Source organism: Streptomyces sp. S.PNR 29 (assembly GCF_030386795.1).
Classification (GTDB): Bacteria; Actinomycetota; Actinomycetes; order Streptomycetales; family Streptomycetaceae; genus Streptomyces.
The window spans coordinates 400,666-631,351 of the sequence record NZ_JANUQM010000002.1 but is presented as its reverse complement, the minus strand read 5'-3'; the positions used below and the strand labels follow the sequence as shown (position 1 = coordinate 631,351).

General features: G+C 71.2%; 198 protein-coding genes, 1 tRNA gene, 2 pseudogenes and 2 riboswitches (2 of these 203 running past the window's edge). Of the genes and pseudogenes, 82 read left to right on the top strand and 119 right to left on the bottom strand.

All coding sequences use genetic code 11. The annotated features are described in order from the left end of the window. Positions 1 to 497, top strand: the final stretch of a protein-coding gene (hrpB, locus tag NW895_RS07505; RefSeq protein WP_289934536.1) for an ATP-dependent helicase HrpB. 2,020 nt of this gene lie to the left of the window's left edge; 497 of the gene's 2,517 nt are visible here — the last part of the coding sequence; its start codon lies off the left edge, out of view; it ends in the stop codon at positions 495 to 497. Here the strand turns inward: hrpB and NW895_RS07500 are convergent. The 3 genes from NW895_RS07500 to NW895_RS07490 all read right to left on the bottom strand — a co-directional run bounded on the left by NW895_RS07500 (position 487) and on the right by NW895_RS07490 (position 3,525). Next, positions 487 to 1,479 (bottom strand): DUF3068 domain-containing protein, encoded by a 993-nt coding sequence (locus NW895_RS07500; RefSeq protein WP_289934535.1) that lies wholly within the window; start codon positions 1,477 to 1,479, stop codon positions 487 to 489. The genes hrpB and NW895_RS07500 overlap by 11 nt on opposite strands. Positions 1,480 to 1,500: 21 nt before the next feature. Further along, positions 1,501 to 1,635: an SPW_0924 family protein gene (locus NW895_RS07495; RefSeq protein ID WP_289934534.1), complete on the bottom strand. Its 135-nt coding sequence runs from the start codon at positions 1,633 to 1,635 to the stop codon at positions 1,501 to 1,503. Between the two features lie 153 nt (positions 1,636 to 1,788). After that, a complete protein-coding gene (locus NW895_RS07490; protein ID WP_289934533.1) occupies positions 1,789 to 3,525 on the bottom strand; it encodes a lytic transglycosylase domain-containing protein in 1,737 nt (578 codons plus the stop codon). Between the two features lie 307 nt (positions 3,526 to 3,832). Here NW895_RS07490 and NW895_RS07485 point away from each other — a divergent pair, with 307 nt between their 5' ends. After that, positions 3,833 to 4,696, top strand: coding sequence for a DUF4184 family protein (locus tag NW895_RS07485; protein WP_289934532.1), 864 nt, complete (start codon positions 3,833 to 3,835; stop codon positions 4,694 to 4,696). Here NW895_RS07485 and NW895_RS07480 read toward each other — a convergent pair. Together NW895_RS07480 and polA are read right to left on the bottom strand one after the other, a co-directional pair. Beyond that, entirely contained in the window at positions 4,617 to 5,030 is a 414-nt protein-coding gene (locus tag NW895_RS07480) for a hypothetical protein (RefSeq protein WP_289934531.1), read from the bottom strand. The genes NW895_RS07485 and NW895_RS07480 overlap by 80 nt on opposite strands. Positions 5,031 to 5,655: 625 nt before the next feature. Continuing rightward, the gene (polA, locus tag NW895_RS07475; RefSeq protein ID WP_289934530.1) at positions 5,656 to 8,382 is read right to left on the bottom strand and encodes a DNA polymerase I; all 2,727 of its coding nucleotides are present in this window, start codon (positions 8,380 to 8,382) and stop codon (positions 5,656 to 5,658) included. A 134-nt stretch (positions 8,383 to 8,516) separates the two neighbouring features. Between polA and NW895_RS07470 the strand changes: the two genes are divergently transcribed. The 8 genes from NW895_RS07470 (at position 8,517) to NW895_RS07435 (ending at position 18,683) form a co-directional block, all read left to right on the top strand. Further along, a complete protein-coding gene (locus NW895_RS07470) occupies positions 8,517 to 10,793 on the top strand; it encodes an FdhF/YdeP family oxidoreductase (RefSeq protein WP_289934529.1) in 2,277 nt (758 codons plus the stop codon). Between the two features lie 56 nt (positions 10,794 to 10,849). After that, positions 10,850 to 11,338, top strand: a complete 489-nt coding sequence (locus NW895_RS07465) for a hotdog fold thioesterase (protein WP_289934528.1) — start codon at positions 10,850 to 10,852, stop codon at positions 11,336 to 11,338. Positions 11,339 to 11,504: 166 nt separating this feature from the next. Then, entirely contained in the window at positions 11,505 to 12,377 is an 873-nt protein-coding gene (locus NW895_RS07460) for a trypsin-like serine protease (protein WP_289934527.1), read from the top strand. A gap of 564 nt (positions 12,378 to 12,941) precedes the next feature. Beyond that, positions 12,942 to 14,171, top strand: coding sequence for a branched-chain amino acid ABC transporter substrate-binding protein (locus NW895_RS07455; RefSeq protein ID WP_289934821.1), 1,230 nt, complete (start codon positions 12,942 to 12,944; stop codon positions 14,169 to 14,171). A 180-nt stretch (positions 14,172 to 14,351) separates the two neighbouring features. Beyond that, the gene (locus NW895_RS07450) at positions 14,352 to 15,281 is read left to right on the top strand and encodes a branched-chain amino acid ABC transporter permease (RefSeq protein ID WP_289934526.1); all 930 of its coding nucleotides are present in this window, start codon (positions 14,352 to 14,354) and stop codon (positions 15,279 to 15,281) included. A 5-nt stretch (positions 15,282 to 15,286) separates the two neighbouring features. Beyond that, positions 15,287 to 17,098 (top strand): branched-chain amino acid ABC transporter permease, encoded by a 1,812-nt coding sequence (locus NW895_RS07445; RefSeq protein ID WP_289934525.1) that lies wholly within the window; start codon positions 15,287 to 15,289, stop codon positions 17,096 to 17,098. A 5-nt stretch (positions 17,099 to 17,103) separates the two neighbouring features. Continuing rightward, positions 17,104 to 17,970: an ABC transporter ATP-binding protein gene (locus tag NW895_RS07440; protein WP_289934524.1), complete on the top strand. Its 867-nt coding sequence runs from the start codon at positions 17,104 to 17,106 to the stop codon at positions 17,968 to 17,970. Next, positions 17,967 to 18,683: an ABC transporter ATP-binding protein gene (locus NW895_RS07435; RefSeq protein WP_289934523.1), complete on the top strand. Its 717-nt coding sequence runs from the start codon at positions 17,967 to 17,969 to the stop codon at positions 18,681 to 18,683. The genes NW895_RS07440 and NW895_RS07435 overlap by 4 nt, the downstream gene beginning before the upstream one ends. 65 nt (positions 18,684 to 18,748) lie before the next feature. On the opposite strand, the gene NW895_RS07430 is transcribed toward NW895_RS07435, so the two are convergent. Beyond that, the gene (locus NW895_RS07430) at positions 18,749 to 19,405 is read right to left on the bottom strand and encodes a response regulator (RefSeq protein WP_289934522.1); all 657 of its coding nucleotides are present in this window, start codon (positions 19,403 to 19,405) and stop codon (positions 18,749 to 18,751) included. Between the two features lie 98 nt (positions 19,406 to 19,503). Here NW895_RS07430 and NW895_RS07425 point away from each other — a divergent pair. Both NW895_RS07425 and NW895_RS07420 read left to right on the top strand, forming a co-directional pair. Then, positions 19,504 to 19,587 (top strand) — tRNA-Leu (locus NW895_RS07425). An 83-nt stretch (positions 19,588 to 19,670) separates the two neighbouring features. Beyond that, complete coding sequence (locus NW895_RS07420) at positions 19,671 to 20,459, top strand: helix-turn-helix domain-containing protein (protein WP_289934521.1); 789 nt, start codon at positions 19,671 to 19,673, stop codon at positions 20,457 to 20,459. 43 nt (positions 20,460 to 20,502) lie between these two features. On the opposite strand, the gene pyk is transcribed toward NW895_RS07420, so the two are convergent. Together pyk and NW895_RS07410 are read right to left on the bottom strand one after the other, a co-directional pair. Next, positions 20,503 to 21,939 (bottom strand): pyruvate kinase, encoded by a 1,437-nt coding sequence (gene pyk / locus NW895_RS07415; RefSeq protein WP_289934520.1) that lies wholly within the window; start codon positions 21,937 to 21,939, stop codon positions 20,503 to 20,505. Between the two features lie 180 nt (positions 21,940 to 22,119). Further along, positions 22,120 to 22,833, bottom strand: a complete 714-nt coding sequence (locus tag NW895_RS07410) for an SIMPL domain-containing protein (protein WP_289934519.1) — start codon at positions 22,831 to 22,833, stop codon at positions 22,120 to 22,122. A 170-nt stretch (positions 22,834 to 23,003) separates the two neighbouring features. Here NW895_RS07410 and NW895_RS07405 point away from each other — a divergent pair, with 170 nt between their 5' ends. Beyond that, complete coding sequence (locus NW895_RS07405; protein WP_289934518.1) at positions 23,004 to 24,809, top strand: 5'-nucleotidase C-terminal domain-containing protein; 1,806 nt, start codon at positions 23,004 to 23,006, stop codon at positions 24,807 to 24,809. A 17-nt stretch (positions 24,810 to 24,826) separates the two neighbouring features. On the opposite strand, the gene NW895_RS07400 is transcribed toward NW895_RS07405, so the two are convergent. From NW895_RS07400 to NW895_RS07380, 5 genes are all read right to left on the bottom strand, one after another. Beyond that, positions 24,827 to 26,248 (bottom strand): SidA/IucD/PvdA family monooxygenase, encoded by a 1,422-nt coding sequence (locus tag NW895_RS07400; protein ID WP_289934517.1) that lies wholly within the window; start codon positions 26,246 to 26,248, stop codon positions 24,827 to 24,829. Further along, the gene (locus NW895_RS07395; protein WP_289934516.1) at positions 26,245 to 27,651 is read right to left on the bottom strand and encodes an aminotransferase class V-fold PLP-dependent enzyme; all 1,407 of its coding nucleotides are present in this window, start codon (positions 27,649 to 27,651) and stop codon (positions 26,245 to 26,247) included. The genes NW895_RS07400 and NW895_RS07395 overlap by 4 nt, the downstream gene beginning before the upstream one ends. A 187-nt stretch (positions 27,652 to 27,838) precedes the next feature. After that, positions 27,839 to 28,672 carry an NAD(P)H-binding protein gene (locus NW895_RS07390; RefSeq protein ID WP_289934515.1) on the bottom strand — a complete coding sequence of 278 codons (834 nt, stop codon included), beginning with the start codon at positions 28,670 to 28,672 and terminating at the stop codon, positions 27,839 to 27,841. A gap of 111 nt (positions 28,673 to 28,783) precedes the next feature. After that, on the bottom strand, positions 28,784 to 31,273 hold the full coding sequence (pepN, locus tag NW895_RS07385) for an aminopeptidase N (RefSeq protein ID WP_289934514.1): 2,490 nt from the start codon (positions 31,271 to 31,273) through the stop codon (positions 28,784 to 28,786). Between the two features lie 202 nt (positions 31,274 to 31,475). Beyond that, on the bottom strand, positions 31,476 to 31,826 hold the full coding sequence (locus NW895_RS07380) for a chorismate mutase (protein WP_289934513.1): 351 nt from the start codon (positions 31,824 to 31,826) through the stop codon (positions 31,476 to 31,478). 111 nt (positions 31,827 to 31,937) lie between these two features. Here NW895_RS07380 and NW895_RS07375 point away from each other — a divergent pair, with 111 nt between their 5' ends. Beyond that, entirely contained in the window at positions 31,938 to 32,834 is an 897-nt protein-coding gene (locus tag NW895_RS07375) for a hypothetical protein (RefSeq protein ID WP_289934512.1), read from the top strand. Between the two features lie 67 nt (positions 32,835 to 32,901). Here the strand turns inward: NW895_RS07375 and NW895_RS07370 are convergent, their stop codons facing one another. Further along, positions 32,902 to 33,807 carry an SDR family oxidoreductase gene (locus NW895_RS07370; protein ID WP_289934511.1) on the bottom strand — a complete coding sequence of 302 codons (906 nt, stop codon included), beginning with the start codon at positions 33,805 to 33,807 and terminating at the stop codon, positions 32,902 to 32,904. Continuing rightward, positions 33,804 to 34,547, bottom strand: a complete 744-nt coding sequence (locus NW895_RS07365) for an SDR family oxidoreductase (protein ID WP_289934510.1) — start codon at positions 34,545 to 34,547, stop codon at positions 33,804 to 33,806. Before NW895_RS07365 ends, NW895_RS07370 begins: the two co-directional genes overlap by 4 nt. A gap of 55 nt (positions 34,548 to 34,602) precedes the next feature. Here NW895_RS07365 and NW895_RS07360 point away from each other — a divergent pair, with 55 nt between their 5' ends. From NW895_RS07360 to NW895_RS07345, 4 genes are read left to right on the top strand one after another with little or no spacing between them, the layout of a single operon-like run. Beyond that, the gene (locus NW895_RS07360; protein ID WP_289934509.1) at positions 34,603 to 35,346 is read left to right on the top strand and encodes an enoyl-CoA hydratase family protein; all 744 of its coding nucleotides are present in this window, start codon (positions 34,603 to 34,605) and stop codon (positions 35,344 to 35,346) included. Next, entirely contained in the window at positions 35,347 to 36,183 is an 837-nt protein-coding gene (locus NW895_RS07355) for a CoA-transferase (RefSeq protein ID WP_289934508.1), read from the top strand. It abuts the gene before it with no gap. Then, positions 36,180 to 36,899, top strand: a complete 720-nt coding sequence (locus tag NW895_RS07350; protein ID WP_289934507.1) for a CoA-transferase — start codon at positions 36,180 to 36,182, stop codon at positions 36,897 to 36,899. The genes NW895_RS07355 and NW895_RS07350 overlap by 4 nt, the downstream gene beginning before the upstream one ends. After that, positions 36,899 to 37,951 carry a nitronate monooxygenase gene (locus NW895_RS07345; RefSeq protein WP_289934506.1) on the top strand — a complete coding sequence of 351 codons (1,053 nt, stop codon included), beginning with the start codon at positions 36,899 to 36,901 and terminating at the stop codon, positions 37,949 to 37,951. The genes NW895_RS07350 and NW895_RS07345 overlap by 1 nt, the downstream gene beginning before the upstream one ends. A gap of 3 nt (positions 37,952 to 37,954) precedes the next feature. Here NW895_RS07345 and NW895_RS07340 read toward each other — a convergent pair whose 3' ends face one another. The 3 genes from NW895_RS07340 to NW895_RS07330 are packed head-to-tail and all read right to left on the bottom strand — an operon-like array spanning position 37,955 to position 40,568. Then, positions 37,955 to 39,112: an acetyl-CoA C-acetyltransferase gene (locus NW895_RS07340; protein ID WP_289934505.1), complete on the bottom strand. Its 1,158-nt coding sequence runs from the start codon at positions 39,110 to 39,112 to the stop codon at positions 37,955 to 37,957. Between the two features lie 16 nt (positions 39,113 to 39,128). Next, positions 39,129 to 39,764 (bottom strand): TetR/AcrR family transcriptional regulator, encoded by a 636-nt coding sequence (locus tag NW895_RS07335; protein WP_289934504.1) that lies wholly within the window; start codon positions 39,762 to 39,764, stop codon positions 39,129 to 39,131. A gap of 15 nt (positions 39,765 to 39,779) precedes the next feature. Next, the gene (locus NW895_RS07330) at positions 39,780 to 40,568 is read right to left on the bottom strand and encodes an SDR family oxidoreductase (protein ID WP_289934503.1); all 789 of its coding nucleotides are present in this window, start codon (positions 40,566 to 40,568) and stop codon (positions 39,780 to 39,782) included. Positions 40,569 to 40,649: 81 nt separating this feature from the next. On the opposite strand from NW895_RS07330, the gene NW895_RS07325 reads away from it, so the two are divergent. Then, on the top strand, positions 40,650 to 41,789 hold the full coding sequence (locus NW895_RS07325; RefSeq protein ID WP_289934502.1) for an acyl-CoA dehydrogenase family protein: 1,140 nt from the start codon (positions 40,650 to 40,652) through the stop codon (positions 41,787 to 41,789). Continuing rightward, positions 41,789 to 42,814, top strand: coding sequence for an acyl-CoA dehydrogenase family protein (locus NW895_RS07320; protein WP_289934820.1), 1,026 nt, complete (start codon positions 41,789 to 41,791; stop codon positions 42,812 to 42,814). Before NW895_RS07325 ends, NW895_RS07320 begins: the two co-directional genes overlap by 1 nt. Here the strand turns inward: NW895_RS07320 and NW895_RS07315 are convergent. Together NW895_RS07315 and NW895_RS07310 are read right to left on the bottom strand one after the other, a co-directional pair. Continuing rightward, positions 42,792 to 44,441, bottom strand: a complete 1,650-nt coding sequence (locus NW895_RS07315; protein WP_289934501.1) for a cytochrome bc complex cytochrome b subunit — start codon at positions 44,439 to 44,441, stop codon at positions 42,792 to 42,794. The two genes, NW895_RS07320 and NW895_RS07315, sit on opposite strands and share 23 nt — an antisense overlap. An 89-nt stretch (positions 44,442 to 44,530) precedes the next feature. Next, positions 44,531 to 45,256, bottom strand: a complete 726-nt coding sequence (locus tag NW895_RS07310) for a VWA domain-containing protein (protein WP_289934500.1) — start codon at positions 45,254 to 45,256, stop codon at positions 44,531 to 44,533. Between the two features lie 156 nt (positions 45,257 to 45,412). On the opposite strand from NW895_RS07310, the pseudogene NW895_RS07305 reads away from it, so the two are divergent. The 6 genes and pseudogenes from NW895_RS07305 to NW895_RS07280 all read left to right on the top strand — a co-directional run bounded on the left by NW895_RS07305 (position 45,413) and on the right by NW895_RS07280 (position 53,234). Then, positions 45,413 to 46,343: pseudogene (locus tag NW895_RS07305) on the top strand (rhomboid family intramembrane serine protease). Next, entirely contained in the window at positions 46,340 to 47,245 is a 906-nt protein-coding gene (locus tag NW895_RS07300; RefSeq protein ID WP_289934499.1) for a chitosanase, read from the top strand. The pseudogene NW895_RS07305 and the gene NW895_RS07300 overlap by 4 nt, the downstream one beginning before the upstream one ends. Positions 47,246 to 47,289: 44 nt before the next feature. Continuing rightward, positions 47,290 to 47,952, top strand: a pseudogene (locus NW895_RS07295) (caspase family protein); the annotation flags it as partial. Between the two features lie 586 nt (positions 47,953 to 48,538). After that, positions 48,539 to 52,459, top strand: coding sequence for an ATP-binding protein (locus NW895_RS07290; protein WP_289934836.1), 3,921 nt, complete (start codon positions 48,539 to 48,541; stop codon positions 52,457 to 52,459). Then, positions 52,456 to 52,791, top strand: a complete 336-nt coding sequence (locus NW895_RS07285; RefSeq protein WP_289934498.1) for a hypothetical protein — start codon at positions 52,456 to 52,458, stop codon at positions 52,789 to 52,791. Before NW895_RS07290 ends, NW895_RS07285 begins: the two co-directional genes overlap by 4 nt. Next, positions 52,788 to 53,234, top strand: a complete 447-nt coding sequence (locus tag NW895_RS07280) for a hypothetical protein (protein WP_289934497.1) — start codon at positions 52,788 to 52,790, stop codon at positions 53,232 to 53,234. The genes NW895_RS07285 and NW895_RS07280 overlap by 4 nt, the downstream gene beginning before the upstream one ends. Positions 53,235 to 53,360: 126 nt before the next feature. Here the strand turns inward: NW895_RS07280 and NW895_RS07275 are convergent, their stop codons facing one another. The 3 genes from NW895_RS07275 to NW895_RS07265 form a co-directional block, all read right to left on the bottom strand. Then, positions 53,361 to 54,824 carry a glutamate synthase subunit beta gene (locus NW895_RS07275; RefSeq protein WP_289934496.1) on the bottom strand — a complete coding sequence of 488 codons (1,464 nt, stop codon included), beginning with the start codon at positions 54,822 to 54,824 and terminating at the stop codon, positions 53,361 to 53,363. After that, positions 54,817 to 59,424 (bottom strand): glutamate synthase large subunit, encoded by a 4,608-nt coding sequence (gene gltB, locus NW895_RS07270; RefSeq protein ID WP_289934819.1) that lies wholly within the window; start codon positions 59,422 to 59,424, stop codon positions 54,817 to 54,819. Before gltB ends, NW895_RS07275 begins: the two co-directional genes overlap by 8 nt. 382 nt (positions 59,425 to 59,806) lie before the next feature. Further along, positions 59,807 to 60,538 carry a VIT1/CCC1 transporter family protein gene (locus tag NW895_RS07265; protein WP_289934495.1) on the bottom strand — a complete coding sequence of 244 codons (732 nt, stop codon included), beginning with the start codon at positions 60,536 to 60,538 and terminating at the stop codon, positions 59,807 to 59,809. A gap of 263 nt (positions 60,539 to 60,801) precedes the next feature. Here NW895_RS07265 and NW895_RS07260 point away from each other — a divergent pair, with 263 nt between their 5' ends. The 6 genes from NW895_RS07260 to NW895_RS07235 all read left to right on the top strand — a co-directional run bounded on the left by NW895_RS07260 (position 60,802) and on the right by NW895_RS07235 (position 67,984). Continuing rightward, positions 60,802 to 61,851, top strand: a complete 1,050-nt coding sequence (locus NW895_RS07260; protein ID WP_289934494.1) for an ADP-ribosylglycohydrolase family protein — start codon at positions 60,802 to 60,804, stop codon at positions 61,849 to 61,851. 239 nt (positions 61,852 to 62,090) lie between these two features. Then, a complete protein-coding gene (locus NW895_RS07255; RefSeq protein ID WP_289934493.1) occupies positions 62,091 to 63,428 on the top strand; it encodes an ADP-ribosylglycohydrolase family protein in 1,338 nt (445 codons plus the stop codon). 8 nt (positions 63,429 to 63,436) lie between these two features. Beyond that, positions 63,437 to 64,603, top strand: coding sequence for an ADP-ribosylglycohydrolase family protein (locus NW895_RS07250; RefSeq protein WP_289934492.1), 1,167 nt, complete (start codon positions 63,437 to 63,439; stop codon positions 64,601 to 64,603). Further along, the gene (locus NW895_RS07245; RefSeq protein WP_289934491.1) at positions 64,591 to 65,973 is read left to right on the top strand and encodes an ADP-ribosylglycohydrolase family protein; all 1,383 of its coding nucleotides are present in this window, start codon (positions 64,591 to 64,593) and stop codon (positions 65,971 to 65,973) included. The genes NW895_RS07250 and NW895_RS07245 overlap by 13 nt, the downstream gene beginning before the upstream one ends. Continuing rightward, a complete protein-coding gene (locus tag NW895_RS07240; RefSeq protein WP_289934490.1) occupies positions 65,970 to 67,163 on the top strand; it encodes a CoA transferase in 1,194 nt (397 codons plus the stop codon). Before NW895_RS07245 ends, NW895_RS07240 begins: the two co-directional genes overlap by 4 nt. Then, the gene (locus tag NW895_RS07235; protein ID WP_289934489.1) at positions 67,160 to 67,984 is read left to right on the top strand and encodes a CoA ester lyase; all 825 of its coding nucleotides are present in this window, start codon (positions 67,160 to 67,162) and stop codon (positions 67,982 to 67,984) included. Before NW895_RS07240 ends, NW895_RS07235 begins: the two co-directional genes overlap by 4 nt. 63 nt (positions 67,985 to 68,047) lie before the next feature. On the opposite strand, the gene lgt is transcribed toward NW895_RS07235, so the two are convergent. From lgt to hisI, 11 genes are all read right to left on the bottom strand, one after another. Next, positions 68,048 to 69,019, bottom strand: a complete 972-nt coding sequence (gene lgt / locus NW895_RS07230) for a prolipoprotein diacylglyceryl transferase (RefSeq protein WP_289934488.1) — start codon at positions 69,017 to 69,019, stop codon at positions 68,048 to 68,050. Between the two features lie 93 nt (positions 69,020 to 69,112). Continuing rightward, a complete protein-coding gene (locus NW895_RS07225; RefSeq protein WP_289934487.1) occupies positions 69,113 to 69,883 on the bottom strand; it encodes a thioredoxin domain-containing protein in 771 nt (256 codons plus the stop codon). Positions 69,884 to 69,992: 109 nt separating this feature from the next. Continuing rightward, positions 69,993 to 70,811 carry a tryptophan synthase subunit alpha gene (gene trpA / locus NW895_RS07220; protein ID WP_289934486.1) on the bottom strand — a complete coding sequence of 273 codons (819 nt, stop codon included), beginning with the start codon at positions 70,809 to 70,811 and terminating at the stop codon, positions 69,993 to 69,995. Next, positions 70,808 to 72,094, bottom strand: a complete 1,287-nt coding sequence (trpB, locus tag NW895_RS07215; protein ID WP_289934485.1) for a tryptophan synthase subunit beta — start codon at positions 72,092 to 72,094, stop codon at positions 70,808 to 70,810. The genes trpA and trpB overlap by 4 nt, the downstream gene beginning before the upstream one ends. 134 nt (positions 72,095 to 72,228) lie before the next feature. Then, positions 72,229 to 72,402 (bottom strand): hypothetical protein, encoded by a 174-nt coding sequence (locus NW895_RS07210; protein WP_289934484.1) that lies wholly within the window; start codon positions 72,400 to 72,402, stop codon positions 72,229 to 72,231. A 22-nt stretch (positions 72,403 to 72,424) separates the two neighbouring features. Next, positions 72,425 to 73,234: an indole-3-glycerol phosphate synthase TrpC gene (trpC, locus tag NW895_RS07205; protein ID WP_289934483.1), complete on the bottom strand. Its 810-nt coding sequence runs from the start codon at positions 73,232 to 73,234 to the stop codon at positions 72,425 to 72,427. A gap of 131 nt (positions 73,235 to 73,365) precedes the next feature. Beyond that, positions 73,366 to 73,812, bottom strand: a complete 447-nt coding sequence (locus NW895_RS07200; RefSeq protein ID WP_289934482.1) for a DUF2752 domain-containing protein — start codon at positions 73,810 to 73,812, stop codon at positions 73,366 to 73,368. 97 nt (positions 73,813 to 73,909) lie between these two features. Then, positions 73,910 to 74,170: an HGxxPAAW family protein gene (locus NW895_RS07195; protein WP_289934481.1), complete on the bottom strand. Its 261-nt coding sequence runs from the start codon at positions 74,168 to 74,170 to the stop codon at positions 73,910 to 73,912. Between the two features lie 271 nt (positions 74,171 to 74,441). Then, the gene (locus NW895_RS07190; RefSeq protein WP_289934480.1) at positions 74,442 to 75,080 is read right to left on the bottom strand and encodes a TIGR02234 family membrane protein; all 639 of its coding nucleotides are present in this window, start codon (positions 75,078 to 75,080) and stop codon (positions 74,442 to 74,444) included. Between the two features lie 51 nt (positions 75,081 to 75,131). Next, positions 75,132 to 76,640: an anthranilate synthase component I gene (locus NW895_RS07185; RefSeq protein WP_289934479.1), complete on the bottom strand. Its 1,509-nt coding sequence runs from the start codon at positions 76,638 to 76,640 to the stop codon at positions 75,132 to 75,134. Between the two features lie 10 nt (positions 76,641 to 76,650). Then, positions 76,651 to 77,067, bottom strand: a complete 417-nt coding sequence (hisI, locus tag NW895_RS07180; protein WP_289934818.1) for a phosphoribosyl-AMP cyclohydrolase — start codon at positions 77,065 to 77,067, stop codon at positions 76,651 to 76,653. 74 nt (positions 77,068 to 77,141) lie between these two features. On the opposite strand from hisI, the gene NW895_RS07175 reads away from it, so the two are divergent. Next, complete coding sequence (locus NW895_RS07175) at positions 77,142 to 77,777, top strand: TIGR03085 family metal-binding protein (RefSeq protein WP_289934478.1); 636 nt, start codon at positions 77,142 to 77,144, stop codon at positions 77,775 to 77,777. Between the two features lie 249 nt (positions 77,778 to 78,026). On the opposite strand, the gene hisF is transcribed toward NW895_RS07175, so the two are convergent. The 8 genes from hisF to hisD are packed head-to-tail and all read right to left on the bottom strand — an operon-like array spanning position 78,027 to position 83,746. Beyond that, complete coding sequence (gene hisF / locus NW895_RS07170) at positions 78,027 to 78,782, bottom strand: imidazole glycerol phosphate synthase subunit HisF (RefSeq protein ID WP_289934477.1); 756 nt, start codon at positions 78,780 to 78,782, stop codon at positions 78,027 to 78,029. Beyond that, positions 78,779 to 79,180: a RidA family protein gene (locus tag NW895_RS07165; protein WP_289934476.1), complete on the bottom strand. Its 402-nt coding sequence runs from the start codon at positions 79,178 to 79,180 to the stop codon at positions 78,779 to 78,781. Before NW895_RS07165 ends, hisF begins: the two co-directional genes overlap by 4 nt. After that, positions 79,177 to 79,902 (bottom strand): bifunctional 1-(5-phosphoribosyl)-5-((5-phosphoribosylamino)methylideneamino)imidazole-4-carboxamide isomerase/phosphoribosylanthranilate isomerase PriA, encoded by a 726-nt coding sequence (gene priA, locus NW895_RS07160; RefSeq protein ID WP_289934475.1) that lies wholly within the window; start codon positions 79,900 to 79,902, stop codon positions 79,177 to 79,179. The genes NW895_RS07165 and priA overlap by 4 nt, the downstream gene beginning before the upstream one ends. A gap of 2 nt (positions 79,903 to 79,904) precedes the next feature. Further along, a complete protein-coding gene (gene hisH, locus NW895_RS07155) occupies positions 79,905 to 80,546 on the bottom strand; it encodes an imidazole glycerol phosphate synthase subunit HisH (protein ID WP_289934474.1) in 642 nt (213 codons plus the stop codon). Then, positions 80,543 to 80,707 (bottom strand): hypothetical protein, encoded by a 165-nt coding sequence (locus NW895_RS07150; RefSeq protein ID WP_289934472.1) that lies wholly within the window; start codon positions 80,705 to 80,707, stop codon positions 80,543 to 80,545. Before NW895_RS07150 ends, hisH begins: the two co-directional genes overlap by 4 nt. Next, a complete protein-coding gene (hisB, locus tag NW895_RS07145; protein WP_289934471.1) occupies positions 80,704 to 81,297 on the bottom strand; it encodes an imidazoleglycerol-phosphate dehydratase HisB in 594 nt (197 codons plus the stop codon). The genes NW895_RS07150 and hisB overlap by 4 nt, the downstream gene beginning before the upstream one ends. Further along, positions 81,294 to 82,400 (bottom strand): histidinol-phosphate transaminase, encoded by a 1,107-nt coding sequence (locus NW895_RS07140; RefSeq protein ID WP_289934470.1) that lies wholly within the window; start codon positions 82,398 to 82,400, stop codon positions 81,294 to 81,296. The genes hisB and NW895_RS07140 overlap by 4 nt, the downstream gene beginning before the upstream one ends. Continuing rightward, complete coding sequence (gene hisD / locus NW895_RS07135) at positions 82,397 to 83,746, bottom strand: histidinol dehydrogenase (RefSeq protein WP_289934469.1); 1,350 nt, start codon at positions 83,744 to 83,746, stop codon at positions 82,397 to 82,399. The genes NW895_RS07140 and hisD overlap by 4 nt, the downstream gene beginning before the upstream one ends. A gap of 249 nt (positions 83,747 to 83,995) precedes the next feature. Between hisD and NW895_RS07130 the strand changes: the two genes are divergently transcribed. The 4 genes from NW895_RS07130 to ybaK all read left to right on the top strand — a co-directional run bounded on the left by NW895_RS07130 (position 83,996) and on the right by ybaK (position 88,014). Further along, a complete protein-coding gene (locus NW895_RS07130; protein WP_289934467.1) occupies positions 83,996 to 85,573 on the top strand; it encodes an oxidoreductase in 1,578 nt (525 codons plus the stop codon). A gap of 124 nt (positions 85,574 to 85,697) precedes the next feature. Beyond that, positions 85,698 to 86,729, top strand: a complete 1,032-nt coding sequence (locus NW895_RS07125; protein WP_289934466.1) for a hypothetical protein — start codon at positions 85,698 to 85,700, stop codon at positions 86,727 to 86,729. 11 nt (positions 86,730 to 86,740) lie between these two features. Further along, positions 86,741 to 87,481 (top strand): LON peptidase substrate-binding domain-containing protein, encoded by a 741-nt coding sequence (locus NW895_RS07120; RefSeq protein WP_289934465.1) that lies wholly within the window; start codon positions 86,741 to 86,743, stop codon positions 87,479 to 87,481. A gap of 29 nt (positions 87,482 to 87,510) precedes the next feature. Continuing rightward, positions 87,511 to 88,014: a Cys-tRNA(Pro) deacylase gene (gene ybaK / locus NW895_RS07115; protein WP_289934464.1), complete on the top strand. Its 504-nt coding sequence runs from the start codon at positions 87,511 to 87,513 to the stop codon at positions 88,012 to 88,014. A 216-nt stretch (positions 88,015 to 88,230) separates the two neighbouring features. On the opposite strand, the gene NW895_RS07110 is transcribed toward ybaK, so the two are convergent. From NW895_RS07110 to NW895_RS07095, 4 genes are all read right to left on the bottom strand, one after another. Then, complete coding sequence (locus NW895_RS07110) at positions 88,231 to 88,944, bottom strand: AAA family ATPase (protein WP_289934463.1); 714 nt, start codon at positions 88,942 to 88,944, stop codon at positions 88,231 to 88,233. A gap of 56 nt (positions 88,945 to 89,000) precedes the next feature. Further along, entirely contained in the window at positions 89,001 to 89,822 is an 822-nt protein-coding gene (locus tag NW895_RS07105) for an ABC transporter permease (protein ID WP_289934462.1), read from the bottom strand. Between the two features lie 103 nt (positions 89,823 to 89,925). Then, a complete protein-coding gene (locus NW895_RS07100) occupies positions 89,926 to 90,900 on the bottom strand; it encodes an ABC transporter ATP-binding protein (RefSeq protein WP_289934461.1) in 975 nt (324 codons plus the stop codon). Positions 90,901 to 91,023: 123 nt separating this feature from the next. Continuing rightward, positions 91,024 to 92,253, bottom strand: a complete 1,230-nt coding sequence (locus NW895_RS07095; RefSeq protein WP_289934460.1) for an NYN domain-containing protein — start codon at positions 92,251 to 92,253, stop codon at positions 91,024 to 91,026. A gap of 224 nt (positions 92,254 to 92,477) precedes the next feature. On the opposite strand from NW895_RS07095, the gene NW895_RS07090 reads away from it, so the two are divergent. Continuing rightward, positions 92,478 to 92,639: a hypothetical protein gene (locus tag NW895_RS07090; RefSeq protein ID WP_289934459.1), complete on the top strand. Its 162-nt coding sequence runs from the start codon at positions 92,478 to 92,480 to the stop codon at positions 92,637 to 92,639. Positions 92,640 to 92,712: 73 nt separating this feature from the next. On the opposite strand, the gene dnaE is transcribed toward NW895_RS07090, so the two are convergent. Then, positions 92,713 to 96,252, bottom strand: coding sequence for a DNA polymerase III subunit alpha (gene dnaE, locus NW895_RS07085; protein ID WP_289934458.1), 3,540 nt, complete (start codon positions 96,250 to 96,252; stop codon positions 92,713 to 92,715). A gap of 213 nt (positions 96,253 to 96,465) precedes the next feature. Here dnaE and NW895_RS07080 point away from each other — a divergent pair, with 213 nt between their 5' ends. The 4 genes from NW895_RS07080 to NW895_RS07065 all read left to right on the top strand — a co-directional run bounded on the left by NW895_RS07080 (position 96,466) and on the right by NW895_RS07065 (position 101,202). After that, positions 96,466 to 97,791 carry a DUF2252 domain-containing protein gene (locus NW895_RS07080; RefSeq protein WP_289934457.1) on the top strand — a complete coding sequence of 442 codons (1,326 nt, stop codon included), beginning with the start codon at positions 96,466 to 96,468 and terminating at the stop codon, positions 97,789 to 97,791. Between the two features lie 69 nt (positions 97,792 to 97,860). Further along, entirely contained in the window at positions 97,861 to 98,574 is a 714-nt protein-coding gene (locus NW895_RS07075) for a hypothetical protein (RefSeq protein WP_289934456.1), read from the top strand. A gap of 66 nt (positions 98,575 to 98,640) precedes the next feature. Continuing rightward, complete coding sequence (locus tag NW895_RS07070) at positions 98,641 to 99,450, top strand: DsbA family protein (protein WP_289934455.1); 810 nt, start codon at positions 98,641 to 98,643, stop codon at positions 99,448 to 99,450. Between the two features lie 81 nt (positions 99,451 to 99,531). Further along, positions 99,532 to 101,202 (top strand): alkaline phosphatase D family protein, encoded by a 1,671-nt coding sequence (locus tag NW895_RS07065; RefSeq protein ID WP_289934454.1) that lies wholly within the window; start codon positions 99,532 to 99,534, stop codon positions 101,200 to 101,202. On the opposite strand, the gene NW895_RS07060 is transcribed toward NW895_RS07065, so the two are convergent. Beyond that, a complete protein-coding gene (locus NW895_RS07060; protein ID WP_289934453.1) occupies positions 101,187 to 101,768 on the bottom strand; it encodes a dienelactone hydrolase family protein in 582 nt (193 codons plus the stop codon). The two genes, NW895_RS07065 and NW895_RS07060, sit on opposite strands and share 16 nt — an antisense overlap. 107 nt (positions 101,769 to 101,875) lie before the next feature. Between NW895_RS07060 and NW895_RS07055 the strand changes: the two genes are divergently transcribed. Further along, positions 101,876 to 102,991, top strand: coding sequence for a mechanosensitive ion channel domain-containing protein (locus NW895_RS07055; protein ID WP_289934452.1), 1,116 nt, complete (start codon positions 101,876 to 101,878; stop codon positions 102,989 to 102,991). A gap of 6 nt (positions 102,992 to 102,997) precedes the next feature. Here the strand turns inward: NW895_RS07055 and NW895_RS07050 are convergent, their stop codons facing one another. From NW895_RS07050 to NW895_RS41160, 6 genes are all read right to left on the bottom strand, one after another. Further along, a complete protein-coding gene (locus tag NW895_RS07050) occupies positions 102,998 to 103,738 on the bottom strand; it encodes an SDR family oxidoreductase (RefSeq protein ID WP_289934451.1) in 741 nt (246 codons plus the stop codon). Positions 103,739 to 103,777: 39 nt separating this feature from the next. After that, positions 103,778 to 105,364: a Na+/H+ antiporter gene (locus NW895_RS07045; RefSeq protein WP_289934450.1), complete on the bottom strand. Its 1,587-nt coding sequence runs from the start codon at positions 105,362 to 105,364 to the stop codon at positions 103,778 to 103,780. Between the two features lie 88 nt (positions 105,365 to 105,452). Continuing rightward, entirely contained in the window at positions 105,453 to 105,923 is a 471-nt protein-coding gene (locus tag NW895_RS07040) for a GNAT family N-acetyltransferase (RefSeq protein ID WP_289934449.1), read from the bottom strand. Continuing rightward, positions 105,920 to 106,864, bottom strand: a complete 945-nt coding sequence (locus NW895_RS07035; protein WP_289934448.1) for an RluA family pseudouridine synthase — start codon at positions 106,862 to 106,864, stop codon at positions 105,920 to 105,922. The genes NW895_RS07040 and NW895_RS07035 overlap by 4 nt, the downstream gene beginning before the upstream one ends. A gap of 64 nt (positions 106,865 to 106,928) precedes the next feature. Further along, complete coding sequence (gene lspA, locus NW895_RS07030) at positions 106,929 to 107,510, bottom strand: signal peptidase II (RefSeq protein ID WP_289934446.1); 582 nt, start codon at positions 107,508 to 107,510, stop codon at positions 106,929 to 106,931. A gap of 67 nt (positions 107,511 to 107,577) precedes the next feature. Beyond that, complete coding sequence (locus NW895_RS41160) at positions 107,578 to 109,422, bottom strand: TraR/DksA C4-type zinc finger protein (protein ID WP_354670074.1); 1,845 nt, start codon at positions 109,420 to 109,422, stop codon at positions 107,578 to 107,580. A 603-nt stretch (positions 109,423 to 110,025) separates the two neighbouring features. Here NW895_RS41160 and ileS point away from each other — a divergent pair. Beyond that, on the top strand, positions 110,026 to 113,172 hold the full coding sequence (ileS, locus tag NW895_RS07020; protein WP_289934445.1) for an isoleucine--tRNA ligase: 3,147 nt from the start codon (positions 110,026 to 110,028) through the stop codon (positions 113,170 to 113,172). Positions 113,173 to 113,517: 345 nt separating this feature from the next. On the opposite strand, the gene NW895_RS07015 is transcribed toward ileS, so the two are convergent. From NW895_RS07015 to rsmH, 16 genes are all read right to left on the bottom strand, one after another. Continuing rightward, positions 113,518 to 114,636 (bottom strand): DivIVA domain-containing protein, encoded by a 1,119-nt coding sequence (locus NW895_RS07015; protein ID WP_289934444.1) that lies wholly within the window; start codon positions 114,634 to 114,636, stop codon positions 113,518 to 113,520. A 55-nt stretch (positions 114,637 to 114,691) separates the two neighbouring features. Then, a complete protein-coding gene (locus NW895_RS07010) occupies positions 114,692 to 114,976 on the bottom strand; it encodes a YggT family protein (RefSeq protein WP_030248691.1) in 285 nt (94 codons plus the stop codon). Positions 114,977 to 115,036: 60 nt separating this feature from the next. Further along, positions 115,037 to 115,678: a cell division protein SepF gene (gene sepF / locus NW895_RS07005; protein WP_289934443.1), complete on the bottom strand. Its 642-nt coding sequence runs from the start codon at positions 115,676 to 115,678 to the stop codon at positions 115,037 to 115,039. Between the two features lie 129 nt (positions 115,679 to 115,807). Beyond that, the gene (locus NW895_RS07000) at positions 115,808 to 116,527 is read right to left on the bottom strand and encodes a YggS family pyridoxal phosphate-dependent enzyme (RefSeq protein ID WP_289934442.1); all 720 of its coding nucleotides are present in this window, start codon (positions 116,525 to 116,527) and stop codon (positions 115,808 to 115,810) included. Between the two features lie 5 nt (positions 116,528 to 116,532). Next, positions 116,533 to 117,261 carry a peptidoglycan editing factor PgeF gene (gene pgeF / locus NW895_RS06995; RefSeq protein ID WP_289934441.1) on the bottom strand — a complete coding sequence of 243 codons (729 nt, stop codon included), beginning with the start codon at positions 117,259 to 117,261 and terminating at the stop codon, positions 116,533 to 116,535. 10 nt (positions 117,262 to 117,271) lie between these two features. Beyond that, complete coding sequence (gene ftsZ / locus NW895_RS06990; RefSeq protein WP_289934440.1) at positions 117,272 to 118,468, bottom strand: cell division protein FtsZ; 1,197 nt, start codon at positions 118,466 to 118,468, stop codon at positions 117,272 to 117,274. A gap of 279 nt (positions 118,469 to 118,747) precedes the next feature. After that, the gene (ftsQ, locus tag NW895_RS06985) at positions 118,748 to 119,542 is read right to left on the bottom strand and encodes a cell division protein FtsQ (RefSeq protein ID WP_289934439.1); all 795 of its coding nucleotides are present in this window, start codon (positions 119,540 to 119,542) and stop codon (positions 118,748 to 118,750) included. Between the two features lie 35 nt (positions 119,543 to 119,577). Further along, positions 119,578 to 120,675 carry an undecaprenyldiphospho-muramoylpentapeptide beta-N-acetylglucosaminyltransferase gene (gene murG / locus NW895_RS06980; protein ID WP_289934438.1) on the bottom strand — a complete coding sequence of 366 codons (1,098 nt, stop codon included), beginning with the start codon at positions 120,673 to 120,675 and terminating at the stop codon, positions 119,578 to 119,580. A 6-nt stretch (positions 120,676 to 120,681) separates the two neighbouring features. Beyond that, complete coding sequence (gene ftsW, locus NW895_RS06975) at positions 120,682 to 122,046, bottom strand: putative lipid II flippase FtsW (protein WP_289934437.1); 1,365 nt, start codon at positions 122,044 to 122,046, stop codon at positions 120,682 to 120,684. A 166-nt stretch (positions 122,047 to 122,212) separates the two neighbouring features. Next, positions 122,213 to 123,640: a UDP-N-acetylmuramoyl-L-alanine--D-glutamate ligase gene (murD, locus tag NW895_RS06970; protein ID WP_289934436.1), complete on the bottom strand. Its 1,428-nt coding sequence runs from the start codon at positions 123,638 to 123,640 to the stop codon at positions 122,213 to 122,215. Continuing rightward, a complete protein-coding gene (gene mraY / locus NW895_RS06965) occupies positions 123,622 to 124,692 on the bottom strand; it encodes a phospho-N-acetylmuramoyl-pentapeptide-transferase (RefSeq protein WP_289934816.1) in 1,071 nt (356 codons plus the stop codon). The genes murD and mraY overlap by 19 nt, the downstream gene beginning before the upstream one ends. Next, complete coding sequence (gene murF / locus NW895_RS06960) at positions 124,692 to 126,107, bottom strand: UDP-N-acetylmuramoyl-tripeptide--D-alanyl-D-alanine ligase (protein ID WP_289934435.1); 1,416 nt, start codon at positions 126,105 to 126,107, stop codon at positions 124,692 to 124,694. The genes mraY and murF overlap by 1 nt, the downstream gene beginning before the upstream one ends. Positions 126,108 to 126,135: 28 nt before the next feature. Next, positions 126,136 to 127,656 (bottom strand): UDP-N-acetylmuramoyl-L-alanyl-D-glutamate--2,6-diaminopimelate ligase, encoded by a 1,521-nt coding sequence (locus NW895_RS06955; RefSeq protein WP_289934434.1) that lies wholly within the window; start codon positions 127,654 to 127,656, stop codon positions 126,136 to 126,138. Positions 127,657 to 127,819: 163 nt separating this feature from the next. Further along, entirely contained in the window at positions 127,820 to 129,787 is a 1,968-nt protein-coding gene (locus NW895_RS06950; RefSeq protein ID WP_289934433.1) for a penicillin-binding protein 2, read from the bottom strand. Continuing rightward, the gene (locus tag NW895_RS06945; protein ID WP_289934432.1) at positions 129,784 to 130,251 is read right to left on the bottom strand and encodes a septum formation initiator family protein; all 468 of its coding nucleotides are present in this window, start codon (positions 130,249 to 130,251) and stop codon (positions 129,784 to 129,786) included. The genes NW895_RS06950 and NW895_RS06945 overlap by 4 nt, the downstream gene beginning before the upstream one ends. Positions 130,252 to 130,282: 31 nt before the next feature. Further along, positions 130,283 to 131,239, bottom strand: a complete 957-nt coding sequence (gene rsmH / locus NW895_RS06940) for a 16S rRNA (cytosine(1402)-N(4))-methyltransferase RsmH (protein ID WP_289934431.1) — start codon at positions 131,237 to 131,239, stop codon at positions 130,283 to 130,285. A gap of 432 nt (positions 131,240 to 131,671) precedes the next feature. Between rsmH and NW895_RS06935 the strand changes: the two genes are divergently transcribed. The 4 genes from NW895_RS06935 to NW895_RS06920 all read left to right on the top strand — a co-directional run bounded on the left by NW895_RS06935 (position 131,672) and on the right by NW895_RS06920 (position 137,271). Continuing rightward, the gene (locus tag NW895_RS06935; protein ID WP_289934430.1) at positions 131,672 to 132,217 is read left to right on the top strand and encodes a carbonic anhydrase; all 546 of its coding nucleotides are present in this window, start codon (positions 131,672 to 131,674) and stop codon (positions 132,215 to 132,217) included. Positions 132,218 to 132,479: 262 nt separating this feature from the next. After that, the gene (locus tag NW895_RS06930; protein ID WP_289934429.1) at positions 132,480 to 133,520 is read left to right on the top strand and encodes a MoxR family ATPase; all 1,041 of its coding nucleotides are present in this window, start codon (positions 132,480 to 132,482) and stop codon (positions 133,518 to 133,520) included. Next, positions 133,520 to 134,884, top strand: a complete 1,365-nt coding sequence (locus tag NW895_RS06925; protein WP_289934428.1) for a DUF58 domain-containing protein — start codon at positions 133,520 to 133,522, stop codon at positions 134,882 to 134,884. The genes NW895_RS06930 and NW895_RS06925 overlap by 1 nt, the downstream gene beginning before the upstream one ends. Further along, positions 134,881 to 137,271 carry a DUF3488 and transglutaminase-like domain-containing protein gene (locus NW895_RS06920; RefSeq protein WP_289934427.1) on the top strand — a complete coding sequence of 797 codons (2,391 nt, stop codon included), beginning with the start codon at positions 134,881 to 134,883 and terminating at the stop codon, positions 137,269 to 137,271. The genes NW895_RS06925 and NW895_RS06920 overlap by 4 nt, the downstream gene beginning before the upstream one ends. 273 nt (positions 137,272 to 137,544) lie before the next feature. On the opposite strand, the gene NW895_RS06915 is transcribed toward NW895_RS06920, so the two are convergent. From NW895_RS06915 to NW895_RS06905, 3 genes are all read right to left on the bottom strand, one after another. After that, the gene (locus NW895_RS06915) at positions 137,545 to 137,934 is read right to left on the bottom strand and encodes a DUF3040 domain-containing protein (RefSeq protein WP_289934426.1); all 390 of its coding nucleotides are present in this window, start codon (positions 137,932 to 137,934) and stop codon (positions 137,545 to 137,547) included. Between the two features lie 277 nt (positions 137,935 to 138,211). Then, complete coding sequence (locus NW895_RS06910; protein WP_289934425.1) at positions 138,212 to 138,982, bottom strand: methyltransferase; 771 nt, start codon at positions 138,980 to 138,982, stop codon at positions 138,212 to 138,214. A gap of 160 nt (positions 138,983 to 139,142) precedes the next feature. After that, positions 139,143 to 139,706, bottom strand: coding sequence for an SAV_6107 family HEPN domain-containing protein (locus NW895_RS06905; RefSeq protein ID WP_289934424.1), 564 nt, complete (start codon positions 139,704 to 139,706; stop codon positions 139,143 to 139,145). A 167-nt stretch (positions 139,707 to 139,873) separates the two neighbouring features. Here NW895_RS06905 and NW895_RS06900 point away from each other — a divergent pair, with 167 nt between their 5' ends. From NW895_RS06900 to NW895_RS06885, 4 genes are all read left to right on the top strand, one after another. Next, entirely contained in the window at positions 139,874 to 140,608 is a 735-nt protein-coding gene (locus NW895_RS06900) for an ATP-binding cassette domain-containing protein (protein WP_289934423.1), read from the top strand. Beyond that, entirely contained in the window at positions 140,580 to 142,664 is a 2,085-nt protein-coding gene (locus tag NW895_RS06895) for a YhgE/Pip domain-containing protein (protein WP_289934422.1), read from the top strand. Before NW895_RS06900 ends, NW895_RS06895 begins: the two co-directional genes overlap by 29 nt. Positions 142,665 to 142,711: 47 nt before the next feature. Next, positions 142,712 to 143,341, top strand: coding sequence for a TetR/AcrR family transcriptional regulator (locus tag NW895_RS06890; protein ID WP_289934421.1), 630 nt, complete (start codon positions 142,712 to 142,714; stop codon positions 143,339 to 143,341). A 497-nt stretch (positions 143,342 to 143,838) separates the two neighbouring features. After that, positions 143,839 to 145,347, top strand: coding sequence for an NAD(P)/FAD-dependent oxidoreductase (locus NW895_RS06885; RefSeq protein WP_289934419.1), 1,509 nt, complete (start codon positions 143,839 to 143,841; stop codon positions 145,345 to 145,347). Positions 145,348 to 145,377: 30 nt separating this feature from the next. Here the strand turns inward: NW895_RS06885 and NW895_RS06880 are convergent, their stop codons facing one another. The 5 genes from NW895_RS06880 to NW895_RS06860 all read right to left on the bottom strand — a co-directional run bounded on the left by NW895_RS06880 (position 145,378) and on the right by NW895_RS06860 (position 149,875). Continuing rightward, positions 145,378 to 146,358 carry a hypothetical protein gene (locus tag NW895_RS06880; RefSeq protein ID WP_289934418.1) on the bottom strand — a complete coding sequence of 327 codons (981 nt, stop codon included), beginning with the start codon at positions 146,356 to 146,358 and terminating at the stop codon, positions 145,378 to 145,380. Positions 146,359 to 146,415: 57 nt separating this feature from the next. Then, a complete protein-coding gene (gene metF, locus NW895_RS06875) occupies positions 146,416 to 147,339 on the bottom strand; it encodes a methylenetetrahydrofolate reductase [NAD(P)H] (protein ID WP_289934417.1) in 924 nt (307 codons plus the stop codon). 110 nt (positions 147,340 to 147,449) lie between these two features. Beyond that, positions 147,450 to 148,100: a thiamine phosphate synthase gene (thiE, locus tag NW895_RS06870; RefSeq protein WP_289934416.1), complete on the bottom strand. Its 651-nt coding sequence runs from the start codon at positions 148,098 to 148,100 to the stop codon at positions 147,450 to 147,452. Between the two features lie 103 nt (positions 148,101 to 148,203). Further along, on the bottom strand, positions 148,204 to 148,569 hold the full coding sequence (locus NW895_RS06865) for an Rv2175c family DNA-binding protein (protein WP_289934415.1): 366 nt from the start codon (positions 148,567 to 148,569) through the stop codon (positions 148,204 to 148,206). A gap of 76 nt (positions 148,570 to 148,645) precedes the next feature. Then, positions 148,646 to 149,875: an FAD-dependent oxidoreductase gene (locus NW895_RS06860; protein ID WP_289934414.1), complete on the bottom strand. Its 1,230-nt coding sequence runs from the start codon at positions 149,873 to 149,875 to the stop codon at positions 148,646 to 148,648. Positions 149,876 to 150,002: 127 nt separating this feature from the next. Next, a riboswitch (TPP riboswitch) is annotated at positions 150,003 to 150,114 on the top strand. Between NW895_RS06860 and thiO the strand changes: the two genes are divergently transcribed. From thiO to NW895_RS06835, 5 genes are all read left to right on the top strand, one after another. Beyond that, complete coding sequence (gene thiO / locus NW895_RS06855; protein ID WP_289934413.1) at positions 150,112 to 151,284, top strand: glycine oxidase ThiO; 1,173 nt, start codon at positions 150,112 to 150,114, stop codon at positions 151,282 to 151,284. (Overlaps the previous riboswitch by 3 nt.) Further along, on the top strand, positions 151,281 to 151,493 hold the full coding sequence (gene thiS, locus NW895_RS06850) for a sulfur carrier protein ThiS (RefSeq protein ID WP_289934412.1): 213 nt from the start codon (positions 151,281 to 151,283) through the stop codon (positions 151,491 to 151,493). Before thiO ends, thiS begins: the two co-directional genes overlap by 4 nt. A gap of 3 nt (positions 151,494 to 151,496) precedes the next feature. After that, positions 151,497 to 152,294 carry a thiazole synthase gene (locus NW895_RS06845; RefSeq protein WP_289934411.1) on the top strand — a complete coding sequence of 266 codons (798 nt, stop codon included), beginning with the start codon at positions 151,497 to 151,499 and terminating at the stop codon, positions 152,292 to 152,294. 97 nt (positions 152,295 to 152,391) lie between these two features. Beyond that, the gene (pknB, locus tag NW895_RS06840) at positions 152,392 to 154,353 is read left to right on the top strand and encodes a Stk1 family PASTA domain-containing Ser/Thr kinase (protein WP_289934410.1); all 1,962 of its coding nucleotides are present in this window, start codon (positions 152,392 to 152,394) and stop codon (positions 154,351 to 154,353) included. A gap of 34 nt (positions 154,354 to 154,387) precedes the next feature. Further along, a complete protein-coding gene (locus tag NW895_RS06835) occupies positions 154,388 to 155,266 on the top strand; it encodes a deoxyribonuclease IV (RefSeq protein WP_289934409.1) in 879 nt (292 codons plus the stop codon). A 16-nt stretch (positions 155,267 to 155,282) separates the two neighbouring features. Here the strand turns inward: NW895_RS06835 and NW895_RS06830 are convergent, their stop codons facing one another. Next, positions 155,283 to 155,930, bottom strand: a complete 648-nt coding sequence (locus tag NW895_RS06830; RefSeq protein WP_289934408.1) for a sulfite oxidase-like oxidoreductase — start codon at positions 155,928 to 155,930, stop codon at positions 155,283 to 155,285. Positions 155,931 to 156,102: 172 nt separating this feature from the next. On the opposite strand from NW895_RS06830, the gene bfr reads away from it, so the two are divergent. Beyond that, the gene (gene bfr / locus NW895_RS06825) at positions 156,103 to 156,582 is read left to right on the top strand and encodes a bacterioferritin (RefSeq protein WP_289934407.1); all 480 of its coding nucleotides are present in this window, start codon (positions 156,103 to 156,105) and stop codon (positions 156,580 to 156,582) included. Here the strand turns inward: bfr and NW895_RS06820 are convergent. Beyond that, entirely contained in the window at positions 156,579 to 156,830 is a 252-nt protein-coding gene (locus NW895_RS06820; protein WP_289934406.1) for a (2Fe-2S)-binding protein, read from the bottom strand. The two genes, bfr and NW895_RS06820, sit on opposite strands and share 4 nt — an antisense overlap. A gap of 149 nt (positions 156,831 to 156,979) precedes the next feature. After that, positions 156,980 to 158,332, bottom strand: coding sequence for a class II 3-deoxy-7-phosphoheptulonate synthase (locus NW895_RS06815; RefSeq protein ID WP_289934405.1), 1,353 nt, complete (start codon positions 158,330 to 158,332; stop codon positions 156,980 to 156,982). Between the two features lie 110 nt (positions 158,333 to 158,442). Between NW895_RS06815 and NW895_RS41155 the strand changes: the two genes are divergently transcribed. Next, entirely contained in the window at positions 158,443 to 158,499 is a 57-nt protein-coding gene (locus NW895_RS41155; RefSeq protein WP_354670078.1) for a trp operon leader peptide, read from the top strand. Positions 158,500 to 158,602: 103 nt separating this feature from the next. Continuing rightward, positions 158,603 to 160,471: an anthranilate synthase family protein gene (locus NW895_RS06810; RefSeq protein ID WP_289934404.1), complete on the top strand. Its 1,869-nt coding sequence runs from the start codon at positions 158,603 to 158,605 to the stop codon at positions 160,469 to 160,471. 74 nt (positions 160,472 to 160,545) lie between these two features. Here NW895_RS06810 and NW895_RS06805 read toward each other — a convergent pair whose 3' ends face one another. The 4 genes from NW895_RS06805 to NW895_RS06790 form a co-directional block, all read right to left on the bottom strand. Next, complete coding sequence (locus NW895_RS06805) at positions 160,546 to 161,574, bottom strand: 6-phosphofructokinase (protein ID WP_289934403.1); 1,029 nt, start codon at positions 161,572 to 161,574, stop codon at positions 160,546 to 160,548. A gap of 138 nt (positions 161,575 to 161,712) precedes the next feature. Further along, entirely contained in the window at positions 161,713 to 162,405 is a 693-nt protein-coding gene (locus NW895_RS06800) for a response regulator transcription factor (RefSeq protein ID WP_289934402.1), read from the bottom strand. Beyond that, on the bottom strand, positions 162,402 to 163,625 hold the full coding sequence (locus NW895_RS06795; protein ID WP_289934401.1) for a DUF5931 domain-containing protein: 1,224 nt from the start codon (positions 163,623 to 163,625) through the stop codon (positions 162,402 to 162,404). The genes NW895_RS06800 and NW895_RS06795 overlap by 4 nt, the downstream gene beginning before the upstream one ends. A 62-nt stretch (positions 163,626 to 163,687) precedes the next feature. After that, positions 163,688 to 164,476, bottom strand: coding sequence for a lysophospholipid acyltransferase family protein (locus NW895_RS06790; protein WP_289934815.1), 789 nt, complete (start codon positions 164,474 to 164,476; stop codon positions 163,688 to 163,690). A gap of 225 nt (positions 164,477 to 164,701) precedes the next feature. Here NW895_RS06790 and NW895_RS06785 point away from each other — a divergent pair, with 225 nt between their 5' ends. Both NW895_RS06785 and NW895_RS06780 read left to right on the top strand, forming a co-directional pair. Continuing rightward, positions 164,702 to 165,499, top strand: a complete 798-nt coding sequence (locus NW895_RS06785; RefSeq protein ID WP_289934400.1) for an alpha/beta fold hydrolase — start codon at positions 164,702 to 164,704, stop codon at positions 165,497 to 165,499. Continuing rightward, positions 165,492 to 166,151: a hypothetical protein gene (locus tag NW895_RS06780; RefSeq protein WP_289934399.1), complete on the top strand. Its 660-nt coding sequence runs from the start codon at positions 165,492 to 165,494 to the stop codon at positions 166,149 to 166,151. The genes NW895_RS06785 and NW895_RS06780 overlap by 8 nt, the downstream gene beginning before the upstream one ends. Before the next feature lie 7 nt (positions 166,152 to 166,158). Here NW895_RS06780 and NW895_RS06775 read toward each other — a convergent pair whose 3' ends face one another. The 6 genes from NW895_RS06775 to NW895_RS06750 all read right to left on the bottom strand — a co-directional run bounded on the left by NW895_RS06775 (position 166,159) and on the right by NW895_RS06750 (position 171,295). After that, the gene (locus NW895_RS06775; protein ID WP_289934398.1) at positions 166,159 to 166,917 is read right to left on the bottom strand and encodes an endonuclease/exonuclease/phosphatase family protein; all 759 of its coding nucleotides are present in this window, start codon (positions 166,915 to 166,917) and stop codon (positions 166,159 to 166,161) included. Positions 166,918 to 167,050: 133 nt separating this feature from the next. Further along, the gene (locus NW895_RS06770; RefSeq protein ID WP_289934397.1) at positions 167,051 to 168,004 is read right to left on the bottom strand and encodes an ROK family glucokinase; all 954 of its coding nucleotides are present in this window, start codon (positions 168,002 to 168,004) and stop codon (positions 167,051 to 167,053) included. 119 nt (positions 168,005 to 168,123) lie between these two features. Beyond that, positions 168,124 to 168,618, bottom strand: a complete 495-nt coding sequence (locus NW895_RS06765) for a DUF5304 domain-containing protein (protein ID WP_289934396.1) — start codon at positions 168,616 to 168,618, stop codon at positions 168,124 to 168,126. Positions 168,619 to 168,675: 57 nt separating this feature from the next. Then, positions 168,676 to 169,845, bottom strand: coding sequence for an ArsA-related P-loop ATPase (locus tag NW895_RS06760; RefSeq protein ID WP_289934395.1), 1,170 nt, complete (start codon positions 169,843 to 169,845; stop codon positions 168,676 to 168,678). 42 nt (positions 169,846 to 169,887) lie between these two features. Beyond that, a complete protein-coding gene (locus tag NW895_RS06755; protein WP_289934394.1) occupies positions 169,888 to 170,331 on the bottom strand; it encodes an SRPBCC family protein in 444 nt (147 codons plus the stop codon). A gap of 208 nt (positions 170,332 to 170,539) precedes the next feature. Then, positions 170,540 to 171,295 (bottom strand): metallophosphoesterase, encoded by a 756-nt coding sequence (locus NW895_RS06750; protein WP_289934814.1) that lies wholly within the window; start codon positions 171,293 to 171,295, stop codon positions 170,540 to 170,542. A gap of 351 nt (positions 171,296 to 171,646) precedes the next feature. On the opposite strand from NW895_RS06750, the gene NW895_RS06745 reads away from it, so the two are divergent. Next, positions 171,647 to 173,443 (top strand): AMP-dependent synthetase/ligase, encoded by a 1,797-nt coding sequence (locus tag NW895_RS06745; RefSeq protein WP_289934393.1) that lies wholly within the window; start codon positions 171,647 to 171,649, stop codon positions 173,441 to 173,443. A 16-nt stretch (positions 173,444 to 173,459) separates the two neighbouring features. On the opposite strand, the gene NW895_RS06740 is transcribed toward NW895_RS06745, so the two are convergent. Together NW895_RS06740 and NW895_RS06735 are read right to left on the bottom strand one after the other, a co-directional pair. Then, positions 173,460 to 175,046, bottom strand: a complete 1,587-nt coding sequence (locus NW895_RS06740) for a GMC oxidoreductase (protein ID WP_289934813.1) — start codon at positions 175,044 to 175,046, stop codon at positions 173,460 to 173,462. Between the two features lie 100 nt (positions 175,047 to 175,146). After that, positions 175,147 to 176,289, bottom strand: coding sequence for a glycosyltransferase family 4 protein (locus NW895_RS06735; protein ID WP_289934392.1), 1,143 nt, complete (start codon positions 176,287 to 176,289; stop codon positions 175,147 to 175,149). Between the two features lie 98 nt (positions 176,290 to 176,387). Between NW895_RS06735 and NW895_RS06730 the strand changes: the two genes are divergently transcribed. Continuing rightward, a complete protein-coding gene (locus NW895_RS06730) occupies positions 176,388 to 177,629 on the top strand; it encodes a glycosyltransferase 87 family protein (RefSeq protein ID WP_289934391.1) in 1,242 nt (413 codons plus the stop codon). On the opposite strand, the gene NW895_RS06725 is transcribed toward NW895_RS06730, so the two are convergent. Continuing rightward, positions 177,587 to 178,912 (bottom strand): MATE family efflux transporter, encoded by a 1,326-nt coding sequence (locus NW895_RS06725; RefSeq protein ID WP_289934390.1) that lies wholly within the window; start codon positions 178,910 to 178,912, stop codon positions 177,587 to 177,589. The genes NW895_RS06730 and NW895_RS06725 overlap by 43 nt on opposite strands. An 89-nt stretch (positions 178,913 to 179,001) precedes the next feature. On the opposite strand from NW895_RS06725, the gene NW895_RS06720 reads away from it, so the two are divergent. Beyond that, the gene (locus NW895_RS06720; protein ID WP_289934389.1) at positions 179,002 to 179,586 is read left to right on the top strand and encodes a PadR family transcriptional regulator; all 585 of its coding nucleotides are present in this window, start codon (positions 179,002 to 179,004) and stop codon (positions 179,584 to 179,586) included. Position 179,587: 1 nt separating this feature from the next. Here NW895_RS06720 and NW895_RS06715 read toward each other — a convergent pair whose 3' ends face one another. The 5 genes from NW895_RS06715 to NW895_RS06695 form a co-directional block, all read right to left on the bottom strand. After that, positions 179,588 to 180,772 carry a hypothetical protein gene (locus NW895_RS06715; protein WP_289934388.1) on the bottom strand — a complete coding sequence of 395 codons (1,185 nt, stop codon included), beginning with the start codon at positions 180,770 to 180,772 and terminating at the stop codon, positions 179,588 to 179,590. A gap of 34 nt (positions 180,773 to 180,806) precedes the next feature. Further along, the gene (locus tag NW895_RS06710; protein ID WP_289934387.1) at positions 180,807 to 181,820 is read right to left on the bottom strand and encodes a C40 family peptidase; all 1,014 of its coding nucleotides are present in this window, start codon (positions 181,818 to 181,820) and stop codon (positions 180,807 to 180,809) included. A gap of 251 nt (positions 181,821 to 182,071) precedes the next feature. Further along, positions 182,072 to 183,109: an NlpC/P60 family protein gene (locus NW895_RS06705; protein WP_289934386.1), complete on the bottom strand. Its 1,038-nt coding sequence runs from the start codon at positions 183,107 to 183,109 to the stop codon at positions 182,072 to 182,074. 278 nt (positions 183,110 to 183,387) lie between these two features. After that, positions 183,388 to 184,737: an NYN domain-containing protein gene (locus NW895_RS06700; RefSeq protein WP_289934385.1), complete on the bottom strand. Its 1,350-nt coding sequence runs from the start codon at positions 184,735 to 184,737 to the stop codon at positions 183,388 to 183,390. Positions 184,738 to 184,774: 37 nt separating this feature from the next. Then, positions 184,775 to 185,014, bottom strand: coding sequence for a hypothetical protein (locus NW895_RS06695; protein WP_067392653.1), 240 nt, complete (start codon positions 185,012 to 185,014; stop codon positions 184,775 to 184,777). Between the two features lie 156 nt (positions 185,015 to 185,170). Here NW895_RS06695 and NW895_RS06690 point away from each other — a divergent pair, with 156 nt between their 5' ends. Together NW895_RS06690 and NW895_RS06685 are read left to right on the top strand one after the other, a co-directional pair. Further along, positions 185,171 to 185,914 carry a rhomboid family intramembrane serine protease gene (locus NW895_RS06690; RefSeq protein WP_289934384.1) on the top strand — a complete coding sequence of 248 codons (744 nt, stop codon included), beginning with the start codon at positions 185,171 to 185,173 and terminating at the stop codon, positions 185,912 to 185,914. Next, a complete protein-coding gene (locus tag NW895_RS06685; protein WP_110627675.1) occupies positions 185,911 to 186,192 on the top strand; it encodes an Lrp/AsnC ligand binding domain-containing protein in 282 nt (93 codons plus the stop codon). The genes NW895_RS06690 and NW895_RS06685 overlap by 4 nt, the downstream gene beginning before the upstream one ends. A gap of 89 nt (positions 186,193 to 186,281) precedes the next feature. On the opposite strand, the gene NW895_RS06680 is transcribed toward NW895_RS06685, so the two are convergent. From NW895_RS06680 to NW895_RS06655, 6 genes are all read right to left on the bottom strand, one after another. Beyond that, complete coding sequence (locus NW895_RS06680) at positions 186,282 to 187,661, bottom strand: aminotransferase class V-fold PLP-dependent enzyme (protein ID WP_289934382.1); 1,380 nt, start codon at positions 187,659 to 187,661, stop codon at positions 186,282 to 186,284. A 179-nt stretch (positions 187,662 to 187,840) separates the two neighbouring features. Beyond that, positions 187,841 to 187,957, bottom strand: a riboswitch (SAM riboswitch). 83 nt (positions 187,958 to 188,040) lie between these two features. Continuing rightward, complete coding sequence (gene trpD, locus NW895_RS06675) at positions 188,041 to 189,105, bottom strand: anthranilate phosphoribosyltransferase (RefSeq protein WP_289934381.1); 1,065 nt, start codon at positions 189,103 to 189,105, stop codon at positions 188,041 to 188,043. Positions 189,106 to 189,235: 130 nt separating this feature from the next. After that, the gene (locus NW895_RS06670) at positions 189,236 to 190,873 is read right to left on the bottom strand and encodes a cytochrome bc complex cytochrome b subunit (protein ID WP_289934380.1); all 1,638 of its coding nucleotides are present in this window, start codon (positions 190,871 to 190,873) and stop codon (positions 189,236 to 189,238) included. Next, complete coding sequence (locus NW895_RS06665) at positions 190,870 to 191,925, bottom strand: Rieske 2Fe-2S domain-containing protein (protein WP_289934379.1); 1,056 nt, start codon at positions 191,923 to 191,925, stop codon at positions 190,870 to 190,872. The genes NW895_RS06670 and NW895_RS06665 overlap by 4 nt, the downstream gene beginning before the upstream one ends. Further along, positions 191,922 to 192,731, bottom strand: a complete 810-nt coding sequence (locus NW895_RS06660; protein ID WP_289934378.1) for a c-type cytochrome — start codon at positions 192,729 to 192,731, stop codon at positions 191,922 to 191,924. Before NW895_RS06660 ends, NW895_RS06665 begins: the two co-directional genes overlap by 4 nt. A gap of 66 nt (positions 192,732 to 192,797) precedes the next feature. Continuing rightward, on the bottom strand, positions 192,798 to 193,418 hold the full coding sequence (locus NW895_RS06655; RefSeq protein ID WP_289934377.1) for a heme-copper oxidase subunit III: 621 nt from the start codon (positions 193,416 to 193,418) through the stop codon (positions 192,798 to 192,800). Positions 193,419 to 193,574: 156 nt separating this feature from the next. On the opposite strand from NW895_RS06655, the gene NW895_RS06650 reads away from it, so the two are divergent. Continuing rightward, positions 193,575 to 193,976 (top strand): hypothetical protein, encoded by a 402-nt coding sequence (locus NW895_RS06650; protein ID WP_289934376.1) that lies wholly within the window; start codon positions 193,575 to 193,577, stop codon positions 193,974 to 193,976. Positions 193,977 to 193,986: 10 nt separating this feature from the next. Here NW895_RS06650 and NW895_RS06645 read toward each other — a convergent pair whose 3' ends face one another. The 4 genes from NW895_RS06645 to coxB form a co-directional block, all read right to left on the bottom strand. Continuing rightward, positions 193,987 to 195,249: an Ig-like domain-containing protein gene (locus NW895_RS06645; RefSeq protein WP_289934375.1), complete on the bottom strand. Its 1,263-nt coding sequence runs from the start codon at positions 195,247 to 195,249 to the stop codon at positions 193,987 to 193,989. Between the two features lie 131 nt (positions 195,250 to 195,380). Next, entirely contained in the window at positions 195,381 to 195,779 is a 399-nt protein-coding gene (locus NW895_RS06640) for a cytochrome c oxidase subunit 4 (protein WP_289934374.1), read from the bottom strand. Next, entirely contained in the window at positions 195,776 to 197,509 is a 1,734-nt protein-coding gene (gene ctaD, locus NW895_RS06635) for a cytochrome c oxidase subunit I (protein ID WP_289934373.1), read from the bottom strand. The genes NW895_RS06640 and ctaD overlap by 4 nt, the downstream gene beginning before the upstream one ends. Then, positions 197,506 to 198,465 (bottom strand): cytochrome c oxidase subunit II, encoded by a 960-nt coding sequence (gene coxB / locus NW895_RS06630; RefSeq protein ID WP_289934372.1) that lies wholly within the window; start codon positions 198,463 to 198,465, stop codon positions 197,506 to 197,508. The genes ctaD and coxB overlap by 4 nt, the downstream gene beginning before the upstream one ends. Positions 198,466 to 198,735: 270 nt before the next feature. Here coxB and NW895_RS06625 point away from each other — a divergent pair, with 270 nt between their 5' ends. Next, positions 198,736 to 200,112 (top strand): cysteine desulfurase/sulfurtransferase TusA family protein, encoded by a 1,377-nt coding sequence (locus NW895_RS06625; protein WP_289934371.1) that lies wholly within the window; start codon positions 198,736 to 198,738, stop codon positions 200,110 to 200,112. A gap of 10 nt (positions 200,113 to 200,122) precedes the next feature. Here the strand turns inward: NW895_RS06625 and NW895_RS06620 are convergent, their stop codons facing one another. Then, positions 200,123 to 201,097, bottom strand: coding sequence for a carbohydrate kinase family protein (locus tag NW895_RS06620; protein ID WP_289934370.1), 975 nt, complete (start codon positions 201,095 to 201,097; stop codon positions 200,123 to 200,125). A 154-nt stretch (positions 201,098 to 201,251) separates the two neighbouring features. On the opposite strand from NW895_RS06620, the gene NW895_RS06615 reads away from it, so the two are divergent. Continuing rightward, complete coding sequence (locus tag NW895_RS06615; RefSeq protein WP_289934369.1) at positions 201,252 to 201,461, top strand: hypothetical protein; 210 nt, start codon at positions 201,252 to 201,254, stop codon at positions 201,459 to 201,461. 164 nt (positions 201,462 to 201,625) lie between these two features. Beyond that, entirely contained in the window at positions 201,626 to 203,584 is a 1,959-nt protein-coding gene (locus NW895_RS06610; RefSeq protein WP_289934368.1) for a hypothetical protein, read from the top strand. A gap of 93 nt (positions 203,585 to 203,677) precedes the next feature. On the opposite strand, the gene NW895_RS06605 is transcribed toward NW895_RS06610, so the two are convergent. After that, positions 203,678 to 204,034 (bottom strand): iron-sulfur cluster assembly accessory protein, encoded by a 357-nt coding sequence (locus tag NW895_RS06605; RefSeq protein ID WP_028422454.1) that lies wholly within the window; start codon positions 204,032 to 204,034, stop codon positions 203,678 to 203,680. Between the two features lie 341 nt (positions 204,035 to 204,375). On the opposite strand from NW895_RS06605, the gene nadA reads away from it, so the two are divergent. The 3 genes from nadA to NW895_RS06590 all read left to right on the top strand — a co-directional run bounded on the left by nadA (position 204,376) and on the right by NW895_RS06590 (position 212,161). Beyond that, on the top strand, positions 204,376 to 205,560 hold the full coding sequence (nadA, locus tag NW895_RS06600) for a quinolinate synthase NadA (RefSeq protein ID WP_289934367.1): 1,185 nt from the start codon (positions 204,376 to 204,378) through the stop codon (positions 205,558 to 205,560). A gap of 105 nt (positions 205,561 to 205,665) precedes the next feature. Next, the gene (locus NW895_RS06595) at positions 205,666 to 207,081 is read left to right on the top strand and encodes a hypothetical protein (protein WP_289934366.1); all 1,416 of its coding nucleotides are present in this window, start codon (positions 205,666 to 205,668) and stop codon (positions 207,079 to 207,081) included. A gap of 1 nt (position 207,082) precedes the next feature. After that, positions 207,083 to 212,161: a tetratricopeptide repeat protein gene (locus NW895_RS06590; RefSeq protein ID WP_289934365.1), complete on the top strand. Its 5,079-nt coding sequence runs from the start codon at positions 207,083 to 207,085 to the stop codon at positions 212,159 to 212,161. Between the two features lie 70 nt (positions 212,162 to 212,231). Here NW895_RS06590 and NW895_RS06585 read toward each other — a convergent pair whose 3' ends face one another. The 5 genes from NW895_RS06585 to NW895_RS06565 form a co-directional block, all read right to left on the bottom strand. Beyond that, on the bottom strand, positions 212,232 to 215,336 hold the full coding sequence (locus NW895_RS06585) for an efflux RND transporter permease subunit (RefSeq protein WP_289934364.1): 3,105 nt from the start codon (positions 215,334 to 215,336) through the stop codon (positions 212,232 to 212,234). 185 nt (positions 215,337 to 215,521) lie between these two features. Then, entirely contained in the window at positions 215,522 to 216,205 is a 684-nt protein-coding gene (locus NW895_RS06580) for a response regulator transcription factor (protein WP_289934363.1), read from the bottom strand. Then, positions 216,202 to 217,422, bottom strand: coding sequence for a histidine kinase (locus tag NW895_RS06575; RefSeq protein ID WP_289934362.1), 1,221 nt, complete (start codon positions 217,420 to 217,422; stop codon positions 216,202 to 216,204). Before NW895_RS06575 ends, NW895_RS06580 begins: the two co-directional genes overlap by 4 nt. Before the next feature lie 98 nt (positions 217,423 to 217,520). Beyond that, positions 217,521 to 217,808, bottom strand: coding sequence for a hypothetical protein (locus NW895_RS06570; protein WP_289934361.1), 288 nt, complete (start codon positions 217,806 to 217,808; stop codon positions 217,521 to 217,523). Between the two features lie 22 nt (positions 217,809 to 217,830). Then, on the bottom strand, positions 217,831 to 218,616 hold the full coding sequence (locus tag NW895_RS06565; protein ID WP_289934360.1) for a PspA/IM30 family protein: 786 nt from the start codon (positions 218,614 to 218,616) through the stop codon (positions 217,831 to 217,833). Between the two features lie 317 nt (positions 218,617 to 218,933). On the opposite strand from NW895_RS06565, the gene NW895_RS06560 reads away from it, so the two are divergent. The 3 genes from NW895_RS06560 to NW895_RS06550 all read left to right on the top strand — a co-directional run bounded on the left by NW895_RS06560 (position 218,934) and on the right by NW895_RS06550 (position 221,697). Beyond that, complete coding sequence (locus NW895_RS06560; RefSeq protein ID WP_289934359.1) at positions 218,934 to 219,533, top strand: DUF3043 domain-containing protein; 600 nt, start codon at positions 218,934 to 218,936, stop codon at positions 219,531 to 219,533. Between the two features lie 83 nt (positions 219,534 to 219,616). Next, positions 219,617 to 220,318 carry a methyltransferase domain-containing protein gene (locus NW895_RS06555; RefSeq protein ID WP_289934358.1) on the top strand — a complete coding sequence of 234 codons (702 nt, stop codon included), beginning with the start codon at positions 219,617 to 219,619 and terminating at the stop codon, positions 220,316 to 220,318. 314 nt (positions 220,319 to 220,632) lie between these two features. Then, positions 220,633 to 221,697: a trypsin-like peptidase domain-containing protein gene (locus NW895_RS06550; RefSeq protein ID WP_289934355.1), complete on the top strand. Its 1,065-nt coding sequence runs from the start codon at positions 220,633 to 220,635 to the stop codon at positions 221,695 to 221,697. 30 nt (positions 221,698 to 221,727) lie between these two features. Here the strand turns inward: NW895_RS06550 and NW895_RS06545 are convergent, their stop codons facing one another. Next, entirely contained in the window at positions 221,728 to 221,940 is a 213-nt protein-coding gene (locus NW895_RS06545; RefSeq protein ID WP_289934354.1) for a hypothetical protein, read from the bottom strand. 113 nt (positions 221,941 to 222,053) lie between these two features. Here NW895_RS06545 and NW895_RS06540 point away from each other — a divergent pair, with 113 nt between their 5' ends. After that, positions 222,054 to 223,253, top strand: a complete 1,200-nt coding sequence (locus NW895_RS06540) for a bifunctional adenosylcobinamide kinase/adenosylcobinamide-phosphate guanylyltransferase (RefSeq protein ID WP_289934353.1) — start codon at positions 222,054 to 222,056, stop codon at positions 223,251 to 223,253. On the opposite strand, the gene NW895_RS06535 is transcribed toward NW895_RS06540, so the two are convergent. Further along, positions 223,242 to 224,321, bottom strand: a complete 1,080-nt coding sequence (locus NW895_RS06535; protein ID WP_289934352.1) for a class I SAM-dependent methyltransferase — start codon at positions 224,319 to 224,321, stop codon at positions 223,242 to 223,244. The two genes, NW895_RS06540 and NW895_RS06535, sit on opposite strands and share 12 nt — an antisense overlap. 169 nt (positions 224,322 to 224,490) lie before the next feature. Here NW895_RS06535 and cobT point away from each other — a divergent pair, with 169 nt between their 5' ends. Further along, entirely contained in the window at positions 224,491 to 225,582 is a 1,092-nt protein-coding gene (gene cobT / locus NW895_RS06530) for a nicotinate-nucleotide--dimethylbenzimidazole phosphoribosyltransferase (protein WP_289934351.1), read from the top strand. A 367-nt stretch (positions 225,583 to 225,949) separates the two neighbouring features. On the opposite strand, the gene NW895_RS06525 is transcribed toward cobT, so the two are convergent. Continuing rightward, positions 225,950 to 226,711, bottom strand: a complete 762-nt coding sequence (locus NW895_RS06525) for a hypothetical protein (RefSeq protein ID WP_289934350.1) — start codon at positions 226,709 to 226,711, stop codon at positions 225,950 to 225,952. 41 nt (positions 226,712 to 226,752) lie between these two features. Here NW895_RS06525 and NW895_RS06520 point away from each other — a divergent pair, with 41 nt between their 5' ends. From NW895_RS06520 to lpdA, 3 genes are all read left to right on the top strand, one after another. After that, entirely contained in the window at positions 226,753 to 227,535 is a 783-nt protein-coding gene (locus NW895_RS06520; protein ID WP_289934349.1) for an adenosylcobinamide-GDP ribazoletransferase, read from the top strand. A 149-nt stretch (positions 227,536 to 227,684) separates the two neighbouring features. Then, complete coding sequence (locus NW895_RS06515; protein WP_289934348.1) at positions 227,685 to 229,211, top strand: leucyl aminopeptidase; 1,527 nt, start codon at positions 227,685 to 227,687, stop codon at positions 229,209 to 229,211. Positions 229,212 to 229,528: 317 nt separating this feature from the next. Beyond that, positions 229,529 to 230,686 carry the 5' portion of a dihydrolipoyl dehydrogenase gene (gene lpdA, locus NW895_RS06510; protein WP_289934347.1) on the top strand. The gene runs 231 nt beyond the window's last position, so the window shows 1,158 of its 1,389 coding nt (coding positions 1-1,158); the start codon lies at positions 229,529 to 229,531; its stop codon lies beyond the right edge, outside the window.

Genomic DNA, 230,686 nt, shown 5'->3' with positions numbered 1-230,686 from the left:
AGCCCTGGCCCGACGTCTCCGACGAGGCGCTGCACGCGCGCGTGGAGGAGTGGCTGGAGCCGGAGCTGAGCCGGGCCCGGCGACGCGCCGACCTCGCGCGCATCGACGCCGGGGAGGCGCTCGCGCGGCTGTTGCCCTGGGCCTCCGGGGAGGCGGTGCGGCTCGACGAGCTGGCTCCGGAGCGGATCACCGTACCGAGTGGGTCCAGGATCCGGATCGACTACACCGATCCGGAGCGGCCGGTTCTCGCGGTGAAGCTGCAGGAGATGTTCGGGTTGCAGCGGTCGCCCGAGGTGGCCGGGGTTCCCGTGCTCGTGCACCTGCTGTCGCCGGCCGGGCGGCCCGCCGCCGTCACCTCCGATCTGGCCTCCTTCTGGCGAGAGGGCTACCGGGCCGTGCGGGCGGAGCTGCGCGGGCGGTATCCGAAGCATCCGTGGCCGGAGGATCCCGCCACGGCCGAGCCGACGCGGCACACCAACGCGCGGCTCAGGCGGTGACCGGCTCCGGATCCGTGTCCCGCGCGGTCGACGGGTCGCCGGGGCGGCGGCCGCGGGCCTCCAGGCAGAGGGAGAGGGCCAGGAGCAGGGCGGCGAGGAACAGCAGGCCCCAGGGCAGGTACGACGTCATGAGCAGGATCTGCAGACGCTGGGACTTCACCAGGTCGACCGTGTGGCTGATGTAGTCCTCGCGCATCTTCACGTGGCCGGCGAACGCCGTCACCTTGTCGCGGCCGCCGAGCAGGGTGCCGCCGCGCAGTTCCTCCTGGTGGATCTCCTCGCCGTAGACGGGGGCGCCGGTCAGGGGTTCGACCCAGAACGTGCGGACGGTGGTGTACCAGCGGGTGGTGCCGGTCTCGGCGAGCGCTTCGGGGGTGATGCCCTCGACGGGCAGGGTCTTGGGGAACTTCACCTTCGTCCAGGGGATGGTCTGTTCGAAGTAGTAGACCTCGACGCCGCGGAAGTTCCGTGTGCCCTTGTAGTGGATGGGGGCGGTCACGCGCGCCTGTGCGTCGAAGTACTCGTAGTCCCGTTTCTCCGTCAGGAACGGCCACTTGAACTCCAGGCCTTCTCGTTTCACCGGGTCGCCGTCGACCATCTCGCCGGTGGCGTGGACGGGTTCCTGGGTGTGCGCGTCGAAGATGTAGCGCTCGGGGATCTTGGAGACCATCTGTCCGTCGGGGCCCTGGGCGTAGGACAGGCCGTCCCACACCACCACGTCCCGGCCCGTTGTCCTCTCGATCCGCTCGGAGGCATCCACGTTGCCCTTGAGGGTCTGCACGATGCTGACCTTGGGGACCTTCCGGGCCTTCATCGTGCCGTAGTCGAGGAGGGTGGCGTCCTCGGCCTCCAGGACCATGTCCTGGTACTGGTTGGCCGGGATCTTGGCCAGGCGTGGGAAGGCGTACCAGCGCAGCAGCGGGGACAGTGCCGCGCAGAACACGGCGAAGGCGAGCAGGACCAGGCTGGCCTTGCGGCGCATCTCGGCCTCCCTTGCGGGCGGTTACGGGTGTGCGGGCACCGTCGTCAGCAGCGGCTCGGGGGATGTTCCGCCCGACGGGGTGCCCAGGGCGGTGAGGGTGAGGACCAGGGCGAACGCGAGGGCGAGACCGGTCGCGGCGGCGATCAGGGCACGCATGCGGGCCTCCCGGCGGACGGAACCCAGCGGAACTGATACATCGTCAGGTCCGGGCACGGTAGCAACGGGCGGGCGAGATGAGAACACGTTGCACACAGACGAGGGCGCCCCGCCGCGGAAAAGCGGAGGGGCGCCCTGTGTGCCCGGTCGTGGCTAGGCGCTGGGGCTCGGCGACGGGCTGGTGCCGGCCGACGGGCTGCTGCTGTCCGACGGGCTGGGGGACGACTCGGCCGCCTGCACGGTCAGCGGGACGTTGAGCGTCGCGCCGCCCGCGGTGGTGATGCGGAGCATGAACGTGCCGGTGGTGTCGTCCGCGTACAGGGTCGGCAGCTTCAGCAGTCCCTTGGCGTCGGTCTCCAGGCCCTTCAGGGTACGGACGGGCTTGCCGTCGGCGTCCTTGAAGTAGGGGCCCTTGTCGTTCTCCGTCGGATCCAGCACCGACTTGATGAGCGTGGCCGTGGCGGCGACCCGGTCCGCCACGGCGCCCTGGTACGTCGCCTTCACCTCGACCTGCTCCGCGAACTCGCCGCCCGGCGTGCAGGTCAGGGTGGTGTCGCTGGTGCGGGTGAGGGTGTCGGCGGCGCGCTCGGTGACGGTGGCGGTGTAGTCGAGGCCGCGGACGGTGCGGCCGACGACGGTGGCGCGGACGGTGAAGGCGCCCGTCTTCTCCCCCGCCTGCAGCGTGGGCGCGACGGCCACGCCGGAGCTGTTGGTGACGACCGTGGCGACGTCCTCGCCGCCGGTGAAGGTGGTGTCGGTGTCGCCGATGATGGTGAAGCGGATCCTGACCTTGGCGACGGCCTTGCCGGTCTCGGTCTCGGCGCGGGTGCTGATCTTCCGGGTGAACGCGTCGCCCGCCATCGCGGTGAGCTTCGCCGTGCCGGCGTCCTCCAGGTGGTGCACCGTGTCGGTGGGGGTGGGGGACGGGGACGGCGGCTTGCTCGGGGTGCTGGGCGTGCTCGGGTCGGAGCCGCCCGGGGTGCCGGGCTTGTCCCTGGGCGGGGTGGTGTTCTTCGGTGGCGTGGGCGACGGCTTGGGGTTGGCCTTCTCGGTGTCGTCGTCGCTGCGGCCCTCGGGGATCGTGCCCGTGCCGTCGGGGATCTCGTGGGTGCCCTTGCGGTAGTACTCCAGCCACGACAGGACCGTGTTCAGGTAGTCCTGCGAGTTGTTGTAGCTGAGGATCGCGCGGTTCAGGTCGCCCTGGACGGACAGGTCCCAGCCGTTGCGGCACAGGTAGTGGCCGGCCGCGAGCGCGGCGTCGTAGATGTTGTTGGGGTCCTCCTTGCCGTCGCCGTTGCCGTCGCGGCCCGCCCACTCCCAGGTGGACGGGATGAACTGCATGGGGCCGACGGCCTGGTCGTACGCGCTGTTGCCGTCGTAGGCGCCGTTGTCGGTGTCCTTGATGAGCGCGAAGCCGTTGCCGTCGAGCTGCGGGCCGAGGATCGGGCTCAGGGTGGTGCCCTCGGCGTTGACGCGGCCGCCGCGGGCCTGACCCGACTCCACCTTTCCGATGGCGGCGAGGAGTTCCCAGGGCAGGTTGCAGCCCGGCTTGGACTCGCCGAGCGCCGCCGCGGCCTTCTTGTAGGCGTCGAGGACGGTGGCCGGGATGCCCGCCTCGGTCGTGCCCGTCGACGGGCCGGGGGTGCCTGTGGTCGGTGCGGGGCTGGGGGTGTTGAGCGGTGGCAGGTCGGTGTAGTACGGCGAGTTGCCGGTCGCGCTGCCGTCGGCGTTGGCCTCGGGTGAGGGTGTGGTGTCGGCGGCGGACTGTCTGTCATGGCCGTCGACCGTCACCCCCGGAGCCTGAGAGGCGGACAGGGCCGCGACCGCGGCCGCGGCCACGGCGGTGGTTGCCGCCCCCTTGCGCAGCCTCCTGCCGAATTGCGCCGCCATAAAGTGAACCCCTCCCGTGGACGCCCGGGCGCCCTTCCCTGTCTGTTGTGCTCGCTCTGTTGTGACGATCGACCCGTGCCACTGGTTGCCCTCGCGGCACGTTTGAGCGCTATGTTCACTTGTTCGACCGGGACACCGGCACGGTGATCCAGGCGACCCTACGACAACTTCCTTGGCTCGGGCACCTGTTCCTGCCCGATTTTCACCAGTTGGCCATGTTCGGATTCGCCGCTCCGCCGTCGCTCATACTGGAGGGATGTGATCACCGGGCGGGCCGCCCGGCCAACGTCCGTCGCAAGGAGCCGAGTTGCCGTTCACCCTGAGCCATGCGGCAGCTGTGCTGCCTGCCGTGCGCACCGACGGGACCGGGCGGGGGCAGTTGGTGCCGGCCGTACTCGTGGCGGGTTCCTTCTCGCCCGACATGACCTACTACGCGGCAAGTGTCGTGTCCGGGGCGATGGAGTTCGGAGAGGTCACGCACTCCTTCGTGGGCGTGTTCACCGTCGATGTGCTCGTGGCCTGGGCGCTGGTGGGACTGTGGCTGCTGGTGCGCGAGCCGCTGGTGGCGCTGCTGCCGCGGGCCCGGCAGGGACGGGCGGCCGCCCTGCTGCGGTGCGGGGCGCCACGCGCGCGCGTGCGGCCGTCCTTGGTGGGGCGGTGGTACGTCTCGGCGGCGCTGGGCGCGCTGACGCACGTGGTGTGGGACGCGTTCACGCACCTCGACCGGTGGGGCATGCGGCTGTTTCCCGTCCTGGGCCGCGAGGTGGCGGGCTCACCGCTGTACTGGTACCTGCAGTACGGCGGCTCCGCGGTGGCCGCGGTCGTGATCGCCGTGTTCGTGGCGTGTGCGCTGCGGCGGACGCCCGCGGCCCTGGCGGCCGAGCCGGTGGGGGTCGCGGTGCTGTCGGTACGGGACCGGTGGTGGGCCGCCGTGCTGCTCGGCGGCTGTGCGCTGGCCGGGGCGGTACAGCGGGCGTCGCGGTGGTGGGAGTACTGGGGCGCGACCGCCAAGCCCTGGGAGCTGATTCCGACGGTGTGCTTCGGGGCGGGCGCGGGACTTGTCCCGGGGCTGCTGGTGTACGCCGTGGGGGTCAGGGTGTGCCGTCCGGCTCCGGTCCCTGAAGGCCGGGGAGACGTCGGCAGGGAGCCGAGCCGTCCGGTCGCGCGCTGACGGGGGCGGGGGCCGCGACGAACACGGTGACGGTGCGCGCCGGGCGTGACCACGGGAGCAGCGCGAGCGTGAGCGCGAGGTAGCCGCGGGCCAGGTCGGCCGGCAGCCGCCAGGCGGGCGTCTCGGGGGTGCGTACGGCGGTCTTGTCGCGGCGGGCGAGCCGGCGGCGCAGGTCCGCCGCGGTGTGGTGCAGCGCTGTCGCGAGGGTGGCGGGGACGCGGGCGGTGCTCGCGCCGAGCGCGAAGGCCGGGACCGGCGGGAGCGGCACGCCGGCGGGTCCGTCGGCGCTGGGCTGCGCTGGTGCCGCCCGGTGGTGGAGCAGGCGTATACCCATGCCCGCATCTTCAGGGGCGCCGGGGGCGAGGGCTGTCTCGCGGGGGCCACGCGGGTGACGGGCGCTGCGGGCGTGGGGTGGGTTCTGCGGGCCGGGACGGAAGGCGCAGCCCGTCTCTGGGCCCGGTCGCCCGGGTGCAGGGGGATCGCGTCTCCGCAGCGCCTTGCGGGCCACGGAACCCGGCTACGGGCGTGGACGCGGGTTCTGTCGGCCGGGGTGGGAGACGCGACCCACTTCCCGGACCGGCCTCCCGGTGTGCAGAGGGGACCGGCATCTCCGCCAGCGCCTCGCCGGCGGCGGGCGTGGAGGCGGGTTCTGTCGGCCGGGGTGGGAGGCGCGACCCACCTCCCGGACCGGCCTCCCGGGGTGCAGAGGGGACCGGCATCTCCCGCCAGTGCCTCGCGGGCGACGGAGCCCGGCCGCGCCCGTGGTGGTTGCTCGTCGTCACTGCGGGGATGCGATGCCGACCGTTCCACGTGCCGGCCGGTTGTTCGCGCCCCCGTCGGAGACGACGGCCTCCACCAGCGCTGCGGCAGCTGCCGCTCGCCGCCGCGGGGCGGGGTCGCCGGGCTGCCCGGAACTACCGCCCCGCCGCTGCTGCCCCGCACGCGGAAACCGCCGGAGGCTAGTGCGCTGCCGACTCCCAGTCCGGACCGGCGCCGACCGAGACGCCCAGGGGCACCCTGAGGTCGACGGCGTGTGCCATTTCGTGGCGGACGAGTTCCTCTGCCGCCGCGCGCTCACCGGGGGCGATCTCCAGGACGATTTCGTCGTGGACCTGGAGGAGCATGCGGGACTTGAGGCCGGCCTCGCGCAGGGCGCTGTCCACCTTGAGCATGGCGATCTTGACGATGTCCGCCGCGGTGCCCTGGATGGGCGCGTTGAGGGCCATCCGCTCGGCCGCCTCGCGGCGCTGACGGTTGTCGCTGTTGAGGTCGGGCAGGTAGCGGCGGCGGCCGAACAGGGTCGCCGTGTAGCCCGTCGCCCGGGCCTCGTCGACGGCCCGGCGCAGATAGTCCCGGACGCCGCCGAAGCGCTCGAAGTAGGCGTCCATCAGGGCGCGGGCCTCGGCCGCCTCGATGTTCAGCTGCTGGGAGAGGCCGAAGGCCGACAGTCCGTACGCCAGGCCGTACGACATGGCCTTGATCTTGCGGCGCATCTCGGCGTCGACCGCGGCCGGCTCCACCGAGAACACCTGCGCGGCCGCCGTGGTGTGCAGGTCCTCGCCGGAGGTGAACGCCTCGATCAGGCCCGCGTCCTCGGAGAGGTGGGCCATCACGCGCAGTTCGATCTGGCTGTAGTCGGCCGTCATCAGGGACTCGAAGCCCTCGCCGACGACGAAGCCGCGGCGGATCGCGCGGCCCTCGTCGGTGCGGACCGGGATGTTCTGCAGGTTCGGGTCCGTGGACGACAGACGGCCGGTCGCGGCGACCGTCTGGTTGAACGTGGTGTGGATGCGGCCGTCCGCGGCGATCGTCTTGATCAGACCCTCGACGGTGACGCGCAGCTTCGCCTGCTCGCGGTGCCGGAGCATGATCACCGGCAGTTCGTTGTCGGTCTGGGTCGCCAGCCACGCCAGGGCGTCGGCGTCGGTGGTGTAGCCGGTCTTGGTCTTCTTGGTCTTGGGCAGGCCCAGCTCGCCGAAGAGGACCTCCTGAAGCTGCTTGGGCGAGCCCAGGTTGAACTCGTGCCCGGCCGCCGCGTGCGCCTCCTTCACCGCCTGCTGCACCGCGCCCGCGAACATCTGCTCCATGGCTTCCAGGTGGGCGCGGTCGGCCGCGATGCCGTGCCGCTCCATGCGGGCCAGCAGCGCGGAGGTGGGCAGCTCCATGTCGCGCAGCAGGTCCGCGGCGCCGACGTCCGCGAGGCGGCTCTCGAAGGCCTCGCCCAGGTCGAGGACCGCGCGGGCCTGCACCATCAGCGCCTCGGCCTCGGCACCTTCGTCGGTGCCGAAGGCGAGCTGGCCGTCGGCCGTGGCGGCGGGGGCCAGCTCGCGGTGCAGGTACTCCAGGGACAGGGCGTCCAGGTCGAAGGAGCGGCGGCCCGGCTTGACCAGGTAGGCGGCGAGCGCGGTGTCCATGCGCACGCCCTCGACGCTCCAGCCGTGCTCGGCGAAGACGCGCATCGCGCCCTTGGCGTTGTGGAAGACCTTGGGGCGGCCGGCGTCGGCCAGCCAGGCGGCGAACGCCGTCTCGTCGGCCTCGTCCAGCTGGGAGGGGTCGAACCAGGCGGCCGCTCCCCCGGGTGCGGCGAGCGCGACCTCGGCGACCGAGCCGGTGCCGAGCGCCCAGGCGTCGACCGTGGCGACGCCGAGGACCTCCGTGCCGTGCTCGGTGAGCCAGCCGGCCAGCTCGCCGGTGCCGAGTACCGTGCCGTCCAGTTCCACGCCGTCCGTGGTGATCGGCGTGGACTCGGCCTCCTCGGCGCCGGGGTCGACGGCGAAGAGCCGCTCGCGCAGGGAGGGGTTGCGGATCTCCAGGGTGTCCAGGACCATCGCGACGGCCTTGCGGTCGTACGCGGTGCGCTGCAGGTCGGGGACCGCCTTGGGCAGCTCCACCTGACGCTCCAGCTCGGTGAGCCGGCGGTTCAGCTTGACCGCCTCCAGGTGGTCGCGGAGGTTCTGCCCGGCCTTGCCCTTGACCTCGTCGACGCGCTCCACCAGCTCCGCGAACGACCCGAACTGGTTGATCCACTTCGCGGCCGTCTTCTCGCCGACGCCGGGGATGCCCGGCAGGTTGTCGGACGGGTCGCCGCGCAGGGCCGCGAAGTCGGGGTACTGCGCGGGCGTCAACCCGTACTTCTCGACGACCTTCTCCGGGGTGAACCGGGTCAGTTCGGAGACGCCCTTCGTGGGATACAGCACCGTGGTGTGCTCGCTGACCAGCTGGAAGGAGTCCCGGTCGCCGGTGACGATCAGCACCTCGAAGCCCTCGGCCTCGGCCTGGGTGGCGAGGGTGGCGATGACGTCGTCCGCCTCGTACCCCTCGACGGCGAAGCGGGAGACGTGCATCGCGTCGAGGAGCTCGCAGATCAGCTCGACCTGGCCCTTGAACTCGTCCGGGGTCTTGGAGCGGTTCGCCTTGTACTCCGTGAACTCCTCGGAGCGCCAGGTCTTGCGGGAGACGTCGAACGCCACCGCGAAGTGCGTCGGCGCCTCGTCGCGCAGCGTGTTCGCCAGCATCGACGCGAAGCCGTAGATCGCGTTCGTCGGCTGGCCCGTCGCGGTCGTGAAGTTCTCCGCGGGCAGCGCGAAGAACGCGCGGTAGGCCAGCGAGTGCCCGTCCATGAGCATCAGGCGGGGCCGGTCGCCGCCGGGGGTGTTCTCGGTCTTCTTCGATGCTGTTTCTGCCACGCCCCCGATCCTGCCACGGGCCACTGACACTCGGGGGTCCCGGTCGGTTCGGGCGCCTCCGCAGCGATGGGTGTCACTGCCACGTGCGAGGATCGGAGACGTACCTCACCTGTGTCCGTGAAGGAGAGTGCGCGATGGCCACCAAGCCGCCCAAAGGTGATCCGGTGCAGGACGCACCGCATGTCGCGGGGCCGAAGCACGCGGCGGCCGGGCTGCCGGCCATCGGGCACACCCTGAAGATCGCTCAGCAGCAGATGGGCGTGAAGCGCACCGCCCTGACCCTGCTGTCCGTCAACCAGAAGGACGGCTTCGACTGCCCGGGCTGCGCCTGGCCGGAGCCGGAGCACCGGCACAAGGCGGAGTTCTGCGAGAACGGCGCGAAGGCGGTGGCCGAGGAAGCCACCCTGCGCCGGGTCACCCCCGAGTTCTTCACCGCGCACTCCGTCGCCGACCTCGCCGCCCGCAGCGGCTACTGGCTCGGGCAGCAGGGCCGCCTCACCCACCCCGTGTACCTCCCCGAAGGGGCGGCGCACTACGAGCCGGTCACCTGGGAGCGCGCCTTCGACATCATCGCCGAGGAGATCGCCGGCCTCGGCTCCCCCGACGAGGCCGTCTTCTACACCTCCGGGCGCACCAGCAACGAGGCCGCCTTCCTCTACCAGCTGTTCGCGCGCGAGCTCGGCACCAACAACCTGCCCGACTGCTCCAACATGTGCCACGAGTCGTCCGGTTCGGCCCTGTCGGAGACGATCGGCATCGGCAAGGGCAGCGTCCTGCTGGAAGACCTCTACAAGGCCGACCTGATCATCGTCGCCGGCCAGAACCCGGGGACGAACCACCCGCGCATGCTGTCCGCCCTGGAGAAGGCCAAGGCGAACGGTGCGAGGATCATCAGCGTCAACCCGCTGCCCGAGGCGGGCCTGGAGCGCTTCAAGAACCCGCAGACCCCGCAGGGCATGCTCAGGGGCGCCGCGCTCACCGACCTGTTCCTGCAGATCCGCATCGGCGGCGACCAGGCCCTCTTCCGCCTCCTCAACAAGCTGATCATCGACAGGGGTGCGGTCGACGAGACCTTCGTCCGCGACCACACCCACGGGTACCGGGAGTTCGCCGACGCCGCCCGCGCCGCCGACTGGGACGAGACGCTCAGGGCGACCGGCCTGACCAAGGAGGACATCGACGCAGCCCTCCGTATGATCCTCGCCTCAGAGCGGACCATCGTGTGCTGGGCGATGGGTCTCACCCAGCACAAGCACTCCGTCCCGACCATCCGCGAGGTGGTCAACTTCCTCCTGCTGCGCGGCAACATCGGCCGCCCGGGCGCGGGCGTGTGCCCGGTCCGCGGCCATTCCAACGTGCAGGGCGACCGCACCATGGGCATCTTCGAACGGCCCGCGCCCGCCTTCCTGGACGCCCTGGAGAAGGAGTTCGGCTTCGCGCCCCCGCGCGAGCACGGCTACGACGTCGTACGGGCCATCCGCGCGCTGCGCGACGGCGAGGCGAAGGTCTTCTTCGCCATGGGCGGCAACTTCGTCTCCGCCTCCCCCGACACCGAGGTCACCGAGGCGGCCATGCGGCGCGCCCGGCTGACCGTGCACGTGTCGACCAAGCTCAACCGTTCGCACACCGTCACGGGCGCGCGTGCCCTGATCCTGCCCACCCTCGGACGCACCGAGCGGGACCTGCAGGGCAGCGGCGAGCAGTTCGTCACCGTCGAGGACTCCATGGGCATGGTGCACGCCTCCCGTGGCCGCCTGGAGCCCGCGAGCCCGCACCTGCTGTCCGAACCGGCCATCGTGTGCCGCCTGGCACGCCGCGTGCTGGGCGAGGACAGCAAGGTGCCGTGGGAGGAGTTCGAGAAGGACTACGCCACGATCCGTGACCGCATCGCGCGTGTGATCCCCGGCTTCGAGGACTTCAACGCGCGCGTCGCCCGTCCCGGCGGCTTCACGCTCCCCCACGCCCCGCGCGACGAGCGCCGCTTCCCGACGGCCACCGGCAAGGCCAACTTCACCGCCGCGCCCGTGGAGTACCCCGAGCTGCCCGAGGGGCGGCTGCTGCTGCAGACGCTGCGCTCGCACGACCAGTACAACACCACGATCTACGGCCTCGACGACCGCTACCGCGGCATCAAGAACGGCCGCCGGGTCGTGCTCGTCAACCCCGAGGACGCACGAGAGCTCAAGGTCGAGGACGGGGCCTACGTCGACCTGGTCAGCGAGTGGAAGGACGGCGTGGAGCGCAGGGCGCCCGGCTTCCGGGTCGTGCACTACCCGACGGCCCGCGGCTGCGCCGCCGCCTACTACCCGGAGACCAACGTGCTGGTCCCGCTGGACGCCACCGCGGACACCAGCAACACCCCGGCCAGCAAGTCGGTCGTCGTACGTCTGGAACAATCGGCAACCGACTGAGCGTTTGCTCAGCCAACAGGCAGCCGCACCGACCACGACGAACGGAGCCGGGCCCCATGGGCGAACAGCAACATGTGACGTTCCCGCAAGAGGTCATCGACGAGTACGCCTCACTCGGCGTCGACCTGCCGGCTCTGTTCTCCGCGGGCCACCTCGGGACCCGCATGGGCGTACAGATCACGGAGGCCTCGGCGGAGCGCGTCGTCGGGACCATGCCGGTGGAGGGCAACACCCAGCCGTACGGCCTGCTGCACGGCGGGGCCTCCGCCGTACTGGCCGAGACGCTCGGCTCGGTCGGCTCGATGCTGCACGGCGGCAGCTCCAAGATCGCCGTCGGCGTCGACCTCAACTGCACCCACCACCGCGGGGTCCGCTCCGGACTCGTCACCGGTGTGGCCACACCCGTGCACCGGGGCCGCACCATGGCGACGTACGAGATAACGATCAGCGACGAGGCGGGCAGACGCGTGTGCACCGCAAGGCTGACCTGCCTGCTGCGCGACGCGAAGCCCGGCGACGCGGAGCACATCCGCGAGGCGAACTGAGCAGGGACGCCGAGCACCACGCGCACCGAGGACCGGCCGCGCCGAGGACGTAGGGAAAACCCTGGCGGGGCGGGCGCGCTCTTGTCGCGGCCGCCCCCGCGCGCTTCACTGACGCTGCTCAACCCCCCACAGGAGAACGCCCGTCCCACCCGTAGAAGGGTTTCTCTTGACCGTCCCACGCGTCTTCGCCGTCACCGCCGCAGCCTGCGCGGCCGTGCTCACCACCGCACTGCCGTCCTCCGCGATCAACTCGTACAACGCGACACCCGCGCCCGAACGCACCGAGGTCGGCGCGCTCGTGGCCACCTGGGACAACGACGACAACCCCGCGACCCCGGACCGGGTCGACTGGGTCTGCTCCGGCACCATGATCGACGCGGACACCTTCCTGACCGCCGCGCACTGCACCACCGACTGGCCCGACAACGTGCGGTTCTACGTCTCGCTCGACCAGGACGTGCAGGCGGGACTCGACGCCGCCGCGAAGAAGTACCCGGGCGACCCGGCCGCGCAGGCGAACGCCGTCGCCGTCCAGGGCACCGCCCACACCCACCCCGGCTACCCGGGCCCCGCCTCCGACACCCACGACATCGCCGTGATCGAACTGCCCGCAGCCAAGGTCAAGGCCCGCTGGAGCTTCACCCCGGCTACCCTCCCCACCGCGAACCAGCTCGGCAAACTCGGCCCGCAAGGCCTGAACGCCACCGACTGGCTCGTCGCCGGATACGGCACCCAGGAGGCCGCCAACGGGCCCGGCGGCCAGACCCACCCCGGCGGCGGCGTCCGCATGAAGGCGCCCGTCACCTTCGACGCCCTCAACGACTCCTGGGTCCGCCTGGCCATGACCGCCCCCCAGGGCAACGGCGGCGCATGCTACGGCGACTCCGGCGGCCCCAACTTCGCGGTGATCGGCGGCAGGAACGTCCTGGCCGCCACCACCATCACCGGCGACACCCCCTGCTACGCGACCAACGTGACGTACCGCCTCGACACCCCCGGCGCCCGCGCCTTCCTCTCGCCTTTCGTGAACCTCCCATAGGCCCGCGCCACCGCCCGACGACCGGACCCGCCGCCCACCACCGGGCGGCGGGTCCCGTCATCCGAACCGGCACACAGCGCACGAGTCGGACCAAGTCGGAAAACCACCATGAAGACAGCCATTTCCGACTGTTCCGATCCATCCCTGAATGCGGACCTGCCCTTTCTTGGCGTAACGCTCCGTAACACATGCGCAATGCGGCACCGCGGTTCCCTCTCCCGCGCCACCCCACCCCGGGGTGATTTCCGGCCTCCTTCACGGCGCCTGCCGCGCCGCAAGCCCCGGACCAGGGCCACGGCCAAGCGGAAGTGCGGGTTCTCACGATGCGGACCACGGATAAATTCAGCCAAACCGGCCGAGAGGCCCCTTCGCCTCAGCGCGCCCTCCATCACGTCATAACAAGAACGTCACAAGCCAGCTCGCGCCGCTGCCGCCGCCCGCAGACCGGGCTTAGAGTCACGGCCAGTCACCGCTCCATCGGGAGTTCGGTACCAGCGCGGCACCCGTCGATCTCCACCGGGGCCGACGTGCCTGCGGAAAGGACTGATTGTGCGACAGCGTTCCCTGGTGATCCTTACCTCCGTTCTTGCGACCGGAGCTCTGACACTCACCGCCTGCGGCTCCCGAGACGACAGCGGTGACAAGAGCGGAGACGGCGGGGACGGCACCACCCTGACCATCGGCGTCGACGCCCCCCTGTCCGGTGAGAACTCCACCACCGGCCTCGGCATCCAGTACGGCGCCCAGATCGCCGTCGACGACGCCAACAAGAACAACTGGGTCCCCGGCGTGAAGTTCAAGCTCAAGGCCCTGGACGACAAGGCGCAGCCGGCCACCGGCCAGTCCAACGCCACCAGCCTGACCGGCGACGACACCGTCGTCGGCGCCGTCGGCCCGCTCAACTCCGGCGTCGCCCAGACCATGCAGCAGGTGTTCGCCTCCGCCAACATGGTCCAGATCTCCCCCTCGAACACCGCCCCCGAGCTGACCCAGGGCAAGAACTGGCAGACGGACAAGAAGCGGCCGTACAAGACGTACTTCCGCACCGCCACCACCGACGAACTGCAGGGCAGCTTCGCCGCCCAGTACGCCTACAACGGCCTCAAGAAGAAGAAGGCCTTCGTCGTCGACGACAAGCAGACCTACGGCGCGGGCCTGGCGAAGATCTTCAACGAGCAGTTCAAGAAGCTCGGCGGCAAGGTCGTCGCGACCGACCACGTCAACACCGGCGACAAGGACTTCGGCTCCCTCGTCACCAAGATCAAGAACTCCGGCGCCGACCTGCTCTACTACGGCGGCCAGTACGACGAGTCCTCGCTGATCACCAAGCAGCTCAAGGACAACGGCGTCAAGATCCCGCTCTTCGGCGGCGACGGCATGTTCGCCTCCACCTACATCGAGACCGCCGGCAAGGCCTCCGAGGGCGACCTCGCCACGGCCATCGGTGTCCCCGCCGACACCCTGCCCGCCGCCAAGCAGTTCATCCAGACCTACAAGGACAAGGGCTACAAGGGCGACTACGGCGCCTACGGCGCCTACTCCTACGACGCCGCGACCGCCATCATCAAGGCCGTCAAGGCAGTCAAGGACGCCAACGGCGGCAAGCTGCCCACCGACGTCAAGGACCTGCGCTCCAAGATCGTCGACGCCGTCCAGAAGTCCGACTTCGAAGGCATCACCGGCAAGGTCTCCTTCGACCAGTACGGCGACACCACCAACAAGCAGCTGACGGTCTACCAGGTCGAGAAGGGCGCCTGGAAGGCAGTCGACACCGGCACCGCCGACCTCGGCTGATCCGGCCCCCACAACGGCGCACCACGGGCCGCGCGGAAGGAGGACCCCGACCGCGCGGCCCGTTCTCACACCCGGACCCCCGCACATGACCGTGCACACCAGACCGCGCGCTTCGACCGTGCCCACCAGACACCGCACGCGAGAAGCGCACACGACCACCAGCGACATGGAGGCCATGCGGTGAACACCCTGCCGCAGCAGCTGGCCAACGGGCTGCTCCTAGGCTCGATGTACGGGCTGATCGCCATCGGCTACACGATGGTGTACGGCATCGTCCAGCTCATCAACTTCGCCCACGGCGAGATCTTCATGACCGGCGCCTTCGGCGCACTCACGGTCTACTTCTACGTCCTGCCCGACGGCACCTCGATGGCCGTAGCCGTCCCGCTGATGCTGGTCGGCGGCGGCATCGTCGCCATCCTCGTCGCCGTAGGAGCGGAACGATTCGCCTACCGGCCACTGCGACAAGCACCACGGCTCGCCCCCCTCATCACCGCCATCGGCCTCTCCCTCGCCCTCCAGGAGGTCGTGCGCAACTTCTACCCCGGCGCCGACAAGGCCCGCGCCTTCCCCGGCCTCGACGCCACCCACGACCTCGGCTCCATCACCATCAAGGACGCCGACATCTTCCTCATCCTCGCCGCGATCGTCTGCATGACCGCCCTCGCGCTCTTCGTCCGCCGCAGCCGCACCGGCCGCGCCATGCAGGCCACCGCGCAGGACCCCGACACCGCACAGCTCATGGGCATCGACACCAACCGCATCATCGTCATCGCCTTCGCCATCGGCGGCTTCTTCGCCGCCGTCGCCGCCGTCGCCTACGGCCTCAAGTACGGCAACGTCGACTACCGCATGGGCTTCCTCATGGGCCTCAAGGCCTTCACCGCAGCCGTCCTCGGCGGCATCGGCAACATCTACGGCGCCATGCTCGGCGGCATCGTCCTCGGCATCGCCGAAACCCTCGCCTCCGCCTACATCGACGAGATCCCCGGCATGGATCAGCTCGGCGGCCAGAGCTGGGCCAACGTCTGGGCCTTCTGCCTCCTCATCCTCGTGCTCCTGTTCAGGCCCCAGGGCCTGCTCGGCGAGCGCGTCGCGGACAGGGCGTGATCACCATGACCGAGACGACCAAGAAGACCCCCGCGGCGCAGCCCGCACCCGCGCCCGCCCCCAAGGGCCTCATCCCGCTGCCCGCCGCAGCCGCCCGCGCCCTGCTCCTGACCGGCGGCATCGCCACCGCAGCCTCCGCCTTCCTCGCCTGGACCTGGACCGCCGAATTCCCCGGCGACCTCACCGTCTACGGCTACCCCGGCGGCCTGCAGTGGCTCACCTTCACCGCCGGAGTCCTCACCGCCCTGTTCGCCCTCGCCTCCTACGGCGTCCGCGGCCTCGGCTGGCTCCTGCCCGCCCGCAACAACGCCCCCCTCGCCCTCAACGCCCTCGGCGGCTTCGGCGTCACCTGGTTCACCATCATCGCCATCAGCGTCGAACTCGGCGGGCTCGTCAACCTCGAACCCGGCGGCTGGATCGCCGCCCTCGCCTCCCTCCTGCCCGTCCTCGGCGCCTTCGCCCTCCCACAGGAGAACAGCGGAGCCGAGAACACCAAGGAAGCCCTCAAGGCATACATCGCCAAACCCGACCGCGTCCCCGCACCCGAGCCCACCGCCGGCTGGCTCCAGCGGGCCATCATCACCGCCGTCACCCTCGTCGGCCTCGGCGTCTTCACCTACGGCATCGACACCGAATACGGCCAACTCTTCGTCGGCTACCTCATCGTCGTCGTCTTCGCCGTCTGGGCCCTGCACACCGCCGGCCTCCTCGACCGGTTCTCCCACCTGGTCGCCGGCAACCGCAGCTTCACCCTCGCCATGGGCTTCGCCGCCGCCATCATCTTCCCCTTCACCCAGACCAACGACCACTACGCCAACATCGGCGTCAACGTCCTGATCTTCGGAACCGTCGCCCTCGGCCTCAACATCGTCGTCGGCCTCGCCGGACTCCTCGACCTCGGATACGTCGCCTTCCTCGGCGTCGGCGCCTACACCGCCGCCCTCGTCTCCGGCTCCGAGTTCTCCACCGTCTCCGGCGTCCAGTTCCCCTTCTGGGCCTCCGCCCTCGCCGGCGCCGCCGCCTCCCTGGTCTTCGGCGTCCTCATCGGCGCCCCCACCCTGCGACTGCGCGGCGACTACCTCGCCATCGTCACCCTCGGCTTCGGAGAGATCTTCCGCATCGCCGTCAACAACATGGACGGCGAATCCGGCCCCGACGTCACCAACGGCCCCAACGGCATCGCCGCCATCCCCGACCTGAACTTCTTCGGCTTCAACTTCGGGGAATCCCACGACATCGCCGGATTCACCCTCGGCCGCTTCGCCAACTACTACCTGCTGATGGTCCTCATCATGGCGATCGTGGTCCTGGTCTACACCCGCGCCGCCGACTCCCGCATCGGCCGCTCCTGGATCGCCATCCGCGAAGACGAAACCGCCGCCACCGCCATGGGCATCAACGGCTTCAACGTCAAACTCATCGCCTTCGCCCTCGGCGCCGCCCTCGCCGGCCTCGCCGGCACCGTCAGCGCCCACGTCACCTACAGCGTCGTCCCCACCCCGTACCAGTTCGCCGGATCGACCCCGCCCAACTCCGCGTTCCTGCTCGCCGCGGTCGTCCTCGGCGGCATGGGCACCGTCGCCGGCCCGCTCCTCGGCGCGGCGCTGCTCTACCTGCTCCCCGAGAAGCTCGTCTTCCTCCAGGACAAGTCGCTGCTCGCGTTCGGCATCGCCCTCATCCTGCTGATGCGCTTCCGTCCCGAGGGCATCATCGCCAACCGCCGCCGCCAGCTCGAATTCCACGAGACCGGCCAACTCGACGTACCAGAACAAACGACGCTGACCGACACACCGGCCGTCACCAAGACGGGGGCGTGAGCACCATGACCACACCAGTACTCGAAGCCCGCAACGTCACCATGCGCTTCGGCGGCCTCACCGCCGTCCGCTCGGTCGACTTCACCGTCAACGCCGGCGAGATCGTCGGGCTGATCGGCCCCAACGGCGCAGGCAAGACGACCTTCTTCAACTGCCTGACCGGGCTGTACGTCCCGACCGAGGGCACCGTCTCCTACAAGGGCACCGTTCTGCCGCCCAAACCCCACCTGGTGACCAAGGCGGGCATCGCCCGAACGTTCCAGAACATCCGGCTCTTCGCCAACATGACCGTGCTGGAGAACGTCCTCGTCGGCCGCCACACCCGGACCAAGGAAGGCCTGTGGTCGGCGCTCCTGCGCGGCCCCGGCTTCAAGAAGGCCGAAAAGGCGAGCGAAGAACGGGCCATGGAACTCCTGGAGTTCATCGGCCTCGCCCACAAGCGGGACCACCTGGCCCGCAACCTCCCCTACGGCGAACAGCGCAAACTGGAGATCGCGCGAGCACTGGCGAGCGAGCCCGGACTGCTGCTGCTGGACGAGCCGACGGCCGGCATGAACCCCCAGGAGACGCGGGCGACGGAGGAGCTGGTCTTCGCCATCCGCGACAAGGGCATCGCCGTCCTCCTCATCGAGCACGACATGCGCTTCGTCTTCAACCTCAGCGACCGCGTCGCCGTCCTCGTCCAGGGCGAAAAACTCGTCGAAGGCACCTCCGACGTCGTACAGGCCGACGAACGCGTCATCGCCGCGTACCTCGGCGAACCCTTCGAAGGCGACCCCGGCGAAGCGGAAGCCGCCGAGGTCGAAGCCGCCGAAGCAGCCGCCGACGCGGCACAGAGCACCGCCAGCAGCACCAAGGGAGAAGCCCAGTGACCGCACTGCTCGAGGTCGAAGACCTCCGGGTCGCCTACGGCAAGATCGAAGCCGTCAAAGGCATCTCCTTCAGCGTGGAAGCCGGCCAGGTCGTCACCCTCATCGGCACCAACGGCGCCGGCAAGACCACCACACTGCGCACCCTGTCCGGACTGCTGAAGCCGACGTCAGGGAAGATCGTCTTCGACGGCAAGCCGCTGAACGGGGTCGCCGCCCACAAGATCGTCGCCCTCGGCCTCGCCCACTCCCCCGAGGGCCGGCACATCTTCCCCCGCCTCACCATCGCCGAGAACCTCCAGCTCGGAGCGTTCCTCCGCAAGGACAAGGCCGGCATCGAGAAGGACATCCAACGGGCCTACGACCTCTTCCCCATCCTGGGAGAGCGCCGCAAGCAGGCGGCGGGAACGCTGTCCGGCGGTGAGCAGCAGATGCTCGCCATGGGACGCGCCCTCATGTCCCAGCCCAAGCTGCTCATGCTCGACGAACCCTCCATGGGCCTCTCCCCGATCATGATGCAGAAGATCATGGCGACCATCGCCGAGCTCAAGTCCCAGGGCACCACGATCCTGCTCGTCGAGCAGAACGCCCAGGCCGCGCTCTCGCTCGCCGACCAGGGACACGTCATGGAGATCGGCAACATCGTCCTCTCCGGGACCGGGCAGGACCTGCTGCACGACGAGTCCGTACGGAAGGCGTACCTCGGCGAGGACTGAGTCCTGCGTCCGTACAGCGCGAGGCCCGCGTCCCCGGCCGGGGACGCGGGCCTCGTCTCAGTCGCTCAGCCCTTGTTGGCCTTCTTCTCCTCGGCGTCCTGAATGACCGCCTCCGCGACCTGCTGCATCGACATCCGGCGATCCATCGACGTCTTCTGAATCCACCGGAACGCCGCCGGCTCCGTCAGCCCGTACTCCGTCTGCAGGATCGACTTCGCCCGGTCCACCAGCTTCCGGGTCTCCAGCCGCTGGGTGAGATCCGCGATCTCCTTCTCCAGCTCCTTCAGCTCCGTGAAGCGGGAGACGGCCATCTCGATCGCCGGGACGACGTCACTCTTGCTGAACGGCTTCACCAGATACGCCATGGCACCGGCGTCCCTCGCACGCTCGACGAGGTCGCGCTGCGAGAACGCCGTCAGCATCAGCACCGGCGCGATGCGCTCCTCGGCGATCTTCTCGGCCGCCGAGATGCCGTCGAGCTTCGGCATCTTCACGTCCAGGATCACCAGGTCCGGCTGGTGCTCGCGGGCCAGCTCCACGGCCTGCTCACCGTCACCGGCCTCGCCCACGACGGTGTACCCCTCCTCCTCCAGCATCTCTTTCAGATCGAGCCGGATCAGGGCCTCGTCCTCGGCGATGACGACACGGGTCGTCAGCGGAGGCACGTGCGACTTGTCGTCTTCGGGCACGTCTGCGGGCTGGGGCGACTCGGGGGCGGTCACGTGGGCTCCTTGTTACGGGGCAGGCCGGTACTGCTCCCAAGCAGCGTACCTAGCTGAAGTCGGTACCGGTCACCGGGTACACTCCGATCAGTGCTGTCGCCGGGTTGGCGGAACAGGCAGACGCTGATGTCTCAAACACATCTGTCCGAGAGGACGTGCGGGTTCGAGTCCCGCACCCGGCACTCCAAGTAAGCGGAGGATCACGTTCGCGTGATCCTCCGCTTTTTGCTGCACTGGGTCACGATCAGTGGCACAGAGTGGCCGCATGCACTTTCATGGCACTGAGGTTCGACAGAAGGCACTCACCCTCCTCCGCGGTGGCGCGAAGAACGCAGACGTAGCCCGGAGGCTCAACGTTCCTCTGGGGACGGTCGGCTACTGGAAGCACGTGGATCGGGCCAAACGCGGCGAGTGCCCCGGCAGACACGACCCGGAGTGCCCCCGGTGCCACGGGCGGAAGCTCGACGAGCCTGCTTATGCCTACTTGCTCGGCCTCTATCTCGGCGACGGCCACATCAGCCACTACTCCCAGCACCGCGTGCCCAACCTCATGATCAGCTGCACCGAATCGTGGCCCGGGCTCATGGACGATTGCGAAGACGCCATGCGCGCGGTCTTCCCTCAGAACTCCGTCTGCCGTGTCCGCAAAACCGGCTGCCGCAACGTGAAGGTCTATTCGAAACACTTGCACTGCCTCTTCCCCCAGCACGGCCCCGGCAAGAAGCACGAGCGCGCCATTGTCCTTGAGCCCTGGCAGCAGGAACTCGTCGATGCCCATCCATGGGGGTTCATCCGAGGCCTCATCCATTCCGACGGATGCCGCATCACCAACTGGACCACTCGCCTGGTCGGCGGTGAGCGCAAGCGCTACGAGTACCCGCGGTACTTCTTCACCAACAAGTCGGACGACATCCGACGACTCTTCACCGGCGCCCTCGACAAGGTCGGCGTCGAGTGGACCACGCTCGCCCGCGGCGCCGACCCGTTCAACATCTCCATCGCCCGCAAAGCCTCCGTAGCTCTCATGGACCTCCACGTAGGCCCCAAACACTGACCACGGAAAAGGGCCCCTCCTCAAGAGGGGCCCGCAGCCACCGCTACTTCGGGCTGTCGTCCTCCCCGATGTGATGCACCCGCACCATGTTGGTCGCCCCCGACACCCCGGGTGGCGACCCCGCCGTGATGACCACGATGTCGCCCTTGCGGCAGCGGCCGTACTTCAGCAGCAGTTCGTCCACCTGGTCGACCATCGCGTCCGTCGAGTCGACGCCCGGACCGAGGAACGTCTCCACACCCCACGTCAGGTTCAGCTGCGACCGCGTCGCCGGCTCCGGGGTGAACGCCAGGAGCGGGATCGGCGAGCGGTAGCGGGACAGGCGGCGGGCCGTGTCGCCCGACTGGGTGAAGGCGACCAGGAACTTGGCGCCGAGGAAGTCGCCGATCTCCGCCGCCGCCCGCGCCACCGCGCCGCCCTGGGTGCGGGGCTTGTTGCGTTCGGTCAGCGGCGGGAGGCCCTTGGCGAGGATGTCCTCCTCCGCCGCCTCGACGATGCGGGCCATCGTCCGTACCGTCTCCACCGCGTACTTGCCGACGCTCGTCTCGCCGGACAGCATCACCGCGTCCGTGCCGTCGATGACCGCGTTGGCGACATCGCTCGCCTCGGCCCTGGTCGGACGGGAGTTGTCGATCATCGAGTCGAGCATCTGCGTCGCCACGATCACCGGCTTGGCGTTGCGCCGGGCCAGTTTGATGGCGCGCTTCTGGACGATCGGGACCTGTTCCAGGGGCATCTCCACGCCGAGGTCGCCGCGGGCGACCATGATGCCGTCGAAGGCGGCGACGATGTCGTCGATGGCCTCGACCGCCTGCGGTTTCTCGACCTTGGCGATGACGGGGAGGCGGCGGCCCTCCTCGTCCATGATCCGGTGGACGTCCTTGATGTCGCGGCCGCTGCGCACGAAGGACAGCGCGATGACGTCGAAGCCGGTGCGCAGGGCCCAGCGGAGGTCTTCCTCGTCCTTCTTCGAGAGGGCCGGGACGGAGACGGCGACTCCGGGCAGGTTCAGGCCCTTGTGGTCGGAGATCATGCCTCCCTCGACGACCTTCGTGTGGACGCGGGGGCCGTCGACCTCGGTGACCTGGAGGCAGACCTTGCCGTCGTCGACGAGGATGCGTTCGCCGGGGGTGACGTCCTCGGCGAGGCCCTCGTAGGTGGTGCCGCAGGTCTGGCGGTCGCCTTCGACGCCGTCCTCGACGGTGATGGTGAAGGTGTCGCCGCGTTCAAGGAGTACGGGTCCTTCGGCGAAGCGGCCGAGTCGGATCTTCGGGCCCTGAAGGTCGGCGAGGATTCCTACGCTGCGGCCGGTCTCGTCGGATGCCTTGCGGACGTGGTGGTAGCGCTCCTCGTGGTCGGCGTAACTGCCGTGGCTGAGGTTGAAGCGGGCTACGTCCATTCCGGCGTCGACCAGTGCCTTGATCTGGTCGTACGAGTCGGTGGCGGGTCCCAGGGTGCAGACGATTTTTGCTCGGCGCATGAGGATGACCCTATGGCTTACCGGTGGGTAGCGAATTGGTGGTGCATGACTACTCACCGGACTTTTGGTGAAGGGTTATCGACAAGTGTTGAATTGTGCGGCGGGGTGCTCCGATGAGCATTCGGCGGGTTTCTTTTCGAATTTCTGGACGCATTTATGCACGGCGGTCCCCGCGGTTCCCTAGAGCTGGGGCGGCACCATCGTGAACCGCGCGTTGATGCGGGCGGAGACGCGTTGGCGCTGGGGTTCGAGGTCCAGGGGTGCTGCTGTCGTGTCTTCGGCAGCGTGGGACATGGCGCGCATGCGGCCGCCGGGGGCTTGCGGGTAGGCCGGTGGCGCGCCTTCCGCTCCGATGTCGGCGAGTTCGACCAGTGCCGAGAGTGAGGTGCCGAGGGCTTCGGCGTACTCCCGTGCTCGTTGGACGGCTTCTCGTACCGCTTGTTGGCGGGCGCGGCGGTGGGCGGGTGAGTCGGGGCGGAGGGCCCACCATGGGCCGTCGACTCGGGTGAGTTCCAGGTCGGCGAGTCGGGTGGTGAGTTCGCCCAGGGCGGTGAAGTCGGTGAGTTCGGCGGTGATGTGGACGGTGCCGTGGTAGGTGCGGATGCGTTCGCCGCGGCCGTGTTTGAGCTCGGGGGTGATGGAGAAGGCGCCGGTTTCGAGGCGTTCCACTGCGTCGCCGTAGGACTTGACGAGGTCGAGGACGGTGGTGTTGCGGCGGGTGAGGTCGTCGAGGGCGGTGCGGCGGTCGCGGCCGCGGGCGGTGACGGTGATGCCGATGCGGGCGATTTCGGGGTCGACTTCGAGGCGGGCTTCGCCGCGGACGGCGATGCGGGGGGCGTCGGGGGTGCCGTAGGGGACGGCGGGTTGGGGTTCGTCGAGGGGGGAGGAGGCCATACGCCCCACTCTGTCATGTCTTTCCTGGTTGGGGGTTTGGTAGGTCATCAGATCGAAACCTGTGGGGTCTGTTCCCGGTCGGCATGTCCGGGTCAGAATCTACGCGCGTTGTTGACCTCGTCGTTGATCGCAGCGTTGATCGTTCTTGGCTTTCCCGAGGAGAACCAGACATGCCCTTGAACCGCCGGAAGTTCCTGAAGAAGTCCGCTGTGACGTCGGCCGGGGTGGCGTTGGCCGGTACGGCGGCGGCTCCGGCGGCCGAGGCTGCGGAGGCTGGGGGGTCCGGGAGGCGACCGAAGCGGTACTCCCTGACCGTGATGGGCACGACCGATCTGCACGGGCACATCTTCAACTGGGACTACTTCAAGGACGCGGAGTACACCGACAAGGCGGGCAACGCGCAGGGGCTGGCCCGGGTGTCGACGCTGGTGAACCAGGTGCGTGAGGAGAAGGGCCGCCACAACACGCTGCTGCTGGACGCCGGTGACACGATCCAGGGGACGCCGCTGACGTACTACTACGCGAAGGTGGATCCGATCACCGCCGAGGGTGGTCCGGTGCATCCGATGGCGGCGGCGATGAACGCGATCGGGTACGACGCGGTGGCGCTCGGGAACCACGAGTTCAACTACGGCATCGAGACGCTGCGGAAGTTCGAGGAGCAGTGCGACTTTCCGCTGCTGGGTGCGAACGCGCTGGACGCGAAGACGCTGAGGCCGGCGTTCCCGCCGTACTTCTTCAAGAAGTTCCATGTGAAGGGCGCCCCGCCGGTCAGGGTGGCGGTTCTCGGTCTGACGAATCCAGGGATCGCGATCTGGGACAAGGCGTATGTGCAGGGGAAGTTGACGTTCCCCGGGCTAGAGGAGCAGGCGGCGAAGTGGGTGCCGAAGCTGCGGTCGATGGGTGCGGACGTGGTGGTCGTGTCGGCGCATTCGGGGTCGTCGGGGACGTCGTCGTACGGTGACCAGCTGCCGTACGTCGAGAATGCGGCCGCCAATGTCGCGCGGCAGGTGCCGGGGATCGACGCGATTCTGGTGGGGCACGCGCATGTGGAGATCCCGGAGCTGCTGGTCACGAATGAGAAGACCGGCCGGACCGTGGTGCTGTCCGAGCCGCTGGCCTATGCGGAGCGGCTGTCCTTGTTCGATGTCGAGCTGGTCTTCGAGAAGGGCCGCTGGTCGGTCGAGTCGGTGAAGGCGTCGGTGCGGAACTCGAACGCGGTGGCCGACGATCCGAGGATCACCAAGCTGCTGAAGGACGATCACGACATCGTCGTGGCGTATGTCAACCAGGTGGTCGGTACGGCTACGGAGACGCTGACGACGGTGGAGGCGCGGTACAAGGACGCGCCGATCATCGATCTGATCACGAGGGTTCAGGAGGATGTGGTCAGGGCGGCGCTGGCGGGGACGGAGTACGCGTCGCTGCCGGTGATCGCGCAGGGGTCGCCGTTCTCCCGTACGTCGGAGATTCCGGCGGGTGAGGTGACGATCCGGGATCTGTCGAGCCTGTACGTGTACGACAACACGCTGGTGGCGAAGCTGATGACGGGTGCGCAGCTGCGGGCGTATCTGGAGTATTCGGCGGAGTATTTCGTGCAGACGGCGGCCGGTGCGGCGGTCGACGTGGAGAAGTTGACGAATGCGGGTGGCCGTCCGGACTACAACTACGACTATGTGTCGGGGTTGACGTACGACATCGACATCGCCCAGCCGGCCGGGTCGCGGATCAGGAATCTCGCCTATGACGGGGCCTTGCTGGACGATGCGCGGGAGTTCGTGCTGGCGGTGAACAACTACCGGGCGAACGGTGGGGGTGCGTTCCCGCATGTGGCGTCGGCGAAGGAGCTGTGGTCGGAGTCGACGGAGATCCGTACGCGGATCGCGGAGTGGGTGACCGCGAAGGGTGTGCTGGATCCGAAGGACTTCGCGTCGGTGGGCTGGAGGCTGACGCGGGAGGGCACGCCGGTGTTCTGATCGGTTTCGGGGAGGCTTCAGATCCCGTCTGCCAGGGGTGTCAGGGTTTTCGGCCGACGGGTGGGCGGGATCTGTGGCTGGGGTGGTTCGAGGCCGAAGGTGGTGAAGGCGGTGCGGGTGGGGAGTGGGTAGGGCTCTTTGCCGGTGATGGTGTTGAGGATGGTGGCGCTGCGCCAGGCCGCGAGGCCGAGGTCGGGGGTGCCGATGCCGTGGGTGTGGGTTTCGGCGTTCTGGACGTAGACGTGGTGGCCGGATGCGGTGATGGCGGGGTCGAGTTCGAGGCGGAAGTGTTCGTCGACGCGGGGGCGTTCGTTGTTGTCGCGGCGGAGGTAGGGGTCGAGGCCGGCGAGGATGCGGTCGAGGGGGCGTTCGCGGTAGCCGGTGGCGAGGACGACGGCGTCGGTGGTGAGGCGGGAGCGGGTGTTCTGCTGGGTGTGTTCGAGGTGGAGTTCGACTTTGGTGGTGGCGACGCGGCCGGCGGTGCGTACGTGGACGCCGGGGGTGAGGGTGGCGGTGGGCCAGCCGCCGTGGAGGGTGCGGCGGTAGAGCTCGTCGTGGATGGCGGCGATGGTGTGGGCGTCGATGCCTTTGTGGAGTTGCCACTGTGAGGTGACGAGGCGGTCGCGGACGGGTTCGGCGAGGGCGTGGAAGTAGCGGGTGTGGTCGGGGGTGAAGTGTTCGAGGCCGAGCTTGGAGTACTCCATGGGCGCGAAGGCTTGGGTGCGGCCGAGCCAGTGGAGTTTTTCCCGGCCGGCGGGGCGGTGGCGGAGCAGGTCGAGGAAGATCTCGGCGCCGGACTGTCCGGTGCCGACGACGGTGATGTGGTCGGCGGTGAGGATGGTGTCGCGGTGCCGGAGGTAGTCGGTGGCGTGGATGACGGGGACGCCGGGGGCTTCGACGAGGGGTTTGAGGGGGTCGGGGATGTGGGGTTCGGTGCCGATCCCCAGGACGACGTTCCTGGTGTAGGTGCGGCCGAGGGCTTCGGCTTCTCCGTCGGGGGCGAGTCGGGTGTGGTCGACTTCGAAGAGGTCGCGTTCGGGGTTCCAGCGGACGGCGTCGACCTGGTGGCCGAAGTGGAGTCCGGGGAGGTTGTCGGCGACCCAGCGGCAGTAGGCGTCGTATTCGGCGCGTTGGATGTGGAAGCGTTCGGCGATGTAGAAGGGGAAGAGGCGTTCGCGGGTTTTGAGGTAGTTGAGGAAGGTCCAGGGGCTGGCGGGGTCGGCGAGGGTGACCAGGTCGGCGAGGAAGGGGACCTGGATGGTGGTGCCGTCGATGAGCAGGCCGGGGTGCCAGGCGAAGGTGGGGCGCTGTTCGTAGAAGGCGGTGTCGAGTGCGGTGAGGGGGTCGGCGAGTGCGGCGAGGGAGAGGTTGAAGGGTCCGATACCGATGCCGACGAGGTCGCGGGGTGCGTCGGGCTCGTGGGGTGGGGGGTTGGTCATCGGTGGGTGGTTCCTTCCACGAGTTTCAGCAGCCCGGTCAGGTCGTCGGGCCGGGTGTGGGGGTTGAGGAGGGTGGCTTTGAGCCAGAGACGGCCGTCGAGTCGGGCGCGGCCGAGGACGGCGCGGCCGTCGGTGAGGAGTGTTCTGCGTACGGCGGCGACGGTTTCGTCGGTGACGCCGGTGGGCCGGAAGAGGACCGTGCTGATGGTGGGCCGGTCGTGGAGTTCGAAGGCGGGGTGGTCGTCGATGAGGGTTGCGAGTGTGTGGGCGTGGTCGCAGACCTGGTCGACGAGGGCGCCTAGGCCGGTGCGGCCGAGGGTCTTGAGGGTGACGGCGATCTTGAGGATGTCGGGGCGGCGGGTGGTGCGCAGGGAGCGGCCGAGGAGGTGGGGGAGGCCGGCGTCGGTGTCGTCGTCGGCGCTGAGGTAGTCGGCGTGTTGGTGCAGGGCCCTGAGGTCGTGGGGGTGTTTGACGGCGAGGAGGCTTGCGGCGATGGGCTGCCAGCCGAGTTTGTGCAGGTCGAGGGTGACGGTGTGGGCGGCTGTGAGCCCGGTGAGCCGGTGGCGGTGGCGGTCGCTGAAGAGGAGGCCTCCGCCGTAGGCGGCGTCGATGTGGAGTCGGGCGCGGTGGGCGGCGCACAGGGCGGCGATGTCGGGCAGTGGGTCGATGAGTCCGGCGTCGGTGGTGCCGGCGGTGGCGGCGACGAGGAGGGGGCCGGGGAGGGTGGTGAGGGCTTCGTCGAGGGCGGCGGGGTCGAGGGTGCCGGCGGGGGCGGGCACGATGACGGGGTCGGGCAGGCCGAGCAGCCAGGCGGCGCGGGGCAGGGAGTGGTGTGCGTTGGCGCCGCACACCAGCTGGATGTGCCCGCCGTGTGTCTCGCGGGCGAGGAGCAGGGCGAGTTGGTTGGACTCGGTGCCGCCGGTGGTGACGAGGGCGTCCGCCGCCGGCGTCGGGGGGCCGGCGGGTGGTGTGCCGGTCTGTGCGCGGCCGTAGATCTCGGCGGCGAGGGTTCTGGTGACGAGTGTTTCGAGTGCGGATGCCGCCGGGGCCTGGTCCCAGGAGTCGAGGGAGGGGTTGAGGGCGCCGGCGGCGAGGTCGGCGGCGGTGGCTACGGCGAGGGGCGGGCAGTGCAGGTGGGCGGCGCACAGGGGGTGTGCGGGGTCGGCGGCGCCTTCGGCGAGGGCGTGGACGAGCGCGCGGAGGGCGTCGGGGTCGCCCTGGTCGGGCAGGACGTCCCCGACGGCGTCGCGTACGCGTGCGGTGACGGCTTGGGGTCCGCCGGTGGGGAGTGGGCCGCCGCGGGAATGGGTGCCGGTGTGCAGTGCGTCGAGCACGGTGTGCAGCAACGGTCTGAGGGCGTGGGGGCCTTGGGGGCCTGAGGCGAGGGGCGGTGGGCTGGGCATGGGGCCTCCTGGGCGCGGGGCAGGGGGGTCCGCTGGGGAGGGTTCCAGCTTGTAGAGGGATGCCTGCTCGCGCCCTGAAAGTCCGGTGATCAGACCCGAAAGGGGGTAAGGGCGGGCTTGGTGGCTCCGGCTCAGCCTTCGGCCCGGCCCTGTCTCACCTTCGGTTCAGCCCCGGTTCGGCCCCGGTTCAGCCCCGGAAGTCGTCGGCGTGGTCCCTCGCCCATTGGGTGAACGGGCGGGCCGGGTTGCCGGTGATCTGCTCGACGGTGGTGGTGATCTCCGGGGCGACGCCGACGGTCGCGGCGAAGGTCTTCAGCAGGGTCTGGACCATGTGCGGCGGGACGTGCGGGAAGAGTTCGGGGCCCGCCTCGTCGGGTGAGACTTCGGTGAAGCGCAGGTCGCGGCCGATGGCCTGCCCGATGGCGGTGACCTGTTCGGCGTTGGTGGTGGCCTCGGGCCCGGTGAGGCGGTGGACGGCGCCCTCGTGGCCGTCGTCGAGGAGGGCGCGTTCGGCGACGGCGGCGATGTCGTCCTCGTGGATGGGGGCGGACTGTCCGTCGGCGAAGACGCCGCGGACGGTGTTGCCGGAGCGTATCTGCGGGGCCCACTGCAGGGCGTTGGCGGCGAAGGCGTTCGGGCGCAGGAAGGTCCAGGTGAGGCCGCTGTCGCGGATGTGCTGTTCGGCGGTGGCGTGCATGACGTGGATGGGGTGGGTCTCGTCGGCGCCTGAGCCGATGATTCCGGAGGACAGCAGCACGACGTGCCGTACTCCGGCGGCGCGGGCCGCTTCGAGGAGTGCGGGGGTCTGGTCGCCGCCGGCCTGGATGTAGAGGAACAGTTGGGTCGTGCCCTTGAACAGGGCTTCGGGTTCGTCGAGCCGGAGCCGTACGGCTTCCGCTCCGGCGGGCAGCTGGGCGCGTCCCGGGTCGCGGGTGAGGGCTCGTACGGGGTGACCTGCGGCTGTGAGACGTGCGACGAGGGCGCGGCCGACGTTGCCGGTGGGGCCGGTCACTGCGATCACGGGTGTCCTCCTGGGAGCGGGGCTGATCGTCCTTGGGCTCCCCGAGCCTAGGAAGGACGATCAGCGTGCCGCATCGTCGTCAGGTACCAGTGGCCGCCTACGTCTTGGGACCTACGCCTCCCTGATCCGCAACGCCCGTGCGAGGTCGTCGAGTTGGTCGACGAGCTTGCGGCGCAGGGCGGGGAGGGGGTCGGCGTCGCGGAGGCATTCCTCGCCGAGGCGCAGGGTGTCGGTGTCGACGGCGTGGGCGGGGAAGGCGTAGCGGCCGGCGGCTTCGCCGATGGCGGGGCCGCGGCGGGCGGCCAGGGCGACGGCGTCCTGGTAGTAGCGGGGCACGTAGTCCTGTACGAGGTCGGCCTGTTCGGGCTGCCAGAAGCCTTGGGCGGTGGCGTTGAAGAGGTAGTTGGAGAGGTCGTCGCGGGCGAACATCGCCTCCCAGGCCTTGGCTTTCGCGTCCGGGTCGGGCAGGGCGGCGCGGCAGCGGGCGGCGCCTTCCTGGCCGGTGGCGCTGGGGTCGCGGTCGAGTTCGGCGGCGATGGCGGTTTCGTCGGTGGCGCCGAGGACGGCGAGGCGGGCCATGATGCGCCAGCGCAGTTCGGGGTCGAGTTCGGGGCCGCCGGGGACGGTGCCGTCGGCGAGCCAGGCGGCGATGGTGTCGGGGTGGGCGGCGACGTCGATGAAGTGGCGTACGGCGATCAGACGGAGCCCGGGGTGGTCGCCGTCCTCGGTGCGGCGGATGAGGTCGCGGCACAGGGCGGAGAGGGTGGCGAGGGCGGCGGGCCGCTGTTCGGGGGTGACGTAGCGGTCGGCGATCTGGGTGGTGGCGAAGGCGAGGACGCCCTGGACGAGGGCGAGGTCGGTTTCGTGCGGGAGGTGGGCGCGGGCGGTTTCCAGGTGGGCGGTGGGCGCCAGTTCGCCGTCGCGTACGGCGTCCCTGAGGGCGTTCCAGACGACGGCGCGGGTGAGCGGCTCGGGCAGGCCGGACAGGCTGGTGCGGACGGCTTCGAAGGAGGCGGGGTCGAAGCGGACCTTGGCGTAGGTGAGGTCGCCGTCGTTGAGGAGGAGCAGGGCGGGGCGCTTGCCGATGGGCAGGGGGTCGGTGGCGGGGATGTCGAGGTCGAGGCGGGTGCGCAGGGTGAGGCGGCCTTCGTCGGTGAGGTCCTGGTCGTACACGCCGGCGGCGATGCGGTGGGGGCGGCTGCCGGTGTGGGCGACGGTGAGGGTGCAGGTGCCGCCTTCTGCGGGGGTGACGTGGGGGGTGAGGGTGTCGACGCCGGTGGTGCGCAGCCAGCTGTCGGCCCAGGCGTGGACGTCGCGTTCGGTGGCGGCGGCGAGGGAGTCGATGAAGTCGGCGAGGGTGGCGTTGGCGAACTTGTGGCGGGCGAAGTGGGTGTTGATGCCGGCGAGGAAGTCCTTCTCGCCGAGCCAGGTCACCAGTTGCCGTAGGGCGGAGGCGCCCTTGGCGTAGGAGATGCCGTCGAAGTTCAGCAGTGCGGAGGCGGTGTCGGGGACGGCTTCGGGTGCGACGGGGTGGGTGGAGGGGCGCTGGTCGGCGTCGTAGCCCCAGGCTTTGCGGGAGACGCCGAAGTCGGTCCAGGTGTCGGTGAAGCGGGTGGCTTCGGCGGTGGTCTGGTAGCCCATGTACTCGGCGAAGGACTCGTTCAGCCAGATGTCGTCCCACCACTTGAGGGTGACGAGGTCGCCGAACCACATGTGGGCCATCTCGTGGGCGATGACCATGGCGCGGGTCTGGCGTTCGGTGTCGGTGACGGCGGAGCGGTAGACGAACTCGTCGCGGAAGGTGACGAGGCCGGGGTTCTCCATGGCGCCGGCGTTGAACTCGGGGACGAACGCCTGGTCGTAGGAGTCGAAGGGGTAGGGCTCCTCGAACTTCTCGTGGTAGCGGTCGAAGCAGCCGCGGGTGACGTCGAGGATCTCGTCGGCGTCGGCGTCGAGGTAGGGGGCCAGCGAGCGGCGGCAGTGGATGCCGAAGGGCAGGCCTCGGTGTTCGGTGCGCACGGAGTGCCAGGGGCCGGCGGCGACGGCGACGAGGTAGGTGGAGATCAGCGGGGTGGTGGCCGCCTTCCATACGCCGTCGGTGTGTTCGGTGATGCCGTTGGCGAGGACGGTCCAGCCTTGGGGGGCCTTGACGGTGAGGTCGAAGACGGCCTTGAGGTCGGGCTGGTCGAAGGCGGGGAAGACGCGCTGGACGTCGTCCATGAACAGCTGGGTGTAGACGTAGGTTTCGCCGTCGGTGGGGTCGGTGAAGCGGTGCATGCCCTCGCCGGTGCGGGAGTAGCGCATGGCGGCGTCGACGCGCAGTTCGTGTTCGCCGGGGGTGAGGTTCTTCAGCGGCAGCCGGTTCTCGTCGAGGGTTTCGGGGTCGAGGGGCTGTCCGTCGAGGGTGGCGGAGCGCAGCTGGGCGGGCTTGACCTCGACGAAGGTGTCCGTGGCGTCCTGGTCCCCGCGGACGGTGAACCGGATGACGGTGCGGGAGTCGAAGGTCTCGTCCCCGACTGTCAGATCGAGTGCGATCGCGTAGTGGTGGACGTCGAGGAGCCGGGCTCGGAGCTGCGCTTCGTCGCGCGTCAGTACGGACATGCAGGACATGCTGCCTGATGGTGTCGGCAGCGCACAGAGGCGGATCGGTACGCGGCCTATGTCCGGTGCTGCGCCTGCGCTGCCTGCTCGGCGGGTGTGGTGCTGCGGGGGCACGCGCGCGTGGGCCGGTACCGGAGAGTGCTCGCCTGCTGGCGAGGCGTACACAGTGCCCGGCATGCCCTGTGCACGCCTCCGCGTCGCTTCAGTTGGGGGTGGGGGCCGTGCCGTGCACGGCGTCCTCCGCGATGCGTTCGTGGTGGCGGATCACCTCGCCGATGATGAAGTTGAGGAATTTCTCGGCGAACGCGGGGTCGAGTTTGGCGCTCTCCGCGAGGGCGCGCAGGCGGGCGATCTGCTTCGCCTCGCGGGCCGGGTCGGCGGGCGGCAGCCGGTGGCGGGCCTTGAGGTGGCCGACCTGCTGGGTGCACTTGAAGCGCTCGGCGAGCATGTGGACGACGGCCGCGTCGATGTTGTCGATGCTGTCCCGCAGCCGGGCGAGCTCCTCGCGGACGGCGGGGTCGACGTCACCGGTACCGGTGTTGCTGGTGGTCATGGGGGTTCAGCCTACGGGGCGGGCGTGTTCGATCGTCCATCCCCATCAGGGAAAATCCGCCCAGATGCCCGTAGAGTGGGAGTCGGGTTCAGGCGTCGTGGGGGTTCAGGCGTGGCGAACGGCGGTCCGGTCGAGCACGGCTTCCCACATCTGGAGACGGTGCGGGCGGCCATCACCGCGCTGTACCGACGGCTGTCGTGCGACACGATCCAGACGTTCTCGGCGAGTGTGGCCCCTGCCGACGTGGCGTTCTGCGATACCGATGATCTGTATCTGGGGGCGCAGCGGGTGGCCCGTGAGCTGGTGCGGCACTACCGCCTGCCGGATGCGCGGCTGATCGTCAGCTTCCGTGAGATGCGGCATGCGGCGAACGTCGAACTGGCGGCCGGTCCCGAGTACTTCGTGGAGCTGAACGACCGGTTCCGTACGCATCGGCGGGACATCGGCGCGGCCCTCGCCCATGAGGTGATGCACGTGTATCTGCATCGTCTCGGCCTGTCCTTCCAGGGCACCCGCGACAACGAGATCCTGACGGACACGGCGGCGACGTATCTGGGGGCGGGGTGGCTGCTGCTGGACGCGTACCGGGAGGACGGGGCGTCGTCGCAGAAGCTGGGGTATCTCACGCCGGAGGAGTTCGGTTACGTCCTGGCGAAGCGGGCGGTGCTGTTCGGCGAGGATCCGTCGGTGTGGTTCACCAGTCCGCAGGCCTACACGGCGTACGTCAAGGGCAGGGCGCGGGCCCGTCTGGACGAGCAGCAGCCTCCGCTGACGGCGGCGGGCTGGGCGGGGCGGCGCCGCTATGCGCGGGACCGCCGCCATGCCCAGACCGATCACGCCCCCGCCGCCCTGTCGGGCGTGCCGTACTCGTTCACTCCCGACGGGCACGGCCCGCTTCGGGTGTCGTTCCCTTGCCCGACCTGTCATCAGCGGATCAGGGTGCCGGTGCGGGGGAGGGTACGGGCGCGGTGTGCGCTGTGCCGGACGGTGCTGGAGTGTGACACGTAGGTTGATCCCCGAACGCCGGACGAGCTGGAAATGTCCTGCTCTACGCTCCATGAACGTCCCCCGGCCCCTACGCTCCATAAACGGCTCCCGGCGCTTGCGCCTCCCCCAGCAGCCTCCGTGCCGTCTCCCCTGCCTCGGCCGGTGTCCATCGCGCCCCCTTGTCGGCGGTGGGCCCTGCTCTCCAGCCCTCCATGACCGTGATGCGGCCGCCCTCGGTTTCGAAGACCCGGCCCGTGACGCCGGCGCTCGCGGCGGAGCCCAGCCAGACCACCAGTGGGGAGACGTTGTCCGGGGACATGGCGTCGAAGCCGGATGCGGGGGCCGTCATGGTGTCGGCGAAGGTGTGCTGCGTCATCCGGGTGCGGGCGGCGGGTGCGATGGCGTTGACCTGGATGCCGTAGCGGCCCAGTTCGGCCGCCGCGACCAGGGTGAGGCCGATGATCCCGGCCTTCGCGGCGCTGTAGTTGCCCTGCCCGACGGAGCCCAGGAGGCCGGCTCCGCTGCTGGTGTTGACGATGCGGGCGACGGGGGTACGGCCCGCCTTGGCCTCGGCGCGCCAGTGTGCTGCGGCGTGTCTGAGGGGCAGGAAGTGGCCCTTGAGGTGGACGCGTACGACGGCGTCCCAGTCGTCCTCGTCGAGGTTGACCAGCATCCGGTCGCGCAGGAACCCGGCGTTGTTGACGAGGGTGTCGAGGCGGCCGTACGTCTCCAGGGCGGTGTGGATCAGGGAGGCGGCGCCCTCGGTGGTGGCGATGTCGCCGCCGTGGGCGACGGCCTGGCCGCCGGCCGCGCGGATCTCCTCGGCCACCTGGCCGGCGGGGCTGTCGGCGGCGGGGGTGCCGTCGAGGCCGACGCCGAGGTCGTTGACGACGAGCCGGGCGCCCTCGGCGGCGAACGCGAGCGCGTGGGCGCGGCCGAGTCCGCGGCCCGCGCCGGTGACGACGACGACCCGTCCGTCGCAGATTCCGCTCATGTCACCGCTCCTTGTGCGGTTGCCGCGTCCAGGAACGCCGGCCGCTCCCCGCCCCCGTGGACGAGCAGGCCGGCCCCGCTGATGTAGGCGGCGGCGTCGGAGGCGAGGAACACCGCCGCCGCGCCGACGTCGGACGGCTCGGCGAGGCGGCCGAGCGGGACGGTGCGGGAGACGGCGGCGATGCCGGCCTCGTCGCCGTAGTGGAGGTGGGACAGCTCGGTGCGGACCATGCCGACGACGAGGGTGTTGACGCGGACGTCCGGCGCCCATTCGACGGCCATCGACCGGGCGAGGCTCTCCAGGCCCGCCTTGGCCGCGCCGTAGGCGGCGGTGCCGGGCGAGGGGCGGCTGCCGCTGACGCTGCCGATCATCACGATGGAGCCCTTGGCGCGTCTGAGGTGGTCGTAGGCGGCGAGGGACACGGTCAGCGGGGCGACGAGGTTGAGCTCCAGGACGCGTACGTGCCGCTCGGTGTCGGCCTGTGCGAGGAGGCGGTGGGGGGCGCCGCCCGCGTTGTTGACCAGGACGTCCAGCCGGGGCAGGGCGGTGAAGAAGCGCCGCACGGCGTCGCCGTCGCGGACGTCGAGCGGCACGAACTCGGTCTTCGGCACCGGGACCTGAGGCGGCCGGCGGGCACAGACCACGACCTCGGCGCCCGCCTCCACGAAGGCACGCGCGATGCCGGCGCCGACGCCGCGCGTGCCGCCGGTGACGACGGCGACCTTCCCGTCCAGCTCCATTCGCTGCTACCTTCCACCTAACAAACGTTTGGTGGAAAGGTAGCCGATGCGGGCCATGGGTGTCTCCACCTTGTCCCCCGAAAAGGGGATTTCCGTCATCACCGTTGACTTCCCGCCGGTGAACGCCCTGCCGGTGCGCGGCTGGTTCGCCCTCGCCGACGCGGTGCGCGGGGCGGGCCGTGACACCGGGGTGCGGTGTGTGGTGCTGGCCGCCGAGGGGCGGGGCTTCAATGCGGGCGTGGACATCAAGGAGATCCAGGCGGACGGGGCGAGCGCCCTGCTCGGCGCCAACCGCGGCTGTGCGGAGGCCTTCGCGGCGGTGTACGAGTGCGAGGTCCCGGTCGTGGCGGCGGTGCAGGGCTTCTGTCTGGGCGGCGGCATCGGGCTGGTGGGCAACGCGGACGCGATCGTGGCGAGCGAGGACGCGGTGTTCGGGCTGCCGGAGCTGGACCGGGGAGCGCTGGGCGCGGCCACCCACCTGGCCCGGCTGGTCCCGCAGCACCTGATGCGCGCCCTGTACTACACCGCGCGCACGGCGAGCGCGGCCGAGCTGCACGGGCACGGTTCGGTGTGGCGGGTGGTGCCGCGCGCCGAACTGCGGGCGGCTGCCCTGGAGTTGGCCCGGGAGATCGCGGCGAAGGACGGACAGCTGCTGCGGCTGGCCAAGGCCGCGATCAACGGCATCGACCCGGTCGACGTGCGCCGCAGCTACCGCTTCGAACAGGGCTTCACCTACGAGGCGGGCGCGAGCGGCGTGGCCGACCGCGTCCGCGCCACCTTCGGCAAGGAGGGCACCTAGGTGAGTGACAAGACGATGACCGCCGACGAGGCCGTCTCACGGCTGCGCGGCGGGATGACGGTCGGCATCGGCGGCTGGGGTTCGCGCCGCAAACCGATGGCCCTGGTCAGAGCGCTGCTCCGGTCCCCGATCACCGATCTCACCGTCGTCTCGTGCGGCGGCCCGGACGTCGGCATGCTCGCGGCGGCCGGACGGATCCGGAAACTGGTCACGGCCTTCGTCACCCTCGACTCGATCCCGCTGGAACCGCACTACCGCACGGCCCGCGAGCACGCCGCCTTCGAGCTGACCGAGATCGACGAGGCGATGTTCCTGTGGGGGCTGCACGCGGCCGCGAACCGGCTGCCGTTCCTGCCCGTGCGGGCCGGGATCGGCTCGGACGTGATGCGGGTCAACCCGGGGCTGCGCACGGTGACCTCGCCGTACGAGGACGGGGAGACGTTCGTGGCGATGCCCGCGCTGCGCCTGGACGCGGCCCTGGTGCACGTCAACCGCGCCGATCGGCGGGGCAACGGGCAGTACCTGGGTCCGGACCCGTACTTCGACGACCTGTTCTGCGCGGCGGCCGACACCGCTTACGTCTCCTGCGAGCGGATCGTGGACACGGCCGAGTTGACCGAGGAGGCGGCGCCGCAGACGCTGCTGATCAAGCGCCACACGGTGACGGGTGTCATCGAGGCACCGAACGGCGCGCACTTCACGTCCTGCGCGCCCGACTACGGCCGGGACGAAGCGTTCCAGAGGACGTACGCGACCACTGGCTGGCCCGAGTTCGCGGCGCGGTTCCTCGGCGGTGACGAGCAGGCGTACCAGTCGGCTGTGCGGGAGGCGAGGTGAAGGGCGTCACCCGCGCCGAGTACTGCGTGATCGCCTGCGCCGAGGCCTGGCGCGACGCCGGTGAGATCCTGGCGAGCCCGATGGGCCTGATCCCCTCCCTCGGGGCCCGCCTCGCCCGGCGCACCTTCTCGCCGGAGCTGCTGCTGACCGACGGGGAGGCGATGCTGGTGGGCGACGACGGCACGGTCGAGGGCTGGCTGCCCTACCGGCAGCACCTCGCCCTGGTCGCCGGCGGCCGCCGGCACGTGATGATGGGCGCGAGCCAGATCGACCGGTACGGCAACCAGAACATCTCCTGCATCGGCGACTGGGCGAGGCCCACCCGGCAGCTGCTCGGGGTGCGGGGAGCGCCGGTCAACACACTCAACAACCCGACCAGCTACTGGATCCCACGGCACTCCCGCCGGGTGTTCGTGGAGCAGGTCGACATGGTGTGCGGCGTCGGGTACGACCACGCGGCCGACGCCCGTCACCACCGCATCCCGCGTGTCGTCTCCGACCTCGGCGTCTTCGACTTCGCCACCCCCGACCGCTCGATGCGGCTGGCCTCGCTGCACCCGGGCGTCACGGTGGAGCAGGTCACGGAAGCCACCGGGTTCGCCCTCACCGTGCCGGACGAGGTGCCCTTCACGCGCGAGCCGACGCAGGCCGAGCTGCGGCTGATCCGCGAGGTCCTCGATCCGGGCGACAGCCGGGCCGGGGAGGTCGGGCACTGATGGAGACCGCGTTCACCCGGCTGGTCGGCATCCGGCATCCGATCGTGCAGACCGGCATGGGCTGGGTGGCCGGTCCGCGCCTGGTCTCGGCGACGGCGAACGCCGGTGCGCTGGGCATCCTGGCCTCCGCGACCATGACGCCGGACCGGCTGCGGGAGGCGATACGGGAGGTGCGGTCCCGTACGGACGCGCCGTTCGGGGTGAATCTGCGCGCCGACGCCTCGGACGCCGCCGACCGGGTGCGGATCGTCATCGAGGAGGGCGTCCGGGTCGCCTCCTTCGCCCTCGCCCCCTCCCCCGGGCTGGTAGCGGAGCTGAAGGAGGCGGGCGTGGTCGTCGTCCCGACCGTCGGGGCGCGGCGCCATGCCGAGAAGGTCGCGGCCTGGGGCGCGGACGCGGTGATCGTGCAGGGCGCGGAGGGCGGCGGGCACACCGGTGAGGTGGCGACGACGGTGTTGCTGCCGCAGGTGGTGGACGCGGTGCGGATCCCGGTGGTGGCGGCGGGCGGCTTCTTCGACGGGCGGGGCCTGGTCGCCGCGCTGGCGTACGGGGCGGCGGGCATCGCCATGGGCACGCGTTTCCTGCTGACCTCGGACTCGACGGTGCCGGACGCGGTGAAGGCACGGTATCTGGCGGCGACGGTGAAGGACGTGACGGTGACGACGGCGGTGGACGGGCTGCCGCACCGCATGCTGCGTACGGAACTGGTCGAGTCGCTGGAGCGCTCCGGCCGCCTCAGGGCCCTGGCGCGGGCGGTGCGGAGGGCGGCGGGCTTCCGGCAGCTGTCCGGTACCTCCTGGCGCCGGATGCTGAGCGACGGACGGGCACTCAGGCACGGCAAGGACCTGACCTGGAGCCAGGTCCTGCTGGCCGCGAACACACCGATGCTGCTGAAGGCGTCGATGGTGGACGGGCGGACGGATCTGGGGGTGATGGCGTCCGGGCAGGTCGCCGGGGTGATCGACGACCTGCCGTCGTGCGCGGAGCTGGTGGAGCGGATCATGAAGGAGGCGGACGGGACACGGGAGAGGCTCACCGCCGCCCCTCGGTGAGTCTCACAGCCTCTCGATGATCGTCACGTTGGCCTGCCCCCCGCCCTCGCACATCGTCTGCAGGCCGAACCGGCCGCCGGTGCGCTCCAGTTCGTGCAGCAGGGTCGTCATCAGCTTGACGCCGGTGGCGCCCAGGGGGTGGCCGAGGGCGATGGCGCCGCCGTTGACGTTGACCCTGTCCGGGTCGGCGCCGGTCTCCTTCAGCCAGGCCAGGACGACCGGCGCGAAGGCCTCGTTGATCTCGACGAGGTCGATGTCGCCGAGGGACAGGCCGGTCTTCTTCAGGGCGTGCGCGGTGGCCGGGATGGGGGCCGTCAGCATGCGGATGGGGTCCTCGCCGCGCACGGAGAGGTGGTGCACGCGCGCGCGTGGCGTCAGCCCGTGCGCCCGTACGGCCCGCTCGGAGGCGAGCAGCATCGCCGCCGCGCCGTCGGAGACCTGCGAGGAGCAGGCGGCGGTGATGGTGCCGCCGTCGAGGACCGGCTTCAGCGCGGCCATCTTCTCCGGTGAGGTGTCCCGCCGCGGCCCCTCGTCGACCGTGACGTCCTCGTAGGGCACGGTCTCCCGCGCGAAGCGTCCCTCGTCGATGGCCCGCACCGCGCGCGCGTGCGACCGCAGGGCGAACTCCTCCTGCGCCTGCCTGCTGATCCCCCACTTGGCGGCGATCATCTCGGCGCCGGCGAACTGGTTCACCGGCTGCTGCCCGTACCGCGCCCGCCAGCCCTCGCTGCCCGCGAAGGGGCCCTCGGTCAGGCCCAGCGGCAGGGCCGCCTGCCGGGAGGCGAAGGCGATGGGGATCTGCGACATGTTCTGCACGCCGCCCGCGACCACCAGGTCCTGCGTGCCGGACTTGACGGCCTGTGCCGCGAAGTGCACGGCCTGCTGCGAGGAACCGCACTGCCGGTCCACCGTCACCCCCGGCACCTCCTCGGGCAGCCCGGCCGCCAGCCAGCAGGTCCGCGCGATGTCCCCGGCCTGCGGCCCGACCGCGTCCAGGCAGCCGAAGACGACGTCCTCGACGGCCGCCGGGTCGATGCCGGAGCGCTCCACGAGCGCCGTCAGCACATGGGCGCCGAGGTCGGCCGGGTGGACCCCGCTCAGCCCTCCCCCGCGCCGCCCGACGGGCGTACGGACCGCTTCGACGATGTAGGCCTCGGCCATGGCGACTCCCCAGTGGTCAGGTGCGTACGGCGATTCCGTCCAGGACCATCGACAGGTACTGCCGGGCGATCTCCTCCGGGCTGTGCTGTCCCCCGGGCCGGTACCAGGAGGCGGCCACCCACACCGTGTCCCGCACGAACCGGTAGGTGAGCCGCACGTCGAGGTCGGCCCGGAAGACCCGCTCGGCGACCCCGCGCTCCAGCGTGGACAGCCACGCCTTCTCGAACCTGCGCTGCGACTCGGCGAGAAACGCGAACCGCTCCTGCACCATCAGCTGCCGGGATTCCTTCTGATAGATCGCGACGGCCGCCCGGTGCCGGTCGATCTCCCGGAACGACTCGGTGACCAGCGCCTGAAGCGTCTCGCGCGGGCCCAGGTCGGCGCCCAGGACGGCGTCGTAGCCGCCCCACAGCTCGTCGAGGAAGGTGCGGAGGATCTCCTCCAGCATCGATTCCTTGGAGTCGAAGTGGTAGTAGAGGCTGCCCGCGAGCATGCCCGCGTGGTCCGCGATCTTCCGGACGGTGGTGGCGTTGTAGCCCTGCTCGGCGAAGACCTCCGCGGCGGTGTCGAGGAGTTCGCGGCGGCGCGCCGGAGCGGCGGCTGCGGCGGGCTTGTTGGTGGCGGTCACCTGGGGCTTCTTCTTGGTCGGCACGTGTCCATTGTGGTCCTAGGGATGCTGACTGCTGACGGAGACGACCTCTCCGGTCAGGTACGAGGAGTAACGCGACGCCAGGAACACGATCACGTTGGCCACCTCCCAGGGCTCGGCGCCCCGCCCGAAGGCCTCGCGCGCGGTCAGCTCCTCCAGCAGCCCGGCCGACGTCACCTTCGCCAGGTGCGGATGCGGGGCGAGGCTCGGTGACACCGCGTTGACCCGCACTCCGTACTCGGCCGCCTCCAGCGCGGCGCACCGGGTCAGCGCCATCACCCCCGCCTTCGCGGCGGCGTAGTGGGCCTGCCCGGCCTGGGCGCGCCAGCCGACGACGGAGGCGTTGTTGACGACGACGCCGCCCTGCCCCAGCGCCCGATAGGCCCGCAGGGCCGCCCGCGTGCACCGGAAGGTGCCGTTCAACGTCACGTCCAGGACGCGGGACCACTGCTCGTCCGTCATGTCCACCAGGGCCGACGTGCCGCCGAGTCCGGCGTTGTTGACCACGATGTCCAGCCGGCCATGCTCGCGTACGGCCGTCTCGAACAGGGTCCGCACCTGTGCTTCGTCGGTGACATCGCAGGCGACCGCGGCCACCGCGCCCGGGAACTCCCGCCCCAGTTCGGCCTCGTACTCCTTCAGCCGCCGTCCGTGCACGTCGCTGATCAGCACCCGCGCGCCCTCTTCCAGGAAGCGCCGCGCGGTCGCCCCGCCGATCCCCGCGCCCGCCGCTGCCGTGATGACGGCGGTGCGTCCCTCCAGCAGCCCGTGCCCGGGCACATAGGCCGGACTCTCGACGTCTGTCATAGGGCCAAGCTAACCTACCAAACACTTGTTAGGGAAGCGTGCCGGAAAGACGGCAGAGGGACGGCAGAAGGACGGAAGCCCATGGATCTCGGCTTCACCAAGGCGGAGGAGGCGTTCCGCGCCGAGGCCCGCGCCTGGCTCGTCGCGCATGTGCCCGCCGATCCGCTGCCCTCCCTGGAGACCGAGGAGGGCTTCGCGGCGCACCGCGCGTGGGAGGCGGAACTCGCCGCGGACCGCTGGTCGGTGGTGAACTGGCCGGCCGCGTACGGCGGGCGGGACTGCGATCTCCTGCGGTGGCTGATCTTCGAGGAGGAGTACTACGCGGCGGGCGCGCCGGGCCGGGTGAGCCAGAACGGCATCCATCTGCTCGCACCGACCCTCTTCGACTTCGGGACCGAGGAGCAGCGGGCACGGGTGCTGCCGCCCATGGCGTCCGGTGCGGTGATCTGGGCGCAGGCGTGGTCGGAGCCGGAGGCGGGCTCGGATCTGGCGTCGCTGAGAGCGAGGGCCGTCCGCGTGGACGGCGGCTGGCGTTTGAACGGCCAGAAGACGTGGTCGTCGCGGGCCGCCTTCGCCGACCGTGCCTTCGGCCTGTTCCGCAGCGACCCGGACGTGCCGCGACCGCACCAGGGGCTGACCTACCTGATGTTCGGCCTTCGGGCGCCCGGCGTCACGGTGCGCCCCATCGCGCGCCTCGACGGCAGGCCCGCCTTCGCCGAGCTGTTCCTGGACGGGGTGTTCGTGCCCGACGAGGACGTGATCGGCGAGCCCGGCCAGGGCTGGCGGATCGCGATGTCGACGGCGGGCAACGAGCGCGGGCTGATGCTCCGCTCCCCCGGCCGCTTCCTCGCCGCGGCCGAACGGCTGCTGCGGCTCTGGCAGGCCCAGGGCAGCCCGTGGTCCGCGCACGACCGCGTGGCCGACGCCCTCATCGGCGCCCGCGCCTACCAGCTCTTCACCTACGCGGCCGCCTCCCGCTTCCTGGACGGCGACCGGGTCGGCCCGGAGTCCAGCCTGAACAAGGTCTTCTGGTCCGAGTACGACATCGCGCTGCACGAGACGGCCCTCGACCTGCTGGGCGAGGCGGGAGAGCGGGCGGACACCGACTGGGCCGAGCGGTACGTCTTCTCCCTCGCCGGCCCCCTCTACGCGGGCACGAACGAGATCCAGCGCGACATCATCGCCGAGCGCCTGCTCGGCCTGCCGAAGGGACGCCGGTGATGCGGTTCCTCCTCGACGCCGAACAGCGTGCCTTCGCCGCTTCCCTGGACGCGATGCTGACGGCCGCCGGCACACCGTCGGTGGTACGGGAGTGGAGCCGCGGCGACCATGCGAGCGGCCGCGCGCTGTGGTCCCGTATCGCCGAGGCGGGCGTGTTCGCGCTCGCGGTCCCGGAGGAGTACGCGGGGCTCGGGCCGCGCCCGGTCGAACTCGTCGTCGCCTTCTTCGAGTTGGGCCGGCATGTGGTGCCCGGCCCCTTGGTGGAGACGGTCGCGGCGGCGGCCCTGCTCTCCGGCTCCGGCGCCGCCGGGCGGCTGCTGCCGCCGCTGGCCTCGGGCGAGGCGATGGCGACAGTGGCGTGGCAGAGCGGGTACGCCCTGGACGGCGACGCGGCGACCACGCGCCTCGTGCCGGCCCCGGACGGCCTGCGCCTCGCCCCGGGCCACGGCCCCGTCCACCCGTCACTGGACCCGGCCCGCCGGCTCACCCCGCTCACCCCGGGAGGGGAGACACTCCCCTGGCGGCCGGCCGGGGAACACCCCTGCACCACCGACGGGACCGCGCCCCCGTCGGAGCCGCCCCTGGAACGCGCCCTGACCTGGGCCCGTCTGGCCACCGCCGCCCAAGCCCTCGGTGTCGGCCTCGCGCTCCTCGACAGGACGGTCGCGTATGTCGGGCAGCGGACCCAGTTCGGCGCGCCCATAGGCTCGTTCCAGGCCGTCAAGCACCGGCTGGCCGACGCGAAGATCGCCCTGGAGTTCGCCCGTCCCCTGGTCCTCGGCGCGGCGCTCACCCTGCACCCCGCCGACGTGGCCGCCGCCAAGGTCACCGCGTGCGAGGCCGCGTACACCACCGCCCGTACCGCCCTGCAGTTGCACGGCGCGATCGGCTACACGGCGGAGTGCGACCTGTCCCTGTGGCTGACCAAGGCCCGCGCCCTGCGCACGGCCTGGGGCAGCCCGGGCGACTGCCGGGCCGCCGTCCTCGGCGCGGCCGCCCGGCTCAGTGCTGCTCCCCGCTCGTGACCTGCCGGTACTCCTCCACGGTCGGCTTGGGGACCTGCGCGTCCGGCCCGTACATCGCCTTCGCCAGCCGGGCGCGCAGCCGCTGGGACCGCTTGACCCGGCGGCGGACACCGCCCGCGTCGACGAGGGGCCCGATCTCGTACGGCGGGTTCTGCTCGTGCTGGGTGAGGGTGAACAGATCAGCCTGGGACAGAGGCGCGTGGGTCTCGGTGTACTCGCCGTTCGGCAGCCGCTTGATGGTGCCGGTCTCCCTGCCGTGCAGCACCTTGTCGCGGTCGCGGCGCTGCAGGCCGTGACAGATCCGCACGGTGACGCCGAAGGCGAGGACCGGCACGACGAAGACGGCGATCCGCACGAACCACGTGATGACGTTGATGGACAGGTGCAGATGTGTGGCCACGATGTCGTTGCCGCCGCCGATCAGCAGCACCCCGTACAGGCTCAGCCAGGCCACGCCGAGCCCCGTGCGCACGGGCGCGTTGCGCGGCCGGTCCAGGATGTGGTGCTCGCGTTTGTCGCCGGTGACCCACGCCTCGATGAAGGGATAGACGCCGATGGCGAGCATGACCAGCGGGAACAGCGCGAAGGGGATGAACACGCCGAGCACCAGCGTGTGGCCCCAGAGGTTGATCTCCCATCCCGGCATCACCCGGATCAGCCCCTCCGAGAAGCCGAGGTACCAGTCGGGCTGGGCGCCGGTGGTGACGAGGTCGGCTCGGTAGGGGCCGAAGGCCCACACGGGGTTGATCTGGGCGATGCCGCCCAGGATCGCCAGCACACCGAAGACGAGGAAGAAGAAGCCGCCCGCCTTGGCCATGTAGACCGGCAGGAAGGGCATGCCGACCACCGACCGGTTGTCCCGGCCCGGCCCGGGATACTGCGTGTGCTTGTGGTAGAAGACCAGGATCAGGTGCACGACCACCAGGCCCAGCATGATCCCGGGCAGCAGCAGCACATGGACCGGGAAAAGGCGCGAGATGATGTCGTCGCCGGGGTACTCCCCGCCGAAGAGGAAGAAGGCCAGGTAGGTCCCGACGATCGGGATCGAGAGGATCGCGCCGTGGGCGAAGCGCAGGCCGGTGCCGGACAGCAGGTCGTCGGGGAGCGAGTAGCCGGTCAGGCCGGTGATGATGCCGAGCATCAGCAGCGTCCAGCCGAACACCCAGTTGATCTCACGCGGCTTGCGGAAGGCGCCGGTGAAGAACACCCGCATCATGTGCACGAACATGGCGGCGACGAAGACCAGCGCCGCCCAGTGGTGGATCTGCCGGATCAGCAGCCCGCCGCGCACATCGAAGCTGATGTCGAGGGTGGACTCGTAAGCCCTGGTCATCACCACGCCGTTGAGCTCTTCGTAGGAGCCGCGGTACACGACCTCCACGCTGCTCGGCTCGAAGAACAGGGTGAGGTAGACGCCGGTGAGGATCAGGACGACGAAGCTGTAGAGGGCGATCTCCCCCAGCATGAACGACCAGTGGTCCGGGAAGACCTTGCGCATGTTGGCCTTGGCCAGCGCGAAGAGCCCCAGCCGCCCGTCGGCCCAGCCGGCCAGTCGTTCGCCCTTGCCGGCGGGAGCCCCTCTTGTGGCGGTGAACGTCGTCTCGTGCCGCGATCGCGCGCCGTCCATACGTCGTCGCCTCCCCGTCGGGTCACTCTTCAGGCTGACACGGGGTGCGCGGCCGTGCGAGTGGTGCGAGCGGACGAGTGAGCGGACGGTCAGGAGGGGCGCACGATTCCCTGCGCACGCGCTGCCACCAGCCACTTCGGGAACTCGTGCATCAGACGGTCGTACAACTCGGCGTCGGACAGCTGCCGCGGATCCACGCCCGCGGGGAAGAATCCGGCGTTGTCGACGACCCGCTTCGCCGGCACCCTCAGCTCGTCGAGCCGCCGCAGGAAGTCGAACTGCCGGCTCGCCGGATCTCCGAAGCCGATGAACTGCCAGAAGAGCGGGAGTCTCGCAGCCTTGCACACATAGCGTTCCGCCGCGGGCCTGCTGCTGGGCCCGCCGTCGGTCTGGAACACGACGAAGGCCGGGTCCGTCGCCCCGCTGTCGAGGTAGTGGTCGATGACGGCGTCCATGGCCAGGTGGTAGCTGGTGCGGCCCATGTGCCCGAGCCCGGACACGATCCGCTCGATCCGCCCCCGGTGGTCGGCGAGGGAGATCTCGGTGACGGCGTCGACGTCCGTGGAGAAGAACACCACCGGCACGCTCCCGTCGTCGTCGAGGTGCGCGGCCAGCCCGAGCACCCGGTCGGCGAGCGCCTGCACGGTGCCGTCCCGGTAGTACGGCCTCATGGAGCCGGAGTGGTCGACGACCAGGTAGACCGCGGCCCGCAGCCCGTCCAGCCCGTGCCGGGTCAGCGACGCCCCGGCGCTCTTGTACAGGCTGACCAGCGCGGGCGCGGTCTCCTCCACCTTGCGCAGACTGATCGCGGCCATTCGGACTCCCCCGGGTGCGGCAGAACTGGCCAGAGAGTACGGCACAGCGGGTCCACCCCTCCCTGCGTCCCCGGACGTTCGCGGGGTTCGCTATTTTGTTCGCCGCCGTCCCCACCGGCTCACCACCTGTCCCCGTCCCCCTCCAAGGAGCCGGCTGTGGATTCCGAGTCCACCGTCACCACGTGCTACCGCCATCCCAAGGTCGAGTGCCACGTCCGCTGCACCCGCTGCGACCGGTACATCTGCCCCGACTGCATGCGTGAGGCGGCCGTGGGCCACCAGTGCCCCGAGTGCGTGAAGGAGGGGGCGCGGTCGGTACGGCAGGCCCGTACGGTCGTCGGCGGCCGGATCTCGGCGACGCCCGTGGTGACGTACGCGCTGATCGCCCTCAATGTCCTCGTCTACCTGGGCGAGTTGGTGCGCCCGCAGATCGTGGACCGGTTCGCGATGCTCGGCGCCCGGCTGGTCGGCCCGGACGGCGGCTACTACGTCTACCAGGGGGGCCTACCTGGGGGACTTCCACGCCGAGGGGGTCGTCGCCGGGGAGTGGTACCGGCTGATCACCGGCGGCTTCCTGCATCTGGCGCCCACGGAGGGCACCTTCGGCATCCTCCACATCGCGATGAACATGGCCGCGCTGTGGCAGCTCGGCCGCGCTGTGGAGCCCATGCTCGGCCGCGTCCGCTTCCTCGCCCTCTACTTGCTGTCGACGCTCGGCGGTTCCGTGTTCGTGCTGCTCCTGGCCGCCCCCGAGACCACCTCGGTCGGCGCCTCGGGCGCGATCTTCGGCCTGGGCGCCGCCTACTACGTCCTCGCCCGGCGCATCGGCGCCGACATGGCGCCCGTCAACCGCTTCATGGCCTTCCTGCTCCTGTGGCTCCTGCTCTCCGCGAGCCTCACCTCCTGGCAGGGCCACCTGGGCGGACTGCTGGCGGGCGGTGCGCTGACCCTGGCGTATGCCTACGCGCCGCGTGACCGGCGGCGGATGATGGTGCAGACGGCGGCGAGCGTCGGGTTGCTGGTGTTGATGACGGTGCTGGTGGTGGGGAAAGTGACGGAGCTGACGGGCGGAGGTGTCTCCCAGTGAGGCGTGCCGGGCTGCTGCTGTTCGCGGCCGTCCCCGTCGTCGCCACGGCGGCGGTGTACTTCCTCGCGCCCTCGGACCCCGCCGACAGCCCGGCCAGGCCGCCGGCGTCCGCCGCCCAGTCGGCCCGGCAGGAGGCCAAGGACCGGGCGGAGCGGGAGCGGGCGGCGGACGACGCGGTGATCGCGGGTCTGCCGCCGGGTCTGGCGGCCCCGGAGAAGAAGGAGCTGGCCCAGCAGATCGTGGCCAGCGCCGAGAACTCCACCCTGGACTGGCGCAGCGCCTACGGCTACATCGAGGACATCGGCGACGGCCAGGGCTACACGGCCGGCATCATCGGCTTCTGCACCGGTACGCACGACCTGCTCACCCTGGTCGAGCGCTACACCGAGGCGCACCCCGGCAACGGCCTCGCCAGGTACCTCCCCGCTCTGCGCAAGGTCGACGGCACCGACTCCCACGAGGGCCTGGACCCCGGCTTCACGGCGGCCTGGAAGGCGGAGGCCGAGGTCCCGGCCTTCCGCGAGGCGCAGGACGCCGAACGCGACCGCGTCTACTTCGACCCGGCGGTCCGCCTCGCCAAGCTCGACGGCCTCGGCACACTGGGCCAGTTCGTCTACTACGACGCGATGGTCTTCCACGGCCCCGGCACCAAGGCGGACGGCTTCTACGGCCTGCGCGACCGCGCGATGAGGGAAGCGAACACCCCGGCCGAGGGCGGCAGCGAGAAGGCGTACCTGGACATCTTCCTCGACATCCGCCGCAAGGCGATGCGGTCCGGGCGCGCCGACATCGACACGACCCGCATCGACACGGCTCAGCGGCGGTTCCTGTACGACGGGAACCTGAAGCTTCGAACGCCGTTGGTGTGGGCGGTGTACGGGGACACGTACCGGGTCTCCTGAACCTCCGTCAGCCTCGTTACGGCTCACCTCTCTTCTGAGATGATGTGCCTCGTGGCACGGAACGGTTCGGGGGGCTTGGCTTGGGTTCCGCTGGTAACGCACGCACTACGGCGGGACGTCGGCGTGCTCTGCTGATCGGCATCACGGACACGCCCCATCTGCGCGGTAACCGGGACCTCGCCGAACGGTATCCCCGTCTCGACTGCGCCCCGAAGGACGTCGAACTGGTCGGTTCGGCACTCAGGCAGTCCGGTTACGACGTCACCGCCCGCCTCGACGAGAACGGCTTCGCCCCGCTGCTGGGAGCGCTCTACACCTTCTACGCGTCGTGCCGGCCCGGGGACACGGCCTTCGTCTACGTGTCGTGCCACGGGGAGTCCGTGGGCGGACGCGACTACCTGCTGCCGTCCGACGCCCAGCCGGGCGAGCTCCGCGACGACGGCACACAGGGCCTGCTCACCCATCTGCTCGTCGAGGCCAACCCCGGGATGCTGCTGCGCGGGCTGCGCCCCGGTGTGACCGCTGTGGTCTGCCTCGACACCTGCCGGGCCAAGGGGGACGAGCCCGGACCGGCCAGGCCCCAGGACTGGTGGGTCTCCGACGAGGTCGACGCGCTGTGGCTGTACAGCTGCGGCCCCGGCCTGCGCTCCTACGCCGACCCGGCGGAGGGCAGCCTGTTCTCCCGGGCCCTGGCGGAGGCGCTCAAGCCGAACAGCCCGCCGAACACCTTCGCGGACATCGTGGAGTACACCGCCCAGGCGATGCGCCGGCTGGCCGGAAACCTGCCGATCGTCCCGCAGACCCCTGATGTGAGCGTGCCCTTCCGCCTCCAGGACCGGACCGGCGAGATCACGGTCTGCGAGGGCTCCGAGGACACCCTTCGCTGGACCGACGCGGTCAGGGCCTGTGAGCTGTGGTCCCACACCTCCGGCAGCCCGGCGGTGCACGAGCGGGTGAAACAGCGGCTCGGCGAGCTGATCCGCTACGTGGTCGACAGTTGCGCGGGCGCCGGAGCCCACCAGGACGACCCCTGGCACGACCCGGCGTACCCCGAGCGTGTCGTGCACCGCCTCGGCGACCTCGTGCGCCGCGCCGAGCTGCCGCCCGGCGACCGGCTGTCCCCGGCCGAGACGGCCTGCCTGCTCGCGGGTCCCTTCGTGCACGAGGGCATGGTCGCCGTGGCCCTGCAGGACCTGCGGGTCCACCAGCCCCTCCACCTCGGCGCGCCGGTGGCGGACGAGGACGGCGACCCGCACGGGCAGCAGGTGCGCAGCGCCGCCCAGGACGTCTGCCGTGCCCACTCCCAGGTGCAGCGCACCGCCGGGACGCTCCGGGCCCGCGGACTGGACGACGCGGCGCACGCCGCCGACCGACCACTGGCTGCGGCACCGCTTCATCGCCGACTGGGACGCGCTGTGGGAGCGCGACGGGGCGTACCCCGCCGTGGACGCGATCGTCGCCAGGGCGGTCGACTCCGTCGTCGCGGCCGCCGAGGACTCGACCGCCGGGCCCCGCACCGAAGAGGCCCGGTGCGAGGTCGACGACCAGGTGCGCCAGGTGGTCGGCCATGTCACGGTGAACCCGGGCGGCACCGACAACGGCCCACGGGTCAACGTTCCGGGGCGGGGCGACCGCTGGAATCTGCGCCAACCGGTGCGCGGGAACACCTGGCGCGCACCGTGGCTCGCCCGGCTGCTGTGGACCGCCGCCCTGCTCGCCGTCGATCCGCGCCGCCTGTCGAGTGTGCTCGTCGACCACCTCGGTGCCCACGACCCGCTGCGCCCGCAGGACGTGGTGACGGCGCTCGCGTACGACTTCGACTACGCCCCGACGGACGGCCGCACCGCCACCACCCACGGCCTCGACGTGCGGTTCAGCTGCCCCCACCCGGCCCTGCACGCGGCGGTCGAGGAGTTGGTCGGCCATGCGGACGCCACCGTCCGGGCCGTCCGCCGTGAGTGGACCTCGGCAGGTCCGCCGCCGCTCCTCAAGGGGCTGCCCGACCGGGTCACGGCAGAGAACCTGACACCCCAGAACCAGCGTTACCGGCAGCCGCTGGAGCGGTTCCGGCTCGCCGAGGACGAGATCCGGCCGCTGCTCATGGGCACCCAGTTGTACGGCGACCGCATGCTGGCCGTCCGCGAGCTCTACCAGAACGCCCTCGACGCGTGCCGCTACCGCCAGATGCGACGGCAGTACGGCGCCATCCAGACGGGCTGCGCGTCCCGCGCCAACTGGACCCCGCGGATCTCCTTCAGCCAGGGCTGGGACTCCGACGGGCGGCCCTACATCGAGTGCGAGGACAACGGCACGGGCATGACGCGTGCCAAGCTCACGTCGATGTTCGCGCGGGCGGGCAAGCGCTACGAGCAGGATCCCGAGTTCGTCCAGGAGCGGCGCAACTGGCGGCGCGCCGGGATCCCGGACATCGGGATGAACTCCCGTTTCGGCATCGGTGTGTTCTCGTACTTCATGCTCGCCGACGAGGTGGTGGTCTGGACCCGCCCGGTGGACCGCCACGGGCTGCCCGCCGCGGAACAGCCCCTGCGCGCGGACATCCAGTCCGGCTCCGGCCTGCTGCGGGTCAGTGACACGGCCGACGCCCCGGAACTCGGCGGGACGCGGGTGCGGCTGTATCTCGCGGCCCACGGGGAGAAGCAGCCCTCGCTCGTGGAGTCCCTGCGGTCGATCCTGTGGGTGAGTGACTACGAGGTGACCGCGCAGGAGCGGGACAGGGAGGTTGCCGAGCGGATCGTGCGGAGCGCGACCTGGACGCCGCACACGCTGACGGCCGACGGACCGTGGGTCGGCGAGCCCGTACAGGCGGGGCGGGACGCCTGGCTGGTGCAGGGCAGGGGGCAGCTGCTGCTGGACGGTGTCGTCGTCAGGAACGCGCCTGCTGTCTACGGCCGGGTGTTCAACCTCCGTGAGCGGCACGCACCCGAACCGAGCGTCGACCGCAACGAGATGATCAGTTACGACGAAGAGCTGGTCATGCGCGAGTTGCTGGCCGGCGTGCCGGAGGGCGTGGTCCACTGGCCGGAGGTCCCACTGCGCTGGCTGTGGGAGCTGTCCCACGAGGCTCCGCGGCTGGCGGTGGCGGTGCTGGGGGCGTTGCCGGGGAGCACGACGGCTGTGCTGGAGAGCGGCCCGGGTGACCGAGCTCTGGTGCTGGAGCGGCTGATGCTCGCCGAGGCGGGGTGCCTGCCCGTCGACCGGGCACTGCTGCGGCCGAACCAACGGTCGTTCTCACTGGGGAACAACCGCCAGTACGAGTCCATGCTGGTCCGTGCCTGGCAGAAGACCCGGCTTTCGCTGACCGACCTGCGCGGGCTCGTGTTCCGTCCCAGGAAGTATCCGGACCCCGAGCCGCTGGACGCACTGCTGTTCCTCGACGAACCGATCGAGGCACGGGGCTGGATCACGGCTCTGCGTGCTGCGGCGATGAACCGCGTCCCGCTGCGCGCATCGGTGCGGGCGCTGCGCAGGTACGCGATCACGGGCATGCACGTGCCCGCCGCGGATGACATCCGCCGCCTGGACGACCTGCAACCCGACCAGGCCGACGTGCTTCTGTACACCCTCTACCGGAGCGTTCGGTACTCGTCGGGCGAGGAGAGTCCCGCGGCGCACGCGCCCATGATGCTGCTGTCCCGCCGCCATGGCCTCACCTACGGAGAGCTGTCGGCACGGCTGCAACGGCTGCGTGTCCTCGACCCCGGACTGCCGGAACCGCCCGAGCTGCCCACGGAACTCGCGGCGGAACGTGCCTCGGCCGAGGCATCGCGGCTGGCGGGCAGGGGGTTGCGTGTGTCCACCAACTGGACCATCGGTGTCCGCTGGCTGCCCGGTACCGTGGCGCCCGTCGACCTGCTGGACCGTTCGGGCCCGTCGTTTCCGATCGACGAACTGGTCCGCCTGGTCCGGCACTTGGCACCGCTCGGTTTCTCGTTCTCCCCGGAGCCCACCGCAGCGACACTGGAACACGGGCCGCTCAAGGCCTCCGAACAGCATCTCCTCTCGACGAAGTACAGCGACTTTCCGTTGCGCGGCAGGCTCTCCATGACCCAGCTGTTCGAAATCTCGGAGAGGCTTCGGACGCCGCTGGGCGAGGTCGCCAAGCGCATCAACGACATCACGTCCGCCACGGGGGTAGAAGCGCCCACGGTGCCGTCCGAGGCCGCCGACTTCGTCGTGCCGAGGTGGGTCAGCGAGACCCTGCTGCCCTCTGAGCGGCTGCCGCTCGGGCCCTGGGCACTGGTGTCGGCGGTCACGTCGCGCGGGCCGCATATCGTCGGGACGGCAGCGGAACTGCCTGAGACACTGCGTGTCCTCCATGTGTGCGGCTTGCTGCGTACCGACATCGACCAGGAGGCGGTGGTCCGCGAGGCCATCGCCGGCAGTCCCCTCAGCATGCTCCTGCACGCAGGCGCGGCCGCCCTCGATGACCAGGGCCTTGTGCTGCCCATGGCGTTCACGACGTCCCGCACGGTCGGTGAGCAGTTGGATCTGCTGGAGAAGGCACAGCGACACCTCCCCCTGACCGCCATCGCGAAAGTCACGGACGAGGAGGCCCGAAGCCTTCGTTTCGAAGCGGGCGACAGTGTGCTTGTCGTCAAACACCCCCTGAACGGAGCCTCGTCCTTCCGCGACGAGCTGAGCATCCATCACGTCCTGCAACGTTGCCGCAATGCCAAGGCCCCCTTGGGCCCGTCCGTCCGCCACCTGGCCCGCTTCACCGTTCTCGGCGCCCCCGCACCCCCAGGCGACTTCACCGGTCCCGACGCCGAGAAGCTGGAGAACTTCGCCCCTGACCCCTTCGACATGGCCGCCTTCGAAGCCGGTCTGCTCGGCCCCGGCCTCCTCGGCCCCCTGGAACTCGTCCTCGTGGCCGGCCGCTTCGGCCGGACCCTCGGTGAGGTGTACGAGCGCTACGCGCCCTTCCGGTGCCTCGGGCTGGAGGTGACCGTGGACGAGCCGAACGCCGAGGAGGCCTGCGTCGTTCCGGGCTGGCAGGACGTGGTCGTCCTCACCGAGCAGCTGACCGGCCGCGCCCCGGCGCTGGACGGTCCGGTCGATCCCGACCACATCGTGCTCTGCGCCGAGGAGACCGACCTCACCGAAGCCCAGGTCCGTGAGCTGCTGTGCACCTACCGTCGTCTGTTCGGCCTCCGGCTGCCGGACGAACCCGACCGAGAGGACACTCCCGCGTGACCGCGATCCCGTACCACGACGGCGCTTCCCATCCGGCCCCGCTCACCTTCCAGTGGACGCGCACCGAGGCCGGCGGAGAGGTGACGTACGCGGCCACCGGACGCTGCCCGGTGTGCGGTTGCCTGATGACCCGGTCCTGGACGTTCGGGCAGCCTGTGCTGGCCAAGGGCGGGTTCCGCGGCCGCCGTGCGGAGCCGGGCCAGGAGCCGTACCACACGCACTGCCGGTGCGAGACGCTGCACATGGGACGGCCCGCCGGTGAGCAGTTCGGCTGCGGGGCCCTGCTCGCCATCGCGCCGCCGCAGGCCACGGCGAACGGTCCGGCGTCGTGAACTTCACCCCGCAGCAACTGCGCGACGCCGACCGCCGGGTGCGCGAGATGTCGTCGCCCGAGCGGCAGTTGCAGGGCGCGCTGCGTCAGGCCGAGGGCTACCGCAACTTCCTCGCCACGCTCACCGGCCTGCTCACCGCGGTCTTCGTGCTGAAGGGGCAGGAGAACCTGAGCAAGCTGGGCGACGCCCCGCGCTGGACGGTGATCGGGCTGCTGATCACGGGGTTCCTCGCCCTGATCGCCGCCTCCTGGCTGGGTGTCGTCGCCGTGCACGGGCGGCCCGGTGAGGAGATCCTGCTGGAGGCGGGCAGGCTGCTGCGGTACGAGAAGGAACGGACGAGGACGGTCTGGCGGCTGGTGGAGTGGGCCCGCTGGCTGGCGCTCCTCGGGGTGCTGGCCGTCGCCGCCGCCGTCATCGTCACCTGGGTCTGTCCGGGCAAGTAGCCGGGCACGAGCAACGGCGCCTGCCCGTTCGTCCGGTCGGGGACAAGGGGGGCAGGCGCCGTTTGTGTTCCGTACGCCGTTGTACGGGACGTTTGTCGAGTGACCGTCAGGTCACCGGTGAAGCCGTCAGACCGTCAGGGCACGGTCCGTCGGGCGGATCGGGGCGGGCAGGTCGCTCGCGCCGGTGAGGTAGCGGTCCACCCCGCGTGCCGCCGAGCGGCCCTCCGCGATGGCCCACACGATGAGCGACTGGCCGCGGCCGGCGTCGCCGGCGACGAACACGCCCGGGACGTTGGTCTGGAAGTCGGCGTCGCGGGCGATGTTGCCCCGCTGGTCGAGCTCCAGGCCGAACTGCTCGACCAGGCCGTTCTCGCGGTCGGTGCCGGTGAAGCCCATGGCGAGGGTGACCAGCTGGGCGGGGATCTTGCGCTCCGTGCCCGGCTTCGGCGTCAGCTTGCCGTCGATGAACTCCACCTCGGTGAGGTGCAGCCACTGGACGTTGCCGTCCTCGTCGCCCTCGAAGTGGGTCGTCGAGACCGAGTAGACCCGCTCGCCGCCCTCCTCGTGCGCCGAGGTGACCTTGTACAGCATCGGGAAGGTCGGCCAGGGCTGGTTCGTCGGGTGCCGCTCGTCGTTCGGACGGGGCATGATCTCCAGCTGCGTCACCGAGGCCGCGCCCTGGCGGTGGGCGGTGCCCACGCAGTCGGCGCCGGTGTCGCCACCGCCGATGACCACGACGTGCTTGCCCTCGGCCGAGATCGGGGGCGCCACGAAGTCGCCCTCCTGCACCTTGTTGGCCAGCGGCAGGTACTCCATGGCCTGGTAGATGCCCTTGAGCTCGCGGCCGGGGACCGGGAGGTCGCGGGCCGTCGTCGCGCCGACGGCCAGGACCACCGCGTCGTACCGCTTGCGCAGGTCCGTCGCCTTCAGGTCGCGGCCGATCTCGATGCCGGTGCGGAAGCGGGTGCCCTCCGCGCGCATCTGCTCGATACGGCGGTTGATGTGCCGCTTCTCCATCTTGAACTCGGGGATGCCGTAGCGGAGGAGGCCTCCGATGCGGTCCGCGCGCTCGTAGACGGCGACCGTGTGGCCGGCCCGGGTCAGCTGCTGCGCGGCGGCCAGGCCCGCCGGGCCCGAGCCGATGACCGCGACCGTCTTGCCGGACAGACGCTCGGGCACCTGCGGGGCGACGTCACCGGTCTCCCACGCCTTGTCGATGATCGAGACCTCGACGTTCTTGATGGTGACCGGCGGCTGGTTGATGCCGAGCACACACGCCGACTCGCACGGAGCGGGGCACAGACGGCCGGTGAACTCCGGGAAGTTGTTCGTCGCGTGCAGGCGCTCCGAGGCAGCCGCCCAGTCCTCGCGGTAGGCGTAGTCGTTCCACTCGGGGATCAGGTTCCCCAGCGGGCAGCCGTTGTGGCAGAACGGGATGCCGCAGTCCATGCAGCGCGACGCCTGCTTGGAGATGATCGGGAGCAGGGAGCCGGGGACGTAGACCTCGTTCCAGTCCTTGACGCGCTCCTCGACCGGACGGGACTTGGCGACCTCACGGCCGTGGTTCAAAAAGCCCTTCGGGTCAGCCATTGATCGCCGCCTCCATCATCTTCTCGTGCGTCTCGGACTCGGAGAGACCGGCTCGCTCGGCGGCGTCCTTGGCGGCGAGCACTGCCTTGTACGTGCTGGGAATGATCTTGCTGAAGCGTTCGACCGCGGTGTCCCACTCCGCCAGGAGCTTCTCGGCGACCGTGGAGCCGGTCTCCTCCTGGTGGCGGCGGACCACGTCCTGCAGCCACTGCTTGTCCGTGTCGTCCAGGGCCTCGATCGCGTCGAGGTTGCCGACGTTGACGTTGTCGCGGTCGAGGTCGATGACGTACGCGATGCCGCCGGACATACCGGCCGCGAAGTTGCGCCCGGTCTCGCCGAGGACGACCGCGTGACCGCCGGTCATGTACTCGCAGCCGTGGTCGCCCACGCCCTCGGAGACGACCGTCGCGCCGGAGTTGCGGACGCAGAACCGCTCGCCGACCTTGCCGCGCAGGAACATCTCGCCGCCGGTCGCGCCGTACGCGAGGGTGTTGCCCGCGATGACGCTGTACTCGGCGAGGTGGTCGGCCGCGCGGTCCGGGCGGACGACGATCCGGCCGCCGGAGAGGCCCTTGCCGACGTAGTCGTTGGCGTCGCCCTCCAGGCGCAGCGTGACACCGCGCGGGAGGAAGGCGCCGAAGGACTGGCCGGCGGAGCCGGTGAAGGTGATGTCGATGGTGTCGTCGGGCAGGCCCGCGCCACCGAACTTCTTCGTCACCTCGTGGCCGAGCATGGTGCCGACCGTGCGGTTGATGTTGCGGATCTGGACCTGGGCGCGCACCGGCTGGGCCTCGGTGGCGTCGGAGGCGGCCAGGGCGTCGGCGGCGAGCTTGATGAGCTCGTTGTCGAGCGCCTTCTCCAGGCCGTGGTCCTGGGCGATGACCTGGTGGCGGACCGCGCCCTCGGGCAGCTCGGGCACGTGGAACAGCGGCTCCAGGTCCAGGCCCTGCGCCTTCCAGTGGTTCACCGCGCGGGTGACGTCGAGGGCCTCGGCGTGACCGACGGCCTCCTCGATGGAGCGGAAGCCCAGCTCGGCGAGGAGTTCGCGGACCTCTTCGGCGATGTACTGGAAGAAGTTCACGACGTACTCGGCCTTGCCGGTGAACCGCTCGCGCAGGGTCGGGTTCTGCGTGGCGATACCGACCGGGCAGGTGTCCAGGTGGCAGACGCGCATCATGACGCAGCCGGAGACGACGAGCGGCGCGGTCGCGAAACCGAACTCCTCGGCGCCGAGCAGCGCGGCGATGACCACGTCACGGCCGGTCTTCAGCTGGCCGTCGGTCTGCACGACGATCCGGTCGCGCAGGCCGTTGAGCAGCAGCGTCTGCTGGGTCTCGGCGAGACCGAGCTCCCAGGGGCCGCCCGCGTGCTTCAGGGACGTCAGCGGGGAGGCACCCGTACCGCCGTCGTGGCCGGAGATGAGCACCACGTCCGCGTGCGCCTTCGACACACCCGCGGCGACCGTGCCGACGCCGACCTCGGAGACCAGCTTGACGTGGATCCGCGCCTGCGGGTTCGCGTTCTTCAGGTCGTGGATCAGCTGGGCCAGGTCCTCGATGGAGTAGATGTCGTGGTGCGGCGGCGGGGAGATGAGGCCCACGCCCGGCGTCGAGTGCCGGGTCTTCGCCACCCACGGGTACACCTTGTGGCCGGGCAGCTGGCCGCCCTCGCCGGGCTTGGCGCCCTGGGCCATCTTGATCTGGATGTCGTCGGAGTTGACCAGGTACTCGGACGTCACACCGAAGCGGCCGGAGGCGACCTGCTTGATGGACGACCGGCGCGCCGGGTCGTACAGGCGCTCCGGGTCCTCGCCGCCCTCACCGGTGTTGGACTTGCCGCCCAGCTGGTTCATGGCGATGGCGAGCGTCTCGTGGGCTTCCTTGGAGATGGAGCCGTAGGACATGGCGCCGGTGGAGAAGCGCTTCACGATCTCGGAGGCCGGCTCGACCTCCTCGATCGGGATCGGCTTCCGGTCGCTCTTGAACCCGAAGAGCCCGCGGAGCGTCATCAGGCGCTCGGACTGCTCGTTCACGCGCGCGGTGTACTGCTTGAAGATGTCGTAGCGGCCGGTGCGCGTGGAGTGCTGGAGGCGGAAGACCGTCTCCGGGTCGAACAGGTGCGGCTCGCCCTCGCGGCGCCACTGGTACTCGCCGCCGATCTCCAGCGCGCGGTGCGCCGGGGCGATGCCGGAGGCGGGGTACGCCTTGGCGTGGCGGGCGGCGACCTCCTTGGCTATGACGTCGATGCCGACGCCGCCGATCTTGGTGGCCGTGCCGTTGAAGTACTTGTCGACGAAGGTCTCGTCGAGACCGACGGCCTCGAAGACCTGGGCGCCGCGGTAGGAGGCGACGGTCGAGATGCCCATCTTGGACATGACCTTCAGGACACCCTTGCCGAGCGCCTTGATCAGGTTCTTGATGGCCTGCTCGGGCTCGCCGCCCGGCAGGAACGTCCCCGCGCGGACCAGGTCCTCGACGGACTCCATGGCCAGGTACGGGTTGACGGCCGCCGCGCCGTAGCCGATGAGCAGGGCGACGTGGTGGACCTCGCGGACGTCGCCGGCCTCGACCAGCAGGCCCACCTGGGTGCGCTGCTTGGTGCGGATGAGGTGGTGGTGGACGGCCGCGGTGAGCAGCAGCGACGGGATCGGCGCGTGCTCGGCGTCCGAGTGGCGGTCCGACAGGACGATCAGGCGGGCGCCGTTGTCTATGGCGGCGTCGGCCTCGGCGCAGATCTCGTCGATGCGCGCGGCCAGGGCCTCGCCGCCGCCGTGCACCCGGTACAGGCCGGAGAGGGTCGCGGCCTTGAAGCCGGGCATGTCGCCGTCGGCGTTGATGTGGATGAGCTTGGCCAGCTCGTCGTTGTCGATCACCGGGAAGGGCAGCACGACGCTGCGGCAGGACGCGGCGGTCGGCTCCAGCAGGTTGCCCTGCGGGCCCAGCGAGGAGCGCAGGGAGGTGACCAGTTCCTCGCGGATCGCGTCCAGCGGCGGGTTGGTGACCTGTGCGAACAGCTGGGTGAAGTAGTCGAAGAGCAGGCGCGGGCGCTCGGAGAGGGCCGCGATCGGGGAGTCGGTGCCCATCGAGCCGATCGGCTCGGCGCCGGTCTTGGCCATCGGTGCCAGGATGACGCGCAGCTCCTCCTCGGTGTAGCCGAAGGTCTGCTGGCGGCGGGTGACCGAGGCATGGGTGTGCACGATGTGCTCGCGCTCGGGCAGGTCGCCCAGCTCGATCTCGCCGGCCTCCAGCCACTCGCCGTAGGGGTGCTCGGCGGCGAGCTGCGCCTTGATCTCGTCGTCCTCGATGATGCGGTGCTCGGCGGTGTCGACGAGGAACATACGGCCGGGCTGCAGGCGGCCCTTGCGGACGACCTTGGCCGGGTCGATGTCGAGGACGCCGACCTCGGAGCCGAGGACGACGAGGCCGTCGTCGGTGACCCAGTAGCGGCCGGGGCGCAGGCCGTTGCGGTCCAGCACGGCGCCGACCTGGGTGCCGTCGGTGAAGCAGACGCAGGCCGGGCCGTCCCAGGGCTCCATCATCGTGGAGTGGTACTGGTAGAAGGCGCGCCGGGCCGGGTCCATGGAGTCGTGGTTCTCCCACGCCTCCGGGATCATCATCAGCACGGAGTGCGGCAGCGAACGGCCGCCCAGGTGCAGCAGCTCCAGCACCTCGTCGAAGGAGGCCGAGTCGGAGGCGTCCGGGGTGCAGATCGGGAAGATGCGGTCGAGGGTCTTCTCGTCGGACCCGAACAGGTCCGAGACCAGCTGCGACTCACGCGCCCGCATCCAGTTGCGGTTGCCCATGACCGTGTTGATCTCGCCGTTGTGCGCGACGAAGCGGTACGGGTGGGCGAGCGGCCAGCTCGGGAAGGTGTTCGTGGAGAACCGGGAGTGCACGAGCGCGATCGCGGAGGCGAAGCGGCGGTCGGACAGGTCCGGGAAGAACGGCTCCAGCTGGCCGGTGGTCAGCATGCCCTTGTAGACGATCGTCCGCGCGGACAGCGACGGGAAGTACACGCCGGCCTCGCGCTCGGCGCGCTTGCGCAGCACGAAGGCCTTGCGGTCGAGCTCGATGCCCGTCGAAGGCACTGCAGCGCCGTCGGACACGAAGATCTGGCGGAAGACGGGCATCGTCGACCGGGCGGTGGCACCCAGCAGCTGGGGGGCGACGGGAACCTCGCGCCAGCCCAGGACGGTCAGGCCCTCCTCCGCCGCGATCGTCTCGATCTGCGCGGCGGCGTCGGTGGCGGAGTCCTCCGGCAGGAAGGCGATGCCGACGGCGTACGCGCCGGCCGCGGGCAGCTCGAATCCGGCCACCTCGCGGAAGAAGGCGTCGGGCACCTGCGACAGCAGACCCGCGCCGTCGCCCGAGTCGGGCTCGGAGCCGGTGGCACCGCGGTGCTCAAGGTTGCGCAGAACGGTGAGTGCCTGTTCGACCAGGGTGTGGGACGCCTCGCCGGTGAGGGTCGCGACAAAGCCGACGCCGCACGCGTCATGCTCGTTGCGGGGGTCGTACATACCCTGCGCAGCAGGGCGAGCATCCATGAACGACCAGTTCTGGCCATTCGCGGAGTGCTGGGACGGCTGGCGCGGCGTACGCATCGGCTCTCCCGTCGTCGTCATGTGGCATATGCAGGTGCCGAGGGACGACGCTGGCCCTCTGCGTGAGTGCAAAATTTCGTGCAGGTTACATGATGGAGCGGTTCTCGGGAACCGGGATATTCCGTTCCAACATGCGGACACCGCGGGGTCGGGGCGGGGGTACCTCACCCAGCGGTGGAAGCTATTGGGGGACCGACGTCGACAAGATCGATCGGATCGATGTCCGTCAGCCCGAAGGCGGGGGGAGCGTCGTCGCCCACCCCGGCGGGCACGCCGCAGGCCTCGTTGCCCACAGCGCTTACGGCTCATGCCCCGTGGTTAAGCATTCGAAACCAGCGAGTAACGGCTACTTATGCGGCCCAACGCATAAGTTCGAGCCGACCTATCCTACGGCGGTTCCGAACAAAGTGCCCAGGGCGTACGTCACACCGGCCGCGGCGCCCCCGAGGGCGAGCTGCCGCAGCCCGCTGAACCACCAGGTCCGCGCCGTCACCTTGGCCACCACCGCACCGCACAGGAAGAGCCCGGCGAGCGCGAGCAGCACCGCCGGCCACAGGGTGCTCGCCCCCAGCAGATAGGGCAGGACGGGCAGCAGGGCGCCGAGCGCGAAGGAGCCGAAGGAGGACACGGCCGCGACGATCGGTGACGGGAGGTCGCCGGGGTCGATGCCCAGCTCCTCGCGGGCGTGTATCTCCAGGGCCTGCTCGGGGTCGCGCGACAGCTGCCGGGCGACTTCGCGGGCCAGCTTCGGCTCGACCCCCCGGGCCTCGTACAGCGCCGCCAGCTCGGCCTCCTCGTCCTTCGGGTGCTTCGTCAGCTCCCGCCGCTCCACGTCCAGCTCGGCCTCGACGAGCTCGCGCTGCGAGGCAACCGACGTGTACTCGCCGGCGGCCATGGAGAAGGCGCCGGCGGCCAGGCCCGCGAGTCCGCTCAGCACGATCGCGTGCTGACTGACCGCCCCGCCCGCGACACCGGTCATCAGGGCGAGGTTGGAGACCAGGCCGTCCATCGCGCCGAAGACGGCGGGGCGCAGCCAGCCGCCGTTCACATCCCGGTGCGTGTGGTTGTCCCGGTGCGCCTCGTGCAGCGCCGCCTCGGTCTCGATGATGGCCATACCAGCCCCCCTGAACGCTTCTTCGATGACTCTTCGAAGGATTTGGACGAGATCTACTTTTCGACAACACCCAAAGTACGTCGTAAATTGCACGCCCGCCAGCAAGGAAAGGCTGGGCTTACCTGCGCTTTTGCCCTCCGATGCTCATCCGCTCAGAGGGCTGCACATATGTCGACCGGGTGATGCGGGGGCCGGTGAGGCTGCGGTGCACACCGCATCGGGGACAGTTCCGCAAAGGGCTCTGCTGAGAGGAGAGGCCGCGTATGGCATCGACCGCCTGCATCCCCTCGGTCCCGGCGCCCGGTGACGCGGCAGAACTCCGCGAGCGGGCACGCGGCGCGCTGCTCGGACTGGCCGTCGGGGACGCCCTCGGGGCCCCGGCCGAGAACCTGAAGCCCTCCGAGATCCGGGCGCGATGGGGCCGTATCACGGGCTTCGTCGCCGAGCAGCCCTGGGGGACGGACGACACGGAGTACGCGATCTTCTCCGGCCTCCTGCTGGCCCGGCACGGCTCCGCGCTCACCCCGGCACACGTGGAGGCCGCCTGGCACGAGTGGATCGCCGACCGCGACGAGGGTCGCTTCCGGGGCGCGGGCTTCAGCGAGCGCGGCACACTGGAGAACCTGCGCCGGGGTCTGGCCGCCCCGATCTCCGCCCAGCACCGCCACGCCTGGAGCGACGGCCTGGCCATGCGTTCGGCGCCCCATGGTGTGTTCGCGGCGGGCCGCCCCGCCGAAGCGGCCCGGCTGGCGGCGATCGACGGCTCGGTCAGCCACGACGGCGAAGGCATCTACGGCGGCCAGGCGGTGGCGGCGGGCGTCGCGGCGGCGATGGCGGGGGCGCCGGCCGTCGCGGTGGTGGCCTCGGCCCTGGCCGTCGTCCCGGACGATTCCTGGACGGCCCGCTCCCTGCGCCGGGCCGTCACCGCGGCCCACCGCGGCGAACGCGCCGTCCGTTCCGCGGTGGTCATCGGCGGCTACCCCTGGACCGACCTGGCCCCCGAGGCCGTGGCCCTGGCCTTCGGCGCCTACGCGGCGGCCGACGGCGACTTCGAGGACGCGGTCCTCACGGCCGTCAACATGGGCCGCGACGCCGACACCACGGCAGCGGTGGCCGGCGCCCTGGCCGGCGCGACACGGGGAGTCGCCGCCATCCCGGCGCAGTGGGCGGCGGCGATCGGCCCGGCCCGCGGAAGCTGCCTGCCGGCGATGGCCGGACACCACGTCCTGGACGTGGCGGACCTCCTCACGCCCCGACCGTCCCGGAGCGCCTACACCCTGGCAGCGCCCGAGGAGCCGGAGGCACCCCGATGACCCCCGACACGGCCGGGCCCACGGCCACGGCCGGGCCCACGAGTACGGCGAAGCCGACGACCACCGATCAGCCGACGAGTACGGCGAAGTCGACAGCCACCGCAGAACCGACAGCCCCGGCGCATCCGACGACCCCCGCAACGCCAACGCCCCCCGCAAAACCCACGACCACCGTGAAGCCAACAGCCACGGCAACATCAACGACCACGACGAAGCCAACAGCCGCCGAACCAGCGGCCATGGCGCATCCGACGCCCACGGCGAACCCAACGGCCACCACAACGCCAACGACCACCACAACGCCAACGACCACCGGAACACCACCGACCACGGCGGAGCCGAACGCACCCGCGGTCGCCGGCGGCGGGGACGCCCCACCGGGGCCACCCGCACCCGGCGACGAAAGCCGCACGGGTGGTGCCGGTGGGAACAACCCGGCCGAAGGCGAAGCCGAGGCCGAGGCCGCACAGCGAACCGTCGGCCTCCTCCTGGGCCTGGCCGCGGGCGACGCCGCCGGCTGGCCCGCCGCCCGCCACCGCGCCGCCCGCATGCCGGAGTGGACCCGCCGCCTCACCCGCGAGCTCGACACCTTCGCCGAGCAGAACGCGACGACCACCCTCCCCGTCCCCATCGCCCTCAACCAACCCCCCGAACCCCTCCGCCTCGGCCCCTCCGACGACGCCGAGTGGGCGGCCTTCGCGGCGGAGGCCGTCCTGCGGGCCGGCGACGACAGCACCCTCGCCGACCTGAGCCGGGAACGCCGTACCCGAGCCGCGATCGACCTCACCTGGAACGCCGTGGCCGGCGAGGTCGCCGCGGCGGCGGACCGCGCCCCCGAGGTCGAGTCCGCCGTACTCCCCCTGCGCGCCCGCATCTCCGTCCGGGCCGGCCTCGGCAATCTCGCCGCCGGCCTGCGCCCGCCCGCCACCGGCCACGACAACCCGCACTACTTCGACGACGCGGCCTGCGTACGGGCCTGCGTCCTGGCCGTGGCCCACCCGGGCGACCCCCGACGCGCCGCCGACCTCGCCGAGTTCGACGCCCGCTACACCCAGGACGGCGACGGCGTGCACGGCGCCCGCGCCATGGCGGCGGCCCTGGCACTCGCCCTGTCCGGCGCGGACACCACGGCCTGCGTGACGGCCGCGCTCGCCGAACTCCCCGAGGAGACGGAGATCGGCCGCAACGCCCGCCAGGCACTGCGCCTCGCACAGGACGCGGACAGCGCCTTCGCCCTGGTCCCCCACCTGGAGCACCAGATCGTCGACCACGTCTACAGCTACGGCATCGCCGCCGCCGAGACGGTCCCGGTGGCCCTGGCTCTCGCCATCGCGGCAGGCGGCCGTATCTCCGAGGCCGTACCGGCGGCGGCCTGCCTGTCCCGCGTCGCCGACTCCGCCCCGGCGCTGGCGGGCGCGCTGACCGGCGCGCTGGGCGGCGGGGCGGCGATCCCCGCCTCCTGGCGGGACGCCTGCCGCACCCTCTCCGGCTGTGTACTCCCCCGGCTCACCGGTACGGACCTGGTGGAACTCGCCGAGCTCCTGGAAGCCGCACAACCGCCCCAGCCAGGAGGATGATTCGGGCCATGGCACCCAAAACAGATGAAGCGGGCCTGGAGGAGCGGATCACCGGCGCCCTGGTGGGCGCGGCCGTCGGCGACGCACTCGGCGGCCCCGTCGAGGGCTACACCCCCGAGCAGATCCTCGAACGCCACGGCGGCCGCGTCCACGGCATCGTCGGCCCCTGGAACGGCGACGCCTGGCGCACCGCCCGTCCCATCGCCCCGTACCACAAGGGCGACGGCCACGTCACCGACGACACGTTGATGACGCATGCGCTGGTACGGGTGTACGCGACGGTCCGCGACCACCTCGACGCCTACGCGATCGCCGAGCACCTGGTCCCCGACCTGATGACGACCCCGCGCTGGATCCCGGAACTCCAGGCCGAGGCGCTCCCCCTGCACCGTCTCTTCCTCGCGGAGAAATGGCTGGCGGCACGGCTCCACTACGGCCACGTCGACCCGCGGGAGGCCGGTACCGGCAACATCGTCAACTGCGGTGCCGCGATGTACATGGCCCCGGTCGGCCTGGTCAACGCGGCCAACCCGGCGGGCGCCTACGCCGAGGCGCTCGACATCGCGGGCGCCCATCAGTCGTCGTACGGCCGTGAGGCGGCGGGCGTCCTCGCGGCGGCGGTGGCGGCGGCGTGCTCGCCCGGTGCGACACCGGACTCGGTCGTCTCGGTCTGCCTGTCCCTGGCGAAGGACGGCACCCGGGCGGCGGTCGAGCAGGTCTGCGAGGCGGCGTCCCGCCACACGGACTTCGAGTCGGCGCTGGAGCCGCTCCGCAAGGCGGTGGCCCCGTACGACACCGTCGGCCCCGACTACCGGTCTCCCTCCCTGGACGCACGCCGTCCGTCCCGTCTGCACGCGATCGAGGAACTCCCCGTCGCCCTCGGCATGCTGGTCGTCGCCGGCGGCGACTACCGCCAAGCGGTGCTGGGCGCGGTGAACTACGGCCGCGACTGCGACTCCATCGCCACGATGGCGGGCGCCCTGGCCGGGGCCCTGGGCTCACCCGTCCCGGAGGACTGGGCGAAGTCGGTGGCGGAGGCCAGCCGCCTGGACCTGTGGCACCCGGCGGCCACGCTCACCGAGGTCACCCGGGAGATCTTCGACCGGGACGTACACCGACGCCGCTCCCATGAGGCGGCGTTCGCCGAGATGGGAGGCCCGAGATGCTCCGACTGACGTGGGTCCAGCCCGAGGATCTGATCGGCCACGAGCTGCGCCAGGCGGCGCAGGACGGCCGCGAACCGTCGGCGATCGTGGCGAGGTGGGCGGCGGCGGGTGGTCCGGATGCTCCCCTCAGAGCGGGCGCGTCCCCGCAACCGGTGTCGCGCTATCTGCGGCTGCTGGCGGAGGACCTGCTGGACGAACTGGGGGATCTGCCGAGCACGTTGGCGGACAGCGAGCCGACGGATCTCGCGAAGATCAAGGCCGGCTGTCCGGCCTGGCCCACGCGGCCCGCAGACGGTCCTGCCGCCCGGGCGGCTTCCCCAGCCGTGACCCCTCCCCGCCTGGAGGCCGCCTGGCTGGGCCGCGCCGTCGGCTGTCTCCTCGGCAAACCCGTGGAGAAGCTGCCCCTCGAAGGCATCCGCGCCCTCGCCGAGGCAACCGGCAACCGGCCCCTGACCACATACTTCACAGCCCGAGGGGTCCCCGGGGAACTCACCGCCCGATACCCCTGGAACCGCCGCTCCGCGCCGACCTCGCTCGCCGAGAACATCGACGGCATGCCCGAGGACGACGACCTCGACTACCCCCTCCTCAACCTCCTTCTCCTCGGCCGCCACGGCAAGGCCTTCACCACCACCGACGTGGCCCGGGTCTGGCTCGACGAACTCCCCGCGGGCCGTACGTTCACCGCCGAACGCGTCGCCTACCGCAACCTCCTCACCGGCCTGGAGCCCCCGCACACCGCCCGTCACCGCAACCCGTTCCGCGAGTGGATCGGCGCCCTGATCCGCGCCGACGTGCACGGCTGGACCAACCCCGGCGACCCGGCAGCCGCCGCCGAGCAGGCCCACCGGGACGCCACCCTCACCCACACCGCCAACGGCGTCTACGCCGCGATGTTCGCGGCCGCCACCATCGCCACGGCCGCCACCGGCACGCACGACATCCACGCCTGCCTCCGCACCGGTCTCACCGTCGTCCCACCCGGCTCCCGCCTCGCCCGAGCCGTCCGTCACGCCGTCCAACTCGCGCGGACCCACGGCGACTTCGACACGGTCGTCGACGAACTCCACACCGCGTACGCCGATCACCACTGGGTCCACGCCGTCCCCAACACCGCCCTGATCGCCGCCGCCCTCACGCACGCGGACGGCGACTTCACCGGCTCCATCTGCCGTGCCGTCTCGGGAGGTTGGGACACGGATTCCAACGGCGCCACGGCAGGCAGCATCGCCGCGCTCCTCGCCGGCACCCCCGCCGCCCTCCCCGACCGCTGGACGGCGCCCCTCAAGAACCGCCTGTCCACCTCCGTCGGCGACTTCGGCGGCACCGGCTTCGACACCCTGGCCCACCTCACCCACCGGGAGGCCACCCGCCCATGACCCCCCAGCCTCCTCTCACCGGCCTGCGCGTCCTCGACCTCGCCACCCTCTTCGCGGGCCCCCTCGCCGCCACGATGCTCGGCGACTTCGGCGCCGAGGTCGTCAAGGTCGAGCACCCCACGAAACCGGACCCCTCCCGCGGCCACGGCCCGTCGAAGGACGGCGTGGGCCTGTGGTGGAAACTCCTCGGCCGCAACAAACGCACCATCACCCTCGACCTGTCCAAGCCGGGCGGCCGCAGCACGCTCCTCCGCCTCGCCGCGACCGCCGACGTCGTCATCGAGAACTTCCGCCCCGGAACCCTGGAGAAGTGGGACCTGGGCTGGGAGGAACTGTCCGCCGCCAACCCCCGCCTGGTCCTCACCCGGGTCACCGCCTTCGGCCAGTTCGGCCCCTACGCCCGCCGGCCCGGCTTCGGCACCCTCGCCGAGGCGATGAGCGGCTTCGCCGCGATGACCGGCGAGCCGGACGCGCCCCCGACGCTCCCGCCGTTCGGCCTCGCCGACTCCATCGCGGCGCTGGCGACGGCGTACGCGGTGATGACGGCCCTCGCCGCCCGCGAGCGCACCGGCGAGGGCCAGGTGGTCGACATGGCGATCATCGAGCCGATCCTGACCGTGCTGGGCCCCCAGCCGCTCTGGTACGACCAGCTCGGCCACGTCCAGCCGCGGACCGGCAACCGCTCCCAGAACAACGCCCCGCGCAACACCTACCGCACCGCCGACGGCACCTGGATCGCCGTCTCCACCTCGGCGCAGTCGGTCGCCGAGCGCGTGCTGCGCCTGGTGGGCCGACCGGAGCTGATCGACGAGCCCTGGTTCGCGACGGGCGCCGGCCGGGCCCGTCACGCGGACGTCCTGGACCAGGCGGTGGGCACCTGGATCGCCCGCCGGACCCGCGACGACGTCCTCGCCGCCTTCGAGAAGGCGGAGGCCGCGGTGGCCCCGGTCCAGGACGTACGGGACGTGATGGCGGACCCGCAGTACCAGGCCCTCGGCACCATCACCACCGTCGACGACCCGGAACTGGGCCCCCTGCGCATGCAGAACGTCCTCTTCCGCCTCTCCTCCACCCCCGGCTCGATCCGCTGGGCGGGCCGCCCGCACGGCGCGGACACGGGGGAGGTCCTCAGCGAGCTGGGCCTGACCCCGGCCGAGCTGGCCGCCCTGCGCGAAGAGGGCGCCCTGTGATCCCCCTGACCTGGCTGTACGCCCCCGGAGACCGCCCCCGGACCGTCGCCCGGGCCCTGGCCTCAGGCGCGGACATCGTCCTGATCGACCTGGAGGACGCGGTAGCCCCGGACCGCAAGGAGTACGCCCGCGCGGCCACCGCCGAGCTGCTCTCCGAGCCGCAGCCGGTCCCGGTCCACGTCCGCATCAACGCCCTGGACGGCCCGCTCGCGGCGGCGGACCTCCGGGCGGTCGCCGCTCTGCCGGGCCTGTCCGGACTCCGCCTCCCCAAGGTGACCGCGCCCGAGCAGATCATCCGCGTCGCCGAACGCACCGCCCTCGCCGACGGAGGCGCGCTCCCGCTCTACGCCCTTCTGGAAACAGCCCTGGCCGTCGAACACGCCCACGCGATCGCCTCCGCCCACCCCGCCCTGCACGGCATCGCCCTCGGCGAGGCGGACCTCCGCGCCGACCTGGGCCTTCGGGACGACCCGGGACTCGACTGGTCCCGCTCCCGCGTGATCGTCGCCGCGCGAGCGGCGGGCCTGCCCCCGCCGCCACAGTCCGTCCATCCGCACGTCCGCGATCTGGAGGGCCTGGCGGCATCCTGCGCCCATGGCCGCGCCCTGGGCTTCCGGGGCCGCGCCGCCATCCACCCCCGCCAGCTCCCGGTCATCGAGCGGGCCTACCTGCCGACCGAGGAGGAACTGCACGAGGCCGGGACCGTCATCAGGGCAGCGGCAACGGAGGCGGGCGCCCAAGCCCTCCCGGACGGGAGGTTCATCGACGCGGCAGCGGTGGCGGAGGCGCACCGGACACTGGCACTGGCCCGCCGCGGCTGACCGCCGCGAACGCGACGAGGGCGCCCGCAGAGGGCGCCCTCGTCCCGGCTCAACCGGCCGTCGTCACGTCTTCTTCGCCGACCCGGCCCCGTCCTTCGCGTCGTCCTCGGCGTCATCTTCGGAGTCTTCGGAGTCCGCGGAGTCCGCGGCGTCCGCGGCGTCCGCGCCCTCCGCATTGGCCGTGTTCTCGCTCTCACCGCCTGAGGCGTCGTCGTCGACTGCCGCCGGCTCCACAACGGCTTCCCGGCCCGGCCGCTTCTTCGCCGACACCACGATGTACGTCACCGCGAGCAGGAACACGAGGATCGCGGTCCAGACGTTCAGCCGCACGCCGAGGATGTGGTGGGCGTCGTCGATGCGCATGTACTCGATCCAGCCGCGGCCCGTGCAGTACGCGGCGACATACAGCGCGAACGCCCGCCCGTGCCCCAGCTTGAAGCGGCGGTCGGCCCAGATGACGAGGAGTGCGACGCCGATGCACCACAGCGACTCGTACAGGAACGTCGGGTGGTACGTGCCCGGCACCCGCCCGTCCGCCGACGAGGTGATCTTCAGCGCCCAGGGCAGGTCGGTGGGCTTGCCGTACAGCTCCTGGTTGAACCAGTTGCCCCAGCGCCCGATGGCCTGCGCGAAGGCGATGCCGGGGGCGACGGCGTCGGCGTACGCGGGCATCGGGATGCCCCGGCGCCGGCAGCCGATCCAGGCGCCCAGCGCGCCGAGCGCGATCGCACCCCAGATGCCGAGACCGCCCTCCCAGATCTTGAAGGCGTCCACCCAGTCACGGCCCTCGCTGAAGTACAGCTCGTAGTCCGTGATCACGTGGTAGAGACGGCCGCCGATCAGACCGAAGGGGACGGCCCAGACCGCGATGTCGGCCACCGTGCCGGCCCGCCCGCCGCGGGCGACCCAGCGCTTGTTGCCGAGCCAGACGGCCACGAAGACGCCGATGATGATGCAGAACGCGTAGCCGCGCAGCGGAATGGGGCCGAGGTACAGCACCCCGCGCGACGGGCTGGGAATGTAGGCAAGTTCCATGGCAGGGTCGACGCTACCCTGCCGGACCGGACCCGCGGCAGGCAGCCCGGCTACGGGTCCATAACGGGCAGGTGTGAACGGCCGCGGCCTCCCTCACTGCTTGGCGGCTTCCTGCACCATCTTCTTCAGCTTCGCCGGCGTCATCGTCCGGTCCTGGTAGATGTTCTTGCCGTCGAGCAGCACCGTGGGCGTACCGCTGAAGCCGCCGTTGCGGAAGGCCGCGGCGGACTTGTCGACCCAGCTGTTGTGCGTGCCGTCCTCGACGCACTTGCGGAACGCGGGGGTGTCGAGGCCGTCGACCTTGCCCGCCAGCTCGATCAGCTTGCTGTTCCGGGCGAAGGCGTCGTCGGTCTCCGGCGGCTGGTTGTCGTACAGCACGTCGTGGTACGGCGTGAACTTTCCGGCGTCCTGGGCGCAGGCCGCGGCGTTGGCCGAGTTGCGGGAGCCGGTGCCGCCCATGTTGCCGTCGATGATGGTCGCCAGGTGGTACTCGACCTGGAGCTGACCGGCGTTCGTCAGCTCGTGGATCACGGGGCGGTACGCCTGCTCGAAGGCCTTGCAGGCCGGGCAGCGGAAGTCCTCCCAGATGGTGAGCCGGGACTTGGCGCTCTCCTGGCCGGCCGGGATCGCGAGGCTGTCCTTGCCCTGCGCACCCGAGGGCGCCACCACCGGGCCCGACGCCTCGTCGTCCTTGCCCGCGTTCGCGGCGACCACGCCGATCACCGCCGCGAGCCCCAGGGCGCAGACCACGCCGACGCCCACGATCAGCGCGCGCCGGCGCTTCTCCGCGGCCTTCTGCTTCTCGCGCTCGACCGCCAGCCGCTCCCGGGCGGTGCGCTTTCCCTCATGGTTCTTCTCGCTCACACCCCGCAGAACGAACCGGGGAGGCGCACCGCGCCTCCCCGGTTCCAGGTCCACCCGTACGAGGGACCCGTACGACTACCCGGTTTGTTACGTCGGCTGCGTCGGCTTCTTACGCCTCGCCGCGTACGCCCTTCGCCAGGTCGCCCGCGAGCGCGCGGACGGCCTCGACTCCGGCCGCGTGGTCCGGGGCGTCCAGCATCCGCTTGACGAACGCCGAGCCGACGATCACGCCGTCGGCGAACCCGGCGACCTCGGCGGCCTGCACGGCGTTGGAGACGCCGAGCCCGACGCAGACCGGCAGGTCCGTGCCGCTGGCCCGGGTGCGTTCCACCAGGTCCTGGGCCTGCGAGCTGACCGTCTCGCGGGTGCCGGTGACGCCCATGAGGGAGGCGGCGTAGACGAAGCCGCTGCCCGCCGCGGTGATCTGGGCGAGCCGCTCGTCCTTGCTGCTGGGCGCGACCACGAAGACCGTGGCGAGCCCGTGCTTCTCGGCGTGCTCGCGCCACAGGGCCGACTCCTGCACCGGCAGGTCGGGCAGGATGCATCCGGCACCGCCCGCCTCGGCGAGTTCGGCGGTGAAGCGCTCGACGCCGTAGCGGTCGATCGGGTTCCAGTACGTCATGACGAGGATCGGCTTGCCGGTGGCCTCGTAGGCCTCCCGGACCGTCCGCATGACGTCCGCGATCCTGACGCCGCCGCGCAGGGCGATGTCGTCGGCGGTCTGGATGACCGGGCCGTCGAGGACCGGGTCGCTGTGCGGCAGACCGACCTCGACGACGTCCGCGCCGCCGTCGAGGACGGCCTTGATCGCCTCGATGCCGCCGTCCACGGTCGGGAACCCGGCCGGAAGGTAGGCGATGAGGGCGGAGCGGCCCTCGGCCTTCGCGCCGGCGAGGGTGTCGGTCAGCAGCTGTACGTTCCCGCTCACTTGGCGTCCCCCTCGATCTCGGCGGTGTCGCCGGCCTCGTCGGCGGCGACCTCGGCGTCGGTGTCGTACAGGCCGAAGTAACGGGCGGCCGTGTCCATGTCCTTGTCACCGCGGCCGGACAGGTTGACGACGATCAGCCCGTCCTTGCCCAGCTCCCGGCCGACCTCCAGGGCACCGGCCAGCGCGTGGGCGCTCTCGATGGCCGGGATGATCCCCTCGGTCCGCGACAGCAGACGCAGCGCCTGCATGGCCGCGTCGTCGGTGATCGCGCGGTACTCGCCGCGGCCGGAGTCCTTGAGGTAGGAGTGCTCGGGGCCGATGCCGGGGTAGTCCAGGCCGGCCGAGATCGAGTACGGCTCGGTGATCTGGCCTTCGTCGTCCTGCAGGACGTACGACCGGGAGCCGTGCAGGATGCCGGGCTCGCCCGCGGTCAGGGTCGCCGCGTGCTCGCCGGTCTCGACGCCGTGCCCCGCGGGCTCACAGCCGATCAGGCGCACCGAGGCGTCCGGGATGAAGGCGTGGAAGAGGCCGATGGCGTTGGAGCCGCCGCCGACGCAGGCGATGGCGGCGTCGGGAAGGCGTCCGGCGCGCTCCAGGAGCTGGCGGCGGGCCTCGACGCCGATGACGCGGTGGAAGTCGCGGACCATGGCCGGGAAGGGGTGCGGCCCGGCGACCGTGCCGAACAGGTAGTGGGTGTGATCGACGTTGGCCACCCAGTCGCGGAAGGCCTCGTTGATCGCGTCCTTCAGGGTGCGGCTGCCGGACTTCACGGCGATGACCTCGGCACCGAGCATGCGCATCCGGGCCACGTTGAGGGCCTGGCGCTCGGTGTCGATCTCACCCATGTAGATGGTGCACTCAAGGCCGAACAGCGCGCAGGCGGTGGCGGTGGCGACGCCGTGCTGGCCGGCGCCGGTCTCCGCGATGACGCGGGTCTTGCCCATCCTCTTGGTGAGGAGGGCCTGACCGAGCACGTTGTTGATCTTGTGGGAGCCGGTGTGGTTGAGGTCCTCGCGCTTGAGGAAGACGCGGGCGCCGCCCGCCTCCGCGGCGAAACGAGGGACCTCGGTGAGCGCCGACGGGCGGCCGGTGTAGTTCACCAGCAGGTCGTCGAGCTCTCGGGCGAACTCGGGGTCGTGCTTGGCCTTGTCGTACTCGACGGCCACCTCGTCGACGGCGGCGACGAGGGCCTCCGGGATGAACTTGCCGCCGAATGCGCCGAAGTAGCCCTCGGCGCTGGGGATCTGACCCTCCGGGTCGGGGATGAAGAACTCGCTGGGCATGCGGAAACCTCACGGTGAGTGTGGAAAAGACACTGATCGCCGTGGGGGGCGGGGCTTGTTCGTCGGCCGCCGGCCGAGTGTGGCCGGTCGCGCCCGCGCGGCGGTAGCCGCTGATCAAACAGAGTCCCGCGCCCCTAAAGGGCGCGCTGCCATCGCCGTCCGTTGACCTGTCCCGGCTCGTCACCGATGACGTACCGCACCCGGCGGCCGTGCACCCGGCGTGCGGGCGCGCGGCAGCCTCGGGGCCGGCAGCCACGCGCCAGGCGGGCGTACGGGTCCCGGGTCGCCAGGGTGATCGGGAGGGTCATCGCCGCTCAGCCTACCGGGTGATCAGCCGCGCCCGTGCCGCAATGCGGGATGCGCGCCCGCCGCCACCAGGTCGGATACCGCCGTCTTCGGGTCCTTGCCGGTGACGAGGGACTCGCCGACCAGGACCGCGTCGGCGCCGGCGTTGGCGTAGGCGATGAGGTCGTGCGGGCCGCGGACGCCGGACTCGGCGACCTTGAGGATGCCCGCGGGGATCTCCGGCGCGACGCGCTCGAACGTGCCGCGGTCGACCTCCAGCGTCTTCAGGTTGCGCGCGTTGACACCGATGACCTTGGCGCCCGCGTCCACCGCGCGCTCGACCTCGTCCTCGTCGTGCACCTCCACGAGCGGCGTGAGGCCGATGGAGACGGCGCGCTCGATCAGGGACTCCAGCGCGGGCTGGTCGAGGGCGGCGACGATCAGCAGGGCGAGGTCGGCGCCGTACGCCCGGGCCTCCCACAGCTGGTACGAGGTGACGATGAAGTCCTTGCGCAGCACCGGGATGTCCACGCGCGCGCGGACCGCCTCAAGGTCGGCGAGGGAGCCGCCGAAGCGGCGCTGTTCGGTGAGGACGGAGATGACGGCCGCGCCGCCCGCCTCGTAGTCGGCGGCGAGGCCGGCCGGGTCGGCGATCGCGGCCAGCGCGCCCTTGGACGGGCTGGACCGCTTGACCTCGCAGATCACCTTGACGCCGTCGCCCTTCAGCGCGGCCAGCCCGTCCTTGGCGGCGGGAGCCTTGGCCGCGCGCTCCTTGAGCTCGTCGAGGCTGACGCGTGCCTGCCGCTCCGCGAGGTCGGCACGGACTCCGTCGATGATCTCGTCGAGCACACTCACGCGAGCGGCCCCCTTCCAGACGGCAAGAACTCAGCAAGAAAACCTATGGTCACTGAGATGGTATCCGGAGGCGGGCGAAGGCCCCGCATCCGGTTGACGCCGGTCCCACTACCTGGACATCCGCCAGTTGATCAAGGATGGAGCCAGCCACCGAACGGCAGGTTCCGGACAACGGTGAAGACCAGCAGCAACGCCCCGGCCGTCCACAGGGGCACCGGTCCGACGTCGAACCGCAGGGGGCGTCCGCGTGCCGCCCCGACCACCCAGACGGTCCACAGCACGGCGAAGGCCAGATAGCCGACGACGGCCGCCGCGTTGTCGTGCAGCGCCGTGAGGAAGTCGCCGTGGACGAAGGCGTGCGCGCTGCGCAGACCGCCGCAGCCGGGGCAGTAGAGGCCGGTGTACCGCAGCAGCGGGCAGACGGGGTAGTGGCCGGGCTCGTTGGGGTCGACGGCCCCCACGTACGCGAAGGCCCCGGCGACGACCGCGAGCACCCCGGCGGGGACGGCGAGGCGGCCCAGCGCCGTCGGGGCGTTGCTCGGCGTCGGGTTCCGGCTGTCGGCGTTCACGTCCCGCATTGTGCCCCGCACCGGCCGCACGCGCGCGTGAGGGGCGGTTCCGGCACCGCTGTGCCGGCCGCCCCTCCACGCAGTCGTACGCGCCGCCGTGCGGCGATCAGCTCTCGACGCTCGCCGGCTGCCGCTTGTCGGCCTGGTCCGCGACCTGGTGCACCGGGTGGGTGCCCTTCGGCTGGCCGAGGCCCATCGCGCTCATGATGCCGCCGACGACGCCGCCGAGGAGCGTGACCGCGATACCGGCCCAGAAGCCGACCGGCTGGGCCATCACCGTGAACGCGCCCGCGATGCAGAAACCGATGAAGGCGATAGTGACACCGGTCCAGGCGGCCGGGGTGTGACCGTGGCTGCTGCCCGCCATTTCTTGCTCCTCGTTGCTCTGTGCGTGTCTGAGCTGGACGCTCTCGCCCATTGTCCCGCACGTGTGCGCGCGTCGTGAGCGGGGGTGCGGGACGCTCACGCTCGGTCGGGACGGGTGCACACGCGTGCCGTTGCCGGGTTCCCCGCGCGGGCGTACATAAGCGGGTTGTCGCGGGCGTACGTGAGCGGGTGGTCGGCGGTTCCACGCGCGCGTGGACGGGGGTCGTCCGCGCGGGCCTCGGTGAGGACAGGGACGCTTCCCGGATCCCGGATTACGCCCCGGTCGGGTCCTCGCCCCGGTCCAGGGCCTTCCAGAGCTCCTCGGGGCGGTCGGGGTCGGGTGCGGCGGCCCTGCGGGGGCGGGGGGCACCGGCGCGTTCGTAGCGGCCGGACATCGCGGGCCAGAGACTGCCGTAGCGCAGGGCGAGGAGTCCGGCGAGGAGGATCAGGGCGCCGCCGACGGCCGCGACGTACGGCCAGGCGGTGTGGCTGAGGGCGTCCACGGTGGCCGAGGTGTCACCGGCGGCCTGCGCGGCCTTCTCGTCGAGCGCGGAGCTGTCGGAGGCGCCGAGCAGGGCCGCGGCGATGGTGCCGGCGCCGCACAGCGCGAGCAGTGCGGCGACCGCGAGCCGCCCGACGCGGCGGACGGCGAAGACGGCGACGAGCGCGGCCAGGCCCACTATGGCGAGCGCCGCGGGAACGCCCGTGACGTCGCTGCCCTTGGCGGTCAGGGGGAAGGCACCGCCGGCCACCGTCGCGGTGCCCTCCGACCAGCGCTGCCGGCTGGCCAGCAGTGCCACGGCCGCGCCGAGCGCACCGGCCGGCAGCGCGACGGCGAGGCTCATACGGCCGGCCCGGGCGGGTCCTGCGGCTTCGGAACGGGGGTGAGGTACAGCAGTCACGTACTCCACTATCGCCTGAAGCCCGGGCGAACCCGCACCCGGGGCCGCGTGAGAAGCGCCCTACTTCCCCAGCCGGTTCGCGGTGTGTACCGCCCGCAGCACAGCCGCCGCCTTGTTGCGGCACTCGGTGTCCTCGGCGACCGGGTCGGAGTCGGCGACGATACCGGCGCCGGCCTGGACGTACGCGGTGCTGTCCCGCAGCAGGGCGGTGCGGATGGCGATCGCCGTGTCGGAGTCGCCTGCGAAGTCGAGGTAGCCGACGCAGCCGCCGTACAGACCGCGCCGGGACGGCTCCAGTTCGTCGATGATCTGCATCGCGCGGGGCTTGGGGGCGCCGGAGAGCGTGCCGGCCGGGAAGCAGGCCGTCAGCACGTCGAAGGCGGTACGGCCGGGCGCGACCCGGCCGGTGACCGTCGAGACGATGTGCATGACGTGCGAGTACCGCTCGATGGACATGAAGTCGACGACCTCGACCGTGCCGGGTTCGCACACGCGCCCGAGGTCGTTGCGGCCCAGGTCGACGAGCATGAGGTGCTCGGCGCGCTCCTTGGGGTCGGCGAGCAGTTCGTCGGCGAGGGCCTGGTCCTCCTGCGGGGTGTCCCCGCGCCACCGGGTGCCGGCGATGGGGTGGACCATGGCCTGCCCGTCCTCGACCTTGACCAGCGCCTCGGGGGACGAGCCGACCACGTCGAAGCCGTCGAAGCGGAACAGGTACATGTACGGGGACGGGTTGGTCGCCCTGAGGACGCGGTAGACGTCCAGCGCGCTCGCCGTGCACGGCGTTTCGAAGCGCTGGGAGGGGACGACCTGGAAGGCCTCGCCCGCGCGGATGCGCTCCTTGATGTCCTCGACGGCCTCCTGGAAGTCGGGGCCGCCCCACAGGGCGGTGTACTCGGGGAGTTCGGAGGGCGGCAGGACGGCCGGGGGCTGGGCGACCGCGCGCGACAGGTCGGCCTCCATGGCGTCGAGGCGGGCGATCGCGTCGGCGTAGGCCTCGTCGACTCCGGTGTCGAGGTCGTTGTGGTTGATCGCGTTGGCGATCAGCAGGACGGAGCCCTCCCAGTGGTCCATGACGGCCAGGTCGCTGGTCAGCAGCATGGTCAGCTCGGGCACGCTGGTCGGATTGCTGTCGTCCCGCTCGCCGGGGCCGATCTTCTCCAGGCGGCGCACGATGTCGTAACCGAGGTAGCCGACCATGCCGCCGGTGAAGGGCGGCAGGGCGAGGTCGTGGGCGAGGTCACGGGGGGTGTGCAGGGCCTCGATGGTGGCGCGCAGGGCGGCCAGCGGGTCGCCCTCGACGGGGACGCCGACGGGTGGGGTACCGAGCCAGTGGGTCTGCCCGTCGCGCTCGGTCAGGGTGGCCGCGCTGCGGACGCCCACGAAGGAGTACCGAGACCATTGGTACGCGGTGCGTCCGTTCTCCGCGGACTCCAGCAGGAACGTGCCGGGGCGTTCGGCGGCGAGCTTGCGGTAGAGCGCGACCGGGGTGTCGCCGTCGGCGAGGAGCTTGCGGGTGACCGGGATGACGCGGCGGTCGCCGGCGAGCTTGCGGAAGGTCTCTAGGTCCATGGCGGCGACCTTACTGATCCCGGGCCGCGGCGCCGGAGCCGGCGTCGTCGGCGTCCTTCAGCAGTACGTCGGCGTCGAAGCAGGTGCGGGCGCCGGTGTGGCAGGCGGCGCCGACCTGGTCGACCTTGACCAGCACGGTGTCGGCGTCGCAGTCCAGGGCGACGGACTTCACCCACTGGAAGTGGCCGGAGGTGTCGCCCTTGACCCAGTACTCCTGGCGGCTGCGCGACCAGTACGTGCAGCGGCCGGTGGTGAGCGTGCGGTGCAGCGCCTCGTCGTCCATCCAGCCGAGCATCAGCACCTCACCGGTGTCGTACTGCTGGGCGATGGCGGGGAGGAGGCCGTCGGGGCTGCGCTTGAGCCGCGCGGCGATCTCCGGGTCGAGCCGGCTGGGCCGCCGGGGGGACGTGCTGGTCATGCCGACCATTGTGCCGCGCGCCACTGACGGACCCGGTGGAGTGTCCACTGTGCGGACCCGCTACCCGGTCGTAGGCTGACTCCATGTCGACCTTCGCCAAGCGTGAACGACTTCTCCTCGCCGATCTGTTGGAGACCGCGGGTCCCAACGCCCCCACCTTGTGCGAGGGCTGGACGACCCGCGACCTCGCCGCGCACGTGGTGGTGCGCGAGCGCCGCCCCGACGCCGCCGGCGGCATACTGATCAAGCAGCTCGCGCCGCGCCTGGAACGGGTGATGGCGGAGTTCGCCGACAAGCCGTACGAGGAGCTGATCCAGCTGATCCGTACGGGCCCGCCGCGCTTCTCGCCGTTCTCGCTCAAGCCGGTCGAGGAGATGTCGAACACGGTGGAGTTCTACGTCCACTCCGAGGACATCCGGCGCGCGCAGCCCGACTGGTCGCCGCGCGAGCTCGACCCGGTTTTCCAGGACGCCCTGTGGTCCCGCCTGGAGCGCAGCGCCCGTCTGATGGGCCGTGGCGCGCCGACGGGCCTGGTGCTGCGCCGGCCGAACGGCCAGACGGCGGTCGCCCACCGGGGCACGCCCGTGGTGACGGTGACCGGCGAGCCGTCGGAACTGCTGCTGTTCCTGTACGGCCGGCAGAGCGCCGCCCAGGTGGAGCTGGACGGCGACAAGGAGGCGATCGCCCGGCTGCACGAGACGAAACAGCTCGGCATCTAGTGCACGGTCCCTCACGGCCGGCCTGATCCAAAAGACAGGGTCCGGCTCCGGGTCCGTGCGCGACACGGTGGGGAGCCGCTGCGGCCGGCACGCCCATGGGCCGCGGTCAGCGCGGAGGTTCGGCGTGGCGGAGCGGGTCGGCGCACAGGGCGGCGCAGGCAGCGAAGACCGGCCCGGTTCCCCAGCGGTCTGCCGCCGCGCCGACCGGCGGGCGGGCCGTGCCGGAGGACCGGGGCTCACGGAGCAGGGTCACCTGACGGGGTGGCCCGCCTCCCTCAGCGTCTGCTTCACCTCGCCGATCCTCAGATCCCCGAAGTGGAAGACGGACGCCGCGAGCACCGCGTCCGCGCCCGCCGCGATGGCCGGCGGGAAGTCGGCGAGCTTGCCGGCACCGCCGGAGGCGATCACCGGGACGGTCACGTGCTTGCGGACCGCCGCGATCATCTCCAGGTCGTAGCCGTCCTTGGTGCCGTCGGCGTCCATGGAGTTCAGCAGGATCTCGCCCGCGCCCAGCTCGGCCGCCCGGTGCGCCCATTCGACCGCGTCGATTCCGGTGCCCTTGCGGCCGCCGTGCGTGGTGACCTCGAAGGACCCGCTCTCCGTCCGGCGGGCGTCGACCGACAGCACCAGCACCTGACGGCCGAAGCGCTCCGCGATCTCCCGGATGAGCTCCGGACGGGCGATCGCGGCCGTGTTCACGCCGACCTTGTCGGCGCCCGCCCGCAGCAGCTTGTCCACGTCCTCGGCGGTGCGCACGCCACCGCCGACGGTCAGCGGGATGAACACCTGCTCGGCGGTGCGCCGCACCACGTCGTAGGTCGTCTCGCGGTTGCCGGACGAGGCGGTGATGTCCAGGAACGTCAGCTCGTCGGCGCCCTCGGCGTCGTACACCTTGGCCATCTCGACGGGGTCACCGGCGTCGCGCAGGTTCTGGAAGTTGACGCCCTTGACGACCCGGCCGTTGTCCACGTCCAGGCAGGGGATGACTCGGACCGCCAGGGTCATGAATCCACGGCTCCTCTGTATGCCTCTAGTTCCACCGACACCAGCACACGCGGGTCGACGAAGCCCTCCACCACCAGGAAGGTCGCGACCGGGCGCACCGAGTCGAACAATTCCTTGTGGGCACGGCCCACCTCGTCGAGGTCCCGCGTGTGTGCCAGGTACATCCGCGTACGGACCACGGACCCGATACCGAGCCCGAACTCGCCGATCGCCTCGATGGCGCTGGTGAAGGCCACCTTGGCCTGTTCGTAGGGGTCGCCCTCCCCGTACAGCACGCTGCCCTTGAAGGACGTCGTGCCGGCCACCAGCACCTGATCGCCCGCCGCCACGGCGCGCGCGAAACCGAAACTCTCTTCCCAGGGACTTCCGCTCTGCACGCGCCGTACGGCATCGCTCATGACGACACAGCCTCCAAGGCCTCTTCCAGGGTGAACGCCTTCGCGTACAGCGCCTTCCCTACGATGGCCCCCTCGACACCGAGGGGGACCAGGTCCGCGATGGCACGGAGGTCGTCCAGGGACGACACGCCGCCGGAGGCGACCACCGGGCGGTCGGTCGCGGCGCAGACGTTCTTCAGCAGCTCCAGGTTCGGGCCCTGGAGGGTGCCGTCCTTGGCGATGTCCGTCACCACGTACCGCGCGCAGCCCTCCTTGTTGAGGCGCTCCAGCGTCTCGTAGAGGTCACCGCCGTCGCGGGTCCAGCCGCGGCCGCGCAGGGTGGTGCCGCGTACGTCGAGACCGACCGCGATCTTGTCGCCGTGCTCGGCGATGACCTTGGCGACCCATTCGGGCGTCTCCAGGGCGGCCGTGCCCAGGTTCACGCGGGTGCAGCCGGTGGCCAGGGCCGCCGCCAGCGAGGCGTCGTCGCGGATGCCGCCGGACAGCTCCACCTTGATGTCCATCGCCCTCGCGACCTCGGCGATCAGCTCCCGGTTGTCGCCGGTGCCGAACGCGGCGTCCAGGTCGACCAGGTGCAGCCACTCGGCGCCCGACCGCTGCCAGGCGAGAGCGGCCTCGAGCGGGGAGCCGTAGGAGGTCTCGGTGCCGGACTCGCCGTGCACGAGGCGGACGGCCTGGCCGTCGCGGACGTCGACGGCGGGGAGGAGTTCGAGCTTGCTCATCTCTACAGGGTCTCGATCCAGTTGGTGAGGAGCTGGGCTCCGGCGTCGCCGGACTTCTCGGGGTGGAACTGCGTGGCCCACAGGGCACCGTTCTCGACGGCCGCCACGAAGGGCTTGCCGTGCGTGGACCAGGTCACCTTGGGGGCGGCGATGGTCGGGTTGTGGGTCTCCAGCGACCAGTCGTGGACGGCGTAGGAGTGCACGAAGTAGAAGCGGGCGTCCGCGTCCAGGCCGGCGAACAGCTGCGAGTCGGCCGGGGCCTCGACGGTGTTCCAGCCCATGTGGGGCACGATGTCGGCCTGCAGCGGCTCGACCGAGCCGGGCCACTCTTCGAGGCCCTCGGTCTGAACGCCGTGCTCGATGCCGCGCGCGAAGAGGATCTGCATGCCGACGCAGATGCCCATCACCGGGCGCCCGCCGGAGAGCCGGCGGTCGATGATCCAGTCGCCGCGTGCCTCCTTCAGGCCCTTCATGCAGGAGGCGAAGGCGCCGACGCCCGGGACCAGCAGCCCGTCGGCGTCCATGGCCCTGTCGAAGTCACGGGTGATCTCGACGTCGGCTCCCGCGCGCGCGAGGGCCCGCTCGGCGGAGCGGACGTTTCCGAAGCCGTAGTCGAAGACGACGACGTTCTTGCGGCTGCTCAATTCCACACCTCCAGCCTCAGGACGCCCGCGAGGAGACACATCGCGGCGCCGATCGAGAGCAGCACGATGAGGCCCTTCGGCATCTGCTGCTTGACGAAGGAGATGATCCCGCCGACGAGGAAGAGGCCGACGACGATCAGGATGGTCGAGGTGCTGTTCACAGCGCGCCCTTCGTGGAGGGCAGGATGCCCGCGGCGCGCGGGTCGCGCTCGGAGGCGTACCGCAGGGCCCGTGCCAGCGCCTTGAACTGGCACTCCACGATGTGGTGCGCGTTGCGCCCGTACGGCACGTGCACGTGCAGCGCGATCTGGGCCTGGGCGACGAAGGACTCCAGGATGTGCCGGGTCATCGTGGTGTCGTACTCGCCGATCATCGGCGCCATCTTCTCGGGCTCGGTGTGCACGAGGTACGGGCGGCCGGACAGGTCGACGGTGACCTGGGCGAGGGACTCGTCCAGCGGGACCGTGCAGTTGCCGAAGCGGTAGATCCCCACCTTGTCGCCGAGGGCCTGCTTGAAGGCGGCCCCGAGCGCGAGGGCGGTGTCCTCGATGGTGTGGTGCGAGTCGATGTGCAGGTCGCCCTCGGTCTTCACGGTCAGGTCGAACAGACCGTGCCGGCCGAGCTGGTCGAGCATGTGGTCGTAGAAGCCGACCCCGGTGGAGATGTCCGTCTTGCCGGTGCCGTCGAGGTCGATCTCGACGACGACGGACGTCTCCTTGGTCGTCCGGTCCACGCGTCCAACGCGGCTCATGTGTTCTGCTCCTTCTTCAACTCACGGACCGCGTCGAGGAACGCGTCGTTCTCTTCGGGGGTTCCGGCGGTGACCCGCAGCCACCCCGGTACGCCGTTGTCCCGGACCAGGACGCCCCGGTCGAGGATCTTCCGCCACACCAGGTGGGAGTCCTCGAACCGTCCGAACTGTACGAAGTTGGCGTCGGACTCGGTCACCTCGTAACCGATCGCGCGCAGCTCGGTGACCAGCCGGTCCCGCTCGGCCTTCAGCTGCTCGACGTACTTCAGCAGCGTGTCGGTGTGTTCGAGGGCGGCCAGGGCGGTCGCCTGGGTGACGGCCGACAGGTGGTACGGCAGCCGTACGAGCTGGACGGCGTCGACGACGGCCGGGTGCGCGGCGAGGTAGCCGAGGCGCAGGCCCGCCGCGCCGAACGCCTTCGACATGGTGCGGGAGATGACGAGGTTCGGCCGTCCTTCGAGCAGCGGCAGCAGCGAGTCGCCGTGGCTGAACTCGATGTACGCCTCGTCCACCACCACCATCGACGGCTTCGCCGCCTGCGCGGCCTCGTACAGGGCGAGGACCGTCTCGGGCGGGACCGCGTTGCCGGTGGGGTTGTTGGGGGTGGTGATGAAGACGACGTCCGGCCGGTCCTCGGCGATGGCCCGCACGGCGGCCGGGACGTCGATCGTGAAGTCCTCGTGCCGGGGGCCGGAGATCCAGCCCGTGCCGGTGCCGCGCGCGATGAGGCCGTGCATCGAGTACGACGGCTCGAAGCCGATCGCGGTCCGGCCCGGCCCGCCGAAGGTCTGCAGCAGCTGCTGGATGACCTCGTTGGAGCCGTTGGCGGCCCAGACGTTGGCCGGGCCGACCTCGTACTCCGCGGTCTTCGTCAGGTACTCGGCGAGCCTGGTGCGCAGCTCCACCGCGTCCCGGTCCGGGTAGCGGTTGAGGCCGCGGGCCGCCTCCCGGACCCGCTCGGTGATCCGCTCGACCAGCGGCTCGGGCAGCGGGTAGGGGTTCTCGTTGGTGTTCAGCCGTACGGGGACGTCCAGCTGGGGTGCGCCGTAGGGGGACTTGCCGCGCAGCTCGTCCCGTACGGGAAGATCGTCGATACCGGTCACTTGCCCTCGGGAACCTTCCAGTCGCGCGTCCATTGTTCGGCTCCGCCGAAACGGGCCTTGATCGCCGCGCCGTGCGCGGGCAGGTCCTCCGCCTCCGCCAGCGTCACCACGTGGTGCGCGACCTCGGCCAGCGCGTCCTTCGTGTAGTCGACGATGTGGATGCCGCGCAGGAAGGACTGGACGGACAGGCCGGAGGAGTGGCAGGCGCAGCCGCCGGTGGGCAGGACGTGGTTGGAGCCGGCGGCGTAGTCGCCGAGCGACACGGGCGCCCAGGGGCCGATGAAGATCGCACCGGCGTTCTTCACCCGGTCGGCCACGGCGGCGGCGTCCGCCGTCTGGATCTCCAGGTGCTCGGCGCCGTACGCGTCGACCACCCGCAGGCCCTCGTCGATGCCGTCGACGAGGACGATCGCGGACTGCTTGCCGCCCAGCGCCGGGACGATCCGGTCCTCGATGTGCTTGGTGGCCGCGACCTGCGGCTGAAGCTCCTTCTCGACGGCGTCCGCGAGCTCGACGGAGTCGGTGACCAGCACGGCCGCCGCCAGTGGGTCGTGCTCGGCCTGGCTGATCAGGTCCGACGCCACGTGCACCGGGTCGGCGGTCTCGTCGGCCAGGATCGCGATCTCGGTCGGGCCGGCCTCGGCGTCGATGCCGATCTTGCCGGTGAAGTAGCGCTTGGCGGCGGCGACCCAGATGTTGCCGGGGCCGGTGACCATGTTGGCGGGCGGGCAGGACTCGGTGCCGTACGCGAACATCGCGACGGCGGTGGCGCCGCCGGCCGCGTACACCTCGTCGACACCGAGCAGGGCGCAGGCGGCGAGGATCGTCGGGTGCGGCAGCCCGCCGAACTCCGCCTGGGCGGGCGAGGCGAGGGCGATGGACTCGACGCCGGCCTCCTGGGCGGGCACGACGTTCATCACCACGGAGGACGGGTAGACCGACCGGCCACCGGGGGCGTAGAGCCCCACGCGCTCCACCGGCACCCACTTCTCGGTGACCGAGCCGCCGGGCACGACCTGCGTGGTGTGGGTCGTACGGCGCTGTTCGCGGTGGACGAGCCGGGCGCGGCGGATGGACTCCTCCAGGGCCGCGCGCACGGCCGGGTCCAGCCCCTCCAGGGCGTCGGTGAGCGCCCGCGCCGGGACTCGTACGGATTCCAGCCGCACGCCGTCGAACTTCTCGGCGAAGTCGATCAGCGCCGCGTCGCCCCGATGATGCACGGCCTCGCAGATCGGACGCACCTTCTCCAGGGCGGCCTGAACGTCGAAGTCGGCTCGGGGCAGCAGGTCGCGCAGGGCGGGGCCCTCGGGAAGGGCGTCGCCGCGCAGATCGATTCGGGAGATCACGGAACCAATTCTCTCAGACCCCCGTCCGGCGCCGTCCGCGCGTATCAGTGTCTGATACGGCTCCCGGCCGCGGCTCGGAAGATCCGCGGAAGATCCGCTTCACGTTCCGCGTTCGGCGCGTCACACAGCGGGCATGAACGGTTGTACGAAACGTGTGTGATCCCACGTGAAGCAGTGTGTGATCCCACGTGAAGCAAGCGGACACCGAGGCGGACGCCACGTGAGACAGCAAAGGGGGACGGAAGAACTGTGACCGAAGGGGCCGGACTGCGCGCCGGGGACCTGCCGGACGACCTGACCGCGGCGGAGGCCGGCATGTGGCAGGCCTTCCGAAACGGCAGCGTGTACGACCTGAGCAGCGGGGACGCCGTCGTCGACGATCCGCACGGCGGGCATCCCTGGGGATCCGAACGGTCCGTGCGGGCCCGGATCGTGTGCTGGCTGCTGCTCGACGGGCCGCCCGCGCTCGCGGGCCGGGTGTCCTCGCTGAAGCTCGTCGGCGTGCAGATCAACGGCACCCTGGATCTCGCGGGCGGCACGGTGGTGCCGTACGTCGAACTGCGGGGCTGCCGCTTCGAGCGGGACGTGCTGCTGCCGGAGGCCCACTTCACGACCGTACGGATGGTGGACTGCTCGGTGCCGCGCCTTGAGGCGGCCCGGGTGCACACCGAGGGCGACCTGCATCTGCCGCGCTGCCGCTTCCACCATGGCATCCGGCTGACCGACGCGCAGATCGGCACGGATCTGCTGCTCAACCAGGCGATCGTGCACCGGGACCGCAGCGGCCGCTCCATCGCCGGGGACGGCATGACGGTCGGGCAGGACCTGCAGGCGGAACTGCTGGAGTCGCACGGCGAGATGAGCCTGCGCAGCGCCAAGATCGGTGTCTCGCTGAGCCTGCGCGGTGCCCGGCTGGCCAACCCCTGCGCGCGGCTGGCGCTGAACGCCCCGCAGCTGACCGTGGAGCGCAGCCTGTACCTGACGCCGGCGGGTGTCGGCGCCCAGGCGATGAGCGGCATGACCCCCGCGCAGGGAACGCGGATCCAGCGGTTCGAGTGCACGGGCGGGATGCGGCTGGACGACGGGCGGTTCGGGGACGCGGTCGACTTCGAGCGGGCCCGGTTCACCTTCACCGACGACCAGGAGCTGTCGCTGCGCCGGGTGCAGACACCGGAGCTGCGGTTCCTGGGGGAGCGTCCGGCGCGGGGCCGGGTGGTGATGTCCGGCGCGCGGATCGTCAACCTGATGGACCGGTCGGACGCCTGGCCGGGCCCGGGACGGCTGCACATGGGCGGCTTCACCTACGAGAACCTCGTGCCGCGCGGCCCGTTCCCGCTGGCCGAACGGCTGGACTGGGTGGCCGCGGCGACCGCCGAGTACAACCCGGAGCCGTACGAGCGGCTGGCCGCCGTGCTGCGGGCCGGCGGCGAGGACGAGGACGCCCGGGAGGTGCTGCTCGCCAAGCAGCGCCGGCGCCGCGAGAGCCTGCCGTTCGCCGCCAAGCTCTGGGGATACGCCCAGGACTGGACGGTCGCCTACGGGTACCGGCCGGGCCGGGCCGCGGTGTGGATGGCGGTGCTGTGGGCGGCAGGGTCGGTGGCCTTCGCGCACGCCAGCCATCCGCCCCTCAAGAGCGGCGAGCATCCGGACTGGAACCCCGCCCTCTTCGCCCTCGACCTGTTACTGCCGGTCATCGACCTCGGCCAGGTCGGCTTCTGGCAGCTGCGCGGCGGCTGGCAGTGGCTGGCGGCGGCGATGATCCTGCTGGGCTGGGTCCTGGCGACGACGGTGGCGGCGGGGGCGACCCGGTTGCTGCGGCGCAACTAGTGATACTGGTGGTGTGCCAGTTATTGAACACTGGTCACTTTTTTACCCTGCCTTGACCACGGCGTGTACAACTTTCCGTGAGTTCTGTGAACAGGCTGGCGCCTGTGTGACCTGCGGTCTTTCAATGGTCGGCACCATGGCTCTGCAGCTCCCGTTCATCCGCACGACCCGGATGACAAGGACCGCCCCCCACCGTGTCGCTGAGCCCCGCGCCGACGACGAGGTGTTCCTCGACGCGCCCGACGCACGGCTGGGTCCCGTGCTGGTCGCGGCCGCGCGCGGTGACCACCAACCGGCCGCCGAGCTGCTGTCCGCCACCCGCGCGGGAGGCGAGTGGGAGCGACGCGACCGGTATGTGAGAAGGCTGGCCGCCTTCGCGCGCTCCCGCTCCGAGTGGCTCGACGCCTGGCGGGCCGACGCTCCGCACGATCCCGACGCGCTGCTGGTCGGGGCCCAGCTGGCGGTGGACCGCGCCTGGCAGTCACCGGCCCGGGCCGAAGCGCTGCGCGAGGTGAGCCCTCTGATCACGGCCGCCGCGCGGGGCGAGGACCGCGACCCGGTGCCGTGGCGGCTCGCCCTGGACCGCGCGCGCGGCGCCGACGCAGGTCACCAGTACTTCGAGGAGCTGTGGGAGGCGGCGGTCCGCCGCGCCCCGCACCACTACGGCTGCCATGTCGCGGCTCTGCGCTATCTGGCCGTGTACTGGCACGGTTCGCACCACGAGTGCTTCGACTTCGCCGACCGGGCCGCGCAGGACGCGCCGGCCGGCGCACTGGTGCAGGCGCTTCCGCTGCGGGCGGCGTTCGGCTACCTCACCGACGGCTGCGGACCCGAGGTGCCGCGGGAGCGTCTGGACGCGGCCGCCGACCGGGCGATCGCGCTGTCCCCCTCGCTCCCTTCGGCCGACCCCTGGCCGGCCAGGATGCGGAACCTGCTCATCTTCGTCCTGGTCCGCCTGGAGCGCTGGGCGGACGCCTCGGAGCAGCTGCGTCTGACCGGCCCGTACGCCACGTCCTTCCCCTGGGACCAGGTGTCGGACGACCCGCTCGGACACTACCTGCAGGTCCGCGACAGCATCCGGGCGGCAGCGGCCGGGCAGCCGTGGAGTCATCCACGAAGTGAGCGCGGGGGGCGCGTCGGCACCGGCGACCATTAGGCTTCTGCGTCGTGACCACCGTCCGGCTCCCCCTCTTCCCCCTGAACTCGGTGCTGTTCCCGGGGCTGGTGCTCCCGCTCAATGTGTTCGAGGAGCGCTATCGCGCCATGATGCGCGAGTTGCTGAAGGCCCCCGAGGACGAGCCTCGCCGGTTCGCCGTCGTGGCGATCCGTGACGGCCACGAGGTGGCGCCCAGCTCCCCCGGCATGCCCGACCCGACGGCGGTGCCCCAGCGGGGCCCCGCGGCCGGCTTCGGCCCCGACCCGGTCAAGGCCTTCCACAAGGTGGGCTGCGTGGCGGACGCGGCGACGATCCGGGAGCGGGCCGACGGCACCTTCGAGGTGCTGGCGACCGGGACGACCCGGGTACGGCTGCTCTCGGTCGACGCTTCCGGGCCGTTCCTGACGGCCGAGTTGGAGATGCTGACCGAGGAGCCCGGTGACGAGGCGGGGGCGCTGGCCGAGGGGGTGCTGCGGTCCTTCCGTCAGTACCAGAAGCGTCTGGCGGGAGCGCGGGAGCGGTCGTTGGCGTCCGGCGCGGAACTGCCGGACGAACCGGGCGTCGTCTCCTACCTGGTCGCCGCCGCGATGATGCTGGACACGCCCACCAAGCAGCGTCTGCTCCAGGCCCCGGACACGGCCTCCCGCCTCCGCGACGAGCTGAAACTCCTTCGCGCCGAGACGGCCATCATCCGTACGCTGCCGTCGTTGCCGGCGTCGGACCTGACACGCGGCCCGACGAGTCTCAACTGAGCACAACCCAACGGAACGTACGGGGCGACATGGCGAAGAAGGCGAAGAAACAACAGCAGCCGGGGGGCACGCCCGCGACGGTGGCGCTCACGGCGGCGGGCGTCGCGTACACGGTCCACTCCTACGACCACGATCCCTCCCACCCCTCCTACGGCGAGGAGGCGGCCGAGGCGATGGGCGTGTCTCCGGACCGGGTCTTCAAGACACTCGTGGCGGACGTGGACGGCAAACTGACCGTGGCGGTGGTCCCGGTGGCGGGCCAACTGGACCTCAAGGCCCTGGCAGCGGCGGTCGGCGGCAAACGCGCGACGATGGCCGACCCGGCCCTCGCGGAGCGCACGACGGGGTACGTCCGCGGCGGCATCTCTCCCCTGGGGCAGCGCAAGAAACTCCCCACCGTGCTGGACGCATCGGCCTCCCGCCACGCAACGATCTGCGTCTCGGCCGGCCGCCGAGGCCTGGAGGTCGAACTCTCCCCCACCGACCTGACCACCCTCACCACCGCAACCATCGCCCCCATCGGCCGCACCTGACCCCCCGACGAAGGCGCCCACGCCCTTCATCCGGCAACCACGACGCCGATCGACGCCACACAGAGCGCGGCCAGGTGGCGAGGGCGCGGTCCCAGACGGGGCGGGGTCCCAGGACGCAACCCCTGGCGGGGTCCGAGAGGCGCAGCCCCTGGGGGGTGGGGCAGGGGCGGCGGGGGCGAGGTGGGCTCGTCGGGAGGGTGGCGCGGCGCCGGGGTCCTACGCCGCCGAAGACCCCTCGTACGGGCCGCTCTGCCCCCCGTACGGCCCGTCCTGGCCGTACGACGCGTGCTCATAAGGATCCGGGTCCCGGGGCCCGAACAGGGCCGTCAAGCCGAGGTGGACGATCAGCGCGGACAGCGACCAGGCCAGCAACGCACCCTTCGCACCAAGCTTCAGCGGCGCCGAGAACGTAACCCCCTTGCCCACCGACTTCGCGTGAGCGATCACGTCCTGGGCGGGCCCGAGCCACACCCCGACCCGCCACGCCAGCAGCGACCCGAGCAGCCCCCCGACCCCGAGCGCCACCACCAGCGGCACACCCCCACGCCGCCGCAGCAGAAAGACGACGACCGCGCTCACCAGCCCGAAGGCCAGCGCCAGCAGCGTGAACGTGCCATCGACGCCCACCGCCTGCTCGCCCTCGGTCTCCTTGAGGTAGACGACCCAGTTCTTGTCCACCACGTCACCGACCAGCGGCACACGCGGCGCAAGCCACCACCACAGCACCCCCAGCAGCAGCCCGCAGAGCGCCACCGCCACCGTGACCACGGCGGCCTCCCGCACTTCGGTCTTCATCCCGGGGCCGTCCTGTCCGTACGCGCTTCCCACAGCATCGGCACTGGCATCGGCACCGACCGGCGGCGGCCCCTCCCAGCCCTGGTGAGACGAACGTTCATGCGGTGGCGGAGGCGGTGTCAGAGGTGCGGTCACCCTGCCATCGTGCCAGGCCCGCCCCTGCGGCGCGTCACCGGACGACTGCCCGCCCGTCACCGTACGGCCGCCCGACGGTACGCCCAGGTGGCCACGGCCAGCGACACGACCCCGACCGCCCCGCACACGGCGAGGTCACCGACCACGAAGGCCCAGTCGGGGTGCTCCCCGAAGGTCCGTGCGAAGGCCTCCACGCCGTACGTCGACGGCAGCAGATCCCGCGCGAGACGCACCACCTCCGGCATCCGGTCGGCCGGCAGCACCCCCAGCAGCAGCGCCGCCGACATGCCCAGCTGCCCGAGCAACGTGGCCAGTTCCGGCCGCGGCGCGAGCAGTCCCAGCGCCGCCCCCAGCCCCGACAACGCCGCACCCGCAAGCGGAATCACCGCCACCAGCACCCACAGATGCGCCAGCGGCAATCCGAACAGCACACACCCGAACGCCGCCGTCACCACGGTCCCCGGCACGGTGAAGGAGGCGTACGCCCCCGCCGCCCCGAGCACCACCGCCGCCGGCGGCACCGGCAGCGTCGCGTAGTGGTCGAGCCCGCCACTCGCCCGCAGTTGTCCGAAGTACTGCGCGAGCAGGTTCAGCGCCACGAAGGCGACCACCAGGACCGACGCCCCGGCGACCACCGCCTGCGCCTCACCCCCGCCGTCCACGACCCCCCGCATCAGGACCATGATCCCGACCGACTGGAAGGTCGCCACGAACAGCAACGGGATCCGCGCGACCCGCGCCCGGGACAGCTGAGCCCGGTACACGGCCACCAGCGACGGCCACAGCCGCGCCCGCGGCCCGAGCTCGGCCGGGCCTGCGGCGGCCTTCTCGGCGGCCAGGGCACGGCCCGGCAGGACATCTGCGGGTACGACGCTCACCTCGCGCCCCTCCTCTTCGCTCCGGCCCTGTTCCGTACGGATCCGACGGCCTGCGTTCTCAAGGCCGGGGTGCGCAGTGCCAGAGTGCTCACTTCCAGTCCGTTCACGCCTTCACCAGCCCCTGCTGCACGGCCCCGCCCAGCGCCAGGTACACGTCCTCCAGGCTCGGCGTGGCCAGCGTGAAGTCGTCCAGCGCGGCGAAGGCGGCCCCGCCGGTGACGGTGGCGACGACCGCACGGGCCTCGTCCGGCGCGAGCCGCAGTGTCCAGCACCGCCCGGCCTCCACGACCCGGTCCCGCAGCGCGGCCACCTCGGGCACGTGCAGCGGAGCCGCCTCGCGCCACACCAGGTCGACCCTGACCTCCCCGGCGACCTTCTCCTTCAGCCCGGCGGGCGTGTCGCAGGCGATCACCCGCCCCCGGTCGAGGACGGCGACCCGGTCGAGGACGGTCTCGGCCTCGATGACGTTGTGGGTGACCAGCAGCACGGTGGTGCCCCGCTCGGCGCGCCGCCGGTCGACGGCGGACCACACGGCCCGTCGTGCCACGGGGTCCATCCCGGTGGTCGGCTCGTCGAGGACGAGCAGCGGCCGCTCCCCCACCAGCGCGGCGGCGAAGCAGGCGAGGCGCCGCTGGCCTCCGGACAGTTTCTTCAGCGGCCGCCCGGCGATCGGCGTGAGGCCCAGCTCGTCGAGGACGGCGTCCCGCTCGGCGCGCGCCTGCCGGGCGTCCAGGCCGCGCAGCCGCCCCGTGGTCTCGGCGGCGAGGGACACCGTCAGCTCGTCCAGGGCGGTCGACTCCTGTCCGAGGTAGGCGAGGATCCGCGCGGCTCGCTCAGGGTGCCGCACGATGTCGTGCCCGAGGATCTCCACGCTGCCGCCGTCGGGCCGCATCAGCCCGGTCAGCTGCCGTACGAGGGTGGACTTGCCGGCGCCGTTCGGCCCGAGCAGCCCGAAGATCTCCCCGCGCCGGATGTCCAGCCGTACGTCGTCGGTGGCCCGCACCGCGGGTGTTCCGGGGGCGCCGCGCCGGCCGCGTACCGCCGGGTAGGTCTTGGTCAGTCCGCGCACCACGCACACGGCATCCCCACCGTGCCGAGATGTCTGTGCCGCGCGCGTACTCACAAGGGACGAGCCTACGGGGTCGGGAGCGCTCGGCCGTTCTCGGGTCGGTCCACAACGGGAAATCCGCCGGTAAAGATCTCACTCGGCCGGGGGCGCGTGCTCCTTGAGCTCCTTGGGCTCCTTGTTCGTCCGCACGTCGATCTCGCGCCAGAACCCCGCCCGGATGGCGTACCGGTCGTGTTCGTCGATCTGGTCGTCCTTGTGGGCGAGCAGCCCGAACCGGGCCGCGTACCGCAGCAGCTCGCCGTCGATGCGGTGCGGGATGCGGGGGTACATGCCCGACAGCCGCTGCAGGTGGCTCTGGTCGCCGAGCCGTTCCACCCACCGGCGGGCGAAGACCTGCCCCACCTCGTACGGGTCCCCGCCGACCGTCGTGATGTCCTCCTCGCGGTCGGCCCACCGCTGCTCGGCCGTGGTGAGCTGGGCGAGCGTCGGCATCGAGGCGGCCTCCGGGGGCTCGGCGGGGGGCCGGTCGACCCAGCCCTTGTCGGAGGACCAGCGCAGCGTGGCGGTCGCGGGGTGCTGTGCGGGCTGGGTGCCGGGGGCGCGCAGGGCGGCCAGGTCCTTGGGTGTGGGGACGGCCCTGGAGCCGGCCACGCGCTCCTCGGCGCCGTTGCGCGCGGCGGTGGCCGCAGCCGGGTGCGGCGGCTCCTCGGCGGGCCGCTCCGCCGCCGCGAGGGCGGACTCGGGCAACGGCGCGGAGAGGATCGCGGCGATCTCGGGCCGGGGCACGGGCGGCGGCGCGCACACGCCGGTGAGTTCCTTGGCGTGGACGGCCTTGGTGATCCACGTACGGTCCAGGACGCGCCGTTCGTCGGCCTCGGCGACCAGGTCCTCGGACTGGTTGTAGTCGCCGTCGGCGGCCTGCACGGCCCACAGGTGGACGGCGACGCCGTGCTCCTTGGCGGCCATCATGCCCGGCAGCAGGTCGCCGTCGCCGGTGACGAGGACGACGTCGGAGCAGGCGCGGTTGCGGGCCAGCTCGGTCAGCTCGGCGTGCATGGCGGCGTCCACGCCCTTCTGGGCCCAGCGGCCGTCGCTGCGGGTCAGTGCGCCGAGCCGGACGGTGACCCGGGGCATCACGCGCAGCCGGCGGTGCTCGGGTTGCGGGACGCGGTCGGGGGCGCCGTCGAACCAGTAGATGCGCAGCAGTGGCTGCTGTGTGTCGGACTCGGCGCGCTCGCGCAGCCCCTGGATGAGGGCGGCGTGGTCCACGGTGATGCGGGACCGTGAGGGCTCCCCGGCAAGCAGGCTGGCGGCGGCCCCCAGCAGATACCCGGCGTCCACCAGGACGATGCAGCGGTCCACGCGACTCACCCTCTTCCGAGGAGGTTTACTTCGGGCTTTCTTCGAGTCTGCCCGACGGCGCGAGGGTTAACGGCCCGAACTCGATCTTCGGCGTGGCGTTTCGGGGCATCGCCGCCCGACGAGGCCTGTTACAGACGGTAATTATCCAACATGCGTTCTTTATCGGGCTATGTGAATCTGGTCCCGGCCCTGGCCCCTAGATCCCCCACAGGAGGCAGATCACCATGGCCAAGAACAAGAACCGTGATCGTAAGCGGCCGCAGGCCGAACGCGCCCCGCAGACGGCCCGGACGTCCGCGCTGGAGCCGCAGGACGAGCAGCGTGCCCCGCAGATGACGCCCAGCGATGTCGCCCGGAAGCGTCAGAAGCGCTTCGGTCACAACTGACCGTCAGCACTGATGCCCGCATGACCGAGGGGCGCATCCCGTGCCGGATGCGCCCCTCACGCACGTCAGTTGCTCAGCCCGCCAGACAGGACGGGCCCAGCAGGACCTTCAGATCGCCGAAGAGTGCGGGGTCCGGCTTCACCCGGTGCCGGTCCAGGCGGAGCACCGTCGTCTTGGTCGGGCCCTGCAGCTTGATGCGGACCTCGCTCTCGCCCTTGTGGTGCGTGAGGATCTCGCCGAGGCGGCTGACCAGCGGCGGGGTGACCCTCGTGGCCGGGATGGTGACGATCACGGGCGCGTTGGTGCCCGCGTTCGACAGGTCGGGGACCTGCAACTCCATCGCGACCAGCCGCGGCACGTCCTCACGCTTGTCGAGGCGGCCCTTGACGAACACCACCGCGTCCTCGACGAGTTGGGTCGACACAAGCTGGTACGTGGCCGGGAAGAACATGCACTCGATCGAACCCGCGAGGTCCTCGACCGTGGCGATGGCCCAGGCGTTGCCCTGCTTGGTCATCTTGCGCTGCAGGCCGGAGATGATGCCGCCGATGGTGACGACCGCGCCGTCCGCGTGCTCACCGCCGGTCAGCTGGGAGATGCCCGCGTCGGCCTTGTCGGACAGGATGTGCTCCAGGCCGAACAGCGGGTGGTCGGAGACGTACAGACCGAGCATCTCCCGCTCCTGGGCGAGCAGATAGGTCTTGTCCCACTCCTCGGTGGAGAACTCCACGTCGAGCCCGAAGCCCGGTTCGCTGCTCTGCTCCTCGCCCATGCCGCCGAAGAGGTCGAACTGGCCCTCGGCCTCCTTGCGCTTGACCGCGACCACGTTGTCGATCATCGGCTCGTACTGGGCGGTCAGGCCCTTGCGGGTGTGGCCCATCGAGTCGAAGGCACCGGCCTTGATCAGCGATTCGGTGGTGCGCTTGTTGCAGACCACGGCATCGACCTTGTCGAGGTAGTCCGGGAAGGAGACGTACTTCCCCTTGGCCTTGCGGCACCTGATGATCGATTCGACGACGTTCGTGCCCACGTTGCGGACGGCGGAGAGGCCGAAGAGGATCACGTCGTCGCCCTGTGCGGCGAAGTTCGACTCGGACTCGTTGACGTTCGGGGGGAGCACCCGGATGCCCATGCGGCGGCACTCGTTGAGGTAGACGGCCGACTTGTCCTTGTCGTCCTTGACCGAGGTCAGCAGGGCGGCCATGTACTCGGCGGGGTGGTTCGCCTTCAGGTACGCGGTCCAGTAGGAGACCAGTCCGTACGCGGCCGAGTGCGCCTTGTTGAAGGCGTAGCCGGCGAAGGGGACCAGCACGTCCCAGAGTGCCTGGATGGCTTCGTCGCTGTAGCCGTTCTTACGGGCACCGGCCTGGAAGATGACGAAGTTCTTCTCCAGCTCCTCCGGCTTCTTCTTGCCCATCACACGGCGGAGGATGTCGGCCTCGCCGAGCGAGTAGCCGGCGATGATCTGGGCGGCCTTCTGCACCTGCTCCTGGTAGACGATCAGGCCGTAGGTGACGTCCAGGACCTCCTTGAGCGGCTCCTCCAGCTCGGGGTGGATGGGCGTGATCTCCTGCTGCCCGTTCTTGCGCAGGGCGTAGTTGGTGTGGGAGTTCATGCCCATCGGGCCCGGGCGGTACAGGGCCGACACGGCGGAGATGTCTTCGAAGTTGTCCGGCTTCATCAGCCGCAGCAGCGAGCGCATGGGGCCGCCGTCGAACTGGAAGACGCCGAGGGTCTCGCCGCGCTGGAGGAGTTCGAAGGTCTTGGGGTCGTCGAGCGGGAGGTCCAGGAGACTGAGATCGATCCCCTTGTTGGCCTTCACCATCTTGACGGCGTCGTCCATGATCGTGAGGTTGCGCAGGCCCAGGAAGTCCATCTTCAGCAGGCCGAGCGACTCACAGCTCGGGTAGTCCCACTGCGTGATGGTCACGCCGTCGGTGTGCCTCACCCAGACCGGGACGTGGTCGGTGATGGTCTCGCTGGACATGATCACGCCGGCCGCGTGCACGCCCATCTGCCGCACCAGGCCCTCCACGCCGCGTGCGGTGTCGATGACCTTCTTCACGTCCGGCTCGTTCTCGTACATCGCCCGGACCTCGCCCGCCTCCGAGTAGCGGGGGTGGGTCGGGTCGGTGATGCCGGACAGCGGGATGCCCTTGCCGAGGACGTCGGCGGGCATGGCCTTGGTGATGCGGTCGCCCATCGCGTACGGGTAGCCCAGCACGCGCGCGGAGTCCTTGATCGCGTTCTTGGCCTTGATGGTGCCGTACGTGCCGATCATGGCGACCTTGTCGGCGCCGTACTTCTCCGTCACGTACCGGATCACCTCGACGCGCCGGCGCTCGTCGAAGTCGATGTCGACATCGGGCATGGAGACGCGCTCGGGGTTGAGGAACCGCTCGAAGATCAGGCCGTGCGGGATCGGGTCGAGGTCGGTGATGCCGAGGGCGTAGGCGACGATCGAACCGGCCGCGGAGCCTCGGCCGGGGCCGACGGCGATGCCGTTGTTCTTGGCCCACATGATGAAGTCGGCGACCACGAGGAAGTAGCCCGGGAACCCCATCTGGATGATGACGTCCATCTCGTACTCGACCTGCTTCTGCCGGTCCTCGGGGATGCCGCCGGGGAAGCGGCGCTCCATGCCGCGGCGGACCTCCTCCTTGAACCAGGTGACCTCGGTGTAGCCCTCGGGGATGTCGAACCTGGGCATGAGGTCGCGCTTCTCGAACATGCCCGTGGTGTCGACCATCTCGGCGATCAGCCGGGTGTTGGCGCAGCCCTCCTGCCAGGCGTCCGAGGAGTCGATGGCGTACATCTCCTCGGTGGACTTCAGGTAGTAGCCGGTGCCGTCGAACTTGAAGCGGTCGGGGTCGGAGAGGTTCTTGCCGGTCTGGATGCACAGCAGGGCGTCATGCGCGCCCGCCTCGTGCGAGTACGTGTAGTGCGAGTCGTTGGTGACCAGCGGGGGGATGCCCAGCTTCCTGCCGATCTCCAGCAGGCCGTCGCGGACCCGGTGCTCGATCTCGATGCCGTGGTCCATCAGCTCCAGGAAGTAGCGGTCCTTGCCGAAGATGTCCTGGTAGTCGGCGGCGGCCTTCAGCGCCTCATCGAACTGGCCGAGACGCAGCCGGGTCTGCACCTCCCCGGAGGGGCAGCCGGTGGAGGCGACGATCCCCTCGGACCACTGGGCGATGGTCTCCTTGTCCATCCGGGGCCACTTCTGGAGCCAGCCCTCCGCGTACGCGTCGGAGGACAACCGGAAGAGGTTGTGCAGGCCGGTCTTGTTCACCGCCCACATCGTCTTGTGGGTGTAACCACCGGAACCGGAGACGTCGTCCCGCTTCTGGTGCGGCTGGCCCCACTGGATCTTGCGCTTGTTGCGCCGCGACTCGGGCGCGACATACGCCTCGATCCCGATGATCGGGGTGATTCCGGCCTTCTTCGCGGAGTGGAAGAAGTCATACGCCCCGTGGAGGTTGCCGTGGTCGGACATGGCGATGTGCGTCATGCCCATCTCGTTGCACGCGTTGAACATGTCCTTCAGCCGCGCGGCACCGTCCAGCAGCGAGTACTGGGTGTGGACGTGCAGGTGCGTGAACGGCGGCTTTGACACGGCTCGGGCCTCCAAGGCAAACGTACGTCGGCGAGCTGTCCGGAAGACTGCTGCAGTCTTTGAGACAGCGTCGAAGTCTATGCCTCGGCACTGACACTCCGGGGGCCGACCCGCGTACCTTCATCCGAGGGTCACGGGCACTCCCGCGTACCTTCGCCCGTTGGATGTGACGAAGCGCCGTCACCCATGTCATGCACCAGGAGGCACCCAGCGATGTCGGTCCCGCAGCTCAACGACGAGCACCGCGGCGAGGAGATCCTCGCCGTCTTCGACACCGCCTTCGGCGAGCTCCTGGCCGCCGACCCGGCAGCGTTCCGCGTGAAGTTCCGGAAGATGGCGGCCTCGGCCTTCGCGTTCTACCGGGGCACGGCATGCCTCTTCTACCACGACCTGGAGGCGGACAAGCGGGGCGGACCGTTCCTGGACGACCGGACCTCCCGCGTGTGGATCCACGGCGACCTGCACGCGGAGAACTTCGGCACCTACATGGACGCGACCGGCCGCCTGATCTTCAACGTCAACGACTTCGACGAGGCCTACGTCGGCCCCTTCACCTGGGACCTCAAGCGCTTCGCCGCCTCCGTGGCGCTGATCGGGTACGCGAAGGCGCTCAGCGACGCCCAGATCACCGAGCTGGTGCAGGTGTACGCGGGCGCGTACCGGGAGCGGATCCACGCCCTGGCGACCGGCGCCAAGAGCGACGAGGTGCCGCCCTTCACCCTGGACACGGCCCAGGGCCCGCTCCTGGACGCCCTGCGTGACGCCCGCTCGCTGACCCGCTTCGGGCTGCTGGACTCGATGACGGAGATCCGCGACTTCGAGCGCCGCTTCGCGCCCGGCGGCGGCTCCATCGAGCTGGACGCGGCCACCCGCTACAAGGTGCTCGCGGCCTTCGACGGCTACCTGGAGACGCTGCCGGAGACCTCCCTGACCCGCCCGGACTCCTACCGCGTGAAGGACGTCGTCGGCCGCCGCGGCATCGGCATCGGGTCCGCGGGTCTGCCGTCGTACAACATCCTGCTGGAGGGCCACAGCGACGCGCTGGAGAACGACGTGGTGATCTACATCAAGCAGGCCCAGACCCCGGCCGTCTCCCGGCACATCACGGACCAGGCGATCCGCGACTACTTCCAGCACGAGGGCCACCGCACGGTGATCTCCCAGCGCGCCCTGCAGGCGCACGCCGACCCGTGGCTGGGCTGGACCGAGCTGGACGGCGCGGGCCAGCTGGTCGCCGAGATCTCGCCGTACGCGGTGGACCTCGACTGGGGCGACATCGACGACCCGGAGGAGATCGCCGAGGTCGTCGCCGACCTGGGCCGGGCCACGGCCACGATGCACTCGGCGGCGGACGACCAGTCCGGCGAGTCCCTGGTGCCGTTCTCCACGGAGCGGGCCATCGACGCGGCGATCGCGGCCGACGAGGACGGCTTCGCACCGCTGCTGGTCGACTTCGCGCACAGCTACGGCGCACGCGCGCGTACCGACCACCAGATCTTCGTGGACCTGTTCCGCAACGGGCGGATTCCGGGTCTGTGACGGAAAGGGCATTCACCGGGACCCTTTAAGGGTCCCTTACAGGACCGCGTGCCAGACTCTTCTCTCGCTATGGACATATCCGGGACCCAGCTCAGAGCCGTACGCGCGGCGCTGTTCACGGCACTCGTCGTGACGCTCAGCACCGCGTCGCACGTCCTGCTGTCCGGGGTCCCGCTGCCGCTGAACACGGTGGCCGCGATCGCCGCCGCCGTGTTCCTCCTCGCGTACTGCCTGGCGGGCCGGGAGCGGAGCTTCGGGCGGATCGCCGCCCTGCTGATCCCGCTGGAGCTGGCCGCCGACACGGTCTTCACCACCGGCCAGCACGTCTGCTACGGCAGGGCGGGCGGCCCGGTCGCCGGCCCGCTGCGCTCCGTCGGCTTCGACGTGCTGTGCGGCGACGGCACCAGCGTGGGCGCACCGCTGGCCCAGGTGACCGGCACCGGCACCGGCGGGGAGCGGCTCGCGGCCCTGCTCGCCCACGCCGAACCGGCCACGGCCTGGCTGCTGCTCGGGGCGCACATCGGCGTCGGCCTCCTCGCCGCCGCCTGGCTGCGCCGCGGCGAGCGGGCGCTGGCCCAGCTGCTGCGGGCGGTGGCCGCGACCACGTTCCGGCCGCTGCTGCTGGCGGTCGCGGCGGTGACGGTCCGCCGGCCGGGCCCCGCGCGCCCCCTGCCGCGCGCCGGCCACCGTACGACCACCGCACGCGACCGGATCCTCGCGTACTCCCTGGGACGGCGTGGACCGCCGTGCTCGGCCGCTCTCATCCGACCGGCAAGCACCTGAGCACCAGCAGTCCCCCTTACCCACCCCGCACACGACGTGTGCGCGTCCCCCATGGAGATCACCAACATGAGCAAGCGGAACAGCCAGTCGGCGAAGACGGCGGCCCGTGAGCGCCTGCGCCAGGAGCGCGAGCGCGAGGCCAAGCGCGCCAAGGTCAAGCGCCAGATCATCGTCGCCTGTTCCATCGTCGGCGTCCTGGCCATAGCCGGCGGCATCGGCTACGCGGTCATGCAGGCCAACAAGCCCTCCGCGTGGGAGGCCGCGAAGGACGACAAGCTCGTGAAGCCCGCCAACACCAGCGGCAAGAACGGCACGACCGTCGTCATCGGCAAGTCGAGCGCCAAGAAGACCCTGGAGCTGTACGAGGACCCGCGCTGCCCGGTCTGCGCCCAGTTCGAGCAGACCGTCGGCAAGACCGTCGAGAAGGACATCGAGGACGGAAAGTTCAAGATCCAGTACATCGGCGCCACGTTCATCGACAAGAGCGACAACGGTGAGGGCTCCAAGAACGCCCTCAGCGCCCTGGGCGCCGCGCTGAACGTCGGCCCCGAGGCCTTCCTGGAGTACAAGTACGCGCTGTACTCGGCGAAGTGGCACCCCGAGGAGTCCGACGACAAGTTCAAGGACGACGCCTACCTGATCAAGGTGGCCAACACCGTATCGGCCCTGAAGAACAACAAGGAGTTCCAGAACGCCGTGAAGAACGGCACCTACGACAAGTGGGCGCTGGAGATGTCGGCCAAGTTCGACGACAGCGGCGTGCAGGGCACCCCGACCCTGAAGATGGACGGCAAGACGCTCACCGCCTCCGGCGGGAACCCGCCCATGACGGTGGAGGACTTCAACTCGGTCATCGAACCGGCTCTGAAGGGCTGAGCCGACCGCGAGGGGAAGAGCGGGCGAACTTTTGCCGGTTCGCCCGCTCTTCGCCTGTACCGATCAGTAACCTGATCGGCCGTGACTCGTAGACTCAGATCATCCGAGAGCGCCCACGAAGCCAACTCGCCCCAGCCGCGCCGCCGTACGGTCGTCAAGGCCGCGGCCGCCACCGCCGCCCTGGCCGGCCCGCTCACCGCCGCGCTGCCCGCCCGCGCCGCCGCCGACGCCCCCGCCTTCCTGCACGGAGTGGCATCCGGCGATCCGCTGCCCGACGGCATCCTGCTGTGGACCCGTGTGACGCCGACCCCCGAGGCCATACCCGGCTCCGGAGCCGGTCCGGACACCGAGGTCGGCTGGATCGTCGCCAAGGACAGGGCGTTCACCACCATCGTCGCCAAGGGCTCGGTCACCGCGACGGCAGCCTCCGACCACACCGTCAAGGCGGACATCCGCGGCCTGGAACCCGCCACCGACTACTGGTTCCGCTTCTCCGCCGGCGGCACCGACTCCCCCGTCGCCCGCACCCGTACCGCCCCCGCGACCGACGCGGCCGTCACGGGCCTGCGCTTCGGCGTGGTCTCCTGCGCCAACTGGGAGGGCGGCTACTTCGCCGCGTACCGCCATCTCGCGGCCCGCGGCGACCTGGACGCCTGGCTGCACCTGGGCGACTACATCTACGAGTACGGCACCGGCCAGTACGGCACGCGCGGCACCGTCGTCCGACCGCACGCGCCCACCCACGAGATCCTCACCCTCGCCGACTACCGCACCCGGCACGGCCGTTACAAGACCGACCCGGACCTGCAAGCCCTTCACGCGGCAGCCCCGGTGATCGCGATCTGGGACGACCACGAAATGGCCAACGACGCCTGGTCCGGCGGCGCCGAGAACCACACCGAGGGCACGGAAGGCACCTGGTCCGCCCGCCAGGCCGCCGCCAAGCAGGCCTACTTCGAGTGGATGCCGGTGCGCCCGGCGGTCGCGGGCACCACCTACCGCCGCCTGCGCTTCGGCAAGCTCGCCGACCTCTCGCTGCTCGACCTGCGCTCCTTCCGCTCGCAGCAGGTCTCCGTCGGCAACGGCTCGGTCGACGACCCGAACCGTACGATCACCGGCCGTGCCCAGCTCGACTGGCTGAAGGCCGGACTGAAGGCGTCCGACACCACCTGGCGGCTGGTCGGCAACTCGGTGATGATCTCGCCGTTCGCGATCGGATCGCTCTCCGCCGATCTGCTGAGGCCGCTGGCCAAGCTGCTCGGGCTGCCGCAGGAGGGCCTCGCCCTCAACACCGACCAGTGGGACGGCTATACCGACGACCGCCGCGAGCTGCTGGCCCATCTGCGCGCCCACGCGATCCGCAACACGGTGTTCCTGACCGGCGACATCCACATGGCCTGGGCCAACGACGTGCCGTACGACGCGGGGACCTACCCGCTGTCCGCCTCGGCCGCCACGGAGTTCGTCGTCACCTCGGTGACGTCCGACAACCTCGACGACATCGTGAAGGTCCCCGAGGGCACGGTCTCCGCGGTCGCCGCGCCGGTGATCCGCGCCGCCAACCGGCACGTCCACTGGGTCGACACCGACCGCCACGGTTACGGCGTGCTGGACCTCACCGCCGACCGCGCGCAGATGGACTACTACGTCCTGTCCGACCGCACGCGGCGCGACGCGACCTCCACCTGGGCCCGTTCCTACCGCACGCGCAGCGGAACCCAGAAGGTCGAGCGCACCTACGACCCGGTCTGAAGCGACTCCAGGAAGCCGAGCGCCACCCGCCAGGTGGCCTCGGCGGCCTCCTCGTCGTAGTCCGGCAGGTCGGGGTCGGTGTACAGGTGGCCGGCCCCGGCGTATCTGTAGACCTCGACGTCGGCGCCGGCGCGGCCCATCTGCAGATACCAGGCGCTGAGCCAGTCGTCCGTCTCGAACGGGTCCGGCTCGGCGACGTGCAGCTGGACGGGCAGGTCGTCCACGGAGACGTCCGGGGCGAGGTCCGAGGTGCCGTGCAGCAGGAGCAGCCCGCGCGCCTTGTCGTCGCCGAGGGCGAGGGTCTGCGCGATGGAGGCGCCGAGCGAGAACCCGGCGTACACCAGCCCCCGCTCCGAGTAGGGTGCGGCGGCCAGGACGGCCCGCTTCAGCAGCTCGTCCTTGCCGATCTCGTCCTGGTGGGCCATGCCCTCCTCGACCGTGTCGAACGTCCGTCCCTGAAAGAGGTCCGGCGTCCACACCTGGTGCCCGGCGTCACGCAGCCGGTCCGCGGCCTGGCGCACCGCGGGCCTGAGGCCATGGGTCGAGTGAAAGAGCATGATGTTCATGAGGCCATGGTGCCAGCCGGGTATGACAACGCAGGATCGTGGCAGTACCCGGAACGTCCGCGAAGTCACATGTTCATGCCCTTGTCGGGCCGGTTAGGTTCGGAGGCATGGACGACGTGATTCGCCCGCTGATCGTGGTCGGCGGCTCGGTCGTGATCACGCTGGTGATCGGCTGGGCCACCGACCTCCTGCTGCGCAAGGCCGACGAACGGCACCACGAGACCCCGCTGTGGGGTCTGCTGCGCCGTGGCCGCATCCCCTACCAGTTGGTGCTGTGCGCGGCGCTGCTGAGAGGGTCGTACGACCAGGCGCGGCTGCTGGAGAGCCACCAGGCCGGCATCGGCCGGACGCTGACGCTGGTGCTGATCGGATCGGCGGCCTGGCTGGTGATCCGGATCGCCGCCGCGGTGGTCGAGACGACGTACACCCGCTATGCCCGCGCCCACCGGGACGCCGCCCGGGTCCGCCGGGTACGCACCCAGGTGACGCTGATCATGCGGGTGGTCTCCGCGATCGTCGGCGTGGTGGCCGTCGCGGCGATGCTGCTGACCTTCCCGGCGTTCCGCGCGGCGGGCGCCTCACTGCTGGCCTCGGCCGGCATCCTCGGCATCGTCGCCGGTGTCGCCGCCCAGTCCACGCTCAGCAACCTGTTCGCCGGGCTGCAGATCGCCTTCGGCGACATGGTGCGCATCGGCGACACGGTGGTGGTGGACGGCGAGTGGGGCACGGTCGAGGAGATCACCCTGACCTTCCTGACCGTGCGCACCTGGGACGAGCGCCGGATCACGATGCCCGTGTCGTACTTCACGTCCAAGCCGTTCGAGAACTGGTCGCGCGGCACCCCGCAGATGACCGGCATCGTCTTCTGGCACGTGGACCACACGGCGCCGGTGGAGACAATGCGCGAGAAGCTCCGCGACATCCTGCGCGAGTGCCCCGCCTGGGACGGCCGCGCCTACGGCCTGGACGTCACCGACACCACCCCGAACACCATGCAGGTGCGGGCCCTGGTCACGGCGAAGGACGCGGACGACCTGTGGACGGTACGGGTCAAGGTCCGCGAGCAGATGATCCGCTGGCTCGCCGACGAGCACCCCTACGCCCTGCCCCGCGTCAACACGGCTGACGCGGTCCTGCCGCCGAGCCGTGACGGCGCCCGCATCTCACCGGACGGCGTGCCCGGCCAGCGCCGTTACCACGGGGCGTCCCGGCCGGAGCGCTGACGGCGGTCAGTGGCCGCGTTCGGCGCCGCCGTTGACCTGGATGATCTGCGAGGTGATGTGGCCGGCCGCGTGGGAGGCGAGCCAGTGCAGGGTGGCGGCGACGTCCCCGGGCGTCCCGGCCCGCCCGTCCAGGGTCTCGGCGATGCGCTGGGCCCGCCGTTCCTCGGTCATCGCGTCCCCGAAGAACTCGGTGTCCTCGATGTAACCCGGCGCGACCACGTTCACGGTGACGCCACGCGGCCCCAACTGCCGCGCCAGCGCATGGGCGTACGGATGCAGCGCGGCCTTGGACGCCGCGTACGCCCCTCTGCCCGTCCCCCGGTAGGCGGCGATGGAGCTGAGGAACAGCACCCGCCCGCCGGGGTCCGCGAGCCGGTCCTTCAGGGCCTCGGTGAGCAGCACGGCGGTGAGGGTGTTGAGCCCGAAGTTGAGGGTCCAGTCGTGCAGGACCACATCGAGCGGCTCCTCGCTGTCCACCTTGGGTTCCAGGTATCCGGCGCCTCCGGCACTGTGGATCAGCACGTCCACGGTGCCGAACTCGGCGGCCACGAACCGCTCAAGACCGCGGACGCTGCGCGGCCTGCTGAGGTCCGCCGCGTAGGTGAGGGCTCCGGGCACACCGGCCTCTTCCAGCACCTCGGCCCGTCGCCCGACCAGCAGCACGCGATCCCCGTCCCCGGCGAACGCGTGTGCCGCGGCCAGCCCGATTCCCGTACCACCACCACTGATCACGACGTTGCGAGTCATGATCAGACCCTACGACGTCCTGGGACGGCTGCGGAGGTATCACCGCATACTGCGCACGTCGAGATGGCGCAGCACCCGGTCCACGATCTCCGGGTCAGCCCCCGCCTCGCTGCGCGCCGCCAGCACCTCGTGCCGTGCCGCGCTCAGCATCTCGCCCTGGATGCGCCGGATCCGCTTCAGCCGCCCCACCCGGTGCTGGTGCGCCTCCCGCCGTTCGTCGTCCCCGATCTCGGGGCTGATCCGCACGCCGATGTCGAAGGCCCTGCGCAGCATCTGCTCGGACAGTTCCTCCGGCAGGTCCTCGGCCGCCTCGATCTCCCGCAGCCTCCGCTTCGCCGCCTTGGCCGCCCGCACGGCCAGCTCCTTCTCGAACGCCTTCTCGCGCTCGGTGTCGGCCTGCACATCGAGCCGCCTCACCAGCCACGGCAGGGTGAGCCCCTGGAGCACCAGGGTCGCCATGATCACTCCGAAGGCGATGAACACCATCTCGTCCCGGCCGGGGAAGGACCCGCCGTCGTCCGTCTCCAGCGGAATCGCCAGCGCCAACGCCACCGACGCGACCCCGCGCATCCCGGACCACCACATGACGACGGTCTCCCGCCAGCTCATCGGGATGTCCTCGTCACGGTCCCGTTGCGCGTGCAGCCGCTGGGTCAGCCAGGTCGCGGGCAGCAGCCACAGCAGCCGTACGAGGACGACCACGCCCACGACCGCCGCCGCCCAGCCGAGCAACTCGCCCCACCGCCCGGACGCCGTCCGGATGGCGTTGTGCAGTTCCAGCCCGATCAGCCCGAACGCGACTCCGGTGACGAGCGTGTCGACGACGTTCCAGAAGGTGTGCCCGGCGAGCCGTGTCATCACGTCGTCGGGGTCGGTGGCGTACTCGGCGAGGAACAGCGCCGTGGTGAGGACGGCGAGCACGCCGGAGCCGTGCAGTTCCTCGGCCAGGACGTATGAGGCGTACGGCACCAGCAGCGTCAGCCCGACCTGCAGGGTCGCGTCCTCCAGCAGGTCCAGCACCTTGTTGGCGCCCCAGCCGAGCGCGACCCCGGCCGCGACGGCGACGACGGCGGACAGCACCAGGTCCAGTCCCGCCTTCCACGGCGAGAAGGTGCCGCTGACCGCGGCGGCGATCGCCACGTGGTACAGGACGATGGCCGTCACGTCGTTGAACAGCCCCTCGCCCTCCAGGATGGACACCAGCCGCCGCGGCAGGCCGAGCTGCCCGGCGACGGCGGTAGCGGCGACCGGGTCGGGCGGCGCGACCAGCGCCCCGAGCGCCAGGGCGGCGGCGACCGGCAGCCCCGGCACGATGGCGTGCGCCACGGCGGCGACGGACACCATGGTGACGAACACCAGCGCGACCGCCAGCAGGAAGATCGGCCTCTTGTTGGCCGCGAACTGCCGCCAGGACGTCCGCCGCACCGCCGCGTACAGCAACGGCGGCAGCAGCAGGGGCAGGATGAGGTCAGGTGGAACGTTGACGTTGGGCACGAAGTCGAGCAGCGCCAGGACGATCCCGAGGATCGTCATCAGCACCGGCGCCGGCAGCCCCAGCCGGTCCCCGATCGGGACACTCACCAGGGCCCCGAGCAACAACATGAACAGCAGGGCCAACTGATCCACGGTCAGCGCTCCGGGTCGGGACGTTCACACAGCAGGCCTCAGGCCTGCCATGTCCCTCTTCCCTCACCTGCCCCGAAGACACCGGCCGCTACAGAACCTTCCGCATCGCCCGGTGCGGTATCCCCGCTTCCGGGAACTCGGCCCCGTACACCTCGTAGCCGAGCCGCTCGTAGAACTCCAGCGCATGCGTCTGCGCGTGCAGGTCGACCGCCCGGAGACCACGCGCGCGTGCCGCGTCCTCGATGGCGCGCACCAGCGCGGCCCCGACGCCCCGTCCGCGGGCGGCCCTGGTCACGGCGAGCCGCCCGAGCGACCCCGCCGACGGGTCACCGGCGGTCTTCGCCGCGGCCGCCGCACCGTACAGCAGCCGCCCGGTGCCGAGCGGCACGCCGTCCTCCCGGACCGCCAGGACGTGCACGGCGTCGGCGTCGTACGCGTCGTACTCCAGGTCCTCCGGGACCCCCTGCTCGGCGACGAAGACATCCTTGCGCACCGCGAAGCACGCCTCGCGGTCGGCGGGGTCCTCGGCGACGCGCACCACGTACGACGGAACGCTCATGCGTAGGTCTCCTCCCGCACCTGGTCCAGGGCCTTCTGCAGGTCCTCCGGGTAGTCGCACGCGAACTCCACCCACTGCCCGTCGCCGGGGTGCTCGAAGCCGAGGCGTACGGCGTGCAGCCACTGGCGGGCCAGGCCGAGGCGCTTGGCGAGGGTCGGGTCGGCGCCGTACGTCAGGTCGCCGACGCAGGGGTGGCGGTGGGCGGCCATGTGGACGCGGATCTGGTGGGTGCGGCCGGTCTCCAGCTTCACGTCGAGCAGCGAGGCCGCGCGGAAGGCCTCGATGAGGTCGTAGTGCGTGACGGACGGCTTGCCCTCGGCCGTGACCGCCCACTTGTAGTCGTGGTTCGGGTGGCGGCCGATCGGCGCGTCGATGGTGCCGCTGGTCGGGTCGGGGTGGCCCTGGACGAGCGTGTGGTAGCGCTTGTCGACCGTGCGCTCCTTGAACTGGCGCTTGAGGGAGGTGTACGCGTACTCCGACTTGGCCACCACCATCAGCCCGGACGTGCCGACGTCGAGGCGGTGGACGATGCCCTGGCGCTCGGCGGCGCCGGAGGTCGAGATGCGGTAGCCGGCCGCGGCCAGGCCGCCGATGACCGTCGGTCCGGTCCAGCCGGGCGAGGGGTGCGCGGCCACACCGACGGGCTTGACGATCACGACCACGTCGTCGTCGTCGTGCACGATCTCCATGCCCTCGACCGGCTCGGCGACCACCTGCACCGGTGCGGGCGCCTGCGGCATCTCCACCTCGAGCCAGGCACCGCCGCGCACGCGCTCGGACTTGCCGACCACCGACCCGTCCACCGTGACCTTCCCCGCTGCGGCGAGTTCGGCCGCCTTGGTGCGGGAGAAGCCGAACATGCGGGAGATGGCGGCGTCGACGCGCTCGCCCTCCAGGCCGTCGGGCACGGGCAGGGTACGGATCTCGGGAATCGTGCTCACCCGTCGAGTATGCCGGACGGGTCCGACAGCCCCGTACGGAGCCTGTGGACAACTCCCCGCCGGCTCAGTCCTTGTGAACGGTGCCGTCCGGGTCGAGGCCCTTGAAGGACAGCAGCACGATCAGGATGCCGCCGCACACGATCGCCGAGTCGGCGAGGTTGAAGACCGCGAAGTGCTTGGGCGCGATGAAGTCCACGACCGCGCCCTCGAAGACGCCGGGCGAGCGGAAGATCCGGTCGGTGAGGTTGCCGAGCGCCCCGCCGAGCAGCAGGCCCAGCGCGATCGCCCAGGGCAGGCTGTAGAGCTTGCGCGCGAGGCGGGCGATCACCACGATCACGACCGCCGCGATCACCGTGAAGATCACGGTGAAGGCCTCACCGAAGCCGAAGGCCGCTCCCGCGTTGCGGATCGCCTCGAACCTCAGCCAGTCGCCGACGATCTCGATCGGCGGGTGGTGCTCCAGCTTGGCGACCACGATCATCTTGCTGACCAGGTCGAGAGCGTACGCGAAGGCGGCCACCGCGAACAGGACGGCGATCCGGCGCTTGCCCCGGGGCCGCTGGGCCGCGCCCTCCTCGGGGTGCTGCCCGTTCCGCGCCGCGTCCGGGGTGTCCGGCGTACCGATGATGCGCTCCGCCTCTGCCACGTGAGTCCCTCAGCCTAGGTACCTGACTGAGGACGAGGGTACGGCACGCCTGATGGGACCGAGGTGATCAGTACCGGCGTTCCTGCTTCTGCTTGCACTCCACGCACAGGGTGGCCCTCGGGAAGGCCTGCATGCGGGCCTTGCCGATGGGGTTGCCGCAGTTTTCGCACAGGCCGTAGGTGCCCGCGTCGAGGCGTTCCAGGGCGCGTTCCGTCTGGATGAGCATCTCGCGCGCGTTGGCGGCGAGCGCCATCTCGTGCTCGCGCGTGATGTTCTTGGTGCCGGTGTCGGCCTGGTCGTCGCCCGCGCCGTCCCCGGAGTCCCGCATCAGACCGGCCAGCGACCGCTCCGACGACGTGATCTCCTCCCGCAGCCGTGTCTCCTCGGACTGCAGCTCGCCGCGGGCCTCCTCGACCTCTTCCGGGGTCCAGGGGTCCTCGCCGGGGCGCACCGCGAGCTCACCCGGCTCCGCCGCGGCGAGCCGTGCCTTCGGAACGGCGGTCTGCGCCGCCGTGGCCGTGCCAGGAGTCTTCTTCGCAACCACTGTCGTGGCTCCCGTCTGCTCCGCGGCCTGCGCCGCGCCCACCTTCTTGGCCGTGCTCTTCCTGACCGCGCGGGTCCTGGTACCGCTCTTCCTGCCCGCGCCCTTCCCGCCGGTGTCCTCCACCGCACCACCCACCTCGACGGCTCCCTCGGAACCGGCGCCCCTCTTCGCCACCGCCTTCTTGGCGGCCGGCTTCTTCGTGGCCGACTTCTCGACCACCGGGCTCTTGGTGGCGACCTCCTTCGTGGCCTTCTTGGCGGCCGCCTTCTTGGTGGCCACCGTCCTGCTCACATCCGTCTTGGTGGCCTCCGGCTTGGTGGCCGCCTTCTTGGTGGCCCCCGTCTTGGCGGCCGCCTGTTTCGTGGCCTTCTTGGCGGCCCTCTTGGCCACCGCCTTCTCGCCGGCCTTCTTGGCGGCGGCCTTCGTACCGGCGGCCTTCGTGCCGGCGGCCTTCGTGCCGGCGGCCTTCGTGCCGGCGGCCTTCGTGGCCGGAGTTTCTTCGGCCACGGTCTCCCCCGCCGCTGCCTTCCGGGCCGAGGTGGCCTGGACCGCGGGCGCCTGGTCCGCCGCCTTCTTGATCCCTGCCTTCTGGCCCCCTGCCTTCTGGCCCGCTGCCTTCTTGTCGCCTGCCTTCTCCGCCACCGCCCTCTTGCCGGTCGCCGTCGGTGGAACCAACGTTCCCTCGGGGACCCCCTCCTCAACCGCCTTCCTGGAAGAAGCCGCCGTGGAAGCCGCCGCCCTCTTGCCGGCGGTCTTCCTGGCACCGCCCTGCTTGGCACCGCCCTGCTGGGCGCGACCCTGCTGGGCGCGACCCTGCTGGGCGCCACCCTTCACAGCGGCCGCCTCCGCGTCAGCCGCCTTCCCGGCAGCCCCCTTCCCGGCAGCCGACTTCTTGACAGCGGTCTTCCTGGCAGTCGCCTCAGTGGCGGCCGACTCCGTGCCGGTCGTCTTCCTGGCAGCCGCCTTCCCGGCAGCCGTCTCCGTGGCAACCGTCTTCCCGGCAGTCGCCTTCACGGCGGTCGCCCTGCCCGCTTCCGCCCTCTTCCTCACCGTCTCCTCGACGCCCGCGCCCGACGCGGTCGCCTTCCTGACCGCTGGGGCCGTCGTACCCGCCTTCACCGTGGCCGCCTTTCCGACCTCCCCCTTCCCCCTGACCCTGCTGTCCGCGACCGCCTTCCCGGCCGCCGCCTCGGCCGCCCCTTCCGTTCCCTTCCCCCTGGCGGCGGCTCCCTGCGCACTCTCCTTCCCACCCGCACCCTTGGCCGCACCGCCGGAGGCCGCGGCACCGCCGGAGGCGAGCGCACCGCCTGCGGCGTCGGCGAATCTGCCGGACGCCGGCTGCTGGACGGCGGTCTTCTTCGCCACCATGGTCGCGGCCCCTTCACATATTGTGATCTTGCTCGCGAATCGTGCTGGGACGATAAATCGACTTGAGTCCCGCGGCAACGGGGCACACCGCCCGATTCGCCCGCCTCGCGGATGCCGCGCGGCGACCTGCATGCGTTGTGCCCAGCTCCCCGCCGGGTATGCCGCCGGACCGCACGTCCCAGGATGCGAATACGCGTACCGCACCATTCGGGTCATGTCACGCCATACGGAACTGCCGGTCCCCGGGGCCCGAAAACCGGTCGGCCGCTGTCGGCGCGGCGCCGTACACTGGGCGGAGCGAAAAGCGTGGATGGGGACGAGTAGCGGCGTAGGCAGCCCAGAGCGACCCGGGGACGGTGTGAGCCCGGGGGCGAGCGCGACGTGAAGATCACCCCGGAGCCGCCGGAAGAAAGCCCCGGCCCGAGAGCGGGGGCGAGTAGAACCGGCATCGCGACCCCAATGAGGGGGCTCACCGGCGCACACCGGGCGTCGGCGGGCCAAGGAGGGTGGTACCGCGGGAGCGCGCCGAAGGCGGCGCAGGGAAAGACATGGCTCTCGTCCCTCCGGACGGAAGGCAGCAAGTCCGCCGGAGGAAGCTCGCTGATGACAACGCCGACGTACCGCCAGGTGCCCGCCCAGGTCGACCTGCCCGCGCTCGAGCACGCGGTGCTCGACTTCTGGCGCGAGCAGAAGATCTTCGCCAAGAGCCTGGAGCAGTCCGAGGGCCGCCCCGAGTGGGTGTTCTACGAGGGCCCGCCCACCGCCAACGGCATGCCGGGCGCCCACCACATCGAGGCGCGTGTCTTCAAGGACGTCTTCCCCCGCTTCCGCACCATGCGCGGCTACCACGTGGCCCGCAAGGCCGGCTGGGACTGCCACGGTCTCCCGGTGGAGCTGGCGGTGGAGAAGGAGCTCGGCTTCAGCGGCAAGAAGGACATCGAGGCGTACGGCATCGCCGAGTTCAACGCCAAGTGCCGCGAGTCCGTGCTCCGCCACACCGACGCCTTCTCCGAGCTGACGACCCGCATGGGCTACTGGGTCGACCTGGACGAGGCGTACGTCACCATGGAGCCCGAGTACATCGAGTCCGTCTGGTGGTCGCTGAAGGAGATCTTCAAGAAGGACCTGCTGGTCCAGGACCACCGCGTCGCCCCCTGGTGCCCGCGCTGCGGCACGGGCCTGTCGGACCACGAGCTGGCCCAGGGCTACGAGACGGTCGTCGACCCCTCCGTGTACGTCCGCTTCCCGCTCACCTCCGGCCCGCTCGCCGGCGAGGCGGCGCTCCTGGTGTGGACGACCACGCCCTGGACGCTGGTCTCCAACACCGCGGTCGCCGCGCACCCCGAGGTCACCTACGTCGTCGCCACCAACGGCGAGGAGAAGCTCGTCGTCGCCGAGCCGCTCGTCGCCAAGGCCCTCGGCGAGGGCTGGGAGCCCACCGGCCAGACCTTCACGGGTGCCGAGATGGAGCGCTGGACGTACCAGCGCCCGTTCGAGCTCGTGGAGTTCCCGGAGACCGAGGGCGGCACGCACTTCGTCGTGAACGCCGAGTACGTCACCACCGAGGACGGTACGGGTCTGGTCCACCAGTCCCCCGCCTTCGGTGAGGACGACCTCAAGGTCTGCCGTGCCTACGGCCTGCCCGTCGTGAACCCCGTCCGCCCGGACGGCACCTTCGCCGAGGACGTCCCGCTGGTCGGAGGCGTCTTCTTCAAGAAGGCGGACGAGAAGCTCACCGAGGACCTCGGCGCCCGCGGACTGCTCTTCAAGCACATCCCGTACGAGCACAGCTACCCGCACTGCTGGCGCTGCCACACCGCGCTCCTCTACTACGCGCAGCCGTCCTGGTACATCCGCACCACGGCGATCAAGGACCGCCTCCTCGCGGAGAACGAGAACACCAACTGGTTCCCCGAGACGGTCAAGCACGGCCGGTACGGCGACTGGCTGAACAACAACATCGACTGGGCGCTGTCCCGCAACCGCTACTGGGGCACCCCGCTGCCGATCTGGCGCTGCGAGGACGACCACCTCACCTGCGTCGGCTCCCTGACCGAGCTGAGCGAGCTGACCGGCACCGACCAGTCGGGCCTCGACCCGCACCGCCCGTACATCGACGAGGTCACCTTCGCCTGCCCGCAGTGCCGGAAGACGGCCACGCGCGTGCCGGAGGTCATCGACGCCTGGTACGACTCGGGCTCGATGCCGTTCGCGCAGTGGGGCTACCCGTACAAGAACAAGGAGCTGTTCGAGGCCCGCTACCCGGCGCAGTTCATCTGCGAGGCCATCGACCAGACCCGCGGCTGGTTCTACACGCTGATGGCCGTCGGCACGCTCGTCTTCGACAAGACGTCGTACGAGAACGTCGTCTGCCTCGGCCACATCCTGGCCGAGGACGGCCGCAAGATGTCCAAGCACCTGGGCAACATCCTGCAGCCCATCCCGCTGATGGACCAGCACGGCGCGGACGCCGTCCGCTGGTTCATGGCGGCCGGCGGCTCCCCGTGGGCGGCCCGCCGGGTCGGCCACGGCACCATCCAGGAGGTCGTCCGCAAGACGCTCCTCACGTACTGGAACACGGTCGCCTTCCAGGCCCTGTACGCCCGTACGTCCGGCTGGGCCCCGTCCGAGGCCGACCCGGCCCCGGCGGACCGCCCGCTCCTGGACCGCTGGCTGCTGTCGGAACTGCACGCGCTGACCGACCAGGTCACCCAGTCCCTGGAGGGCTACGACACCCAGCGCGCCGGCAAGCTGCTGTCCGCGTTCGTCGACGACCTGTCCAACTGGTACGTACGCCGCTCCCGGCGCCGCTTCTGGCAGGGCGACAAGGCCGCGCTGCGCACCCTGCACGAGGTCCTGGAGACGGTCACCAAGCTGATGGCGCCGATCACCCCGTTCATCACCGAGCGGGTCTGGCAGGACCTGGTCGTGCCGGTGACCCCGGGCGCCCCGGAGTCGGTGCACCTCTCCTCCTGGCCGGAGGCGGACCTCGCCGCCATCGACCCGGAACTGTCGAAGCAGATGGTGCTGGTGCGCCGGCTGGTGGAGCTGGGTCGCGCCACGCGCGCGGAGTCGGGCGTCAAGACGCGTCAGCCGCTGTCCCGCGCCCTGGTCGCGGCGGCGGGCTTCGACGCTCTCTCCCCCGAGCTGCACACGCAGATCACGGAGGAGCTGAACGTCACGTCCCTGGCGTCCCTCTCCGAGGTCGGCGGTTCGCTGGTCGACACCACGGCGAAGGCCAACTTCCGGGCGCTGGGCAAGCGGTTCGGCAAGCGCGTCCAGGACGTGGCGAAGGCGATCGCGAACACGGACGCCGCCGCCCTGTCCCTGGCGCTGCGCGAGGGCACGGCGTCGGTGGAGGTCGACGGTGAGACGATCACCCTGGCCCCGGACGAGGTGATCATCACGGAGACCCCCCGCGAGGGCTGGTCGGTCGCCTCGGACTCGGGCGCGACGGTCGCCCTCGACCTGGAGATCACGGAGGAGCTCCGCCGCGCCGGCCTGGCCCGCGACGCCATCCGCCTGATCCAGGAGGCCCGCAAGAACAGCGGTCTCGACGTCGCCGACCGCATCGCCCTGCGCTGGACGGCCACCGATCCGGCGACGGTGGCGGCCCTGACCGACCACGCGACCCTGATCGCCGACGAGGTCCTGGCCACGGACTTCGCCGAGGGCGAGGCCGACGACACCTACGGCACCCCGTTCACGGACGAGGGCCTGTCGCTCACGTTCCGCCTGCGCAAGGCGTAACGGCGACGGCGTACGCCGAAGGCCCGACCCCTCAGGGCGAATCCTGGGGGCCGGGCCTTCGGTCGCTGACACGCCGGGGCGGGCCGGATTCGAACCGGCGTCGCCCCAGATGATGTCGAGGCGCGACGACCAGCTGCGCTACGCGCCCCAGCGCTGCGAGCAACGTACCCCGCGCTCCTGCGGCGGCCCGCTCGTCTTCCCGCAGCCGGCGCGGCGCGGCTGCTCGACCTGCCCGGCCATCGCAGCGCCGGGCACGCCGCACCACACAGCGAAGGGCGGGGCCCCGGACCAAAATCCGGAGCCCCGCCCTGAACGCTGCCGATTCCTACGCCGTACTACAACCTGTCAGTTGTCGTCCTCGTCGATGAGGAACCCACGCATGGGCGAGGGAGCCTGCCCCATGGGCGACGGGCCCTGCGGGCGGACCGGCGCCATCGGCTGGGTCATCGCCGGCGACATCTGCTGCTGACCGCCGTAGGACGGTCCGGACGGCGAAGGGCCGCCACCCATCGTCTGGTTGCCGCCGTACGACGGGGCACTCGCGCCGGCCGGAGCCATGGAAGGCGCCGGGGACGGCGGGAGGGAAGCCGTCGCGGGCGTGCGCGGCGGGGCGAGCGAGTCGTCGGCCTGGGTCTCCAGCTGACGCAGCTGCGACTCCAGGTACGACTTCAGCCGCGTCCGGTACTCGCGTTCGAAGCCGCGCAGGTCCTCGACCTTGCGCTCCAGCGTGGCGCGGGCGGACTCCAGGGAGCCCATGGCCACGCGGTGCTTCTCCTGCGCGTCCCGCTCCAGGGCGTCGGCCTTGGCACGGGCGTCACGCTCAAGACCCTCGGCACGCGAACGGGCCTCGCCGACGATCTTGTTCGCCTCGGAGCGGGCCTCGGCGATCGCCTGGTCGGCGGTCTGCTGGGCCAGCGAGAGGACACGGGCGGCGCTGTCGCCGCCGGGGCCGCCACCCTGGCCGGGAAGGCCGGGACCGCCCATGGGTCCGCCCATCGGGCCGGGACCCATCTGGCCCTGCATCGGACCCTGACCCATCGGACCAGGACCCTGGCCCATCGGACCGGGGCCCTGCGGGCCACCCTGACCGCCGGGACCGGCGGGCAGCTGCGGAGCACCGCTGGGCAGCTGGGGCGGGCCACCCATGGGGCCACCCATCTGCTGCTGCGGCGGGCCCGATATGCCGGCGGGCACCGGAGCGCCGGGACCTCGCATGCCCTGCTGAGGCATGCCCTGCTGCTGGTCCTGCTGCTCCGGAGGCTTGCGCATGTTCTGCTGGTTCTGGGCAGCAGCGCGCGTGGCCGCGGCCAGCTTGGCGCGCAGGTCCTCGTTCTCGCGGAGCAGGCGGGTCAGTTCGGCTTCGACCTCGTCGAGGAAGGCATCGACCTCGTCCTCGTCATAGCCTTCTCGGAGGCGGACGGTCGTGAACTGCTTGTTCCGCACGTCCTCGGGGGTCAACGGCATCTCTTCACCTCAACGTAGTCGTCGGCATTCGGCAAGCCCGTGTCTCTCTCATCGCTCACAGCCGGCTCACGATCGAGATCAGGATGTAGACGATGATCATCAGTACGAAGAAGGACAGGTCGAGCGCCACGCCCCCGAGACGCAGCGGCGGGATGACCCGCCGCAAGAGCTTCAACGGTGGATCGGTGACAGTGTAGGTGGCCTCGAGAACGACCACCATCGCCTTGCCGGGTTGCCACGAGCGGGCGAACTGGAAGACGTAATCCATGACCAGCCGGAAGATGAGCACGATGAGGAAGCACATCAGCGCGATGTAGACGACATCCAGGACCACGCTCATGACCTGTGCTTACCTCTCCCCATGTGCCCTGTTCGGTACTGCTGTTTCCGGTGGTGCGTCTCAGCTCTGGTTGAAGAACCCGCCCTCTGCGATGCGGGCCTTGTCCTCCGCCGTGACATCGACGTTAGCAGGCGACAACAGGAACACCTTCTGCGTCACCCGCTCGATACTGCCGTGAAGACCAAACACCAAACCAGCCGCAAAGTCGACAAGTCGCTTCGCATCTGTGTCATCCATCTCAGTCAAATTCATGATCACCGGGGTGCCTTCACGGAAGTGTTCCCCGATGGTACGGGCCTCGTTGTAGGTCCGGGGGTGAAGCGTAGTGATTCGGTAGGGCTCTCGTTCCGACACGACCTTGGGCATGATGACCGGTGCGCTCTTCTCCAGACTTGCGCGTTCTTGTGTGATGGATGCCACGGGCGCGATGCGCGCCGGGCGTCCGGATTCCGCGGGAAGCGAAGCGGAGCGGGGCACCGGTTCACGGGGCGCGGGCGGCTGCACGACTCTCACCTCTTCGTCCCTTTGGGACTGGTGTGAGCCGTGTGACTGCAGGGACGGCTCATGCCGTCGATGGTCCCGCTCGGGCTCCGGGTCCAGTTCGGGCTCGAAGTCGTCATCGGGGTCGAACCCCCGGCCGTCGTACCCATCGTCCTCCACGAGGCCGAGGTAGACCGCCATCTTGCGCATCGCGCCGGCCATGCTCTGAGTCCTCCGCTCTGTGGTGGATCGACTGACGACTGCCAAGTGCCCGCGATCCACGTGGCCCTTATGTCCGCCTTTCGACGGTAATGACCATATTTTCTGCTGTGGTCCGACTTCTTGGCGACGTTACCCGAGCCTGGCGCGGACTCCGAGTACCGCGGTGCCGACGCGTACATGTGTCGCTCCGGCGGCCACGGCCTGTTCGAGATCCGCGCTCATCCCTGCCGAGACCATGTTCGCAGCCGGATGCGCCCGGCGCAGGTCGGACGACAAATCCACGAGCCGCTCGAACGCCGCCCGTTGACGCCCCGCGTACTCCCCGGTGAGCGGAGCGACGGTCATCAGTCCACCGAGCCGCAGTCCCGGAGCCCCGTCGATGAGGTCGGCCAACTCTTCGATTCCCTCGGGTCCTACACCTCCCCGCTCCCCTCGTCCGCTCTCGTCCGCGTCGAGCGCGACCTGGATGAGACATCCCACCTCACGCCCGGCCCGCACGGCCTCCTTCGAGAGAACCGTGACGAGCTTGGAACGATCGACGGACTGCACGAGATCCGCGTAACCGACCACCGATCGCACTTTGTTGGTCTGGAGTTGACCAACAAAGTGCCAAGTAAGGGGCAGATCCGCACATGCCGCCGCCTTCGGTGCCGCGTCCTGGTCACGGTTCTCGGCGACATGGCGCACACCGAGTTCCGCGAGCATCCGCACGTCACTGGCGGGATAGGTCTTGGTGACCACGATCAGGGTCACTTCCTCGCGCGGGCGCCCCGCGGCCGCGCACGCGGCGGCGATGCGCTCCTCCACCTTCGCCAGATTCGCGGCGAGTTCGTCCTTGCGGTCCGTCATGCCCATCAGTCCAGCCAGACATATCCCGCGAGCCGCCCGGTGGCGCGGTCGCGGCGGTACGAGAAGTGGTCGCCCGATTCCAGCGTGCACACCGGCGACTGCGCCCGGTCGCGCACCCCGAGGCGCTCAAGCTGCGCGTGCACCCCGGCGCTCACATCGACCGCCGGAGTACCCCAGCTCGTCTCGGCGTACGCCGCCGGCTCCACGGCGGCCACCTCGGCGCGCATCGCCTCCGGCACCTCATAGCACCGCCCGCAGACGGCGGGTCCGGTGCGGGCGACGATCCGCCCGGGCTCGGCGCCGAGTCGGATCATGGCCCGTACGGCGGCGGGGACGACGCCGGCCACCATGCCCGGCCGGCCCGCGTGGGCCGCGGCGGCGATCCCCGCGACGGGGTCGGCGAGCAAGAGGGGCGTGCAGTCGGCGGTGAGCACCGCGAGGGCGAGACCCCGCTCCGCCGTGACGAGCGCGTCGACCTCCGGCACCGGACGCTCGCCCCAGGGCGCGTCCACCACCGCCACGTCGGCCCCGTGCACCTGGTTCATCCAGACCACCCGGGCCGGGTCGAGCCCCAGGGACTTGGCGGCCAGCTCGCGGTTGGTCCGCACGGCCTCGGGGTCGTCACCGACCGCCCCGCCGAGATTGAGCTCCTCGTACGGAACGGCGCTCACCCCGCCCCACCGGTCGGTGAAGGCGAAGTGCGCGCCGTTCACGATGTCGCGCTGTGCTATCACGTCAGGAGCATCACTTAAGGAAGTCCGGCACGTCCAGTTCCTCCGCCGCGCTGTCCGAGTAGGCCCGGGACGGCGGCACCGGCGGCGGGGCGACCGGCGGCAGGTCGTTCACCGGCTCGGGAGCGGGCTCGGGCTCCTCCTTGGGCTTGACGCTGCCGAGCGAGCCGAAGGACGGACGGCTCTCGGGCTGCCGTACCGGAGTGGGCTCCTCGCGCTTGGCCGAGGACGAGCCCAGGACGTTGTCCCGCTTGGCGGGCGGCTGGCCCCCGTCGAAGCCGGCCGCGATCACGGTGACCCGGACCTCGTCGCCGAGGGCGTCGTCGATCACCGCGCCGAAGATGATGTTGGCCTCGGGGTGGGCGGCCTCGCTCACCAGCTGGGCGGCCTCATTGATCTCGAACAGGCCGAGGTCGGAGCCGCCGGAGATGGAGAGCAGCACGCCCCGGGCGCCGTCGATGGACGCCTCCAGCAGCGGCGAGGAGATCGCCATCTCGGCCGCGGCCACCGCGCGGTCGTCGCCGCGTGCCGAGCCGATACCCATCAGGGCCGAGCCGGCCTCGGACATGACCGACTTGACGTCGGCGAAGTCGAGGTTGATGAGGCCGGGGGTGGTGATGAGGTCGGTGATGCCCTGGACACCGGAGAGGAGGACCTGGTCGGCCGACTTGAAGGCGTCGAGCACCGATACCTGGCGGTCCGAGATGGACAGCAGCCGGTCGTTCGGAATGACGATGAGGGTGTCGACCTCGTCGCGGAGCTCGGCGATGCCGTCCTCGGCCTGGTTGGCGCGGCGCCGTCCCTCGAAGGTGAACGGGCGCGTGACCACACCGATGGTGAGGGCACCCAGCGAGCGTGCGATGTTGGCCACGACGGGCGCGCCGCCGGTGCCGGTGCCGCCGCCTTCACCGGCTGTCACGAAGACCATGTCGGCCCCCTTGAGGACCTCCTCGATCTCCTCGCGGTGGTCCTCGGCGGCCTTGCGGCCCACGGCCGGGTTGGCTCCGGCGCCGAGTCCGCGGGTGAGTTCGCGGCCGACGTCCAGCTTGACGTCGGCGTCGCTCATCAACAGAGCTTGCGCGTCGGTGTTGATGGCGATGAACTCGACGCCCTTGAGACCGACCTCGATCATCCGGTTGATGGCATTGACACCACCGCCGCCGACACCGATGACTTTGATGACTGCGAGGTAGTTCTGCGGTGCTGCCACGTCGAAGGCCTCTCGCCTCGAGTTACGTGTCGCCGCCTCGCGGCCTTGCCGCGATCCGACGACTGATGCCGAATGGGACGGTCCGTTTCGCCGACCCGAACCCTAACGTTGAAGTTTAGGGTTACCAGTGTGTCTGTTCCCTGGAGTCTTCTGAACAGGACACTAAGTCGACAAGTGGCGCACGTTCAACGAACACGCCGAACCTCCCGTTTTTCTTTTCACCCTATGTGATCAGCCGTAGCGCTGCCCAACCAGGGTGCTGGCCTGCGCTGATGTGCGTCAACTCCCCGCTGACGCGGGGGCCGTGGGAACGCTGACGTCGAAGTGCCGCGCACCCTGCGCGGCTTTCATCAGCGCGGTCAGCGCGCGGGCCTTCTGTCCGCTCTTCTCGCTGCTCCCCCACACCACGGTCCGGCCACCGCTCAACTCCAGCGAGATGTCGTCGTAGGAACGGACCTTGACGACCCGTGTGTCACGCGCGACCGCGTCCGGAATCCGCCCGGCGACCCGCACCGCCTCGCGCACCAGCCGGCCTTCGCCGAAGCGCCGCAGGCTGGCGGCGGCCGAACCGGACCGAGACGTCGTCAACTCAAGTACCGGCACGCCCTTCGGGGCTCGGGAAACCGTAGCGAAACGGACGCCCTCGTCGTCCACTTCCACGAACTTTCCGCCCTTTTGGACAATCAGAACCGGAGTCCGCTCGGTCACTTTCAGCCCGATTCCATGAGGCCAGGAACGGACCACGTCAACCGCGTCAATTCGGGGCAATTTCCGGCGCAGTCGTGCCTCGATCCCCTCGGTGTCGACGGAAATCAGCGGCTCTCCGAGGGGCACGTCGGCGGCCTCGCGCACCTGAGCGGGCGTCAGGACGCGAGTGCCGGAGACGGTCACGCGTTCCGCACGCAGCCAGTTCGAGCCGTAGAACAGCCAGAGCGTCGGGATGCCGAGGAAGACGAGGGCGAGGGCCAGGATGACGATCACACGAAGGCGCCTCACCCGCAGCCGCCGTACGGGCGGCGGGCCGGACGACTCCTGCTGGCGTTCACCGCGCTCGGCGGTGGTCGGTCCGGCCACGCTCCCTGCCTTCCGCCTACCTGGAAATTCGGTTCCTACCGGTGTGCACGGTGGGCGGCGATCGCCTCGTACACCATGCCGACGAGCAGGTCGTCGGCGTCCCGGCGGCCGAACTCACCGGCGGCGCGGGACATCTCGTACAACCGGTGCGGGTCGGCGAGCACGGGCAGGACGTTCTGCTGCACCCACTCGGGGGTGAGGTCCGCGTCGTCGACCAGCAGGCCGCCGCCGGCCTTGACCACCGGCTGGGCGTTGAGCCGCTGTTCGCCGTTGCCGATGGGCAGCGGGACGTAGGCGGCCGGGAGTCCGACGGCGGAGAGTTCGGCGACGGTCATCGCGCCCGCGCGGCAGAGCATCATGTCCGCCGCGGCGTACGCGAGGTCCATCCGGTCCAGGTAACTTACCGGGATGTACGGGGGCATTCCCGGCATCTGGTGCACCTGCGGCAGTTCGTTCTTCGGACCGACCGCGTGCAGGATCTGGATCCCGGCCTGCTGGAGCCAGGGGGCGACCTGCTGGACCACCTCGTTGAGGCGGCGGGCACCCTGCGAGCCGCCGGAGACCAGCAGGGTGGGCAGGTTGGGGTCGAGGCCGAACAGGGCGCGGGCCTCGGGGCGCACGGCGGCCCGGTCGAGGGTGGCGATGGAGCGGCGCAGCGGGATGCCGATGTAGCGGGCGCCACGCAGCTTGCTGTCCGGCGTGGAGACGGCGACCTGGCTGGCGTACCGCGAGCCGATCTTGTTGGCCAGTCCGGGGCGGGCGTTGGCCTCGTGGATGACGATCGGGACGCCGAGCCGCTTGGCCGCGAGGTAGCCGGGCAGGGCGACGTAGCCGCCGAAGCCGACCACCACGTCCGCCCTGGTGCGCTCCAGGATCTGCTCGGTCGCCTTGATCGTGCCGCGCAGCCGGCCCGGGACGGTGATCAGCTCGGGGGTGGGCTTGCGCGGCAGCGGCACCGCGGGGATCAGCGCGAGCTCGTAGCCGCGCTCGGGCACGAGCCGGGTCTCCAGTCCGCGTTCCGTACCCAGGGCCGTGATTCCCACCGACGGGTCCTGCCTGCGCAGGGCGTCCGCGAGGGCGAGCGCGGGCTCGATGTGGCCGGCGGTCCCTCCACCGGCGAGGACGACATGCACCGAAATTCACCGCTCTCCGGACGTGCGCGCCGCCGAGGCGCGCCGTCGCATCGTGTTCCATCTCCGGGGACTGCGATTGGACGCAGAACCCCCAGCCCCCCGCTTTCTACCAAAGCGAGGTTGCCGCATCGCAAGCGCCGCCCGCGCAGCGGGCTCGTCACGCGCGAAGGCGATCAGCAGCCCGATGGCGAACATGGTCGGCAGCAGGGCGGACCCTCCGTAGGAGAACAGCGGGAGGGGGACTCCGGCGATCGGCAGCAGACCGAGCACCGCACCGATGTTGATCACGGCCTGGGCCGTGATCCAGGTGGTCACGCCTCCCGCGGCATACCTCACGAAGGGGTCCTCCGTGCGTCCGGCCACGCGGATACCCGCATAGCCTAGAGCCGCGAAGAGGGCCAGCACCGACAGCGTCCCCGCCAGGCCCAGTTCCTCACCGGTGACGGCGAAGATGAAGTCGGTGTGGGCTTCGGGGAGTTGGCCCCATTTTTCCACACTCGCACCGAGGCCCGACCCGAACAGTCCGCCGGAGGCGAGCGCGTAGATCCCGTGCACGGCCTGCCAGCAGTCGACCGGTCCCGACTGGGGTTCGGTGGCGCCGAGGCACTGCAGGCGGGCCATGCGGTTCGGACTGGTCTTGATCAGGATCAGTCCGAGCAGGGCGGCGATCGACAGCACCCCGGCGAACAGCCGCGTGGGCGCTCCCGCCAGCCACAGCAGGCCGAACAGGATCGCCGTCAGGATGATCGCCGTCCCCATGTCGCCGCCGAGCATGATCAGCCCGAGCAGCATGAAGGCGACGGGCACGAGCGGCACCAGCATGTGCTTCCACTGGGTCAGCAGCTTCTTGTCCTGCTTGCGGGCGAGCAGGTCGGCACCCCACAGCACGAGGGCGAGCTTGCCGAACTCACTGGGCTGGATCTGGAAGGAGCCGCCGAGGGAGATCCAGTTCTGGTTGCCGTTGACCGCCACCCCTATCCCCGGAATCTGCACCAGGGCCATCAGGAAGACGGCGCCGGCGAGGATCGGGTAGGCCAGCGCCCGGTGCAGTTTCACCGGCATGCGGGAGGCCAGGAAGAGCAGCCCGGCGCCGATCACGGCCGCCAGGAACTGCTTGCGGAAGAAGTACGACCCCGGCAGCGACAGCTGCAGCGCCGTGATCTGGGAGGCCGAGTAGACCATCACCAGGCCGAGCACGGTGATCAGCAGGGAGCCACCGAAGATCAGGTAGTAGGCGGTCAGCGGCCGGTCCCAGGCTTTCCGTGCGCGCGTGTACAGCCCGAGGACCGGGTTCTCGCGCGGGGCCACGGAGGGGGCGGGGCGCTTGGGGGCACGCGGGATTGGGGGGCGGCCGGTGCGGCTGCTGGGCATCGCTCCGCTCACCCCGCCAGGCCGTGGGAGTACGTCCCGCCGGAGGTCCCCACCGGCGGCGGGCCCTGCCGTACGGCTGCGGAAAGCCACCCACGACCCCCCAGGCACATCCGTGTCACGCGTCCCTCCCAGGTTCGCCCGGCACCGCCAGGCAGGCAGACCCGGGTCAGCCGTCCACGGAGCCGAGCTCACGAACGGCGTCCGCGAAAGCTTCCCCGCGCTTGTTGTAGTTGGCGAACATGTCCATGGAGGCGCACGCCGGAGCCAGCAGCACCGTGTCGCCGGCCTGAGCGAGCCTTCGCGCCTCCTGAACCGCCGCACGCATCGCCCCAGTGTCGGTCCGGTCGAGGTCGACGACGGGTACCTCGGGGGCGTGTCGCGAGAGGGCTTCGCGGATCAGGGCGCGGTCGGCGCCGAGGAGGACGACGCCGCGAAGCCGCTTCGCCGCTCCCGCGACGAGCTCGTCGAAGGTGGCACCCTTCGCGAGACCGCCGGCGATCCACACGATCGACTCGTAGGCCGCCAAGGACGCTTCCGCGGCGTGGGTGTTGGTGGCCTTGGAGTCGTCGATGTACGTCACCCCGCCCACGTCGGCGACGTGCGCGATGCGGTGGGCGTCCGGCCTGAAGGCCCTCAGGCCGTCCCGTACGGCCCTGGCGGGCACCCCGAAGGCGCGGGCGAGGGCGGCCGCGGCAAGGGCGTTGGCGATGTTGTGCGGAGCCGGCGGGTTGACGTCGGAGACCTCGGCGAGTTCCTGCGCGTTCTTCTGCCGGTTCTCGACGAAGGCGCGGTCGACCAGGAGGCCCTCCACGACGCCGAGTTGCGAGGGTGCCGGGGTGCCGAGGGTGAAGCCGATGGCCCGGCAGCCCTCCTCGACGTCGGCCTCGCGCACCAGGTCCTCGGTGGCCTTGTCGGCGACGTTGTAGACGCAGGCGACCCGATTGCCCTCGTAGATACGGCCCTTGTCGGCGGCGTAGGCCTCCATGGAGCCGTGCCAGTCGAGGTGGTCGGGGGCGAGGTTCAGCACCGCGGCCGAGTGGGCGCGCAGGGAGGGCGCCCAGTGGAGCTGGTAGCTGGACAGCTCCACGGCGAGGACGTCGTACTGCTCCTCGCCGAGCACCGCGTCCAGCAGGGAGACGCCGATGTTGCCGACGGCCGCCGTGCGCAGGCCCGCCGCCTTGAGGATGGAGGCGAGCATCTGGACGGTCGTGGTCTTGCCGTTGGTGCCGGTGACGGCCAGCCAGGGCGGCGCGTCCGGGCCGCGCAGCCGCCAGGCCAGCTCGACGTCGCCCCAGACGGGCACACCGGCTGTGTGAGCCGCCGCGAACAACGGCTTGTCCGGCTTCCAGCCGGGCGCGGTGACGATCAGCTCGGTGCCCTCGGGCAGGGTGTCGCCGTCGCCCAGGCGCACGGTGACCCCGAGGGCCTCCAGTTCCGCGGCCTGCGCCCGCGCCCGCTCGTCGTCGCCGTCGTTGACGACGGTGACCCGCGCGCCGAGGCCGTGCAGCACCTTGGCCGCCGGGACGCCGGAGACGCCGAGTCCGGCGACGGTGACGTGCTTGCCCTGCCAGTTGGTCACTTGTCCGCTGCCCATCCCGCATAGAAGAGGCCCAGTCCGACAATCACACAAATGCCCTGGATGATCCAGAAGCGGACCACCACAAGGACCTCGGACCAGCCCTTGAGTTCGAAGTGGTGCTGGAGTGGCGCCATCCGGAACACGCGTTTCCCGGTCAGGCGGAAGGAGCCGACCTGGATCACCACGGACATGGTGATCAGCACGAACAGGCCGCCGAGGATGGCGAGCAGCAGCTCGGTGCGGGAGCAGATCGCGAGGCCCGCGAGCACACCGCCCAGCGCGAGCGAACCGGTGTCGCCCATGAAGATCTTGGCCGGTGAGGTGTTCCACCACAGGAAGCCGAGGCAGGCGCCCATCAGCGCGGAGGACACCACGGCGAGGTCGAGCGGGTCACGCACCTCGTAGCAGGCGTTGGGGTTGGTCAGGGTGCCCGCGTTGGCGCAGGACTCCTGGAACTGCCAGACGCCGATGAAGGTGTAGGCGCCGAAGACGAGCACGGAGGCGCCGGTGGCCAGACCGTCCAGACCGTCGGTCAGGTTCACACCGTTCGACATCGCGAGGATCATGAACAGCGCCCAGACCACGAACAGCACCGGGCCGATCGTCCAGCCGAAGTCGGTGATGAACGACAGCTTCGTGGAGGCCGGGGTGTTACCGCGGGCGTCGGCGAACTGCAGCGAGAGCACCGCGAAGGCGATGCCGCCGATCAGCTGGCCGGCCATCTTCGCCTTGGCCCGCAGGCCCAGCGAACGCCGCTTGACGATCTTGATGTAGTCGTCGAGGAAGCCGACCAGGCCCATGCCGAACATCAGGCCGAGCACGAGCAGACCCGAGTAGGTCGGCGGGTAGCCGGTGATCAGCTTCGACAGGAAGTACGCGGCGATCGTCGCCAGGATGAAGGCGATACCGCCCATGGTCGGGGTACCGCGCTTGCTGGCGTGCTCCCGCGGGCCGTCGTCGCGGATGTACTGGCCGTAGCCCTTGCGGGCCAGCAGCTTGATCAGCAGCGGAGTGCCGATCAGGGTCAGGAAAAGGCCAATGACACCTGCGAACAGGATCTGCTTCATCATCGGGCGGCAACCTCACCCTCGGCACCGGTCTCGAGCAGCGCCTGCGCCACGCTCTCCAGACCGACCGATCGGGACGCCTTCACGAGCACGACGTCCCCTGGGCGCAACTCGCTGCGCAACAGGTCGACCGCCGCCTGTGCGTCGGACACGTGCACCGACTCCTCACCCCACGAACCCTCGTTATATGCGCCCAGTTGCAGCCAGGCGGCTTCCCTGCCCCCGACCGCGACGAGCTTGCTGACGTTGAGCCGGACGGCGAGCCGTCCGACCGCGTCGTGCTCGGCGAGCGCCTCGTCCCCGAGCTCGGCCATCTTGCCGAGCACCGCCCACGTCCTGCGCCCCTTGCCCATGGCCACGAGGGCGCGCAGGGCGGCCCGCATGGACTCGGGGTTCGCGTTGTAGGCGTCGTTGACGACCGTCACGCCGTCCGGGCGCTCGGTGACCTCCATCCGCCAGCGGGAGAGGGAGCCCGCCTCGGAGAGCGCCACGGCGATCTCGTCTGCGGACATGCCCAGCTCGTGGGCGACGGCGGCCGCGGCGAGCGCGTTCGACACGTGGTGCTCACCGTACAGGCGCATGGTCACATCGCTTGCACCGGAGGGTGTGTGAAGCCTGAAGGAGGGCTGTCCGTTGTCCGTGAGTCGCACGTTCTCGGCGCGTACGTCCGCTTCGCCGGACTCTCCGAAAAGGATCACCTTCGCCTTCGTACGGGAGGCCATGGCGCGTACGTAAGGGTCGTCCGCGTTGAGGATCGCGGTCCCGCCCTCGTCCGACGACGGCAGGGCCTCCACGAGTTCGCCCTTGGCCTGCGCGATCTGCTCGCGCCCGCCGAACTCGCCGATGTGGGCGGAGCCTACGTTGAGCACGAGGCCGATCTTCGGGGGCGTCAGTTCGGTGAGGTAGCGGATGTGGCCGATGCCGCGGGCGCCCATCTCCAGCACCAGGAACCGGGTTTCGTCGGTGGCGCTGAGAGCGGTGAGCGGCAGCCCGATCTCGTTGTTGAGCGAACCCGGCGTGAACACCGTCGGCGCCTTGCGCTGGAGCACCTGCGCGATGAGGTCCTTGGTGCTGGTCTTGCCCGCCGAGCCGGTGAGGGCCACGAGGGTGGCGCCGAGGCGCCGTACGACATGCCGGGCGAGGGCGCCGAGGGCCGCCTGGACGTCGTCCACGACGATCGCGGGCGCGCCGACCGGGCGTGTGCCGAGCACGGCCACCGCACCCGCCTCCACGACCGCCTGCGCGAAGTCGTGGCCGTCCACGCGCTCGCCGACGAAGGCGACGAAGAGGCTGCCGGGCTCCACCTCACGGGAGTCCCGGACGACCGGTCCGGTGACCTGGACCGACGGATCCGGTATGTCGTGCGTCTGCCCGCCGACGACTTCTGCGATCTCGGCGAGAGAGAGGGCGATCACAAGTTCATCCCCTGGGTCTTCTGGATTTTCATCCCTGGGTGTTCTGGATAGCTTCGCGAAGCACCTGGCGGTCGTCGAAGGGACGGACCACCCCGGCGATGTCCTGGCCCTGCTCGTGGCCCTTGCCCGCGACCAGCACGGTGTCGCCGGGCTGCGCACGGGCGACGGCGGCGGCGATGGCGGCGGCCCGGTCCTCGAAGACCTGGACCTCGCCGCGCTCGTGGGCGGGCACGGACGCCGCGCCCTGGAGCATGGTGGCGAGGATCGCGAGGGGGTCCTCGGAGCGGGGGTTGTCGGAGGTCAGTACGGCGGTGTCGGCGAGCCGGGCCGCGGCGGCGCCCATCGGGCCCCGCTTGGTCGTGTCGCGGTCGCCGCCGCAGCCGAGCACGACGTGCAGCCTGCCCTCGGTGACCTTGCGGAGCGCCTTGAGGACCGACTCGACCGCGTCCGTCTTGTGGGCGTAGTCGACCACCGCGAGGTACGGCTGCCCGGCGTCCACGCGCTCCAGCCGTCCCGGCACGCCCGGTACGGCGGCGATGCCGTCGGCGGCGGCCTGCGGGTCGAGGCCGGCGACGGCGAGGCCGACGATGGCGGCGAGGGTGTTCGCCACGTTGAAGGGGCCCGGCAGCGGCGACTTGGCGTCGATCCGCTCGCCCTTGGGGCCGAGCACGGTGAAGGTCGAGTCCAGCTGGCCCACCCGGACCTCCTCGGCGCGCCAGTCGGCGTCCGGGTGGCCCTCGGCGGAGTACGTGACCACCGGCACGGTGGCTTCCTTGGCGAGCCGGCGACCGTACTCGTCGTCGACGTTGACCACGCCGAGCCGGCTCCGTTTCGGCGTGAACAGCTGTGCCTTGGCCTGGAAGTAGTCCTCCATGTCGGAGTGGAACTCCATGTGTTCCGGGCTGAGGTTGCTGAAGACGGCCACGTCGAAGACGCAGCCGTCGACGCGGCCGAGGACGAGGGCGTGGCTGGAGACCTCCATCGCGACCGCCTCGACGCCGCGCTCCCGCATGACGGCGAACAGGGCCTGGAGGTCGGTCGCTTCGGGGGTGGTGCGCTCGGACTTGATCCGCTCGTCGCCGATGCGCATCTCCACCGTCCCGATCAGGCCGGTGGAACGCACCGTCTTGAGACCGCCCTCGACGAGGTAGGCGGTGGTGGTCTTGCCGGAGGTGCCGGTGATGCCGATCTGGAGCAGGTCGCGGCCCGGGTGGCCGTAGATCGTGGCGGCCAGCTCGCCCATCCGCGCGCGCGGGTCGTCCACCACCAGGACCGGCAGGCCCGTCGCGGCGGCACGCTCGGCGCCCGTCGGGTCGGTCAGTACGGCGGCGGCGCCGAGGCCGGCGGCCTGGGCGACGAAGTCCGCGCCATGGAGGCGGGCACCGGGCAGGGCGGCGTACAGGTCGCCGGGGCGGACGGCACGAGAGTCATGGGTGATGCCCCTGACCTCGGCGGTGCTCTCCGGCGCGGTGGCACCCAGCTGATCGGCGAGCTCCGCGAGGGGTGTGGCGGAGACCTGCACCGGCCTGGGCGGCCCCGGATATGTCACGGGATGGCCCTTCTGGGTGGTTTGGGACTGATCAGCGTGTCGCACGGCGGTGAGCGTACCGGGCGCACCCGCTTCCGGGCGAAGTGAGGGGCGGGGCTCGCGCTGGTTCCCGGAATCGGGGGTGATCGTTGTCACGGGTGGTTCCTGGTGGCTCGGTGGCTGATCAGGGCTTGAAGGTGACCGGAAGCCTGGCGGCCTTCGCTCCGGTCGGGGGAACCTGGAGGGTCTTCAGGGCGAACTCCATGACCTGCTTGTAGACCGGTCCGCAGATCTGGCCGCCGAAGTAGCTGCCCTCGGTCGCGTTCTGGATGGCGCAGTACACCGTGAGGCGGGGCTTGTCGGCGGGCGCGAACCCGGCGAACGACGAGGTGTAACCGCGGTACTTGCCGGTGGCCGGATCCACGCGGTTGGCCGTGCCCGTCTTGCCCGCGACCCGGTAGCCCGGGATGCGCGCCTTGGTGCCGGTGCCCTCCTCGTCGTCCACGACGGACTCCAGCATCTGGGCGAGGGTCTTCGCCGTCTTCGCACTGATGACCCTGGTCTTCTTGGGCTTCTTGGTGGGCGTGAAGCGTCCGTCGGCTCCCTTGGTGCCGCGGACGAGCGTCGGTTCGACGCGTACGCCGCCGTTGGCGATGGTCGAGTAGACGGACGCCGCCTGCATCGCGTTGATGGACACACCCTGGCCGAAAGGGATCGTGTACTGCTGCGAGGTCGACCACTTGCCGGGCGGCGCGAGGATGCCCTTGGTCTCGCCCGGGAAACCGAGTCCGGTGTAGCTGCCGAGGCCGAACTTGCGCAGGTACGAGTAGAGGGCCTGGTTGGCCTGCTTCTGGTTCTTGCCGAGCTGGCCGGTGGCGAGGATGGTGCCGATGTTGCTGGACTTGGCGAGCACGCCGTTGAGCGTGAGGTACCAGGTCGGGTGGTCGACGTCGTCCTTGAAGAGCCGGTCGCCGCGGTGCAGCCGGTTGGGCACGACGACGTGCGTCAGCGGCGTGGCGACGTCCTCCTCCAGCACGGCGGCCATCGACATCACCTTGGCGGTGGAGCCGGGCTCGAAGGCGTCCTGGACGGCCGCGTTGCCGAGCGCCTCGGGCTTCGCGTCCGACAGGTCGTTGGGGTCGAATCCGGGCGAGTTGGCCATGGCGAGGATCTGACCGGTCCGGGTGTCCTGGACGATCACATAGCCGCGGTCCGCCTTCGACTTCTTCACCTGCTCGCTGATCGCGTTCTGCGCGGCCCACTGGATGTCACGGTCGATGGTCAGCTCGACGTCGCTGCCGGGCACGGCGGGCTTCTCGGTGGAGCCCACGGTCGGGACCTGACGGCCACCGGACTGGGCGTAGCGGATCTCACCGTCCTCGCCCGCCAGCACGCTGTTCAGCTGCTGCTCGATGCCGCCGCCGCCCTTGCCGGTGGCGTTGACCCAGCCCAGTATCCCGGCGGCGAGGTCGCCGTTCGGGTACACGCGCTTGCTGCTGGGGTCGGCGAAGACGCCCGCGAGGACGTTGGCGGTGGACTTGTCCGTCTCCGATTTCTTGGCGAGCGCGCTCTTCAGGTCCTTGATCTGGTTCCAGACCTGCGGGGTCTGGCTGCGGGCGAGCCGGACGTAGCGCAGTTCCTTGTTCGCCGGCCGCAGCTTCTTCACCAGCTCGTCCTGGCTCTCGCCGAGGATCGGCCCGAGCAGCGCCGCGGCCTGCTCGGGCCCGTCGCCGACCTTCAGCTGCTCGCGGGTGAACATCGTGGGGTCGGCCGTGATGTCGTAGGCGTCCACGCTGCTGGCGAGCGCCACGCCGTTGCGGTCGGTGATCCGGCCGCGCTCGGCGGCCAGGGTGTGGACGACGTACCGGTTCTGCTCGGCCTTGGCGGCGTACGTGCTCGCGTCGATGGCCTGCACCTGGAGCAGCCGTACCACGAAGGCGACCAGCACCAGGGTCAGCGCGAGGCCGACCAGGCGCAGGCGGGGGCGGGGGCTGCCCAGCCGGATGTGGCGGGGTGCCGCCTGGCGGGGCGGGCCCGGGCGGCGGGCCGGGCGGGCGCCGGGGCCGGGCCGCCGCCCGCTGCCGGGGCGGGCGGGCCTGGCGGGTCCGGGCACGCGGCGGCGCGGCGGTTCCCTGTCGGACACTTCCGTCACCTGCCGGGGGTCGGGGTCGTGGCGGGGATGCTGGTGGACGTCGCGCGGGGACGGGACGCGGTGAGTGCCTCCGGGGCGAGGACGAGCGGGACGCGGGCGACGGAGGCAGGGCTCGGGACGCCCCTGACGGTGCCGTCCGGGTTCAGGAAGGCGGGGTCCCCCCCGGGCACCATGCCGAGCTCGCGGGCGCGCCGCTGCAGGGCCTCCGGGGCGGAGTAGGCGTCGACGTCCCGCTGGAGGGCCTGTTCCTCGTCGGTGAGGTTCTTCGTCTCCTGTTGCAGGTCGTCGAGTTTGAAGGCCCCTTCGCTCAGGGCCGAGTTCAGTACGAGGAGCCCGATGAGGCCGCCGCCGAGGAGGAGGACGACGAGGAGGACGAACGGGGTACGGGCCGCCTGGCCCCGGCCCGTGGGGAAGAGCTGGGCCAGCCGGGCCGCCCTCCCCTTCAGTTCGGGCTTCCTGCTCACGCACCCTCCCCTTCACGGACCTCGCTCGACGTCACTCGACGTCCTCCCTGATGCGCTGGGCCCCGCGCAGCCGCGCCGGTGCCGCCCGCCGGTTCTCGGCGATCTCCTCCTCGGTGGGAAGTTCGGCACCGCGCGTGAGCAGCTTGAGCCGGGGCTCGTAGCGCTCGGGGACGACCGGCAGTCCGGGGGGTGCGGTGCTGGCGGCGCCCGCCGCGAAGACCTGCTTGACCAGCCGGTCCTCCAGGGAGTGGTACGACAGCACGGCGATCCGCCCGCCCACGCCGAGCGCCTTCACGGCGGCCGGGATCGCCCGCTCCAGGACGGAGAGCTCGCCGTTGACCTCGATGCGCAGGGCCTGGAAGGTGCGCTTGGCCGGGTTGCCGCCGGTGCGCTTGGCGGCCTGCGGCAGCGCGTCGCGGATCAGCTCCACGAGCCGGGCGCTGTTGCTGAACGGCTCCTTCTCGCGCTCGCGCACGATCGCGGCCACGATCCGCTTGGCCTGCTTCTCCTCGCCGTAGGCGCGCAGGATCCGGACGAGCTCGCCCGCCGGGTAGGTGTTGAGGACCTCCGCGGCGCTGATGCCGGTCGTCTGGTCCATGCGCATGTCGAGCGGGGCGTCCTGGGCGTAGGCGAAGCCGCGGTCGGCCTCGTCGAGCTGCATGGAGGAGACGCCGAGGTCGAACAGGACGCCCTGCACGCGCGCGATGCGCAGCCGTTGCAGTACCTCGGGCAGCTCGTCGTACACGGCGTGCACCAGCGTGGCGCGCTCGCCGTACGGGGCGAGCCGCTCGCCGGACAGGCGCAGCGCCTCCTTGTCGCGGTCGAGGCCGATGAGCCGGACCTCGGGGAACCGGCCGAGCAGCGCCTCGCTGTGCCCGCCGAGGCCGAGGGTGCAGTCGACGACCACGGCGTCCGGCCGCTCCAGGGCGGGCGCCAGCAGGTCCAGGCACCGCTGGAGCATCACCGGGACGTGTCGACTCTGGCTCAAGGGGCCCTCTCAGGTCCGGCGCGACGTCACGCACCACCGGGTCCCCGCCCGCCTGGGAAGCAGGAGGCCTGCCGGCGCCGGAAGCGTCAGCCGACCGGGAGCGGGAGGAGGCCGAGCCGTACGTACGCGCCGCGCACGCGGGGAGATCTCCGGAACGTCGCCCAGGTCTCCGGGGGAATGCAGTACAGCAGGGAGAGCCGAGCCTCCCGCTTCGCGTCACTTTAGTCCACGGCGTCTCCCGGTCAATCAACCGGCCTGCGCGTCGCGGCCCCGGGGCGCCCGGGGCGGCGCTTCCCTGAGAACCACTCGCAAGGATGAGCCCTGGACCAGCTCACACCATCCCTGTGGGTTAGTTCACAACAACGCTGGATGGTGTTCTTTGTCCCCTCTCACAGCGCGCCCGGACAGCGCGTGACCAGTACCGTCATGGCTATGACGACTTCTGCATCGGTTCCCACCGGCCCCGAGGCCGCCATAGGAGGCGGCACCGTCACCGACCGTCTCGTCGACGCCAACGCACGGTACGCCGCCGCGTTCACCGATCCCGGCATGGACGCCCGCCCCGTGCTGCGTGTCGCCGTCGTGGCCTGCATGGACGCCCGTCTGGACCTGCATGCCGCACTCGGCCTGGAGCTCGGCGACTGTCACACCATCCGTAACGCGGGCGGCGTCGTCACCGACGACGTGATCCGCTCCCTCACCATCAGCCAGCGCAAGCTGGGGACGCGCAGCATCGTCCTGATCCACCACACCGGCTGCGGCCTGGAGTCCCTCACCGAGGACTTCCGCACCGAGCTGGAACTGGAGGTCGGCCAGCGCCCGGCGTGGGCGGTGGAGTCCTTCCAGGACGTCGATCAGGACGTGCGGCAGTCCATGCAGCGCGTGCGCACCTCCCCGTTCCTGTTGCACACCGACGACGTGCGCGGATTCGTGTTCGACGTGAAGACGGGCCTGCTGCGCGAGGTCGCCCCCGCCTGACCTGGCTTCCCACCCTGAGCACATCCCGCCGCCGGGACGTATGAACGTCCGTAAGACCCGACATGTCACGGCCAGTTGTCCACAGGCGAGTGACACGAATCGGTAACGGCAGCAAGAATGCGGGGTGTGGTGTCACGCGGAACCATTCCCGCGTGGTGCCCGTGTTTCGGGGTGGGCCGGTCCGCAGCTTCTGAGCATCGGTCCAGGAAATTGGGGTATCCCCTGTTCTTTGAGAGCGTGGGGAAGGGCCGAGGAGGGCCGGGTGACGACCTATGACGATCGAGCGAGCCTCACTGATCTGACCGCCGTGGTCGAGCGCGTGCGGGGTTCGGTGGAAGGCGTGATCGAGGGCAAGCCCGAGGTCGTACGGCTCTCGCTGACCGTGCTGCTCGCCGAGGGACACCTGCTGATCGAGGACGTTCCCGGAGTCGGCAAGACCATGCTGGCCAAGGCGCTGGCCAGATCCATCGACTGTTCGGTGCGGCGCATCCAGTTCACGCCCGACCTGCTGCCGTCCGACATCACCGGCGTGTCCATCTGGGACCAGCAGCGCCGGGACTTCGAGTTCAAGCCGGGCGCCATCTTCGCGCAGGTGGTGATCGGCGACGAGATCAACCGCTCCTCGCCGAAGACCCAGTCCGCGCTGCTGGAGTCGATGGAGGAGCGGCAGGTCACCATCGACGGCAAGAGCTACGAGCTGCCCAGCCCCTTCATGGTGGTGGCGACGCAGAACCCGGTGGAGATGGAGGGCACCTACCCGCTGCCGGAGGCCCAGCGCGACCGCTTCATGGCCCGCGTCTCCATCGGCTACCCGAGCCCGGAGGCCGAGCTGGAGATGCTCGACATCCACGGCGGGGTGAACCCGCTGGAGGACCTGCAGCCGGTGGCGCACGCGCACGAGATCGTGAAGCTGGTCGAGGCCGTCCGCGGCGTCCACGTCGCCGAAACGGTCCGGCGCTACGCCGTGGACCTGGTCGCCGCCACGCGCACCCACCCGGACCTGAGACTCGGTGCCTCCCCGCGCGCCACATTGCACCTGCTGCGCGCGGCGAAGGCGGCCGCCGCCCTGAACGGCCGGGAGTACGCGCTGCCGGACGACGTGCAGGCCCTCGCCGTGGCCGTGCTCGCCCACCGCCTGCTGCCCACCGCCCAGGCCCAGCTGAACCGCCGTACGGCGGAGCAGGTCGTCCAGGAGATCCTGCAGCGCACCCCGGTCCCGGCGGCGCCCCAGCAGCAGAGCGGCCTCGGCGGCCTGGGCCGCGGGACGCCCGCGTACCCGCAGCAGCCGCCGCGGAGCCTGTGATGAGCACCGCGGGGACCGGTCAGGCGGAGAGCGACCGGGGCGACAGGAGTGGCATCCGCACCGCCCTGACCGGTCTGACCACCCGCGGACGCTCCTTCCTGGCCGCCGGCGTGGCGGCCGCCGTCTGCGCCTACGTCCTCGGCCAGAGCGACCTGCTCCGCGTCGGCCTGCTGCTGACGGTACTGCCGCTGGTGTGCGCGACCGTGCTGTACCGCACCCGCTACCGGGTCGCGGGCAGCCGCCGGCTCTCCCCCGCGCGCGTGCCGGCCGGCGGCGAGGCCCGGGTCCATCTGCGGATCGAGAACGTCTCACGCCTGCCCACCGGCCTGCTGATGCTCCAGGACCGGGTGCCGTACGTGCTCGGCCCGCGTCCCCGTTTCGTGCTGGACCGGGTCGAGGCGGGCGGGCGCCGCGAGGTGTCCTACCGGGTGCGCTCCGACCTGCGCGGCCGCTATCCGCTGGGACCGCTGCAGTTGCGTCTGACCGACCCGTTCGGCATGTGCGAGCTGACCCGGTCCTTCTCGACGTACGACACCCTGACGGTGATCCCGCGGGTGCAGGCGCTGCCGCCGGTGCGGCTGAGCGGTGAGGCGAAGGGGTACGGCGACGGGCGGCAGCGCTCGCTGGCGCTGGCCGGCGAGGACGACGTGATCCCGCGCGGGTACCGCTACGGCGACGACCTGCGCCGCGTGCACTGGCGCTCCACCGCGCGCTACGGCGAGCTGATGGTGCGCCGCGAGGAGCAGCCGCAGCGCGCCCGCTGCACGGTGCTCCTCGACACCCGGGGCATCGCCTTCGAGGGCGCGGGCCCCGACTCGGCCTTCGAGTGGGCGGTGTCGGGCGCGGCCTCCGTGCTGGTGCACATGCTCGAACGGGGCTTCTCGGTACGGCTGCTCACGGACACCGGCAGCTCGGTGCCCGGCGAGGGCGCGGACGGGTTCTCGGGCGCCAGCCAGGAGACGGCGGACGCGGCCGGGCTGATGATGGACACCCTCGCGGTGATCGACCACTCCGACGGCGCGGGCCTGTCCCGGGCCTACGACGTGCTGCGCGGCGGGAGCGAGGGACTGCTGGTGGCCTTCCTCGGCGACCTCGACGAGGAGCAGGCCACGGTGGCCGCCCGGATGCGGCAGCGCAGCGGGGCCGCGGTCGCCTTCCTGCTGGACAGCGACACGTGGCTGCGGGAACCCACCGATGCCCCCGGCGCGTTGGTGGGGGACGGGGAGCGGCTGCGGATGCTGCGCGAGGCGGGCTGGACTGCCGTGAGCGTGCCGCGCGGGGCCTCCTTGGAGGACGTGTGGCGCCAGGCGGACCGGGAGCGCACCGGTGTCGCCGCGGCGAGCAGTGGGGAGGGTGCGTCATGAGCGGGCGGGCACGACTGGCGCTGTGCGCCTGGGCGGCCACGCTGATGTCGGCCTGTGCGCTGCTGCCCCTGGTCGACCCGGCCACCTGGATCCTGCAGGCGGCCTTCCTGCTGGCGGTGCAGTCCGGTGTCGGCATGGCGGCCCGGCGGGTGCCGCTGCCCCGGCCGCTGACCGTGGTCGCGCAGGCCCTGGTCACGCTGGTGCTGCTGACCCTGACCTTCGCCCGCGAGCAGGCCTTCGCCGGGCTGATACCGGGGCCGGACGCGCTGAGCCACTTCGCCGACCTGCTGCGGCAGGGCGCGGACGACATCGCGCGGTACGCGATCCCGGCGCCGCTGTCGTCCGGGGGCATACGCCTGATGCTGGTCGGCGGCGTCCTGGTGATCGGGCTGCTGGTGGACACGCTCGCGGTGACCTTCCGCAGCGCCGCCCCGGCCGGGTTGCCGCTGCTCGCGCTGTACTCGGTGGCCGCGGGGCTGTCCGACGGCGGCGCCGACTGGCTGTGGTTCCTGGTCGCGGCGGCCGGCTATCTGACGCTGCTGCTGGCCGAGGGGCGGGACCGGCTCTCCCAGTGGGGCCGGGTGTTCGGCGGGGCGCCACGCGGCCCGAGCGGTGAGCCGACCGGTGCGGTGGCCCCGGTCCGCACCGGGCGGCGCATCGGCGTGGTCGCCCTGGGCATAGCCCTGGTGGTGCCGCTGGCGCTGCCCTCGATGAACGGCGGTCTGCTGGACGGCGCCGGGACCGGCGTGGGCGCCGGCACGGGGGGCGGCGGCACGATCTCCGCAGTGAACCCGCTGGTGTCACTGCGCGACAGTCTGAACGTGGACGAGGACCGCCAGGTCCTGTCCCTCAGGACCGAGACCAACGACCTCTCGGACCTGTACCTGCGGATCGTGTCCCTGGACGATTTCGACGGCACCACCTGGAAGCCGTCCAAGCGGAGCATCACCTCGGTGCCGGACGGGCGGTTCCCGACACCGATGGGCCTCGGCCCGGACGTCAAGCGCACGGAGATCGACACCACGGTCTCGGCCGCGAGCTGGTACGCCCAGGACTGGCTGCCGATGCCGTACCCGCCGAGCGGCGTGACGATCAGCGGCAACTGGCGCTACGAACCCGTGGGCATGACCCTGGTCGGCGACCACGGCCAGAACACGCGCGGTCTGACGTACCAGGTGAAGAGCCTCGACATACAGCCGACGGCGCAGCAGCTGGCCACGGCGGCGCCGCCGCCGGCGGCCCTGAAGCGCGAGTACACCAAGCTGCCGGACTCACTGCCGGCGGTGGTGGCCCGCACGGCCCGCCAGGTGACCGCGGGCGCGACGAACCCCTACGACCAGGCGGTCAAGCTCCAGGACTACTTCGCCGTGACGGGCGGCTTCGAGTACGACACGCAGGTGCAGGTCGGCAGCGGCTCCCAGGCGATCGCCCGCTTCCTGAAGGACAAGCAGGGCTTCTGCGTGCACTTCTCGTTCGCGATGGCGGCGATGGCCCGGTCCCTGGGCATACCCGCCCGGGTCGCGGTCGGCTTCGCACCGGGCTCCCCGCAGGCTGACGGCTCGGTGTCGGTGGGGCTGCGGGACGCGCACGCCTGGCCGGAGCTGTACTTCGAGGGCGCGGGCTGGACCCGCTTCGAGCCGACCCCGACCCGCGGCTCGATCCCGTCGTACACCCTGACGGAAACGCCCGGCAGCTCACTGCCGGACGCGTCCCGCCCGACCGAGGAGACCTCCCAGGCACCGTCCACGGCGCCCTCGGCGAGCGAGAGCTGCACGGTGGAGCAGAAGAAGCTGGACGGTTGCGCGAGCGAGTCCCCGCAGGCGGCGCTGCCCACGGACGACGACGGCCCGAAGTGGTACGTGATCCTGGCCTGGGTGCTGGGCGGGCTCGCCGCGCTGGCGCTCCCGCTGGCGCCCATGCTGTGGCGGCTGCGCATGCGGACGGTACGGCTGGGGGCGCACGGCCGCGGCGAGGCGGACGCGGTGCCGCACACCCTCGCGGTCTGGCAGGAGCTGACCGACACGGCGTGGGACTTCGGGATCGCGCCGGACGAGTCGCAGACGCCACGCAAGGCGGCGGCACGGATCGTCCGGCTCGGCAATCTCGATCCGGCCGCCGCGGCTTCGGTGCACCGTGTGGCGGACGCGGTGGAGCAGGTCCTCTACGCGCCGCGGCCACGCCCGACGGCGGGTCTCGCGGACGATGTCCACCGGGTGACCGCCGCGCTACGCACGACAGCGAGCCGCGGCACGAGACTGCGCGCGCAGTTCGCCCCGCGTTCGACCGTACGCGCGGCGTGGGCGGTATCGGCCTGGTGGACCAGCCTCACAGACCGCGCCCTGGCCGCACGACCGACTCTGCGCAAGCCATCCCGTCAACAGGGCTGAGAGCCGCCTGGAAGCTGGGCCGGGCCGTACGACGGGCAGCATCCTGCTAGGGGATCCGGGGGGGGGAGGTCCGCTGCCGCGGGCCCGTATGCACGCCGTCGGGGGTGTGAAACGGAGTCGCCGGGGCTCGCGGCGCCGCTCCCCCCGGGCGTCGCCGTGCGGGACCTCCGGGAATGTGTCCGGGCATGTGTGAGGGGGTGACCGCCTGCAGGTGCAGGGTGGTCACCCCCTCATACATGTCTTCATTTGTCCTGGTGAGCTGCGCTCGCCGAGCTAATGGCCCTGTTCGTCGCGCCGCCGCTGCCAGCGCTCCTCGATACGGTCCATCATGGAGCGCCGCTGCCGTCCCTGACGGCGGGCGTGCGGGGCGCCGGAGGGCTGTTCGCCCGGCTTGGGAGCCTTGCGCCAGCCGGTGACGGCGAGAACCGCGCAGCCCAGCATGACAAGGAAGCCCACCACGCTGAGCCAGACCTGTTTGGCGACCATACCGGCCATGAGGAGCGCAATACCTACGAGGAAGCCCGCGACCGCCTGGTAGACCCGCCGCCGGGTGTACGTACGCAGCCCGCTTCCCTCAAGCGCCGACGCGAACTTGGGATCTTCGGCGTACAGCGCTCGCTCCATCTGCTCGAGCATGCGCTGCTCGTGCTCCGAGAGCGGCACGGAGTCCTCCTCATCGTGCAGTCGCCGGGGCGACCCGGGGGGTCCCTTCAGGATAGGCAGGGAATCGCCCCCGTGAAACCCGCCCCTCTACGCCAATTGGCCAACCGGAATCCGCCATGCTCGCACCGGCTCGCTGAGACTTCCATTCCCCAGCCGCCGACCCGTCATGCCGGGTGGTCTACCTCGATCATACGGCGCCATGCCCCCGTTCGGGGGGCCTGTGGCGTACTCCATCTGCGGCCCCGGCGCTGATCAGCGGCGCGACACACAAGGCGACTCAGGCCTCGGCAGCCCTTTCTGTCTCACCGAGCACATGAAGCTGCGTGGCCACGGACTGGAAGGCCGGAAGCTCGGCCGCGGCCTCCTCCAGCTTCAGCAGTGCCTCCAGCGCTCCCGGCTCGGTGTCCACGAGCACACCCGGGACGAGGTCGGCGAAGACCCGGACTCCGTGCACGGCGCCGACCCTCAGGCCGGCCGCCTCGACCAGTCCGGTCAGCTGCTCGGCGGTGAAGCGGCGTGGCATGGGATCACCCTCGCCCCAGCGTCCGTTCGGGTCGTCGAGGGCCTGCTTGGCCTCCTTGAAGTGACCGGCGAGGGCCCGTGCGAGCACGGCGCCGCCGAGGCCGGCGGCGAGCAGGCTGAGGACGCCCTCGGGGCGCAGTGCGGCCACCGCGTTGCGGACGCCCTCGGCCGGGTCGTCCACGTACTCCAGGACGCCATGGCACAGCACGACGTCATAGCCGCCGCGCTCGACCACGTCGAAGAGGCCGTGGGCGTCCCCCTGGACGCCCTGCACGCGGTCGGCGACGCCGGCCTCGGCCGTGCGGCGCTCAAGGGCGAACAGCGCGTTGGGGCTGGGGTCGACGACGGTGACGCGGTGCCCGAGGCGGGCTGCGGGCACCGCGAAGTTGCCGCTGCCGCCTCCGGTGTCGAGGACGTCCAGCGCCTGTCGCCCGGTGGCCTTGACCCGGCGCTCCAAGGCGTCCTGGAGGACCTCCCAGACCACAGCGGTACGGAGGGCGGCGCGGGGGCGGGCAGGGTCCGACACGGCTGTTGACTCCTCGGCACGGCACCGCCTGTTGCACGGCGGAGCGAACGGGGCGCCTCCCCCGGCCCGGGGTGCGGGGTGGGGAAGACTTCAGGCGCCCTCCACCCTATTGCCTCCGGCGCCGCACCTGGTCACTGCGGTGCCGCCCCCTCGGTGCCGCTCAGCCCGCGTCCGGCATCTCGCGGTCCGGGTCCGGCCCCTCCGGCCGGTCCGTGTCCGGGCGTGGCTGGGGGAGGACCGGCTGGAGGACCAGCATCCGCTCCACGATGCGCAGGAACATCGACACGTCCCGTATCAGGTCGTCGGCGTCCCGGCTGCCGGCCGCGCCCTGGATGCCCGCCTCGGCCCGGGCGCGGCGCCGGGCGCCCGCGGCGAACAGCGCGCTCCACTCGGAGAGCTCGGGCGCGATCTCGGGTAGCACTTCCCAGGCGCTCCTGATGCGGGCCCGGGCCCGGGGCGTGGTCTCCGGGCGCCCTCGCGCGGCGAGCACGGCGGCGGCGGTACGCAGGGCGGCGAGGTGGGCCGTCGCGTAGCGCTCGTTGGGTGTGTCCAGCACCGCGGCCTCGTCCAGTCCGGCGCGGGCCTGGGCGAGGAGGTCGAGGGCGGCGGGCGGGGCCGTGGCCCGGCGGAGCACGGGGTGTACGTCGCTCGCCGGGCCGGTCAGTGAGGGTGCAGGGCCGGTGGCGCGGCGCCGGCGGGCGGCTGCTGCGGACGAGTTGGCCATGACGATCCTCCTGTCGTCTCTGTGACGGCACGGGTGCCGTATGTGCCCATCGTGAGGTATGGCACTGACAATCCGTCCTGACCTGGGCTTTTGCTTCGATCGAAGGTTCGGAGTAGTTTTTGCACTGACCAGTCAGTTCAAATCAATGCTCAGATGCAGGGGGATCGGTGGGAGGAGTAGGTGTCAGCGCCGAGGGCTTCGGGCTGAAGGGGCCACGCGGGTGGGCGTTCCGCGGGGTCGCCTTCGACGCGGAGCCCGGCTCGTTGATCGCGGTCGAGGGGCCGTCCGGGTCCGGCCGGACGTGTCTGCTGCTCGCGCTCACGGGGCGGATGAAGGCCACGGAGGGCACGGCCACCGTGGGCGGGGCCGGACTGCCGAAGCAGTTGTCGGCGGTGCGTCGCGTCAGCGCTCTCGCGCACGTTCCGGGCGTCACCGACCTCGACCCGGCCCTGACCGTCGGCGAGCATCTGCGCGAACGGGCGCTGCTGCAACGGCGTTTCGGCGACTCGCTGCGCGGCCTGCTGCGACCGCGCAGCGAGCGGACGGCCGAGGCCCGGCTGCGGATCGACTCCGCGCTGGACGCCACCGGCCTCGACCTGACGGCCCTGCCCAAGGGTGCCCGTACCGCCGTACGCGACCTGGAGCGCCTGGAGGCGCTGCGTCTGTCCGTCGCCCTGGCCCTCATCGGCCGTCCCTCGCTGCTCGGCGTGGACGACACCGACCTCAAGCTGTCGGACGCCGAACGGGGCGAGGTCTGGGCGCTGCTCAGGTCCCTCGCCGAGGCCGGCACGACGGTGGTGGCGGTGTGCAGCGAGGCCCCCGAAGGCGCCGTCACGGTGTCCACGCGGCAGAGCGACGGAAAGGAGAAGGCCGATGCGCTCGCCGAAACTGGCCGCTCTTGAGCTGAGGCGCTTCGGGCGCGGGAAGCTGCCGCGGGCCGCCCTGGTCGCGCTGCTGGTGCTGCCCCTGCTGTACGGCGCCCTGTACCTGTGGTCCTTCTGGGACCCGTACGGCCGGCTGGACCGTATACCGGTGGCCCTGGTGAACGACGACAAGGGGGCGACCGCCGACGGCAAGAGGCTCACGGCGGGCGACGACCTCGCCGAGGGGCTGCGCGACAGCAAGGTCTTCGACTGGCACGAGGTCAGCGCGGCCGAGGCCCGCGAGGGGGTCGAGGACGGCACGTACTACCTGTCGCTGACCATGCCCGCCGACTTCAGCAGGCGCATCGCCTCCAGCGCGGGCGACTCCCCGGAGACCGGTGCCCTCCAGGTCCGGACGAACGACGCGAACAACTACATCGTCGGGCAGATCTCGCGTTCGGTGTTCGGCGAGGTGCGGCAGGCGGCGTCCACGAAGGCGTCGCGCTCCTTCCTGGACCGGATCTTCATCTCGTTCTCCGACATCCACGGCGAGACGGTGAAGGCCGCGAAGGGCGCCGACCGCCTCAAGGGCGGCATCGGGAAGGCGGAGAAGGGCTCCAAGGACCTCGCCGACGGGCTCAAGGACGCCGAGGACGGCAGCGGCAAGCTGTCCACGGGACTGAAGAGGCTCGACAAGGGCGCGGGCGCCCTGGAGGACGGCTCGAAACAGGTCGCGGACGGCACGCAGACCCTCGCGGACAAGGTCAACGGGATCCACGAGAAGGCGGGCCCCTTCCTGAAGGACAACGAGCAGACCATCGGGGACACCGCCCAGCTGGTCGCCGACTCGGCGAAGGCGATCCGCGCCCACCTCGACACCCTGGTGGAGCGGGCACCGGCCGCCGCCAAGGGCGCCCACGCGGCCTCCGACACCCTCGACGGCGTCTACAAGGCGCGCTGCGAGAACCCGGTGCTGCCCGACGCCGCCTGTTCCGACCTGAAGAAGGCCAGGGACGCGGCCGCGGACGTCGCGACGATCGCCGACGACCTCAACACGCTGATCGCCGACCAGGACGGCGACCTGAAGAAGCTCGACAAGAACCTCGCCACCCTCCAGGGGCAGGCCCAGGCGCTCGCCGACCGCGCACCGCACCTGTCCGAGGACCTCGACGACGCCGTCACCCGGATCAACAAGCTGAACGAGGGGGCCGGGAAGGTCGCCGCCGGTGCCAGGAGGCTGCACTCGGGACTGGGAACGGCCAAGACCGGTGCGGAGGACCTGGACGAGGGTGTCGGCAAGCTCAGGACGGGCGCCGACGACCTGAACGGCGGCATGTACAAGCTGGTCGACGGCTCCGGAAAGCTCGCGGGCGGGCTGCACGACGGCGCCGGCCAGATCCCCGACTACGACAAGCAGGACCGCGACCGGCGCACCGGGGTCATGGCGGACCCGGTCCAGCTCGTCTCCAAGGACCTGCACAAGGCGCCCAACTACGGCACCGGCTTCGCCCCGTACTTCATTCCGCTCTCCCTGTGGGTGGGTGCGATGGTGGCGTACATGCTGATCCCGCCGATGAACCGGCGGGCACTCGCGGCGGGTGCCTCGGCCTGGCGGATCGCGCTGGCCGGCTGGCTGCCGGTGGTGGCGATCGGGGCGCTGCAGACGGTGGCCCTGATGTCGGTGCTGCACTGGGCGGTGGGCCTGCAGATGGCCCGGGCGGCCGGCACGGTGGGCTTCCTGTTCCTGGTGACGGCGTGCTTCGCGGCCCTCGTGCAGTGGCTGAACGCGCGCTTCGGGGCGGCGGGCCGGATCCTCGTCCTCGCACTGCTGATGCTGCAGCTGACCTCCGCGGGCGGCACGTACCCCGTGCAGACCAGCCCGGGGTTCTTCAACGCGCTGCACCCCTTCCTGCCGATGAGCTATGTCGTCGAGGCCCTCAGGAGGCTCATCACGGGCGGCGGCCTCCAGCCGGTGTGGCACGCGTGCGTGGTGCTGGTGGCGTTCACCGCGGCCGCCGTCGCGCTGACCGCGCTCTCGGCCCGCCGCCGCCAGGTGTGGACGCTGGACCGCCTGCACCCCGAGCTGAGCCTGTGAGCCGTTCGGTGACCTCAGGGGGGAGGGTTCCTGTGACAATCAGGGCCATGGAAAGCAGCAGCGTCACCTCCGGCGGCCGCACCCGCCGCGAGGCCACCCGGCAGAAGCTCTACGAGGCGGCCGTCACGCTCATCGCCGAGCAGGGGTTCTCCGCCACCACGGTGGACGAGATCGCCGAGCGGGCCGGGGTCGCGAAGGGCACGGTCTACTACAACTTCGCCAGCAAGTCCGTCCTCTTCGAGGAGCTGCTGCGGCACGGTGTCGGACTCCTGACCGCCTCCCTCCAGGAGGCGGCCGACCGGACGGCTCGGGATGGCCGCGGCAAGGTCGACGCCCTGGACGCGATGATCCGCGCGGGGCTCGTCTTCATCGACCGCTACCCGGCCTTCACCCAGCTGTACGTGGCGGAGCTGTGGCGCACCAACCGGGCCTGGCAGAACACACTGATGGTGGTCCGGCAGCAGGCCGTGGCGGTGGTCGAGGACGTGCTGCGCGAGGGTGTGGCGAACGGCGAGTTCAGCGAGGAGATCGATGTCCCGCTGACCGCGTCCGCGCTGGTCGGCATGGTCCTGGTGGCCGCGCTGGACTGGAAGTCCTTCCAGCCGGAACGCTCCCTGGACGACGTGCACGCGGCGCTGTCCCGGCTGCTTCAGGGACGGGTGAGCGGCCGGCCCTAGGGCGGCGCATACGAAAGCGCCGGTCCGAAGTGGCCGCGTCCCCCGCGGGCCACCGGCCGGACCGGCGCTTCCTCTTGCTCCCCCGTACTCCCCCGTGCTCCCCCGTACGTTCCCCCGTCGGACCCCCGTTCGGTCATCCCCCGGGATCCCCCGTGCCTCGCTCCCGCCGACCCAGGTCGGCGGAAGGAGCGGATCGCGGGCCCGGCGCCGTTCCGGCGCCCCGTGTCGCCGGTGCCGGAGCCGTGCCCCTCTCCGTGGTCTCCACTCTCTCGTTCACGCAGGTCGGGCCCCATCCGCGCGCGTACTCAACTCACCGACTAGGTACGGATACTCAGCCGTGCGCACTCGCCCCCAGCACGCCGGTGCGCGGCTTGGTCACCCTCGCGTCCGTGTCCGTACTCCCCCGGCGTCGCCCCGGACCGCACCAGCGGGTCTGCGCCGCAGGTCAGGGGCCCTCGGACGCGGGATTGTCGGTGGCGGCCGATAAAGTCCCTGGCATGGCACGGATTGCGGTGATCGGCGCCGGGATGGGCGCGCTGGCGGCCGCCGCCCGGCTGGCCGTCGCGGGCCACCGGGTGGCGGTGTACGAGCGGACGGAGACGTACGGCGGAGCGGTGCGCCGCTTCGAGCGGGACGGCTTCGCCTTCGACACCGGCCCCGGTCTGCTGCCGCTGCCCGCGGTCTACCGCGACCTGTTCGTCAAGACGGGCAGGGAACCGCTGGAGGAGTGCGTCGAGCTGGTCCAGGTCGATCCGTCGTCGCGGCATGTCTTCGCGGACGGCACCGAGGTCGCGCTGCCGAACGCCTCCCGGGCGGGCGTCGTCGCGGCCCTCGACGAGGCGCTCGGCCCGGGCACCGGGCGACGCTGGGGCGACTTCCTGGTGCGGGCCCGCGAGGCCTGGGACCGTACGCGCCGCCCGCTGCTGGAGGAGCCGCTGTGGCCGAACTGGCAGGTGCTGGCCGAGCGCGAGCCCTATCCGGCGGTCCCCCACAAGCGCCTGCTGCGCACCCGCCGGGCCGGCACGCTCGCCGAGGTCGGTGCCTGGGAGCTGAGGGATCCCCGCCTGACCGCCCTCCTGGACAGCCACGCCCTCGCGTACGGCCTGGATCCGCGCATCACCCCGGCGAGCGCCGCCGTGCTGCCGTACATGGAGCACGCCTTCGGCATCTGGTACGTGCGCGGCGGCCTGCGCGAGCTGGCACGCGCGGTGTACGAGCGCTGCGTGGCCCGGAAAGTCGAGTTCCATTTCGGTGCCGAGGTCACCGGGGTCGTCGAGAAGGACGGCCGGGCAGCGGGGGTGGAGCTGCTGGACGGGACCGTGGCGGAGGCCGACTTCGTGGTCGCCGGTGTCGCCCCCGGCGTGCTGGACGGCTTCCTCCGGGGGGCTGCGGTACGCGGCGCCGGCGAGGTCCCGCCCCAGCGCGGGGCGGCGAGCCGCCTGACCGTGCTGCTCGCCCTGCGGGGCAGCCGCCCGCAGAGCACGGCGCATCGCACGGTGGTGCACGCGGAGCAGCGGGAGGCGGAGCTGGACGCCTTGTTCGGTGCCGGAGCGGGCATGGCCGCGCGTCCCACGGTCACCGTCCTGCGGCCCGACGACCCCGAGCTGGTCCCGGACACCGGCCACGAGGCGGTGACGCTCACCGCGGTGGTGCCCGCGCAGCCCGGCCAGGGGCGCCGGGGTGACTGGGAAGGGCACGCCGAGAACCTGATCACCGTCGCCGAGCGTGCGATACCGGACCTGCGTGACCGCCTGGTCTGGCACGAGGTGCGCACCCCGGCCGACATCGCCGAGGCGACCGGCGCCGAGGGCGGTGCGCTGCCTGCCCCGGCGCTGGCCGCGGCAGGCGGACGGCACCTGCACCCGTCGAACAGCACCCACACCGGCGGCCTGTTCACCGTCGGCGGCTGGTCCCACCCGGGCGGCGGCCTCCCGCACGCCGGCATGTCGGGCGCGCTGGTCGCCGGGCTGATCGTGGAGGGGCCGGAGTTCCGGGGCTCCCAGTGAGCGCCCCGCGCTGAAGGGGACGCGCAGGGGTCAGAAGCGGTACTGCTCGTCGAAGCCGTGCCCCTGCGTCTGTCCGTCGCCCTGGTACGGGTACTGCTGCTCCGCCGGCAGCTCACCGCCGTACGGGTCGTCGGTGCTGCGCTGCTGCGGGACCCACAAGCCGCCGGGCGGGGTCTCGGCGCCGTAGGAGGTGCCGGTGGCGTACGGGTCCTGGCCGTAGCCCTGCTGGCCGTAACTCGGCTGGTCGCCGTAGCCGGTGTCGTACCCGCCTCCGCCGTAGCCCTGGGTGCCGAGGTACGGGTCGGTGTAGCCGGCGTACTGCTGCTGGCCGGTCGTGCCGTAGCCGTAGCTCTGCTGGTCGTAGCCGGCGTATCCGTCGTAGGCGTAGGCCTGGTCGGCGCCCTGCGCGGCCGTCGCGTAGTGGTCCTGGCCCCCGGTCGCGTGCGACGGGTCGGAGGCGTACCCGGAGTCGCCGTACACGCCGTAGGAGCCGGTGTCCTCCGGCAGGGGCTGCGGCTCGTACACGGTCGTGGCCTCGGCGGCCGTGGGCGTGTCCGGACGCCCGGACGCGAAGACGTCGTCGCGGTCGTAGTCGTCGTCGTAGCCGACGCTGTCCCGGCGCTGGTCGGGGCCGTCGGCGTAGCCACCGCCGCCGTAGCCGCCGTCGGCCGCTTCGAGGCCGGAGACCTCCAGGGTGGGCTCCTGCCGGCCCCGCTCACCGCGGCGGCGCTTGCTGCCGCCCAGTCCGCCCAGGCCCGGTGCGGACATCGCCCAGCCGGCCGAGAAGCCGCGGCGGAAGGAGAGCGTGACGTAGGTCTGGCCGACCGCAAACGCGGCCGCGCCCACTCCGATGACGACGACGGACGGGATCAGCACACCGACGACGACGCCGAGGAAGCCGGCGAAGGCGAGCAGCCGCCAGCGCAGGCGCGCCTTGTACTGCAGCAGCACCTCACCGAGCAGCCACAGCGCGACGACGCCGAACGCGATGTAGAGGACCGTCCAGCCCATGTACGCCCCTCTCCCAGGTGGCCGCTACGCAGTGTGTCGTACGCCACCGCGGCCGGTCTAGGCCTGCGGCGGGTGGTGCAGACCCAGGTTTTCGTAGATTTCCAGCGTCGCCGTGGAGTTGTTGAGCGTGATGAAGTGCAGTCCGGGCACTCCCTCGGACAGCAGCCGCGCACAGAACTCGGTGGCGAATTCGATCCCGATCGAGCGTACAGCCGCCGGATCGTCTTTGGCTGTGAGGATGCGCTCTTTCAGGGCGGACGGGAACGCGGCGTTGCTGAGCTTCGGCAAACGTTCCAGCATCTTCACACTGGTCACCGGCATGACCTCGGGAATGACCGGGGTCTCGCAGCCGGCCGCGGCGACCTTGTCACGCAGACGCAGGTACGAGTCGGGGTGGAAGAACATCTGTGTGATCGCGTAGTCGGCGCCGGCCCGGCACTTGTCGACGAAGTGCGTCACGTCGGTGTCCCAGTCGCTGGAGCGCGGGTGCATCTCCGGGAAGGCCGCCACGCCCACGCAGAAGTCCCCGGACTCCTTGATGAGACTGACCAGTTCGGCGGCGTAGGTCAGGCCCTGCGGGTGCGGGATCCACTCGCCCATCGGATCGCCCGGCGGGTCACCGCGCACGGCGAGCATGTTGCGGATCCCGGCGTCGGCGTACTGGCCGATGATGTTGCGCAGCTCGGCGATGGAGTGGTTGACCGCCGTCAGGTGGGCGACCGGGGTGAGCGTGGTGTCGGCGGCGATCTGCTCGGTCGCCTTCACCGTGCCCGCGCGCGTGGAACCTCCCGCCCCGTACGTCACGGAGACGAAGCTGGGGGCCACGGCCTCGACCCTGCGGAGCGCGTTCCACAGGTTCCGCTCGCCCTTCTCCGTCTTCGGAGCCCAGAACTCGAACGAGTACGTCGTCTTGCCGGTCGCGAGCATGTCACGGACGGTGCGTGCGCGATCAGTCCTGGTGGATGCGGTTCCGAGGGCCATACGGGCAGGTTAGTCAGGGGGCGTCGGTCCCCCAACCGGAGGCAGGACATTTGACCGAATTGTCGACTTGTTGTCCACCCCTTGGACAAAGCCGGGGCAAAGTGGCGTCCCTACACCTGCCGCAGCCGCTTCGCGAACTCGGCCGCCGCCGCGCCCGGGTCGTCCGCCTCGGTGATGGCCCGTACGACGACGACCCGGCGGGCGCCCGCGTCGAGGACCTCGTCGAGGTTGCCGAGGTCGATGCCGCCGATGGCGAACCAGGGGCGGTCGGTGCCCAGGGAGGCGGTGTGACGGACCAGGCCGAGGCCCGGGGCGTGGCGGCCCGGCTTGGTGGGTGTGGGCCAGCACGGGCCGGTGCAGAAGTAGTCCACGCCTTCCTGGACGGCGGCCGCGGCGGCCTCCGCCTCGGCGTGCGTGGAGCGGCCTATCAGGACGTCGTCGCCGAGGATGGCACGGGCCGCGGGGACCGGGAGGTCACCCTGGCCGAGGTGCAGGACGGCGGAGCGGGCGGCGTGGGCGACGTCCGCGCGGTCGTTGACCGCGAGGAGCTTGCCGTGCCGGGCGCAGGCGTCGGCGAAGACCCGCAGGTGCTCCAGTTCCTCCGCCGCCTCCATGCCCTTGTCCCGCAGCTGCACGATGTCGACGCCACCGGCCAGGACGGCGTCCAGGAACTCGGGCAGGTCGCCCTGCCGCCTGCGTGCGTCCGTGCACAGGTAGAGCCGGGCGTCGGCGAGCCGGGCGCGGGCTGCGGTGTCGGACATGCGGGTCCCCCCGTTGTCGGTCTTCTCGGTGGCGTACGGGCCGCACTCCTCCGGGGCCGTGGCTCCGGACGGCCGCGGCCCGTACGCCGGGCGGTATGTCGGGTCAGACGGCGAGCGCCTGTGCGCGGCGCTTCACTTCCGTGCCGCGATTCTCGCGCAGCGCCTGCGCGGGGGTTCCGGGCAGGGAGGGGTCGGGGGTGAAGAGCCACTCCAGCATCTCTTCGACCGTAAAGCCGTCGTCCCGCAGGAGCGTCAGGGTTCCGGACAGGCCCTTGACGACCTTGTCCCCGTCGATGAAATCCGCGGGGACGTGGAGCGCGCGGTTCTCACCACGGCGTACGGCGATGAGCTGGCCCTCCTTGACCAGCTGCCGCACCCGTGTCACCTCGACGCCGAGCATTTCGGCGATGTCGGGCAGGGTGAGCCAGGCGGGGACGAGAGCATCGATCTTCGCGTCAATCTCGGTCACGAAAACTAGCCTGCCATCCCGCACTGACAGTCGGAAGTCGGAGCCGGTCCCACCTGCGCCGATGGGCTAAGGACAACTAAGCCGTCGCCGCCTTCAGCGGTCTCGCCGGGTCCGCCAGCAGCTGGGGATCCATCGGTGTGCCCGCCTCGATCAGGCGTCTGCCCTGGGCCAGGTCGCGGGGGCGGCCCACCGCGAGCAGGGCGACCAGGCGGTTCTCGCGCAGCCAGCAGACCGTCCAGGCGGGGCCGGACGGGTCACCGCGCCACACGGTGGTGTCGGCGGACGCGTGGTGGCCGGCGTACTGCACGAAGCGGCCGAACTGCTCGGACCAGAAGTACGGCACCGGGTCGTAGACCGCCGGGGCCTCGCCGATGATGTCGGCGGCGACCGTGCGCGGCCCCTGCAGGGCGTTGTCCCAGTGGTGGACCAGCAGGCGCCGGCCGTACCGCCCGGAGGGGAAGGAGGCGCAGTCGCCGACCGCGTACACGTCCGGCGCGGAGGTGCGCAGACGGTCGTCGGCCACGACCTCGCCGTACAGGCCGAGCTCGATCCCGGAGCCGGCGAGCCAGGCCGTGGCGGGCCGTGCGCCGATGCCGACGACGACCGCGTCGGCGGGCAGCCGCGAGCCGTCGTCGAGGATCACCACGCCGGGCTCGACGCGCTGCACGCGCGCGTGCGTGCGCAGAACGGCGCCGGCGTCGGCGTACCAGGCGGCCATCGGAGCGGCCACCTCGGCGGGCAGCGCGCCCGCGAGCGGCCGGTCGGCGGCCTCGACGACGGTCACCGCGCAGCCCGCCTCGCGGGCCGCCGTGGTGAACTCGGCGCCGATCCAGCCCGCGCCGACGACCACGATGTCGTGCTGCCGGGCGAGCACCGGGCGCAGCCGCTCGGCGTCGTCCAGGGTGCGCAGCAGATGCACGCCGGGGACGCCCTCCGCGCCCGGCAGCCGGATCGGCTCGGCGCCGGTCGCGACGACCAGGACGTCGTACGGCACGGGCCCGGCGGTCGTGTCCAGCTCATGGTCGCCCGGGCGCACGCCCAGCACCTCGCGGCCCAGGTGGAGTTCGATGCCGAGCGCCTCGAAGTCGACGTCGAAGGCGGAACCCTCGGCCTTGCCGAGCAGGACGGCCTTGGACAGCGGGGGCCGGTCGTACGGCTGGTGGGGCTCCGCGCCGATGAGCGTCACGGTGCCGGTGAAGCCCTGCTCCCGCAGCGCGACGGCGGTCTGCACGCCGGCCATGCCGGCACCCACGACCACCACGCGCCGCCGCTGTGCCGCGCCTTCTTCCTGGCTCTGCTCGCTCACCTGATCACCATAGACAACTGACAGATTGTCAGTCAGCGTTTCGGCTCAGTGACCTGCTCCACAACGCCGGCCCACCGGCGGAGGCTCCCTTACCCGTTCGGAGTCCTGCGGGCTAGGGTGGCCGAGGTAAAGCACTCGCGGGAGCCCGGACGCACCGGGCTGAGAGGGAGGCTCGCGGCCTCCGACCGTACGAACCTGATCCGGGTCATGCCGGCGAAGGGAGGGGCTGGACGCCCATGTCGCGTACGTCCGACACGTCAGACGTCCTGGTCATCGGGGGCGGGATCATCGGTCTGGTCACCGCGTGGCGGGCCGCGCAACGCGGGTTCGCCACGGCCGTGGTGGACCCGGAACCGGGCGGCGGGGCCGCTCAGGTGGCGGCCGGGATGCTGGCCGCCGTCACGGAGCTGCACTACGGCGAGCAGACTCTGCTCGCCCTGAACCTCGCCTCGGCCCGCCGCTATCCGGACTTCGCGGCGGAGCTCACCGACCTCACCGGCCACGATCTCGGCTACCGCCGCTCCGGCACGCTCGCCGTCGCGCTGGACGCCGACGACCGCGCCCACCTGCGGGAACTGCACACGCTGCAACGGCAGTCCGGTCTGGACTCCGAGTGGTTGTCCGGGCGTGAGTGCCGGCGCCTGGAGCCGATGCTCGCGCCGGGCGTGCGCGGGGGGCTGCGGGTGAACGACGACCACCAGGTCGACCCCCGGCGGCTGGCCCGGGCGCTCGTGGTCGCGTGCGAGCGGGCGGGCGTGATCTTCCACCGGGTGTGGGCCGACCGGCTCACCGTCGTACGGGACCGGGCCGCGGGCGTCGTCACCGCCGACGGCACCGCGCTGGGCGCCGGGCAGGTGGTGCTGGCCGCGGGCAGCCTCAGCGGGCGGCTCGCGGGTGTCCCGGACGACGTCCTGCCGCCCGTGCGGCCCGTGAAGGGGCAGGTGGTGCGGCTGACCATGCCGGAGGGGCAGCCGCCGCTGCTCAGCCGGACGGTGCGGGCCGTGGTGCGGGGCAGTCACGTGTACCTGGTGCCGCGGGAGAGCGGGGAACTCGTCATCGGGGCGACCACTGAGGAACTGGGCTGGGACACGACGGTCACGGCGGGCGGGGTGTACGAGCTGCTGCGCGACGCGCACGAGCTGGTGCCCGGCATCACGGAGCTGCCGCTGACGGAGACGCGCGCGGGGCTGCGTCCCGGTTCCCCGGACAACGCGCCGCTGCTCGGCCCCGCCGAGCTGGCGGGACTGCTGCTGGCCACCGGGCACTACCGCAACGGCGTGCTGCTCACGCCGGTCACCGGGGACGCCATGGCGCACGTCCTGACCACGGGTGAACTCCCCGAGGAGGCCCGCCCCTTCACGCCCAAGCGCTTCAGCACCGCCGCCGCACTCACGGAGCAGCCCGCATGACCAGTCCCGTCTCCGTCTCCGTCAACGGGGAGCCGCGCGAGGTGGCTCCCGGCACGGCCCTGGACGCCCTCGTGAGGACGCTCACCGAGGCGCCCTCCGGAGTGGCCGCCGCCCTCAACGAAACCGTCGTCCCGCGCGCGCAGTGGTCGTCCACCGTCCTCCACGACGGAGACCGCGTGGAAGTCCTCACCGCCGTCCAAGGAGGCTGAACCATGGCCGACGATCCGTTTGTCCTCGGCGGTACGTCCTTCACGTCCCGCCTGATCATGGGTACCGGCGGAGCGCCCAGCCTGGAGGTGCTGGAGCGGGCGCTCGTGGCCTCCGGGACCGAGCTGACGACGGTCGCGATGCGGCGCGTCAACCCCTCGGTGCACGGCTCGGTCCTGTCGGTGCTGGAGAAGCTCGGCATCCGCGTCCTGCCGAACACGGCCGGCTGTTTCACGGCGGGTGAGGCGGTGCTGACCGCGCGGCTGGCACGGGAGGCGCTCGGTACCGACCTGATCAAGCTGGAGGTCATCGCCGACGAGCGGACCCTGCTGCCCGACCCGATCGAGCTGCTGGAAGCGGCGGAGACGCTGGTCGACGACGGGTTCACGGTGCTGCCGTACACCAACGACGACCCGGTGCTGGCGCGCAGGCTCCAGGACGTCGGCTGTGCCGCGATCATGCCGCTGGGGTCGCCGATCGGGTCCGGGCTCGGCATCCGCAACCCGCACAACTTCCAGCTGATCGTGGAGCACGCGCGCGTGCCGGTGATCCTGGACGCCGGGGCCGGTACGGCCTCGGACGCGGCGCTGGCGATGGAGCTGGGCTGCGCCGGTGTGATGCTCGCCTCGGCGGTGACGCGGGCGCAGGAGCCGGAGCTGATGGCTCAGGCCATGAAGCACGCGGTGGAGGCGGGGCGGCTGGCCCGGCTGGCGGGGCGGATCCCGCGCCGTCACTTCGCCGAGGCGTCCTCGCCCACGGAGGGCCTGGCCCGACTGGATCCCGAGCGCCCCGCCTTCCAGTAGCGGCACCGGAATCGCAACCGTCACAGGTCCGCTGCAGTCCCGCCCCGTTTCCGGCCGAACGGCCGGGCTGTCAGCGGCGGCTCGTACACTCGCCTGCGTGGACACGACCCTTCAGGACCCTCTGGTCGGGCAGTTGCTCGACGGCCGGTATCGCGTCGACGCGCGGATCGCGGTCGGCGGGATGGCCACGGTCTACCGGGCCGTGGACACCCGCCTGGACCGCGTCCTCGCGCTCAAGGTGATGCATCCGACGCTCGCCACCGACGTCTCCTTCGTCGAGCGGTTCATCCGCGAGGCCAAGTCGGTGGCCCGGCTCGCCCACCCCAATGTCGTACAGGTATTCGACCAGGGGGCCGACGGGGCGTATGTCTACCTCGCCATGGAGTACGTGGCCGGCTGCACCCTGCGTGACGTGCTGCGCGAGCGCGGGGCGCTGCAGCCGCGGGCCGCGCTGGACATCCTGGAGCCGGTCCTGGCCGCGCTCGGCGCCGCGCACCGCGCCGGGTTCGTGCACCGGGACATGAAGCCGGAGAACGTCCTGATAGGGGACGACGGAAGGGTCAAGGTCGCCGACTTCGGCCTCGTCAGGGCCGTGGACACGGTCACCAACACCTCCGGGTCCGTGCTCGGCACCGTCTCCTACCTCGCGCCGGAGCAGATAGAGAACGGCACGGCCGACCCGCGGGTCGACGTGTACGCGTGCGGTGTCGTCCTGTACGAGATGCTGACGGGCGACAAGCCGCACGACGGGGACTCCCCCGCCGTGGTGCTGTACAAGCACCTCCACGAGGACGTGCCGCCGCCCTCGGCCGCCGTGCCGGGTCTGCCGTACGAACTGGACGAGCTGGTCGCCTCGGCCACCGCGCGCACCCCCGACATCCGTCCGCACGACGCGGTGGCGCTGCTCGCGCAGCTCCGCGAGGCCCGCGGCACGCTCAGCGCGGACCAGCTGGACGCGATGCCGCCGCAGGCCCTCGCCGCGGAGCACGACAACGCCGAGGACCGTACGAGCGTGATCCCGCGCGCGCTGACCTCCCCCACACTCGGCTTCGCTCGCGCGGGGGGAACCCCCTCGCGGCCGCTGCCGGTCGACGAGGACGAGCAGGAGGCCGGTTTCCACCGCACCAGCCGGCTGCAGACCCCGCCGCCGCCCCCGCGGCGCCGGTCGGGCGTCCGGCGCGGGCCGTTGGCGATCGTCGTCGCCGTGCTGCTCGTGCTCGGCGTCGGAGCGGGCGTCTGGTACATCAACTCCGGCCAGTTCACCCGGGTGCCGCCGCTGCTGGCCAAGACGGAGGCGCAGGCCAAGGACCGGCTGGAGGAGGCCGGGCTGGAGGTCGGCGAGGTCGAGCACGCCTACAGCGACACCGTGCGGCGGGGCACGGTCATCAGCACCGACCCGAAGCCGGGCAGCCGCATCCGCGACAACGACTCGGTGACGCTCACCATCTCCGACGGTCCGCAGACCGTGAAGCTGCCCGACCTGAAGGGCTACCGGCTGGACAAGGCGCGGACCGTGCTGAAGCAGGACGGCCTGGAGCCGGGCATGGTCACCCGGGCGTTCAGCGCGAACGTCCCCAAGGGCTTCGTGATCTCCACCACCCCCGCGGCGGACACCAAGGTGCGCGCGGGCTCGGCGGTCGCGCTCACCGTCAGCAAGGGCAGCCCGGTCGACGTGCCCGACGTCCGGGGCGAGGACCTGGTGGACGCTCAGGCCGCCCTGGAGGAGGCCGGCCTGAAGGTGAGGGTCGCCGCCGGGCAGGTCACCTCCTCGGAGTTCGACAAGGGCCAGGTGGCCCGGCAGTCGCCGACGGGTGGCCGCCAGGTCGCCGAGGGTGACACGGTGACGCTGACGCTGTCCAAGGGGCCGCCGATGGTGGAGGTCCCGGACGTGGTCGGCGACGGTGTCGACGACGCCAGGCGGGAGCTGGAGGCGGCCGGCTTCCAGGTCAAGGAGGACCGCGGTCTGCTCGGACTGTTCGGCGACACCGTCAAGGGCCAGTCCGTGGAGGGCGGCGAGACCGCCCCGAAGGGATCGACGATCACGATCAAGATCCGCTGACGGGACGCGTCCGGGCGCATGACACCCTGAACGGGTGAACAGCGAGCAATCCGGTGCCTCCCGCAACCCCGTCGGCGGCCACGTCCCCGTGGCCGGGGGTCTGCACTCCGTCGGCCTGTCGTACGCCCGTGATCTGAAGGCCGAGACGGTGCAGGTCTTCGTCGCCAACCCGCGCGGCTGGGCCACGCCGGCCGGCAACCCGCGGCAGGACGAGGCGTTCCGCGCGGCCTGCGCGACCGAGGGGATCCCGGCGTACGTCCATGCCCCGTATCTGATCAACTTCGGCTCGCACACGGAGGCGACCGTCGAGCGGTCCGTGGAGTCGCTGCGGCACTCGCTCAGGCGCGGCCGGGAGATCGGGGCGCTCGGTGTGGTGGTGCACACCGGCAGCGCGACCGGCGGCCGGGAGCGGTCGGTGGCGCTGAAGCAGGTACGGGAGCATCTGCTGCCGCTGCTGGACGAGCTCACCCACGACGACGACCCGTACCTGCTGCTGGAGTCGACCGCCGGGCAGGGGGCCTCGCTCTGCTCACGGACCTGGGACTTCGGCCCGTACTTCGAGGCGCTGGACGCCCACCCGAAGCTGGGCGTGTGCCTGGACACCTGCCATGTCTTCGCCGCCGGCCACGACCTGACCGGGCCGAGCGGCATGCACCAGACGCTGGACCTGCTGGTGGACACCGTCGGCGAGGGCCGGCTGAAGCTGATCCACGCCAACGACTCCAAGGACGTGGTCGGCGCCCACAAGGACCGCCACGAGAACATCGGCGCCGGCCACATCGGCGAGGATCCGTTCCGGGCGCTGATGACCCACCCCGCCACCGAGGGCGTACCCCTGATCATCGAGACGCCGGGCGGCAAGGAGGGACACGCGGCCGACGTGGAGCGGCTGAAGAAGCTGAGGGACGGCTGACCGCGGGGACGCCGGGTCAGAGCTCCGGCCCCTCCCCCGGCTCCTCCTGGTAGGAGTACCGCTGCTCCTTCCACGGATCGCCGATGTTGTGGTAGCCGCGTTCCTCCCAGAAGCCGCGGCGGTCGGCGGTCATGTACTCGATGCCGCGGACCCACTTGGGGCCCTTCCAGGCGTACAGGTGGGGGACGATCAGACGCAGCGGGAAGCCGTGCTCGGCGGTGAGGAGTTCGCCGTCCTTGTGGGTGGCGAACAGGGTGTGCTCGGAGGCGAAGTCGGAGAGCCGGAGGTTGGAGCTGAAGCCGTACTCGGCCCACACCATGACATGGGTGACGGCGGGTGCGGGCGGGGCGATCTCCAGGATCGTACGGGCGGGAATGCCGCCCCATTCGGCGCCGAGCATGCTGAACTTCGTGACGCAGTGCAGATCGGCCACGACGGTGGTGTACGGCAGGGCCGTGAACTCCTCGTGGGTCCAGCAGCGCTTCTCGCCGTCGGCGGTGGCTCCGAAGACCCGGAACTCCCAGCGCTCGGGCCGGAACTTCGGGACCGGCCCGTAGTGCGTGACGGGCCAGCCCCGCTGCACTCGCTGTCCCGGCGGAAGCTCGGGCTGCGCCGCTGCTCCTGAAGCGCGCTCTCCCGGTTCGCGTTCCGACGGCTGACCCATGACTCCATCCTGACAGACCTCGGGGGATGCCCCGGACGCGGGGCTGCTCCAATTAGGGCAAATTGGACTAAGCATGCACTTACTTACTAAGTGAAGACTTACTGGACGATCTTCGATGCCGGTGGAATCATGCGGCGCACCAGCCAGTTCCCGCGCGGAAGGAGCCTCTGCCATGCAGGGCGACCCCGAGGTCATCGAATTCCTCAACGAGCAACTGACGGCCGAGCTGACCGCGATCAACCAGTACTTCCTGCACGCGAAGATGCAGGAGAACTTCGGCTGGACCAAACTCGCCAAGTACACGCGGGCCGAGTCGTTCGACGAGATGAAGCACGCGGAGGTGCTGACCGACCGGATCCTGTTCCTGGAGGGGCTGCCGAACTACCAGCGGCTGTTCCACGTGCGGGTGGGTCAGACCGTCAAGGAGATGTTCGAGGCCGACCGGCAGATCGAGGTCGAGGCCATCGACCGGCTGCGGCGCGGCATCAAGGTGATGCGGGAGAAGGGCGACATCACGTCCGCCAACATCTTCGAGTCGATCCTCGCGGACGAGGAGCACCACATCGACTACCTCGACACCCAGCTGGAACTGGTCGAGAAGCTCGGCGAGGCGCTCTACATCGCCCAGCTGATCGAGCAGCCGGAGAGCTAGGCCGCCTCGTCCAGCCCGGGTGCCTCGGTCAGGTCCGCGAGCACCGGTCGGCCCTGGTCCACGAGTTCCCTGCGCGGGCACGCGCCCCTGCCCAGGATCGCCTGGATCCGGCGTACGCACGACCCGCAGTCCGTGCCCGCCTTGCAGGCCGACGCTATCTGGCGCGGGGTGCAGGCACCCTTCTCCGCGTGCTGCTTGACCTGCTGCTCGGTGATCCCGAAGCAACTGCAGACGTACACGCGGTTCACCTCCCGGCGGGATCGATCAGTGCTGCCGCCCCGACTGCTCGGTGAGGCAAACCTAACCTTACCCTCCTCGGGCAGGCCACAAAAGAGCGAGGGGGCGCGGATCGCATGTGATCCGCGCCCCAGTGCACGCCCCTGTCAGGGGCGGACCACTACTGGTCCCGGTACATCTCCGCCACGAGGAACGCCAGGTCGAGCGACTGGCTGCGGTTCAGGCGGGGGTCGCAGGCCGTCTCGTAGCGCTGGTGCAGATCGTCGACGAAGATCTCGTCGCCGCCGCCCACGCACTCGGTGACGTCGTCACCGGTCAGCTCCACGTGGATGCCGCCCGGATGGGTGCCGAGCGCCTTGTGGACCTCGAAGAAGCCCTTGACCTCGTCCAGCACGTCGTCGAAACGGCGCGTCTTGTGGCCGGAGGCCGCCTCGAAGGTGTTGCCGTGCATCGGGTCGGTCACCCAGGCCACCACCGCGCCCGACGCCGTGACCTTCTCGACCAGCTCGGGGAGCTTGTCGCGGATCTTGTCGGCGCCCATGCGGACGATGAAGGTCAGCCTGCCAGGCTCGCGCTCCGGGTCGAGGCGCTCGATGTACTGCAGCGCCTCCTCGGCCGTCGTCGTCGGACCGAGCTTGATGCCGATCGGGTTGCGGATCTTCGAGGCGAACTCGATGTGCGCGTGGTCCAGCTGCCGGGTGCGCTCACCGATCCACACCATGTGCGCGGAGACGTCGTACAGCTGCCCGGTGCGGGAATCCACCCTGGTCAGCGCCGACTCGTAGTCGAGCAGCAGCGCCTCGTGCGAGGAGTAGAACTCGACGGTCTTGAACTCCTCCGGGTCGGCCCCGCAGGCGTGCATGAAGTTCAGCGCGTTGTCGATCTCGCGCGCCAGCTGCTCGTAGCGCTGACCGGACGGGGACGACTTCACGAAGTCCTGGTTCCAGGCGTGCACCTGACGCAGGTCGGCGTAGCCGCCGGTGGTGAAGGCACGCACCAGGTTCAGCGTGGAGGCCGAGGCGTGGTACATCCGCTTGAGCCGCTCGGGGTCCGGGACACGGGCCGCCTCGGAGAACTCGAAGCCGTTGACCGAGTCGCCCCGGTACGTCGGCAGGGTCACACCGTCACGGGTCTCGGTCGGCTTGGAGCGCGGCTTGGAGTACTGGCCGGCGATGCGGCCGACCTTCACGACCGGCACCGAGGCCGCGTACGTCAGCACGGCGCCCATCTGGAGCAGCGTCTTGAGCTTGTTGCGGATCTGGTCGGCGGACACCGCGTCGAAGGCCTCGGCGCAGTCGCCGCCCTGGAGAAGGAACGCCTCTCCCTTGGCGACGGCCGCCATCCGGGCGCGCAGCTGGTCGCACTCGCCCGCGAAGACGAGCGGCGGATACGACTCGAGGTCCGCGATCACTGCGCGCAGAGCCTCGGCGTCGGGGTACTCGGGCTGCTGCGCCGCGGGCAGGTTTCGCCAGGTGTTGCCAGCGCTGGGGCTGGTCTTAGCGTTCACGGTCACGCCCTAAACATTACGGGGTCGTGTCGAGTGATTTTCGCTCAGCTCGACTGGTGAGACGGGTGTGGTCTTGCACACTTGGACAGCCGGGGCCATGCGGTAGGGTCCCGCGTATGTTCGCGCATTCGATCCAGACCTGGTGGTGGACCGCTCGTCCGGCGGCCCACTGACTGCGCGTACGCAAGACTTCGCGAAGGCCGCCCGAGGGGCGGCCTTCGTGTTTCCGCGACCGGGCCCGTCCCTCTCTTCCAGACCACCGAGAGGACACGGACCATGGCTCTGCTCGACCTGCTGGCCGACCCCCGCCCGTTCGCCCTGCTCCGCCGCCGCACCCCCGGCCATGACCACGACCTGGTCGAGGTGCTGCTCGGCCCGGTCGCCGGGCACGACCGCCTGGCCGACCTGCCCGACGAGTGCCTGGCGCTCGTCCCCTTCCGCCAGATCCGCGAACGCGGGTTCGACGTCCGCGACGACGGCACACCGCTGCTGGCACTGACCCCCGAGGAGACGTACACCCTGCCGCTCGCCGACGCCCTCGCCCAGCTCCCGGCGCACCAGGTGCGGGTCGAGGGCGGCGGCTTCGACGTGGCCGACGAGGAGTACGCCGAGATCGTCGGGCGCGTGCTGCGGGAGGAGATCGGGCGCGGCGAGGGCGCGAACTTCGTGATCCGGCGGACGTACCAGGGCGGCATCCCGGGGTTCGGACGGGCCGACGCGCTGGCACTGTTCCGGCGGCTGCTGGAGGGCGAGCGGGGGGCGTACTGGACGTTCGTCGTGCACACCGGGGACCGGACGCTGGTCGGCGCCAGCCCCGAGGTGCATGTGCGGATGTCCGGCGGGACCGTCGTCATGAACCCGATCAGCGGGACGTACCGCTATCCGGCCGAGGGGCCGACCCCCGAGCACCTGCTCGGCTTCCTCGCCGACGGCAAGGAGATCGAGGAGCTGTCGATGGTCGTCGACGAGGAACTCAAGATGATGTGCACGGTCGGCGACATGGGCGGGGTGGTCGTCGGGCCGCGGCTGAAGGAGATGGCGCATCTCGCGCACACCGAGTACGAGCTGCGCGGGAAGTCCTCGCTGGACGTGCGCGAGGTGCTGAAGGAGACGATGTTCGCGGCGACCGTCACCGGCTCGCCCGTGCAGAACGCCTGCCGGGTGATCGAGAGGCACGAGGTCGGGGGACGCGGCTACTACGCGGGGGCGCTCGCGCTGATCGGGCGGGACGCGGGCGGGGCCCAGACCCTCGACTCCCCCATCCTCATCCGCACCGCCGACCTCGACGCGGACGGGCGGCTGCGGGTGCCGGTCGGCGCCACGCTCGTGCGGGGTTCGGACCCGGCGAGCGAGGTCGCGGAGACGCACGCGAAGGCGGCCGGGGTGCTGGCGGCGCTGGGGGTGCGCCCGGGGCGGCCGCGCGAGGAGGCCGTACGGCCGCAGCTGGCCGACGACCCGCGGGTGCGGGCGGCGCTGGACGGGCGCCGGGCCTCGCTCGCGCCCTTCTGGCTGCGGATGCAGGAGGGGTCGGACGAGCTCGCCGGGCACGCCCTGGTGGTCGACGGGGAGGACACGTTCACGGCGATGCTCGCGCATGTGCTGCGGTCCTCCGGGCTGACGGTCACCGTCCGGCGGTACGACGAGCCGGGGCTGCGGGAGGCGGTGCTCGCGCACGAGGGGCCGGTCGTCCTCGGTCCCGGGCCGGGCGACCCATCGGACGTGGCCGACTCCAAGATGCGGTTCCTGCGCGCCCTGACCGCCGAGATCATCCGGGAGCACCGGCACGGTGTTCTCGGCGTGTGCCTGGGCCACGAGCTGATCGCGGCCGAGCTGGGGCTGGACATCGTCCGGAAGGAGGTCCCGTACCAGGGTGCGCAGACGGAGATCGACCTGTTCGGGCGGCGGGAGACCGTCGGCTTCTACAACAGCTTCGTGGCGCACTGCGACGACGAGGCCCGCACGGAGCTGGCCGCGCACGGCGTCGAGGTGAGCCGCGCCGCGAACGGCGAGGTGCACGCGCTGCGCGGGCCGGGGTTCGGCTCGGTGCAGTTCCATCCGGAGTCGGTGCTGACGTTGAACGGTGCGTTCATCGTGCGGGAGCTGGTCGGTCAGCTGCGCGGCACGAGCACGGTGCCGGAGCAGTAGCGGGAGGGGTACGGACGCCGGGGTGACGGGCGCCGCCACGCGGACGAGTGGCGGCGCCCGCAAGGCAGTGGGCGTCAGCCGAAGAAGACCCCGACCTCCTCGTACAGCTTCGGGTCCACCGTCTTCAGCCTCGACGTGGCCTCGGAGATCGGGACGCGGACGATGTCCGTGCCGCGCAGGGCGACCATCGTGCCGAAGTCGCCGTCGCGGACGCAGTCGATGGCGTGCAGGCCGAAGCGGGTGGCGAGCCAGCGGTCGAAGGCACTGGGGGTGCCGCCGCGCTGGACGTGGCCGAGGACCGTGGTGCGGGCCTCCTTGCCCGTGCGTTTCTCGATCTCCTTGGCCAGCCACTCGCCCACGCCGGACAGCCGCACGTGCCCGAAGGAGTCCAGCGACTGGTCCTTCAGCACCATGTCGCCGTCCTTCGGCATGGCGCCCTCGGCCACGACGACGATCGGCGCGTACGACGCCCGGAAGCGGGACGTCACCCAGTCGCACACCTGCTCGACGTCGAAGCGCTGCTCGGGGATGAGGATGACGTTCGCGCCGCCGGCCAGGCCCGAGTGGAGTGCGATCCAGCCGGCGTGCCGGCCCATCACCTCGACGACCAGGACGCGCATGTGCGACTCGGCCGTGGTGTGCAGCCGGTCGATCGCCTCCGTGGCGATGCCGACGGCGGTGTCGAAGCCGAAGGTGTAGTCCGTGGCGGACAGGTCGTTGTCTATCGTCTTCGGCACGCCGACGCACGGCACGCCGTAGTCCACCGCGAGGCGGGTGGCGACGCCCAGGGTGTCCTCGCCGCCGATCGCGATCAGCGCCTCGACGTCCAGCTCGGCGAGGTTGTCCTTGATACGGCGGATGCCGTCCTCCTGCTTCAGCGGGTTGGTCCGCGAGGAGCCGAGGATGGTGCCGCCGCGAGGCAGGATGCCGCGTACGGCGGGGATGTCGAGGCGGACCGTGTCGCCTTCGAGGGGACCCCGCCAGCCGTCCCGGAAGCCGGTGAAGTCATAGCCGTACTCCTGCACGCCCTTGCGGACGATGGCCCGGATGACGGCGTTGAGCCCGGGGCAGTCGCCGCCTCCGGTCAGTACTCCGACCCGCATGGAAATGTCCCTTCGCCGCGGTTGCCGTGTGCCGTACGTGTGCCGTAGCAGGAACGCTAATGGTGACCTACGTCACTCGGGCATGGCCCGGAAGGGCAATTCCGGTGGAATATCAGGCGGTTGGCCTACGCGGCGCCGTCATCCCTCGTCGTCGAGTCCGCGCTCTATCGCGTACCGCACCAGCTCCACCCGGTTGTGCAGCTGGAGCTTGCCGAGGGTGTTCTGGACGTGGTTCTGCACCGTGCGGTGGGAGATGACGAGGCGTTCGGCGATCTGCTTGTAGCTCAGGCCCTTGGCGACCAGGCGCAGCACCTCGGTCTCCCGCTCGGTCAGGCGCGGCGCCTTGGGCTCGTCGGCGTCCGGGGCGGGGGCCGGTTCGGAGGCGAGGCGGCGGTACTCGCCGAGGACCAGCCCGGCCAGGCCCGGGGTGAACACCGGGTCGCCGACGGCGGTGCGGCGCACTGCGTCCAGCAACTCCTCCGTAGAGGCCGATTTCAGCAGGTAGCCGGTCGCACCCGACTTCACGGCCTCCAGGACGTCGGCGTGCTCACCGCTCGCGGACAGCACCAGGACGCGCAGCGCCGGGTTGGCGGCGACGACCTCCTTGCAGACCTGGACGCCGGGCTTGGCGGGCAGGTTCAGGTCGAGCACGAGGACGTCGGGCGCGGCGGCCTTGGCGCGGCGCACGGCCTGGTCGCCGTCCCCGGCGGTGGCGACCACGTCGAAGCCGGACTCGGTCAGGTCGCGGGCGACGGCGTCGCGCCACATGGGGTGGTCGTCGACCACCATGACCCTGATCGTGCCCGGCGCCCCGTCGCTGCTGTCCGTCATCGCTGTTCCGCCTTCCCCCGTGACCTGCTGTCGTCCTTCGGTACCTTCAGCTCGACCTCCGTGCCCTGCCCCGGCACCGAGACCAGCTCCGCGCTGCCGCCGAGGTCGCGCAGCCGCCCCCGGATCGACAGGGCCACGCCGAGCCGCCCCTCGCCCTCGGCCTGCGCCAGACGCCCCTCGGGGATGCCGGGCCCGTCGTCCCGTACGGTGACGATCACCTCGTCCGGCTCGTCCTCGACCAGGATCCACGCGCGCGCGTGCTCCCCCGCGTGCTTGCGTACGTTGTCCAGGGCGGCGCCCACGGCGGCGGCCACCTCCCGCGCGGCGACCGGGCCCAGCAGCACGGGCGCGCCGGGCTCGGCGAGGCTGACCCGCGCACCGGCGTACGGGGCGAGCAGCGCGCGCAGATCGGCGGCTGCGTCACCGTCGGGTTCCTCGACGGCCCGTACGAGGGCTCCGGCGGCGGCGTCCTCCGACACCCGGGAGACGCGCGTGAGCCCGCCGGAGACCAGGGTGCGCAGCGCCACCTCCTGCTCGCCCGCCATCCGGCCCAGCTCGGCCGCCTCGCCGCCGATGACGGCGCCGCGCCGCTGCACCATGGCCAGCACCTGCAGCACGCTGTCGTGGATGTCCCGGGCGAGCCGCTCCCGCTCCCGGGTCGCCGCCTCGATCTCCAGGGCGCGGGCGAGGGTGCGCTCGGAGGCGCGGGCGACCTCGACGACGTACCCGATGGCGATGGACGCGACCCAGACGAGGATGACGTTGTGGACGGTGTCCCGCGCGGGAGCGCCGCGTTCGACCAGGTTGGCGGCGGCGACGAGGGTGGAGGCGAGGGCCGCCCAGCGCCAGCCGCCCTTGACGGCGAAGGCCAGCACGGAGCCGGCCGTCCATATCGACGGCAGCGTGGGGCCGCCCTCCTGGATGCGCTCGGGCGTGTCGGCCACCAGGGTGAGCAGGATGCCGGCGAGTGCGATGGTGAGGTCGGCGGCGAGGAACCGCTTGGTGCAGCTCTCCGCGTTCGCGACCTTGCGCAGGGTGGCGAGGGTCCAGACGAACAGCACGGCGTAGTAGCCGATGGCGACCGAGGGGCGGGTGTACTCGTCGTACGCGGTGATGAAGAGGCCGATGGCGTACAGCATGGTGAGCACCCGGTAGGCGGTGAGCGCACGCCACAGCGGCTGCTCGACCGACATCCTCATGACTCTCTCGCGCTTGGCCATGACCCACCCCCGTTTGACATCCCGCCCCGGACCCCCCGGAACCCCCGGAACCCGGTCGGCTCCTAGTCGCTCTGTTCCTTCGCCGCCTGTTCCTTGGCCGCCTTTTCCTTCTCGGCCTGTTCCTTCTCCGCCTGCGCGAGCGCGGCCTTCGCCGCCTTCGCCTCCTCCTTCTCGGCCTTCGCCGCCTCCGCGAGCTGCCGCTTCATGGCGGTCGCGTACATGTCGACGTACTCCTGGCCGGAGAGCTTCATGATCTCGTACATGACCTCGTCGGTCACCGCGCGGAGTACGAAGCGGTCGTGCTCCATGCCCTGGTAGCGGCTGAAGTCCAGGGGCTTGCCGATGCGGATGCCCGGCCGCATCAGCTTGGGGACGATCTTCCCCGGCGGCTGGATCTTCTCGGTGTCGATCATGGCCACCGGGATGACGGGTGCGCCGGTGGCGAGTGCCACGCGCGCGAGGCCGCCCGGCTTGCCGCGGTAGAGACGGCCGTCGGGCGAGCGTGTGCCCTCGGGATAGATGCCGAACAGCTCGCCGCGCTCCAGCACCTCGATGCCGCTCTTGATCGCCGCCTCGCCCGCGCCGCGCGCACCGGAGCGGTCCACCGGCAGCTGGCCGACCCCCTTGAAGAACGCGGCGGTCAGCCGGCCCTTGACGCCCGGCGTGGTGAAGTACTCGGCCTTGGCGATGAAGGTCACCTTGCGGTCGAGGACGGCCGGCAGGAAGAACGAGTCGGAGAACGACAGGTGATTGCTCGCCAGAATCGCGGGGCCCTCGGCGGGAACGTTCTCCAGGCCCTCCACCCAGGGCCTGAAGGCGAGCTTCAGCGGACCCCCGACGGTGACCTTCATCGCGCCGTACAACAACCGAGTGCCTCCTGTGTCTGTAGATCAGACCTTAACCCGGAGCGCTGTCAAAGGACCCGACGGCCCTGGTCGGTGTCAGTGCCGTCGCGTACGGTGAGGTACCTGCGAAACGATGTGCCAGTCCCTTCAGACTTTCACGAGCATCAGCACTTTTACGAGCACCAGCACCTTCACGAGCATCAGCACCTTTCACGAACAGGAGACCGAAACGTGCCGGTCCTCCCCGGAGCCGAGCCGTTCCGCCACGAGGGCGGGGAGGTCGGCGTCCTCCTCTGCCACGGCTTCACCGGTTCGCCCCAGTCGCTGCGCCCCTGGGCGGAGTACCTCGCCGAGCGCGGCCTGACCGTCGCCCTGCCGCTGCTGCCCGGGCACGGCACGCGCTGGGAGGACATGCAGCTCACCGGCTGGCAGGACTGGTACGCGGAGGTGGACCGCGAGCTGGGCGCCCTGCGCGGACACTGCACGCGTGTGTTCGTGGCCGGTCTGTCCATGGGCGGCGCCCTGGCCCTGCGGCTGGCGGCGAAGCACGGGGCCGCGGTCGACGGCGTCGTGGTCGTCAACCCGGCCAACAAGGTGCACGGCCTGTCCGCGTACGCCCTCCCGGTGGCCCGCCACCTCGTCCGTACGACACGGGGCATCGCCAGCGACATCGCCGATCCGTCGAGCAAGGAGCTGGGGTACGACCGGGTGCCGCTGCACGCGGCGCACTCCCTGCGTGCCTTCTTCCGCGTCGTCGACCGCGAGCTGCCGCAGGTCACTCAGCCGCTGCTGCTCCTGCGCAGCCCGCAGGACCACGTGGTGCCACCGGCCGACTCGGCCCGAGTCCTCAGCCGGGTCTCGTCGACGGACGTCACGGAGATCCTGCTGGAACAGAGCTACCACGTGGCGACGTTGGACTATGACGCGGACCGGATCTTCGAGGAGAGCCTCGCGTTCATCACCCGGCTCGCGCCCGCTTTCGGCAAGCAGACCGGTGTGAGCGAGGAAGGGACGACCGCAGGTGGCTGAGCACGACTCCGACCGCGAGGACCGCGAGCCGGACGAGAAGGGCGTCCCGTTCGACGAGGAGGCCGCCTGGGCGGCGATCGTCGCCGGGTACGGTGAGGAGCCACCGGACCCGCCGGGCACCAAGCCGTTCAAGTCGATCGAGGACCTCGCCCTGCTGGAGTCCGGCAAGAACGACTCCGGCAAGAACGACTCCGGTCAGGACGACTCCGGTCATAACGACTCCGACAAGAACGACCCCGGTCATAACGACTCCGGCAACAACCACGACGCCGAGCACACCCCCGAGGACGACAAGCCCGCCGCGGCCGGGGCTCTCGGCAGCTCGGTCTCCTTCGCTCCCGGCGTCGGCCCGCGCGACTACACGACCCCCGAGCCCTCCGACGACGACTTCGGGGAGGACGACGAGGGCCACTTCGTCCCGCCGGAGCCGCCGCCGCTGCCGACCGCGGACACGACCGCCAAGTTCGCCTGGCTGGCGGTGATCGGCGGACCGGTCCTGCTCCTGCTGGCGGTACTGCTCGGCTGGGACATGACGTGGTGGCTGGCCACGCTCGGCATCGGCGGCTTCCTCGGCGGGTTCGCCACGCTGGTGGCGCGGATGAAACCGGGCGACGAGGACGACGACGACCCCGGCCGGGGCGCGGTGGTCTGAGCCTCGCCTACGACGCCGGGATCCTGAGGGCGGCCAGCACCGGAAGGTGGTCCGTGGCCGCCCTCAGGTCCGTCTCCGTCACCCCCGGATGCCCGATCGGCACACCGCAGCCCAGCACCTCGACGCCCCGGGTCGCGAAGATCGCGTCGATACGCTGATGGGGGTCGGTCGGTGTCGAGGTGTACTCGCCGCCCCAGGGCGCGACCGACCAGCAGTCCTGCAGCCCGTCGGCGAGCCGCCGGAAGGTGCGCCCGTCGGGCCGGTCGTTGAGATCGCCGCCCGCGACCGCGTGCTCCACGCCCATCCCGGCGAGCCGGTCCAGCAGCATGCCGCCCTGCTCGTACCGCTCGTCCTTCTGCAGGCTCAGGTGGCAGCTGAGAACCCCGAGGCGGGTGCCGCCGAACCGTACGACCGCTGTCGCGAAGCCGCGTCGGTGCAGTCCTGGGGTGAGCGGCAGCAGCACGTCCTCGGTTCGCTCGACGGTCGCCCGGAGCGAGCAGAGGATGGCCGGGCCGGCGGCCGTGGCACCGCCGGTGAGGATCACGAGGTCGCTGGCGCGGGCCAGGCGGGCGAGCTTCTTGCGCCAGCGGAAGAAGCGCGGAGCCTCCTGGACGAGGACCAGGTCGGGAGCGCAGGCGCGGATGACTCGGGCGAGGGCGGTGGTGTCGTCGCGCATCGAGCGGATGTTGTAGCCGAGGACGCGGATGACGACTGAACCGTCGTTTTCGGTGCGGGAGTTGGGGAGCGGCGGGAGGGACGTTGCCATGCGGTCAATTTACGCCGTGGGCGGGGTCTTGAGCGCCTGACAGCTCGGGGCGCGAGGTGCGTTTGCGACTGACGGGTTCGTCGTGGCTTGTCGCGCAGTTCCCCGCGCCCCTTGAGGTCGGTCACAGCGACCGTTACATGATCGGATCGGGTTCCCTGGCCAGGTCCGCCGCGCCCACCAGGCCGGCCTTGTTGCCGAGCTGGGCGGCGAGGACGTCGGCCACCGGGCGCCAGTTGCCGCCGACCAGCCAGCGCTTGTACGACTTGCGGATCGGCTCCAGGACCAGCTCGCCCTCGTCGGAGAGGCCGCCGCCGACGATGAAGGCGGACGGGTCGAAGAGGGAGGCGAGGTCGGCGAGGCCGGCGCCGACCCAGCGGGCCAGCTCGCGGTAGGAGTCGACGGCGACCGGGTCACCCTGGCGGGCGGCCATGGAGATGTGCTTGCCCTCGATGCCGTCGGGGGTGCCGTCGCCGAGGCCGAGCAGGATCTCGGCGTTCTCGGGGGTGGCGTTGGCGCGCTGCTTGGCGTATCTCACCAGCGCCCGGCCCGACGCGTACTGCTCCCAGCAGCCCTGCGAGCCGCAGCCGCAGAGCAGGCCGTCCGGCACCATGCGGATGTGGCCGAACTCGGCGGCCACGCCGAAGTGCCCGCGGCGCAGCTTGTTGCCGATGATGATGCCACCGCCGAGGCCGGTGCCGAGCGTGATACAGATGACGTTGCGGTGACCCTTGCCGGCACCGAACTTGTACTCGCCCCACGCCGCGGCGTTGGCGTCGTTCTCGACGACGACCGGGAGGCCCACGCGGGCCTCGACCTTCTCCTTCAGCGGTTCCTGGCGCCAGTCGATGTTGGGCGCGAAGTAGACCGTGGAGCGCTGGCGGTTGACATAGCCGGCGGCGCCGATGCCCACGCCGACGATCTCGTGTCCCGCGCGCGCACCCTCCACCGCCGAGGCGATGGCGTCCACGATGGCCTCGGGCGTGGTGGGGGTCGGCACCTTGAAGGTCGAGAGGATGTTGCCTTCCTCGTCGACCACGCCGGCCGCGATCTTCGTGCCGCCGATGTCGACGCCGATGGTGAGTCCCATGAATCCCTCAGTTTCGGTCGAGCCCCGCTACGGCCAACGGTACCCGAGGCCCTGCCGTAGGGGTTCCGTCGTCCGCCCGGCGGACGGGCCCGGCGAGGTGAGGGGATGTCCCGGGGCGCTCAGTCCAGGTCGATGCGCTCGCCGGGGCCGGTGCCCTCGCCCGGGTCACGGCGCTCGTCGAGGTCGCGCAGGTCGTCGTCGCGGCCGGTCCAGCGCTTCTCCTGGGCCTGGACGGCCGAGCGGTAGGCGGCGAGCAGCTCGCTGCCGGCCGCGGCGAGGTGATCGAAGACGTCCGGGTTGCGCTCGATGACGGGTTCCACGGCGGCCTTGGCCTGCTGGACGACCTGCCGCACCACCTGCTGGGCGGCCGGTCCGGCGACCGCCCCGAACAGCGGGGACTGCAGTCCGGACAGCTTGTCCGCGACGGCGTCGACGAACTTCTTCAGCTCCTCGGCCGCCGACCCCGGCGGGGGCCCGTACTGGGCGCGGCGGCGGGCCTGCTCCGCCGCGAGGTCCTCGGCACACGCTGTCGCCCAGGCGTCGGCGTCGCTCGTCCGCGCCTGGTCACTCGCCTCACGCTCGCCGGCATCGGACGGAGGGAGCTCTTCGCTCATGACGGACTCCTGACTACGGCTCGTCTCTACGACGTTACCCGAACGCGCGCAGGCGGTTCACGGGGTCCGCGGCCACAGGTCCGGGTCGGGGGCGAACCGGATGCGCAGCTCCCCCTCCCGCAGCGCGGCCCCGTCGACGGTGCAGCGGCGCAGGGCGGACGGGAGCGGGACGACACGGCGGAACGGTCCTGCCGCGATGAGGAGTTCGTCGCCGCGCCGGATGAGATCCAGTTGGTCGCGTACGGCGCCGGGCAGCGGGATCTGCCAGACGAGCACACCGTCCTCGGCGAGCCGGTCGGTGACGGGCCACTCGACCGGGGGAACGGGCTCATCGGCACCGGGTGCGGCGAGCTCGGTGAGGTCGTCACAGCCGCGCGGGTCACGCCCGAGATGCGCCAGGCGCCTCGTGTCGTACGTCCCCTGCCACTCCTCCAGCGTCTTGCGCTGCTGGGCGACGGGAGCGGCGAGCCAGCTGTCGGCCGCGGAGTCGGGGAACACGCGGTTGGCGATCACCTGCTCCAGGGGCAGGCGGTGCAGGGCGAGGCCGAGGCCGGCGGTGCGCACGGCGTCGGCGCCGGCCGGGCCGGGCTCGGCGACCAGCCGTACGGCGGTGCCGCGGTCGGCGACCACGGCAGCCACGGCGGCGAGTTCGAGGTCCCAGCGGGCGGCCGTCTCGTACAGCCACTCGGCGGGCATGGGGACACCGGCGAGCCGCCCCAGCACGGGACGCAGGGCGCGGGCCGCCTGCCGCTCGGGCGGGAGCAGACGGCGCAGGTAGCGGCGCAGCTCCTCGGGCAGGGAGAGCAGGGCGAGCGCGTGCCGGGTGGGCGGGAGGTCGACGACGAGGAGGTCGTGGGCCTCGGCGAGGGCGGCGTCCCGCAGGGCGCGCAGCAGGGCGAGTTCCTCGGCGCCGGGGAGGGGGGTGAGCTCCTCGGGGTCCAGGCGGGAGGCGCCGAGGAGGTCGAGGGCTGCGGAGGCGCGTTCCTGGAGGGCGGCGAGGTCGTCCCGGAAGCCGTCGGCCGCGTCGGGGCGCCAGGCGGTGAGGTTCGGCGCGACGGACACGGGGGCCGGGCCCGTGGCCGCCCCCAGCACCGCGCCCAGGGTGTCGTCGCGGTCGGCGCTCAGGACGAGGGTCCGAGTGCCCTCCCTGGCAGCGGTCAGCGCGGTGGCGGCCGCGACGGTGGTACGCCCGCTGCCGCCCGGGCCCGTGATCAGGATGGTGCGCATGAGGGTGAACGGTACCCGTGCGCACCGCCCCTGGCGGCGGGGCTACTGCCCGCCCGTCTCCACCCGCTTCTTCAGCCCGGCCAGAGCACGGTCGATGATGACCTTCTCGGCCTTCCGCTTGATCATCCCCAGCATCGGGATCTTCACGTCCACCGTCAGCCGGTACGTCACCTCGGTGGCCCCGGCCGCGGCCGGCTTCAGGATGTACGAGCCGTCCAGCGACCGCAGCATCTGGGACTTCACCAGGGTCCAGGACACCTCGTGCTCGCCGGCCCAGGTGTAGGCCAGGACCTGGTCGTCCTTGATGGCGCCGGCGTCCATGACGAGCCGGACCTGCTCGGCGCGGCCCTGCTTGTCGGTCTTGAGGACCTCGGCCTCCTTCACCTCGCCGGTCCAGTCCGGGTAGCGGGCGAAGTCGGCGATCACCCCCATCACGTCGGCCGGTGCCGCCTCGATCGTGATGCTCGAGCTGGTGTGTTCCGCCATCGCCGTGGCTCCTCCAGATGCGGGCCGGTAAGAGATCGTCGTGCGCACGTCCGTGCAGCGTGAAGGCTACCGCGCACCGCCCGGACCGACGTCACCGCTACCTGCGCTCTCTCGCCACGCCGTCCGATGGCGCCTCACCCGCGGTGGAGCCGCACCACCCGACGGGCGCCGGCCGCCGTCTCGCCACTCCCCCGGCCCCCACCGCCCCTCACCACTCCAGCGCCCACGGCTTGCCGGTGCCGGCGAAGTGCCCCACGTTCACGCATTCGGTCGCCCCGATCCGCATCCGCCGTACCAGCGGCTGGTGGACGTGCCCGAACAGCGCGTACCGGGGCCGGGTGCGGCAGATCGCGTCCAGCAGCGCCCGGCTGCCCCGCTCGAAGCGCCGCGCCACCGTGTCGTAGACCAGCTCCGGCACCTCCGGCGGGATGTGTGTGCACAGCACGTCGACCTCGCCCACCGCCTCCAGCTTCGCGGCGTACTCCTCGTCGCTGATCTCGTACGGCGTGCGCATCGGCGTGCGGAGTCCCCCGCCGACGAAACCGAAGACGCGGCCGCCGATCTCCACCCGCTCTCCGTCCAGCACCGTCGTGCCCGGCCCGGCGTACTCGGACCACAGGGGCGGCATGTCGACATTCCCGTAGGTCGCGTACGTCGGTGTGGGGAACGCGGCGAACATCTCGGCGTACTGCTTGCGCACCGCTCGCTCGATCACGGCGGCCCGGTCGCCCTCGACGCCCGCCCACAGCCGCCTCCCGAACTCCCGTGCCTCCTCGAAGCGGCGGGCGGTGCGCAGCGCGACGATGCGGTCGGCGTTCTCGACGCCGAACAGGTCGGGGAAGATGCCGCGCGAGTGGTCGGCGTAGTCGAGGAAGAGGACGAGGTCACCCAGGCAGATCAGGGCGTCCGCGCCGTCGCCGGCTCTGGCGAGGTCACGGGCGTTGCCGTGCACGTCGCTGACCACATGAACGCGTGTCCTTGTGTTTCCGGCCGGTGTGGGTGCCATGACGATCAAGGGTAGGTCGAGCGCACCCCTTGTGAACAGTGGCGGCCGTACCGGCGGTTACTGGCCAGTCAGTTAATGAGTGGACTACTGTGCGCGAAGGAACACCCCACGTGAATACCCTCTGTGTGACGCAGCGAACATCTCGCCGGTGCCCCCTGTCGAAGAAGCCATACCGGCGGGTAACGTCCGGGCAGTCCAGTCGTGCTCTGGATTTCAACATGTGAATCCCCGAGCACCCGCCCGAGCCTTGGACCGCACCGTCGCATCGCACAACGTCGTGGCGCCGGCGCCCTATGAGGAGCAGCAGTCTTGCGCGAGTTCAGCCTTCCGGCTTTGTACGAGGTCCCTGCGGACGGCAATCTGACCGACATCGTCCGCAGAAACGCCGCGCAGCACCCTGACGTCGCCGTCATCGCCCGCAAGGTGGGCGGCGCCTGGCAGGACGTGACCGCCACGGCCTTCCTCGCCGAGGTGCACGCCGCCGCCAAGGGCCTCATCGCCGCGGGCATCCAGCCGGGCGACCGGGTCGGTCTGATGTCCCGCACCCGCTACGAGTGGACGCTGCTGGACTTCGCGATCTGGAGCGCCGGCGCGGTGACCGTGCCGGTGTACGAGACCAGTTCGCCGGAGCAGGTGCAGTGGATCCTCAGCGACTCGGGCGCCACGGCCTGCGTCGTGGAGCTGGACAACCACGCGGCCGCCGTCGAGTCGGTGCGTGACCGGCTGCCCGCCCTCAAGCACGTCTGGCAGATCGAGGCCGGCGGGGTGGAGGAACTGGGCCGCCTCGGCCAGGACATCAGCGACCAGACGGTCGAGGAGCGCAGCTCGATCGCGAAGGCCGACGACCCGGCGACGATCGTCTACACCTCCGGCACCACCGGGCGCCCCAAGGGCTGTGTCCTCAGCCACCGCAGCTTCTTCGCCGAGTGCGGGAACATCGTGGAGCGCCTGCGCCCGCTGTTCCGCACCGGCGAGTGCTCCGTACTCCTCTTCCTGCCGCTCGCGCACGTCTTCGGGCGTCTGGTGCAGGTCGCGCCGATGATGGCGCCGATCAAGCTGGGCACCGTCCCCGACATCAAGAACCTCACCGACGAGCTGGCCTCGTTCCGCCCGACGCTGATCCTCGGCGTGCCGCGCGTCTTCGAGAAGGTCTACAACTCGGCGCGCGCCAAGGCGCAGGCGGACGGCAAGGGCAAGATCTTCGACAAGGCGGCGGACACGGCGATCGCCTACAGCAAGGCGCTGGACACCCCGTCGGGCCCGTCCCTCGGCCTGAAGATCAAACACAAGGCGTTCGACAAGCTGGTCTACAGCAAGCTGCGCGCGGTCCTCGGCGGCCGTGGCGAGTACGCCATCTCCGGCGGCGCTCCGCTCGGTGAGCGCCTCGGCCACTTCTTCCGGGGTATCGGCTTCACGGTCCTGGAGGGCTACGGCCTGACGGAGTCCTGCGCGGCCACCGCGTTCAACCCCTGGGACCGGCAGAAGATCGGCACGGTCGGCCAGCCGCTGCCCGGCTCGGTGATCCGTATCGCCGACGACGGTGAGGTGCTGCTGCACGGCGAGCACCTGTTCAAGGGCTACTGGAACAACGAGGCCGCGACCGCGGAGGCGCTGGCCGACGGCTGGTTCCACACCGGTGACATCGGCACCCTCGACGAGGACGGCTATCTGAGGATCACCGGCCGCAAGAAGGAGATCATCGTCACGGCGGGCGGCAAGAACGTCGCCCCGGCCGTGATCGAGGACCGCATCCGGGCGCACGCGCTGGTCGCGGAGTGCATGGTGGTCGGCGACGGGCGGCCGTTCGTGGGCGCGCTGATCACCATCGACGAGGAGTTCCTGGGCCGTTGGTGCGCGGACCACGGCAAGCCGGCGGGTTCCACCGCGGCGTCGCTGTGCGAGGACCCGGATCTGCTCGCGGCGATCCAGGCCGCGGTCGACGACGGCAACGCCGCGGTGTCGAAGGCGGAATCGGTGCGGAAGTTCCGCATTCTGTCCTCCCAGTTCACGGAGGATTCGGGCCACCTGACGCCGTCGCTGAAGCTGAAGCGGAACGTGGTGGCGAAGGACTACGCGCACGAGATCGAGGCGATCTACCAGAAGTAGTCACCCGCAGGCGGGTTCATGGCGCGGTGTCCTCGGCGAGGACCCGCGCCATCGTCCGTTCGGCGAGCGCGGTGATGGTCACGAACGGGTTCACCCCGATCGAGCCGGGCACCAGCGAGCCGTCGGTCACGTACAGCTTCGGATACCCCTTGACCCGGCCGTAGCCGTCCGTGGCCCTGCCCAGCACGCAGCCGCCGAGCGGGTGGTAGGTGAAGTCGTCGGCGAAGGCCTTGCTGCGGGAGCCGAACAGGTCGTAGCGGTAGATCGTCGAGTTCGCCGCGTTGATCCGGTCGAACAGCTTCCTGGCCATGCTCACCGACACCGCGCTCTGGGCCGCGGTCCACCCGAGCCGCACGGAACCCGACGCGGCGTCGTAGGAGAACGCGGCCCGCTCCGGGTTCTTGGTGATCGCCAGATAGAGGCTGACCCAGTGCTCCAGGCCCGTCGGCAGCGGGGCGATCTCGGCGAAGACGGGGTTGGCGGTGTTGGCCCAGTCGTCGATGCCCATGACCGGCATGGTGGACTGGTTCGCCCCGACCGTGTCCCACAGGTGGTTGGCCCGCCCGAGCATCACGTTGCCGTTGGTGCCCCAGCCGGTGCCCACACTCGCGTCGAGGTCGGGCAGCGTGCCCGTCTCCCGGGCGCGGACGAGGAGTTCGCTGGTGCCGACGCTGCCGCCGCCGAGGAAGAGGTACGTGCAGCCGTACTCCTTGGTCTCCACCACCCGGCCGGTGATGTCGATGCGGTCGGCGGTCAGGACATAGCTGCCGTCGCCCGCCCGCCTGATCGCCCTCACCCGTTCCAGCGTGTGGATGGTCACGTTGCCGGTGCCGAGCGCCGCGGCGAGGTACGTCTTGTCGAGGCTGCGCTTGCCCTGGTTGTTGCCGTAGATCACCTCACCCGCGAGCGCGGACTTCGTCGCCGTGCCGGCCGCCTCGCGCTGCATGTGGCCGAAGTCGTAGACGTTCGGCACGAAGGTGGTCTTCAGGCCGGTGTTCTGGGCGTGTTTGCGGGAGACGCGGGTGAAGCGGTACCACTCCGTCGACTCGAACCAGGCCGGGTCGACGGAGTTGACGCCGAGCATGGCGCGGGCGCGCGGGAAGTACGTGCCGTACATCTCGTCGGCGTCGACGGAGGGGAACTGCTCGGCGAAGTAGGAGCGGAGCGGGGTGACCGCCATGCCGCCGTTGACCAGGGAGCCGCCGCCGACGCCCCGGCCGACGTACACCGACATGTCACCGAAGTGCACGCGGTCCAGGACCCCCGGGTAGCGGCTGATGTCCTGGTTGACGACGTCCAGCCACAGGAAGGTGCCGAGCGGCGCCTCGGTGCGGGTGCGGAACCACATGGACCGCTCGTCCGGGGTGCGGGTGGAGCAGAAGACCCTGCCGTCGGAGCCGGGTGTGTTCCACAGCCGCCCCATCTCGATCACGAGCGTGCGGATGCCGGCCTGGCCGAGGCGGAGGGCGGCGACCGCGCCGCCGTAGCCCGAGCCGACGACGACGGCCGGGGCGTGGTCGACGGCTTCGGGCTCGACGGCGTGCGCGGAAGTGAGGCCTATGCGGGTGAGGCCGGCCGCGGCGGCCGTCTGGAGGGAGATCATCCCCAGGATGTGACGTCTCGTCAGCTGACGCTGTATCAGGTTCGCTGCCATGGCCGCAGCATGTGCGGATTTTTCCGTTCCGCCCAGCCCCGCCGCACGGTCAGAGCAACGTCTTCAGCTTCTCCGCCAGCAGATCCCAGCGCCACCTCTCCTCGACCCACTCCCGGCCCCGCTCGCCCATGCGCCGGCGCAGTTCGGGGTCACCGAGCAGGGTGGCGACGCGGTCGGCCGTCTCCTCGGCGGAGCCGCCCCGCACCACCCAGCCGGTCTCGCCGTCCAGCACCGCGTCGGGGGCGCCGCCCGAGTCTCCGGCGACGACGGGCAGCCCGGTCGCGGAGGCCTCCAGGTACACGATCCCGAGCCCCTCGACGTCCAGCCCGCCCCGCCGGGTCCGGCAGGGCATGGCGAAGACGTCCCCGGCGCCGTAGTGGGCGGGCAGCTCGGACCAGGGCACCGCGCCCGTGAAGCGGACGGAGCCGGCGACGCCGGTGTCGTGCGCGAGGGTGCGCAGGTCCTTCTCGTACGGCCCGCCGCCGACGATCAGCAGCACGGTCTCGGGGTGGGCCGCCAGGATCCGGGGCATGGCCCGGATCAACGTGTCCTGCCCCTTGCGCCGCACCAGCCGCGAGACGCACACGACCACCGGCCGGTCGGTGAGCCCCAGCCGGGCGCGGATCTCGTCGCCGCCCGACCCCGGATGGAAGGTCTTCTCGTCCACCCCGGGCGGCAGCTGCACCATCCGCGAAGCCGCCTCGGGCGTCAGCGCGGCCGCGATCCGCGAGCGCGTGTACTCGCCGAGGTAGGTGATGGTGTCCGTCGCCTCACCGATCCGGCGCAGCAGCTGCCGGGCGGCGGGCAGCTGGGCCCACCCGGCCTCGTGGCCGTGGGTCGTGGCCACGATCCGCTGGGCGCCCGCCCTCCGCAGCGCCGGCGCCATCAGCCCGAGCGGCGCCGCCGCTCCGAACCACACCGACGTGCACCCGTGCTCCCGCAGCAGCCCGACGGCCCGCCGGGTCGCCTGCGGCGTCGGCAGCAGCATCGTCGTACGGTCCCGTACGACGGTGAAGGGCTGCTCGGCGTCGAAGGCGGCCGTCGCCTCGACGCCCTCCGGGCTCCGCTTCCAGGTGGAGGCGTAGACGACCAGCCGCTCGGGGTCGAGGCGCAGCGCCATGTTGTGCAGGAACGCCTGGATACCGCCGGGCCGGGGCGGGAAGTCGTTCGTCACGACGAGGGTCTTGTGCATCGCCGCCGACCCTACCGAACGCGTTGCTTATGGCACGCACACAGCCGTTCGGGACATCATGGCCCCATCAAGACGGCACGCGGACGGGCAGGGATCACGTGAAGACGACGGGCGCGAGGTGGTCTCTGGCATTGCCGCTGGGGGTCTGGGGCGCGACACGGCTGATGCTGCTGCTGTTCGTGCTCAAGGTGTACGTCTTCCCGGGCCCGGACGTCACCAGCGACGTCTCCGTGATCTACCAGGGCTGGTACGAGGTGCTGCGCACCGGAACGTTCCCGCTCGACGACGTCACCTGGCAGTACCCGCCCGCCGCCGCCCTGGCGATCCTCTCCCCCGGCCTGCTGCCGTTCCTCGACTACACGACGGCCTTCTTCGTCCTCGCCTGCGTCGCCGACCTGGCCACCCTCGCCCTGCTGCTGTACGCGGGCCGGCGCCCGGGCGCCACGCTGCGCGGGGCCTGGGTGTGGGTGGCCGGCGTCCCGCTGCTCGGGCCGACGGTGTACGCGCGCTACGACGTGATGGTCACCGCGGTGGCGGTGGCCGCGCTGCTCGCGGGCGCCCGGCACCCCCGGGTGATGGGGGCGCTGGCGGGCTTCGGGGCGCTGCTGAAGGTGTGGCCGGTGCTGCTGCTGGTCGGCGTCCGCAGGCGCACCAGCTGGATCGCGGCGGCGGTGACCGGCGTGGTGGTGGCGGCGCTGTTCGCCCTCGCCATGCCCGGCGCGTTCGCCTTCCTGACCTTCCAGCGCGACCGGGGCACCGAGGTGGAGTCGCTGGGCTCCCTCGTCTTCCACGTGGCCCGGCACCACGGCTGGAACGGCCAGGTGCTGCTCAACTACGGCTCGGTCGAGTTCCTCGGCCCGCACGTGGACGTGGTGAGCACGGCAGCCCTCGCCCTGACGGGGATGGTCTTCGGCTGGCTGCTGGTGTGGCGTCTGATGGCCACCCGTTTCGAGGTGCACACGGCCGCGGACACGGCGTTGGTGGCGGTGCTGATGTTCACGGTCACCAGCCGGGTGATCAGCCCCCAGTACATGGTGTGGCTGGTCGGCCTGGCGGCGGTCTGCCTGTGCTTCCGGGAGAGCCGGATGCGCCGGCCCGTCGCACTGGTCCTGGTGGCGTGCTTCGCGACGGTGCTGGAGTTCCCGGTCTATTTCGGCAACGTGATCGCGAGCGACGGGCTCGGCGTCACCCTCCTGTTCGTCCGCAACGGCCTGCTGGTGGCCGCCACGCTCATCGCGGCCCGCGCACTGTGGCGCGCGACGGTACCCGGCAGGACGGCCCCGCGCACCATGCCCCCTCAGGCGGAGGCCCTCACCAGCGAGACCCCGGTGTCCTCGTGACGCCGGGCCCGCCGGAAGAGCACGAGCAGCGCCCCGCACTGCACTGCCATGGCCAGCGCCAGCGCCAGGCAGACCCCCGGCAGGCCGAGCCCTGACAGCCCGTACGCGAGCGGCAGCTGGACCGCGGTGCCGAGGACCGTCACACGCAGCACGGCCGGCGCTCCCCCGCTGCCCTCGAAGACCCCGCCGAGCGCGATGAAGCAGCTCATCAGCAGCAGGTAGGGCCCGACGCCGCGCAGGAACAGCACACAGTCGTGGCCGACACCGGGCCCCGCGCCGAAGACGGCCGGCAGCCAGGGAGCCGCGACACCGAGCAGCACAGCCGCCGCGAGCGCCACAGTCCCGGACACGATCAGCGCCTGCCGCCCGATCACGCGCCGCTCGTCCCGCCCCGCGCCGCGCGTGTGCGCCGTGTGGATCGAGGCGGCCTGCCGCACGGCGTAGAAGGCCATGGTGGCGACGTACATGACCTTGTAGGCGATCGCGTACGCGGCTACCGCCGTCACCCCGAGCCGCGCCACGATCGCCACGAGGGCCAGCGCGCCGGCCTGCCGCACGGTGAAGTCGGCGGACATGGGCAGCCCGGTGCGCAGGGTGCGCCGCAGTGCGGCGCCGACCGGTTCGGCAGGACGTGCCCGGGTGGCCGTCCGCAGCAGCGCGTTGCGCCGCAGCGCCACGAGACCCGCCGCCAGGGCCACGCACCGGCACAGCACGGTGGAGGCGGCGGCGCCCCGCACGCCGTAGCGGTCGATGAGGAACGGGTCGCAGACCAGGATCAGCCCGCCCGTCAGCAGGGCGAGCCGCATCGGCGTCCTGGTGTCGCCGGCGCCCTTGAGGATCCCGTCGACGAGATTCTGGGCGAAGAAGACGGCCATGCCCGGCATGGAGATCGCGAAGTAGGCGGCTGCGAGCGGCAGCGCCGCACCGTCGTCCCCGCCGAGCACCAGCCGGGCCAGCGGTTCGCGCAGCAGCACTCCGCCGACCACGACCACCGGCGTGACCAGGGCGAACACCGCCCAGCCGCCGCGCACGGCGGCCCGTACGGCCCCCGGATCCCGGGCGCCCCTGGCGTGTGCGACCAGCACCGTCGTACCGGAGCCGAAGACCAGGGCGACGCCGAGCAGCACGTTCTCGGTGTTGGTCGCGACGGCCACGGCGGCCACGGCCGGGCCGCCCAGCCGGGAGACCCAGACGGTGTTGATGATCCCGGCGGCGACGGAGGCCAGGAGCGAGAAGTAGACGGGGCGGGCAAGGGCTATGAGCTGCTGACGGTGGGCGTTCACCACAACCTCCTCATCGGGTACCTCGTTTCGAGGTAGCTCGACAAGAGGTAGCATGCGGAGAGCACCCCCGCAAGGAGGAACCGGTCCGCATGCTGGAGCTGTCGATCCTGGGCTTCCTGGCCGAAGAGCCGTTGCACGGTTACGAGTTGAAGGAGCGCATCAAGGCGCTCACCGGTCATGTCCGCCCGGTCAGCGACGGGGCGCTCTACCCGGCGATCACCCGTCTCCTCGCGGCGGGCAAGCTCGACCAGCACTCGGAGCCGGGCGCGAGCGCGGCTCCGCGGCGCGTGCTGTCGCTCACCGACGCCGGCCGTGAGGACCTGCTGGAACGGCTGCGGCACCCCAAACAGGCCGAGATCACCGACCAGGTCCGCTTCAACACCGTGCTGGCGTTCCTGCGCCACCTCCCCGACCGGGGGGATCAGGCTGCCGTGCTGCGCCGCCGCCTGGAGTTCCTCCAGACGCCCTCCAGCTTCTTCTACGCGGACGGTGCTCCGGTGCGGGCGGAGGAGGCGGAGGACCTGTTCCGGCAGGGCATGCTGCGGGTGGCGCGGGCGACGGGCGAGGCGGAGCGAGCGTGGCTGACGGAGGCCATCGGCCAACTGGAAAAGAGCGACGGGCTGGAAGCGAGCGACCGGCTGGAAAAGAGCGACCGGCTGGACGACAGCGGGTGACTCAGCCCAGCCGGGCCCGCAGGTAGGCGCGCCACTGCTCGGTGAAGGCCTCCGGCGTCGTCCCGAGCACCCGCCGCATCGCGTCCCGCACCGCTCCCGCCCTCTCCTTGTGCTCGCCCACGGCCCGGTAGAACTCCCCCAGCCGCGCATCGCCCCACCGGTCGGCGATCATCCGGCACGCCATCCAGCCGCCCTCGTAGGCCTCGGCCAGCGCGGTCGCGTCCCTGGCGAAGCCGAAGTCCTTGTCCTCCGGCAGCGCCCGGGGCACCCGGCCCTCGCCCACCGAGCCGGACAGCTCCGGCGCGGCCTGGGACGGGGTGCGTCCGGTGCCGCGGTAGCCGACCCAGTCGGCGTAGCCCTCGGACAGCCACAGCGGGGTGGCGGGGCCGGTGTGGGCGCGGGTGGCGACGTGGGTGGTCTCGTGGGTGAGGACGACCTGCCGGCCCAGGGCGCCGAGCATGCCGTACGCGTCGGGGTTGACGACGATCCGGTCGGCCGGTGCCCGTCCGCCCACCTCGCCGGTGGTGACGGCGGCGATCCCGCGGTAGGAGGAGGCGGGCGAGCCGAGCAGCCCCGCCATGCCCTCCAGCGACCTCGGGACGAGCACCACGACGCGCCGGCTCCAGTCCGTGCCCCACGCCTGCGACACGGCCGGCACCGCCCGGTCCGCCAGGTCCGCGTAGCGGTGCAGCGCCTGGCCCGACTGCCCGACCCCGAGGACGATGCCGTGCGCGCCGCGCACGACGACCACCTCGCCCTGGTCCCACAGCTGCTGGGCGGACTTCGCGGCGGGCCGGTCGGAGTCGACGGACCACCGCCCGTCCGCGTCCCGGCTCAGGCTCAGCGTGCGGTCGGCGCTGACCGGGGCCCGGTCGTACCCCCGGACGCGGTAGCGCAGTTCGGCGTCGGCGGTGGCGTGGTCGCCGGTGCGGTGCAGGTCGGTCAGGCGGTACGACCAGGCGGCGAGCGGCACCGCGCGCAGGTTCTCGAACCAGCTCAGCGCGCCGGTCCGCTCGAACGCCGCCCGGTCGCGGTCGAGAACGGCGCCCGCCCGCCGGTCCAGCACCCGCTGCACATCGGTCCGCGCGGAGTCGGCGGCCGGCCGTCCACCGCAGGCCACCAGCGCGACGAGCAGCAGCACGAGCGCCACGACTCCGCATTCCGACACCCGCCCGCGTCCAGCCACGGTCCCGATCGTACGGGCGGACCCGGCGCGCGCGTCAGACCCTGGTGACCGTCGCTCCCGGCATCATCCCGACCGGGTCGTAGCGCACGGGTGCGCCGGGGTAGGGGGCGTGGATGACCTGGCCGTTGCCCATGTACATCGCGACATGGCTGGCGTCGCCGCGGTAGGTGACCAGGTCGCCGGGCTGTGCCTGGGAGAGCGGGATCTGCCGGCCGGCGTACCGCTGGGCCTGCGAGGTGCGGGGGATGGCGACCCCGGCCTGCGCGTACGACCACTGCATCAGGCCCGAACAGTCGAACCCGCCGGGCCCGTTGGCGCCCCAGACGTAGGGCCTGCCGAGCGCGGAGCGGGCGGCGGCGACGGCCGCGGCCGCGCGGTCCGAGGCGGGGACGGCGCCCCCGAAGCCGGGCATGCCGGTGCGGCCGGAGCGGGAGGCGCGGTCGTAGGCGGCGCGCTCGGCTTCCGGCAGGGAGTTGAGCAGCCGGCGGGCCTTGGCGAGTTTCCGCTCCACGCTCTTCCTGTGGGCGGCGACCTCCTTGCGGCTCCTGTTGAGTTCGGAGAGCTTGCCCGCGGCCTCCTCGCGGTCCTGGGCGAGGTCCCTCATGGCTCTCTGCAGGTCCCGCAGTGCGTCGGCCTGGTGGGCGCTGATCCGGTCGAGGACGGAGGCCTTGTCGAGGTAGTCCTCCGGGTCGTCGGCGAACAGCAGCGCGAGGGTGGGGTCGAGTCCGCCGGAGCGGTACTGGGCGCCGGCGAGTGAACCGAGCGCCTCCCGCAGGGTGTTGATGCGTTCCTGCCGGCGGGCGATGCCGTCCTGTGCGGTGCCCACCTGCTCGCGCAGCGCGTCGGCGCGCTCGTCGGCCCTGTTGTAGGCCTCGGTCGCCTTCTCTGCCTCCTCGTAGAGGCGGTCCACTTCGGCCCGTGTGTCGTCGTGCGGCGCGGCCAGGGCCGGTACGACGCCCAGGGCGGCGGCCGTTATCGACAGGACGGTGACCGCGACGCTGGCGCCCCGGTCGAACCCGGACGGTGCAAGGCGGCGATGGGACCCCACGGGAAGCCGCACTCCTTCCGCTGGCGGACACGGACGACTCCCCCGGCGCCGGGGCGCGGCACCGGGGGAAACGCGGCAGACAGTAGCCGCGTGACTGCGTTCCGGCCAAAGACGTCGGTATCCGCACAAAAGGGCGCCCCGCCGCTGAACACAGGTCATCGGCGGGGCGTGGGGTCAGTGTGCGTCCTCGCAATTCGCCCGTTCGGGCGGTACGGGGCAACCGATCCTGGAGGGTTCCCGGCGGGGTGGCGTCAGACGCGGACGCCGAACATGAACGGGCCGCCGATGGTGTCCATCGACTCGTAGCGGACGACCGTGCCGGTGCGCGGGGCGTGGATGATCTGGCCGTTGCCCGCGTACAGGCCCACGTGGTGCAGGTCGTTGAAGAAGAAGACCAGGTCGCCGACCTTGAGCTGGCTGACCGAGTAGATCTTCGTGCCGATCTGGGCCTGCGCCTCGGAGGTGCGCGGGATCTGGACGCCGGCCTGGGCGTACGCCCACGAGGTCAGGCCCGAGCAGTCGAAGGAGGACGGGCCGGTGGCGCCGTAGACGTAGGGCGAGCCGAGCTTGCTCTGGGCGGCGGCGTAGGCCGCGGCGGCGCGGCCGGAGGAGGCCGAGGAGGAGCCGAGGGCGTCGCGCTCGCTGTCGCGGCTGGCACGGGCCTGCTCGGCGGCGAGGGCGGCCTTCTCCTGGGCGGTGAGGCTGTTGAGCAGCTTCTGCGCGGCGGCGAGCTTGCCCTGGACTTCCTTCTTCTTCTTGCCCAGTTCGGTGCGGGTGGAGGCGAGGTCCTTGAGCTTCTCGGCCGCCTCGGCGCGCTCCTGGGCGAGTTCGCGCTGCTTCTCCTGGATCTTCTTCAGCGCCTCGACCTGCTGGCCGCTCAACTGGTCGAGCGTGGACGCCTTGTCGAGGTAGTCGTCCGGGTCCGAGGAGAGGAACAGCTGAAGGGAGGGGTCGATGCCGCCGGAGCGGTACTGGGCGCTGGCCATCGAACCGAGGCCGTCGCGCAGCTCGTTGAGCTCCTCCTGGCCGCGGGCGACGTTGTCCTGGATGGTGGAGATCTCCTTCTGGAGCTTCTCCTGCTTCTCCTTGGCCCCGTTGTACTTCTCGGTGGCCTGCTCCGCCTCTTCGTAGAGCTTGTCGACCTTGGCCTTGACCTCGTCCTTGCTCGGCTTCGCGGCCGGTGCCGCGTTGGCGGCCTGGGAACCCAGGGCGACGGCAGCGGCGGCCGCGGTGGTCAGCACGGTCACACGTGCACGGCTCGGCTGCTTGGGACGACGGTGGGACGCCACGGAGGCGAGCTCCTTCTTCCTCCAGCCGCCTACCGAACACACCGGTGGGCGGTCCCCTCCGCCGTCACTCACCCCTTATGAGCGAACACCCGAGCGGAGGTTCGGAGCAGGACCCTAGTGACCTCTCTGTGATCAGATCAAATCCTCAGCTGCAAAATCTCCCTCCGTGAGCACATTCTTTACACGGGACTCACGTGCCGTGAGGCAGGTTTGACTCAATGTTGTGCGAGGATCCCGTCAATCCGGGCAATTCGCCCCTGCCTTGCCGCTCGGACTCGCTAAGCCTTGGAGAGCCGCTTCAGCAGCACCGCCGACGCCACCGGCCGGGCGCCGGCGCGGGCCACCCCGTCGGCCACCTCGCGGTCGGTGGAGGCGACGATGACCGGCCTGCCGGGCGGCTCGGCGCGCACCAGCTGGCGGATCAACTCGTCGGCGGTGACGCCCGGTTTGGAGAACAGCACCCGCACCCCGCGCGGCGGCGCGAGCAGCACCGGAGCGGCCAGCTCCGCCCCGTCGAAGACACAGGTGACCTCGGCGTTCGTCTGCGCGGCGAGCTGCGAGAGCTGACCGAGCAGCCGCAGGCGCTGCTTCTCCAGCGGCATCTGCGGATAGCCGGTCTTGGTGACGTTGTAGCCGTCGACCACCAGATGGGCCTGCGGCAGTGCCAGGAGCTGGTCGAGGATGGCGGGGTCGTTTTCGGACAACGCCCGTGCGGCGATGTCCTTCGGCGTCATCCGCCCGGGCTCGACGGCGTCCACGGTCTCCGCGGGCCGCACCGACACCGGCGGCAGCGCGAGCTCCCGCCGCAGGCCCTGCGTCGCGTCCAGCAGGGTGTCCAGCAGCAGCCGTACGCGCATGTCCTCGACGCTGCGCCCCTCCCGCGCCGCCCTGCGCGCGGCCTCCAGGGCGGCCTCCGTCTCGCCGAGCCGCGCCCGCAGCCGCCGGGCCTCGCTCTCGGCGGCGGACACCTGGGCCTGCCCCTCGGCGCGGACGGCCTCGATCTCGCCCTGCACCTTCCGCAGGGCGGCCTCGCCGCGCTTGACGTCACTGAGGGCGGCCCGCAGCTTCCGGTGCAGCGATTCCGCTTCCTTCCTGGCCGATTCCAGCTCGGTGCGCAGCCGCTCGGTCTCGGCCTTGGTGTGCTCCCGGGCCTGGGCCAGCTCGGTGCGCAGCCGCTCCAGCTCGGCCCGGTTCTCCTCGTCGGCGCGCTCGGCGTCCGCGCGCTGGGCCTCCTCGCCGGCCGCGGCCACCAGCTTCACCCAGCCGGTCGGCCGCAGAACATAGGCCGCGGCCGCCACGTCGAGCGGGTCCGCGGCCGGGGGCGGGGAGCCGGAGTCGAGGGCGCCGGCCAGTTCCGGCTGGGCCTCTCTGAGCTTCTCGCCGATGCGCTGCCGGAACAGCGGGTCGGTCTCCAGCGCCGCGGCCATCGCGTTGCCCGCGAACTTGGCGCGGCGGTTCGGGGCGAAGCGGGCGTACTGCCGCAGCTGGGTGGGCAGTTCGGCGACGGTCAGCCCGCCGAAGCCGTCGGACACGATCTGCACGACCCTGCGGCGCACGCCGTCGGGCAGCGGACGGTCGAGCACCTCAGCGGCGCCGTCGCCCGGCCCCCCGCCTGCGGTCTCCACCATCCGTCACACCCCAATGCCTGTGCGGGGCCCGCTCCCGTCAGGAGCCGGCGCCCGGCCTGTCCACGAGTTCCACCTGGTCCACGGCGTTGCACCAGCGGCACCGCACCGACTCGATCGTCTCACTGAGCACCTCGCGCTCCTCCACCGTCGGCTCTCCGGCGAGATCGAGGTGCACGTACTCGACGACCTTCGACGAGCGGGTCACGTCGAAGCGGGTGAGGTTGCCACAGAGAGTGCAGCGCCACCGCGTCGTGGCGGTCGGCAGAGGAACCGTCATCGTGACTGTTCGCTTTCTTCCAGTGTCGGTGATGCACCGGCTTCCCCGGTGCTTGTGGCTCGTAACCCTACGGCCTGGCGGGTCCTCGCCGCCCGTCCGTCCATGGCGGCGAGGCGGTCTGTGCGCATGCGCCCGGTTACGTCATGCTCTGTGTTCATGATCCGCAACTGGAGCACGGCGGTCGGCAGGACGGTCAGCACGGTCCGGGGCTCGTCGGCGCCGGTGACGTACTCGCTGATCGCCCTGTGCTGCCTGATCTTCGTGATCGGCCCGGCGGCGGGCCTCGGCCCGGCGTACGGCTCCGGCGACGCGCTGCTCGCCGCGCAGCGGGCCTACTTCCGGCACTGGGGCGTGATCCCCGCAGAACTGTTCGAGGACTCCCCCCGTGCCGCTCTCACCCCCGGCACGGCCCTCTTCGTCCACGGCAGCTGGGTGCATCTGCTCGGCAACATGCTGTTCCTCTACGTCTTCGGGGCGATGACCGAGGAGCGCATGGGCCGGATCCAGTTCACCTTGTTCTACGTCGGCTGCGGCTACCTGGCCCTGCTGGGCTACGCGGCCGCCAACGCCGGCTCCGAGCAGTCGCTGGTCGGCGCCTCGGGGGCGATCTCGGCGATCCTCGGGGCGTTCCTGTACCTGTTCCCCCGCGCCCGGGTGACCAGTCTCCTGCCGTTCCTGTTCTTCCTGCCGCTGCGCTTCCCGGCCTGGATCGTGCTGCCGTTCTGGGCGGCCCTGCAGTGGCTGGCGGCCGGGCGGGCCGGCGAGGGCCCCGGGGTGGCGTACCTGGCCCACCTGGTGGGTTTCGGGCTGGGCTTCGTCTTCGCCTGGGTGCGGTTCGGCCCTGCGACTAGAGTGAACCCCGCCCCAGCGACGGCCCCCGAGGGAGAGAAACAGCCGTGATCACCGCGATCGTCCTCATCAAGACCAGCGTGGACCGGATCCCCGAGATCGCGGAGCGGATCGCCGCGCTGGAGAGCGTCAGCGAGGTCTTCTCCGTCACCGGCACCTACGACCTGATCGCCATGGTGCGGGTGAAGCAGCACGAGGACCTGGCGGAGGTCATCCCGGGCCGGATCAGCAAGATCCCGGGGGTGGAGGCGACGGACACGCACGTGGCGTTCCGCACGTACTCGCAGCATGACCTTGAGGCCGCTTTTGCCATCGGGCTGGACTCGTGATCGACGCCTGATCGTCTGCGGGGCGCGGAGCGTGTGCGACTGCCGCTCCGCTGTGGCTGGTCGCGCAGTTCCCGCGCCCCTGGGGCCGGTCAGCCCACCGCCGGGACGCAGCGGCCGTCCTCCGTGCGGTATCGCCACTTCGCGCCGTTCCGCACCAGCTCCTCCACGGCGTTGACGAAGCGCTCGACGTGTTCGTCGGGGGTCCCCGCGCCGAAGCTGACGCGGATGGCGTTGAGGGACTTCTCACCGGGCGCGGCCTCCGGGGAGCCGCACTCGCCCTGGGTCCCCGGGTCGCTGCCGAGCAGGGTGCGGACCAGCGGGTGGGCGCAGAACAGGCCGTCGCGGACGCCGATGCCGTACTCGGCGGACAGGGCGGCGGCGAAGTGCGAGCTGTTCCAGCCCTCGACGACGAAGGAGATCACGCCGACCCGCGGGGCGTCGTCCCCGAAGAGGGAGAGGACCCTGACCTCGGGGACCTCGGCGAGGCCCGCGCGGACCTTCTCGATCAGGTACTGCTCCCGGGCGACCAGCGTGTCGAACCCGGCCTCGGTGAGGGCCTTGCAGGCGGAGGCGATGGCGTAGGCGCCGATGACGTTGGGCGACCCGGCCTCGTGACGGGCGGCGGTGTCGTGCCACTCCACGTCCACGCCGCCGTCCGTGCGCCGGGTGACCTTGCGGCTGGCCCCGCCGCCCGCGAGGTACGGCTCGGCCTCGCGCAGCCAGTCGGCCCGGCCGGCGAGGACGCCGGAGCCGAACGGGGCGTACAGCTTGTGCCCGGAGAAGGCGACCCAGTCGACGTCGAGGTCCCGCACCGACACCGGGTGGTGCGGGGCGAGCTGGGCGGCGTCCAGCACGATCCGGGCGCCGTGTGCGTGGGCGGCGGCGGCCAGTTCGCGGATCGGCCACAGCTCGCCGGTGACGTTGGAGGCGCCGGTGACGCAGACGAGGGCCGGGCCGTGGCCCCCCTCGATCGGCACGGCGCGGTCGGCGAGGGCGCGCTCCAGCGTCTCCACGGCCTGGCGGGGACTGCCGGGGGCGTCGAGGTAGGTGACGTGGGCGCCGCGCCAGGGCAGCAGCGAGGCGTGGTGCTCGGTCTCGAAGACGAAGACCTGGCAGTCGGCCGGGAGCGCCGCGGCGAGCAGGTTGAGGGAGTCGGTGGTGGACCGGGTGAACACCACCTGGTCGTCGGCCCGGCAGCCGAGGAACTCCGCGACGGTCTTCCGGGCGTTCTCGAACAGGTCGGTGGACAGCTGCGAGAGGTATCCGGCACCGCGGTGCACACTGCCGTAGTACGGCGCGTACGCCGCCACGTCGTCCCACACGCGCTGCAGGGCCGGGGCGCTGGCGGCGTAGTCGAGCGCGGCGTAGGTGACCTCCCCGCCGGTGACGAGCGGGACGGTGACATCTCGTCCCAGAACGGGCAGAGGGGCACAAACGGACTGGGCGACGGCAGCGGTGGAGACGGACATGGGTGAACTCCCGTGGAAAGCAGGCGGATTCACCACGCGAGCGGCACAAGGCAGGCTCAGCGCGGGAAGGGAAAACGCGGGAAGGGAAAAGGGGATGCGGAGACGGGCGCGACAGGCCCTAGCGCATTCGCTTGTTCACGGAAGGCTCCTCGACGACCAGGACCCCTGGTTTCGTGAGGGGTCCGCGCTTGCCGTAGACCTCGCTGCCTACGGCCTGGTCTTCACCCGGGGCACCCCGCCACGGACGGAGGGTTGCCGGACAGCCGGCCGGGGCCTGATGACTGTCACTCATGACCTGGTCAGCATCTTGCCACACGATCTTCGACGCGCAAGGCGCAGTCCGCATCCTGGACTGCGCCTCGCGTCACCTCACATGGGCTCAGGCGTTGCTCGCGGCGACCCAGCGGTCCAGCGTCCGCTTCGCCGCCCCCGAGTCGATCGACTCCGCCGCCTTCTCCATACCGGCGCGGACCTGGTCCGCCAAGGGCCCGTCGCCGGGCTCCAGCGCCACCAGCGCCGCCGCCGAGTTCAGCAGTACGGCGTCCCGTACCGGGCCCGTCTCGCCGTCCAGCAGGCGGCGCGCGACCTCGGCGTTGTAGGTGGCGTCGGCGCCCCGCAGGGCCTCCACCGGCACCAGCTCCAGACCGACGTCCCGCGGATCGAAGCTCTCCTCCGTCACCTTGCCGTCGCGGACGACCCACACCCGGGAGGTGGCGGTGGTCGTCAGCTCGTCGAGGCCGTCGTCACCGCGGAACACCAGCGAGGAGCAGCCGCGCTCGGCGAAGACGCCCGCCATGATGGGCGCCATCCGCGGATCGGCGACGCCGACCGCCTGCGCCTTGACCTTCGCCGGGTTGGCGAGCGGGCCGAGGAAGTTGAAGACCGTCCGGACACCCAACTGCCCCCGCGCCGCCGCCACATGGCGCAGCGCCGGATGGAACTTCACCGCGAAGCAGAAGGTGATGCCGGCCTCGTCGGCGACCTCGGCGACCCGCTGCGGTGTCAGTTCCAGGTTGACGCCGAGCTTCTCCAGGACGTCCGAGGCTCCCGACGCGGACGACGCGGCCCGGTTGCCGTGCTTCACGACCCTCGCGCCCGTGCCGGCGACGACGATCGACGACATCGTGGAGATGTTCACCGTCTTCGCCCCGTCGCCGCCCGTGCCGACGATGTCCACCGTCGGCCCCGGCACCTCGATCACGTTGGCGTGCTCGTACAGCGCCCGCACACAGCCGGAGATCTCCTCCACGGTCTCGCCCTTGGCTCTGAGCGCCACCGCGAACCCGGCGATCTGCGCATCGGTCGCCTCGCCGCTCATGATCCGGCCCATCGCCCAGGCGGTGTCGTCCGCGGACAGGTCCCGGCCGTCCAGCAGACCGTTCAGCACCGCGGGCCAGGAACGGCCCGCCGCGGTGTCGCCTCCAGCGGGGATCACAGCGCTCATAAGCCGCTCCTGGGTCGTCGTAGGCACCTGACAAGCTGTTGCCCCAGCCTATCCAGGCCAGGACACGGCGAAGGGCCCCGTCCGCAGACCGGACGGGGCCCTTCGCCGTGGTGTGTGACGACAGTGGCGATCAGTGGTGGCCGTGGCCGCTGGTGATCTCCCTGTACTCCTCGACGGTCGGCTTCGGGATCTGGGCGTCCTCGCCGTAGTACGCCTTGCTGAGCTTGACGCGCAGCTTCTCGGAGCCCTTCACCTTGCGCTCGACGCCGTTCTCGTCGACCGTCGGGCCGATCTCGGCCGGCACGTACTGCTCGTGCGCGGTGAGCGTGTACATCTGCTCCTGGCTGAGCGGCTCGTGGACCTCGATGAACTCACCGTGCGGCAGGCGCTTGATGATGCCCGACTCGCGGCCGTGCAGCACCTTCTCCTTGTCCCGGCGCTGCAGGCCGAGGCAGATCCGCTTGGTGATGACGAACGCGATGACGGGGCCGGCGAAGAACCCGATACGGACGAACCAGGTGACCGCGTTGATCGACAGATGGAAGTGGGTGGCGATGATGTCGTTGCCACCACCGATCAGCATGATCATGTAGCCGGTGACCCAGGCGACGCCGAAGGCGGTCCGGGTCGGGGCGTTGCGCGGCCGGTCCAGGATGTGGTGCTCGCGCTTGTCCCCGGTCACCCAGGACTCGATGAACGGGTAGAGCGCGATCACGCCGAGGAAGAGCCCGAAGAGCACCAGCGGGATGAACACGCCCAGGACGAGCGTGTGACCCCAGAAGTTGATCTCCCAGCCGGGCATGGCCCGGACCAGGCCCTCGGCGAAGCCCATGTACCAGTCGGGCTGGGCGCCTGTGGAGACATGGTCGGGGCGGTAGGGGCCCATCGCCCAGATCGGGTTGACGGACGCGATGCCGGCGAGGGCGGCGATGAAGCCGAAGACCAGGAAGAAGAAGCCTCCGGCCTTGGCCATGTACACCGGCAGCAGCGGCATGCCGACGACGTTCTTGTTGGTCCGTCCGGGACCCGCGAACTGCGTGTGCTTGTGGTAGAAGACCAGGATCAGGTGGCCGACCACCAGACCGAGCATGATGCCCGGCAGCAGCAGGATGTGGATCGAGTAGAACCGGGCCACGAAGTCGTCGCCGGGGAACTCCCCGCCGAACAGGAACATCGAGATGTACGTACCGACGATCGGCACGGACAGGATCGCGCCCTGGGTGAAGCGGACACCGGTGCCGGAGAGCAGGTCGTCCGGGAGCGAGTAGCCGGTGAAGCCGGTGAACATGCCCAGGACGAACAGCAGGAAGCCGAACAGCCAGTTGATCTCACGCGGCTTGCGGAAGGCGCCGGTGAAGAAGACGCGCATCATGTGCACGAACATGCCGGCGAGGAAGATGATCGCCGCCCAGTGGTGGATCTGCCGGATGAGCAGACCGCCGCGGACGTCGAAGCTGATGTCCAGCGTCGACTTGTAGGCCTCGCTCATCAGCTGGCCCTGCAGCGGGACGTAACTGCCGTGGTACTCCACCTCGTTCATCGACGGGTGGAAGAACAGCGTCAGGTACACACCCGTGAGGATGATGATGAGGAAGCTGTAGAGGCAGATCTCGCCCAGCATGAAGGACCAGTGGTCCGGGAAGATCTTGCGCATGTTGGTCTTGGCCAGGGAGTAGATCCCGAGCCGACCGTCCGCCCAGTCGGCGACGCGCTCGCCGGCCGGTGCCTTCCCGCGAGCGCGGGACTGTGTGCTGTCGTTGGTGCTCATCCGCGCTCCCAGAATGCAGGACCGACGGGCTCTTCGAAGTCGCCGAGCGCTTCGAGGTAGCCCTCGTCGTTCACGCCGATACGCAGCTGCGGGAGGGCGTGACCGGCGGGACCGAAGATCACCCGGGCACCGTCGGAGAGGTCGAAGGTGGACTGGTGGCAGGGGCACAGCACGTGGTGCGTCTGCTGCTCGTACAGGGAGATCGGGCAACCGACGTGGGTGCAGATCTTCGAGTACGCCACGATGCCGTCGTGCGACCACTCGAGCTCGCGCTTGTCCTTGATGTCGTCCGGCTGGATCCGGACGATCATCAGGGCCGCCTTGGCGATCTCGTTCTGGAACCCGTGGTCGTGCTCCTCCAGGCCCTCGGGCTTGGCGAAGGTCAGCGAGCCGACGGCCACGTCCTCCGGCCGCAGCGGCTCGTCCGTGTTCATGTTGACGAGCAGCTTGCCCTTGGACCACAGCGTGTGGCGGAGCTTGGTCTCGGGCAGCGGGCCCAGGTCACGCAGCAGCACCACGCCGGAGAGCGGCACCATGGTGAGCGCGCCCAGCATCGTGTTGCGGATCAGCTTGCGGCGGCCGAGCGCGGACTCCTTGGCGCCCTGCCGGAAGTCCGCCATGACCTTGGCCTTGACCTCGGGGGAGGCCTCGATGGCGTGCCGGTCGTCGGCGATCTCCACGTCGGACATCAGGGTGCGGGCCCAGTGGACCGCGCCCGCGCCGATGGTGAACAGCGCGATGCCGAGCGTCACGCCGAGCGTGAAGTTCAGCGCGCTGATGTGGCCGAGGGGGAAGATGTAGACCGACTTGTCGACCGGGATCGCCACGAACGCGGCGATGAAGCCGATGGTGGCCAGCATCGAGACCGTGAACAGCAGGGCGACCGTGCGCTCGGACCGCTTGGCGGCCCGCTCGTCGATGTCCTGGATCCGGTGCTCGTGGGGCGGCAGACCCGGGTCGGCGAACGGGTTCTTCTCGTCCGCGACCTCTGCCGCTCCGTGCTCGTCCCGCTCAGCGGGCAGGTTCTCTTCTGGAATGTCTTGGCTACTCATGACTTCTTGGCCTTTGCGGTCCGAGCGGCGACCCACACTGCGACGACGATCAGTCCGCCCAGACCGAAGATCCAGCCGAACAGACCCTCACTGACCGGACCCAGTCCGCCCAGCTCCAGTCCACCGGGGCTCTCGGACTCGTCGCCGTTGACCGCGTTCAGGTACGCGATGATGTCCTTCTTGTTCTGCTCCGACAGCGTGGTGTCGGGGAAGGAGGGCATGTTCTGCGGGCCGGTCTGCATGGCCTCGTAGATGTGCTTCGGGTCGACGCCCTCGAGGCTCGGCGCGTACTTGCCGTGCGTCAGCGCGCCGCCCTTGCCGGTGAAGTTGTGGCACTGCGCGCAGTTGGTGCGGAACAGGTCACCGCCCTTGGCGATGTCCGCTCCCTCCGGGCTGAACTGGTCCTTCGTCGGGACGGACGGACCGGCGCCCAGCGACGCGATGTAGGCGGCGAGCTGGTCGATCTCCGCCTGGGAGTAGATGTTCTTCTTCCGCGGGACCTGCGCGCCCGGCTGCTGCGCCGGCATACGGCCGGTGCCCACCTGGAAGTCGACGGCCGCGGCGCCCACGCCCACCAGGCTCGGCCCGTCAGTGGTGCCCTGACCGCCGGTGCCGTGGCAGCTGGCGCAGCCGACCGAGTAGAGCTTCTTGCCCTCCTCGATGGTGAGGGACTGGGCGGTTGTGTCGGCCTGCGCCTCCTTGGTGGGCGCGAACACGGCGTACAGCCCCCCGCTGAATACCAGCGCGAGGAGTAGGACGACGAGTGCCGCCAGCGGGTGGCGTCGTCGTGCGGAGAGCTTTTTCACGGATTACCCCGGTGTCAGGATCTTCTGCGTCGATGCTTCTGAGATGTGCGCGGGAGCGGTCCGCGACTACTTGATCATGTAGATCGTGGCGAAGAGGCCGATCCAGACGACATCGACGAAGTGCCAGTAGTAGGACACGACGATGGCGGCCGTCGCCTGCTCGTGAGTGAACCTCCGGGCCGCATAGGTACGGCCGAGGACCAGCAGGAAGGCGATGAGACCGCCCGTCACGTGCAGGCCGTGGAAGCCGGTGGTCAGGTAGAAGACCGAGCCGTACGGGTCGGACGAGAGCGACAGGCCCTCGTGCTTGACCAGCTCGGTGTACTCGAAGACCTGACCGCCGATGAAGATCGCACCCATGATGAAGGTGACGATGAACCAGCCCCGGAGCTTCTTCACGTCACCGCGCTCGGCGGCGAACACACCGAGCTGGCAGGTGAGGGAGGAGAGCACCAGGATCGTGGTGTTCGTCGCCGAGAACGGGAAGTTCAAGGCCGAGGCCTTCTCACTCCAGAACTCGGGCCCCGTCACCGATCGCAGGGTGAAGTACATCGCGAAGAGGGCCGCGAAGAACATCAGCTCGGAACTCAGCCAGATGATGGTTCCGACGCTGGTGAGGTTCGGCCGATTGACCGACGGGTGCGCGTGCCCGGTTTCTACTGTCGTTGCTGTCGCCACGACCGACATTATGTCGGTCGCTTATCCCGCCCTCACTCCGGGGGGTGCCGTTCGGAGTGTCTGCCCCTTCCGGATCGCTGTTGACGTGGTGTTCCAGGGGGTAGCATCCGCCCCACGGGCTCTTGTCCGTGCCTGTCCGCAGGACGCCGACGTCTCGGAGGAAGCATGCAGCCGACCGCCACGGTGCTGGTCTACAGCGACGACTCCAACACCCGCGAGCAGGTGCGGCTCGCGACCGGGCGCCGGCCGGCTCCGGACTCGCCCGTGGTCGAGTTCGTGGAGTGCGCGACTCCGGCCGCCGTCGTCAGGGAGCTGGACAAGGGCGGCATCGACGTCTGCGTCCTGGACGGCGAGGCCGTGCCCATGGGGGGCATGGGGGTGTGCCGGCAGATCAAGGACGAGATCTTCAACTGTCCTCCGGTGCTGTTGCTCATCGGTCGGCCTCAGGATGCGTGGCTGGCCACGTGGAGCCGGGCGGACGCGGCGGTGACGTTGCCTGTGGAGCCGGTGGAGTTCGCGGGCGCCTTGGCCGCCCTGCTGCGGCAGCGGAAGCTTCAGAGCGCCTAGGAGCGGCTCCTCAGAAGCTCTGGGGTCTCAGCCTGGCACCGTCCGCCGGGCTGGGGCCCTGCGGCGCGCCTGCCGTGAGGGCGCTGCCCTCGCGCCACTTCGTCCAGTCGAGGTTCCAGTCGCCGAAGCCGTTGCCGAACGGGTCCATCGTGGCGCCGCCGGAGTTGACGACCTGGACGATGTCGCCCTCGCGGACGTTGTCGAAGAACCACTGGGCGTTGTCGGTGCTCATGCCGGTGCAGCCGTGGCTGACGTTGGCCGAGCCCTGGGAGCCCACGGACCAGGGGGCGGCGTGGACGTACTCGCCGCTCCAGGTGACGCGGGTCGCGAAGTAGACGGGCAGGTCGTACGACTCCGAGGAGCCCTCGGCGATGCCGACGGTGCTGCTGCGCATCCGTACGTAGCGTTCCTTGCCGAGGACGACCTTGACGCCGTTGCGGGTCTCGAAGCCGGGCTTGCCGGTGGTGACCGGGATGGTCTTGATCTCCTCGCCGTTCTTGTAGAACTTCATCGTGTGCGCGGCGGCGTCGGTGACGGCGATGACCTGGTCGCCGGTGCTGATCTTCAGGGGCTTGGCCGTGCCGCCCCAGAACCGGTCGCCGATCTTGATGCCGCTCAGGTTGCTGTGGGCCTGGACGGTGGCGTGGGCGGGCCAGTACTCCTTGGGTCGGTAGTGGAGCTTCTTGTCGTCCACCCAGTGCCAGGCGCCCTCCGTCGCGGGCGTGGAGTCGACCTTGAGGGCGCGCTCGACGACGGCACGCTGGGCCCTGTCCTTGATGGGCTCGCTCAGTTCGGCCGTGACGGGCTGGCCGACGCCGTACGTGCCCGCCTTGGGTCCGAAGGTGACGTTCAGGCGCTTGGTGGTGACGGGCCGGCCGGTGACGAAGGTGAGGACCTTGCGGCCGGGCGCCCCGTCCTCGTTCTCGGTGCTCACGCGGACGGTGTAGCGGGCGTCGGCGGCGAGTGGTGAGGTGCTGTGCCAGCGGCTGCCGTCGGCGGAGAGCTCTCCGGCGACGTAGCGGCCTGTCGCGTCCACGGCCGTGACGTCCGTGATACGCCCGTCGGAGCCCTCGGCGACGACCTCCAGGGGCTTGTCCGGATCGGCCTTCTGACCGGCGCCCGTGGGGCCGTTGAAGGAGACCTGGTCCGCCGCGTCGTAGGGCTCGGCCGCGAGCGGATGGTCGTCGCCGCCGCAGCCGGTCACGCCCACGCCGAGGGCGATCACCAGCAACGTGCAGCCTACGACGGTACGGGTCTGCGGAGTGTGGCTCATGGCATCACGCTACGGAGAGTCGTCAACGCTGGCACGCCGAGTGACCCATACGGGTGAGTCGCAGTACGGCATACGAAGGAGCCCGGACCCCCCTCACGGAGTGTCCGGGCTCCTGGAACGCTCAACCTGTGTTACTGGGTGCGGTTCTCACCGCGGTAGTACTCGAAGACCCAGCCCCAGAGGCCGACCATGATCAGCGGTGCCGAGAAGTACAGCAGCCACCAGCCGATGGCGATGGACAGGAAGGCGAACGCGCCACCGATGGCCAGGAAGAGCGGCTGCCAGCTGTGCGGGCTGAAGAACCCGACCTCGCCGGCGTCGTCCGCGACGTCCGCCTCCTTGTTGTCCTGGGCACCCACGTCGACCCGCCGGGCGGTGAAGCCCAGGTAGAAGCCGATCATGATGCACAGGCCGAAGGCCAGGAAGAGGGCCGTGGTACCGGCCGGCTCCTTCGACCACACGCCATAGACGACCGCCATGGCGAGGACGAAGACGCTCAGCCACATGAACATCTTGCCCTGGATCTTCACTTGCCGGCCTCCTTGCCCCCAGCGAGGGCCTTGTCACCGTGTCCGACGTTCTCAAGCTGGTCGAGCGCGGCGATCTCGGGGTGGTGCAGGTCGAACGCCGGGGATTCGCTGCGGATCCGCGGCAGGGTGAGGAAGTTGTGCCGCGGCGGCGGGCAGGAGGTCGCCCACTCCAGCGAGCGGCCGTAGCCCCACGGGTCGTCGACGCCGACCGGCTTGCCGTACTTGGCCGTCTTCCAGACGTTGTAGAAGAACGGCAGGATCGACATGCCGAGCAGGAACGAGCTGATCGTCGAGATCGTGTTCAGGGCGGTGAAGCCGTCGGCCGCGAGGTAGTCCGCGTACCGGCGCGGCATGCCCTCGGCACCCAGCCAGTGCTGGACCAGGAAGGTGCCGTGGAAGCCGATGAACAGCGTCCAGAAGGTGATCTTGCCGAGGCGCTCGTCGAGCATCTTGCCGGTCCACTTCGGCCACCAGAAGTGGAAGCCGGAGAACATCGCGAAGACGACGGTGCCGAACACCACGTAGTGGAAGTGGGCCACCACGAAGTACGAGTCGGAGACATGGAAGTCCATCGGCGGCGAGGCCAGGATGACACCGGTCAGACCACCGAACGTGAAGGTGATCAGGAAGCCGGTGGCCCACAGCATCGGCGTCTCGAAGGACAGCGAGCCCTTCCACATGGTGCCGATCCAGTTGAAGAACTTCACACCGGTCGGAACCGCGATCAGGAAGGTCATGAAGGAGAAGAACGGCAGCAGCACGCCGCCGGTGACGTACATGTGATGCGCCCACACCGTCACCGACAGACCCGCGATCGCGATCGTCGCGCCGATCAGACCCGAGTAACCGAACATCGGCTTACGCGAGAAGACCGGGATCACCTCGGAGATGATGCCGAAGAACGGCAGCGCGATGATGTACACCTCGGGGTGACCGAAGAACCAGAACAGGTGCTGCCACAGCAGCGACCCGCCGTTGGCCGGGTCGAAGACATGGGCACCGAACTTGCGGTCCGCCTCCAGCGCGAACAGCGCCGCCGCCAGCACCGGGAAGGCGAGCAGGACCAGGACACCGGTCAGCAGCACGTTCCAGGTGAAGATCGGCATGCGGAACATGGTCATGCCCGGTGCGCGCATGCAGATGATCGTGGTGATGAAGTTGACCGAGCCGAGGATGGTGCCGAAGCCGGAGAAGGCCAGACCCATGATCCACATGTCGCCGCCGATGCCCGGGCTGTGGACCGCGTCCGACAGCGGGGCGTAGGCGAACCAGCCGAAGTCGGCCGCACCCTGCGGGGTGAGGAAGCCGGCGACCGCGATGAGCGAGCCGAACAGGTACAGCCAGTAGGCGAACATGTTCAGCCGGGGGAAGGCCACGTCCGGCGCGCCGATCTGCAGCGGCATGATCCAGTTCGCGAAGCCGGCGAACAGCGGCGTCGCGAACATCAGCAGCATGATCGTGCCGTGCATCGTGAACGCCTGGTTGAACTGCTCGTTCGACATGATCTGCAGGCCCGGACGGGCCAGCTCGGCGCGCATGAACAGCGCCATGACGCCGCCGATGACGAAGAACGCGAACGAGGTGGCCAGATACAGCGTGCCGATCGTCTTGTGGTCCGTGGTCGTGAGCCACTTGACCACGAGACCGCCGCGGTTCTGGCGCCGGACCGGCAGTTCGTCCTGGTAGTGGGACCCTGCCGCGGCGCCCTGGGGTTCGTTGACGATACTCACAGGTTGTTCGTCTCCCGGTTCTTCTCGTGGCTCGTCTGCGCGATGCCGGCGGGAACGTAACCGGTCTGCCCTTCCTTCACGAGGTCCTTGAGGTGCTGCTCGTACCGCTCAGGGGAGACGACCTTCACGTTGAACAGCATCCGGGAGTGGTCGACGCCGCACAGCTCGGCGCACTTGCCACGGAAGGTGCCCTCCTGGTTGGGGGTCACCTCGAAGGCGTTGGTGTGGCCCGGGATGACGTCCTGCTTCATCAGGAACGGCAGCACCCAGAAGGAGTGGATGACGTCCCGCGAGGTGAGGACGAAGCGGACCGTCTTGCCCTTGGGGAGCCAGAGGGTCGGGCCGGGGTTGCCGTTCTGCGGGTTCCGCGTACCGGGGGTGCCGCAGTCGTAGACGCCGCCGGCGTTCGCCGGGAAGGCCTCCTTGAACCGGTTCGGAATCGCGTCCAGGTCCTTGGAGGTCTTGGCGTCACCGGAGGAACCCGCGACGGGCTCGACGTAGTTGAAGCACCAGCTCCACTGGAAGCCGACCACGTTGACCGTGACGTCGGGCTTCTTCTTGAGGCTGAGCAGCTCTGACTCGTCGCGGGCGGTGAAGTAGAAGAGCACCGAGACGATGATGAGCGGGACGACCGTGTACAGCGCCTCGATGGGCATGTTGTACCGGGTCTGCGGAGGAACCTCGACCTTGGTGCGGCTGCGCCGGTGGAAGAAAGCACTCCACAGGATCAGGCCCCACACCAGCACGCCCACGGCGAGCGCGGCAGCCCAGGACCCCTGCCACAGGGAGAGGATCCGCGGAGCCTCTTCCGTGGTCGGGGTGGGCATACCAAGGCGGGGGAAGTCCTTGTATGTGCAACCGGTTGCGGTCGCCAGGACCAGGCCCGCGGTCAGTGCCTGCAGCAGCTTCCGCCGCATCGGGCGCCGCGGCGAGCGGTCGGAGCCGTTGGGACTCACGTAGCGCCTTCCCGAGAGTCTCGCCCGCGCTTGTTGGCTGCGGCCTTCTCGCTGGTCGGTCGCCGCCCTGCGTCGGGCAGGGGTTTGATGTTTATGCGGACCAAACCCTACTGGACGCCGTCCGGCGGTTCGCGGGGAGGGTGCCGTACGCGCTGCGGGTCACTCCGGGCGCCTAATAACTCGGGTGGTGCGGCTTGTGTGGCGAGTGCGGGTCGTTTGTGGTCGAGCGCGCAGTTCCCCGCGCCCCTTCGGGGCGATTAGCGTTGCTGTGTGTCCTACTTCGATGCAGCTTCCACCGCTCCCCTTCATCCCGTTGCCCGTCAGGCTCTGGCGGCTTCGCTCGATGAGGGATGGGCCGATCCCTCGCGGCTGTACCGGGAGGGCCGGCGGGCGCGCATGCTTCTCGACGCGGCACGGGAGGCGGCTGCCGAGGCGGTCGGATGCCGGGCGGACGAACTGGTGTTCACGTCGTCCGGGACCCGGGCTGTGCACTCCGGGATCGCGGGTGCGCTGGCCGGTCGCCGACGGGTCGGACGCCACCTGATCGTGTCTGCGGTCGAACACTCCTCGGTGCTGCACGCGGCCGAGGTGCACGAGGCGGACGGCGGGACGGTCACGCAGGTGGGCGTGGACCGCGCGGGCGTGGTGGATCCGTCGGCATACACGGAGGCTTTGCGTCCGGACACCGCCCTGGCCTGTCTGCAGTCGGCCAACCATGAGGTGGGCACCGAGCAGCCGGTGGCGGCCGTGGCCGAGGGATGCCGGGCGGCGGGCGTGCCGCTGCTGGTGGACGCGGCCCAGTCGCTGGGCTGGGGGCCGGTGGAGGACGGCTGGTCGCTGCTGACGGCGAGTGCCCACAAATGGGGCGGACCGTCGGGTGTCGGGCTGCTCGTCGTCCGCAAGGGGGTGCGGTTCGCGCCGCAAGGGCCGGTGGACGAGCGGGAGTCCGGCCGGGCGGCCGGCTTCGAGAACATCCCTGCGATCGTGGCGGCGGCGGCCTCGCTGCGGGCGGTGCGGGCCGAGGCCGCCGAGGAGGCGGTACGGCTGCGGGAGCTGACGGAGCGGATCCGGGCGCGGGTGCCGCACCTGGTGCCGGACGTCGAGGTGGTGGGCCACCCGACGCGCCGGCTGCCGGGCGTCGTCACCTTCTCGTGTCTCTATGTCGACGGGGAGACCCTGCTGCACGAGCTGGACCGGTCCGGTTTCTCCGTTTCCTCCGGATCGTCCTGTACCAGCAGCACCCTGACACCCAGCCATGTCCTGAAGGCGATGGGTGTGCTGAGTGAGGGCAACGTACGGGTCTCGCTGCCGCCCGGGACGGCGGCGGAGGACGTCGACCGGTTCCTGGAGGTGCTGCCGGAGGCGGTGGCGGCGGTGCGGGAGAAACTGGGGGCGCCGGGGTCCGAGTCGGTCGTGCGGGACGACGCCCTGGTCGTGGACGCGGTCGGCAGGCGCTGCCCGATCCCGGTGATCGAGCTGGCGAAGGTCATCGGGGACGTGCCGGTGGGCGGCATCGTCCGCGTACTGGCGGACGACGAGGCGGCGCGGCTGGACATCCCGGCCTGGTGCGAGATGCGGCGACAGGAGTACGTGGGAGAGGAGCCGGCGGACCGGGGCACCGCCTATCTGGTCCGCCGGCTCTCCTAGGGCCTGTCGTTCAGCCGAGGTGCACCTGGACCTCGGCGGCGGCCTCGTCGCCGTAGGCCTTGGTGAAGCGCTCCATGAAGTGGGCCCGGCGCAGCTGGTACTCCTGGGTGCCGACCGTTTCGATGACCAGCGTGGCGAGCATGCAGCCGACCTGGGCGGCGCGTTCCAGGGAGACGCCCCAGGCGAGGCCGGAGAGGAAGCCGGCGCGGAAGGCGTCGCCGACGCCGGTGGGGTCGGCCTTGCGCTCCTCCTCCGGGCAGCCGACCTCGACGGGGTCCTCGCCGACCCGTTCGATGCGCACGCCCCGCGCGCCGAGGGTGGTCACGCGATGGCCGACCCGGGAGAGGATCTCGGCGTCGCTCCAGCCGGTCTTGGACTCGATGAGGCCCTTCTCGTACTCGTTGGAGAAGAGGTACGTCGCCCCGTCCAGCAGTATCCGGATCTCCTCGCCGTTCATGCGGGCGATCTGCTGGGAGAAGTCGGCAGCGAACGGGATGGACCGGGAGCGGCACTCCTCGGTGTGCCGGAGCATCGCCTCCGGGTCGTCGGCGCCGATGAGGACCAGGTCGAGGCCGTCGACGCGGTCGGCGACGGTCTTCAGCTCGATGAGGCGGGCCTCGCTCATGGCGCCGGTGTAGAAGGAGCCGATCTGGTTGTGGTCGGCGTCGGTCGTGCAGACGAAACGGGCGGTGTGCAGCGTCTCGGAGATGCGCACCGACTCGGTGTCGACGCCGTGCCGGTCCAGCCAGGCGCGGTACTCGTCGAAGTCGGCACCCGCGGCGCCGACCAGGATGGGCCGGGTACCGAGCTGGCCCATGCCGAAGGCGATGTTCGCGCCGACACCACCCCGGCGTACGTCGAGCTTGTCGACCAGGAAGGACAGCGAGACCGTGTGCAGCTGGTCCGCCACGAACTGGTCGGCGAAGCGGCCGGGGAACGTCATGAGGTGGTCGGTGGCGATGGAGCCGGTGACTGCGATGCGCACGACGTGGACTCTCTCCTGAAGGAGGCGGGTTGACAGCCTGTGGGGAGGCTGGTTGACAGTTCACGCTACCCGGTCGGCCAGTGCCTCTGAACCGGGGAAAACTACCCGATAGTAGATCTTTCTTCGCCGGCTCCGACGTGCCTACGGTTCCGCTATGACGAACCTCAACGCCCCTGCGCCCGCCCCGGCCGACCTGGAGGACGACCTGGCGTCGCTGCGCGGCGACTGCGCCCGGATGGTGCCGCACTGGGCCGTTCCCGACCGGATCTCTTCCCTTCCGGTCTCCCCGTCACTCATTCACGGCGTGACCGTGCCGCCGGCGTCGGCCCGGATGCTGGAGGCGATGTCGGACTACGGCGACTGACGTCGGCCGGCGGCCGGAACGGAGTCTCTCGGGGAACCGGGTGCTCCCCCGCTGCGTCCCATCGCTGTCCCCCGTAAAGGGGAGGCGGAATACGACCCCCCAGCGCCCTGCTTCTGCCGGGTACGGGTCATCAGGGACAGCTGTGCAGCCGAAGGAGCGATGCGGTGAACACCGAGCGACCCGACAACGACGACGCCCCGGCCGAGTCCGGCGCCGCCGGCTCCGCCGAGGAGCGGGACGCCGTGACCGAGACGGGGACCGCCGGCACCGAGGCTCCCGACGCCGCGGAGGCCTCCGGCGCGGAGCAGGAGGACAGGGCCGGTGCTTCGCCTGCCGGCGGGGCCGATGCCGACGCTCCCGGCAGGGAGGCGGAGGGAGAGGCCGGAGCCGCCCCTGCCGCCGAGGCCGATGCCGATGCCGACGAGAGCGGGGCGGAGGCTTCCCCGGACGTGAACGCGGGGGAGGCTGCCGCCGACACGAGCAGCACGAAGGAACCCGGCACCGCGAGCGACGCCACGGCCTCGGCCGACGCGAGCGGCGCGAAGGAGCCCGGCGCCGGTCCCGAAACCGAAGTCCGGCACGCCCAGCAGCCCGGCGCCGAAGTCCGTAGCCCCGAGTGGGGGCCGGCGCCGGGCTCCGCCGAGGAGCCCGGGCGGCCGCACCGGCGGCGGGCGCCGTTGGTCGCCGCCTCCGTCGCGGCTGCCGTGCTGCTGGTCGGGGGCGGTGGGGCGTACCTCGCCGCCAGTGCCTCCGGCGGTTCCGACGGCGGTACGTCGTCCGGGGCCCCTGGCGGTGACACTCCCCCGCCGCTCGCCCTCGACGGCTACTCCGCCCCTTCGGAAGGCGGCACGAACGGCATCGCGCCCGGCGAGCCCAACCCGTACGGCGCCACCTACAAGGCGAGTGCCCCCCTCCCGGACGGCCCCGGCTCGGCGCCCGTGTACCGGGCGACGGGCCAGGTCACCAAGGCGGAGGTGGCCCGGCTGGCGAAGGCGCTCGCCGTCGACGGGACCCCGGTGGCCCAGGGCCAGACCTGGACGGTCGGGGCGACGAAGGACGGTGCGGGGCCGACCCTGCAGGTGAACCGGCAGGCGCCCGGGAACTGGACCTTCCACCGGTACGTCCCCGGCACCGACAACTGCAAGGGCACCACCGTGTGCCCGCAGACGCCCGCCGACCCGTCCGGCGAGCCGGTGAGCGAGGACGCCGCCAAGAAGGCGGCCGCGCCGGTGCTGAAGGCGGTGGGTCAGGATGACGCGAAGCGCGACGCGAGCCAGGTGATGGGTGCCCAGCGGATCGTGAACGTCGACCCCGAGGTCGGCGGGCTGCCCACGTACGGCTGGACGACCGGGGTGATCGTCGGCGCGGAGGGCGAGGTCGTCGGCGGGAGCGGCCAGCTGAAGGCGCCGGTGAAGGGGGACACGTACCCCGTACTGGACGCGGAGAAGACGCTGGAGCTGATGAACGCGGCACCGGCGGCCGACCCCCGGATGGGCATCGGCGGCTGTGCCAGTCCCGTACCGCTGAAGGACCGCCTGGAGGAGCCGTGCGGGTCGTCCTCGGGGTCGGCCGCGGGAAAGCAGGAGACCGTCACGGTCGAGAACGCGGTGTTCGGGCTGGCCTCGCACTTCGTGGACGCACGGCAGACGCTGGTGCCGTCCTGGCTGTTCGAGGTACGGGCCGAGGGCGCGAAGGACTCGTACACGGTGACGTACCCGGCGATCGACCCCAAGTACCTGACGTCCTCCACGCCGTCCACGGAGCCGGCGCAGCCCAGCCCGCGGCCGAGCGGGCCGGGCGACCAGCCGACGTCGGCACCGGCCACGCGTGATGTCGAGGTGGACGGCTACACGGCCGAGGGCACGGAGCTGACCGTGGCGTTCACCGGCGGGGTGTGCGCCGACTACGAGGCGAAGGCGAGCGAGAGCGAGGACGAGGTGACCGTCACGGTGACCGAGACCCCGTGGCCGGACAAGGTCTGCATCCTGATCGCCAAGGAGTACCACCGGACCGTGCGGCTGGACGAGCCGCTCGGCGACCGGAAGGTGGTCGGCTCGGACGGCAAGGCCGTTCCGCTGGAGAAGCCGGGAGCGCGGCTGCCGGCGCCGTCCGGGGCCCGTTGACGGCTCGCGGGGAACACGAAGGCGGCGGTCCCGTCGGAGGGACCGCCGCCTTCTGTGTCACCGCTTGTGTCGCGGCTACTGCTGTGCCGCGGCTCAGCTGAAGGAGTCGCCGCAGGCGCAGGAGCCCGTCGCGTTCGGGTTGTCGATCGTGAAGCCCTGCTTCTCGATCGTGTCCACGAAGTCGATGGTCGCGCCGCCCAGGTACGGGGCGCTCATCCGGTCGGTGACGACCTTGACGCCGCCGAAGTCCTTCTCCACGTCACCGTCGAGGGACCGCTCGTCGAAGAAGAGCTGGTAGCGCAGGCCGGAGCAGCCGCCGGGCTGGACGGCGACGCGCAGGGCGAGGTCGTCACGGCCTTCCTGGTCGAGCAGGGCCTTGACCTTGGCCGCGGCGGCGTCGGTCAGGATGATGCCGTCGGTGACGGTGGTGGTCTCGTCCGATACGGACATCTACATCTCTCCCGGGTTGTACGGAGACTGCTTGCCGACGGTTGCAACCGACGGGGCCGCGGATTCATTCCGGGGCGAGCCCGTGACTTTCTCCTTGGCTTCTTCCTCATGCTCGCACATGCGCCGGAAAGCGGACAGCGACCCGGGCGCCGGGTTCCCCCCTCGGCGCCGGGATTCACGTCACATCGACACAATGGGCATCGTCAAAGTGACGTGAACCGGTTATGATAGATAGCGTCAATTCGACGAAAAGTCGAAACGGTGTCCCGCTTGTCCCGCCGGGACCGGCCCGGTTCTCCGGACCGGCCCCGGCGAGCCGCAGAACAGAAAGGGTGCGTGTCGTGACCACCGCCCAGACCCAGGAGCTCGACGTAACGCCGACTCCCCTCGCCCTGCTGCTCCTCGGTCGTGAGGCCGACCCGAAGAGCGAGCGCGGTGTCGAGTGCCCCGGCGACCTGCCCTCGCCCTCCGACCCGGACCTGGTCGAGCGCGCCCGCGCGGCCAAGGAGAAGCTCGGGGACAAGGTCTTCGTGCTCGGCCATCACTACCAGCGCGACGAGGTCATCCAGTTCGCCGACGTCACGGGTGACTCGTTCAAGCTGGCCCGGGACGCGGCCGCGCGTCCGCAGGCGGAGTACATCGTGTTCTGCGGTGTGCACTTCATGGCCGAGTCCGCGGACATCCTGACGTCCGACGACCAGAAGGTCGTGCTGCCGGACCTGGCCGCCGGCTGCTCGATGGCCGACATGGCGACGGCCGAGCAGGTCGCCGAGTGCTGGGACGTGCTGACCGAGGCCGGCATAGCCGAGCAGGTCGTGCCGGTGTCGTACATGAACTCGTCCGCCGACATCAAGGCGTTCACGGGCAAGCACGGCGGCACGATCTGCACCTCGTCGAACGCCAGGCGGGCGCTGGACTGGGCCTTCGAGCAGGGTGAGAAGGTGCTGTTCCTGCCGGACCAGCACCTCGGCCGCAACACGGCCGTCCGCGACATGGGCATGTCCCTGGACGACTGTGTCGTCTACAACCCGCACAAGCCGAACGGCGGCCTGACGGCGGACGAGCTGCGCGCCGCCAAGATGATCCTGTGGCGCGGCCACTGCTCGGTGCACGGCCGCTTCAGCCTCGACTCGGTGAACGACGTGCGCGAGCGGATCCCCGGCGTGAACGTCCTGGTCCACCCCGAGTGCCGGCACGAGGTCGTGGCGGCGGCGGACTACGTCGGCTCGACGGAGTACATCATCAAGGCCCTGGAGGCCGCTCCCGCCGGCTCCAAGTGGGCCATCGGCACGGAGCTGAACCTGGTCCGCCGGCTGGCGAACCGTTTCGCGCCCGAGGGCAAGGAGATCGTCTTCCTCGACCGCACGGTGTGCTTCTGCTCGACGATGAACCGCATCGACCTGCCGCACCTCGTCTGGGCCCTGGAGTCCCTCGCCGAGGGCAACCTCGTCAACCGCATCGAGGTGGACAAGGAGACGGAGGCGTTCGCGAAGCTGGCGCTGGAGCGGATGCTGGCGCTGCCGTAAGCGGTGCCGTCGCGGTGATGCCCCTTCCTCACCGGAAGGGGCATCTTTTCGTCCCTTCGTCACTACCCTGGTCTCCTCACAGCACGTGCATGCTCGGGGGCGGGATTGGCAACGCAGCGTGGCCGGGTCGACGATCTCGTGGTCGTGGTTCCCGGGATCATGGGCAGCCGGCTGGCGGACGCGCACGGCCGTGAGGTGTGGGGACCGTCGGGTGGGGCTCTGTTACGGGGGATCAGGACGTTCGGGGGATCCGTCAAGGCGCTGACCCTCCCGGCCGGGCTGCTGGACGGCCACCCCGGGGACGGCGTACGGCCCGTCGGGGTCATGCGTGACGTGCACGGTCTGCCGGGACTGTCCCCGATCGTCGAGGGCTACACCGACCTGCTGGACTGGCTGGAGCGGCACTTCACCCTCCGCGCCTCGGCCAATCTCATCGCTTTCGCCTACGACTGGCGCCTGTCCTGCCGCTACAACGCCGCGAGGCTCGGCGAGCGGGTGGCGGAGGAACTCGGCCGGTGGCGGGAGTCGGCCCCCGGCCGGGCGGACGCCAAGGTCGTCTTCCTGTGCCACTCCATGGGCGGGCTGGTGGCCCGGCAGTACGTCGAGCAGGGCGGCGGCGCCGAGATCACGCGGCGCGTCATCACGCTGGGGACGCCGTACCGGGGCTCGCTGGACGCGCTGCTGTATCTGGTGAACGGGCTGCGGCTGAACGAGCTGCGGCGGGGACTGGGCCGTCTGGTCCGCGTGGACCTGTCGTCCTTCGCGCGCAGCCTGCCTTCGCTGCACCAGCTGACCCCTGACTACGCGTGCCTGGCAGGGGCGGCCTCGCTGCGGTACGCGCGTGAGGTCACCGGCCTGCCGGGGGTGGACGAGGAACTGCTGAAGGACGCGGCGGCATTCCACTCCGGGTTACGTCGATCGCGTACGGGGGCGGCGTACGCAGTGGAGTACCTGCCGGTGAGCGGGGTCCTCCAACCGACGCCGACCACCGCGGAGACCGGCGGGGACGGACGGCTGGCGCCGCTGCTCACCATCGAGGGCGAGGACGAGGGCGGTGACGGCCGGGTGCCGTGTCTGTCCAGCGCCCACGTACCCGGGGTGCGGCGGCCCGCGTACACCCCGTGGGAGCAGCACGGCTCGCTGCAGAACAACGCGGCCGTGCGGCACGCCCTGTGGGGGTGGCTCACGCCGGAGCCACGCGTGCACCGGGGGCCGCAGGGCGGGGCGCCGCTCGGGGTGCGGGTGCCGGAGGTCGTGGCCGAGGGTGAGCCGTGCGCGGTCGAGGTGTCGGTCCCGCGGGAGGTGCCCGGGTACGAGGAGCTGGCGGTGGGGGTGCGGGTGGACGGCGCGGACGGGGTGCGCCGGCTCCGCAACAGGGGTGACGGCCGGTACACCGGGACGGTCGCCGGGCTCACTGCGGGGGTGCGTCGGCTGGAGGTCGGTGCGGGATACCCGCCGGAGGCGACGGTGACGGCGTTGGTGCTGGTGGTGGAGGGTGAGGGGGGCTCCGGGGGTGGGTGAGGTGCCGGAAGCCGACGGGTTCGCCGCGACGGCGTTGTGCGTGGTGTGCGAGTCGTACGAGGACGTGGGGAGGTTTCCGCGGCTGGTGGGGGCCAGGGCCCAGATGGCGGGAATCGCGGGGCGATTGCGGACGCTGGGCTTCGCCGTGCGGGTGGTCGGGGAGACCGAGGAGCCGGACCTGGCCGTCTTCGAGCGGGAGGCCGAGGAGTGGAGCACCTGGTGGCGTCAGGCCGGAAACCACGGGCCGGCGCTGATCCTGTGGTCCGGGCACGGGGTGCTGGACGGGGAGGACCTCCGCCTCGCGCTGCACGACCTGGAGCTCACGGGCCAGGACCCGCACGTACGGAAGCGGCGGCTGCGGAAGCTGGGCGTCACGGCGGCGGACCTCGTCGAACTGGCGCTGGCCTCCGGCGCCGACCAGACGCTCGTCTTCGTCGACGCCTGCCACGCGGGGGCCGGTCTGAGTGGGAGCGTACGGACGGCGCTGGACCACCTCAAGGACACCTCGCTGCCGGACGACCGGTCCAAGTGGGTGGGGGTGATGGCCAGTTGCCGGGCGGGAGAGCTGTCGGAGGGGTACGGTCCGCTGCTCGCGTCCGTGGCCGGAGTCCTGGCCGAGGGGCCGCGCAGCGACGAGTACCACTCGGCGTGGAGCGTGCGGAACGAGTCGGTCACCGGAGGTGAGTTGCTGGCCGCCGTATGGACACGGTGGGACGAGGAGAGCCAGCAGCCGGAACAGGTCACCGTCGGCCACGAGGAACGCCCGAGGTTTCCCAACCCTCGGTCCGAGCCCGGGGCGCGGGCCGCGCTGGTGGAGCATCTGGTGCTCGCGGCGCGGGGAGTGGGGCACCGGGAGGAGGGGTGGTTCTTCACCGGGCGGCGGCGGGTGCTCGAAGAGATCATCGCGTGGATGGGGGCGGCGGCTCCTGGACTGTTCCTCGTCACCGGGCCGGCCGGCTGTGGCAAGTCGGCGGTGCTGGGGCGGATCGCGACGCTGGTGGATCCCGGCCAGCGGGCGGAGACGGAACGGCAGGGGGCGCTGCGGGAGGGTGACCCGGACCCGGGGGTACGGGATCCCCGGACGTTCGCCGCGGTGCATCTGCGGGGCCTGAACGCGCTGCAGGCCGCCGTCGAGCTGGCCGGTCAGCTGCGGCTGGACGAGCCGAAGAGCGTGGACGCCTTCCGGGCCGAGCTGCGGGAACTGCCGTCGCCGCCGGTCGTGGTCCTGGACGGTCTGGACGAGGTGCCCGCCGAGCACACACAGGGCGTGATCGAGGAGCTGGTCTTCCCGCTGAGCCGGATGGTTCCGGTGCTGGTCGGGTCACGGGAGCGGCCGTTCCGCAATCAGTTGGCCGACGGGGAGACACTGCCGCAGGCCCTGAACCGTTACGTCGGTGCCGGTGCCGTCACCGTGGACCTGGAGGAGGAGCCGGACACCCGGGAGGACATCGCCGGGTATGTGCGGCGGCGGTGCGAGGCGGCGGACGTCGACGGTACACAGATCGCCGAGATCGCCGAGGCACTGGCGGCGCGGGCCACCGAGGCGGACGGGGGCTTTCTGTTCGCCCGGTTGGTGACCGGGTCCCTCATCTCACGGCTCCGCGAGGGGGCGGTCAGCGGCGCGGAGTTGCTCGCCGGGCTGCCGGAGTCCGTGGAGGCAGCGTTCGAGGAGGACCTGCGGTCCGGGCCGGTGCGCGTGCGCGACGACGGTACCGAACTGCCGTCGGCGGCACGGGATCTGCTCACGGCGCTCGCCTGGGCGGCGGGGAGGGGCATGCCGGCGGGTGGGGTGTGGGAGGCGGTGGCGTCGGCTCTGCGTGGGCCTGATGCCGGAATGGCTTATGACGAGGGGGATGTGGACTGGGTGCTGTCGGCGTACGGACGGTACGTGGTGGAGGACGGGGGTGGGTCCCAGGCGGTGTACCGGCTGTATCACCGGGAGTTCGTGTCGTATTTGCGGGGGCGGGAGGGGCCGGGGGGTGAGGCCGCGGGAATGGTCGTGCTGGAGGTCGTCGCGGGCCTGCTCAGGCGGCAGGCCGAGGCGGGGGACTGGGAGGGGGTCGATCCGTATGTGCGCAGGAGCCTCGCGCATCACGCCGGTTGGGCCGGTGAGCCGGGCATCCGGCTGTTGCGGGGGCTCGTCGAGTGGGACAGGGGCAACGCGCTGCCGCATCTCGGTACGGCGTTGTACGAGTCCACGCTCGCCCTGAGGGCGAACGGGAACCGGGAGGCCGCGTTGGCATCCGCTCGCGAAGCGGCTGCCATCTACGCGGAGCTCAACGACTCCGATCCCGTCCGTTATCTCCCCGACGTCGCCACGTGCCTCGGCGCTCTCGCCATCGTTCTGGCGGAGACCGGTGAGCGGCAAGGTGCCCTGGAGCCCGCCCAGGAAGCCGTCCGCATCAACCGGGAACTCGCCCGGACCAACCCCACCGCCCACCTCCCCAACCTCGCCACCTTCCTCAGCAACCTCGCCAGCCACCTGGCGCAGGCCGGTGACCGGCAAAGTGCCCTGGAGCCCGCCCAGGAAGCCGTCCACATCAGCCGCGAACTCGCCCGGGCCAACCCCACCGCCCACCTCCCCAACCTCGCCCAGTCGCTGACCAACCTCGCCGGCCACCTCACGGACTCCGGTGACCGGCAAGGCGCCCTGGAACCCGCCCAGGAAGCCGTCCACATCAACCGCGAACTCACCCGGACCAACCCCGCCGCCCACCTCCCCCAGCTCGCCAGCTCCCTCAACAACCTCGCCATCGCTCTGGCGAACTCGGGCGACCGACAGGGCGGCCTCGAAGCGGCTCACGAAGCCGTCCGCATCCGCCGCGACCTCACGCGGACCAACCCCGCCGCCCACCTCCCCTACCTGGCCGGCTCCCTCAACACCCTCGCCGGCCAACTCGCGGAGGCCGGGGACCCCCAGGGCGCGCTCGAACCCGCTCAGGAAGCCGTCCGCATCTACACCCGACTCACCAGGACCAGCCCCGCCGCCCACCTCCCCCAGCTCGCCAGCTCCCTGACCACCCTCGCCAACCGGCTGGCGGGCATCGGCAGACCCCAGGACGCCCTCGAACCCGCCCACGAAGCCGTCCGCATCCGCCGCGAGCTCACCCGGACCAACCCCGCCGCCCACCTCCCCGAACTCGCCGGCTCCCTCAACAACCTCGCCATCCGCCTGGCGGAGACCGGTGACCGGCAAGGGGGTCTCGAAGCGGCTCACGAAGCCGTCCGCATCCGCCGCGACCTCGCGCGGACCAACCCCGCCGCCCACCTCCCCCACCTGGCCGGCTCCCTCAACACCCTCGCCAACCGCCTGGCGGACATGGGCAGGTACGACGACGCTCTGCAAGCCGCGTACGAAACCGTCCGCATCCGCCGCGACCTCACGCGCGCCGACCTCGCCGCCCACCTCCCCGAACTGGCCGGCTCCCTCACCACCCTCACCATCCGCCTGGCGGACGCCGGATACCGGCAGGCCGCCCTCGAACCCGCCCGGGAAGCCGTCCGCATCCGCCGCGACCTCGCGCGGACCAACCCCGCCGCCCACCTCCCCCACCTGGCCGGCTCGCTGAACAACCTCGCCAACCTCCTCGCGGAAGCCGGAGACCGGCAAGGCGCCGACGAACCCGCTCAGGAAGCCGTCCGCATCTACACCCGACTCACCAGGACCAGCCCCGCCGCCCACCTCCCTCATCTCGCCAGTTCTCTCAACACGCTGGCCAACTGTCTGGCGGTCGCCGGCAGGCCCCAGGACGCCCTGGAACCCGCACGGAAAGCGGTCCGCATCCGCCGCGACCTCGCGCGGACCAACCCCGCCGCCCACCTCCCCCACCTGGCCGGTTACCTCAACAACCTCGCCAACCGCCTGGCCGAGACCGGAGACCTGCTCGGTGCACTGAAGCCCGGCCGGGAAGCCGTCCGCATCCGCGGCGACCTCACCCGGACCAACCCGGCCGCACACCTCCCCCACCTCGTGACCTGCGTCAACAACCTCGCCCGGCATCTGGTGGCCACAGGCAGCGAAGCAGCAGCCGTCCAGGTCTTCTCGGACGCGGCCGACAGCATCGCCCCGACCGACCCGGCCGCCGCGCGGGCCATCACCTACGAACGAGCCGCTTTCCGACTCGCAGTGCCCAGCCCCGAGTCCGGACGCGCAGGTCTGCGGGAGCTCGTCGTCCTGCTCCATGACGGGCCTCCGGACGCCCCGGACGACATCGCGCTCCGTGCACGGCGCAGGCTTCGTTCCTTCGTCCGCGCCGCGTCCGGCAACCGCCAGTTGGTGGACCAGATGTACCAAGAGACCCTCGGCACACCCGTTCCGGACTGGCTGTCGCTCTCGGACGAGGTCCTGGAACTGGCGGCTGCCTGGATGGCGACCGGCACCTGGGAAGAAAGCCAGGCGTTCTGGTCACAGCACGCCGATCGTCTCGGCGCCGAGGACACCGCCACCGCCCTGAGCGAATACGCCCTGGTCACACCCGTCGCGGAGGACCATCTGGCACTGAGGCGGCAGATCCTCTCCGAAGGCGCGGACCCGGTCTTCCGTGAGCTGATCCTTCACGACCAGCTCACCACCTGGCTGGAATGCGAGGACTGGGAAACCTCACGATGCTTCCTGGCCGAGCACCCCCGGCTCATCGCCGACGAGGCCGCCGAGGACGTCCTCGCGGCGGACGACCCCCGCGCGCCCGAGATCACCGCCCACATCGGCCTCCTCCACATGGCCCGCACGGAAGACATCGACACCGCGTACCAGCGCGTCCAGGACCGAGACGCCCTCCAGCGGTACGTCCAACGGGCCCTCACCGAGGGCGACGCCCGAGCCCTGGCGTACGCCTCGGCCATCGAGCACACGGCCTTCGACGACCAACCGGCCTCCCTCACCCACCACCAGGCCGCGCTCGTCCTCGCCGGCAAGCCCGACGACCTCACCCCCGACGACCTGTCGGCGGCGGCCGCCCGAGCGGACCCGGACACCCGCACCCGCCTGGTCTCCGAACTCGCCGCCCTCAGCACCCGCCCCGGCCAGGACCCCGCCCCCTGGCTGCGCCTCATCCAGGCCCTCACCCAGCCCCGTACATAGGCCGAACGGCCGGGCCCGTACTCTCCGTACGAGGCCCGGCCGTCCTTTTCGGCGCACCGTCAGACCGGCGTCACGCCCCCGCCGGCTCCAACGCCTTCTCCGCCTTCGCCTCCCTCTTCGCCGCCCGCTTCTTCGCCCGCCGCTCCTTGCGGAGTTCGAGCATCGCGTACAGCGTCGGTACGAGCAGCAGCGTCAGCAGCGTCGACGTGACCAGGCCGCCGATCACGACGACCGCCAGCGGCTGGGCGATGAAGCCGCCCTCGCCGGTGATGCCCAGGGCCATCGGGAGCAGGGCGAAGATCGTTGCCAGGGCCGTCATCAGGATGGGGCGCAGGCGGTGACGGCCGCCTTCCACCACGGCCTCGACCACCCCGTACCCCTGCTTCCGGTACTGGTTGATGAGGTCGATGAGCACGATCGCGTTGGTCACCACGATGCCGATCAGCATCAGCATGCCGATCATCGCCGGGACGCCCATCGGCGTGTCCGTCGCCACCAGCAGGCCGATCGCGCCGGTCGCCGCGAACGGGATCGACACCAGCAGGATGAGCGGCTGGGCCAGCGAACGGAACGTGCCGACCAGCAGCATGAAGACGATCGCGATGGCCGCCAGCATGGCCAGTCCCAGGTTCGCGAAGGCCTCGTCCTGGTCCTGCGAGACACCGCCGATCTCCGCCGTCGCGCCCGCCGGGAGCTTCAGCGCGCCCAGCTTCGACGTCAGGTCCGCGCTCACCGCGCCCGTGTTGTCACCGGTCGGCTTCGCCGTGATGGTGGCGGCGCGCTGACCGTCGATGCGGGTCATCGACACCGGTCCGTCCACCAGCTTCACCGTGGCGATGTCGCCGAGCTTCACCGGGCCGAGACGAAGCGCCTTCAGCTGCTCCAGGGTCTGCGCCGGCTTCGCCGACTTGATCACGACATCGCGTTCGGTGTCGTCCAGGACCGCCTTGGCCGCGGGGGTGCCCCGTACCGCCTGGGTCACGGCCGCGCCCAGCGTCTGGTCGTCGAAACCGGCCGCCGCGGCCTTCGCGTTGGCCTTCACGGAGATGCGCGGCACGCTCTGCGCCAGGTCGCTGGTGACGTCCGTGACGTCGTCCAGCCCGGCCACCGTCCTGCGGACCTCCTCCGACGCCTTGCGCAGGACGTCCGCGTCGGCGGCCTTCACCACCACGCTCAGGTCCTGGTTGCCGAAGCCGTCACCGGCCGCGACCTGGGTGGTGCCGATGCCCTTGAGCCCGGCCAGCCCCTTCTCGATGCGGTTCCGCGTGTCCTCGGACGACGCCGAGTCCTCCAGCATCACCTGGTACGAGGCCTGGTTGGTGTCCGTGCCGCCGCCGAAGGCCGCCATGAAGCCGGACGAGCCGATCGTCACCTGGTAGTCCTTGACGCCCTTGGTGGCGGACAGCAGCTTCTCGACCTTCTTCGCCTGCTCGTCCGTCGCCGCCAGGCTGGTGCCCGGCTTCAACTCCTGTTTGACGGTGAGGACTTCCTGCTCGCCCTGGTCGAAGAAGTTGGTCTTCAGCAGGGGCGCCATGCCGAACGTGCCGATGAGGACGACGACCGCGAGCGCCACGCTCGTCAGGCGGCGGCGTGTGGCGAACCGCAGGACCGGGACGTAGGCGCGCTGCAGGCGGCTCTTCGCCTCCTTCTCCTCCGCCAGGCGGCGGGCCTCCTCCGCGTCCTCGGGGGTGCCCTTCGGGGCGCGCAGGAACCAGTACGACAGGACCGGTACGACCGTCAGCGAGACGAGCAGTGAGGCCAGCAGCGCGGCCGTCACCGTCAGGCTGAAGGCGCCGAACAGCTCGCCCACCATGCCGCCGACCAGGCCGATCGGGAGGAAGACCGCGACCGTGGTGAGGGTCGAGGACGTCACCGCGCCCGCCACCTCGCGGACCGCCTTCAGGATGGCCTCCTGGCGCTCCTCGCCGTAGCCGAGGTGCCGCTTGATGTTCTCCAGGACCACGATCGAGTCGTCGACGACGCGGCCGATGGCGATGGTCAGCGCGCCCAGCGTCAGCATGTTCAGCGACAGGTCCCGGGTCCACAGGACGATCAGGGCCAGGACCACCGACAGGGGGATGCTCACCGCCGTCACCAGCGTCGAGCGGATCGACGCCAGGAACACCAGGATGACGAGGACGGCGAAGACCAGGCCGAGCGCGCCCTCGGTCGTCAGTCCCTCGATGGACTTCGACACCGCCGGGCCCTGGTCGCTGACGACGGTGAGCGTGGCGCCGGATCCGAGGTCCTCCCGCAGTTCGGGAAGCCTGTCCTGGACGGCGTCGGAGATCGCGACCGCGCTGCCGTCGCGGTCCATGGTGACCATGACGGCGAGACTGGGCTTGCCGTCGGTGCGCGTGATGGAGTCGGCCCTGGCCTCCTCCTGCTTCACGGTCGCCACGTCACCGAGACGGACCGGCTTGCCCTTGCCGGGCTCGCCCGTGACCATCAGGTCCTGGATCTGCTTCACCGAGGTGAAGCCGCCGCCCACCTGGACGGTGCGGTTGGCGCCGTCCTCGTCGAAGGAGCCCGCCGGGACCGTCGCGCCGCCCGCCTGCAGGGCCTGGGTGAGGGCCTGCGCGGTCAGACCCGCCCTGGCCAGCTCGGCGTCGTCGGGGGTGACGGTGACCTGGAGGTCCCGTACACCGTCGACGGTGACCTGGCCGACGCCGTCGATGTCCTCCAGGTCCGGTACGACCGTCTTGTGGAGCTGATCGGCCAGGGCCTGCTGGTCCCTGTCCGAGGTGACGGCGAGGACGACGGTCGGGATGTCGTCCGTCGAACCGGCGATGACCTGCGGGTCCACGTCGTCCGGAAGCTGGACGCGGGCCCGGTTGACGGCCTGCTGGACGTCGGCGACGAGCTGCTGGGTGTCGTTGCCGTAGTCGAAGGACGCCATGATCACGGCATTGCCCTCGCTCGCCGTGGAGGTGACGCCCGTGATGTTGTCGACGGCCTCCAGGCTGTCCTCGATGGGCTCGACGACCTGCTTCTCGACGACGTCGGGGGACGCGCCCTGGTAGGGCGCCAGCACCGACACCATCGGGAGTTCGATGGTGGGCAGGAGTTGCTGTTTCAGCTGGGGTATCGCAATCGCGCCGAAGAATAACGCGATGAGGGACATCAGCCCTACAAGGGCCCGCTGTGCGAGGCTGAATCGGGACAGCCAGGACATGGATGAAGGGTCTCTCTTCTGTGAGCGGCAGAAGCGGAAGCAGGCGTTCGGACTTCTTGCGCTCTTGTGAAGCACATGTGAGCGCCCGCACTTACACCCTGAGCCATGGAGAGCGCCGCACTTGTAGGCCTCAAGTCCATTTCCTCACACGGCACATACTCCGGGCGCAGTACGGGGGGTGGAGCTCACTCCACCCTCGGACGGACCAGACCCGATTCGTACGCGATCACCACGAGCTGTGCCCGGTCCCGGGCGCCCAGCTTGGCCATGGCCCGGTTGACGTGTGTCTTGACCGTGAGCGGGCTGACCTCCAGACGCTCGGCGATCTCGTCGTTGGAGAGCCCGCCGGCGACCTGCACCAGCACCTCTCGCTCCCGCACGGTCAGCGCGCCGAGCCGCTCGGCGCGGGCGGGGTCGCGGTCCTCGTCGGCGGTGCCCTCCTGGGCGAGGAAGCGGGCGATCAGGCCCTTGGTGGCCGCCGGGGACAGCAGCGCCTCCCCGCCGGCCGCGACCCGGATGGCGCTGAGCAGTTCCTCGGGCTCGGAGCCCTTGCCGAGGAAGCCGGACGCGCCGGCGCGCAGCGACTGCACGACGTAGTCGTCGACCTCGAAGGTGGTCAGGATGACCACCCGGACCTGGGCCAGGTCGGGGTCGGCGCCGATCATGCGGGTCGCGGCGAGGCCGTCGGTCCCCGGCATCCGGATGTCCATGAGCACGACGTCGGCCCGCTGCTCCTTGGCCAGCCGCACCGCCTCGGCGCCGTCGGAGGCCTCGCCGACCACCTCCATGTCGGGCTCGGAGTCGACCAGCACACGGAAGGCGCTGCGCAGCAGCGCCTGGTCGTCGGCGAGCAGGACACGGATCGTCATGCGGGGTCCTCGTCGGGGCGTGTGCGGTTGTCGACCGGCAGGATCGCATGGACGCGGAAGCCGCCGCCGTAGCGGGGACCGGTGGTGAGGGTGCCGCGCAGGGCGGCGACGCGCTCCCGCATCCCGAGCAGCCCGTGTCCGCCGCCGGAGCCGGGGTCGTGGTCCTCGCCGGTGCCGTTGTCGAGGACGGTGACCTCGATGTCCGGTCCGACGCGTACCACGCTGACCTCCGCCTTCGCCTCGGTACCGGCATGCTTCTGCACGTTGGTGAGGGCCTCCTGGATGATGCGGTAGGCGGCCAGGTCCACGGCGGCGGGGAGGGTGGTGCCCTGGTCGGCGCGGGCGACCTCGACGTGGAGGCCGGCGCTGCGGAAGGTGCCGACGAGTTCGTCGAGGCGGTCGAGACCCGGGGCGGGTTCGGTGGGGGCCTCGGGGTCGTCGGACTGGCGGAGCAGCCCGACGGTGGCGCGGAGTTCGTCGAGCGCCGAGCGGCTGGCCTCCCGTACATGGGCGAGGGCCTGCTTGGCCTGGTCGGGCCGCTTGTCCATGACGTGCGCGGCGACTCCCGCCTGCACGTTGACCAGGGCGATGTGGTGGGCGACGACGTCGTGCAGGTCGCGGGCTATGCGGAGGCGTTCCTCGGCGACGCGGCGGCGGGCCTCCTCCTCGCGGGTGCGCTCGGCACGCTCGGCCCGCTCGCGGATGGCCTGGATGAAGGCACGGCGGCTGCGGACGGCGTCGCCCGCGGTGGCGCCGATGCCGGTCCAGGCGAAGATGCCGAGGTTCTCCTGGGCGTACCAGGGCAGGGGGCCGGCGAGCATGGCGGCGCCGGTGAGCACGGTCATGGTGAGCAGGCCGACGCGCCAGGTGGTGGGACGGTCGGTGGTGGAGGCGACGGTGTAGAGGGCGATGACGGCGGACATGGCGACGGGGGCGCGGGGGTCGCCGGTGACGGACTCGATGAGGGAGACGGTGCCGGTGAGGGCGAGGACCGTCATGGGGGCGCGGCGGCGGAAGACGAGCGCCGCGGCGCCGAGGGTCATCAGGAGCAGGCTGAGCGAGTCGGGGGTCCGCACGCCCCAGGTGACGCCCTCGGGGCCGTGCGGGTCGGCGAACGACCCGGCGACCATGCACGCCAGTACGCCCGCCGCCAGCGCCGCGTCCATCGCCGAGGGGTGTGCTCGCAGGCGGCCTCGGGCGCGCTCCAGTGTGCTCACGGGGGTTTACGGTAGCCGGGCCGGGTGTCGGGCCGTCGGGGGCCCGGCGCGGGGGCCGTGCGGGGCGGCGGACGCGGCCCGCCGCCACGGGGTGTCCGCTACGGTGTGCCGCCCGGGATCAGGCCGTCGTCGCTCAGCAGCTGCCGTACGTCCTCCAGCGTGGCGTCCGGTGCCGGCAGGATCAGTTCCGATGGTGCGAGGGAGTCGTCGGGGAGCGGTTCGCCCAGGTCGCGGACCTTGGTCAGGAGGGCCTGAAGGGTGCGGCGGAAGCCGGGGCCGTCTCCGTTCTCCATCTCGGCCAGGAGTTCGTCGTCCAGCTTGTTCAGTTCGGTGAGGTGGACGTCGTCCAGCGTCACCTGCCCCTCCCCCATGATCCGTACGATCATGCCGCCCTCCTAGGCGTGGGCCCTACTGCTTGTCGAAGCGTGGGGTGTCCTGCGGCTGCTGCTGGGACTGCGGCTGGTTCGTGCCACCTTCGATGGCCTGCTGCCCGCCGGTCGTGCCGCCGGCCAGTTCCGCCTTCATGCGCTGCAGCTCCAGCTCTACATCCGTACCACCGGAGAGCCGGTCCAGCTCGGCCTGGATGTCGTCCTTGTGCATGCCGGAGGGGTCGTCGAGGGCGCCGGAGGCGAGGAGTTCGTCGATCGCGCCGGCCCTGGCCTGGAGCTGGGCGGTCTTGTCCTCGGCGCGCTGGATGGCCAGGCCGACGTCGCCCATCTCCTCGGAGATGCCGGAGAAGGCCTCGCCGATCCGGGTCTGGGCCTGCGCCGCCGTGTACGTGGCCTTGATCGTCTCCTTCTTGGTGCGGAAGGCGTCGACCTTGGCCTGGAGTCGCTGGGCCGCCAGGGTGAGCTTCTCCTCCTCGCCCTGGAGCGTGGCGTGCTGGGTCTCCAGGTCGGTCACCTGCTGCTGGAGCGCGGCCTTGCGCGACAGCGCCTCACGGGCGAGGTCCTCCCGGCCCAGCGCGAGCGCCTTGCGGCCCTGGTCCTCCAGCTTGGTGGACTGCTGCTGCAGCTGGTTGAGCTGGAGTTCCAGGCGCTTGCGCGACGTGGCCACGTCCGCGACGCCGCGGCGGACCTTCTGGAGCAGCTCCAGCTGCTTCTGGTACGAGTAATCGAGGGTCTCGCGCGGGTCCTCGGCCCGGTCAAGGGCCTTGTTCGCCTTCGCGCGGAAGATCATCCCCATACGCTTCATGACACCGCTCATGGGCTTCGCGCGCCCCCTTCTGACGGACTCCAGCTCCAGCTCCTGCGACAGAACCCACAGTACGGGCCCTGCTTCCATTACCGCACTGTTCGGGGACGGATGGGCTCATCCCCAAGGACGACTGCGCGGCCTTCCGCTCCGGCGTAGGGAGTAGGTGGTCCCCGGGGCGTCCGGAGAGGTGCCCGGACGTGGACCCGGAAGACGTACGCAACGTCCCCTCTGTCCCTTTACAGACGACTGGTGTTGCCGGATCGTTCCCCGCGGGGCTGGGGCCCATGCCCGTCAAGCGCTTACCCTTGGGTTTTGTGTTCCGTAGCCGTGCCAAGGAAGAGAAGGCCCCGGCCGCCGACAAGGCGCCGGTGAACTTCTCCAAGCAGCCCCGCGACCCGCAGGCCCCTAAGGGCCGGCCCACGCCCAAGCGCAGTGAGGCCCAGTCCCAGCGCCGCAGCGTCGCCAACACGTCGATGACGCGCAAGGAGGCCGCCAAGCGGCAGCGCGAGGAGCGCCGTGCCGCGCTGGACCGGCAGCGTCAGGCGCTGGCGGGTGGTGACGAGCGGTATCTGCCGGCCCGCGACAAGGGCCCGGTCCGCAAGTTCGCGCGCGACTTCATCGACTCGCGGTTCAACATCGCGGAGTTCTTCCTGCCCATGGCCGTGGTCATCCTCGTGCTGAGCATGGTCCGGGTGGCCGCGCTGCAGAACATCGCGCTGCTGCTGTGGCTCGTCGTGATCGTGCTGATCGTGCTCGACTCGTTCGTCACCGCGTTCCGGCTGAAGAAGCGGCTCAACGAGCGCTTCCCCAGTGACAACAAGCGGGGCGCGATCGCCTACGCGCTGATGCGCTCGCTCCAGATGCGTCGGCTCCGGCTGCCGAAGCCGCAGGTCAAGCGCGGAGAGCGGCCCTGACCACGACGCCGTTTTCCGGGGGTGCGGCGGACGCCTGGCTCAGCAGGACGGGCGGGCTGCGTGACGTCGTACGGCAGGAGCTGGTGGCCCGCCAGCTGGAGGAGCAGATAGCCGGGCGGTTCCCGGTCGGGCAGCGTCTGCGGGTGCTCGACGTCGGCATGGGGCAGGGTACGCAGGCGCTGCGGCTGGCCCGGGCGGGACACAAGGTCACCGGGGTGGAACGGGACCCGAAGATGATCGCCGCCGCCCGCGAGGCGCTCGCCGGTGAGCCGGAGGGCATCCGGGAGCGGATGCGGATCGTCGAGGGGGACGGCCGGGACACCGGCGTGCACTTCCTGCCGGGCAGCTTCGACGTGGTGCTGTGCCACGGCGTGCTCATGTACGTCGAGGAGCCGGACCCGCTGCTGGCGGGGCTGGCGCGGATGCTCGCCCAGGGCGGGCTGCTGTCGCTGCTGGTCCGCAACGGCGACGCCCTCGCCATGCGGCCGGGCCTGTCCGGCGACTGGGCCGGGGCGCTGGCGGCCTTCGACACCACCGCCTACCGCAACCGGCTGGGGCTCGATGTACGGGCCGACCGGCTGGCCACGCTGACGGCCACGCTCGCGGGGATCGGGGCGCCGCTGCACACCTGGTACGGCGTGCGGGTCTTCACGGACACGGCGGCGGACGGGGCGGAGATCCCGGCCGACGTGGAGACACTGCTGGCGGTGGAGGAGCGGGCCGGGCGCACGGACCCGTATCGCGGGGTGGCGGCGCTGCTGCACCTGTGCGGCGTGCGGGGCTGAAGCCCGTACGGGCACTCACCGGGGCCAGGCCCCCTGCACCACCGGCCGCCCCCCTTCGCTGTGTGTTGCGACCTGCCCGGCGCTGCGGTGGCCGGGAAGGTCGAGCAGCCGCGCCGCGCCGGCTGCGGAAACCCGTCCGGGCGTGCACCAGGGCCCCCTGCGCCACCGGCCGCCGCCTCCCCAGCACCCGGCACCGCATGCCCGTCTCCACGGACACCGCCACCGAGAACCCGGACCTGCGCGGAGTACGGGGCCGAAGCCCGTTCGGGCGTGCACCGGGGGCCGGGCGGGCGCCCCGCGGTGACACTCTGGGCATGGACGCTTCCCGCACCCGTGCCCCACGGCTGCTCGCCGCGCTCGTCTGTTTCGCCGCCCTCGTCACCGGGTGCACCGGCTCCGGCTCCGCGGGCGAGGGGGAGAGCACGACCCGGCGGGCGGCCGCGGTGCCGATGCAGGACAGCGACCTGGAGAGCGACTACAAGCGGGTGATCAGGGACGTCCTGCCGTCGGTCGTGCAGATCCGGGGCCGCGGCGATCTCGGCTCGGGGGTGGTGTACGACGGCGAGGGGCACATCGTCACCAACGCGCACGTCGTCGGCGACGAGCGGACCTTCCGGGTGACGACCGCCAACAGCGAGGACGCCCTCACCGCGACGCTCGTCTCCTCCTATCCTCAGCAGGACCTCGCCGTCATCAAGCTGGACAAAGCGCCGGACGGGCTGAAGGGCGCCCGGTTCGGGGACTCCACGAAGGTGGAGGTCGGGCAGATCGTCCTCGCCATGGGCTCGCCGCTCGGTCTGTCCTCCAGCGTGACGCAGGGCATCGTCTCGGCGACCGGACGGACCGTCACCGAGAGCACCGGCGACGGCGGTACGGGCGCGACACTCGCCAACATGGTGCAGACCTCGGCGGCCATCAACCCCGGCAACAGCGGCGGCGCCCTGGTGAACCTCGACGGGCAGGTCATCGGCATCCCGACGCTCGCCGCGACCGATCCCGGCCTCGGGGACGACGCCGCGCCCGGCATCGGGTTCGCGATCCCGGCGTCGACGGTGAAGACGATCGCGGACCAGATCGTCCGCGACGGCAGGGTCACCGACTCGGGCCGGGCGGCGCTCGGCATCACCGGCCGCACGGTCGTGAACGACTCCTACCAGTCCGCCGGGGTCGCCGTCGTCGAGGTGATGAGGGGTGGCGCGGCCGACAAGGCGGGCATCGAGCCCGGGGACGTCATCACGAAGCTGGGTGACACGGACATCACCACCATCACCTCCCTCGCCGGAGCGCTGGCGGCCCAGAAGCCGGGCGACAGGACGACGGTGACGTTCACGCGCAACGGCGACAAGCGGACGGTGGATGTGACGCTGGGTGAGCAGTAGGGCGGGGGCAGCGAGGCCCCCGCCCCCGGTTCACGCCTGGTCCGCGTGCAGGCTCATCGGGCCGTAGATCTCCGTGGAGTCCTCGAACAGCCGCACCTGGTCCGTGCCGCCTTCCTGCAGAGCCTTCCAGTGCTCCCCGATCCACGACTCGGCATCCCCCTGCGTGGTGAAGTCCTCGGGCTGCACCGCGGGCTGGACCTCCGTCCCGTCGGCCGTCTCGAACCGCCACGTCCATGCCGCCATGTACGCCTCCAAGATGTGAGCACATGCAGAGCAGAAGCCGGATCTTGGTCCGGCTCCTGTCCAGAGCCTAGCCGGACGGGCAAGAGCCACGCCGACAAGCGAAAATCGGGTCCGTGGAACTGACACTGCTCGGCACCGGTACCCCCGAAGGACTCCCCCGCCCCTCCTGTCCCTGCGCGACCTGTGCGGCGGCGCTCGGCGTGGACGCGCGGGCGGCCACCGCGCTGCTCGTGGACGGGGCGCTGCTGCTCGACCTGACGCCCGGCGCGGCGTTCGCGGCGGCACGGGCGGGACGTTCCCTGGGTGGCGTACGGCAGGTGCTGCTGTCGCATCCGCAGGACGGGCCTGCGGTGGAGGTGCCGGCGGGGCTGCCGCAGCCCGGGCGGGTCCCGGACGGGCGTGAGCTGGCGCTGCTGACGGGGCATCGGGTGCGGGCGGTGGCGATGGACGCGCCCGGCACCGGGTACGCGGTGACGGGCCCGGACGGGCAGCGGCTGCTGTATCTGCCGCCGGGCGGAGCGCCGGCCGGGCTGCAGGCGCCCGCCGAGGCGTACGACATGGTCCTCGCGGACGTCGTGGGGCGGCCGGACGCGCTGGCGAGGCTCCGCGCGGTGGGAGCGGTGGGGCCGACCACCGACGTCGTCGCCGTTCACCTCGACCACGACGTGCCGCCGGGCGCGGAGCTGCGGCGGCGGCTCGCCGCGGCGGGGGCGCGGGCGGTGCCGGACGGGACGACGCTGGAGGTGGGCGCCTACGAGGACGTACCGGACGTGCCGCGGCGGACGCTGGTGCTGGGCGGGGCACGGTCGGGGAAGTCGGTGGAGGCCGAGCGGCGGCTGGAGGCCTTCCCCGAGGTGCTGTACGTCGCGACCGGTGGGTCCCGTAACGGGGACACCGAGTGGGCGTCGCGGGTCGCGGCGCACCAGGAGCGGCGGCCGGGGTCGTGGCGGACCGCCGAGACGTGCGACCTGGTGCCGTTGCTGAAGGACGACGGGCCGCCGCTGCTCATCGACTGCCTGTCGTTGTGGCTGACGGACGCGATGGACTCCGTCGGCGCGTGGGACGACGCGGAGTGGGCCGGTGGCGGGGAGCGGGCGCTCAGGGACCGGGTGCGGGAGCTGGCTCAGGCGGTGCGCGGCACGCGGCGCACCGTGGTCGCCGTGTCGAACGAGGTGGGGTCGGGCATCGTGCCGGCCACGGCCTCGGGACGGCGGTACCGGGACGAACTCGGACGGCTGAACGCTGCGTTCGCGGACGAGTGCGAGCACGTGGTGCTGGTGGTGGCGGGTCAGGCGCTGGTGCTACGCGGCTGACGCTCCCTTGCGGGCGATGAGGCGGTAGGCGTTCGCGAAGGGCGTGTGGCGCAGGAGGGGGGCCAGGGCGTGGTCCGCCGTCCAGGCCGCGGCCACCAGGGGGAGGCCGGCCGCCAGCAGGGTGGCCCGCAGGCCGCGCTGGAGCCGGGTCGGCGGGATGGCACGCCAGGGGGTGTCCGGGGCGGGCAGGGCGTGGGAGAGGGCCAGGGCGAAGGCGCCCGCCAGGTCGTACGGGACGTGCGCGGTGCGGCGGTCGACGGCGAGGACCGTGCAGCCCCGGGCCTCCAGTTCGGCGCGGAGGTTGGCCGGCGGCGGCAGGTGCAGGTGGCGCGGCTGGTCGTACGGCAGCCACCACTTGCCGAGCAGGAGGGCGAACACCGAACGCGGGTCGGGGAGTTCGACGAGGAGGTGGCCGCCGGGGCGGAGGACGTCGAGGGCGGCGCGGAGTTCCTCGCGGGGGTCCGGGGTGTGGTGCAGGTGCTGGAGCATGCTGACGACGTCGTAGCGGGCGCGCAGGCGGGCCCTGATGTGGGGGTCCGTGAGGTGGCCGATGTACGCCTCCTCGACCCGTCCCGCCGCCTGGGCCCGCTGGACGCGCCAGGTGGTGTCCAGACCGTCGAAGGCGGTGTACGGGAAGAACTCCCGCGCCCGCTGCGGGAAGCGGGCGTGGCCCGTGCCCACGTCCAGCCAGCTCTCCGGCTCGGTGAAGCGCAGCATCGCGCGGGCGGCGGAGCGGTGTCCGCGGCGGACGCCGGTGCGGGCGACGACACCGGCGAGGCGCCCCTCGTCGAGGTCCCGGTGGTAGAAGGTCACGCCTTCCGCGGTCAGCCGGGGGTTCTGGAAGGTGTGGACGCAGTCCCGGCACTCGGCGAGGAGGAACCGGCCCGGTTTGTGCAGCCGCAGGTCCCCGGCGCGCAGCCGGGTGCGCAGGCGCTGCGAGCCGCACCAGGGGCAGTCCTCACGGGGCGGCTCCTGGAAGCGGTCGGTGCCCTCGGCGAGGTAGGCGAGGTAGGCGGCACGGCGACGGGCGGTCGTCTGCCGGGCGCGGGGCGCTGGGGGTGCGGACATGGGCGGCTCCCGAGCGAGTGAGGCCGAGTGGGGCGAGCAGGAAAGGACGTACGACAATCTGCTGCAAAACGGAACGTATGGGATAGGGATCTTGGGTGCAACGACGTCACGCGCGCGTGGTGACGACAGGGCGCGGTCGTGTTCGATCAGGGCCGGTACTGTTCGGCGAATGAGCTCGCTTAATCTCGACGACTTCACCGATCTGATCGAGCGCCCCGACGGCGGGGTGCGCCGCGACGCCGAGGCGCGCCGGGAGCGTCAGATCGTGCCGCCCGGATCGCTGGGCCGCCTCGACGACCTGGGTGAGTGGCTGGCGGCGGCGCAGTCCGCAGTGCCGGTGCGGCCGATCGAACGGCCGCGGGTGGTTCTGTTCGCCGGTGACCACGGGGTCGCCGAACTGGGCGTCTCGGCGCGGCCCGCGGGCAGCGCCGGGCAGTTGGTGCGGGAGGTACTGGAGGGCGGGCGGCCCGTGTCGGTGCTCGCCCGGCGGCTGGACGTGCCGGTGCGGATCGTCGATCTGGGGCTGGACTGCGACCCGGAGACGCTGCCCGCCGACGTCGCACGGCACCGGGTGCGGCGCGGCAGCGGGCGCATCGACGTCGAGGACGCGCTGACCCTGGAGGAGGCGGCGACCGCCTTCCTCACCGGGGTCGCGGTGGCCGACGAGGAGGCCGACTCCGGTACGGATCTGGTGGTGCTCGGCGATGTGAGCGTGGGCGGGACGACGGCGGCAGGGGTGCTGGTCGCGGCGCTGTGCGGAACCGACGCGTCCGTCGTCACCGGGCGGGGCGGGCTGGCGATCGACGATCTGGCCTGGATGCGCAAGTGCGCGGCGATCCGGGACGCCCTGCGCCGGGCCCGGCCGGTGCTCGGGGACCAGCTGCAGCTGCTGGCGACGGTGGGCGGCGCCGACCTCGCCGCGATCACCGGCTTTCTGCTGCAGAGCGCGGTGCGGAAGATGCCGGTGATCCTCGACGGGGTCGTGACGGCCGCCTGCGCGCTGGTGGGTCAGCGGATCGCGTTCCGCGCGCCGGACTGGTGGCTCGCCGCGCACGACAGCGGGGAGCCGGGGCAGGCCAAGGCGCTCGACCGCATGGCGCTGGAGCCGCTGCTGTCACAGGGGGTGACCGTCGGGGAGGGCGCGGGGGCGTTGCTGGCGCTGCCGCTGGTACAGGCCGCGGCGGCGCTGGCCGCCGAGCTGCCGGAGAAGCCGAAGGAGTCGGAGGCACCGGCGGTTTCCGGCGACCCGGCGGAGGAGTAGCCGGTCCGGCCGGTTCGGCACCGCCGGACTGCACCGGCGCGGCAGAGGGCCGGCGCGGCGAAAGAGTCCGGCACCGACAGGCCCTGGGGACCGGCACCGACAGACGCCGACGGTGACAGTCGGCACCGACAAACCGCCGACGCTGCGGACCGACACCGACAAACCGCCGCCCTTAGGACCGGCACCGACAGACCACCGACGGCAAGGGCCCGCGCCAACAGACCGCCGACGGTGACAGTCGACACCGACAAACCGCCGCCCCTGAGACCGGGCCGACGGACCGCCAACGGCAAGGGCCCGCGCCGGCAGACCGCCGGCGGCGAGGGCCGGCGCTGGCGGCGGGTCGGTCCCGCGGGCCCTCGTCGCGTCAGTGGCGTTCGAGGGCCCGGGTCGGTTCGTCCGGTTTGCCGCCGATCCAGTCCTGGAGGACGCGGCTGGGGCGGGCCCAGCGGCGGTCGTGGTGATACGCACGCAGACGCGCCTTGGCGCGGGCCCGCGGGCGGCGGCCGTAGAAGCGCCTGGCCCAGGGAGAGCCGGGGCGGGCCAGGCGGACCGCCCCGACCAGGGCGATGAGGGGAATGATCACGCCGAAGATCGCGGTACGGGTCTTGCCCTTGCTCAGGGCGATGAGCGCGACGAGGAAGTTCCCCGTGACGCTCAGCAGGACGCCGGCGCGCCCCTGCTCCTCGCCCTCGGAGACGTCGTTGACGCCGAACGGCGAGAATCCGATGAGGACCAGGCCGACCAGGGCCGCCGTGAGCACCACGACCTCCACGCTCTTGCGCCCGGCCTCGCTCCAGTAGACGTCGTCGAGGTGCAGGATCAGCGCGAACTCGTCCAGCACGAGCCCCGCCCCCATGCCGAACAGGACCGCGCACAGTCTCGATCCCCAGCCCTCCGCGCCGCTGGCGACCACGCCGAAACCGCCGATGATCGTGAGGACCACCCCGGGTACCACGTGGTGAATGTGGAGCTCACCGGTCTGGACGTTGCGGAAGGGACCCTTGCCCGCCCGGATCATCCGTGTGATGAGCCGCGTGATCAGGAACGTCAGAACAAAGGCGGCCAGAGCAAGGAGCAGCGGCAGCTTGCCCGGTTCCACGATGTTCCTTTGCCACCAATCTCCCATATGGGAACTTTATCCACTGGAGACGCGGGTAGTCTGCGCCGGTGTCCAGGACTCCATGGCCCGACGGCCTCCGTTTCGCCTTCGGCACCCTCACCGTGCTCCCGGTCGGGGTGACCCGCTGGGACCGTCCGGCCGCCCGCGCCGGCATGCTCTGCGCGCCGCTGGCCGGGCTGGTGGTCGGCACCGGTGCCGCCGCCGCCGGACTCCTGCTGCTGTTCCTCGGCTCGGGCCCACTGCTCGCCGCCGTCGCCACCGCCGCCGTACCCGCCGTCCTCACCCGCGGTCTGCACCTCGACGGGCTGGCCGACACCGCGGACGGACTCGGCAGCGGGAAGCCCGCCGAGGACGCACTGCGGATCATGAAGCAGTCGGACATCGGACCGTTCGGCGTACTCACGCTGGTCCTCGTGCTGCTGGCGCAGGTGGCGGCGCTGGCGCGGGCGTACGACGGCTCCTGGGCCCGGGGAGCGCTCGCCGCCGTCGTCGCGGCGACCGTCGCCCGGCTCGCCCTCACCCTGGCCGCCCGGTCGGGGATACCGGCCGCCCGCCCGGAGGGGCTGGGGGCCGCGGTCGCCGGTGCGGTGCCGGTACCGGGCGCGGTGGGGGCCGCCCTCGCCGTGGCCGGGGCGGCGGCTGCCCTGTCGGCGCTCCTCGGGCCGTACGGCCTCGTGCGGACCGCCCTCGCGGTCGTCCTCTCCGTCGCCGCCGCCGAACTCCTCCTGCGCCGCTGCACGCGCCGCTTCGGCGGAGTCACCGGTGACGTGTTCGGTGCCCTCGCGGAGACGGCGGCGACCACCGCGCTCGTCGTGCTGGCCCTGGGCTGAGCGTAGGCTCGTCACGGGTGTTCGCCGACAGGGTGAAGGCCCCGGTCGCCGCCGCACTCCCAGGTCGCGCCTGGGGTCGGCTGTCGGGCCCGGTCGACCCACCCGTTTCGGCCACAGCAACTTCACATCGGAAGCGAGAATTCACCACCGTGACTGCTCTCACTCTCAGCACCGCCGCGGCGCCCGGCCTGCGGGCCGACGCGATCGTGATCGGGGTCGCCAAGGGCTCCAAGGGGCCGGTCGTCGCACCGGGCGCCGAGGCCGTGGACAAGGCGTACGACGGCAAGCTGGCCGGCGTCCTGGAGACCCTCGGCGCCTCCGGTACCGAGGGCGAGGTGACGAAGCTGCCCGCGCCGTCCGGATTCAAGGCGCCGCTCGTGGTGGCGGTGGGCCTGGGCGCGCAGCCCGAGAAGGACTCCGGGTTCGACGCGGAGGCGCTGCGCAAGGCCGCCGGCGTGGCCGCCCGTGCCCTCGCCGGGTCCAAGAAGGCCGCCTTCGCCCTGCCGCTCACGGACGCCGCCGACGCCGGCGCGATCGGCGAGGGCGTGCTGCTCGGCGCCTACACCTTCGACTCGTACAAGGACAACAACAAGGACCCGAAGGCGAAGAACGGCAAGGCCCCGCTGGCCGAGGCCGCCCTGCTCGGCGGCAAGCCGCGCGACAAGGCGTACAAGGCGGCCGTCGAGCGTGCCGTCGCCGTCTGCGAGGAGCTCAACCGCGCCCGGGACCTGATCAACATGCCGCCGAACGACCTCAACCCCGAGGCGTTCGCCGCGATCGCGCAGACCGCGGCCAAGGAACACGGCATCAAGATCCAGGTGCTGGACGAGAAGGCGCTCGTCAAGGGCGGCTACGGCGGCATCCTCGGCGTCGGCTCCGGTTCGGCGTCGGCACCCCGCCTGGTGAAGCTGTCGTACACCCACTCCAAGGCGAAGAAGCACCTCGCCTTCGTCGGCAAGGGCATCACCTACGACTCGGGCGGCATCTCGCTGAAGCCGGCCGGGCACAACGAGACGATGAAGTGCGACATGAGCGGCGCGGCGGCGGTTTTCGCGGCCGTGGTCGCCGCCGCGCGCATCGGCCTGGAGGTGAACGTCACCGGCTGGCTGGCGCTCGCCGAGAACATGCCGTCCGGGTCGGCGACGCGCCCCGGTGACGTGCTGCGCATGTACAGCGGCAAGACGGTGGAGGTGCTCAACACCGACGCCGAGGGCCGGCTGGTGCTGGCCGACGCCCTGTGGGCCGCGTCCGCGGAGAAGCCGGACGCGATCGTGGACGTGGCGACCCTGACCGGCGCGATGATGCTGGCGCTGGGCAGCCGGACGTTCGGGATCATGGCCAACGACGACGCGTTCCGCTCCGCGGTGCACGAGGCCGCGGAGGAGGTCGGCGAGGCCGCGTGGCCGATGCCGCTGCCCGAGCATCTGCGCAAGGGGATGGACTCGGCCGTCGCCGACATCGCGAACATGGGTGAGCGGATGGGCGGCGGGCTGGTCGCCGGCCTGTTCCTCAAGGAGTTCGTGGGTGAGGGCATCACCTGGGCCCACCTGGACATCGCGGGGCCGGCGTTCAACGAAGGGGGCCCCTTCGGGTACACGCCCAAGGGTGGTACCGGGACCGCGGTGCGGACGCTGGTGCGGCTCGCCGAGCTGACGGCGGCGGGGGATCTGGGGTGACGTTCGCCTAGGGGCTCGGGCCGTCCGGTTGTGCGGCGGCCGCGGGGGCGTGGGGTGCTGGTCGCGCAGTTCCCCGCGCCCCTTCGGGTTGGCCGCAGTCGACGTGGGCGCTGGTTTCAAGTCGGCTGTGCCCCCTGTCCGTCGCAGACGTGGGGCGTCTCACACCCCGGCCCCGCGTCTCTTCCGCCTCCGACAAGTGCAAAGATGGGCTCGGCAGGACAGGGCCCCACCAAGGGCCGAAGAAAGAGCGGCCGGACACCAGCCGCCTGCCGGTCAGTGAAGACCGGCGTACGGCGCACATGCATGGAGGACGTGACGTGGCGAACGACGCCAGCACCGTTTTCGACCTAGTGATCCTCGGCGGTGGTAGCGGTGGTTACGCCGCGGCCCTGCGCGGGGCGCAGCTGGGCCTGGACGTCGCCCTGATCGAGAAGGACAAGGTCGGCGGCACCTGCCTGCACCGAGGATGCATCCCCACCAAGGCCCTGCTGCACGCGGGTGAGATCGCCGACCAGGCCCGCGAGAGCGAGCAGTTCGGCGTGAAGGCCAGCTTCGAGGGCATCGACGTACCGGCCGTCCACAAGTACAAGGACGAGGTCATCTCGGGCCTGTACAAGGGCCTGCAGGGGCTCATCGCCTCCCGCAAGGTGACCTACATCGAGGGTGAGGGCCGGCTGTCCTCGGCCACCTCGGTCGACGTCAACGGCCAGCGGATCCAGGGCCGTCACATCCTGCTCGCGACCGGTTCCGTGCCGAAGTCGCTGCCGGGCCTGGAGATCGACGGCAACCGGATCATCTCCTCGGACCACGCCCTCGTGCTGGACCGCGTGCCGAAGTCCGCGATCGTCCTCGGCGGCGGTGTCATCGGCGTGGAGTTCGCCTCCGCGTGGAAGTCCTTCGGTGCCGACATCACGATCATCGAAGGTCTGAAGCACCTCGTCCCGGTCGAGGACGAGAACTCCTCGAAGCTTCTTGAGCGCGCGTTCCGCAAGCGCGGCATCAAGTTCAACCTGGGCACCTTCTTCCAGAAGGCCGAGTACACCCAGGACGGTGTCAAGGTCACCCTCGCCGACGGCAAGGAGTTCGAGGCCGAGGTCCTCCTCGTCGCCGTCGGCCGCGGCCCGGTCTCGCAGGGCCTGGGCTACGAGGAGGTCGGGGTCGCCATGGACCGCGGCTACGTCCTCGTCGACGAGTACATGCGGACGAACATCCCGACCATCTCCGCCGTCGGTGACCTCGTCCCCACCCTCCAGCTCGCGCACGTCGGTTTCGCCGAGGGCATCCTGGTGGCGGAGCGCCTGGCCGGTCTGAAGACCGTTCCGATCGACTACGACGGCGTGCCGCGCGTGACGTACTGCCACCCGGAGGTCGCCTCCGTCGGCATCACCGAGGCCAAGGCCAAGGAGATCTACGGCGCGGACAAGGTCGTCGCTCTGAAGTACAACCTCGCGGGCAACGGCAAGAGCAAGATCCTG

Coding starts and splice junctions, on each gene's coding strand:
- NW895_RS07500 (WP_289934535.1), bottom strand. CDS start 1,479: ATGCGCCGCAAGGCCAGCCTGGTCCTGCTCGCCTTCGCCGTGTTCTGC.
- NW895_RS07495 (WP_289934534.1), bottom strand. CDS start 1,635: ATGCGTGCCCTGATCGCCGCCGCGACCGGTCTCGCCCTCGCGTTCGCC.
- NW895_RS07490 (WP_289934533.1), bottom strand. CDS start 3,525: ATGGCGGCGCAATTCGGCAGGAGGCTGCGCAAGGGGGCGGCAACCACC.
- NW895_RS07480 (WP_289934531.1), bottom strand. CDS start 5,030: ATGGGTATACGCCTGCTCCACCACCGGGCGGCACCAGCGCAGCCCAGC.
- NW895_RS07470 (WP_289934529.1), top strand. CDS start 8,517: ATGGCCACCAAGCCGCCCAAAGGTGATCCGGTGCAGGACGCACCGCAT.
- NW895_RS07465 (WP_289934528.1), top strand. CDS start 10,850: ATGGGCGAACAGCAACATGTGACGTTCCCGCAAGAGGTCATCGACGAG.
- NW895_RS07445 (WP_289934525.1), top strand. CDS start 15,287: ATGACCGAGACGACCAAGAAGACCCCCGCGGCGCAGCCCGCACCCGCG.
- NW895_RS07440 (WP_289934524.1), top strand. CDS start 17,104: ATGACCACACCAGTACTCGAAGCCCGCAACGTCACCATGCGCTTCGGC.
- NW895_RS07420 (WP_289934521.1), top strand. CDS start 19,671: ATGCACTTTCATGGCACTGAGGTTCGACAGAAGGCACTCACCCTCCTC.
- pyk (WP_289934520.1), bottom strand. CDS start 21,939: ATGCGCCGAGCAAAAATCGTCTGCACCCTGGGACCCGCCACCGACTCG.
- NW895_RS07410 (WP_289934519.1), bottom strand. CDS start 22,833: ATGGCCTCCTCCCCCCTCGACGAACCCCAACCCGCCGTCCCCTACGGC.
- NW895_RS07405 (WP_289934518.1), top strand. CDS start 23,004: ATGCCCTTGAACCGCCGGAAGTTCCTGAAGAAGTCCGCTGTGACGTCG.
- NW895_RS07400 (WP_289934517.1), bottom strand. CDS start 26,248: ATGACCAACCCCCCACCCCACGAGCCCGACGCACCCCGCGACCTCGTC.
- NW895_RS07395 (WP_289934516.1), bottom strand. CDS start 27,651: ATGCCCAGCCCACCGCCCCTCGCCTCAGGCCCCCAAGGCCCCCACGCC.
- pepN (WP_289934514.1), bottom strand. CDS start 31,273: ATGTCCGTACTGACGCGCGACGAAGCGCAGCTCCGAGCCCGGCTCCTC.
- NW895_RS07380 (WP_289934513.1), bottom strand. CDS start 31,826: ATGACCACCAGCAACACCGGTACCGGTGACGTCGACCCCGCCGTCCGC.
- NW895_RS07370 (WP_289934511.1), bottom strand. CDS start 33,807: ATGAGCGGAATCTGCGACGGACGGGTCGTCGTCGTCACCGGCGCGGGC.
- NW895_RS07365 (WP_289934510.1), bottom strand. CDS start 34,547: ATGGAGCTGGACGGGAAGGTCGCCGTCGTCACCGGCGGCACGCGCGGC.
- NW895_RS07360 (WP_289934509.1), top strand. CDS start 34,603: ATGGGTGTCTCCACCTTGTCCCCCGAAAAGGGGATTTCCGTCATCACC.
- NW895_RS07345 (WP_289934506.1), top strand. CDS start 36,899: ATGGAGACCGCGTTCACCCGGCTGGTCGGCATCCGGCATCCGATCGTG.
- NW895_RS07340 (WP_289934505.1), bottom strand. CDS start 39,112: ATGGCCGAGGCCTACATCGTCGAAGCGGTCCGTACGCCCGTCGGGCGG.
- NW895_RS07330 (WP_289934503.1), bottom strand. CDS start 40,568: ATGACAGACGTCGAGAGTCCGGCCTATGTGCCCGGGCACGGGCTGCTG.
- NW895_RS07325 (WP_289934502.1), top strand. CDS start 40,650: ATGGATCTCGGCTTCACCAAGGCGGAGGAGGCGTTCCGCGCCGAGGCC.
- NW895_RS07320 (WP_289934820.1), top strand. CDS start 41,789: ATGCGGTTCCTCCTCGACGCCGAACAGCGTGCCTTCGCCGCTTCCCTG.
- NW895_RS07315 (WP_289934501.1), bottom strand. CDS start 44,441: ATGGACGGCGCGCGATCGCGGCACGAGACGACGTTCACCGCCACAAGA.
- NW895_RS07310 (WP_289934500.1), bottom strand. CDS start 45,256: ATGGCCGCGATCAGTCTGCGCAAGGTGGAGGAGACCGCGCCCGCGCTG.
- NW895_RS07275 (WP_289934496.1), bottom strand. CDS start 54,824: ATGGCTGACCCGAAGGGCTTTTTGAACCACGGCCGTGAGGTCGCCAAG.
- gltB (WP_289934819.1), bottom strand. CDS start 59,424: ATGCGTACGCCGCGCCAGCCGTCCCAGCACTCCGCGAATGGCCAGAAC.
- NW895_RS07265 (WP_289934495.1), bottom strand. CDS start 60,538: ATGGCCATCATCGAGACCGAGGCGGCGCTGCACGAGGCGCACCGGGAC.
- NW895_RS07260 (WP_289934494.1), top strand. CDS start 60,802: ATGGCATCGACCGCCTGCATCCCCTCGGTCCCGGCGCCCGGTGACGCG.
- NW895_RS07255 (WP_289934493.1), top strand. CDS start 62,091: ATGGCGCATCCGACGCCCACGGCGAACCCAACGGCCACCACAACGCCA.
- NW895_RS07250 (WP_289934492.1), top strand. CDS start 63,437: ATGGCACCCAAAACAGATGAAGCGGGCCTGGAGGAGCGGATCACCGGC.
- NW895_RS07245 (WP_289934491.1), top strand. CDS start 64,591: ATGCTCCGACTGACGTGGGTCCAGCCCGAGGATCTGATCGGCCACGAG.
- NW895_RS07240 (WP_289934490.1), top strand. CDS start 65,970: ATGACCCCCCAGCCTCCTCTCACCGGCCTGCGCGTCCTCGACCTCGCC.
- lgt (WP_289934488.1), bottom strand. CDS start 69,019: ATGGAACTTGCCTACATTCCCAGCCCGTCGCGCGGGGTGCTGTACCTC.
- trpB (WP_289934485.1), bottom strand. CDS start 72,094: ATGCCCAGCGAGTTCTTCATCCCCGACCCGGAGGGTCAGATCCCCAGC.
- NW895_RS07210 (WP_289934484.1), bottom strand. CDS start 72,402: ATGACCCTCCCGATCACCCTGGCGACCCGGGACCCGTACGCCCGCCTG.
- NW895_RS07200 (WP_289934482.1), bottom strand. CDS start 73,812: ATGCGGGACGTGAACGCCGACAGCCGGAACCCGACGCCGAGCAACGCC.
- NW895_RS07195 (WP_289934481.1), bottom strand. CDS start 74,170: ATGGCGGGCAGCAGCCACGGTCACACCCCGGCCGCCTGGACCGGTGTC.
- NW895_RS07185 (WP_289934479.1), bottom strand. CDS start 76,640: ATGGACCTAGAGACCTTCCGCAAGCTCGCCGGCGACCGCCGCGTCATC.
- hisI (WP_289934818.1), bottom strand. CDS start 77,067: ATGGTCGGCATGACCAGCACGTCCCCCCGGCGGCCCAGCCGGCTCGAC.
- NW895_RS07175 (WP_289934478.1), top strand. CDS start 77,142: ATGTCGACCTTCGCCAAGCGTGAACGACTTCTCCTCGCCGATCTGTTG.
- hisF (WP_289934477.1), bottom strand. CDS start 78,782: ATGACCCTGGCGGTCCGAGTCATCCCCTGCCTGGACGTGGACAACGGC.
- NW895_RS07165 (WP_289934476.1), bottom strand. CDS start 79,180: ATGAGCGATGCCGTACGGCGCGTGCAGAGCGGAAGTCCCTGGGAAGAG.
- priA (WP_289934475.1), bottom strand. CDS start 79,902: ATGAGCAAGCTCGAACTCCTCCCCGCCGTCGACGTCCGCGACGGCCAG.
- hisB (WP_289934471.1), bottom strand. CDS start 81,297: ATGAGCCGCGTTGGACGCGTGGACCGGACGACCAAGGAGACGTCCGTC.
- NW895_RS07125 (WP_289934466.1), top strand. CDS start 85,698: ATGGTCGGCACCATGGCTCTGCAGCTCCCGTTCATCCGCACGACCCGG.
- ybaK (WP_289934464.1), top strand. CDS start 87,511: ATGGCGAAGAAGGCGAAGAAACAACAGCAGCCGGGGGGCACGCCCGCG.
- NW895_RS07090 (WP_289934459.1), top strand. CDS start 92,478: ATGGCCAAGAACAAGAACCGTGATCGTAAGCGGCCGCAGGCCGAACGC.
- NW895_RS07080 (WP_289934457.1), top strand. CDS start 96,466: ATGTCGGTCCCGCAGCTCAACGACGAGCACCGCGGCGAGGAGATCCTC.
- NW895_RS07075 (WP_289934456.1), top strand. CDS start 97,861: ATGGACATATCCGGGACCCAGCTCAGAGCCGTACGCGCGGCGCTGTTC.
- NW895_RS07070 (WP_289934455.1), top strand. CDS start 98,641: ATGAGCAAGCGGAACAGCCAGTCGGCGAAGACGGCGGCCCGTGAGCGC.
- NW895_RS07060 (WP_289934453.1), bottom strand. CDS start 101,768: ATGAACATCATGCTCTTTCACTCGACCCATGGCCTCAGGCCCGCGGTG.
- NW895_RS07055 (WP_289934452.1), top strand. CDS start 101,876: ATGGACGACGTGATTCGCCCGCTGATCGTGGTCGGCGGCTCGGTCGTG.
- NW895_RS07050 (WP_289934451.1), bottom strand. CDS start 103,738: ATGACTCGCAACGTCGTGATCAGTGGTGGTGGTACGGGAATCGGGCTG.
- NW895_RS07040 (WP_289934449.1), bottom strand. CDS start 105,923: ATGAGCGTTCCGTCGTACGTGGTGCGCGTCGCCGAGGACCCCGCCGAC.
- NW895_RS41160 (WP_354670074.1), bottom strand. CDS start 109,422: ATGGTGGCGAAGAAGACCGCCGTCCAGCAGCCGGCGTCCGGCAGATTC.
- ileS (WP_289934445.1), top strand. CDS start 110,026: ATGACAACGCCGACGTACCGCCAGGTGCCCGCCCAGGTCGACCTGCCC.
- NW895_RS07015 (WP_289934444.1), bottom strand. CDS start 114,636: ATGCCGTTGACCCCCGAGGACGTGCGGAACAAGCAGTTCACGACCGTC.
- NW895_RS07010 (WP_030248691.1), bottom strand. CDS start 114,976: ATGAGCGTGGTCCTGGATGTCGTCTACATCGCGCTGATGTGCTTCCTC.
- sepF (WP_289934443.1), bottom strand. CDS start 115,678: ATGGCCGGCGCGATGCGCAAGATGGCGGTCTACCTCGGCCTCGTGGAG.
- NW895_RS07000 (WP_289934442.1), bottom strand. CDS start 116,527: ATGACGGACCGCAAGGACGAACTCGCCGCGAATCTGGCGAAGGTGGAG.
- ftsW (WP_289934437.1), bottom strand. CDS start 122,046: ATGCCCAGCAGCCGCACCGGCCGCCCCCCAATCCCGCGTGCCCCCAAG.
- murD (WP_289934436.1), bottom strand. CDS start 123,640: ATGGGCAGCGGACAAGTGACCAACTGGCAGGGCAAGCACGTCACCGTC.
- mraY (WP_289934816.1), bottom strand. CDS start 124,692: ATGAAGCAGATCCTGTTCGCAGGTGTCATTGGCCTTTTCCTGACCCTG.
- NW895_RS06935 (WP_289934430.1), top strand. CDS start 131,672: ATGACGACTTCTGCATCGGTTCCCACCGGCCCCGAGGCCGCCATAGGA.
- NW895_RS06925 (WP_289934428.1), top strand. CDS start 133,520: ATGAGCACCGCGGGGACCGGTCAGGCGGAGAGCGACCGGGGCGACAGG.
- NW895_RS06920 (WP_289934427.1), top strand. CDS start 134,881: ATGAGCGGGCGGGCACGACTGGCGCTGTGCGCCTGGGCGGCCACGCTG.
- NW895_RS06905 (WP_289934424.1), bottom strand. CDS start 139,706: ATGGCCAACTCGTCCGCAGCAGCCGCCCGCCGGCGCCGCGCCACCGGC.
- NW895_RS06895 (WP_289934422.1), top strand. CDS start 140,580: ATGCGCTCGCCGAAACTGGCCGCTCTTGAGCTGAGGCGCTTCGGGCGC.
- NW895_RS06890 (WP_289934421.1), top strand. CDS start 142,712: ATGGAAAGCAGCAGCGTCACCTCCGGCGGCCGCACCCGCCGCGAGGCC.
- NW895_RS06885 (WP_289934419.1), top strand. CDS start 143,839: ATGGCACGGATTGCGGTGATCGGCGCCGGGATGGGCGCGCTGGCGGCC.
- NW895_RS06880 (WP_289934418.1), bottom strand. CDS start 146,358: ATGGGCTGGACGGTCCTCTACATCGCGTTCGGCGTCGTCGCGCTGTGG.
- metF (WP_289934417.1), bottom strand. CDS start 147,339: ATGGCCCTCGGAACCGCATCCACCAGGACTGATCGCGCACGCACCGTC.
- thiE (WP_289934416.1), bottom strand. CDS start 148,100: ATGTCCGACACCGCAGCCCGCGCCCGGCTCGCCGACGCCCGGCTCTAC.
- thiO (WP_289934413.1), top strand. CDS start 150,112: ATGTCGCGTACGTCCGACACGTCAGACGTCCTGGTCATCGGGGGCGGG.
- thiS (WP_289934412.1), top strand. CDS start 151,281: ATGACCAGTCCCGTCTCCGTCTCCGTCAACGGGGAGCCGCGCGAGGTG.
- NW895_RS06845 (WP_289934411.1), top strand. CDS start 151,497: ATGGCCGACGATCCGTTTGTCCTCGGCGGTACGTCCTTCACGTCCCGC.
- NW895_RS06830 (WP_289934408.1), bottom strand. CDS start 155,930: ATGGGTCAGCCGTCGGAACGCGAACCGGGAGAGCGCGCTTCAGGAGCA.
- bfr (WP_289934407.1), top strand. CDS start 156,103: ATGCAGGGCGACCCCGAGGTCATCGAATTCCTCAACGAGCAACTGACG.
- NW895_RS06810 (WP_289934404.1), top strand. CDS start 158,603: ATGGCTCTGCTCGACCTGCTGGCCGACCCCCGCCCGTTCGCCCTGCTC.
- NW895_RS06805 (WP_289934403.1), bottom strand. CDS start 161,574: ATGCGGGTCGGAGTACTGACCGGAGGCGGCGACTGCCCCGGGCTCAAC.
- NW895_RS06800 (WP_289934402.1), bottom strand. CDS start 162,405: ATGACGGACAGCAGCGACGGGGCGCCGGGCACGATCAGGGTCATGGTG.
- NW895_RS06795 (WP_289934401.1), bottom strand. CDS start 163,625: ATGGCCAAGCGCGAGAGAGTCATGAGGATGTCGGTCGAGCAGCCGCTG.
- NW895_RS06790 (WP_289934815.1), bottom strand. CDS start 164,476: ATGAAGGTCACCGTCGGGGGTCCGCTGAAGCTCGCCTTCAGGCCCTGG.
- NW895_RS06775 (WP_289934398.1), bottom strand. CDS start 166,917: ATGGCAACGTCCCTCCCGCCGCTCCCCAACTCCCGCACCGAAAACGAC.
- NW895_RS06770 (WP_289934397.1), bottom strand. CDS start 168,004: ATGGGACTCACCATCGGCGTCGACATCGGCGGCACGAAGATCGCGGCC.
- NW895_RS06765 (WP_289934396.1), bottom strand. CDS start 168,618: ATGAGCGAAGAGCTCCCTCCGTCCGATGCCGGCGAGCGTGAGGCGAGT.
- NW895_RS06760 (WP_289934395.1), bottom strand. CDS start 169,845: ATGCGCACCATCCTGATCACGGGCCCGGGCGGCAGCGGGCGTACCACC.
- NW895_RS06755 (WP_289934394.1), bottom strand. CDS start 170,331: ATGGCGGAACACACCAGCTCGAGCATCACGATCGAGGCGGCACCGGCC.
- NW895_RS06740 (WP_289934813.1), bottom strand. CDS start 175,046: ATGATCTCCCTCCAGACGGCCGCCGCGGCCGGCCTCACCCGCATAGGC.
- NW895_RS06735 (WP_289934392.1), bottom strand. CDS start 176,289: ATGCACAAGACCCTCGTCGTGACGAACGACTTCCCGCCCCGGCCCGGC.
- NW895_RS06720 (WP_289934389.1), top strand. CDS start 179,002: ATGCTGGAGCTGTCGATCCTGGGCTTCCTGGCCGAAGAGCCGTTGCAC.
- NW895_RS06700 (WP_289934385.1), bottom strand. CDS start 184,737: ATGGTGGAGACCGCAGGCGGGGGGCCGGGCGACGGCGCCGCTGAGGTG.
- NW895_RS06695 (WP_067392653.1), bottom strand. CDS start 185,014: ATGACGGTTCCTCTGCCGACCGCCACGACGCGGTGGCGCTGCACTCTC.
- NW895_RS06690 (WP_289934384.1), top strand. CDS start 185,171: ATGATCCGCAACTGGAGCACGGCGGTCGGCAGGACGGTCAGCACGGTC.
- NW895_RS06680 (WP_289934382.1), bottom strand. CDS start 187,661: ATGTCCGTCTCCACCGCTGCCGTCGCCCAGTCCGTTTGTGCCCCTCTG.
- trpD (WP_289934381.1), bottom strand. CDS start 189,105: ATGAGCGCTGTGATCCCCGCTGGAGGCGACACCGCGGCGGGCCGTTCC.
- NW895_RS06670 (WP_289934380.1), bottom strand. CDS start 190,873: ATGAGCACCAACGACAGCACACAGTCCCGCGCTCGCGGGAAGGCACCG.
- NW895_RS06665 (WP_289934379.1), bottom strand. CDS start 191,925: ATGAGTAGCCAAGACATTCCAGAAGAGAACCTGCCCGCTGAGCGGGAC.
- NW895_RS06655 (WP_289934377.1), bottom strand. CDS start 193,418: ATGTCGGTCGTGGCGACAGCAACGACAGTAGAAACCGGGCACGCGCAC.
- NW895_RS06650 (WP_289934376.1), top strand. CDS start 193,575: ATGCAGCCGACCGCCACGGTGCTGGTCTACAGCGACGACTCCAACACC.
- NW895_RS06645 (WP_289934375.1), bottom strand. CDS start 195,249: ATGAGCCACACTCCGCAGACCCGTACCGTCGTAGGCTGCACGTTGCTG.
- NW895_RS06615 (WP_289934369.1), top strand. CDS start 201,252: ATGACGAACCTCAACGCCCCTGCGCCCGCCCCGGCCGACCTGGAGGAC.
- NW895_RS06605 (WP_028422454.1), bottom strand. CDS start 204,034: ATGTCCGTATCGGACGAGACCACCACCGTCACCGACGGCATCATCCTG.
- NW895_RS06585 (WP_289934364.1), bottom strand. CDS start 215,336: ATGTCCTGGCTGTCCCGATTCAGCCTCGCACAGCGGGCCCTTGTAGGG.
- NW895_RS06580 (WP_289934363.1), bottom strand. CDS start 216,205: ATGACGATCCGTGTCCTGCTCGCCGACGACCAGGCGCTGCTGCGCAGC.
- NW895_RS06570 (WP_289934361.1), bottom strand. CDS start 217,808: ATGATCGTACGGATCATGGGGGAGGGGCAGGTGACGCTGGACGACGTC.
- NW895_RS06565 (WP_289934360.1), bottom strand. CDS start 218,616: ATGAAGCGTATGGGGATGATCTTCCGCGCGAAGGCGAACAAGGCCCTT.
- NW895_RS06550 (WP_289934355.1), top strand. CDS start 220,633: ATGGACGCTTCCCGCACCCGTGCCCCACGGCTGCTCGCCGCGCTCGTC.
- NW895_RS06545 (WP_289934354.1), bottom strand. CDS start 221,940: ATGGCGGCATGGACGTGGCGGTTCGAGACGGCCGACGGGACGGAGGTC.
- NW895_RS06535 (WP_289934352.1), bottom strand. CDS start 224,321: ATGTCCGCACCCCCAGCGCCCCGCGCCCGGCAGACGACCGCCCGTCGC.
- cobT (WP_289934351.1), top strand. CDS start 224,491: ATGAGCTCGCTTAATCTCGACGACTTCACCGATCTGATCGAGCGCCCC.
- NW895_RS06525 (WP_289934350.1), bottom strand. CDS start 226,711: ATGGGAGATTGGTGGCAAAGGAACATCGTGGAACCGGGCAAGCTGCCG.